The following is a 227,724-nucleotide window of genomic DNA, read 5'->3' as shown; positions in this document are numbered from 1 at the left end:
ACAACCCCTTCGTGCTGCTGTTCGACAAGAAGATCAGCAACATCCGTGACCTGCTGCCCACGCTGGAGCAGGTCGCCAAGGCCGGCCGTCCGCTGCTGATCATCGCCGAGGAAGTCGAGGGCGAAGCCCTGGCGACCCTGGTGGTGAACACCATCCGCGGCATCCTGAAGGTCGTGGCCGTGAAGGCGCCTGGCTTCGGCGACCGCCGCAAGGCCATGCTGGAAGACATCGCCATCCTGACGGGCGGCAAGGTGATCGCCGAGGAAGTGGGCCTGACGCTCGAGAAGGTGACCCTGGCCGACCTGGGCCAGGCCAAGCGCATCGAAGTGGGCAAGGAAAACACCACCATCATCGACGGCGCAGGCGCTGCCGCTGACATCGAAGCCCGCGTGAAGCAGATCCGCATCCAGATCGAGGAAGCCACCAGCGACTACGACCGCGAGAAGCTGCAGGAGCGCGTGGCCAAGCTGGCCGGCGGCGTGGCCGTGATCAAGGTCGGCGCTGCCACCGAAGTCGAGATGAAGGAAAAGAAGGCACGCGTGGAAGACGCGCTGCACGCCACCCGCGCTGCCGTGGAAGAAGGCATCGTGGCCGGCGGTGGCGTGGCCCTGCTGCGCGCCAAGCAGGCTGCTGGCGACATCAAGGGTGACAACCCCGATCAAGACGCCGGCATCAAGCTGATCCTGAAGGCGATCGAAGCGCCCCTGCGCGAGATCGTGGCCAACGCCGGTGGCGAGCCGTCCGTGGTGGTCAATGCCGTGCTGAACGGCAAGGGCAACTACGGCTTCAACGCCGCCAACGACACCTACGGCGACATGCTCGAAATGGGCATCCTGGACCCGACGAAGGTGACCCGCACGGCCCTGCAGAACGCCGCTTCCGTGGCTTCGCTGCTGCTGACGACCGAAGCCATGGTGGCCGAGGCTCCGAAGGACGATGCACCGGCTCCCGCGATGCCCGACATGGGCGGCATGGGTGGCATGGGCATGTAATTGCGGCCCGGGCGGCGGCGGACGCGGAAGCGATTTCCGCCCCCGACGCCGCCAGCTGCTCCGCCCCAGGGCGGAAAGCAAAAAAGCCCGCAGGCTTCACGGCCTGCGGGCTTTTCCTTTTGGGGGTATCGTTCAGCGACGGCCCTGGGCGAGCCGCGCCATCAACCCGGCGGTGGAGCCGTCCAACCCTGCCGTATCGCCCGAAGACAGGCGCGGCTCCAGGTCCTTGGCCAGCACCTTGCCCAGCTCCACGCCCCACTGGTCGAAGCTGTTGATGCCCCAGAGCGCGCCGCTCACGAAGACGCGGTGCTCGTAGAGCGCGATCAGCGCACCCAGCGATGCGGGGTCGAGCCGGTCGAGCACCAGGAAGGTGCTGGGCCGGTTGCCCGTGAAGCGGCGGTGGCCGTCGTCGCTCTGCTTGCCGTGCATCAGCGCCTTGGCCTGCGCGAGCGCATTCGCCACGAGGCGGGGGTGCTGTTCCGGCAGGCCGCGCCCGGGCTCGCGCATCACGATGAACTCCACCGGCACGATGTCCGGACCCTGGTGGATCATCTGGAAGAAGGCATGCTGGCCATTGGTGCCGGGCTCACCCCAGACCACCGGCGAGGTGGCGAAGGGCAGCGTGTCCCCTTGCGCATCCACGCCCTTGCCGTTGCTCTCCATCTCCAGCTGCTGCAGGTAGGCCGGCAGCCGGCGCAGCGCATGGCTGTAGGGGGCCACGCTGCGCGTCGCGAAACCGTGGAAGTTGCGGTACCAGACGTCCAGCAGCCCCAGGCGCACCGGCAGGTTGCGCTCCAGCGGCGCGGTTCGGAAGTGCTCGTCCATCGCATGCGCGCCGGCCAGCAGGCTACGGAAGCCCTCGGCGCCGATGGCGATCGCGATCGGCAGGCCGATGGCCGACCAGAGCGAATAGCGCCCGCCCACCCAGTCCCAGAAGCCGAAGGTGGTGTCGATGCCGAAGGCGGACGCCGCCTCGATGTTCGTGGTGAGCGCGGCGAAATGCCGTCCCACCGCTGCTTCGCCGCCGCCCTGCTGCAGGAACCACGCGCGCGCGGCGTGCGCGTTGGTCATCGTCTCCGCCGTGGTGAAGGTCTTGGAGGCGATCAGGAACAGCGTGTTCTGCGGCCGCAGCTCGGGCAGCACGCTGCCCAGCTCGGCCCCGTCGACGTTGGAGACGAAGTGCAGGCGCTTGCCCGGATGGCGCAGGTCGTCCAGCGCCTTGGTCACCATCGAAGGCCCGAGGTCCGAGCCGCCGATGCCGATGTTGACGATGTCGGTGATGGTGCCGTCGGCCCGCACGCGTTCGGCGAAGTCCAGCATCGCCTGCAGCGTGGCGTGCACGTCGCGCAGGCCGTCGGTGACCAGTGCCGGCGCGCCGGGGCCCGAAGCCCCACGCGCCGCGGCGGGCTCGCGCAGCAGCCAGTGCATGACGGCGCGCTGCTCGGTATGGTTGATGGCCTCTCCCGCGAACATCGCGTCGCGCCAGCCCTCCAGCCCGCAGTCGCGCGCCAGTTGCAGCAGCAGGGCTTCCGTGCCCGCGTCGATGCGGTTCTTGGACAGATCGGCGAAGACGTGGGGCGCTTCCTGGCTGAAACGGCCGAAGCGCTGCGGATCGGCCGCAAACGCCTCACGCATATCGAAGGTGCGGCCGGCGGCCTCGTAGTGCGCCTGCAGTGCGGCCCAGGCGGCGGTGCGGTCGCAGCGCACGCGGGCGGGAACGGGCATCGTCATGGCGGTCATCCCCGTCATGCCGCCAGCACCATCTGTTCCAGCTTGGCCGCGTCGGCCGCGAAGGCGCGGATGCCCTCGGCCAGCTTCTCGGTGGCCATGGCGTCGGCGTTGAGCGCGTAGCGGAAGCCCGGTTCGTCGTACTGCACGGGCTGCAGTTCGAGGTCCTTGGCGGATGCCGGGTCGAGCGCGCGCTCCAGGGGTGCTTCGGACGCCGCCAGCTGGGCGAGCAGTTCCGGCGCGATGGTGAGCAGGTCGCAGCCGGCGAGCGCCGTGATCTGGCCGATGTTGCGGAAGCTCGCGCCCATGACCTCGGTGCGGATGCCGAAGTGCTTGTAGTACTGGTAGATCTGGCGCACCGACTGCACGCCCGGGTCGTTGGCGCCGGCCATCGCGGCCTCGTCCCACTGGGCGCCAGCCTGCTTCTTGTACCAGTCGTAGATGCGGCCCACGAAGGGCGAGATCAGCTGCACCCGGGCGGCGCCGCAGGCCACGGCCTGCACGGGCGAGAACAGCAGCGTGAGGTTGGTGTGGATGCCGCGCTCTTCCAGGATGCGCGCGGCTTCGATGCCTTCCCAGGTGGCGGCGATCTTGATGAGCACGCGGGCAGTGTCCACGCCTTCGGCGCGGTAGAGGTCAATGATGCGCTCGCCGCGCGTCACGGTGGCCATGGTGTCGAAGGACAGGCGCGCGTCCACTTCGGTCGACACGCGCCCGGGGATCAGCGAGAGGATCTCGCAGCCGAAGCGCACGATGAGCCGGTCCATGATCTCGTCGAGCGCGCGGCCGCGCCAGCGCTCCACTGATTCCTGCAGCAGGGGGGCGTAGTCGGCCTTCTGGACGGCCTTGAGGATCAGGGACGGATTGGTGGTCGCGTCCTGGGGGCGGTACGCGCCGAGCTGGCGGAAGTCGCCCGTGTCGGCCACCACGGTGGTGACCTGCTTGAGGGCGTCGAGTTGGTTCATGCAATCCTCCGGGTGGTTGGGGGCGGTCGCGGTGGACTGCCGTGCCCTGGTAAGAAAGGGCCCGGAACCGCGCGCTGCGCCACCGGCGAGTGTAGGGGGGATGTAACCGCGAACCCTGTCAGCCGGCACCCCGACGTGAAACTCGGTAACATGCCGCCACGGCCGCGCGGGTGCCACCCGCGCTGTCACGGTTTTCGTTTTCCATCCATCACACCTTCAGACTTCGGGAGCGCGGCGGCAATGAGTTTCGATCTGGTCCTGTTCGGCGGCACGGGCGATCTGGCGTGGCGCAAATTGCTGCCCGCCCTCTTCCAGGCGTTCCGGCACGGCTCGCTGCCGGCGGACGGCCGCATCATCGGCGTGGCGCGCGACGACCTGAGCGACGCGGCCTACCGGGAACTCATCGCCAGCCGGTTCGCCGCGGTGGAAGGGGACAAGCGGCCCAGCGCCGAGGAGTTCGAGCGCTTCGCCGCGCTGCTCCATTTCCAGCGCATGGACCTCTCCAAGCCCGCCGACTATGCCGCGCTGGCCGCGCGCCTCGGCGAGCGGCAGGCCGACACCGTGGTGATGTACCTCGCGACCGCGCCGGGCCTCTTCACCACGGCCTGCGAGCAACTGGGTGCCGCGGGCCTCGCCACGCCGCACACGCGGGTGGTGCTGGAAAAGCCCCTGGGCCACGACCTGGCCTCCAACCGCGCCATCAACGCCGCCGTGCGCCGCGTGTTCGACGAAGAGCAGATCTTCCGCATCGACCACTACCTGGGCAAGCCGTCGGTGCAGAACCTGCTGGCGCTGCGCTTCGGCAACGCCCTGTTCGAGCCGCTCTGGCGCCGCGAGACCGTGGCCAGCATCGAGATCACCATGGCCGAGAAGCTCGGCGTCGAAAAGCGCGGCGCCTTCTACGACGGCACGGGCGCGCTGCGCGACATGGTGCAGAACCACGCACTGCAGCTGCTCTGCGCCATCGGCATGGAGCCGCCCATCAACGCCCATGCCGACGCCATCCGTGACGAGAAGCTCAAGGTGCTGCGCTCGCTGGTGCCCTGGACCCCGGCCACGCTGTCGCGGGACGTGGTGCGCGGCCAGTACACCGCCGGCTCGCTGGGCGGCGAGCGCGTGCGCGGCTATGCCGAGGAAGACGGCGTGCCCGCGGACAGCCGCACGGAGACCTTCGTGGCGCTGCGCACCGAAATCGCCAACTGGCGCTGGGCGGGCGTGCCGTTCTACGTCCGCACCGGCAAGCGGCTGGCCTCGCACGAGGCGCACATCGCCATCAACTTCCGGCCCACGCCGCACGCCATCTACCGCACGCCGCTGGGCAGCGCCAACCGCCTCGTGATCCACCTGCAGCCGCGCGACGGCGTGGCGCTGCACCTCTTCGCCGCGGGCCAGGAAAAGCGCGGCATGCGCATCTCGGAAGTGCAGGCCCTGGCCCCCGTCCACCTGGACCTGGACTTCGAGCAGCGCTTCGGCACGGAGCGGGTGGGCGCCTACGAACGCCTGCTGCTCGACGTGATCGCCGGGCGGCTGAACCTCTTCGTGCGCGCCGACGAGCAGGAAGCGGCGTGGCGCTGGGTCGAGCCCATCATGCAATCCTGGCGCGACTCGGAAGACGGCCCACGGCCCTACGCCGCCGGCAGCTGGGGGCCCAGTGCCGCGAGCGCCATGGTGGCGCGCGAGGGGCATAGCTGGATGGAGGAGTCTTGAAACACCCCCCTGAGCGGCTGCGCCGCATCCCCCCGCTCTCGCCGTGCTGCGCACGGCGGGCAGGGGGACGACGCCGGTGGCCCGGCAAAGCCGGTTCCACGGCGTCTGCTGGCGTGGCCTGCTCCGCGGCCATTCGACGGGTGAGGCCGCGCCAGTTTCACGGGCTATGGGCAGTGGCACTCATCCAGTGCCCTCCAGCCTTCGCACGGGACTGCTGACATGCTCGAGCGCATCACCGCCTCACTGCCTTCGCTGGCCCCCGCCGAACAGCGGGTGGGCCAGCTGGTGCTGCAGGACGCGCGTGCGTTCGCGCGGCTGCCGGTGCGGGAGCTGGCGGCGCGGGCGGGGGTGAGCAAGCCCACGGTGGTGCGCTTTTGCCGCAGCATGGGGTACGACGGGCTGGCCGACTTCAAGCTCAAGCTCGCGGGCAGCGTGAGCGAGGGCGTGCCGTTCATCCACCGCAGCGTGGACGCCGACGACAAGACCGGCGACGTGCTCGTGAAGGTCGTGGACAACGCCGTCGCCGCATTCCTGCAGTACCGCAACGCGGCGAGCACCAAGGCCATCGAGCAGGCCGCGCAGGCGATCGCAGCCACCTGGCAGACAGGCCGGCGCATCGAGTTCTACGGCGCCGGCAACTCGGGCATCGTGGCGCAGGACGCGCAGCACAAGTTCTTCCGGCTGGGCGTGACCAGCCTCGCGACCAGCGATGGACACATGCAGGTCATGAGCGCGACCCTGCTGGGACCGGGCGACTGCGTGGTGATCGTCTCCAACTCCGGGCGTACGCGCGACCTCATGGACGCGACCGACATCGCCCGCAGGAACGGCGCCACCACCATCGCCATCACCGCCAGCGGCTCGCCCCTGGCCAGCGCCTGCCACATCCATCTGGCGGCGGACCATCCAGAGGGATACGACCGCTACAGCCCGATGGTCTCCCGCCTGCTGCACCTGCTCATCATCGACGTGCTCGCCACCTGCGTGGCGCTGCGCATCGGCGAGCCGCTGCAGCCCCGCCTGCAGCAGATGAAGGACAACCTGCGGGCCAAGCGCTACACCTGAACGAAGCGCCACCGCGCGGTCCCTCGACCACGCGGCTCCATCCCGCCCGCCACGGGCAATCCACCTGCCGATCGCAGGCAATGAACCGGCCCCATGTGGAGAGCGGTCCTGAAGTCCGCGGCCGCTTACCTCAGGCCGCCGCCGCCGCGATCCGGCGTCCACCATCCCGGAGCGGGGCGCAGGCGCATGCCTGCCACCCACGCATCGTGCCTTCCCAGTGCCTGAGCACCGGCGAAGCGTTTCCGCGCCCAAGCCTGACCGGTTGACCGAGATCTGCTGCTGCACACCGGCTGGACGCACCGGATGGCCTGAAGTGGTCAGTAATATTTTTATCACTTTAAAATTGAGGGCAAATTTCCTACTCGACCGTTGATGCACCTCACTTTTTCATGGAGCGGAAAGCATTAAAAACGATACAAACACGCGAGACTGCGCTAAGATTGATAAATATGATCTAGCAACATGTACCAAGGGAGTTCATCCATGCAAATCCTTCGACAAGTCAAGATCGGCACGCGGCTGGCATTGGGGTTCGGCGCCCTGCTGGCCTTGCTGCTCGGCCTGGGGCTGTTCGGCATCATTCAGATCCGGAACATCAACTACCACGCCAATGAGCTCGGAACCCGCTGGTTGCCCAGTGTCCGAGCCATCGGTGAAGTGCGGGCCGTGCTGAACAGCGGCCGGCGGGCCAGCTTGCGGCGTCTGCTGGAAGCCAGCGCCGACGGCCGCCAGCGGCAACTGGCAAGCCAGAATGCGCTGATGGACGAGCAATTGCCACGCAACATCGCCATCTACGAAAAGATGATTTCCTCGCCCGAAGAGCAGAGGCTCTTCAACGTCTTCCGCGCGCAGTTGGACAACTACCGCATCCTCGAACGGCGCCTCGTGTCACTGCTGGACGAAGGCGGTGCGTCGACCGCCGCGGCCAGCACTCTCGCGACCGGCGATTCCGCCAAGCTGTTCGCCGACCTCACCGAGCCGCTGACCCAATTGGTGAAGCTGAACGAGGAACGCGGCGCCGCCGCGGCCGCCGCCGCGAGCGCCGGATACGACCACGCCATCCTGGTCTTCAGCGTACTCATCGCCTTCTCGCTCTTCTGCGGCCTGGCATTGGCCGTCGTGGTGACGCGCTCCATCACCCAGCCACTGGCCACCGGGGTTTCCGTCGCTTCGGCCGTGGCCCAGGGCGATCTCACGTCCTCGTTCCACATCCAGGGCAGGGACGAACCCGCGGCACTGCTGCAGGCCCTGCAGCACATGAACGGCCAACTCGTGTCCATGGTCGGGCAGGTACGCGACAGCAGCGAGAGCATCGCCACCGGCGCGGCCGAGATCGCGATGGGCAATGCGGACCTGAGCCAGCGCACCGAACAGCAGGCCAGCAGCCTGGAGGAAACCGCGGCATCGATGGAGGAATTGAGCAGCACCGTGAAGACCAATTCCGACACGGCACGGGAAGCCAACCAGCTCGCTGCCCTTGCCACCCAGGCGGCGGAACAGGGCGGCACCATCGTCGGGAACGTGGTGGCCACCATGAAGACCATCGCGGCCTCGTCGAACAAGATCGCGGACATCACGAGCGTCATCGATTCCATCGCCTTCCAGACCAACATCCTGGCGCTGAACGCGGCCGTCGAAGCGGCGCGCGCCGGCGAGCAGGGCCGGGGCTTCGCCGTGGTGGCGAGCGAAGTGCGCACGCTGGCGCAGCGCTCCTCCCAGGCCGCCAAGGAAATCAAGGACCTCATCACGGACAGCGTGGCGAAGGTGGACAACGGCAGCCAGCTGGCCGGCGAAGCGGGCCGCAGCATGGACGAAATCGTGGCCCAGGTGCGCCAGGTCGGCACCCTGATCAGCGAGATCGCCAACGCCTCGGCAGAGCAGAGCAGCGGCATCAGCCAGGTGGGAGAAGCCGTGAATCACCTGGACCAGGTGACGCAGCAGAACGCCGCGCTGGTGGAGCAAAGCGCCGCCGCGGCCGCCAGCCTGCGGGCGCAGTCGGAGCAGCTCAACACGCTGGTGGCGGTTTTCAAGCTGCAGGCCCAGGCCTCGCCTGCGGCAACGGGATGGGGTGCCCACAGCCCGGCCAGGGCGCGTGCGCACCTGCCGGCACTGGCGGCCGCCTGACCGGCCCCGGCAGTTCGCTATTCAGGCCACGGCAGCGGATGCCAGGGGAATCCGCCCCTCCTCGATCCCATGGCACGCCACGCGCGTGCCGCCGTCATCGATGAGCTGCGGGCGCTCGGTGCGGCAGCGGTCATTCGCATAGGGGCAGCGCGGATTGAACGCGCAGCCGGACGGCGGATTGAGCGGGTTCGGCACCTCGCCCTGCACGGGCGTGCGGGCGCGGCCCGTGTCGTGCATCTTCGGGATCGCATCCAGCAGCATGCGGGTGTAGGGATGGCGCGGCGCAGCGAAGAGTTCGCGCTTGTCCGCCAGCTCCACGAGGCGTCCCAGGTACATCACGCCCACCTGGTCGCTCACGTGGCGCACCACCGCGAGGTTGTGGCTGATGAACAGGTACGTGAGGTTCCGCTCGCGCTGCAGGTCCTTCATGATGTTGAGCACCTGCGCCTGCACGGACACGTCCAGCGCCGACGTGGGTTCGTCGCAGACGAGGAACTCGGGCTCGGTGGCCAGCGCCCGCGCGATCGAGATGCGCTGCCGCTGCCCGCCGGAGAACTGGTGCGGGTACTTGGCCATGTCCAGCGGCGAGAGGCCGACGGACTGCAGCAGCTCGCCCACGCGCTGCCGCAGCTGGGCCTTGTCGGTGATGAGGCCATGCTCGCTCAGCGGCTCGCCGATGATGTCCTCCACGATCCAGCGCGGGTTCAGGCTCGCGTACGGGTCCTGGAAGATCATCTGGATGCGCTGGCGCATGGTGCGCGCGTCGCGGCCCTTGAAGGCGGCATGGGCGTCCTGCCCGTCGAAGGTGAGGCCGCCGCGCGTAGGCTCGTACAGGCCCACGAGCAGGCGCGCCACCGTGCTCTTGCCACAGCCGGATTCGCCGACCAGCGCGAGGGTCCTGCCCTTCTCGATGGTGAAGCTCACGCCGTCCACCGCATGCAGCAGCGTGCGCGGCTTGCGCTCCAATACGCGGTTGAGCCACGGCGCGGAGACATCGAAGGTCTTGGCGAGGTCATGCGCCTGCACCAGCGGCGCGGTGGCGGTCACGGTGGCGTCGTTCTTCGGGGGAGTGTGCGCGTTTTCGCTCATGACACGGCTTCCTGGATGGCGGCGGACGCGTTCGGCACGGCGGCATGCAGCCAGCACGCGGCGCGGGTCGGCCCGGCGGGCAGCAGCTCCGGCCGCTCCTCGCGGCAGCGGTCGAAGGCATGCGGGCAACGCGGATTGAAGGCGCAGCCCCGGGGAATGGCGTTGAGTCGCGGCATGGCGCCGTCGATCTGGTTCAGGCGCTCGCGGTCCTGCTCCATGTCGGGAATGGAGGCCATCAGGCCCGCCGTGTAGGGGTGCGCGGGATGGTTGATCACCTCGTGCACCGGCCCGATCTCGGCCACGCGGCCCGCGTACAGCACGGCGACGCGGTCGCAGGTTTCCGCGATCACCCCCATGTCGTGCGTGATGAGCATCACCGCCGCGCCGCGCGATTTGCAGATGTTCTTCAGCAACTGGATGATCTGCGCCTGGATGGAAACGTCGAGTGCCGTCGTGGGCTCGTCGGCCACGATGAGCTGGGGCTCGGCCGCCAGCGCCAGGGCGATCACCACGCGCTGCCGCATGCCGCCCGAGAACTGGTGCGGATAGTGGTCCACCCGCTGCTCCGCCGCGGGAATGCCCGTGTCCTTCAGCAACTGGATCGCGCGGCGGCGCGCCTCGGCGGCGTTCACCGGCAGGTGCGTCTGGATCGTCTCGGTAAGCTGCTGGCCCACGGTGTAGAGCGGGTTCAGCGACGTGAGCGGATCCTGGAAAATGGCCCCGATGCGCCGCCCGCGCACGTGCCGCATCTTGTGCGGCGGCAGATCGTCGATGCGCTCGCCCTGCAGCACGATGCGCCCGCCCGCCACGCGGCCCGGCGGCTCCAGCAGGCCGATGATGGCCGCCCCGGTCAGGGACTTGCCCGCACCGGACTCGCCCACCACGCCCAGGATCTCGCCCGGCGCGATCGAAAAGGAAATATCGTCCAGCGCCCGCAGCGTCCCGCGGCGGCCCGGAAATTCGACGACGAGGTTCTCGACTTCAAGAAGGGACATGGCAAACCATCCATCCGTTATGCATTGCGCTTCGGCACGGCGCTCGAAACTGGCGCGGCCCGACCTGTGGCCGCGGAGCAGGCCACGCCAGCAGACGCCGCGGAACTGGCTTCGCCAGGCCGCTGGCGTCGTCCCCCTGCCCGCCGCGCGCAGCGCGGCGAGAGCGGGGGGAAGCAGCGCAGCCGCTCAGGGGGGCGTGCTCCATTTCTAGCGGAGGCGGGGGTTCAGCGCATCGCGCAGCCAATCCCCCAGCAGGTTCACGGAGAGCGCGATCAGCACCAGCATCACGCCCGGGAACACCGTGATCCACCATTCGCCCGAGAACAGATAGTCGTTGCCGATGCGGATCAGCGTGCCGAGCGACGGCGAAGTGGGCGGCGCGCCCACTCCCAGGAAGGACAGCGTGGCCTCGGTGATGATGGCCGTCGCCACCTGGATCGTGGCCAGCACCATCACCGGGCCGAGCACATTGGGCAGCACATGGCGGCGCATGATGCGCAGGGACGACACGCCCGTCACGCGGGCCGCCTGCACGTATTCCTTGTTGCGCTCCACCAGGGTGGACCCGCGCACGGTGCGTGCGTACTGCACCCAGCCCGTGAGCGAGATGGAGAGGATCAGCACCCCGAAGGCCAGCGACTCGTGCGCGTTCGGGAACACCGCGCGCCCCACGCCGGCGATCAGCAGCGCCACGAGAATCGCGGGAAAGGACAGCATCACGTCGCACAGGCGCATGAGCACCGCGTCGATCCAGCCGCCCTTGAAGCCCGCCAGCAGCCCGAGCGCCACCCCCACCACCACCGACAGCGCGACGGATGCCAGGCCGACGATGAGCGAAATGCGCGCGCCATAGATCAGCGCCGAGAGAATGTCGCGCCCCTGGTCGTCCGTGCCGAACGGGTACTTCCAGGAGCCTCCGTCGCTCCACGCCGGCGGCAGCCGGGCATCGCTCAATTCGAGCGTGGTGAGATCGAACGGATTGTGCGGCGCCACCCAGCCCGCGAACAGCGAGCAGAACACGCACACCACCGCGATCGCCGCGGCGCCGATGGCGACGGGCGAAGTGCGGAAGCTGTAGCCGACATCGCTGTCGAACCATCGGAAAAGCGTTTTTTTCATCGTGCGATTCGGGAAAAGCGTGGAGCGGAACGGCATCTCCACGCGGACGGAACGGATCAGGGCATCACTTCGCGAGGCTCATCCACTTGAACGGCATGAAGTTGTCGGCCATCTGCACCAGCGCCACCTTGCGCGACACGCCCCAGGCCAGGGCCTGCTGGTGCAGCGGGATGTGGCCCACGTCGGCCGCATGGATCTCGAAGGCTTCGCGGATCATCGCGTCGCGCCGGGCCTTGTCGACCTCCGACTGCACCTGCCGCGTGAGCTGGTCCACCTTGGGATTGCAGTACCCGCCCAGGTTGAACTGCCCGGCGCCCTTGTCGTCCACGCAGGCCATCAGCGCAGTCATCGCGTTGTGCGCGTCGTAGGTGGCGGGCATCCAGCCCAGCATGTAGAAGCTGGTATCCCGCCGCAGCACCCTGGGGAAGTACGTGCCCTTGGTTTCCGCCTGCAGGTTCACCTTCACGCCGATGCGCGCGAGGTTGGCGGCCACTGCCTGGCAGATGCGCGCGTCATTCACGTAGCGGTCGTTGGGGCAGTTCATGCCCACCTCGAAGCCGTTGGGGTAGCCGGCTTCGGCCAGCAGCTTCTTCGCGGCATCCGTGTCGTAGGGAAGGCGCTTGATATCCGCCTGGAAACCGTTCACGCCCGGCCCCACCAGCAGCGCCGACGGATTGGAGGCGCCGCGCATCACCGTCTTGCGGATGCCCTCGATGTCGATGGCCTGGTAGAAGGCCTGGCGCACGCGCTTGTCCTTGAACGGGTTTTTGCCCTTCACGCTGGAATACAGCAGCTCGTCGCGCTTCTGGTCCATGCCCAGGAAGATGGTGCGCAGCTCGGGCCCGGTCACTGCGCGCGTGAGCGGACTCGTGTTCACGCGCTCGATGTCCTGCACCGGCACGGGCTCCATGACGTCCACCTGGCCCGACAGCAGCGCCGCGACGCGGGTGGCGTCGTTGCCGATGGGGGTGAACACCACCTCGGACACGTTGCCTTCGATGGCCCCCCAGTACTGCGCGTTGCGCGTGAACACGGTACGCACGCCGGGCTGGCGCTCGCGCAGCCGGAACGGCCCCGTGCCGTTGGCCCGGAACGACGCCGCGTTCTCCACGCCCCTGCGCCGATCCACCGGCTCCGTGGCGTGGTTCGTCTCGCACCACTTGCGCGACATCATGTACACGAGCGTGAGCACATCGGGCAGGATGGGGTACGGAGCTTTGGTCTCGATCTCGACGGTGTAGTCGTCCACCTTGCGCACTTCCTTGAAGTCGTTGGTGTACGTCTTCATGTCCGAACTCCCGGCCTGCGTGCGTGCCAGCGAAAACAGCACGTCGTCCGCGGTGAACGGAGTGCCGTCGTGGAAAAGCACGCCACGCCGCAGTTCGAAGCGCCACACCGTGGGAGAGAGCTGTGCCCAGCGCGTGGCCAGCGCCGGCGCCAGGCTCAGGTCCTTGTTGCGGCCCACGAGCGGCTCATAGATATTGCCGGTCACGCTGAGCTGCAGGCTCTCGTTCAGGGAATGCGGATCCATCGACAGCGCGTCGCCCTGGTTGGCGACCCGGATGGTCTGCGCGCCCGCCATGCAGGCCGCCGCGATCAGGGAGGCGCCGAAGGCGGCGCGCAATGCCGTGCGTGGGAAATTCATCGTCATACCTCAGACCGCTGCCAGCGGCATGGCCTGCTCGACCAGGCCCGCGTGCAGCGCGGCGCCCAGGGGCAGGATCTCGTCGTTGAAGTCGTACCGGCTGTTGTGCAGCGCGCTGTGGCCGGGCCCGGTGCCCTGCCCGATGCGCAGGTAGGCGCCCGGCTTGCTCTGCAGCATGAAGGAGAAGTCTTCCGCGCCCATGCTGGGCTCCAGGTCGCGCACCACGTTCTCGGCCCCGACGATCGACACTGCCACGTCGCCCGCGAACTGCGCGTCGCTTTCGGTGTTGATGGTCGCGGGGTAGATGCGTTCGTAGCGCACGGAGGCCGTGGCGCCGAAGCCCAGCGCCACCGCGCTGCACAGGTCCTTGAGGCGCTGCTCGATCATCTCCTGCACCGCGGGCGAGAACGTGCGCACCGTGCCCACCAGCGTGGCCGTGCCGGGCAGCACGCTGAAGGCCCCGAGGTCGCCCGCCTGCATGGCGCAGAGGCTGATCACCGCGCTGTCGAGCGGGCGCACGTTGCGCGAGACGATGCCCTGCACCGCGGTGATGATGTGCGCGGCCACGAGCACCACGTCCACCGTCTGGTACGGGTGCGCACCATGTCCGCCGCGGCCGGTGATCTCGATGGTGATGCGGTCGGCCGATGCCATCATCGCCCCGGAATTGAGTCCGATGGTGCCCGGCTGCATGGCCGGCCAGTTGTGCATGGCATAGACCGACTGCACGGGAAAGCGCTCGAACAGGCCGTCCTCGATCATCACGCGCGCACCGCCGAAGCCCTCCTCGCCGGGCTGGAAGATGAGCACGGCCGTGCCGTCGAAATGGCGCGTGGCGGCGAGGTAGCGCGCGGCCCCCACCAGCATGGCCGTGTGGCCGTCGTGACCGCAGCCGTGCATGAGTCCGGGTTTGCAGGACTTCCAGGTGAACTCGTTCTGCTCCGACATGGGCAGGGCGTCCATGTCGGCGCGCAGGCCGATCATGCTGCCGCTGGAACGGCTGCGCCCGTGGATCACCGCCACGATGCCGGTACGGCCGATGCCGTCGTGGATCTCGTCCACCCCGCAGACCTTGAGCGCCTCCTTCACGCGGGAGCCCGTATAGACCTCTTCGAAACCCAGTTCGGGATGGGCATGCAGGTCGCGGCGGAACGCGGTCAGCTCGGGGTGGAACTGGGCGATGTGGGCGAAGGCGCGGCCGCCGGCCCGCAGGCGGGGCGGCGCGGACAGTGCCGGCTTGGCTGCTGCGACCGCCATGTCAGTGCCCTCCCGCCTTGCCCACCCGCAGGCGGGGATCGACCGCGAAATACAGCAGGTCCACGACCAGGTTGATCACCACGAAGATCAGTGCGATCAGGCAGAGGTAGGCCGCCATCACGGGAATGTCCGCGAACGTCACCGCCTGGATGAAGAGCAGGCCCATGCCGGGCCACTGGAACACCGTCTCGGTGATGATGGCGAAGGCGATGAGGCCGCCCAGTTGCAGGCCGGTGATCGTCATCACCGGCACCAGCGTGTTCTTCAGGGCATGCCCGAAATGGATGGCCCGGTCGGACAGGCCGCGGGCGCGGGCGAACTTGATGTAGTCGGTGCGCAGCACCTCCAGCATCTCGGCGCGCACGAGGCGCATGATGAGCGTGAGCTGAAAGATGGCCAGCGTCACCGCCGGCAGCGTGATGTGGTGCCAGCCCTTGGCACTGAGCAGGCCCGTGCTCCACCAGCCGACCTGCGTGACCGGACCGCGCCCGAAGCTCGGGAACCAGCCCAGGTGGACGGCGAACACGAGGATCAGCAGGATGCCGATGAGGAACGTGGGCAGCGACACCCCCAGCAGGGACAGCGTCATGAAGAGCTGGCTCGTGAAGGCGCCGCGACGCAGCGCCGCATAGACCCCCATGGGCACGCCGACCACCAGGGCCAGGACAGCGGCGACCAGCGCCAGCTCCAGCGTGGCCGGGAAACGCTCGGCAATGAGGCTGGACACCTTGGCCCCCTGCCGGAGGCTGAGTCCGAACTCCCCCTGAGCGGCATTCACGAGGAAATGCCAGAACTGCACGATGAAAGGCTGGTCCAGCCCGAGTGCCGCACGCATGTCCCGTATCTGGTCCGGCGTGGCGTCCTGCCCGAGCAGGAAGGTGACGGGATCGCCCACATACTGGAACAGCATGAAGGAGATGAAAGCCACCGCGACCATGACGATCACGGCCTGGATGAGGCGTCTCAGAATGAAGGCAAGCATCGTAGGAACGGCAGAGAAGCGGGCATGCTAGCAGGGCATATGGCCACCGCATGCAATACCCGGGCCATCGCGGATGGTTGTCGGCCCAAGCCCGGCCCCGGCGGGGTCGCCTTCACAGGCCTGCGGCACATACGCCATACCGCCGAGCGATGGACACGGGACTGAAAACGGCAATGGGCAGACCAGATGGCACATGCCCTCCGGCCCATGGCGGGCAGGAGGGCATGCAGGCCTGCTCCACCACGGTGCGGCAGGATTTGCGCTGCGGACCAGCATGCCGGTGGCATGGTGCCGCCAGCCGGGGACGGATCAGAAGCGATGCCGCAGGCCGATGGTGTAGCCGGTGCGCGACCTGGCGCCGTTGGGCTGGCCGGCGGCGTTGTTCAGGCTGACCTGGTCGCCCTTGAGCTTGGTGTGGTCCACTTCGATGTACGCATCCGTCCGCTTGGAGAATGCATAGTCGAGCGCCATGGTGAAGAAGTCGGCCTTGGCCTTGGCGAGATCGGTATTGCCCTTCTGCTCCGCACGGAAGTAGTGCGCGCCCAGGTTGATCTGCGGCGTGATCTGGTAGCCCGCGCCGATCTTGTAGATCGTGCGCTTGTTGGCCGCAAGGAAGGCCGGGCCGCCGAACCCGCCGTTGATGCCGCCCTGCCACATCGCGGCCAGAACGGCACGGTCCACGGCCGTGAGGCCATCGTCCACCTTGTTCTGGCCATAGCCGCCGTTGAAGTACCAGTTGCCCATGCGGTAGGAACCACCCAGGGTCCAGGCGTCGATCTTCTTGCCGGAGGCGAATTCGTACTGCTGGTAGCCCAGGCCCGCCGCCAGGCCGCCCGACGCATAGCGCACGTAGCCGCCGGCCGTCTTGCCGCCCGTGGCGCTCTTTTCGTCGAAGGAATACTGCAACCCACCGCGCCATGGACCGACCTCGGCCATGTACTTGATCATGTTGTCGGCCCGCGCGCCCAGTGCGAAACCGATCTCGGGCTTGTAGACGTCCATGTACGGCGAGTAGGGATAGGACGCGTACGTGCTGGTCACCAGGTCGAAGAGAACGTTGTATTGGCGGCCCAGCGTGACACGGCCGAAGCCGCCCTGCAGGCCCACCCAGGATTGCTGGAAGTACGGCGTGGCCGGCGTGCCCGTATCGGCGCCGAAACGGTTTTCCAGGTTGACCAGGGCCTTCAGCCCTCCACCCAGGTCCTCGGTCACGTTGATGCCCCAACGGCTCTGGGACATGCCACCCCCGACCATCTGGCTCAACGAGCCGCCCGGACTTCCGGCGGGGCCTTCGTTGTTGGTGTGGCGATACGCCATGTCCACGATGCCGTACAGCTGGACACTGCTGGTGCCGGCCTGCTGCGCGAACGTGAAGGGAGCCGCTACTGCCAGGGTGGTCATGGCCACCGTTTTTTTCACAGACGGAATACGCATGTGTTGTCTCTTTCTGCGGAAGGGATGAGGGAACTTTCATTCTAGAAATCAATGACTTGCATCGGAACAGCCGTTCGCGGCATACCCACAGTCGTTTTCCCTTAGTTCCTGTTACCGGAGTGACAAAAAAAAACCGCTGCCCGAGGGCAGCGGTTTCTTGACTTGCTGAATCAAGCTGGCTGGGCCAGCCGTTCATCAGAAAGCGTGACGGATACCGACTTGCACGCCGGTCTGGTTGTTGCCAGCGCCGGGGCCAGCCACGGTCAGGCCCTTGGTGGCCAGGCCGAGGTTGGAGCTGTCCTTGTTCTTCAGGTAAGCCACGGTGCCGTACAGAGCGGTGCGCTTGGACAGGTTGTGGACATAGCCCAGGGACAGTTGGTGGGCCTTGGAGTCGATGGCCTTCTGGTCGTACAGGGCGTATTGCAGCTTGAATTCGCCAGCGCCGACGGGAGCGGAAGCACCCAGGGAGTAGGCGTTGAACTTGGCATCAGCCACGCCAGGAGCTTCGTACTTGGACTGTTGCAGGATCGTGGACAGCTTGACGACGTTCAGGTCATACGAACCACCGACGGACAGCGTGTCGCGCGAAACGGAACCAGCCAGGTCGCGGCGGTCGTATGCCAGGGTCACGCTCAGAGGACCGTTGTCATAGGAACCGGTGATGCCAGCGTAGCGGGCTTCCTTGCCGGAGGTCTTTTCGTCGAAGCCATAACCCACGCCACCGCTGAAGCCGCCGAAGTTGGGCGTGTAGTAGCTGATCATGTTGCTGGAACGGATGTCGTTGGCGTCAGCCGTTGCGCTGCCGATCCAGTTGCTCCAGCCCATGAACTGGCCAATGCCGGTCTGGCCGAACAGGTCATAGCTGCTGGCCTTGCTGTAGGTGGGGACCAGTTCGCGGCCCAGGCGCACTTCACCGAAGTTGCCAGCCAGGCTCAGGGTCGAGCGGCGCTGGAAGTTGAAACCGCTGGCGTTGCCGTTGTCACCGAAGATCTCGCCTTCGAGCCAGAAGCCGGCCTTCAGGCCGCCACCCAGGTCTTCCGTACCACGGAAGCCCAGACGGCTCGTGGCGTTGCCGCTGGTGGTCAGGCCGTACAGGCTGTCACCGGCTGCATTGGCGTGGTTCACATAGGTAACGCCCGTATCGACGATACCGAACATCGTGACGGAAGATTGAGCCATTGCAGCGCCGGAAGCAGCCAGCACAGCCAGGGCAATCAGGGATTTTTTCATTGCGAGTTACTCCAAGGTTAAACGAGGGCGCCGGTTCGGGGGGCTGGTACGCACTACAGGCGCAGTCCGCCAACCCCGGGCCAACCTCCTGGTGGGGAAGTTGCCCTTATTGCAACAGAGGCCGTTCCGTTTCGCAAAGGAATTCCCGCACAATCGCCCCGAAAGCCCTATTTCGTTGCACCATCGCAACACACAAAAAGGTTCCGCGGAAGTGAGGTAGGACGCGATGGAATCGGGGCCTTACGCTATTTTTTTTGCAGCAATCCTCCCCTTCCGTCATCGACATTCATCGCCATGGACAAGCTCTTGATAGCCGCGGACAACGCCTTGCGCACGCTCTTCGCACGCCCCCGCGCCGCGCAGCCGTCGCCAGCCCGGGGCCTGCCGGAAGGCGACCTGTCGCCGGCCCAGCGGCGCGAGGCCGGGGCGCTCATGCGGGTGAACCACGTGGGCGAAGTGTGCGCCCAGGCGCTCTACATGGGGCAGGCCGCCGTCACGCGCGATCCGGCGCTGCGCGCGCGGCTGATGGAGGCGGCCCGCGAGGAAACCGACCATCTGGCCTGGACGGCCGAGCGCCTGCAGGCCCTGGGAAGCCGACCCAGCTTGCTGAATCCCCTATGGTTCGCCGGGGCGTTCGCGATCGGCTGGACGGCGGCGCAGGTCAGCGATGCCGCCAGCCTGGGTTTCGTGGTGGAAACGGAAAACCAGGTGGCGCGCCACCTGCAGGGGCACCTGGAGCGGATGCCGCCGCAGGATGCGGCCTCCCTCGCGGTGATCGAGCGCATGCAGGCCGACGAGCAACGGCATGCCGACGACGCCCGCGCCGCGGGCGCATCGGACCTGCCCGCGCCGGCCCGCGTGCTCATGGCCGCCGCCGCCCGGGTGATGACGGCTACGGCACACCATATATAGGGAGCCGGGTTCAGGCCTCCACGATGTCGAAGCCGGTGGTGATCTCCGCCGTCTTGCCGAGCATGATGCTCGCGGAGCAGTACTTCTCGTGGCTCATGGCGATGGCCCGCTCGACCGCCGCCGGCGGAAGGGCCCTGCCCGTGACGGTGAAGTGCATGTGGATGCGGGTGAACACTTTCGGGTCGGTCTCTGCACGCTCGGAACTGAGCTTCACGCTGCAGCCGCGGACGTCGTGGCGGCCCCGTCGCAGGATGAGCACCACGTCGTAGGCGGTGCAGCCGCCGGTGCCGGCGAGGACCGTTTCCATCGGCCGGGGGGCCAGATTCTGTCCTCCGTTGGCGGGGTTGGCGGCATCGGGCGCCCCGTCCATGGCCAGGACGTGGCCGCTGCCGGTTTCCGCGATGAACCCCATGCCCGAGCGCGTGCCCGAGGCGCCGGTCCAGGTGACTGTGCATTCCATGTTGTTTTTTCCCATCAAATTGGCAGCCCGAAGACTTTCGCGGCCGCACCATCGCGATTTTGCTGCATCGCAGCATCGGTTGCGCTACACTTGCGCCATGCGTTGCCCGAAAGGGTTGGCGGATCTGAAAAGACCCACCCGACGCGCCCATTGTCTCCTCCATCTCCTCAAAGGATGGATTCGGCTCCGGATCTCACGATCCGGGGCCGTTTTTTTTTGCCCCGCCCGGCTGGGGCGGGCCGGCTGGGGCAAAGGCCTATGATGTCGGCCCTGCCGCAGCCCACGCATCCATGACGAAGACCTCCCCCCCTGCCCTGACACCCGCCGACTACCTCAAGAAGATCCTGACGGCGCGCGTGTACGACGTGGCCGTCGAGTCGGCACTGGAGCCCGCGCGCGCGCTGGGCCGCCGGCTGCACAACACGGTGCTGCTCAAGCGCGAGGACCAGCAGCCCGTGTTCAGCTTCAAGCTGCGGGGTGCCTACAACAAGATGGCGCACCTGTCTGCCGAGCAGTTGCAGCGCGGCGTGATCTGCGCCTCGGCCGGCAACCATGCGCAGGGCGTGGCCATGAGCGCCAAGCGCCTGGGCACGCGTGCGGTGGTGGTGATGCCCACGACCACGCCGCAGCTCAAGGTGGACGCCGTGAAGACGCTGGGCGGCGAGGTCGTGCTGCACGGGGACAGCTACTCCGACGCCTACGAGCACGCCGCGCGCCTGCAGCAGGAGCAGGGCCTGACCTTCGTGCATCCGTTCGACGATCCGGACGTGATCGCCGGACAGGGCACCATCGCCATGGAAATCCTGCGCCAGCTGCAGAGCCTGGGCAGCAATCGGCTGGACGCGGTGTTCGTGGCGATCGGCGGCGGCGGCCTGGTGAGCGGGGTGGCCAACTACATCAAGGCCGTGCGGCCGGAGATCCGCATCGTCGGCGTGCAGATGAACGATTCCGACGCCATGGCACGCTCGGTCGCGTCCGGCAGCCGCGTGGCGCTCCCCGACGTGGGGCTGTTTTCGGACGGCACGGCCGTGAAGCTGGTGGGCGAGGAGACCTTCCGCGTCGCGAGCGGGCTGGTGGACGAGTTCATCACGGTGGACACCGACGCCGTCTGCGCGGCGATCAAGGACATCTTCGTGGACACGCGCAGCATCGTGGAGCCCGCCGGGGCCCTGGCGGTGGCGGCCATCAAGCAGTACGTGGCCCAACACAAGACCCGCGGGGAAACGTACGCCGCCATCCTGTGCGGCGCCAACATGAATTTCGACCGCCTGCGCTTCGTCGCGGAGCGTGCCGAAGTGGGCGAAGAGCGCGAGGCGCTGCTGGCGGTGACGATCCCCGAGGAGCGCGGGAGCTTCCGGCGCTTCTGCGAGGTGGTCGGCCAGTTGCCCGGCGGCCCCCGCAACGTGACGGAGTTCAACTACCGCATCAGCGATGCGTCGCGAGCCCACGTCTTCGTCGGGCTGACCACGCATGGCAAGGGCGAGTCGGAGAAGATCGCGCGCAACTTCCAGCGCCATGGGTTCGAGGCGCTGGACCTCACGCACGACGAACTGGCCAAGGAGCACCTGCGGCACCTCGTGGGCGGCCGCTCCGGGCTCGCCCAGGACGAGCGGCTGCTGCGCATCATCTTCCCGGAGCGCCCGGGCGCGCTCTTCAAGTTCCTGAGCATGATGCAGCCAAGCTGGAACATCAGCCTCTTCCACTACCGCAACCAGGGGGCGGACTACGGCCGCATCCTCGTGGGCATGCAGGTGCCGGCGGGCGACGCACAGGCCTTCGAGGCCTTCCTGCAGACGCTGGGCTACCCCTACGTGGAAGAAACGCAGAACCCCGCGTACCGGCTGTTCCTGCAGGCGCCCGCGGGCCGGGGCTGACGCCTTCCGATCGCCAACGAGAAGCGACCGCCCCGCTGCCCCATGCAGGCCCTTCGCCACTTCCTGCTGGCCGTGCAGTTCTTCACGCGCATCCCCGTGACCGGGCGGTGCGCGGACTGGGTGGGGTTCAGCCCGGCCATGCTGCGGGCGAGCGCCGCGCATTTCCCCGGCGTGGGCTGGATCGTGGCGGCCGTGGCGTCCCTGGTGTACGGCACGCTCCACCTGCTCTTCGGCCCCCAGCCCTATGCGGCATTGGCCTGTGCAGCGCTCAGCACCGCGGCGACCGTCGTGCTCACCGGAGGCTTTCACGAGGACGGCCTGGCGGACGTGGCGGACGGCCTGGGCGGCAGCGCGGACCGCGGGCGGGCCCTGGAAATCATGAAGGATTCGCGCATTGGCGCGTTCGGGGCCATGGCCCTGTGCCTGGCCCTGGCCAGCAAGCTCGCGATGCTGGCGATGCTGGGGCACCGCGGGCTGGCCGTGGCACTGGCGGCCCTGGCAGGCGCGCATGTGGTGTCCCGCTTCTGGCCCCTGCTGCTGGTGCGCACATTGCCCCACGTGGGCCATGAGGCCACCTCCAAGAGCAAGCCGCTGGCGGACCGGATCACGCTGGGCGCGCTGCTGGCAGCCGGCTTGTGGGCCGCGCCCGCGCTGGTGCTCGCAGCCTGGCTGCTGGGCCCGGCATCGGCCCTGGCGGCCCTGGGCGCCAGCGGCGTGGCCGCCTGGACGCTGCGTGCATGGTTCGCCCGGCGCCTGCAGGGTTTCACGGGGGACTGCCTGGGGGCGGTGCAGCAGGTGGCCGAGATCGCGTTCTACCTGGGATGCGCCGCGGTGGCCGGTACCGCTGCCACATGAGCGCGCGGCCCGTGCGGCTCTGGCTGGTGCGGCATGCCATGCCGTGCGTGGCCGCGGGTATCTGCTATGGATCGCTCGATGTGGCGCCGGACGCCCAGGCCACCGCCGATGCCGCCATCCGCCTGGCCAGCGCCCTGCCCGCCACCGCCCTGCCCGTCTGGCATTCGCCGCTCGGGCGCTGCGCGGAATTGGCACGTTCGCTGCAGGCCCTGCGTTCCGATCTCTCTCCGCAGCCGGACGCGCGGCTGGTGGAAATGGATTTCGGGACCTGGGAGGGCCGTCCCTGGAACGGAATCGGGCGCGCGGCCATCGATGCATGGATGGCCGACTTCCCAGGCCATGCGCCAGGCAATGGCGAAAGTCTGGCGCGGATGCTGGCGCGCGTGCGGAACGCCCTGCGGGAAGCGCGCGACACGGGTGCCGCCGACGTCGTGTGGATCACGCATGCCGGCGTCGCGCGCTGCGTGCATTGGCTGCTGGAGCAACCGTCCCGCGCACCGCGCGCCGACGAATGGCCGCTGGATGCGCCCGGGTACGGCGCCTGGGAATGCCGCGAGATCGGCGGCCTCGACCCCGCCTGAGTCTGCAAAGAAGGAAGGGGCGGCTCAAGGCGCGACGGTTGTTACACCCGTTGCTCCGTCTCCTTTTTCAGGCACTTCGAGGGTGACCGTGGCCTCGCCACCCCGGGGCGGACCGAGGCGCACCTGCTTTCGGCCCAGCGACTGCACCACCAGGCCTTCGGCCACGGTGGCTCCCAGGCGGAACGGACGCGCGGGCTGGTTGTCTATGGCGATGAGGGCCGCGCCGCCGCCGCTGGCCGTGCCGGCGAGCACGCCCTGCAGGGCGAAGCGGCTGGGCTCGCGCGCGGCGGGCGCGCCGGGAGCGGCCGGGCCCGCGCCCAGCAGCCGCGCGAGCGCCTGCGCATCCGGAGCCGGCGGCGCGGGCGCCGCGACGGGGGCGGCGATGGGTGCCGGACGGACCGCCAGCCGGAGCCCCCAGAAAACCACGCTGGCGCCTGCGAGCACCCACAGGGCGAGCGTGCCGAGCCGAACGCCCCAGGGGCCGGATGTGTTTGTCACCATGTCACGATTATCATTGACCGGATATGTCTCCCACTTTTCAGAAGACCGTGATCTCCCGCAACGCAGGCGCCATCGCACGGCGCGCCAGGAACGCCCGCAGCCGGATCGCGCGCGGCTTCACGCTGATCGAGCTGATGGTCGTGCTGGTCATCATCGGGGTGCTGGCCGCCCTGATCGTTCCCAATGTGATAGACCGTGCGGACGATGCGCGGGTGACCGCGGCACGCACCGACATCACCAACATCGTCCAGGCGCTGAAGCTCTACCGCCTGGACAACCAGCGCTATCCCACCGCCGAGCAGGGGTTGCAGGCGCTGATCGCCCGCCCCACGAACGGCCCGGTCCCGGGCAACTGGCGCCCCTATCTCGAGAAGCTGCCCAACGATCCCTGGGGCCGGCCCTACCAGTACCTGAATCCCGGCATCAAGGGCGAAGTGGACGTGATGTCCTTCGGCGCCGACGGGCAGTCGGGCGGCGAGGGCAAGAATGCCGACATCGGCAGCTGGCAGTAAGCGCTGGCGCCGCGGCGCCCGGGGCTTCACGCTGCTGGAACTGCTGGTGGTGATCTCGCTGATCGCCATCGCCACGGCGGGCGTGGGCTTCGCACTGCGGGACGACGGCCAGACGGCCCTGCAGCGCGAAGGCGAGCGCCTCGCCGCGCTGCTGGAGGCGGGCCGGGCCCAGTCCCGTGCCTCCGGCGCGCCGGTACGCTGGCGTGCCGTTGGCGGAAACTTCCGGTTCGAGGGACTGCCCGGCAACCCGGCCCCGGGCGCCTGGCTCGATCCCTCGACCTACGTGGTGGGCCCCGCGCTGCTGCAACTGGGCCCCGAGCCGCTGATTGCACCGCAGCAGGTGGTGCTCGCGAGCCAGTCCCATCCCGGGCGCTCGGTGCGCGTGGCGACCGACGGCCTGCGTCCCTTCACCGCGGAGACGGTGCAATGACCCCGCGCGCGGCCACCGCTCGCCAGTGCGCTGGCCGGGCATCGGCCACGGGTTTCACGCTGGTCGAAGTGCTGGTGGCCCTGGCCATCGTGGCGATCGCGCTGACGGCCGGCACGCAGGCCACCTCGGCGCTGGCCCGCAATGCCGCGCGCCAGTCCGACGTGATGCTCGCGCACATCTGCGCGGAGAACGAACTCGTGAAGGTGCGGCTCGCACGCCAGATGCCTTCCATCGGGGACAGCACCGTGCCCTGCGAGCAGGCCGGCCTGCGCTATGACGTGGCGGTGGCCGTGCGGCCGACGCCCAATCCGCAGTTCCGCCGGGTCGATGCCCAGGTTTTCGATGCCACGGGGCCGGTGCTGCGGCTGTCCACCATCGTGGGGAGGTACTGATGCCCCCCCTGAGCCGCCTTCGGCGCCTTCCCCCCGAGGGGGACGCCGCCAGTGGCCGGGCAAAGCCCGATCCACGGCGTCTGCCGGCATGGCCTGCTCCGCGGCCTCCGGACCAGGAAGGCCGTGCAGATAGCGTACCCAGTCGACATGGCTTTGATCTCTGGATCTTCAGGACACGTACTCGGCGCCATGCCGCCGGCTTCACGCTCGTGGAGCTGCTGGTCGCGATCGCGATCATGTCGCTGCTGGCGCTCATGAGCTGGCGCGGCCTGGATGGCATGGCGCGGGCGCAGGAGCAGACGCGGGCGCGCGGGGACGAGTTGCTGGTGGTGGAGGCCGCGCTGGCGCAGTGGACGGCGGACCTGGATGCGCTGCAGGCCATGGACCAGACCAAGCCCATCGATTGGGACGGGCAGGTGCTGCGCCTGACGCGCCGGGGCAGTGGCACGCCCGACGAAGGGGCGTTCGTGGTCGCCTGGGCGCGGCGTGCGGTGAACGGCGCGGACCAGTGGCTGCGCTGGCAGTCGCCCCCGCTGCGCACTCTGGGCGAATGGAACACGGCCTGGCAGCGCGCGGCGCTGTGGGCGCGCTCGGGCGGTGCGGGCAGTGCCGGGGCCGAGCGCGGGGAAACCGTGTTGATGCCGCTGCAGGACTGGCGCCTTTTCTACTACCGCGACGGGGCCTGGTACAACGGTCTGTCCAGCAGCGCCACGGCCCCCACCCCACAGACCATGGGGCCGACGGCCCCGACGAGCATTCCCGACGGGGTGCGCCTGCAGATCGTGCTGCCGCCGGGGCGCGCGCTCGCCGGCACGATCACCCGGGACTGGGTCACCCCCACCAATGGCGGAGGCAAGTCGTGACGCGGCGCGGCGGCGGCAGGACGGGCGCCGTGCGCCAGCGCGGGGCGGCGCTCCTCGCGGCGATGCTCACCGTGGCGCTGGTGGCCACTTTCGCGGCTGCGGCGATGTGGCAGCAATGGCGCGCCGTCGAGGTGGAAGCCGCCGAACGGGCACGCGTGCAGTCGGCATGGCTGCTGGTCGGCGCGCTCGACTGGTCGCGGCTGATCCTGCGCGAAGACCTGTTCGCGCGCGGCGGTGACGGTACGGACCACCTCGCGGAACCCTGGGCCGTTCCGCTGGAAGAGGCGCGGCTGTCCACCTTCCTCGCGGCCGGGCCCGAAGGCGCGACGGCCGAGCCGGATGCCAGCACGGACACCGCCAATGCCTTCCTGTCGGGCCAGATCACCGACCTGCAGTCGCGGCTCAATGTCTTCAACCTGGTCGAGGGCACCGCCTTGTCCGCGCCCGCCCTGCGCCAGTTCGGCCGCCTGTTCGATGCGCTGGGGCTGCCGCAGCAGGAGTTGCAGCAGCTCGCGGAAGGCCTGCGCAAGGCGATGGCGCAGAGCCATGCCGCGGGAACCGGCAACCCCGGCACCGGCACCGGAACTGGCACGGGCGCCGCGGCAGCGCCCGCCGCCGGACCGGCCGACCTCGCATCCGTTCCGCTCATGCCCCGCAGCTTCACGCAGCTCACGTGGCTGGGGCTGTCGGCGTCCACGGTCGCCGCGCTGGAACCGTATGCGACCCTGCTGCCGCGGCGCACGCCGGTCAATCTCAATACCGCGAGCGCGCAGGTGCTGCAGGCCAGCATCGACGGGCTGGACATGGCGGGCGCGCAGCGGCTGGTGCAGGCGCGGGAGTCGCAGCATTTCAAGACCTCCGCGGACGCCACCCGGCAACTGGGCGGCAGCCTGCAGATCCCGCCCGAGACCCACTCGACCATGTCTTCGTACTACGAAGTGCGGGGACGCCTGCGCCTGGGCGACACCGTCGTGGAGGAGCGCTCGCTGGTGTACAAGGCCGGCTCCACGGCACGCACGCTGTGGCGCGAACGCGGCGCGTTCGTGAGGAGCCCCGTTGCCGCACGATGACCTGCGCCGGGCCCCGGACCTGCCGTCATGCAGCGCCCCTAAAATGGCCCGCGAATTCCATCCATGAGCACCCTCGTCCTTTTCCTGCCCCTGGGCAGCGCCCCCGGGCCGGCCACCGAATACGGCTACACGCTGACCACGGACGGCCATGCCGCTACCCGCCACGACAGCGCCCGCGCGTCCCTGCTGCCCGACCCGGGGCGGGCGGGCGAGGTGGTCGCCGTGGTGCCGATCCAGGCCCTGTCATGGCAGCGCGTCACGCTGCCCCAGGGCGCGCAGGCGCCGCGCCTGCGCGCGGTGCTCGAAGGGCTGCTGGAAGAGCGGCTGCTGGACGATCCCGCGCAGCTGCATTTCGCGCTGGAGCCGGGCGCGCGGCCGGGCGTGCCGGCCTGGGTGGCCGTGTGCGACCGGAACTGGCTGCGCGCGGCACTGCAGGCCCTGGAGGCCGCGGGCCGGCCGGTGCAGCGGGTGGTGCCCGAGTTCGCGCCGGGCACCGGGGAGGCACCTGCGTATTACGTGATCGGCACGCCCGAGGAACCGCTGCTGGTGGCCACGGGACAGGGCACGGAGGCCGTACCGTCCGTGCTGCCGCTGTCGCCTGCCGCCCTCCAGCTCACGGGCGTTGCGCGCGCCACGGACGCGTCCGGCGCGGACGGCGGTGAGTCCCTCCCGCCCCTGCAGGCGGAGCCGGCAGTGGCCCGGCTCGCCGAACAGATGACCGGCCGCCCCGCGGTACTGCACACGGCGAGCCAGCGCGCGCTGGTGGCGGCGCGCGGTACCTGGGACCTGGCGCAGTTCGAGTTCGCCAGCAACCGCCGCACGCGCACGCTGCGCAGGACGGCGACGGCCTTCGGCACCTTCGCGCGGGCGCCGCAATGGCGGGCCGCGCGCTGGGCCCTGGGCGTGTGCGTGGCCGCGCAGGTGGTCGGGCTGAACGCCTGGGCCTGGCAGGAGCGCCAGGCGCTCGCCGGCAAGCAGGCCGGCGTGCGCAACGCGCTGACCCAGACCTTTCCGCAGGTGCAGGTGGTGGTAGATGCGCCGGTCCAGATGGAACGCGAGGTGGCCCGGCTGCGGCAGCAGGCGGGCGGGGTGTCGGCGCGCGACCTGGAGCCGATGCTCGCGTCCGCGGGCGGCGCGCTGCCCGCGGGGCGCCTGCCCACCGCGATCGACTACACCCCCGGGGAATTGCGGCTGCGGGGCGTCGAGCTGCAGCCCGAGGAACTGGCCACGACCAATGAACGCCTGGCCGCCGCCGGCTACCAGGCCAGCCTGCAGGATGGCGCGGTGCTGCTGCGCGAAGGGGCACGCCCATGAAGCCGGCACGGTCTCCCTCCCCTTCCGCGGCCTCCGGATCCCGCACCGAAGTGCTGCGCGCACGCTGGAAAACGCTGGCTCCGCGCGAACAGTCGCTGGTGCTCGCGGCCGGTACGGTCGTGGCGGTGGCGCTGCTCTGGTGGGTGGCGCTGGCGCCGGCGCTGCGCACGCTGCGCGAGGCGCCCGCGCAGCATGCCGCACTGGACGCCCAGTTGCAGCGCATGCAGGCGCTGCAGTCGGAAGCCCTGCAATTGCAGGCTGCTCCTGCCGCGCCGGCCGGCGACGCATCGCAGGTGCTGCGCACATCGCTGGCACAGCGCCTGGGCTCGCAGGCGCAGATCAGCATCCTGGGCGACCGCGCGACGGTCACGCTGAAGGCCGCGCCGGCGGACGGCGTGGCCGAATGGCTGTCGCAGGCGCGCAGCAACGCCCGCGCCGTGCCCGTCGAGGCGCGGCTGGCACGCAGCACGGCGGCGGCACCGCAGCCCGGCGGGCCGGCGGTGCTCGGCCCGACCTCGCCGCAGCGCGCAGCCGCCCTGGCCCCGTCCGGTACGGCGGCCGCCCGCGCCGGCAAGCCGGCTGCTGCCGCGGCGGATGACGCCATGCCACGCTGGGACGGCACGCTGGTGCTGGCGCTTCCCGCACGGTAGGCCGGCCGGACCGATATTCCGGACTTCCATTGCAACGGACTCTTTCCCGACACTTTCCGACCACCGTGCCCCGCACCACCCGATCCCCCCGCCCAGGCGTGCCGCGCCCCCCCCGGTCTCCCCGTCTCTGGGCCGTGGCCGGCTGCCTGCTGGGCGCGCTTCCCACCCTGGTGCTTTTCGCGCCGGCGGCATGGCTGGCGTCGGGCGTGGAGCGTGCGAGCGGCGGGCAGGTCCTGCTCGCCCAGGCGCGCGGCACGGTCTGGACCGGCTCGGCGCAACTGGTGCTGACCGGCGGCCAGGGCAGTGCCGACCGCGCGGCGCTGCCCGGGCAGCTGCACTGGACGCTGCGGCCCACCTGGACCGGGCTGCGCGTGCAAGTGCGCGCGGACTGCTGCACGGCCTCTCCGATCGCGGCCCGCGCCACGCTGCGCTGGGGCGGCGTGCACGTGGCCGTGGCCGACGGGCAGAGCCAGTGGCCGGCGGCCGTGCTGTCGGGGCTGGGAACGCCCTTCAATACCCTGCAGCCCCAGGGCCGCCTGGCGCTGCGCACGCAGGGCCTGGCGATGGACAGCGCCGCGGGGCGCGTCGTGATCGCGGGCCAGGCGCAGCTGGATGCGCTGGGCATGTCCTCGCGCCTGTCCACGCTGCGCCCGATGGGCAGCTACCGGCTCACGCTGCAGGGCGGCGAGGTGACCACGCTGTCGCTCGCGACGCTGGACGGCGCGCTGCGCCTCACGGGCAGCGGCCGCTGGATCGGCCAGCGCCTGCGCTTCGAGGGCGAGGCCACGGCCGCGCCGGAGCGCGAAGCCGTGCTCTCGAACCTTCTCAACATCATCGGACGGCGCACGGGCGCCCGTTCCCTCATCACCGTGGGTTGATCCCTATGACTTCCTTGAATTCGCAGCGCCTGCGGTTTGCCCTCCACGCCATCGCCGCCGGCGCGATGCTCGCCGCCGCCGGCGGCCCGTTGAACGCCCAGACCGCCACCGGCGCGGCGCCGTCCAGCGTGCGCCCGGGCGAGCCCGTGACGCTGAACTTCGCCGGTGCCGACATCGAGGCGGTGGCCCGCACCATGGCCACGATCACCGGGCGCAACGTGGTGGTGGACCCGCGCGTGAAGGGCCAGCTCACTCTGGTCACGGAGCGGGCGGTCCCGCCGGCCGCGGCCTTCCAGCAGTTCCTGGCAGCCCTGCGCCTGCAGGGCTTCACGGTGGTGGAATCCGCGGGCCTCTACAAGGTCGTTCCCGAAGCGGACGCCAAGCTCCAGTCGGGATCGGTGACGGTCACCCAGGGCGGCTCGGGCAGCGCGCCGGGCGGCGGGCAGATCGTCACGCAGATCTTCAAGCTCAATTTCGAGAACGCGGCCAACCTGGTGCCGGTGCTGCGCCCGCTCATCAGCCCGAACAACACGATCAACGTGAACCCGGGCAACAATTCGCTGGTCATCACCGACTACGCCGACAACCTGCAGCGCATCGCGCGCATCGTCGCGGCGATGGACGTGTCCAACGCCAGCGACGTGGAAGTGATCCCGCTGCGCAACGCGGTGGCGAGCGAGCTCGCGCCGCTGGTGTCGCGCCTGGTGGAGGGCACGGGCAGCACGCCCGGCATGGCCACCACCGCGACGGGCACGGCCGGCGCCATCCCGGGGCAGAGCGACACGGCCTACCGCACCACGCTGCTGCCCGAGCCGCGCAGCAACTCGCTGATCGTGCGTGCCGCCAATCCCGCCCGGCTGGCGCTGGTGCGCACGCTGGTGGACAAGCTCGACCAGGCGCCGGTCGTGGGAAGCGCGGCGGCGTCGGGGAACATCCACGTGGTGTACCTGAAGAATGCGGACGCCACCAAGCTCGCGACCACGCTGCGCGCGGCGCTGGCGGCCTCCATGGGCAGCAACGCGGGCGGCGGTGCCGTGTCCTCCTCCGGCCCGTCCTCTTCCGGCGGCGGTTCGGGCACCGGTTCCACCGGGCTCTCGGGCTCGGGGCTCATGCAGACCGGCAGCAGCGGCGGGATGGGCGGCGGTATGGGCGGCAGCTCGAGCGCCGGTGGCCTGGGCAGCAGCGCGGGCAGCCTGAACAGCGCGAACAGCAACCAGCCGTCCACGGGCGGGCAGATCCAGGCCGACCCCTCCACCAACTCGCTGATCATCTCCGCGCCCGAGCCGCAGTTCCGGCAACTGCGCGCGGTGATCGACCAGCTCGACGGCCGGCGCGCGCAGGTGCTGGTGGAGAGCCTGATCGTCGAGGTCGCGGCCAACAAGGTCGCGGACTTCGGCATCCAGTGGCAGGGGGTGATGGGCAACTACGGCAACGGCACCATCGGCGTCATCGGCACGAACTCCACGGCATCCGGCGGCGCGAACATCCTCAACCTCGCGCTCGCCGCGGCCAGCGGCAGCGTGAGTGGCGTCACCTCCGCGCTCTCGGCCAGCGGGGCGCGGCCGGGCAACGGGCTGAACGTGGCCATCGCGCCGCGCATCAATGGCAACTACTACCTGGGCGCGCTCGCCAACTTCCTCGAGAACACGGGCGATGCCAATGTGCTCTCCACCCCCAATCTGCTGACGCTGGACAACGAAGAGGCCCAGATCATCATCGGCAACAACGTGCCGTTCGTGACCGGCTCGTATGCCAACAGCACGGGCAGCAGCACGGTGAACCCGTTCACCACCGTGGAGCGCAAGGACGTGGGCCTGATGCTGCGCGTGCGCCCGCAGATCAGCGAGAACGGCACGGTCAAGCTGTCTCTATACCAGGAAGTGTCGCAAGTAAACGACGGCACGGCCAACGCAGTCAATGGCCCGACAACGAGCAAGCGCTCGATCGAATCCACGGTACTGGTCAACGATGGCAGCGTGATCGTACTGGGCGGCCTGCTGGAAGACCGTTATTCCATGGGCCAGGACAAGGTGCCGCTGATGGGTGACTTGCCTGTCGTGGGCGGCCTTTTCCGCAACGAGAACCGCAGGCGCCAGAAGACCAACCTGATGGTCTTCCTGCGCCCGGTGGTGATCCGCGACACGGCCACGAGCGACGCGCTGATGATGGACCGCTACGAGGCCATCCGCGCGCTGCAGCAGAACATCCAGCCCGCCCCCAGCACGGTCATGCGCGCGGTGTCGGAAGCCCCGGTGCTGCCGCCGCTCGCGCCGTCGCCCGCGGCAGCCCCCGTGGCCACGCCGCAGGGCGCGGCGCCCGCCGTGCGCAGCGCCCCGCCCGCGCCGCTGGTGCCGCTCGTGCCGCCGGCTCCGGCGCCGGCACGGGCCCCCGCACGCGCCCCGGCGCCGGCCGATGCCGGGGCCTACGACCCGCAGTAACCGGACATTCCCGTCCTCCCACTCCCCCCACGCCATGCGCCACCCGCTTCCCTACGCCTTCGCGCGCAGTTCGCAACTGCTGCTGGAGGACGACGGCCACACCTGCGTGCTCTGGCACGGCCCCGCACCGGATGCCGGGGCACTGTCCGAGGTCATGCGCAAGCATGCCGTGCGGGAGCTGATGCCGCTGGACGCGCACGCCATCGCGCAGCGCATCAGCGCGGCCTATTCCCAAGGGGAATCCAGCGCGGCGACGGTGGTGAGCGAGGTCGAATCCGACGCCGACCTCTCGCGCATGATGCAGGAGCTGCCGGCCGTGGAGGACCTGCTGGAATCGGCGGGCGACGCGCCCATCATCCGCATGCTCAACGCCCTGCTCACGCAGGCCGCGCGCGACGGCGCGAGCGACATCCACATCGAGCCCTACGAGCGGCATTCGAGCGTGCGCTTCCGCGTGGACGGCACGCTGCGCGAAGTGGTGCAGCCGAACCGCGCGCTGCATGCGGCGCTGATCTCCCGCCTGAAGATCATGGCGGACCTGGACATCTCCGAAAAGCGCCTGCCCCAGGACGGCCGCATCAGCCTGCGGCTGGGCACGCGCGCGATCGACGTGCGCGTCTCGACCCTGCCGAGCGCCCATGGCGAGCGGGCGGTGCTGCGCCTGCTGGACAAGAGCGAGAGCAAGCTGAGCCTGGAGGCCGTGGGCATGCAGGGCGACACGCTGCGCCGCTTCGACGGGCTGATCCACCAGCCGCATGGCATCGTGCTCGTGACAGGGCCCACGGGCTCGGGCAAGACCACCACGCTGTATGCGGCGCTGGGCCGGCTCGACGCCACCAGCAGCAACATCATGACGGTGGAGGACCCGATCGAGTACGAACTGCCGGGCGTGGGCCAGACCCAGGTCAACAGCAAGATCGACCTCACCTTCGCCAAGGCGCTGCGCGCCATCCTGCGCCAGGACCCGGACGTGATCATGATCGGCGAGATCCGCGATTTCGAGACCGCGCAGATCGCCATCCAGGCCTCGCTGACGGGCCACCTGGTGCTGGCCACGCTGCACACCAACGACGCGGCCAGCGCCGTCACCCGCCTGACCGACATGGGCGTGGAGCCGTTCCTGCTCTCCAGCTCCCTGCTGGGCGTGCTGGCGCAGCGGCTGGTGCGCAAGCTCGATCCGACCGAGCCCAGTGGCTACCGCGGCCGCACGGGCGTGTTCGAGCTCCTGGTGGTGGACGACACGCTGCGCGCGCAGATCCACGGCCAGGCGGCCGAGGCGGAACTGCGCGCCACCGCGATCGCCGGCGGCATGACGCTCATGCGCGAGGACGGTGAGCGGCTGGTGCGTGCCGGCATCACGAGCCCCGAGGAAGTGCTGCGCGTCACGCGCGAATAGCGCGGCTTCCGGCGCGCCCGCCGCTCAGCCGGCCGGCAGCAGTTCCAGCACCGTCTCCGGCGGCCGGCACAGGCGCGCGCCGCGCGGGGTGACCACGATGGGCCGGTTCATCAGTTCCGGATGGCGCGCCACGTGCGCGATCAGCGCTTCGTCGCCGATGGCCTCGTCGTCCAGGCCCAGCGCCTGCCAGGCGGGCTCCTTCGAGCGCAGCAACGCGCGCACGGGGCCGCCCACTTGCGAAAACAGCGTGCGCAGCGCGGCCTCGTCCAGCGGCTCGGCGAGGTAGTCCACGATGCGCGGCTCGATGCCGTGCTCGCGCAGCAGGGCGAGCGCACCGCGCGAATTGCTGCAGCGGGCGTTGTGGTAGATGGTGACGTCGGGATCGGGTGTAGCGTCGGTCATGCGGCGAGTCTAGACCGGGCCGCCGCAGGCCGGCGGGAGGTCAGCGCGAACCGGACGCCCGCAGCGTGCGGCTCAGCAAAATGACGGGCACCAGCCCCACGGCCACCAGCGCGAGCGACGGCAGGGCCGCCTCGCCCAGGCGCTCGTCGCGCGCGAGCTGGTAGGCGACGACGGCCAGGGTGTCGCTGTTGAAGGGGCGCAGCACCATGGTGGCGGGCAGCTCCTTCATCACGTCCACGAACACCAGCAGCGCCGCCGCCGCGGTGGAGCGGCGCAGCAGCGGCCAGTGCACGCGCGCGAGCAGGCCGAGGCCGCCAGCGCCGAGCATGCGCGCGGAATCGTCGAGGCTGGCGGGGATGCGCGCATAGCCGCTCTGCACCGATTGCAGCGCCACCGCGCAGAAGCGAACGAGGTAGGCCCAGACGATGCCCACCGCAGTGGCGGTGACGAGCGCCGGCACGCGCCATTCCGGCACCGCGGCCTGCAGCCAGCCCACGGGCAGCAGCAGGCCGACGACGATCACCGCGCCCGGCACGGCATAGCCCACGCTGGCCAGTTGCACCACGCCACGCGTCAGGCGACCCGCGCGGCGCCGCACGGCGAAGGCCAGCGCCAGCGCCACGCCCACGGCCAGCACCGCGGTGATGGCGCCCAGCCGCACACTGTGGCCGGCCCATTCCACGAAGCGGTCCCAGGGCAGCACGGACCAGTCCGCGGCCAGCGGGCGCAGCATGAAGGCCACCGGCGCGAAGAAGCCCATCACCACCGGCAGCCCGCACACCAGCCAGGCGGCCACGCAGCGCCAGCCGGCGAGCCGCTGGGGCTGGGCCTCGGCGGAGCCCGCGCGGCCCACGCCGCTGGTGGCAAAGCGCATGCGCCGCTGCGCGCGCTGCTCCAGCTGCAGCAGCACGACCACCAGCACCAGCAGCAGCGTGGCGAGCTGCGCCGCGGCGAGGCGGTTGTCCATCGACAGCCAGGCCTTGTAGATGCCCGTCGTGAAGGTCTGGATGCCGAAATAGCTCGCGACCCCGAAATCCGCCAGCGTCTCCATCAGCGCCAGGGCCACGCCCGCCGCCACGGCGGGACGCGCCAGCGGCAGCGCCACGGTGCGCACGCGGCGCGCGAGCGGCGCACCCAGCAGGCGTGCGGCCTCCATGAGGTGGGCGGCGCGCTCGCCGAGCGCCGTGCGCGCCAGCAGATAGACGTACGGATAGAGCGAGAAGACGAACACCCACACCGCCCCGCCCAGGCTGCGCACCTCGGGCAGCAGCCGGCCCTCCAGACCGTAGGTGGCGCGCAGCCAGACCTGCAGCGGGCCGCTGAACTGCAGGAAATCGGTGTACGCATAGGCCGTGACGTAGGCCGGCATGGCCAGCGGAAGCAGCAGCAGCCACTCCAGCGTGCGGCGGCCGCGGAAGTCGAACAGGGTCACGGCTGCCGCGGTGGCCGTGCCCACCAGCGCCGCGCCGGCACCCACGGCGAGCGCGAGCCAAACCGTGGTGGCGAGATAGTCCGGCAGCACCGTGGCCGCCATCTCGCGCAGGATGGCCAGGGACTCGGCGCCGCCATGCCCCCACGGCAGCCAGGACGCGAACACGGCCAGCACCGGCAGGGTGAGGAAGAAGGCGAGCAGCAGCAGCGGAACGGCGCGCAGGGCGGAGAGGAAACGCAAGGCGGTGGGGAGGAAAAACGAAAGCCGGGAAGGAAAAGGCCGCAACGGGCGGGGCTGCCCACGGTGGCCGTGCGGCACCGTCCTGGATGCAAATGCGAATTCTACGCATTGCCCCTTCTAGAATCCCCGCATGTTCCTCGAAGTCATCCAACTGGACGTGCGCTACCCCGGCCGCGCGCAGGCAGCCGTGCGCGGCGCCACCCTCGGCCTGGCCGCCGGCGAGATCGGCGTGCTGATCGGCCCCTCGGGCTGCGGCAAGACCACGCTGCTGCGGGCCGTCGCGGGCCTGGAGCCCGTGGCGGGCGGGGAGATCCGGCTGGAAGGCGAACGCGTGGGCGGAGCCGGCCGCAGCGTGCCGCCCGAGCAGCGCCGCATCGGCATGGTGTTCCAGGACTACGCCCTCTTCCCCCACCTGACCGTGGGCCGCAACGTGGCCTTCGGCATCCACCGCCTGCCGAAGGCGGAACAGGCGGCCCGGGTGGACGAGGTGCTGCGCCTCGTGGGGCTCGAGGGCAGCGCGGCGCGCTATCCGCACGAGCTTTCCGGCGGGCAGCAGCAGCGGGTGGCGCTGGCGCGCGCGCTGGCGCCCCGGCCCCGCCTCATGCTGCTGGACGAGCCGTTCTCGAACCTGGACGTGGACCTGCGCGAGCGGCTCGCGCACGAGGTGCGCGGCATCCTCAAGGCGGCCGGCGCCACGGCGCTCTTCGTCACCCACGACCAGTTGGAGGCCTTCGCCATCGGCGACCGCATCGGCGTGATGGAGAGCGGCACGCTGCACCAGTGGGACGACGCCTATGCGCTCTACCACCGGCCGGCCACGCGCTTCGTGGCCGACTTCATCGGGCACGGCGTGTTCGCGCCCGCGACGCTGGAGCAGCGCGGCGACACCGTGGTGGCGCGCACGCCCCTGGGCGACCTGGAGGACGTGGCCGAATGCCCCCTGCCCTCCAGCTACCCGGGCGGTGCCTGCGACGTGCTGCTGCGCGCGGACGACGTGGTGCACGACGACGGCGCACCGGTGCAGGCACGCATCGTGCGCAAGTCGTTCAGGGGGTCGGAATTCCTCTACACCCTGCAGCTGGAGAGCGGGCTCACCGTGATGGCCCACGTGCCGAGCCACCATGACCATGCCGTGGGAGAGTGGATCGGCATCCGGCCGCAGGTGGACCACGTGGTGGCCTTCCCGCGCGCGTGAGAAGGCGCGTGCGGCGCCGGAAGCGGCCTCACGGACAACGGAACTGGAGGGCAGCGGGAACGCCCGGTCCATGAAGGTCGCATTGGCGAGAAAGAACAGGCTGCCGAGCACCACCATGGACAGCGCGAGGCAGCACTCCTTCAGCGGAGGCCAGCAGGCTCTGTCTCATCTGGAAAACGTTCAGGTCCGCCGCAGCGCGTCCACGGCCTGCCGGAGGTCTTCCGCCCACGCGCGCCGGTCGCGGCCCGCTGCATGCTGGGGCGGCCCGTAGTGCACGATGGCCACCAGGCCGTCGGCGCACAGCACGCGCCAGAGCGAGTGCACCAGGGTGTCGTCGCCCACGTAGAGGGCGGCCGCGCTGGGCCGGCCCGTGGCGCGGTCGATGAAGCGCAGGCCCACGGGCTGCACCGGCGCATCGGCCATCACCGCCGCCTGCAGGAGATTCGCATGGAACGGCAGCAGCTCGGCGCCGTCGCCCGTCGTTCCTTCGGGGAACACGCCCAGCACCTCGCGGCGCGCCAGCGCCTCCTGCATGAGGCGCACGATGCGCATGGCATCGCGGCGCGTGTTGCGCTCGATGTAGAGGGTGCCCGCGGCCGTGGCGAGCCGGCCGATGACGGGCCAGCGCTCCACGTCCGATTTCGAGATGAAGCGGCAGTGCCGCGCGGCGTGCATGACGGTGATGTCGAGCCAGGACAGGTGGTTGGCCACCAGGAGCACCGGCCCGGCCGCTGGCGGGGTGCCCCGTACCTCCAGGTCGATGCCGATGTGCGCGAGCAGCATGCGCGACCAGGCCTGCACGCGCGCATGCTGCTCGTCCGGCCCCATGCGGGGGAAGCGCAGCAGCACCGTGGCCAGCCCCGCCAGGATGTGCGCCAGGAGCCGCATCAGGCGCGCCACCGCGCGCAGCGAGCGCATCAGACGCGCTCGAACGCGACGATGCCGCCCACCAGCGTCCAGCGCACGCGGCCCGGCAGCTCGTAGCCGGAGAACGGCGTGTGCCGCCCCTGGCTGCGCAGTGCCCCGGGCTCCACGGTCCAGGCGGCCTGGGGATCGAACACGCAGAGGTCGGCCACGCCGCCCTCCACGAGCCGGCCGGCGCTGGCGGCGAAGGTGCCGAGCGCGGAACCCAGCACGCGCGCAGGCGCGGAGGTCACCGTGGCGAACGCCCGGTCCAGCGGCACGCCATGGTCGCGGGACCACTTGAGCGCGATGCTCGCCAGCAGTTCCAGGCCGGTGGCGCCGGGCTCGGATTCGGCGAAGGGCAGCGTCTTGGCGTCCTCGTCCACCGGCGTGTGGTCGGACACGAGCGCATCGATGGTGCCGTCGGCCAGCGCGGCCAGCAGGGCGTCGCGGTCGCGCTGCTGGCGCAGCGGCGGCGACAGGCGGGCGCGGCTGTCGAAATAGCCGATATCGGTGTCGGTGAGCAGCAGCGAGTTGATGCTCACATCGCAGGTGACCTGCAGGCCCTCGGCCTTCGCCTGCCGCACCAGTTGCACGCCCGCCGCGCTGGAGAGCCGGCACAGGTGGACGCGCGCGCCGATGGGCTTGAGCAGTTCGAAGATGGTGTGCAGCGCGATGGTCTCGGCCGCCACGGGAATGCCCGACAGGCCCAGCCGTGTCGCGAGCGGGCCGCTGGCGGCCACGCCCTTGCCCAGGTGGAGCTCCTGCGGCCGCAGCCAGACCGTGTAGCCGTAGGTGGCGGCATACTGCAGCGCGCGCTGCAGCACCTGGGTGCTGGCGAGCGCCACGTCGGCCTGGCCGAAACCCACGCAGCCGGATTCGGTGAGTTCCGCCATCTCGGTCAGCACCTCGCCGGCCAGTCCGCGCGTGAGCGCGCCCAGGGGGAAGAGGCGCGCCCGGTGCAGCTTCTCGGCGCGGAACTTGAGCATCTCCACGAGGCCGGGCTCGTCGAGCACCGGATCGGTATCGGGCGGGCACACGAGGCTGGTGACGCCGCCGGCCACGGCCGCGGCCATCTCGGACTCCAGCATGCCCTCGTGCTCGTGCCCGGGCTCGCGCAGGCGGGCGGCGAGGTCCACCAGCCCCGGCAGCACGATGCAGTCCGTGGCGTCGATCGTGCGCGCCGGATGGAAGTCCTGGGGAGCGCGGCCGACCGCGATCACCCGCCCCGCGGCGATGGCCACATCGACGGTCTTGTCGAACCCGCTCGCCGGATCGATCACCCGGCCGTTCTGGATCAGTATCTTCATCGTTTAAGCCTCATTCCCCGCCACGATGGACATCACGGCCATGCGCACGGCGATGCCGAAAGTCACCTGGGGCAGGATCACGGCCTGCGGTCCATCGACCACGGCGGAGTCGATTTCCACCCCGCGGTTGATCGGCCCGGGGTGCATGACGATGGCGTCGGGCTTGGCCAGGCGCAGCTTCTCGGGCGTGAGGCCGAAGCTCTTGAAGTATTCCTGGCTGGAGGGCAGCAGCGCGCCGCTCATTCGCTCGTTCTGCAGGCGCAGCATGATGACCACGTCGGCGTCCCTGATGCCCTCTTCCAGCGTGTGGCACACGCGCACGCCCATGTGGGAAAGGTCTCCGGGCACCAGGGTGCGCGGGCCCACCACGCGCACCTCGGGGCAGCCCAGGGTGGTCAGGCCGTGGATGTCCGAGCGGGCCACGCGCGAATGCAGCACGTCGCCCACGATCGCCACCGTGAGGTTGGAGAAATCCTTCTTGTAGTGGCGGATGGTGTACATGTCGAGCAGCCCCTGCGTGGGGTGCGCATGCCGGCCGTCGCCCGCGTTGATCACGTGTACGTGCGGCGCCACGTGCTGCGCGATCAGGTAGGGCGCGCCCGATTCGCTGTGCCGCACCACGAACAGGTCTGCCGCCATGGCCGAGAGGTTGGCGATGGTGTCCAGCAGCGATTCGCCCTTGCTGGCGGACGAGCGCGCGATGTCGAGGTTGAGCACGTCGGCCGACAGGCGCTTGGCCGCGATCTCGAAGGTCGTGCGGGTGCGCGTGCTGTTCTCGAAGAACAGGTTGAACACGCTCTTGCCGCGCAGCAGCGGCACCTTCTTCACCTCGCGGTCGTTCACCGACACGAAGTTCGCCGCCGTATCGAGGATGTGCGTGACGATGCTGCGCGGCAGGCCTTCGATGGACAGCAGGTGGATCAACTCGCCATTGCGATTGAGCTGGGGGTTGCGCTTGGAGAGCACGGCGTCAGGCCTCCTGGACGTGGAAGTGGAAAGCGCCGCCGTCCGCACGGGCCAGCGCCAGTGACTGCGTGGCGGGAAGCGCCACGCGCGCCGCGGCGAACTCGGCCTGCACGGGCAGCTCCCGGCCGCCGCGGTCCACCAGCACGGCGAGCCGCACGCGCGCCGGGCGCCCGTAGTCGAAGAGTTCGTTGAGCACCGCGCGGATGGTGCGGCCCGTGTAGAGCACGTCGTCCAGCAGCAGGATGTCGGCGCCATTCACCTCGAAGCCCAGGCGGGTCTGGGCGCTGGCGGCCAGGCCGCGCTGGGAGAAGTCGTCGCGGTGCAGCGCCGAGGACAGCACGCCGGCTTCGCCCGGCAGGCCCAGGTCCTGCTGCAGGCGCTCGGCCAGCCAGGCTCCTCCGGACGCGATGCCGGCCAGATGCGTCTGCGGGGTGCGCAGAGCGCGCACGCCGGACAGCAGTTCGCGGTAGAGCGCCTCGGCATCGAGGGCGAGGGCCCCGGGCGGGGCGGAAGTTGGCGTCGGAGTCATGGAAGTTGCCTCAAGAACTGCTCCAGGATGATGCAGGCGGATGCGGCATCGGCATCTTTCGCACCGCCCGCATGGGCTTCGGTGGTGCTGTAGCGCTCGTCCACCTCGAACACCGGCAGGCCGAAGCGCCCGCGCAGTTGCCGGGCGAATTTCAGCGCGCGCGCGGTGTTCTCGTGCGCGGCCCCGTCGGGGTGGTACGGCACGCCGACGACGAGCGCGTCGGGCTGCCACTCGCGCAGCCGCTCGGCCACGGCGGCAAAGCGCGCATCCGCCCCCTCGGCGCGGATCGTGGCCTGCGGGCTGGCGGCGCGCAGCAGGCGCGAGCCCACCGCGACACCGGTGCGCTTGGCGCCGAAATCGAAGGCCAGGAATGATTGGAGATGCGCCGGAACGGCGGAAGGTGCGGCGGCTGGAGCGGCGGGCAAGGGGTCCGGCATGGGACCGCTCATGCGTGGCCCGCCTCGGGCGAGAGCATCCAGGACTGCAGCCCCAGCAGGGCGAGGGCCCGGTCGTAACGCTGGCCCACGGGGGTGTCGAAGATCACGGACAGGTCGGCGCCCACGGTGAGCCAGCTGTTCTCGGCCAGCTCGGACTCGAGCTGGCCTTCGCCCCACGAGGAATAGCCGAGGGTCACCAGCACGCGCCGCGGACCGGCGCCGGTGGACAGGGCCTCGAGCACGTCCTTGCTCGTGGTCATCTCGAGACCGCCGGGAATGGACATGGTGGAGGCGTAGGCGGACTCTTCCGCGCCCTCGCCTTCGGCCTGCGCGCCGCCTTCGCCCGCGGCTTGCTTTCCGGAGGATGGGCCCATGGCCTCGTGCAACACGAAGCCGCGCTCCGTCTGGACCGGGCCGCCGCGGAACACCGGTTCGAGCGACAGGTCTTCGCGCCGCAGCGACAGGTCCACCTTGTCGAACAGGCCCTTGAGGCTGAGGTCGGACGGCTTGTTGATGATGAGCCCGAGCGCGCCGCGCTCGCTGTGTTCGCACAGGTACACGACGCTGCGGGCAAACGACTCGTCTTCCAGCCCCGGCATGGCGATCAGGAAGTGGTGCGTCAGGTTCATGGGCGCAGAATCGGCAGGCATCCCCCAATTTTAACGACGATCATGGAGCCCACTTTTTCCAAAGGCCTGGTCTGGTTCCGGCGCGACCTGCGCAGCGACGACCATGCCGCGCTCTACCACGCACTGCGCCAGTGCGGCCAGGTGCATTGCGTCTTCGTTTTCGACACGGCCATCCTGGATCCGCTGCCGCGGGCGGACCGGCGCGTGGAGTTCATCCGCGAATCGCTGGTGCAGCTCGACGCGTCCCTGCGCGCCCTCTCGGGCCACCGCCACGGCGGGCTGATCGTGCGCCACGGCGTGGCCGCGGAGGAAGTGCCCGCGCTGGCCGCGCGACTGGGGGTGCAGGCCGTGTTCGCCAACCATGACGACGAGCCGGTCGCCCTGGAGCGCGACGACCGCGTCCGCCGCAGGCTGGGCACAGGCGGTGTGCAAATGCTCACTTACAAGGACCACGCGATTTTCGAACGCGCGGAGGTCCTGACCCAGGGCGGCACGCCCTACACCGTGTTCACGCCCTACAAGAATGCCTGGCTGCGCAAGGTGGACGCGTTCTACCTGAGCGCCTATCCCGTGGAGCGCCATGCGGGCCGGCTCGCGCCCCGTCCGGAAGGAGAGCGTGGCGGCGTACCCGCGCTGGCCGACATCGGCTTCGAGCCCGCGGGGCTGGACCGCCTGCCCCTGCCGCCGGGCATGGACGGCGCGCGCGCGCTGCTGGACGATTTTCTCCAGCGGATCGACCAGTACGGCGAGGCACGCGACTTTCCGGCCGTGAAGGGGCCGAGCTACCTCAGCGTGCACCTGCGCTTCGGCACGCTGTCGCCGCGGCGGGCGGCACGCGCCGCGCACGAGCGCATGCGCCAGGGCAGCACCGGCGCCGCCACGTGGCTCAACGAGCTGATCTGGCGCGACTTCTACTTCCAGGTGCTGGCCCACCATCCGCAGGTGGCCGGCGGCGCCAGCTTCAAGCCGGCCTACGACGCCATCGCCTGGGAGGACGGCCCGCAGGCGCGGGAGCGTTTCGCCGCATGGTGCGAGGGCCGCACCGGCTACCCGCTGGTGGACGCCGCCATGGCCCAGATCAACCGGACGGGCTACATGCACAACCGGCTGCGCATGGTCGTGGCCAGTTTCCTGGTGAAGGACCTGGGCGTGGACTGGCGGTGGGGGGAGCGCTATTTCGCGGAAAAGCTCAACGATTTCGACCTGTCCGCCAACAACGGCGGGTGGCAGTGGGCCAGTTCCAGCGGCTGCGATGCGCAACCGTATTTCCGCATCTTCAACCCGGTGAGCCAGAGCCGGAAGTTCGATCCCAAGGGCCGCTTCATCCGCCTCTACCTGCCCCAGCTGGCGGCCCTGCCCGACCGCTGGCTGCACGCCCCCTGGGAGGCCGGCCCACTGGAGCTCGAGGCCGCCGGGGTGCGACTGGGCGACAACTACCCGCACCCCGTCGTGGACCACGACGAGGCGCGCCAGCGCACGCTGGCGCGCTATGCCGTGGTGAAGTCGGAGGCCGCGCCGGCCTGACGGACCGACCGACGGCCGGCCGGCTCCGCGTCAGCCGGCAGCGGCCTCCGCGGGCACGGCCTCCCCGCCGCCCTGCCCGGCCGCAGCAGCGGCCGCGGCGCGGGCGTAGTGGTGCACCAGGCTCAGCAGTTCCTCGTCGGAGTACGGCTTGCCCAGGTAGTGGTTGACTCCCAGCTCCGCGGCGTGCTCGCGGTGCTTCTGCGCGATGCGCGAGGTGATCATGATGATCGGCAGCGCGTGCAGCTCGCGGTCGGCGCGGATGTTGCGCGCGAGGTCGAAGCCGTCCATGCGCGGCATCTCGATGTCCGAGAGAACCACGGCCGGCCGCTCCTCCTGCAGGCGCTCCAGGGCCTGCAGCCCGTCGGCGGCGAGCGCCACGCGGTAGCCCTCGCGCTTGAGCAGGCGCTGCGTGACGCGGCGCACGGTGATGGAGTCGTCCACCACCAGCACCAGCGGGACCTGGGAAGCAGGCGCGATCGGCGCACCACCGCCACCCGCGGCGCCGGCCGCCACCGACGGCACGGAGCCGGCCTCCACGGATGCGGCCACGGGCGCGGTCATCTGGGTGCGCACCTGCTCGCCGTACACCGTCGCGAGCGCCACGGGGTTGTAGATCAGCACGACGGCCCCGGAAGCCAGCACCGACATGCCGGCCAGGCCGGGCAGGCGCGAGAGCTGCGGGCCGAGGTTCTTGACCACCACTTCCTGGTTGCCCAGCACTTCGTCCACGTGCATCGCGATGCGCTGCGACGCGCTGCGCAGGATCACGACGGGCCGGGTGCGGCCCGAGGTTTCCTGGCTGCTGGCCGAGGACTGCAGCAGCGCGCCCGCCCAGAAGAAGGGCAGCGCTTCGACGCCGTCCTCGAAGCTGCCGGTGCGGTAGGCCTCGTCCAGTTCGCCCGCGCCGGTGCGGCGCACGATCTCCACGAGGTTGGCCGGAACGCCCAGCGTAAGCGCCCCCGCGCGCAGCATCACCACCTGCGTCACGGCGGTCGTGAGCGGCAGCACCATGCGGAACGAGGTGCCCTGGCCCGCTTCGGTGGTGGTCTCCACGCGTCCGCCCAGGGCGTTCACCTCGGAGCGCACGACGTCCATGCCGATGCCGCGACCGGACAGGCCGGTGACCTCGGCGGCCGTGGAGAAGCCGGGCATGAAGATCAGCTGGGCGGCTTCCGCGGGACCGACCACGGCATCCGGGGCGATCAGGCCCTGGCTGGCCGCCTTCGCGCGGATGCGCTCCAGGTCGAGGCCGGCGCCATCGTCGCGGAACTCCACGGACACGTCGTTGCCATCCTGCTTCAGGGCCACGGTGATGGAACCGGTCGCGGGCTTGCCCGCGGCCGTGCGTGCTTCCGGCGGCTCGATGCCGTGCGCCACGCAGTTGCGCAGCAGGTGCTCGAAGGCGGGTGTCATGCGGTCGAGCACGCCGCGGTCCATCTCGATGGAGCCGCCCGCGATGTCGAGCTTGATCTGCTTGCCCGTCTCCTTGGAAGCCTGGCGCACGACGGCGTAGAGGCGCTCGGAAATGCCCTCGAACTCCACCATGCGCGTGCGCAGCAGGTCGCGCTGCAGTTCACGTGCCTGCCGCCCCTGGGCGATCAGGTCGTCTTCCGCGCCTTCCATGGTGCGCTGCAGGTTGCGCTGCACGGTGGCCACGTCGTTCACCGACTCGGCCATCATGCGGGTCAGTTCCTGCACGCGGGTGAAGCGGTCGAATTCCAGCGGATCGAAGTCGGCCGAGGAATCCTTCGACAGCGCCAGCCGCGACTGCATCTGCGTCTCGGCCTGCACCTCGATGTCGCGCAGCTGCTGGCGCAGGCGCTCCAGGTTGCCCGTGAGATCGGCCAGCGAATCCTTCATCTGCGCCATGCGGGCATCCAGGCGGGAGCGGGCGATCATCACCTCGCCGGCCTGGTTGACCAGGCGGTCCAGCAACTGGGCGCGCACGCGCACCGACTGGCTCGACACCGGCCGGGCCGCCGTGAGCTGGGACGCGCCGGGCAGGGCCACGGCGCGGCGCGGCACGGGTGCCGGAGCAGGCTCCGCCACCGTGCCGGCGGTGGACTCGGCGGCCGGGCCCTGCGCGGCCAGCGGCTCCACCGCCACGGCCTGGGCCAATCCCTGGGCGCCGATGGAGCGCAGGGCATCGAAGCTCGCCTGCAGACCGTCGAAGGACACCAGCAGCGGCTCGATCGCCTCGGCGCTCGGCGCTTCGGAATCGATCTGCTCCACGGCCGATTCCAGCCGGTGCGCCATTTCTCCCAGCCGCATCGCGCCGGCCAGGCGGGAGCTGCCCTTGAGCGTGTGCAGCGCGCGCAGCGCCTCGTTGCGGGCACCCAGGTTCTCGGGGCGGGCCGACCACTGGCGCAGTGCGGCGCCCAGCACGGGCAGCAATTCCACCGCCTCTTCCTCGAAGATCGGGAACAGGTCGGGATCGATCACGTCCAGCGCGTCGATGTCGTCGTCGATGTCCGTGGCCACGGTTTCCGGCGCGCGGGCGGCTCCCCGGGCCGCGTCCTGCGCGGGCAGGGGCACAGACAGCGCGGGCGCCACATGGCCGCGCGGGGCAGGCTCTTCCGTGGCGGGCACGGAAACGGCACGGCCTGCATCGGGACCAGAATCGGCCGGGGCTTCGGCGTCCGCCCCGGCATGGCCGTGCGGCTGCGCATCCGCCGCTTCGCCAGCCGGGACCTCCCAGGGTGCCGGCTCGATCTCGGACTCGAGGATCTCGCGCAGCTCCGCCAGGATCTGGGGATGCGGCTCCTTGAGGAACCCGGCGGCGAACTGGTGCAGCAGGCGGCGGATGTCTTCCGAGGCCGCCATGAAGACACGCGCCTGCTCTGGCGTGCCCTGCGGCTGCAGTTGCACGTGCTGCAGGGCATGCTCCAGCGCACGCGCCATGTCCGACAGCGCCTGGAAGCCCACGGTGGCGGAGCTGCCGGCCAGCGAGTGGGCCAGTGCCACGGCCGTGTCCGGCAGCGGCTCGTGCAGCTCCAGCGACCATTCCTGCAGGCAGGTGACCAGGCGGCGCGACCACTCGTCCGCCTCGTTGAGATAGACGTTGTAGAGGGGAATGCCGATGCGCAGGGTCTCGATGACCTTGACGGCCTCTTCCGGCGGCTCGGCCCCCAGCAGTGGGTCCGCTCCGGCCTCCGTCGAGGATTCGTCCGCCCCGGCAGGGACATCGCCTTCCGCTCCGGGCTCGTGTTCCGGCAGCGGGACGGAATCCGCGGTGGCGGCCTCCGGCTCCACCGGCAGGCCCGCGGCAGCGGGCACCGGGGCTTCCAGCGCATCGTCCGGAAACGGGGCCAATGCCTCCACGGGCTGCGCATCCGCACCGGGGACGTCCAACGCCGATCCATCGGCATCGGCATCCGCCTGCATTGCGGCCAGGCGCGCATCGGAACCTGCATGCACGCCGGCGTCCGCCGCCTCGGGAGCGAATTCACCGTCCAGCGACAGGTCGGGCCAGGCATCGGCCGGCGGTTCCGCCAGCGGTGCCGCGGCCTCCAGCGGCACGGCCGCATCGGGAAGCAGCTCCGCCTCCGCCAGCAGATCGGCCAGGGGCGGCATGCCCGCCGCCTGCAGCGCCGCGTCGGGCGAGGAAGCGTCGGGAATTTCGGGCAGCGGCGCGTCGTCGTGCGCGGCAGGCAGGGCGGCTTCCGCCGGCTGGCCGGCGGCACCCTCGGCCAGCGCCTCGGAGAATGCCGAGAAATCGATGTCTTCGGCCAGCTCCGCCGAAGGCACCTCTGCCGGAGCCTCCTCCGGGAGCGCCTCCGTGGACGCATCGGGCACCGGCGGCAGCGTCTCGGCGAAATCCAGCGGCGCTTCGTCCGGCGCGGCGGCCTCGGAGGGAAAGTCCAGATCCAGGTCCAGATCGAAAGCAGGGGCCGCTTCGGCGGCGACCTCGGGGGTTTCGGGCTCCGCCACGGGGGCTGCCGCGTCCTGCCCCCCGAAGTCCATGGACAGGTCGGAGTCCAGCGCGTCGGGAGCCAGCGCGTCGGATGCCGGATGTGCTTCGAGGCCAGCGTCGTCCACCGCGGGGCTGCCGGCATGCGGCGCTTCTTCCGCCGGCACATCGGTGGACGGGGCCTCCGTCGCCACGCCGGCCGCCACCGCGGCAGCGCCGGCCAGCGGCAGGTATTCGCCCCGCTCGCGCATGGCCTGCGCGGACTCCGCGAAGCCCCGGGGCTCCCAGCCTCCGGTCCGGCCGGCGGCGATGTCGTCCGCCCAGCGGCCGAAGGCACGCAATGCCTCGTCCGACAGTTGCAGCATCGGCGGCTGGATCGGCTTTTGCTCCGCCAGCCACGCATTGAGCACCTGCTCCATGGACCAGGCGGCCTCGCCGAAGTCGTTCAGCCCCACCATCCGCGAGCTGCCCTTGAGCGTGTGGAAGGCGCGCCGCAGCGTCGTCTGGCCGCTCAGGTCGGCCGGCTCGGAGCGCAGCCCTTCGACCGCCTCCAGGCCATTGGCCACCACTTCGCGCGCTTCTTCCAGGAAGATGTCCAGCAGTTCGCCTTCGTCGTCGGCCTCCTCCTCGGAGGCCATCGGAGCAGCGGGAGCCACGGCGGCAGGCACGGGCGCCGCCACGGGCGCCACGCGGGACGCCTCGGGCGCGGCGGGTCCGTCCCCGATCGGCGGCTGCACTCCGTCCGGGACCAGCGGCAGCGGGGCAGGCACCGGGGCGCGTGCCTCGATATGGGCATCCTGCTCCTCGGGCAGGTCGCCGGCGCGGGTGCGCGTGCGTCCCATCAGGATGCGCAGTTCGCCCGCCGGCTCGTCGTAGATGAACAGCTTGCGCGCCATGGTGCGCTGGTAGCTGAGCATGTCGATGAGGAAGCCCAGGGCACCCAGGTTGCTGCCCAGCTTCTCGAAGACCGCCTGGCGCTCTTCCTCGGGCACGTCGCCGCGCAGCAGCCGCTCGACGGTGTCGCGCATGTGGACCACGGCCAGCGAGGCCTGGTCCAGGCCCAGCACGGACAGCACGCCGCGCATCTGCGCGAGGCGGCCGGGCACGCTGCCCAGCACCGGCAGGTCGCCCGGGCTGCGGAAATACTGGTCCAGCGACTTCTCGACCTCGCCCAGCGTGGCCCGCAGTTCGTCCACCACGCTGCCCATGGTCTGGTGGTCGCTCACGCGGCGGTAGAGCTCCTCCATCCAGGGCTCCAGCGGCGCGGATTCACCGCCCGCGGCCACGCTGTCCAGCCGCTCGGCGAGCCGGCTGGCGCGGTCGGCCATGTGGTCCTGGGCGGTTTCCAGTTCCTCGAAGGAGGCCTGGAGGTACAGCACGGCCGTGGCGACTTCCATGGCCAGTGCGGGCAGCGGCGGTTCGCCGGAGCGGACCGTGGAGTCCACCGCACGCGACAGCGCACGGGACAGCGGCTCGCTGCCGGGCTGCAGCTTGGCCAGGGAATCGCAGACCAGGCTGAACTGGTCGGCCGCCGGCTTGAGCTTGTTGCGGTCTCCGCCGGCCAGGGCGGACCAGGTCTCGGTGGCCGCGGCGATGCGCTTGCGCGCCTGGGCCAGCAGCGCCGGGTCGTAGAGCCCGAAGCGCGGCGTGGAATAGTCCACCGGCCGGAAGCGCTCCAGGCCGAAGGCCTGGCGCACGGCATGCAGCACGGATTGGTCGGCCGGCGGCGCGGCGGCATCGTCGGACGCGGGCCGGGCCTGCGAGCAGAAGAAGAGCAGGTCCTGCACCAGGCGGTCGGCGACCGTGGGCTCGCCCCGGGCCAACGTGGCGTACTGCATGAGCACGCGCGAGGCCACGCGCTTGACATAGACGTCCGGCGCGAGGCGGCCCTGCGCGAGCGCCTCGAAGAAACCGGCGCAGATCTTCCAGAAGGCGCGCGCCTGGCGGTCGGACTGCCCGGCCACGAAGCCCAGGCAGATGTCCTGCATCTCGCGCGCGGCGGCCAGGTCGCCGGAGCGCACGATGCGCAGCACGGCGGCGTCGAGCCGGCTGCGCGCCTCGGCACCGTATTCCAGGGGGGCGGCATCCACCACGAAGTCGGGCTCGCGGAAACGCCGCTCCACCGGCCACAGGTCTGCGGGATGCACCCGCTCGGCGCCGGTCAGGGCCTGCGCGTCGCGGTATTGGGGGAACAGCGCCACCGGCGACACCTGCTTGCCCGCCAGCACGCTTTCCAGGTATTCCACCAGCGCGAAGCTCGCGCGCTCGATCACGGCCGCCGCATCGTTGCTGCACAGCTCGGGGCGTTGCACGAATTTCTGCACCGCCGCTTCCATGGAGCGCAGCACGAGGGCCGGCGGGCCCATGCCCACCATCTCCAGCGCGCCGCTGGCCTGGTGCAGTTGCTGGCGCGCGATGCGCAGCGCCCCGGCGTCCAGCGAGGCGAGATCGGACTCGCGCGCGGCCTCGGCATCGCGCACGAAGCGGCGCATGGCCTTGACGGCGCCGTCGAGCGACTTGCGCAACTCATCCAGCACCCAGGCCAGGGGCCCGAGATCCTGCTCTCCCTGGCTCCAATCCGCGGCCGGTGCGTTTGCGGCGTCAATAGGTGACATGAATTCGTCCCCGGCTTCGCGAGCCGTTCGTTGATGCTAGCTGGCTGCAGGCCGTCCCGTCAGGCGATCTTGAAACGCGCCACCGACTGGCGGAGCTCCTCGGCCATGTGCGACAGTTCGCGCACCTGCTGCGCCGTGGTGCGCGTGCCTTCTCCGGTCTGCTCGGTCACCGCGAAGATGTGCTGGATGTTGTCGGCCACGCCGTTGGCCAGCTCGGCCTCGCGCGACGCGGAAGAGGAAATCTGCTCGATCAGCTCGGCGAGGCGCCGCGACACGCGGTCGATCTCGGTCAGGGCCGTGCCGGCGGAGTCGGACAGGCGCGCGCCTTCCACCACACCCTGCGTGGAGCGCTCCATGGCGGCCACCGCATCCTGCGTGTCGGTCTGAATGGCTTTCACCAGCGCCGAGATCTGGCGCGTGGCGTCGGCGGAGCGTTCGGCCAGGCGCTGCACTTCTTCCGCCACGACGGAGAAGCCGCGGCCCGCTTCGCCGGCCGAGGCGGCCTGGATGGCGGCGTTCAGTGCCAGCACGTTCGTCTGCTCGGTAATGTCGGAAATCAGCTCGGTGATTTCACCGATCTCCTGCGACGATTCGCCCAGCCGCTTGATCCGCTTGGAGGTGTCCTGGATCTGGTCGCGGATGGAGTTCATGCCGCCGATGGCGTTCTGCACGGCCTGCAGACCGGAGTCCGCGGCCTGCAGCGACTGGCGCGCCACCGCGGCCGATTCCTGCGCCTGCGCGGACACCTCGTTGATTCGGGTCGCCATGTCGAGCACCGAGCGGCCGGTTTCGCGGATCTCGCGCAGCTGTTCGGTGGAGGCGGCCAGCAGTTCGGTCGAAGTGCTGTCCACCTGCGCCGTCGTCTGGGCCACGCGGGTGGCCGTGTTCTGCACGCTGCCCACCAGTTGGCGGAGCTCTTCCACCGTGTAGTTCACCGAGTCGGCGATGGCGCCCGTGATGTCTTCCGTCACGGTGGCTTCCTGCGTCAGGTCACCCTCGGCGACCGACTGCAGTTCGTTCATGAGTCGCAGAATGGCGGCCTGGTTGGCGTCGTTGACGCGCTTGGCCTCCTGCTCCTGGCGGCGGGCGTCGCGCTGCTGCATTTCGGCAGCGGCCTGGCGGGTGCGGCTGTCCATCAGCTGGACGCGGGAAATGCCCACGCCGCACAGCAGCACGAACAGGCCGGCGGCCACCAGGGCGGCCAGTTGCCCTGCGCCCAGGCCGGTCTGCCCGGAGAGCTTGGTCTGCAGGCCTTCGAGTTGGCGGCGCAGCGGCTCGCTGTCGGCAATGATGGCGGACTGCGCCTCGCGGGCGGACACCAGGCCCTGCAGGTTGCCGAGGATGGCGCCGGCCTGCACGCGGGTCTGGTCGTACACCTTGATCAGGTTCTCGAGCTGCTCGCGCGTCTGCGGATCGCGCGTGGCCGACAGGCGCAGGTCGCTGCTGCCGTCGAGCATGCCCTGGGCGATCTCGCGGAAGGAATTCAGGTCCTTGCCCAGCAGGAACACGGCCTCGGGGCTCACGCCCTCGGTGGTCTGGAACTCGTTGGCGGACTTGCCGATGCGCTGTGTCAGCATCACGAGCTGGCCGGACGCGGAGATGTCCGTGGAGGGCGCGTTCTGCTGCAGCTTCAGCGAGGAGATCGTCTCGGCGATCTCCAGCAGGTCGGACGACTGCCGGTTGATGGTGCGCAGCGCATCGCCCACCTGCGTGAGGATCTTCTGCTGGCCCATCACGACGCCGGCATTGCGCTCCGCGCGCTCCATCAGCGGCGTGATCGCTTCCAGGTCGGGCTTGAACGGTTCGCCCAGGGCCTGCACGCCCAGGTCATCGTCGCCGGACGACAGCGCGCGCACGTTGCGCACCAGCACGCCCGAGCTGTCCACCACGTCGGGGAAGGCCTGCGGGCTGCCGACCAGTGCCTGCGAGACCGACTTCGCCAGCCGCTGGGACTGCATCAGGGCCTGGCCGGTGGCGGCGAGCTGCTGGGCGGAACGGTCCGCCTGCTTCAGCACCCAGCCGGCGATCAGCGCCAGCACCACCACGCCCACGGCCAGCAGCGTGAGCAGCCGGCGCTGGTGCGCCGCCGCCGTGGCACGGCCGAGCAGGGGCAGCGAGATCAGATCCTCTTCGGCGAAATCGCCTTCCGGCGACGGCGGCAGCGCCGAAGGCTCCCCCTGGACGCTCTGCATGCCGTCCGACTGGTAGGAGGCGGCCGCGAGCGAGTCCTGGCCGGCAGAGGCATCTCCCGCGGTCCTGCGGGGGAAGAGTTTTGCAAACGGATTCACGACGGACATGATGGTTCGGCCTTCAGAGAGGGAGTGCGCTCAAGCGCTGATGCTGAGGAATGCGGGGTGTTGGGAGAGCGCCTGCAGGTTCAGCTCCTGCCACGGGGTCCCCTCGGCATCCAGGTAGGTGGTGCCGAAGTACGGGGGTGCGTCGTCACCGGGGGGCGATGAGTCCACGAAGGCATCGGTGCCGCGCAGGCCCGAGAGGCGATCGACCAGCAGCGCCGCGTTCACCTCCAGCGCGGCGTTCAGCACGAGCAGGCTGGCCTCGCCGAGCGCCTGCTCGGTGCGGGCGGTGGACTGCCCCAGCAGGCCGGCCAGGTCCACCACGCCGATCAGCGATCCGCGCAGGTTGGCGACACCGAGGAACCAGCCCTGGGTATAGGGGACGGGCTGCACGCCCGTCCACGGGAAGATCTCTCCGGACTGGCCCAGGGGAAGCAGGAAACGGCGGCCGGCCGACTCCACGGCCAGCCAGGAGGACACGGACGAACCTTCGACCCGCGCGGCCTGCAATCGGGCCGCCAGCCGGGTCTGGAGTTCTCGGAGCGCTTCGCGATTGGCCATGGACGGACGGCCGGGATCAGTTCAGCGCGTCGATCTTGGCCTGCAGCTCCGCGGGATCCACCGGCTTGGTGATATACCCGCGCGCACCCTGGCGCATGCCCCACACCCGGTCGGTCTCCTGGTTCTTGCTCGTGCACATGATGATGGGCACGTCGGCGTACTGGGGGTCGCGGCTGATGGCGCGCGTGAGCTGGAAGCCGTTCTGGCCGGGCATGACCACGTCCATCAGGATCAGGTCGGGCTTTTCCTCGGCCAGGCGGCGGAAGGCCTCGTCGGCGTTCTCGGCGGTGCGCACCTGCATGCCTTTCTTCTGCAGCAGGTCGGTCAGGAACATCAGCTCGGTCTTCGAGTCGTCAACAACCAGAACTTTCTGGATGGGCATTACATCGCTCCTTGTTGGGCATTACCGAACTGCTGAACCGCTTTCAGCAGCTGGTCTTTGGTAAATGGTTTGGTGAGATATTCCTGGCAGCCCACCATGCGGCCGCGCGCCTTGTCGAATACCCCGTCTCTTGACGAGAGCATGACAACGGGCGTGTCCGCGAAGCGCGCATTGCGCTTGATGATGGCGCAGGTCTGGTAGCCGTCCAGTTTCGGCATCAGGATGTCGCAGAAAATCAACTGGGGTTGATAATCATTGACCTTCGCCAGGGCGTCGAAGCCATCGTCCGCCAGCAGGACCTCGTGGCCTCCCTGCTTGAGAAAGATCTCGGCACTCCGGCGGATGGTGTTGCTGTCGTCCACGACAAGCACCTTGAAGGTTGCGCCACTGGTCTGGGTCAATTTCGTCACCGCTGATGATGGTAAAAAACGACGTTTTTTTGCCGGAGGCACGCTCAGATCTGGACCATTTCGAAGTCTTCCTTGCGTGCTCCGCATTCAGGACAGGTCCAATTCATGGGCACATCCTCCCAGCGGGTCTGGGGCGCTATTCCGTGCTCGGGCGAACCTGCGGCTTCGTCATATATCCAACCGCAAATCAGGCACATCCAGGTTTTAGGGTCCGTCACAGCTTAAGGGGCCTTCACATAGAATGCAACGATTGTATCTAGACATCACGGCGGGACGCAGCTTCCGTGCCAACCGTTACGCTGGTGCGGCGCAATGACCACAGATTCCCCCTCCAAGCTCACCCCTCCCCCCTCCTCCGGCACCGACGACGACGGCGGGGTCCCCATCTGCGTGATGGCCTTCAACGCCAGCGACCCCAGCGGCGCGGGCGGCCTGACGGGCGACATCGCCACCATCGCCTCGGTGGGCGGGCATGCGGTGGCCGTCGTGACCGGCGCGTACGTACGCGACACCGCGCAGGTGTTCGACCACTACGCGCTGGACGACGAGGCCGTGGCGGAGCAGGCCCGCAGCGTGCTCGAGGACCTGACGGTGCAGGCGATCAAGGTCGGCTTCGTCGGCAGCCCCGAGAACCTCAGCGCCATCGCCTCCATCGCGTCCGACTACGACGACGTGCCGGTGATCGCCTACATGCCCAACCTGTCGTGGTGGCGCGACGACCTCATCGACCAGTACCTCGACGCCTTCCAGGAACTGCTGCTGCCCCAGACCTCGGTGCTGGTGGGCAACTACAGCACGCTTTCGCGCTGGCTGCTGCCGGACTGGTCCAGCGACCGCAAGCCCTCCGCACGCGACCTCGCCATGGCCGCCTCCGAACTCGGGGTGCCCTACCTGCTGGTCACCGGCATTCCCGCGCCCGAGCAGCACGTCGAGAACGTGCTCACCTCCGCGCAGACCGTGCTCGGCACCACGCGCTTCGAGCTGTTCGACGCCACCTTCACCGGCGCCGGCGACACGCTGTCGGCGGCGCTCGCCGCGCTCGTGGCCAGCGGCAACGACCTCGCCGAAGCGGCCAGCGAAGCGCTCACCTACCTCGACCGCTGCCTGGACGCCGGCTTCCGGCCGGGCATGGGCCACATCCTGCCCGACCGGATGTTCTGGGCCCAGCCGGACGACGATGACGACGACGAAGACCCCGACGACGGCCCCGGGACCGATCCCACGTCCACCGACGGCTTCGTGATGCCTCCCCATGACACCCAGCACTGACCTCAACCTTCCCCTCTTCGAACGCGCCAAGGCGCTCATCCCCGGCGGCGTCAACTCGCCCGTGCGCGCCTTCCGCGCGGTGGGCGGCACGCCCCGCTTCGTGCAGCGCGCCCAGGGCGCCTACTTCTGGGACGCCAACGGCCAGCGCTTCATCGACTACATCGGCTCCTGGGGTCCCATGATCCTGGGCCACGGCCATCCGGCCGTGCTGGAAGCGGTGCAGAAGGCCGCGCTCGACGGCTTCAGCTTCGGCGCGCCCACCGAGCGCGAGGTCGAGCTGGCCGAGGAGATCCTCCGCCACGTGCCGTCCATGGAGATGATCCGCCTGGTCAGTTCCGGCACCGAGGCCGGCATGAGCGCCATCCGGCTCGCGCGCGGCGCCACGGGCCGCAGCAGGATCATCAAGTTCAACGGCTGCTACCACGGCCATGCCGACGCGCTGCTGGTCAAGGCCGGCTCGGGCCTGGCCACCTTCGGCCACGCCACCAGCGCCGGGGTGCCGGCCGAGGTGGTACAGCACACGCTCGTGCTGGAATACAACGACATCGCCCAGCTCGAAGAGGCCTTCGCTCTGCACGGCAGCGAGATCGCCGGGCTCATGATCGAGCCCATCGCCGGCAACATGAACTTCGTGCGCGCCAGCGTGCCCTTCATGCGGCGCTGCCGCGAGCTCTGCACGCAGCACGGCGCACTGCTGGTGTTCGACGAGGTGATGACGGGCTTCCGCGTGGCGCTCGGCAGCGCGCAGAGCGTCTATGCCCGCGACATCCCGGGCTTCCAGCCCGACATCACCGTGCTCGGCAAGGTGATCGGCGGCGGCATGCCGCTCGCGGCGTTCGGCGGACCGCGCGCGATCATGGAGCAGCTGGCCCCGCTCGGGCCGGTGTACCAGGCCGGCACGCTTTCGGGCAACCCGGTGGCCACCGCCTGCGGCCTCGCCACGCTGCGCGAGATCGCCCGCCCCGGCTTCTACGAGGCGCTGGGCGAGCGCACCCGCGCCCTGACCGGCGGGCTGGCCGACGCGGCGCGCGCGGAAGGCCTGCCCTTCAGCGCGGACAGCGAAGGCGGCATGTTCGGTTTCTTCCTGCTGCCCGAGCTGCCCCGGAACTATCCGACGGTGATGACCACGGACGGCGCGCGGTTCAACGCGCTCTTCCACGGGCTGCTGGACCGCGGCGTGTACATCGCACCCGCGCTCTATGAGGCCGGTTTCGTGAGCAGCGCCCACAGCGCGCAGGACATCGACGAGACCGTCGCCGCGGCGCGCGAGGTGTTCCGCCTGGTCTCCGCGGGCTGACCCGGGCCGGAGCCGGGCGCGCCGGGGCACGCTTCGGCTGCATGGCCGCCGCTTCGCGTGGCGGCAACGGCGTGCCGGTTCCGGAGCGCAGAGTGGATGCGACGCCGTGCATCGGGCATGGCGTACCGGCGCTTCGGCGCCGCACTTTTCGCGAGATCCATGAACCCCATCGCCTTTCTCTCGTCTTCCCTGACCGCACGGCATGCCGCGGCATCGGACCAGGCCGCCTCCGCGGCCCGGCACAACGGCAGCCAGGCACTGCAGCAATCCCTCGCCACCCTGCTCGAAGGCCTCCTGAAGCGCATGCGCGGCGGAGCCGCCCCGTCATCCCGCTCTGGCGGAAGCGCCGCGGGGCATGCCGCCGGGACGGCGCATCCGGCCTCGCACACCACGCAACGTGCCGTGGCGCACACCGATGCCGGCCGCGCCGGCACGGCGCACGCAGCGCGCGGCACGGCCACCACGGCCCATGCCGCGAAGCCTCCCGCCAACATGCGGGTCGGCGCGCCGACGGGCACGGTGGAGGTGAACAAACCCATCGTCGTGAAGGCCGGCCAGACCTTCGACGGCCAGGGCCGGCTCTTCAGCGCCGGGCCCGGGCTCAACGGCGGCGGCACGGCGGAGACGCATCTGCCGGTCTTCATCCTGGAGCCGGGCGCGTCCGTGAAGAACCTGCAGTTCAAGGGCGGCGACGGCATCCACCTGCTGGGCGACGCCAGGCTCGACAACGTGCACGGCCTGCAGACGGACGACGACTTCATCACCGTCGATGGCGCGGAGAACCGGGCCGTGGATGCGCAGCGCGCCGGCTATTCCGCCAAGAGCATCCCTCCGGGCCCGGCCCACGTGGAGATCACGAACTCGTCGTTCCAGAACAGCCACGACAAGGCGATCCAGATCAACGGCGACGTGGACCTGAAGCTGCGCGGCATCTATGCGAACCAGATCGGGCAACTGGCCGTCACGCGCGGCGGCTACCCGATCACCGCGCATGTGGACATCGCCGACTCCACCGCGCAGAACCTGAAATCCTTCCTCTTCCGCTTCGACTCCCGGCAGTCCACCCTGCGCATCGCCAACACCGACGTGGACGGAGGCCGCACGCCGGTGAACGTGATGGCCGGCAACCCCGCCAACGTGCACGGCACGCGCAGCGTGCGCCAGTCGATCCAGACGGTCTGACTCCGGACCGCCTGGCATCTGCGCGGCCGGTCGCCGCGGCGACCGGCCGTTAGAGCGGCCAACACGACCCAGCGAAGCGGTTCTGGCCAGGCGCCGTATCGCAGGCAGTACGAGTAGTACGACAAGATGCGGCAACGACTCCAGAAGGGTCGTGTTAGCCGCTCTTAGTGGCGGAAGTGGCGCACGCCGCTGAACACCATGGCCACGCCGCGCTCGTCGGCCGCGTCGATCACTTCCTGATCGCGCATGGAGCCGCCGGGCTGGATCACGCAGGTCGCGCCCGCATCCACCACCACGTCCAGGCCGTCGCGGAACGGGAAGAAGGCGTCGCTCGCCACCACCGTGCCCTGCAGCGACAGCTTGGCGTGCTCGGCCTTGATGCTGGCGATGCGCGCCGAATCCAGGCGGCTCATCTGGCCCGCGCCCACGCCCATCGTCATGCCGCCCTTGCAGAACACGATGGCATTGCTCTTGACGTACTTGGCGACCTTCCAGGCGAACAGCAGGTCTTCCATCTCCTCGAGCGTGGGCTGCTTCTTGGTGACCACCTTGAGGTCCATCAGCGACAGCTCGTGGTTGTCGGCCGTCTGCAGCAGCATGCCGGAGCCGATGCGCTTGGCATCCATGGCGTTGCGGCCGCGGCTCCAGGCCGTCGTGCCCTTGTGCTCCGGCAGCGCGATCTTCAGCAGGCGCACGTTGGTCTTGGGCTTGAAGATCTCCAGCGCCTCGGGCGTGAACTCGGGCGCCATCAGCACCTCGACGAACTGCTTCACGACCAATTGCGCGGCGGCCGCGTCCACCGGGCGGTTGAAGGCGATGATGCCGCCGAAGGCGCTGGTGGGATCGGTCTGGAAGGCCTTGCCGTAGGCGTCGGCGGCGTCCAGGCCCACGGCCACGCCGCAGGGGTTGGCATGCTTGACGATCACGCAGGCGGCGGCGTCGAAGCTCTTCACGCACTCCCACGCGGCATCGGCGTCGGCGATGTTGTTGTAGCTGAGTTCCTTGCCCTGCAGTTGCTCGCCCGTGACGATGGAGCCGGGCGCGGGGTACAGGTCGCGGTAGAGGGCCGCCTGCTGGTGGCTGTTCTCGCCGTAGCGCAGGTCCTGCAGCTTGACGAACTGGCCGTTGCTCTGGCCCGGGAAGGGATTGCGCTCGGGCACGTAGGCCTCGGACAGCTTCTCGGCCTCGAAGGTGACGGAGGAGAGGTAGTCGCTGATGGCGCCGTCGTACTGCGCGATGCGGTTGAACGCGGCCACCGACAGCGCGAAGCGCAGCTTGTCGGACAGCTTGCCCGCGGCCTTCAGTTCACCCAGCACGGCGTCGTACTGGTCGGCCGAGGTGACCACGCCCACGTCTTTCAAGTTCTTGGCGGCGCTGCGCACCATGGCGGGGCCGCCGATGTCGATGTTCTCGATGGCGTCGGCCAGCGTGCAGCCGGCCTTGGCCACGGTGGCCTCGAAGGGGTAGAGGTTCACCACCAGCAGGTCGATGGTGTCGATGCCGTGCTCCTTCAGTGCGGCCATGTGTTCCGGCAGCTCGCGGCGCGCGAGCAGGCCGCCGTGCACCTTGGGGTGCAGCGTCTTCACGCGGCCGTCGAGCATTTCGGGGAACTGGGTCACCTCTGCCACTTCCGTGACGGGCAGGCCCTGCTCGGCCAGCAGCTTGGCGGTGCCGCCGGTGGACAGCAGGCGGATGCCCAGGGCGTGCAGAGCCCGGGCGAATTCGACGATGCCGGTCTTGTCGGAGACGGAGAGAAGTGCGTTCATTGCGGTGGTGGGGAGGTTGTGGATTCGGTCGGTCAGAGCAGCTTGTGCTCCACGAGCTTCTTGCGCAGGGTGTTGCGGTTCAGCCCCAGCCATTCGGCGGCGCGGGACTGGTTGTTGTCGGCGTGGTTCATCACCACCTCCAGCAGCGGCTTCTCGACCAGGCGCACGAGCATGTCGTACATGCCGTCGGGGGTCTCGCCCCCGAGGTCGCGAAAATATCCCTGCAGGCTCTCGCGCACGCAGTCTTCGATGTTCTTGTTGCTCATGCGGGCAGTCCTTGTGGTTCCTGCGTATCGTCGGTATCCGTGCCGGCCCCCTCGGGCGGCGCTGCGGGGAGGCGGTCCATGTGCCGGCCCAGCTCCTCGAAGAACAGCGCGACGGCCTGCCACTGGGCGGCGCAGTCGTCGATGGTGTTGATGTGCTGCCGGAACGCCTCGCCGCCCGGCAGCGCGCGCACGTACCAGGCGATGTGCTTGCGTGCGCTGCGCACGCCCGTGGCCTCGCCGTAGAGCGCGTAGTGGTCCTGCAGGTGGTCCAGCAGCAGGCGCCGCACCTCGGCCACCAGCGGCGGCGCCAGGTGCTCGCCCGTGGCGAGGTAGTGGCCGATCTCGCGGAAGATCCAGGGCCGGCCCTGCGCCGCGCGGCCGATCATGATCGCGTCCGCTCCCGTGGCGGCAAGCACCGCCTTCGCCTTCTCGGGCGAATCGATGTCGCCGTTGGCCACCACCGGCACGCGCACGGCGGCCTTCACGGCGGCGATGGTGTCGTACTCGGCGTGGCCCTTGTATCCCTGCTCGCGCGTGCGGCCGTGCACCGTCAGCATCTGGATGCCCACGCCCTCGAACGCGCGCGCGAGCTGCACCGCATTCCGGTGCTGCTGGCACCAGCCGGTGCGCATCTTGAGCGTGACGGGCACGTTGCGCGGTGCGCAGGCATCGACGACGGCCTGCGCGATCTCCACGGCCAGCGCCTCGTTCTGCATGAGGGCCGAGCCCGCCCACTTGTTGCAGACCTTCTTGGCGGGGCAGCCCATGTTGATGTCGATGATCTCCGCGCCGCGGTCGATGTTGTAGAGCGCGGCCTCGGACATCATGGCCGCGTCGGTGCCGGCGATCTGCACGGCGATCGGGCCGGGCTCGCCCTCGTGGTTGGCACGGCGCGAGGTCTTCAGGCTGTTCCACAGGTCCTTGCGCGAGGTCACCATCTCGCTCACGGCGTAGCCCGCGCCCAGGGCCTTGCAGAGCTGGCGGAACGGCCGGTCCGTCACCCCCGCCATGGGGGCGACGAACAGGCGGTTCGCCAGGGGAATATGGCCGATCTGCATGGCGCGCGGGGGTGCTGAAAAAACAGGCGGAAGAAAAAAGAGGCGGGATTGTACCTGCTTAAATTTTCAGCAAATGAAAAGCAGGGGACGCGGACCCGGGCATTGCCCGGCGCGCTCAGAAATAGCCGTGCGCCGGCACCTGCGGCTCGCCGGCCTCGGTCGGGGCGAAGGCGCCCACGGGCTCCTGCACCACCACCTGGTTGCGCCCGCCCTGCTTGGCGAGGTACATGGCGGTGTCGGCGCGCGAGAAGAACTCCAGCACGGATTCGCCCAGCACGTACTGCGTGACGCCGACCGAGACCGTGACGCGCCCGCGCAGCGGCTCCTTCCAGTCGTGCGACTCCACCTGCGAGCGGATGCGCTCGCAGGTATTGAGCGCGGGCAGCAGGGGCGTGGCCGGGAAGATCAGCAGAAACTCCTCCCCACCGTAGCGGCCGAAGAAATCGTCGCCGCGCACGATCTGCTGGGCCAGCTGCGAGAAGGTGCGCAGCACCTCGTCGCCGCACAGGTGGCCCATTTCATCGTTGATGCGCTTGAAATGGTCGAGGTCCACCACCGCCAGGCACAGCGGGATGCCGCTCTCGTCGGCCAGCTGCTTCTGCTCTTCCAGCGCGGCGAGGATCGAGCGGCGGTTCAGGCAGCCGAGCGCATCCAGGCGCGCGCTCTCCGCGATGGACTTCATCTCGCTGCTGGTCTTCTGCAGCAGCCGGTGCAGCAGCCGCACGCGGCCCATCAGCAGGACATAGGCCGGCAGGGCCAGCGCGAGCGCCACGAAATGCAGGGCCTCCAGGCGCAGCAGCACACCGTCTTCGCGCTCTGCATAGTGCAGCCCCATCACCAGCGCATAGCCGGCCAGGATGCCGCCGCACAGCAGCAGGGCCGTGCGGCGCGACAGCGTGAGTAGCCCGTACGACATGGCGACGAACAGGAACGGCGCCAGCGCGATCTGCGTGACGGGCTCCAGGTAGAAGACGAGCAGCAGGGTGGACGCGGACGCCACCACGATCGGCAAGCGCAGTTGCCGGTCGCGCATGCGTGCCGGCTCCAGCGCTTCCCCCGGCTGCCCGAAACGCATGTAGGCCGTGCCCAGCGCGATGCCGCAGGCGATCAGCGCCGCCACCATGAGCACCAGGGGCCCGGACACCATGCCCAGCGCATAGAACGCCAGCGTGCACACCAGGTAGAGCCCGCACAGGAACACGGGCACCATCCGCCGGTAAGGGCGGCCCAGCCGGCGCTCGAGGATGCGCGCGGCCTGCAGGTCCGAGCCGCGGAATTGCGCGGATTCGCCGAATTCGGAAAAGGCCTCGCTCGGAGAGAACGCCTCCGTGTTGGAAAAACGCCCGCCCCCCTGCGTTTGCAGCGAACCCCAGAATTTGCCAAGACCCATAGCGACGGATGCCCTCTCCACGCCGCCAGGCCATCGCCTGGCGTGCTTGAACTGCTTGAATGACGTTACGGCCGGCGCACATCGCCTTACCGAATGTTACAGGGTCATCGGCGGCGCAGGTAGAGCAGGTGCGCTCCATGTTGGTGGCGCAGCTTATCAAATCTTCCAAACGACCCATCCGTGGCCCTGAATAAAGACTATGGCGTGGCGCGCCCCGCCACAGCGCGACGGCGTGCCGGGCTACAGCGCGGGCAAGCGGCACCCCCCTAAACTTGCGCCCAGCTATGGAAACCTGGATGCAACACCTCATGGACCTGCTGGCACTGCCCCAGTACGGCCTCAGCACGGTCTTCCTGGTGTCGTTCATCTCCGCGACGCTGCTGCCCCTGGGCTCGGAGCCGGCGGTGTTCGGCCTGATCCAGCTCAACCCGCAACTGTTCTGGCCCGCCATCCTCGTGGCGACCGCGGGCAACACCCTGGGCGGCGCCGTCAGCTGGTGGATGGGTCTCGGCGCGCACAAGGCGGTGGACAAGGCGCGCGGCGAGCACACCAACGTGCGCGCGCTCGCCTGGCTGCAGCGCTTCGGCGCCAAGGCCTGCCTGCTGAGCTGGCTGCCGGTGGTGGGCGATCCGCTCTGCGCCGTGGCGGGCTGGCTGAAACTGCCGTTCTGGCCTTGCGTGGCCTACATGGCGATCGGCAAGTTCCTGCGCTACCTGGCCATGACCGGCGGCCTGCTGTACCTCTGGCCGAAAGCCATGGTGCATTGAACGCCGGGCTCGCGCAGGGAGCCCGCCCTGCTCAGGGCACCGCCACGCGCCGGCGCCGCCAGGTGCCTTCGAGCGTGTAGAGCACCAGCGCCGCCCAGATCAGTACGAAGCCCGCCAGCCGGGCCGGCTGCACCGCCTCGCCGAACAGCCACACGCCCAGCGCGAACTGCAGGCTGGGCGAGATGTACTGCAGCACGCCCATCGTCGCCAGGGGGATGCGGCGCGCCCCTGCCGCGAACAGCAGCAGCGGGATGGCGGTGATCGGCCCGGCCGCGACCAGCCAGCCCAGCGTGGCCGCGTCCGCGGTCCGCCAGGCGGCCTGCCCCGTCCAGCCCAGCCAGGCGAGGCCGCCCACGGCCAGCGGCGCGAGCAGCGCCGTCTCCAGGGCCAGGCCCTCCATGGCGCCCAGCACCGCCGTCTTGCGCAGCAGGCCGTAGAAGCCGAAGGTGAGGGCCAGCACCAGCGCGATCCAGGGCAGGCGGCCGGCCTGCACGGTGAGCCACAGCACGCCGGCCGCGGCCACGGCCAGCGCCAGCCACTGGCCCGGGCGCGGGCGCTCGTGCAGGAAGGCGTAGCCCATGGCCACGTTCACCAGCGGCAGGATGAAGTAGCCCAGGCTCGCATCCACCACGTGCTGGTGGTGCACCGCCCAGACATAGATCAGCCAGTTGGCCGACAGCAGCAGCGCCGAGAGCAGGAAGGCCGCCACCACCCGGGGCTGCCGGCGCAGCGCGGCCACCCAGGCGAGCTGCCGCCGCGCCGCCAGCACCACGGCCAGCAGCACCATCGACCAGAGCGTGCGGTGCAGCACCACCTCCAGCGCCGGCACCGAGGCCACCTGGTGGAAGTACACGGGAAAGACGCCCCACGCCACATAAGCGAGCGTGGCGTAGAGGATGCCGGTCTGCATGGGCCGATGCTAGCGCACGGCCCGGTGCAGCGCGCGCACCAGGTCCGACTGGGTGATGATGCCGACCAGCCGCCGCTCCTCGTCGATCACGGGAATGTGGTGGTGGCCGTCTTCCGTGAAGAGCGGCACCAGTTCCAGCGCGGGGCGCCGCTCGCTCACCACGCGCACCTGCCGCGTCATGATCTGGCCCACCACCTCCGGCTTGGTGGAATGCACCGCGCCCACGCGGCGCACCAGCGCGCGCAGCTGCTCACCGATGCCGTGGTGCACGTCGAGATCGATCTGGCGCATGAAGTCGGCCGTGGTGACGATGCCCACGATGCGGCGCGCGCGGTCCACCACCGGCAGCGCCTTGATGCGGCGGCGGCGCATCAGGGCCCACGCCTCCTGCAGCCCCGTGCCGAACGCGGCCGTGACCGGCTCGCGCGACATGATGTCGCCGCAGCGCAGTTGCCCGAAATTGCGGCGGTAGGCCTCGGCCTCGGCATGGTGGAGCAGCGCCTCCAGATCGTCGCGGCTCACGTCCAGCACCTGGTTGTAGTGCGCCAGCGCGGCATCCAGGTCCTCGGGCGTGAAGCGCCCCGCGGCGCGCGCCTCCGTCGCACCCGCGGGAGCGGGACGGGCCTGCTGCGCGTGCGGGTAGCGCTTGCCCGTGGCCGCATGCCACGCCATGCCCGCCGCCACCAGCAGCAGGGAATTGGTCATCACCGGGAACAGCGCGAACTGCGGCGACGCGCCATGCGCCATCACCACGAACAGCGCGGCTGCCCCGCCCGGCGGATGCAGGCAGCGCAGCGGCACCATGAGCGCGATCGCCAGCGCCACGGCCAGCGCCCCCGCCACGGCCGGATCCGGCACCAGCGCCGCGCAGGCCACGCCCACCAGGGCGGACAAGGTGTTGCCGCCCACCACGGACCAGGGCTGCGCCAGCGGGCTCGCCGGCACCCCGAACACCAGCACCGCGCTCGCGCCGATCGGCGCGACCAGCCAGGGCGACATGCCCCACTGGCCGCCCACCCAGCGGCTGAGCAGGCCGGCCAGCAGCACGCCGAGCAGCGCGCCCAGGACCATCCGCAGGCGTTCGCGGCCGTCCACCCGCATGGGCGCGGGCCACAGGGCGAGCGCCGCGCGGCGCAGGCGCGCGGTCAGGTGGAGGGGCATGGGATGGCGGGGACGTGCGCCGGAGTCCGGCGCGTTGTCTGGCGCGGGGACGGCGTGACGCAACTCTCAAACGTCGGGTCGAAAGGCAAGTGCGAAAAGTCTCGTATTTGTATGAGTGCAGCGCAGCGTCGCTCAGTACACGTCGCCCGCTCCGCAGGATGCAGCAAGCATACCCAAGAGAGGAAATGGGCAAGGCCATCTCGACCGCCCGACCGGTCGAGCGGTCACCGGCAAGACCGCGGACTGGAGCGAAATCGCCAAGGATTGCGTCGCCTTTGCCAACGCAACGGGTGGCCGCCTGCTGCTGGGAATAGAGGATGGCCAGAGCGAGCCCCCTGCCGACCAGCGCATCCCAGCAGGCCGCCCGGGTGCGGCTGGAGCCATCGGTGGACCAGACGCTTTATTGCGAATAGGACGGGGCCGGGAATACGGGGGCAACATCAGTTGGTACGAAAAACAACGGGTCGGGCGCACCCGCAAGCCCGCACGGTCACAGCGTGTAGGGGTCTGGCCCCCATGGTTGGTGCTTCAGATTGGGGGTCGAAATATCGGCCCCCTTTAGATGAAGCCGCTCCAGACGCTTCATGAACTGGCGGCTTTCGTCTTTCGGGGCCACCTGCAGAAAATCTATTGCGCGCTGTATGTAGACAAGCCGCTTTTGCTCCAGCGAGGTGCTTAGTTGTCGAGGTTCAATCGCCTTCGGATCGACAGTTCCGCGAAGGCCGCGCTTGTCCATATCAAGGATTGCGAAAGGCCATGGATGACGTTCCGACGTGTGGCGGCTATGTCGGTCACTGATCGTTTCGTGCCGAGTGTTGACGGCTGACCACGCAGAACCCGGCTGGTTGGCCTCCGCCCATTGACGAAGGGTGCCACTGGACTGCGAATGCTTGAAGAATTGTGCGGACAGTAGCGGCTTTCCGTCGATCATGCGGATGTCGCCCTCCCCGACCGCTGCCACGGGGATCTCGTTGCCGCTCCAGTCCTCGAACACGTCACCATGAACATGCCGATGGTGGAGGTCATCCATGAGAGCCTGTTGATCTGCTGCTTTCGACGTGGCCGACAGCGCGAAGATTTTGCATCCCGTCTGCGCCTTCTGGGTACTCAGGCAGAGCAACGTCGCCTTGGCGTTGGATGGCAGCCTCTCCTTGAGTGCTGGAAGCACATCCCTGCGGTATTGAGCAACCCGGGCAGGATCGGTTCCCAGCGAATCGATGATAAAGACCGAAAGACGCCTGCCGATTCTGCGGACATCCACGGCGACCGCATGGTCTTCATAACCGGGCAGTACCGCAACGGCCCTCTTGCCCGACTCAGAGGTGCTATTTCTCAACCATTGACCAAGATCCTTCGACGTCTCCAGCAAAGACAACGGTGAGCCGGGTTTGCGCGCAGACTCCGCGGCGATTAGCGTCGGAATGATTGCGGCGTCGAAGATTTTCTCGTCTTCTCCTGGCGTCCAGTTTCCGTCGAGCAGCACCGCGAAGCGTGCCTTGATCTGGTGAAGGGCCTCAAGGGCCTCCGCAACGGGTTGAGATGTGCGCGAATCGCCATGTCGCGTCAGCAGCCTGCCTATGCGGTACAACGCACTTCGACTTCTTGGAGGCTGTACGGAGGACTCGCCCGGCCGGCGAGTGTTTCCCAGCGCTCTCAACGAGCTCATTTCGGATGAACCCGATCGCGACGTGCTCGCGCCATGTGCGTCTTGAGTTTTCTTTCTGGTCGACCCCTGAGTTTTGCCATCCATCTCGGGGGAGGTTGAACGGTAATACCCGTGACCGCGGATACCGGAAACATTGGAATGTGAACCCATAGACAAACCTGGAAGATCTTTCCACGCAGCTTAGCTGTCCATATTCATTCCAGTTCGCGGAGGGCGAATCTCTACATTTGGGTACGAAGCTCCCCTGGCGCCCCTCGACCCAGACGCCTCACGTTGCCATTGCCGCGCACGTCGCCAGCAGGACATGTCACGGCCGAAACCGAACTCTTGCGGGGCGGTAAATGCCAGTCAGGGTTCAACTGACTGGCATTGGCCTGCGGGGCGGCTTTCTTGCCTGTGGCAATCCATCAAGAAGCCGTTCCAACTCCTGCAATGCCCCTTGGCTCAGACGTTGAACAGGAAGTTCATCACGTCCCCATCCTTGACGACGTATTCCTTGCCTTCCGCCCGCATCTTGCCCGCGTCCTTCGCGCCCTGCTCGCCCTTGAAGGCGATGAAGTCGTCGAAGGCGATGGTCTGGGCGCGGATGAAGCCGCGCTCGAAGTCGCCGTGGATCACGCCGGCGGCCTGGGGCGCGGTGGCGCCCACGGGCACGGTCCAGGCGCGCACTTCCTTCACGCCGGCGGTGAAGTAGGTCTGCAGGCCCAGCAGCCTGAAGCCGGCGCGGATCAGGCGGTTCAGGCCGGGCTCGTCCTGGCCCATCTCGGCCAGGAACATGTCGCGGTCCTCGTCGCTCATCTCGCTCATCTCGGATTCGATCTTGGCGCAGATGGCCACGACGGGCGCGTTCTGGGCGGCGGCGTATTCCTTCAGGCGGTCGAGCAGCGGGTTGTTCTCGAAGCCGTCCTCGGCCACGTTGCCGACGAACATCGCCGGCTTGGCGGTGATGAGGCAGAACTGCTTGAGCAGGGGCGCGTCTTCCTTGCTGACGGGCACCGTGCGCGCGGGCTTGCCCTGGTCGAGCGCGGCCTGGATGGGCGTGAGCAGCGAGACCAGCTTGGCGGCTTCCTTGTCATTGCCGCTCTTGGCGGCCTTGCTGTAGCGGTTGAGGGCTTTCTCCACCGTGGCCAGGTCGGCCAGGCACAGCTCGGTCTGGATGACCTCGATGTCGGCGATCGGGTCCACGCGGCCGGCCACGTGGATCACGTTCGGATCCTCGAAGCAGCGCACCACGTTGACGATGGCGTCGGTCTCGCGGATGTGGGCCAGGAACTGGTTGCCCAGGCCTTCGCCCTTGGAGGCGCCCGCCACCAGGCCGGCGATGTCCACGAACTCGACGATGGCCGGCACGATGCGCTCGGGGGTGATGATGCCGGCCAGCTGCTGCAGGCGGGGATCGGGCACTTCCACCACGCCGGTGTTGGGCTCGATGGTGCAGAAAGGGTAGTTCTCGGCCGCGATGCCGGCCTTGGTCAGGGCGTTGAAGAGGGTGGACTTGCCGACGTTGGGCAGGCCCACGATGCCGCATTTCAGGCTCATGGCGGGGCTTTCAGGGTTCGGGGGAAAACCGGCGATTTTACCGGGCGGCCGTGTCCCTGCCGGCCCGCCCGGCGCGGAGGGTCAGTCGAAATGCCAGTCGGCCGCGATGCGCTGGCCCACGCGCAGCACGCGGCCGGCCCCTTCGAGCACGATGGCGTTCATGCCGAAGGTGATGGCGCCGTTCATGCGGCGGTCCTGCCGGTAGGCGCGCAGGGCGTCGCCCACGTCCGGGGTGCTCTCGGCCGTGGCCGGGTCGATGTCGGGAATCGGGCAGCGCGTGCAGGGCTTGACCGGCCGCAGGCAGGCTTCACCCCCCTCCGCGTCGATGTGCAGGGCACTGATGCGGTCCTCGTCGTGGGCCTCCACGCCGTCGATGACGATGTTGGCCCGGAAGCGTTCCATCGCGGCGGCCGGCGCGCCTGCCGTCTGCAGCCGCACGTTGAGCTCCCGCAGCGCGGCCTCGCTGGCCAGCAGCACGGGGTAGGCGTCGGCGAACTGGTTGGGCGCCTCCACCCCGCCCGTCCAGCGCAGGCTGGAGAGCCGGCGGTGGGCCGGGTCGAAGCGCACCAGGCGGCAGGGCCGGCCCAGGCATTCCGAGAACCACCGCGCGGCCTCCTCGCCCGCGTCCCGGGCGGGCACGGCATCGTCCCAGACGCGCACCTGCGCCACCGGCCCGGCGGCCTGAAGTGCCACGCGCAGCACCGGCATGCCGGGCGCGTGCAGCGACAGCGCCTGCGCGTCCAGCTGCGGCCGCACCAGGGCCATGCGCGGCACGCTGCGCTGGGTGAGGAATTCGCCCGCCGGATCGACCACCATCCAGGTCCGGTCCCACGCCAGCCCGGTGGGCGTGAGCAGGGCCTCGGGCACGGCGATGGCCGCGCAGGACTTGACGGGATGGATGAACAGGCGGGAGATGGTGCCGCCCAGGTCGCGGTCGGTGCGGAAGGTCACGCGGAGGTCTCCGGGTAGCGCGATGGGGAAAGGGAAGGCGGCGATTGTGCCTTCGCACGGCAGAGCACGGGCCGGCTCCTACAATGGCCGCATGGCGCAAACCTTCGATGTCTGTATTCGCGGCGCTGGCGTGGTGGGCCGCGCGCTGTCCCTGCTTCTCGCGCGCGAGCGCCTGCGCGTGGCCCTGGTCCCGGGGCCGGCCCCGGCGGCCGAGGGCGCCGACGTGCGGGCCTACGCGCTCAACACCGCCTCGCGCACGCTCCTGGAATCCGTGCGCAGCTGGCCCGACGCGGAGCACGCCACGCCGGTGCTGCGCATGGACGTGCACGGCGACATGGGCGGCGAGGTCACCTTCGACGCCCGGCGCCATCCCGCCACCGGGGCGCTGGCCTGGATCGTCGATGTGCCCGCGCTGGAATCCCGGCTGGCCGACGCCGTGCGCTTCCAGCCGCAGGTGGAGGTGGTCGATGCGCCCGTGCAGGCCGCGCTCACGGTGGTCTGCGAAGGCCGCGCGAGCCGCACGCGCGAGGAATTCGGCGTGCGCTACACCGAAGTGCCCTACGGCCAGCACGCGGTGGCCACGCGCCTGCGCTGCGAGCGGCCCCACGGCCAGGTGGCGCGCCAGTGGTTCCTGCCCGACGGCATCCTGGCCTTCCTGCCCCTGGGAGGGCCGGAGGGGAACTCCGTGGCCGTGGTGTGGTCCGTACGGCAGGACGAGGCGCAGCGCCTCCTGGCCATGGAACCCTCCGATTTCGAACAACGCATCCGCTCCGCCAGCCTGGACACGCTGGGCGCCCTCACGCTGGACGCCCCCCGGGCCGCGTGGCCGCTGCAGCAGGCGCAGGCCGACCGCTGGTGCGGACCGATGCCGGCCACCGCGGGCAACGCCCCCGCGTCCGCGAAGGCACCGGCCCGCAGCTGGGCGCTGGCGGGCGATGCCGCGCACACCGTCCATCCGCTGGCCGGCCAGGGGCTGAACCTGGGCCTGGCCGATGCCCTGGCCCTGGCCCGCGTGCTGCGCGAGCGCGATTACTGGCGCGGCGTCGCGGACCAGCGCCTGCTGCGCCGCTACGAGCGCGAGCGCAAGGCCGCGCTGCTGCCGATGGGCTGGGCCATGGACGGCCTGCAGCAGCTTTTCTCGCGCCACGAGGGTCCCGTGCCCTGGCTGCGCAACTGGGGCATGCGCGGATTCGAGCGCAGCGGCCCCCTCAAGGACTGGGTGACGCGCCAGGCCATGGGCCTGGGCTGACGGCCCGCCGCATCCCGGGATGCGGCGGCCGCCGTGCCGCCCATTCCCCAGAGATTCACGCATCACGAAGGAGCACCATGAAACTGATCCCCGCCCTGCTCGCCGGCGCCGCCGCGCTCACCCTCGGCCTCGGCGCCCACGCCCAGGAATCGGCGATCCGCAAGGCCCTGGGCAGCCGCATCCCGCAGCTGCAGAACATCGACGAGGTGCGCGCCACGCCCATGCAGGGCCTGTACGAAGTGCGCATCGGCACCGATGTGTTCTACACCGACGCCAAGGGCAACTACCTCATCCAGGGCGAACTGATCGACACCAAGGCACGCCGCAACCTCACCGAGGACCGCATCAACAAGCTCACGGCGGTGGATTTCGCCTCCCTGCCGTTCCAGGACGCGTTCACCATCGTGCGCGGCAACGGCCAGCGCAAGCTCGCCGTGTTCGAGGACCCGAACTGCGGCTACTGCAAGCGCTTCGAGAAGGACCTGCAGAACGTGGACAACGTGACGGTCTATCTCTTCCTCTATCCCATCCTGAGCCCCGATTCGGCCGAGAAGTCGCGCAACATCTGGTGCTCCAAGGACCGCGCGGCGGCATGGCAGGACCACATGGTGCGCGACAAGACCACGCCGGCCGCGAGCTGCGACACTGCCGCCGTGCAGCGCAACCTGGCCTTCGGCAAGAAGCACAAGATCACCGGCACGCCCACGCTGATCTTCACCGACGGCTCGCGCGTTCCCGGCGCCATCGACGCGCGCGAGGTGGAAAAGCGCCTCGCCGACGCGGGGTCGGGCGCCGGCCCGGCCCCCGCCACGAACTGATCCTTTTCCCGCCCCTCCCGGATACCGCATGGCCGCCCACCGATCGCACGCCCCCGCCGTCCATTACCGCGTGGAAGCCGCGCAGTTGCACGCGCGCATCTACCACGTCACCCTCACGGTGGAGAGCCCCGCGGCGCAGCAGGAGCTGTCGCTGCCCGTGTGGATCCCCGGCAGCTACCTGGTGCGCGAGTTCGCGAAGAACCTGCAGAACCTGCGCGCCCGCCAGGGCGGGCAGGAGGTGGCGCTCGCGCAGCGCGGCAAATGCCTCTGGCAGGCCGACTGCCGCGAGGGCGCGCCGCTGGTGCTGACCTACGAAGTCAGCGCCTACGACAACTCGGTGCGCACGGCGTGGCTCGATGCCTCGCGCGGCTTCTTCAACGGCACGAGCCTGTGCCTGCGCGTGCATGGCCAGGAAGCGGCCCGCCACGACCTGGAGATCGTCGCCACGCCGGAGGTGTCGCACTGGTCCGTGGCCACGGGCCTCACGGCGGAGAAGACCACGCGCGCGGGCTTCGGCACCTACCGCGCGGCCTCGTACGACGAGCTGGTGGACTGCCCGGTGGAGATGGGGCCCTTCTGGAGCGCCCGCTTCACCGCCTGCGGCGTGCCGCACCGCCTGGTCGTGGCCGGCGCGGCGCCCTCGTTCGACGGCGAGCGCCTGGTGGCCGATACGCGCCGCATCTGCGAGGCGGGCATCCGCTTCTGGCACGGGGCGGGCAAGCCGCCCTATGCGCAGTACCTGTTCATGCTCAACGTGGTGGACGACGGCTACGGCGGGCTGGAGCACCGCAACTCGACGGCCCTGGTCTGCGGCCGCCGCGACCTGCCCCGCCAGGGCGAGGCCAAGGCGCCCGAGGGGTACACCACGCTGCTCGGGCTCATCAGCCACGAACATTTCCACACCTGGAACGTCAAGCGCCTGCGCCCGGCCGAGCTGGCGCGCTACGACTACACCCAGGAGAACTACACCCGCCTGCTGTGGTTCTTCGAGGGCTTCACCAGCTACTACGACGACCTGCTGCTGCGCCGCGCCGGGCTGATCGACGACGCCACCTACCTGCGCCTGCTCGCCAAGAACATCAACCAGGTGCTGCAGACACCGGGGCGCCGCGTGCAGAGCGTGGCCGACGCCAGCTTCGACGCCTGGGTGAAGTACTACCGCCAGGACGAGAACACGCCGAACGCCACGGTGAGCTACTACACCAAGGGCGCGCTCGTCGGCCTGTGCCTGGACCTGGCGCTGCGCCGCGAGGGCCGCACCACGCTCGACGACGTGATGCGCGCGCTCTGGGACCGCTGCGATGCCGGCCCCATGTCGGAAGACGACCTGCTGGCGGTGCTCGAAGCCCTCTCGGGCCGCCCGTTCGCGCGCGAGATCGCCGAATGGGTGCACGGCACCGGCGACCTGCCCCTGGCCGAGATGCTGGCCGCGCACGGCGTGGCCCTGCGCGCGGAAGCGGCGCAGCCCGCGCAGCGGCTGGGCCTGCGGGTGTCCGAGGGCCAGGGCCTGCAGGTGAAGGTGGTGCTGCGCGGCGGCCTGGCCGAAGAGGCGGGCTTTTCCGCGGGCGACGAGTGGCTGGCCGTGGAGGCGCAGGGCGAGACCTGGCGCGTGCAGCGGCTGGACGACGTCGCGCTCTACGCCGGCCGCGAGAAGCGCGTCACCGCGCTGGTGTCCCGCGACCGCCGCGTGCTGCGGCTGCCGCTGGCGCTGGAACGCGAGGGTGGCGCGCCGGACGACACCGTCGCGCTGGCGCTGGCGGATGCCCCCCTGGCGCGGCGCTGGCTGGACGGGCAGCCGGACACGGGCACGGCCGCCGGGTAGCCTGCGGGACGGGCGCGAAAGGCGGTCCTTGGGTATAGTCGTCCGCACCACAACGACACCCAGGAGATACCCCCTTGGCCTACGAAGTCATCGAGGTCCGCACCGAGGCGGACAAGGTCGGCGTCATCACGCTGAACCGCCCCAAGCAGCTCAACGCGCTCAACGACCAGCTCATGGACGAGCTGGGCGACGCGCTGGCCGCCTTCGATGCCGACGAACGCATCGGCTGCATCATCCTCACCGGCAGTGAAAAGGCCTTCGCGGCGGGCGCGGACATCGGCGCGATGGCCAAGTACGGCTTCGCCGACGCCTACAAGGGCGACTACATCACGCGCAACTGGGAACGCATCCGCTCCATCCGCAAGCCGGTGATCGCGGCCGTGAGCGGCTTCGCGCTTGGCGGCGGCTGCGAGCTGGCGATGATGTGCGACTTCATCATCGCCGCCGACAACGCGAAGTTCGGCCAGCCCGAGATCAAGCTCGGCGTGATTCCGGGCGCGGGCGGCACGCAGCGCCTGCCGCGCGCCGTGGGCAAGTCCAAGGCCATGGACATGGCCCTCACCGCCCGCATGATGGATGCGCAGGAGGCCGAGCGTGCCGGCCTGGTGAGCCGCGTCGTGCCCTACGACAAGCTCATGGACGAAGCCCTGGGCGCGGCCCTGGTGATCGCCGGCTTCTCGCAGGTGGCCGTCATGGCGGCCAAGGAAACCGTCAACCGCGCCTTCGAGGGGGCGCTCTCCGACGGCCTCATGTACGAGCGCCGCCTGTTCCACGCGCTGTTCGCCACGCAGGACCAGAAGGAAGGCATGGCCGCCTTCCTGGAAAAGCGCCCGGCGGTGTTCACGCACCGCTGAGCGCAGCGCGGCGAGGAAGGGGCTGAGGGCCGCGGCTCCGCGCCTGCCTGCGCAGGCTTGGACGTGTCCGAAGGGGCTGCCCGCTCTGGCGGCTGCACGGAAGCGGCGCAGCCGCTCAGGGGGCGTCACCTCAACGCCGTGATGTCCCCGTGCCGGATCAGGCGCGCGCGCAGCACGTTGCGGCTGATGCCCAGCAGGCGCGCGGCCTGCACCTGGTTGCGGTGGCAGAACTCGAAGGCGGCGCGCACCACGGTTTCCTCGATGCGCTCGTACAACTGGTCGCCCTGCTGCTGCTGGAACAGGCCCGACAGCGCCGTTTCCAGCGCCTGCAGCGGCGTCGCATCCGCCGGCGCGTCGCTCCCGGAGCGGCGCCGCAGGCCCAGCGACGACAGCTGCAGGTCCTCGGCCAGGAGCACGCCGCGGCGGCAGACCAGCAGGCCGTGGTGGATCACGTTCTCCAGCTCGCGGATATTGCCGGGCCAGTCGTGGGCGAGCAGCTTGCGCTCCGCACCCGCATCGAGCCGCACCGGGCCGTAGCCCAGGCGGTGCCGGTACTCGTCGATGAAATGGCGCGCGAGCGGCAGGATGTCGCCCGGCCGCTCGCGCAGCGTGGGCAGCGCCAGGTTCACCACGTGCAGCCGGTAGAACAGGTCCTCGCGGAAATTCCCCGCGGCCACCGCGTCCTGCAGGCGCACATTGGTGGCCGCCACCACGCGCACGTCCACCGGCAGGCTCCTTCGCGCACCCAGCCGCACCACCTCGCGCTCCTGCAGCACCCGCAGCAGCTTGACCTGGATGGACAGCGGCAGGTCGCCCACCTCGTCGAGGAACAGCGTGCCGCCGTGGGCGGCCTCGAACCAGCCGGCCTTGGCGGTGAAGGCGCCGGTGAAGGCGCCCTTCTCGTGGCCGAACAGTTCGCTCTCCACCAGCGTCTCCGACAGCGCACCGCAGTTCACGGCCACGAACGGCCCTGCGCGCCGCGCGCTCAGCGCGTGCACGTGGCGCGCGATCAGTTCCTTGCCGGTGCCCGTCTCGCCCAGGATGAGCACGTTCGCATCGCTGGGCGCGACGAGGCGGATGCGCTCGAGCAGCGCCAGCGAGCGCGGGTCCTCGAACACCTGCGCGGTGGCGCGGATCGACGTGGGCATGGCCCGGGCGCCCGGCAGCGTGAGCAGCGGTGCCGCGTACAGGTGCCGGGCCGGCGCATCGCCGTCTTCGGGAAAGGCCTTCAGGAAATGGACGGGTGGCATGGGCAGTCAAAGGAAAGGACCGCGGCCGGCAAAGGCGCTGCACTGCCGCATGAGCCCATTGTTGGGACGGCATCCCCCTGGCGGCAAATAAGGATTCCAAGGATCGATAGTCGTTTTGCGGCTGCAGCAGCAGCCACTGCTGCTGCAAGCGCATAAGCATGCGCGTTTTCCGCCGCATTGCTGGCCTGGCAGCAGCCCGGCAGCAGCATGCTGCGCGGCAGGCAGCCGATGCGCGGCACCCGCTCGCGCAACCTGTTGATTCCAAAGGAAAAGCACGGTGGCACGCAAGCTGCTGAAGAGCACACGGACACCGCGCCGCGGTGCCGCTCCTTCACTTCACCGCAACCACTGGATCACCATGGCCCGAACCCTGAATCTCGTCGCCGTTTCCGGCAGCCTGCAGCGTCCGTCGCGCACCCTCGCGCTCGTTGAACATCTCGTCGAAGCGATCGGCGATGCGGTACCGGTCCGCGTGCGCACCATCGAACTCGGCACCGTCGGCCCGCGCCTGGCGGGCGCGCTCTACCGCAACCAGCTGCCGCCGGAGGTGGAGGCCGACATCGCCGCCGTCGAACAGGCCGACGTGCTCGTGGTGGGCAGCCCGGTGTACCGCGCCACGTACTCGGGCCTGTTCAAGCATTTCTTCGATTTCGTGCACCACGAGGCCCTGGTGGACGTGCCCGTGCTGCTGGCGGCCACGGGCGGCAGCGAACGCCATGCGCTGGTGATCGACCACCAGCTGCGCCCGCTGTTCAGCTTCTTCCAGGCCCGCACCCTGCCCCTGGGGGTGTACGGCACCGACAAGGATTTCACCGACTACCGCATCACCGACCCGGCCCTGCTGGCCCGCGCCGCACTGGCCGTGGAGCGTGCCCTGCCGCTGCTGCGCGCGGGCCGCGAGACCTCCGCGCCCGCGCGCCCCGTGCTGGCCGCCGTGGCCTGAGGGCGCACGCCTGCCCTCCATCCCATCCAAGGAGCCTTCCCCATGAGCACATCCCGCAACGAACCCGTCCAATTCGCCTACTGGGTGCCGAACGTCAGCGGCGGCCTGGTCGTGAGCACCATCGAGCAGCGCACCGACTGGAGCCTCGAATACAACCAGCGGCTGGCGGTGGCGGCGGAGAAAGCCGGCTTCGAATACGCCCTGAGCCAGATCCGCTTCACGGCGGGCTACGGGGCGGAGCACCAGCACGAGTCCGTGTCGTTCAGCCAGGCCCTGCTGCACGCCACCACTCGGCTGAAGGTGCTGGCCGCCATCCTGCCGGGCCCGTGGAACCCGGCCGTGGTGGCCAAGCAGATCGCCACCATCGACCACATCTCGGGCGGCCGCATCGGCATCAACGTGGTGAGCGGCTGGTTCAAGGGCGAGTTCCAGGCCATCGGCGAGCCCTGGCTGGAGCATGACGAACGCTACCGCCGCTCCAATGAATTCATCCGCGCGCTCAAGGGCATCTGGACGCAGGACCGCTTCACCTTCAAGGGCGACTTCTACCGCTTCAACGACTACACCCTCAGCCCCAAGCCGCTGCAGAAGCCCCATCCGGAGATCTTCCAGGGCGGCAGCTCGCGCGCCGCACGCGACAACGCGGCCAGCGTGTCCGACTGGTACTTCACCAACGGCAACACCCCCGAGAACCTGAAGGCCCAGATCGACGACATCCAGGCCAAGGCCCGGGCCAACGGCCACACGGTGCGCATCGGGGTGAACGCCTTCGTGATCGCCCGCGACACCGAGGAAGAGGCGCAGGCCGTGCTGCAGGACATCATCCACCATGCGCACGTGGAAGCGGTCCATGCCTTCGGGGACGCCGTGAAGCAGGCCGGCCGCGCTTCCCCGGAAGGCGAAGGCAACTGGGCGAAGTCCACCTTCGAGGACCTCGTGCAATACAACGACGGCTTCCGCACCAACCTGATCGGCACGCCGCGGCAGATCGCCGAGCGCATCGTCGCGCTCAAGGCCATCGGCGTGGACCTGGTGCTGACCGGCTTCCTGCACTTCATCGAAGAGGTGGAGTACTTCGGCCGCGAGGTGCTGCCGCTGGTGCGCGAACTGGAGGCGCGCCAGGCCTCGGCCCAGCCGCAGTCCCGGCCGCAGCCCGCCCTGGAGGCGGAGGCGGCCTGAGCCAGCGCCCCGCCCCGCACATCCGCGCCCACGACCGATCGAGAGGAATCCGCCATGTCCGCCGTGCTCCAGAACCCCTCCGCCGAACAGCCCGTCCGCCCGCATGCCCTGCAGGCCGCGCACCGCCCCGGCCAGCCCGTGCCGGGACTGCCCCGCCCCCCGGCCCCGGCCCACGTGGTCCGCGACGACGCCGAGGCCATCGCCATCGCCCATGGCCTGGCCGAGCGCTTCCGCGAGGGCGCCGCGCTGCGCGACCGCGACCGGCTCTGGCCGGTGGAGGAGATCGATGCCTATTCCCAGAGCGGGCTCTGGGCCATCAACGTGCCGCGCGCCCACGGCGGCGCGGAAGTGTCTTACGCCACGCTGGCGGAGGTCATCGCGATCATCTCCGCGGCCGATCCTTCCATCGGCCAGATCACCCAGAACCACCTGGGCATCGCGGCCGCCATCCGCACGGTGTCGGACGAGGCGCAGCAGCGCCTGCTGTTCGGCGAGATCCTCGCGGGGGCGCGCTTCGGCAACGCCTTCTCCGAGTCGGGCTCGCGCCGCGCCGCGGACTTCGAGACCCGCTTCATCGAGGACGGCGACCACGTCGTGGTGACGGGGCGCAAGTTCTACTCCAGCGGCGCGCTGCTGGCGCACTACGTGCCCATCGTGGCCAACGATCCGCAGGGCCGAGCCTGGTATGCCATCGCCGAGCGCGACGCACCCGGCCTGTCGGTCATCGACGACTGGAGCAGCTTCGGCCAGCGCACCACGCTGAGCGGCACCGTGCTCATCGACCGGGTGCGCGTGCCCCGCACCCACCTCGTTCCGGCCTGGAAGGGCTACGAACGGCCTTCCGCGGACGGCGCGATCTTCCAGATCATCCAGGCCGCGGTGGACGTGGGCATCGCGCGCAACGCCATCGAGGATACGCAGGACTTCGTGCGCACCAGGACCCGACCCTGGGTGGACAGCCAGCGCGACACCGCCGCCGAAGACCCCTACACCATCCACGCGGTGGGCGACCTGCAGATCCGCCTGCACGCGAGCGAGGCGCTGCTGGAGCGCGCGGGCCGCGCCATCGACCGCGCCCTGGCCGCGCCCGATGCGGACACCGTGGCCGCCGCGCAGATCGCCGTGGCCGAGGCCAAGGTGCTCTCCACCGAGATCGCCCTGCAGGCCGCCAACAAGCTCTTCGAGCTCGCCGGAACGCGCTCCACGCTGGGCCAGTACCACCTGGACCGCCACTGGCGCAACGCGCGCACCCACACGCTGCACGACCCGGTGCGGTGGAAGTACGCGATCGTGGGCAACTACCACCTCAACGGCGTGAGGCCCCCTTTCCACGCGTGGAGCTGACCTCCGCGGCTGCCGGGCGGGGACGGAAATGAAAAAAGCCTTGCAGGCTGGAGGCTTGCAAGGCTTTCTGTTTTTGGTGGCGCTTCACGGATTCGAACCGCGGACCTGTGGATTATGATTCCATCGCTCTAACCGACTGAGCTAAAGCGCCTGAGCCCTCAAGTATAGCGCTTTTTTCGGGCGGCACAACAACTTCCTGCGCCCCTGCGCTTCCGTCCGGGAACACCCGCAAGGCCCGGGCCGTAGAATTCCCCCCTTCAGCCCCTGGATGAACACCATGACCCGCTGCAAGCCCCCCACGTCCCGTCCCCACTCCACCGCCCGCGCGGCCGCCCTGCTCCTGGCCCTCGGCGCGGCCGCACCGGCCTTCATGGCCCTGCCGGCCTCCGCGCAGCAGGTACAGCCCGGCATGGGCGGCGTGCGCAACTTCCCCGAAGCCGCCCAGCGCGGCACCCTGGTGGTGCTCAGCACGGCCGAGGCCCAGCTCAATGGCAGCACCGTGCGCATGGCGCCCGGCCTGCGCATCTTCAGCCCGCAGAACACGCTGGTGATGGCCCATTCGGTGATCGGCCAGTCGTTCACCGTCAACTACACGATCGAGCCCGCCACGGGCCTGCTGCACACCGTCTGGATCCTCACCAAGGCGGAGGCCGCGGTGCCCCGCAAGGGCAGCGGCGGCGGCTCTTTCCTCGATTCGCTGTTCGGCTCCGGCACCTGAGGGCGCGGGCTGCACGCAGCGCCCGCCACCGCTCCCGCCTACGCCTTCTACTGATTGCTCCCGGCCGCCCGCGCACGGCCCGCACCCGGCGCCCGCACGGCGCCGCCACTCCCTTTTCCGGAATTTCCCGCCATGGCCAAAAAAGTCTTCGTCAAAACCTTCGGCTGCCAGATGAACGAGTACGACTCGGACAAGATGGTGGACGTGCTCAACGCCGCGCAGGGCTACGAGCCCACGCAGGACGTGGAGGAAGCCGACCTGATCCTCTTCAATACCTGCTCCGTGCGCGAGAAGGCGCAGGAAAAGGTCTTCAGCGACCTGGGCCGCATCAAGCACCTCAAGGCCCGCGGAGTGAAGATCGGCGTGGGCGGCTGCGTGGCCAGCCAGGAGGGCGACGAGATCATCAAGCGCGCGCCCTACGTCGATGTGGTCTTCGGCCCCCAGACCCTGCACCGCCTGCCCGAACTGCTGGCGCAGCGCGAGGCCCTGGCACGCCCGCAGGTGGACATCAGCTTCCCCGAGATCGAGAAGTTCGACCACCTGCCGCCGGCGCGCGTCGAGGGCGCGAGCGCCTTCGTCTCCATCATGGAAGGCTGCAGCAAGTACTGCAGCTACTGCGTGGTGCCCTACACGCGCGGCGAGGAAGTCAGCCGCCCCTTCGACGACGTGCTGGTGGAGGTCGCGGGCCTGGCCGACCAGGGCGTGAAGGAGGTCACCCTGCTCGGCCAGAACGTGAACGCCTACCTGGGCAGGATGGGCGGCACGGCCGAGGTGGCCGACTTCGCCCTGCTGCTGGAATACGTGGCCGACATCCCGGGCATCGAGCGCATCCGCTTCACCACCAGCCACCCCAACGAATTCACGCAGCGCCTGATCGACGCCTACGCGCGCATCCCCAAGCTGGTCAGCCACCTGCACCTGCCCGTGCAGCACGGCTCCGACCGCATCCTGATGGCCATGAAGCGCGGCTACACGGCCATGGAATACAAGAGCACCATCCGCAAGCTGCGCGCCATCCGGCCCGACCTGGCCATGAGCAGCGATTTCATCGTGGGCTTCCCCGGCGAGACCGAAGAGGATTTCGGCAAGATGATGAAGCTCATCGACGACATCCACTTCGACAACAGCTTCAGCTTCATCTTCAGCCCGCGCCCCGGCACGCCCGCCGCCAGCCTGCACGACGACACGCCGCACGAGGTCAAGCTGCGCCGCCTGCAGGAGCTGCAGGCCGTCATCAACGCCAACATCAAGTCGATCAGCGAAAGCCGCGTGGGCACCGTGCAGCGCATCCTGGTGGAAGGCGCGTCCAAACGCGACGGCAACGAACTCATGGGCCGCACCGAATGCAACCGCGTGGTCAACTTCGCGGGCCACGGGCGGCTCGTCGGGCAGATGGTCGATGTCGCCATCACCGAGGCCAAGGCCTACACGCTGCGCGGCGAGGTGGTCACGTCGGACCACGGCGCACTGGCCGTGCACTGAAGAAGAGGACCGCATGGGCTTCGCCGCGCGCCTCTTCCGCCGCCAGCAGGGGGTCGCCGCCCTCGGGGGGCTGTCGTTCCAGCAGATGCTGCTGCTGGCCTTCCTGCTCATCGCCGGGCTGCAGGGCGCCAGTTCGCTGCGCGCCATCTTCACGCTGGAGCAGCTCATGGTCCAGAGCCGCAACGGCGCGGCCGAGGCCATCCAGCTCAATGCCGCGGCCCAGAGCCTGAACGCCCGCAGCCAGACGCTGGAGCGCGCCGCCCGGCAATCCCTGGTGCTGGCCGACCGCTCGCTGCGCCGCCGCTTCGACGAGGTCTCGCGCGAGGCGCACGAGATCCTGCAGCGCCTGGAAACCAAGGGCCTGCCGCCGGAACTCGCGGCGCAGTGGCGCGCCCATCTCGCCCAGGTGACCGCGCTGCTGGACGGCCCGCCGGCCCTCTCGCTGGACAATGAACGCGCCGTGGCAGGACTGTTCCTGGAGCTCGACGGCGTGAACGGATCCATCGCCCAGTCCGTGCAGGACATCAACACCCGCCGCAGTACCGAACTGCAGGAAAAGATCGAATCCAGCCGGCGCGAGGTGACCCACCAGGTGGTCGGCGTGATCGTGCTGGCCCTCGCGCTCGCGCTCGCCCTGGGCATCTGGCTGGCCCGGCCCTTCAAGCGCCTGGAACACGCCATCCGCCTGCTGGGGGAAAACGAACTCGCCCAGTCGGTGGAGATCCCCGGCCCCGTGGACATCCGCCGCGTGGGCCAGCAGCTCGAATGGCTGCGCGTACGGCTGCTGGAACTGGACGCCGACAAGGCGCGGTTCCTGCGGCACATCTCGCACGAACTCAAGACCCCCCTGGCTTCCATGCGCGAGGGCGTCGCCCTGCTGCAGGACGGCGTGACCGGCGAGCTGGGCGCGGGCCAGCGCGAGGTGGTGGACATCCTGCACCAGAACACCCTGGTGCTGCAAAGCGAGATCGAGGCCCTGCTGCGCTTCAACGCCGCGGCCTTCGAAGCCCGCCAGCTGCACCGCACGCCCACCGACCTGCTGGCGCTGATCGAAGCCCAGGTCGAGACCCAGCGCCTGCAGTGGCAGGCCCGCAAGCTCGATGTGGTGGTCGAGGGCAGGCCGGTCACGCTGCCGCTGGACGCCGAGAAAATCGCCTCGGCCGTGGGCAACCTGCTCTCCAACGCGATCCGTTTCTCGCCGCAGGGCGGCAGGATCCTGATTCAACTCATACGTTTCGAAGACCGTATCCGCATCGATGTGGCCGACGAAGGCCCCGGCGTGCATGAAAATGACCGGGCCCGCATCTTCGAGCCTTTCTACCGGGGGGTGCGGCAGCCGGAAGACGCCGCGCGCGGCACCGGCATCGGCCTGTCCATCGTCCAGGAATACGTCGCCGCCCATGGCGGACGCGTGAGCCTCGTCGAGGCCGGCGAACGTACACCCTTCCGTATCGAACTGCCCCATGCTTCCTGATCATCCACTGCCGCGCCATGGCGCACGCCCCCGTTCCGGCGACGCGCGCCCCGCAGTGGCGCGTCTGGCGCACCTGACGCTGGCGGCCGCGTTGGCGCTGCTGGCTGGCTGCGCCGCCACGCCCGAGCCCGCGCCAGCCGAACCGGTGCCGGCAGTCCCCGCCGCCGTGCCGGAACCCTCTCCCGCGCCCGCGGAAGAGCCGGACAAGCCCGAAGCGGACGCCGCCGGCATGCCCTCCACGGACGGCAGCGCTCCGGCAGCCGCCGCCGAGCCCACCCGTCCAGCCGCTTCGTTGCCACGCCAGATGCTGCTGTACGCCGACCGTGTCCGCAGCCTGCCGCCGCCCGAACTCATGGCCGAGATCGCCCGCCTGTCGGATGCCCAGGCCGGTGCCGGCAGCCCGCCGGACCAGTCGTTCCAGCTGGCCCTGGCCCTGCTGCAGACGCGGCAGCCGGCCGACACCGCGCGCTCGCTGGGCCTGGTGCAGAAGCTGCTGGCCGACAACCGTCCGGCCGCTACATCCCTGCAGCCGCTGGCGCGGCTGCTCGAGAACCGCCTGCTGCAGCAGCGCCGGCTGGAAGACCAGCTGGACCGCCAGGCCCAGCAGCTCAAGGAGGGGCAGCGCCGCATCGACCAGCTGAACGAGCGCCTGGAAGCGATGCGCGCCATCGAACGCAGCCTCAACGCCCGCCCCGGAGCCCCCGGCAACGGCAGGGCCGCGCCCCCCGCACCGACCGAATCCCCCCGCTGAACCGGCCCCGCGCATGCCCGCCACGCCCCCGACCAAAACCTCCGCGCCCCGTCCACGCATCCTCGTGGTGGACGACGACGCCGACATGCTGCGGCTGCTGTCGCTGCGACTCAACGCGGCCGGCTACGAAATCACGGCCGTCCCCTCCGCCGAAGCCGCGCTCGCCCAGCTGGAAACCAGCCGCCCGCAGCTCGTGCTGAGCGACGTGCGCCTGCCCGGTCGCGACGGCCTGGCCCTGTTCGACGAGGTGCGCTCGCGCCATCCTTCGCTGCCCGTGATCCTGCTCACCGCGCACGGCACCATTCCCGACGCGGTCGAGGCCACGGCCCGCGGCGTATTCACCTACCTCACCAAGCCCTACGAAGCCAAGGACCTGCTCGACAAGATCGCGCAGGCCTTGGCGCTGAGCGCGCCCGCCACGCGGACGCCCCAGGCCGACAGCACCTGGCGCGCCGAGATCGTGAGCCGCTCCAACCGCATGGCCGACCTGCTGGCCGAGGCCCGCATGGTGGCCCAGTCGGACGCCAGCGTGCTGCTGCTGGGCGACAGCGGCACCGGCAAGGAACTGCTGGCGCGCGCCATCCACAGGGCCAGCCCGCGCGCGGCGCGGCCCTTCGTGGCCGTCAATTGCGGCGCCATCCCCGAGGCCCTGCTGGAGTCCGAACTGTTCGGCCACATGAAGGGCGCCTTCACCGACGCGCACAGCAACCACAAGGGCCTGTTCCAGGCGGCCGACGGCGGCACGCTGCTGCTCGACGAAATCGGCGACATGCCGCCCGCGCTGCAGGTCAAGCTGCTGCGCGTGCTGCAGGAGCGCGCCGTGCGCCCCGTCGGCGCGAGCCAGGCCACGCCGGTGAACGTGCGCATCGTCTCCGCCACGCACCGCGACCTGGAGGCCGCCATGGCCACGGGCCAGTTCCGCGAGGACCTCTACTACCGCCTCAACGTGGTCACGCTGACGCTGCCCACCCTGGCCGACCGCCGCGAGGACATCCCGCTGCTGGCCAACCATTTCCTCGACCAGCTGGCGCGCAAGTACGACAAGCGCCTGTCGGGCTTTTCGCCGGAGGCGCTCAAGGCGCTCACGGCAGCGCCCTGGCCCGGTAACGTGCGCCAGCTCTACAACGTGGTGGAGCAGGCCTGCGCGCTCTCCACCACGCCCCTGGTGCCGCTGGGCCTCGTGCAGCGCGCGCTGCGCACGCCCACCGTGCAGGTGCTGAGCTTCACCGAGGCCCGCCAGCGCTTCGAGCGCGAATACCTGGTGGACCTGCTGAAGATGACCGACGGCAACGTCGCCGATGCCGCGCGGCTGGCGCAGCGCAACCGGACCGAGTTCTACCGCCTGCTGCAGAAGCACGCGCTGACGCCGGGCCAGTTCAAGAGCGACGGGGCCCCGCCGGACGATGTCGCCGAAGAGCGACAACAATAAAGCGTTGATTTCAAAGGATTTTTCCTTTTCGACCGCCTCTCCGGTCGCTGGTTCGCGACAAAAACCGGGGTTTCGGGGCCTTCCAGAGGCTCCGCACAACTGCTTACACCGAAAAGTGCTCTCAAGTCCTTGATTCACAAGGATTTTTCCAGGCTGGCACAGGGTTTGCCCTATTACTCGCATGCCACAGGCCTACTCCCCCTCCAGTGCTGCGCCGACATCGGCCGCAACGCGTTCGCGAGAGGGTTACGCACCTGTCTTCCTGGAACACCACAACCGAGTGAGCACAACCATGGAATCCCTATCCTCCCGACCGGAAGCCGCGCCCCGCAAACCCGCGGGCACGCCCGCTCCCGCCGTGGTGGCGCGCCGTGGCGCACGCTACCCCCGACCGGTGGAGTCTTCGCGCAGCACCCTGCGCGAAGACCGCCATCCCAATTCGCTCACCGCACCGCCCGTGCACCGCGGCTCCATGGCGCCGCTGCCCTGGCGCGGCTTCTGGAACAGCATCGGCACCGCCGTGCTGATGCGACTCAACGGCCGCAAGGCCTCCGCCGCCACGGCACCTGCCGCGCCGCAGGAGCCCTGGGAGCGCGCCGCCCGCCAGCGCCGCAACATCTTCCTGCTGCTGGCCCTGGCCACCAGCGCCCTGGCTACCACGCTCTTCGCCGGCGTGCAGCCCAGCTATGACAGCGCATGGCTCGAATACGGCCAGCTCGCCCTCTTCGCCCTGCTCTCCACCTGGGTGGTGACCGGCTTCCTCACGGCCATGATGGGCTTCTGGGTGATGCTGCGCGGCGACCGCCACGCCCTGTCGGCGAAAAGCGTCCGCAACGACGTGCTGAACCCCGACGCCCGCACCGCGATCATCATGCCCATCTGCAATGAAGACGTGGCCACGGTGTTCGCCGGCCTGCGCGCCACCTGCGAATCGGTGGCCGCCACGGGCCATGCCAGGACCTTCGACGTCTTCGTGCTCTCCGACAGCTACGACCCCGAGATCGCCGCCGCCGAGCGCGCCGCCTGGGAAGAACTGCGTGCCGTCCTGGCCGCCAATGCGAACCAGCCGCAGGTCGAGGTGTACTACCGCCTGCGCACGCGCCGCAGCCACCGCAAGGCCGGCAACGTGGCCGACTTCTGCCGCCGCTGGGGCAAGGACTACAAGTACATGGTGGTCCTCGATGCCGACAGCGTGATGAGCGGCGACTGCATCGTCTCCATGGCCAAGCTCATGGAAGCCCATCCGCGCGCCGGCATCATCCAGACCGCCACGCAGGCCATCGGCCACGTGACGCTGCACGCCCGCGCCCAGCAGTTCGCCTCGCGCGTCACCGGCCGGCTGTTCACGCTGGGCATGCAGTTCTGGCAGCTCGGCGAGTCCCACTACTGGGGCCACAACGCCATCATCCGCGTGAAGCCCTTCATGGACCACTGCGCCCTGGCCCCCATCAAGGGCACGGGCGGCATGAGCGGCGGCATCATGAGCCACGACTTCGTCGAGGCCGCGCTGATGCGCCGCGCCGGCTACCACGTGTGGCTGGTCTCCGACCTGGTGGGCAGCTACGAACAGCAGCCGCCGGACCTGCTGTCCGAGCTGCAGCGCGACCGCCGCTGGTGCCAGGGCAACCTGCAGAACGCCCGCCTGATGGCGGAACCCGGCATCCATCCCGTGCACCGCGCCATGTTCGTCACCGGCGCCATGGCCTACCTCTCGGCCCCGCTGTGGCTTGCCTTCATCACCTTCGGCACCGTGCTGTGGCTCTCCGGCGCCCGCCTCGTGGCCGACTGGAACGTGCTGCCCGGCGAACTGATGGCCCTGTGGGCGTGGACGCTGTGCATGCTGTTCCTGCCCCGCGTGCTGGGCGTGGCCGCCATCCTCATGAAGGGCGAGCAGAAGCAATACGGCGGCATGGCCAGCGTGTTCAAGAGCGCCGCGCTGGAAAGCGCCATGGCCATCCTGCAGGCGCCCATCCGCATGCTCGGCCACTCGCTCTTCGTGATCGTCGCCCTGACCGGCCTCAAGCTCGACTGGAAGTCGCCCCCCCGCGAAGCCAATGCCGTGCCCTGGAAGGACGCCCTGCGCCAACTGGCCCCGATGACCCTCGTGATCGCCCTGCTGGGCGTGGGCGTGGCGCTGATCGACCCGACCGCCCTGGTCTGGCTGATGCCCGTGGGTCTGCCGCTGGTGATGGCCATTCCCCTGGTCGTGCTGTCCAGCCAGATCGCCCTCGGCCGCGCCCTGCGCGCCCAGCGCCTGCTGCTGATCCCCGAGGAATCGTGGTCGCCGCCCGTGCTGCGCCGCGCCTGGATGCACGCCACCCAGCTGAAGAACGGCGGCCCGCTGCGCCAGCCCGCGCCGCTGCTCAAGGCGGCCTGAGGGACCGATTGCCCCTCGTGCGCGCACGGCGCGCACTTTCAAGCCGGCCCCCTGGGCCGGCTTTTTTCATGGGCGGCCGGCAGGGCTGCACCCAAGAAAAGGCCCTGCGGGGCAGGGCCTGGATCGAAAGTGAAGAAGAAAGACGGCGGGTAAAGGATCAGAACGGCAGCTTGGGCATGCCGCCCCCGCCGAAGCCCTTCATGCCGCCCATCTTCTTCATCATCTTCATGAGGCCGCCGCCCTTCATCTTCTTCATCATGCCCTGCATCTGGTCGAACTCGTTGAGCAGGCGGTTCACCTCCTGCACCTGCACGCCCGCCCCGGCCGCGATGCGCTTCTTTCGCGTGGCCTTGATGATCTCGGGCTTGCGGCGCTCCTGGGGCGTCATGCTCTGGATGATGCCTTCCTTGCGGCGGATGTCCTTCTCGGCCTTGTTCATGTCCACCTGGCCGGCCTTGGCCATCAATTCGGAGGGCAGCTTGTCCATGAGGCTGGAGATGCCGCCCATCTGCTTCATCTGCTGCAGCTGGCCGAGGAAGTCGTTCAGGTCGAAGCCGTCGCCGCTCTTGACCTTGGCGGCCAGCTTCTGCGCGGCCTCCAGATCGACGCCCGCGCTCACCTGCTCCACCAGGGCCACGATGTCGCCCATGCCCAGCACGCGGCCTGCATGGCGTTCGGCGTCGAACACTTCCAGGCCGTCGATCTTCTCGGACACGCCGGCGAACTTGATGGGCGCGCCCGTCACCTGCCGCACGGACAGCGCCGCGCCGCCGCGGGAATCGCCGTCGAGCTTGGTCAGCACGATGCCGGTGAGCGGCAGCGCCTCCTTGAAAGCCTTGGCCGTGTTGACCGCGTCCTGGCCCTGCATGGCATCGACCACGAACAGCGTCTCGACCGGGTTCAGCGCCGCGTGCAGCTCCTTGATCTCGTTCATGAGCGCCTCGTCGATCGCGAGGCGGCCGGCCGTATCGACCAGCAGCACGTCGAAATAGTGGCGGCGGGCGTGGTCGATCGCGGCGCGCGCGATGTCCAGGGGCTTCTGCTCGGGCGTGCTGGGAAACCATTCGGCACCCGCCTGCTTCGTCACCGTCTTGAGCTGCTCGATGGCGGCCGGGCGGTACACGTCGCCCGACACGGTGAGCACCTTCTTCTTGCGCTTCTCGATCAGGTGCTTGGCCAGCTTGGCCGTGGTCGTCGTCTTGCCGGCGCCCTGCAGGCCCGCCATCAGGATCACGGCCGGCGGCTGGGCGGCGAGGTTGATGTCCGACACGCCCTCGCCCATGGTCGCGGCCAGTTCGCGGTTCACGATGGAGACCAGGGTCTGCCCCGGCTTGAGCGAGCCCAGCACCTCCTGGCCCAGGGCCTTTTCCTTCACGCGCGCGATGAAGTCGCGCACCACCGGCAGGGCCACGTCGGCCTCCAGCAGCGCCATGCGCACCTCGCGCAGCATGTCCTGCACGTTGGATTCGGTGATGCGGGCCTGGCCTCGCATCTCCTTGACGAGCCGGGAGAGTTTTTCGGTGAGGGCGGATGCCATGGGACGTATTCCGGTTGGGCGGGCCGGACGCTGCATCCGGGCCGGGCCGCCTGGGCAGCGGCGGGCTAAACTGTGGGCCCATGATTTTACCCAGCGTCTCCCCCGCCCACTGGCTGCTCTCCCTGGGCGCGGCGCTGGCCTACGCAGTACCGGCCCTGGCGGCAGCCCGCATGGGCGCGGAACGCGGCCGCGCCGCGCTGTGGATCGCCTGGGTGCTGCATGCCGCGGTGCTGGCCTGGAGCCTGCTGGGCGACACGCCCCGCTTCGGCTTCGCGCCCGCGCTCTCGATGACGGCCTGGCTGGTGCTCACCGTCTATGCGATCGAGCACCAGGTCTTCCCGCAGATGCGCACGCGCTGGATGCTCGCCGCCCTGGGCGCCGCGGCCGTGCTGCTGGCACTGGTGTTCCCCGGGCAGCCGCTGCACGTCAATGCCTCGGCATGGCTGCCCCTGCACCTCGCCCTGGGCATCGCCTCCTACGGCCTCTTCGCCGCGGCCGTCGTGCACGCCTGGCTCATGACCCGCGCCGAGCGCCGCATCCGCCAGGCGGCGGACCCGCGCAGCGGGGTGCCGCTGCTCACGCTGGAGCGGCTCACCTTCCGCTTCGTCGTGGCCGGCTTCGTGCTGCTCACCGCCACGCTCGCGGCGGGCCTGCTGTTCGGCGAAACGCTGTACGGCCGCGCCTGGAACTGGGACCACAAGGCCGTGTTCTCCGTGCTCTCGTGGCTCACCTTCGCCGTGCTGCTCATCGGGCGCTCCCGGTTCGGCTGGCGCGGCCGCATCGCGGTGCGCGTGCTCTACGCCGGGGCCGGCCTGCTGCTGCTGGCCTACGTAGGATCGCGCTTCGTGCTCGAAGTGGTGCTGGGGCGCCCGCTGTGAAATACCTCGTGCTGCTGCTCGTGCTGGCCGTCGCCTTCTGGCTGTGGCGCGGCGGAGCTCGGCGCGGCCGGGTGGCAGGCGCCGAGGCCCGCGCCCGCCTGGCGACGCCGCAGGACATGGTGCCGTGCGCCCACTGCGGCGTGCACCTGCCGGCCTCGCAGGCGCTCGCGCACGGCGGGCACACCTACTGCGGCCCGGAGCACCAGCGCCTGGGCCCCCGCTAGGGCCGCGGCATGCCCCAGTGGTCCCACTCCACCCTGCAGGGGCCCGCGGCGGATCCGCCGTTCGCGCGCCTGTGGACGAGCTTCCTCGCGGGCCGCGTCGTGGTGGCCGTGGCCCTGCTGCTGCTGCAGGGTCTGGGTTTCGCCTTCAACCAGGGGGCCGGTCCGGCCCTGACGGGGCTGTGCACCCTCTACCTGCTGGCGGCGGTCATGACGCTCGCCATCTCGGGCGAAAAGCCGCCCCCGCCGCAGGCCGGCATCCGCTGGCTGCCCACCATCGGGGTGGACCTGGCGCTGATCGCCAGCCTGCAGATGCTGCAGTCGGGCGCGATGAACTACACACCCCTGTTCGGCCTGCCCATCCTCATGGCGGGCGTGCTGGGCACCCTCACCCTGGCCCTGGGCACGACCGCGGCCGCCACCCTGCTGCTGCTGGCCTGGACCTGGTGGCTGGGTGGCGCGGGCACGGCCGAATCGACGCAGCGCTACTTCCAGACGGCGCTGACGGGCACCGGCTACTTCATCGTCGCCTACCTCGTGCACCAATTGGCCACGCGCCTGCACCGCGAGCAGCAGCTGGCGCTGGAAGGCCAGCTCGCCGCAAAGCTGCAGGAACAGGTGAGCGCGCTCGTGATCGACCACCTCTCCGACGGCGTGATCGTGGTGGACGGCCGCGACACCGTCCGCCTCGCCAACCCGGCCGCGCTGCTGCTGCTCGGCGAATCGCCCCAGCCCGCCCCGCCGTTCCCGCTCACGAGCTCGCCGTCGTGGGCCCCCCTGCTCGACATGGCCCGGCAGACCTTTCGCCTGGCGCAGCCGCAGGGCGCCGATGTGGACATCCTGCAGCCGGGCCAGAGCCCGCTCGCGCTGCACGTGCGGACCTGGCTCACGGCCTCGCCCCTGATCGCGCTCGACACCGGCGGGGCGCAGATGTGCGTCATGTTCCTGCACGACCTGCGCGAGATGGAGGCGCGCCTGCGCACCGAGAAGCTGGCCGCCATGGGCCGCATGTCCGCCGCCGTGGCCCACGAGATCCGCAATCCACTGGCCGCCATCGTGCAGGCCAACGCTCTGCTGGAGGAAGACCTGTCCGACCCCGCCCACCGGCGGCTCGCCCACATGGTGCAGCAGAATGCCGCCCGGCTCGCCCGCATCGCGGAAGAGGTGCTGGACATCGCGCGCGTGCAGCACCAGATCGACCATGCCCCGGCCGGCACGCTGCCGCTGGACGAGTCGGTGGCCCAGGTCTGCCGGGACTGGCAGTCGCACAACCCGCACAGCCGCCGCGCCCAGCTGTCGCTGCATGCACCGGGCACGCAGGTGGAGTTCGACGCCGACCACCTGCGGCGCGTGCTGGTGAACCTGCTCGACAACGCCCTGCGCTACATGGGCTCCGAGCCGGATTCGCTCTGCATCTCCACCTATACCAATGCCGGAGGCCAGGCGCACCTGCAGGTCTGGAGCGACGGGGCGCCCCTGGACAAGACCGTGGAACGCCACCTGTTCGAGCCGTTCTTCTCGTCCGAGAGCCGCTCCAGCGGCCTGGGCCTCTATATCTGCCGCGAACTCTGCCAGCGCCATGGCGCCTCCGTCGGCTACCAGCGGCTCACCCGCGTGCTGGAGCGCGGCGCCATCGGCGGCAACGCATTCACGGTGGCCTTCCGCCGCGCCGCCAGGCCGGGAGGACCGGCCTCCCTGTTTGACACAATCGTCGTCTGACACCGCCCGACCATGCCGCCATGAATGCCCCCGCTGCCACCATCCTGGTCGTCGATGACGAACCCGACCTGCGCACGCTCTACGAACTCACGCTGCTGCGCGAGGGCTACCGCGTGGAGACGGCGGCGACCGTCGAAGAGGCCCGCCAGCAGCTCCAGACCCGGCGTTTCGACGCCGTCATCACCGACATGCGCCTGCCGGACGGCTTCGGCATGGAGCTGCTGCAGGACATCCGCCAGCAGAAGCGGCGCGAGCGCTGCGTGGTGATGACCGCCTACGGCTCCGCGGAGAACGCCGTCGAAGCGCTGCGCTCCGGCGCGTTCGACTACCTGACCAAGCCGGTGGACCTCAAGCAGTTCCGCTCCGTGGTCGCCTCGGCCGTACAGGGCACGGGTGGCGTGCCGCCGCCCCGCTCCGCGCGGCCCGGCCCGCCGGGGGCCGCCGCGGCCGCCAGCCTTTCCGGGCTCGATCCGCTCGTGGGCGACTCGGAGGCCATGCGCAACGTCAAGCAGCGCATCGCCAAGGTCGCGCGCAGCATGGCTCCCGTGCTGATCCGCGGCGAATCGGGCACCGGCAAGGAACTCGTCGCCCGCGCCCTGCACGGCTGCAGCCAGCGCGCCGACGGCCCGCTGGTGGCCGTGAACTGCGGCGCCATCCCCGAGAACCTGCTGGAGGCGGAATTCTTCGGCGCGCGCAAGGGTTCCTACACCGGCGCCAGCCAGGACCGGGACGGCTACTTCCAGGCCGCCCGCGGGGGCACGCTGTTCCTCGACGAGATCGGCGACCTGCCCCTGTCCATGCAGGCCAAGCTGCTGCGCGCCATCCAGGAGCGCAGCGTGCGCCCGCTGGGGTCCACCCAGGAAGACACCGTGGACGTGCGGATCGTCAGCGCCACCCACCGCGACCTGGCCGCCGACGTGCAGGCGGGCCGCTTCCGGCAGGACCTCTACTATCGCCTCAACGTGATCGAGGTCGTGATCCCGCCGCTGCGCGAGCGCCGCGAGGATCTTCCGGCCCTGTGCGCCGCGCTGCTGGACCGCATCGCCGCGGAAACCGGCCTGCCCGTGCCCGCGCTCACCGGCGAGGCCCTGGCGGACATCGCCCGGCACCCGCTCACCGGCAACGTGCGCGAACTGGAGAACCTGCTGCACCGCGCCGTGGCGCTGAGCGACGGCGGCGAACTGCACATCGAATGCCCCGCGGATGCCGCTGCCGGCACGCCGCGCGCGCCGGTGGCCGCGGCCCCGGCACCCGAGGCGTCCGGCGCGCCTGCCGGCACCGCGGACCCGCTGCCCGCGGCCCACGTGCCCCTGCCCAGCGACCTGCAGGGCTGGCTGGACCAGCAGGAGCGCGAGATCCTGGTGCGCGCCCTGCGCGAGCACGGGTTCAACCGCACGGCCACCGCCGCCCGCCTGGGCATCAGCCTGCGGCAGATCCGCTACCGCATCGACCGCCTGGCCATCGCCACGCCGCAGGACGACGACGCGCCGGACGACCATGCAGCCTCCTGACCCGAACGACGCTCCCGGGCACGGCGGCCTGGATGAAGCCGGCCCGCGCTGGAACGGCGGCTGGTACCTGCCCGCCATGGCCCTGCCCTCGCCGAATTTCGGGCCCCGCCCCGCCCAGGCCGCCATCGATCTCATCGTGGTGCATTCCATCAGCCTGCCCCCGGGCGAATACGGCACCGGCGAAGTCCAGCGCCTCTTCACCAACGCGCTGGACTGGGACGCCCACCCCTACTACGCCGGCATCCGCGGCCTGCAGGTATCGGCCCACTTCTTCATCGAGCGCGGGGGGCGGCTGTGGCAGTTCGTGGACTGCGGCGACCGCGCATGGCATGCGGGCCCATCCGCCTACCGGGGCCGGGACAACTGCAACGACGACTCGATCGGCATCGAACTGGAAGGACTGGAGGGCGACACCTTCGAGCCCGCCCAGTACCAGGCGCTCGCCACGCTGTGCCGGGACATCGCGCAACGCTATCCCGTGGCCCACGTCGCGGGCCATGAGCACGTCGCGCCCGGGCGTAAGCGGGACCCCGGGCCGGGGTTCGACTGGCGGGAGCTGCGGTCCCGGCTGGGCAGCCCGCGCATCGACTTCCCGCCGCAAGTCAAGCCCTCCTGACCTGCGAGCAAGGGTTTTCCCGAACTGCTGGCGCGGACGGGGGCAAATCGCGACACTCGCTCCCCTTGCGCTCCGCCAGCACTGGCGCCGGCCCGCGCCGCGCTCCGGCCCCGCAGCACGCGCCAGGCCTTGCTGAACGCTCCGGAACCACCGTCCGGCGCGGCCTCCGGGACCGGTTTCTCCCTTCCGTGCCAACGCATGGAAACATCGCGTGGCTACACGCATCGAATTTCAAGAGATACACTACATGTAGTGCCCGGGTAGTCATTTGACCACTACCTATAGCGTTCCGCATTACGCAATCAACTGGCGGTGTGCGCCTACACCACCGGCCTTTTTCTGCCACCCCATCCACCGAGGTTTCCTGTATGCAGCCTGCGCTGAGCCCTTCATCCGCCACGACCGCACCCGACCAGACGCCTGCGGCGCAGGGCACCGAGCCCGCGGCCGGCGGCCATCCGCTCTCGCATTACCAGATCATCCGCCGCAACGGCGCGGTCGTGCCGTTCGAGCCGCAGAAGATCGCCGTGGCCATGATGAAGGCCTTCCTGGCGGTGCACGGCACCCAGGGCGCGGCCTCGGCCAGCGTGCGCGAGACGGTGGACACCCTGACCCAGTCCGTGGTGCGCGCGCTCATGCGCTCGCGCCCGGGCGGTGGCACGTTCCACATCGAGGACGTGCAGGACAACGTGGAACTGAGCCTCATGCGCGGCGGCCACCACGAAGTGGCCCGTGCCTACGTGCTCTACCGCGAGCGCCGCACCCAGGAGCGCGCGCACCAGCAGCACGACCGCCAGCCCGTGCCCTCCACGCCGGTGCTGCACGTGATCGACAACGGCCAGCGCGTGCCGCTCGACGAGGCCCGCCTGCGCGGCCTGATCGACTCCGCCTGCGCCAACCTGGGCGCAGACGTGCACGCCGCGCCCATCGTGGCCGAGACGCTGCGCAACCTGTATGACGGCGTTCCGATGGACGAGGTGTACAAGGCCTCCATCCTGGCCGCGCGCACGCTGATCGAGAAGGACCCGGACTACACCTACGCCACCGCCCGCCTGCTGCTGCACACCATCGTGCGCGAGGTGCTGGGCCAGGACGTGGTGCCCGCCGACATGGGCCCGGCCTACGCCGCCTACTTCCCGCAGTTCATCCAGAAGGGCGTGGACAACGAACTGCTCGATCCCCGCCTGCTGCAGTACGACCTGGTCCGCCTGGGTGCCGCGCTCGATGCCGGCCGCGACCAGCAGTTCGACTACCTGGGCCTGCAGACCCTGTACGACCGCTACTTCCTGCACGTGCGCAAGACGCGCATCGAGCTGCCCCAGTGCTTCTTCATGCGCGTGGCCATGGGCCTGGCGCTGAACGAGCCCAACCGCGAGGCCCGTGCCATCGAGTTCTACGAGGTGCTGTCGTCGTTCGACTTCATGTCGAGCACGCCCACGCTCTTCAACAGCGGCACGCTGCGCTCGCAACTCTCGTCCTGCTACCTCACCACGGTGCCAGACGACCTCGACGGCATCTACGAATCCATCAAGGAAAACGCCCTGCTCTCCAAGTTCGCGGGCGGCCTGGGCAACGACTGGACGCGCGTGCGCGCGCTCGGCTCGCACATCAAGGGCACGAACGGCGAATCGCAGGGCGTGGTGCCGTTCCTCAAGGTGGTGAACGACACGGCCGTGGCCGTGAACCAGGGCGGCAAGCGCAAGGGCGCCGTCTGCACCTACCTGGAAACCTGGCACCTCGACATCGAGGAATTCCTGGAGCTGCGCAAGAACACCGGCGACGACCGCCGCCGCACGCACGACATGAACACGGCCAACTGGATCCCCGACCTGTTCATGCGCCGCGTGATGGAAAAGGGCACCTGGACGCTGTTCTCGCCCTCCTCCGTGCCGGACCTGCACGACCTGTTCGGCGCCGACTTCGAGAAGGCCTACGTCGCCTACGAAGAAAAGGCCGCGCGCGGCGAGATCAAGCCCTCGCGCACCGTGCAGGCCACCGACCTGTGGCGCAAGATCCTCACGATGCTGTTCGAGACCGGCCACCCCTGGATCACGTTCAAGGACGCCTGCAACGTGCGCTCGCCCCAGCAGCACGCCGGCGTGGTGCATTCGTCCAACCTCTGCACCGAGATCACGCTCAACACCAGCGACGCCGAAACCGCCGTGTGCAACCTCGGCTCGGTGAACCTCGTGCGCCACCTGAAGGACGGCCCGAACGGCAAGGAGCTCGACCACGCCAAGCTGCGCAAGACCATCTCCACGGCCATGCGCATGCTCGACAACGTGATCGACATCAACTACTACGCGGTCGAGAAGGCGCGCAACTCCAACATGCGCCACCGCCCGGTGGGCCTGGGCCTGATGGCCTTCCAGGACAGCCTGTACGAGCTGCGCATTCCCTACGCCTCGCAGGCCGCGGTGGAATTCGCCGACCGCTCGATGGAAGCGATCTGCTACTACGCCTACTGGGCCTCCACCGAGCTCGCCCAGGAACGCGGCAAGTACTCCAGCTACCCCGGCTCGCTGTGGGACCGCGGCATCCTGCCGATCGACACGCTCGACCTGCTGGAGAAGGCCCGCGGCGGCTACGTGGAAGTGGACCGCGCCGCCACGCTCGACTGGGACGCGCTGCGCCAGAAGATCGCCCGCGACGGCATGCGCAACTCCAACTGCGTGGCCATCGCGCCCACGGCCACCATCTCCAACATCGTCGGCGTGGATGCGTCGATCGAACCGTCCTTCGGCAACCTGTCGGTCAAGTCGAACCTGTCGGGCGAGTTCACCGTCATCAACGGCTACCTCGTGCGCGACCTCAAGCGCCTGGGCCTGTGGGACGACGTGATGGTCATGGACCTCAAGCACTTCAAGGGCTCGCTGCACCCGATCGACCGCGTGCCGCAGGACGTGAAGGCGCTGTACTCCACCGCCTTTGAAGTGGCGCCCACGTGGCTGGTGGAAGCCGCGTCGCGCCGCCAGAAGTGGATCGACCAGGCGCAGAGCCTGAACATCTACATGGCCGGCGCCTCCGGCAAGAAGCTCGACGAGACCTACAAGCTCGCCTGGGTGCGCGGCCTCAAGACCACGTACTACCTGCGCACGCAGAGCGCGACGCACGTCGAGATGAGCACCGTGAACACGCGCCAGCTCAACGCCGTTTCGTCGGGCAGCGACAGCGCGATGCAGGCCGCCGGCACCGGCGCCGCGCGCCCCAGCGCGCTCGATGCGGCCGCCGCCGCGGCGCAGTCGCAGGCCGCCGCATTGCCCGCGACCGACGTGAAGTTCTGCGCCATCGACGACCCCACCTGCGAAGCCTGCCAGTGATGTGAATGCCCGCGCGGAAGGTCTCATCCCGAGACCTTCCGCGCTTGTGCTCTGAAGCAACAAAAACATCGCTGCGCCACGCTGCGGCGCTTTTATTTTTGCAGCGCTGCTTTCATAATCCGACCATTGGAAGACCTATGCTGAACTGGGACGAAGAAGTCAAGCCCTCATCGCAGAAACCTCTGGACGGCGGTCTGCAAGGCCATCGTCAGGACGTGCTGCCCTCCGCGTCTTTCCAGAGCCCCGCGCCGCAGTCCGCAGCCGCCTCCGCGCCGGCCCAGCACCGCCGCGTGAATGCCGCCGACAAGCGCATCATCAACGGCCAGACCGACGTCAACCAGCTCGTCCCCTTCAAGTACAAGTGGGCCTGGGAAAAGTACCTGGCCACCTGCGCCAACCACTGGATGCCGCAGGAAGTGAACATGACCCGCGACATCGCGCTGTGGAAGGACCCGAACGGCCTGACCGAGGACGAGCGCCGCATCGTCAAGCGCAACCTCGGCTTCTTCGTGACCGCCGACTCGCTGGCCGCCAACAACATCGTGCTGGGCACGTACCGCCACATCACCGCGCCCGAGTGCCGCCAGTTCCTGCTGCGCCAGGCCTTCGAGGAAGCGATCCACACGCACGCCTACCAGTACATCGTCGAGTCGCTCGGCCTCGACGAGAGCGAGATCTTCAACGCCTACAACGAGGTCGATTCGATCCGCCACAAGGACGAGTTCCTGATCCCCTTCATCGAGGCGATCATGGACCCGGACTTCAAGACCGGCACGCCCGAGACCGACCAGACCCTGCTGAAGTCGCTCATCGTGTTCGCCTGCCTGATGGAAGGCCTGTTCTTCTACGTCGGCTTCACGCAGATCCTCGCGCTGGGCCGCCAGAACAAGATGACCGGCGCCGCCGAGCAGTACCAGTACATCCTGCGCGACGAGTCGATGCACTGCAACTTCGGCATCGACCTGATCAACCAGCTCAAGCTCGAGAACCCGCACCTCTGGACCGCGGAGTTCAAGGAAGAGATCAAGGGCCTGTTCATGAAGGCCGTCGAGCTGGAGTACCAGTACGCGGAGGACACCATGCCCCGCGGCGTGCTGGGCATGAACGCTTCCATGTTCAAGGGCTACCTGCGCTACATCGCCAACCGGCGCGCCACGCAGATCGGCCTGGAGGCGCTCTTCCCCAACGAAGAGAACCCCTTCCCCTGGATGAGCGAGATGATCGACCTGAAGAAGGAGCGCAACTTCTTCGAGACGCGCGTCATCGAGTACCAGTCCGGCGGCGCACTGTCCTGGGATTAGTCGATCCCGTCATTCCAGGCCATGTATTTTCATTCCACGCCCCGCACCGGCAGCCCGCAAGGGCTCTGCCGTGCGGGGCGTTCCCGCGTTCATGGCGGTGGGTGCCCGAGAGCCCCCATCGCCATGGATCGCTCCCTGTCCAATGCAGGCATGGAGCGCTCTTTGCAAATCGACCCAAGGAGAAAATGATGGCAACTGCGAAGAAGACGACCGCCGCCAAGAAGGCAGCACCCGCCGCGAAGAAAGCGGCTTCCACCAAGGCCGCGACGACCGTGAAGAAGGCCGCCGCCGCACCGGCATCGGCCAAGAAGGCCGCCGCCACGACGAAGAAGGCCGCACCGGCGAAGAAGGCCGCGGCTCCCGCCAAGAAGGCCGCACCGGCGAAGAAGGCCGCGGCCCCCGCCAAGAAGGCCGCACCGGCGAAGAAGGCCGCGGCCCCCGCCAAGAAGGCCGCACCGGCGAAGAAGGCCGCGGCCCCCGCCAAGAAGGCCGCACCGGCGAAGAAGGCCGCGGCCCCCGCCAAGAAGGCCGCACCGGCGAAGAAGGCCGCGGCCCCCGCCAAGAAGGCTGCACCGGCGAAGAAGGCCGCAGCTCCCGCCAAGAAGGCAGCTGCACCGGCGAAGAAGGCCGCAGCCCCCGCCAAGAAGGCAGCTGCACCGGCGAAGAAGGCCGCAGCCCCCGCCAAGAAGGCAGCTGCACCGGCGAAGAAGGCTACCGGCACCACCAAGGCCGCCGCACCGAAGAAGGCTGCTCCGAAGAAGGCGGCCTCCAAGGCCTCTGCCCCCGCGCCTGCGCCCGCAGCACAGACCACGCTGAACCCGCAGGCCGCATGGCCCTTCCCGACGGGCACCAAGCCCTGAGCGACGACAGCGGACCGCCGCCCCGCCCGCGGGGCTGGAACCACCCGGTGCATGCACCGGGTTTTTTTATGCCCGCGCGGCCTCAGGCGGGCTCGAAATCGAGCTGGTAGTTCTGCGGCCCGCGCTGCGCGATCTTCAGCGCCCCCAGGCGGTTGCCCAGCGCCGCGCAGCGTGCGAGCGGCCAGCCCTGCTCCAGGCCGAAGAGCAGCGCGCCACGCCATGCGTCGCCGCAGCCCGTGGGATCCACCACGCTGGCCGCCTGCACGGGCGGCACGCGCGTGGCCACGCCGTCCTCCCAGACGTCGCAGCCATCGGCACCCAGGGTGACCGCCAGCCCGCGCACCTTGCGGGAAATCTCCGCGAGGCTCCAGCCCGTGCGCTCGCACAGCATGCGGCCTTCGTAGTCGTTCACGGTCACCCAGCTCGCCTGGCCGATGAAGCGCGCGAGCTCCTCGCCGCCGAACATCGGCAGGCCCTGGCCCGGGTCGAACACGAACGGTATGCCCGCTGCCTCGAACTGCGCAGCGTGCTCGATCATGGCATCGCGGCCGTCCGGCGCGATGATGCCCAGGCGCAGGTCGGACTCGGCGGTGATGCGCGCCCGGTGCGCGAGCATCATCGCGCCCGGATGGAAGGCCGTGATCTGGTTGTTGTCGCGGTCGGTCATGATGAGCGCCTGCGCGGTATAGGTCTCGTCCACCCGGCCCACATGGCGCGTATCGATGCCGAGGTCCTGCAGGCGCTGGAGGTAGTCGCCGCCGTCGCTGCCCAGCATCGCCATGGGCACGGGGTTGCCGCCCAGCAGCTTGAGGCTGTAGGCGATGTTGCCCGCGCAGCCGCCGAAGTCCCGCCGCAGCGACGGCACGAGGAACGACACGTTGAGGATGTGCAGCTGGTCCGGCAGGATCTGCTCGGCGAAGCGCCCCTCGAAGGTCATGATGGTGTCAAAGGCCAGGGAACCGCAAATCAGGGCAGCCATAGGAATCCTGTGGATCGGGTTGGGGAATGGAAGAAAAGGAAAGGGAACGGGAAAGCGGCGCAGACCATGCAGGCGAACGGCAAGGCGGGCCTCAGGGATAGAAAGCCAGCAGCCGGTAGCCCGCGACGCGCCCGTTGCCGGCCGCTCCCACGTTCACCGGCCATGCGCCGCCCCATTCGCCGTTGGCGGGCAACGCTGCAGGAGCCGAGAGGTCCTGGGGCAGCAGCACGCGCCGCAGGATGGGCTGTTCCTGCGCATCGGTCAGCGTCAGCTCCAGCGCCGGCATGGCCACGGGGAAATCCGCACGGCTGCGGATGGTGAGCGAGAGAAGATAGCCATCCCCGCGCGCCTTGTTGAAGGAGGAGCTGTCGATCACCACGTCGGCGATGCGCCGGGGCGGAGCGATGCGGCACTGCAGCGGAGCGCACAGCACCTGCAGCAGGGGGCGCAGTGCGGGATGCTGCGAAGCCAGCCGGTCCCGCTCCTGCAGGCCGACCTGCAGCAGCAGCACCCCCAGCAGCAGCACGCCGGCCAGGCCCAGCGCGATGCGCACCGCGGGCCTGCGCCACCACGCCCTGCGCCGCGCCGCGCGCATGAAGCCCGGCTCGCCGGAGGCGTGCGCCCCCTCCTCGTCCGGATCGTCATCGTCGTCCGCCTCCTGGTTGCGCAGGCGCGCAGCGAAGGCGCCGCGTCCGGCAAGGTCCGCGTCTTCCGGGCCCTGCTCCGCCAGCGCACGCGCGGAGCGCCACACGGAGGGCGGCGACGGTGGCGCCACGGCGGGCATGGCCGGCTCGGGCAGCGGCATCGCCTGGGTGGCGATGTCCACCGGGTCGGTGTCCGTATCGATGCCCTCGTGCGCCAGTTCCCTGGCGACGGCCTGCTCCGCCGCATCGTCCAGCGGCGATTCATCCTCGCCCTGCGCCGCAGGGGCGGGCTCGGAGGCGGCTTCCATGCGCCCGGGCAGGGGCATGCCGCCTTGCGGCGACAGGGAGTCCTCCGCATCCAGCCCCTCGTCATCGTCGGGCCATCCGGAATCGCGCAGCTCGGCGAAAGGCAGTTCGTAGCCGCCCGAGTCGGACTCCCGCGGCGCGGGCGAGGTGCCCGGGGGACGGGACGGACTGGCGCCGGCAGGACCGGCTTCCCTGGCGGCCTCCTGTGCAGCGGCATGCGGCACAGATGGTGCCGGCGCAGCAGGTACCGGCGCCTGGACGGGCCGGGCGTCCGGCCGCGGTGTGGCGGCGGCCGCGCGGACGCGCCACGCCATGGGCGACAGCGGCTCGAGGCTCCAGCCGGGATCCGAGTCCTGGGCCTCCGCAGAGGCGGCCCATGCCGAAAGGAAGGCCGGCACGGCGGCCGGTGCCGCTGCGGGCATGGCATCCGGCCCCGCAGGACGCGGAGCCGGGGCGTGCTGCACCTGGGTCATCGGGGCGCTCGGAGCGGCCGGGCCGGACACCGGCGCGGCTGCGGCAGGCGCCGGAACGGGCGCGGGCGCATTCCCCGGCAGCGCCATGGGCGGCAGCAGCTCCGCAGGCCGCGCCGGCCCGGGCAGGAGATTCGCGGAGGCGTCGAACACCTCCTTGCACTGCCCGCACCGGACCCAGCCTTCGGAAATGCGCAGCTGGTCCGCGACGACCTTGAAGGTCGTGCCACAGGCGGGGCAGCGGGTGATCTGGCTCATCGACTCGGAATTGTAGGGGGCGCCCTGCGCCGCCCGGCCGGGGCCGTCGCCTCAGCGCGCGGCGGTCATCAGGATCCAGCCGTCCTCGGCGTCGCTCACCTGCAGGGGGAGCCAGGGGGCATAGGCCTCGCGCAGTTCCTCGGCCTGGCGCTCCAGGATGCCCGCGAGCACCAGGTGCCCTCCCGCATCCACGTGGGCGCACAGCAGCGGCGCCAGCACCTTGAGCGGCGTCGCGAGGATGTTCGCCAGCACCGTGCCGTAGCGGCCCTGCGCGGCTTCGGGAAGGCCGGCCTTCAGGGCCACGCCGTTGGCCTCGGCATTGAGCCGCGTCGATTCCACGGCGGCGGGATCGATGTCCACGGCGTCGATGTCGGTGGCACCGAACTTGGCGGCCCCGATCGCGAGGATGCCCGAGCCGCAGCCGTAGTCCAGCACCCGGCCGAAGCCGCCGCCGCGCCGGGCGATCCAGCGCAGGCACATGCGCGTGGTCGGGTGGGTGCCGGTGCCGAAGGCCAGGCCCGGGTCCAGCCGGATGTGGCGCGTCGCCTGCGCGGGCAGTTCGTGCCATGTGGGCACGATCCAGAACTCGGGCGTGATCTCCACGGGAGCGAACTGCGACTGGGTCAGGCGCACCCAGTCCTGGTCGGGCACTTCGGCCAGGCCCAGGACGCGGCAGCCGTCGAAGAAGTCCTGCACTTCCAGCAGCGCGCGCGCCTCCCCGGCCGCCTCCTGCGTGGGAAACAGCGCCACCACCCGGCTGCGCTGCCAGCCGTCGCGGGGCGGCGGCATGCCGGGCTCGCCGAAGAGGGCCTGCTCCGCCTCGGTCTGCGCATCGGCGTCCTCGACCGACACGCTCAGGGCATCCAGGGCTTCGAGGGCTTCGCCCACGGCTTCGATCCGCCCCTCGGGGCACAACAGGCTCAGCTCAAACATGGATGTCAATCTCCTGCAGAAACGACAATGCTGGCCCCCGTCTCCGGGCGGCCAGCATGCCAGTGACCGGCGTCGGGCCGGTGCCGGTCAGCGCTTGTGCGCGCCCAGCCACTCTTCCAGGTAATGGATGTTCGTGCCCCCGGCGACGAACTTGGCATCCACCATCAGCTCGCGGTGCAGCGGGATGTTGGTGTTGATGCCCTCGATCACGGTCTCGGACAGGGCCGTGCGCATGCGGGCCAGGGCCTGCTCGCGCGTGTCGCCGTGCACGATGATCTTGCCGATCATGGAGTCGTAGTTGGGCGGCACGTAGTAGTTGGTGTAGGCGTGCGAATCCACGCGCACGCCCGGGCCGCCCGGCGCGTGCCACATGGTGATGCGGCCGGGCGAGGGGGTGAACTTGTAGGCGTCCTCCGCGTTCACGCGGCATTCGATGGCATGGCCGCGGATCTCGATCTGGCGCTGGGTGAAGGGCAGCTTCTCGCCCGCGGCGACCATGATCTGCGTCTTCACGATGTCCACGCCCGTGATCCACTCCGTCACCGGGTGCTCGACCTGCACGCGCGTGTTCATCTCGATGAAGTAGAACTCGCCGTTCTCGTAGAGGAACTCGAACGTGCCCGCGCCGCGGTAGCCGATCTTCTTGCAGGCGGCCACGCAGCGCTCGCCGATCTTCTCGATGAGCTTGCGCGGAATGCCGGGCGCCGGCGCTTCCTCGATCACCTTCTGGTGGCGGCGCTGCATGGAACAGTCGCGCTCGCCCAGATAGACCGCATTGCGGAACTTGTCGGCCAGCACCTGGATTTCGATGTGGCGCGGGTTCTGGAGAAACTTCTCCATGTAGACGGCCGGGTTGCCGAACGCGGCCTGGGCCTCGGCCTTGGTCATCTGCACGGCGTTCACCAGGGCGGCCTCGGTGTGCACCACGCGCATGCCGCGCCCGCCGCCGCCGCCCGCCGCCTTGATGATGACGGGATAGCCGACGCTGCGCGCGATGCGGCGGATCTGCACCGGATCGTCGGGCAGCTCGCCGTCCGAGCCCGGCACGCAGGGCACGCCCGCGCGGATCATGGCCTGCTTGGCCGACACCTTGTCGCCCATCGTGCGGATGGACTCGGGCGTGGGGCCGATGAACTGGAAGCCGCTCTTTTCCACGCGCTCGGCGAAGTCGGCGTTCTCGGACAGGAAGCCGTAGCCGGGGTGGATGGCCTCGGCGTCGGTCACCTCGGCGGCCGAGATGATCGCCGGCATGTTGAGATAGGACAGCGGCGACGGCGCGGGGCCGATGCACACGGCCTCTTCGGCCAGCTTGACGTACTTGGCGTCGCGATCGGCCTCGGAATACACCATGACGGCCTTCACGCCCAGCTCATGGCAGGCGCGCTGGATGCGCAGGGCGATTTCGCCGCGATTGGCGACAAGGATCTTTTTAAACATAGGCTCTCTCGCGGCTCATCGCCGCACGCTGGCGCGTGCCAGGGCGCTTTGCTTCGCCTTGCCCGCGGCAAGTACGCCGCGATTGGCGACAAGGATCTTTTTGAACACGAATTTCCTGGTTCGCTGCAGGTCTGCAGTGGGCTGCGAGGCTTACTCGATGACGAACAGCGGCTGACCGTACTCCACCGCCTGGCCGTTCTCGCCCAGGATGCGCGTGACCGTGCCGGACTTGTCGGCCTCGATCTCGTTGAGGATCTTCATCGCCTCGATGATGCAGATGGTGTCGCCTTCCTTGACCTGGCTGCCCACTTCGACGAATGCCTTGGCACCGGGGCTGGAAGCGCGGTAGAACGTGCCCACCATGGGCGACTTGACGATGTGGCCGGTGGGGGCGGACGGTGCCGGCAGTTCGGCGACGGGCGCCGGTGCGGCGGCGGCCGGAGCGGGCGCCGCAGGGGCCGGAGCCGGTGCCGCCACGAATTGCTGGACGACCGCGCCGCCGCTCTTGACGATGCGGACCTTGCCTTCCGCCTCGGTAATCTCGAGCTCCGAAACGTTCGACTCGGACACGAGGTCAATCAAGGTCTTGAGTTTTCGCAAATCCATGGGGACTCCAACGCCTAAAACGAAATAGGGCGCGAATTTACCCCAATTTGACCCTTTCGACCCCTATCCGAGCGCAAATTCCATCATCTACGAATGGGTTGCAGTGAAATCACCCCATCGTGGACCACTGGCGGAGGTCATCGGCCGTGATCTGCCCCATTTTACGGTGCATGATGGTGCCATCTGCGCCCAACAGGACGGTGAACGGAAGCCCGCCGGCCAGGTTGCCGAGGCTGCGGCCCAGGTCCGTGCCCTGCAGGCCTGCCAGCCCGATGGGAAAGTCCAGCGGCACCCGGGCCAGGAACTGCCGCACCGACGAGGGCTGGTCGATCGCGAGGCCCACCACCTGCCAGCCCTTGGCCTGCTGCGCGCGGTAGAAGGTATTGAGCATGGGCAGCTCTTCCACGCAAGGCGGACACCAGGTGGCCCAGAAGTTCACCAGGAGCGGCCGGCCACGGAAGGCCTGCATGTCCAACGCCGGACTGCCGGGCTGGGGCACATCGAAACGCATGCCCCAGAGCGCGGCCTCGGCCCCCGAAGCTGCGGCGTGCGGCTGGAAGCGCCACCACGCCAGGCCGGCGCCGCCCGCGGCGGCCACGGCGGCGGCGGCCGCATAGAGGGCCCTGCGCCGCGGGGGGCTGGCGGGTGCGGCGTCGGAAGAGACGGCGGCTCCGGCCGCCGGGGTGGGATCGGTCATTCGGGTCTGTCCTCGTTGTCCAGCAGCCGGCGCACTGCCCGCGCATCGCCACGGGGCACGCGCCCTCGCGCATCGGGGCGCAGCGCACCGCGCAGGTCGTCCAGATCATAGACAAGCAGGTGCACGCCCACGGTTTCGCCCAGGCCCGGGGCCAGGCTGCAGAGACTGAGCGCCTCCACCGACTCGCCGTGGAAACCGGTGACCGTGCGGGGTTCGTAGTCCACGTGGTGGTCGATGAGGGCGATCTCCGCGGATTTGCAGTCGTCGCAGAAGAGCTGCAGATAGATGTCCGACAGCCGGGTGGCCGTGCCGTACCAGACGGCCCCGCCGAGGTGCGGGCGGAACTCCGCCATGCGCTGCATCCAGACGAGGGCCAGTTCCCGCAGCGCCCGCAGCTCGGCCGGCTGGGTGTCGGCGCAGAAGAGGCCGATGTATTCGCGCACGGCGTCTTCCACGAGGTCGTTGTCGGGCAGCGGGGTGCGCGCGGGCAGGCCCAGTTGCCGGACGGCCCGGCGCTTGGCGGGGCCCCATTCGAGCCCCTCCTCGACGACGAAGCGGGCGGCGGCACTGGCGATCTCGGTGGCGAGGGCGTTGGACATGGCGGCGTCTCGGTCGGGAGGGAATACCCGCATTGTGGCCTGACGGGCCGCGGGCGTGGTGCGCAAAGCGCACGTCCGGCGCGGGGTCTTGGGCCACGCCTGCCGTGCCGACGGTGCATGGCTCCGGAAAGAATGGCAACCCCCGTCCTTCCCGCGGTCATGCGGGAGCCGAACCGTAGAATCGGCGCCCATGCACATTCACATTCTGGGCATCTGCGGAACGTTCATGGGAGGCCTGGCCGCGCTGGCGCGGGAGGCGGGCCACAAGGTCACGGGCTGCGATGCCGGGGTGTATCCGCCGATGAGCGACCAGCTGCGCGCGCTGGGCATCGAATTGATCGAAGGCTACGGCGCCGAGCAGCTGGACCTGGCGCCGGACATGTTCGTCGTGGGCAACGTGGTGAGCCGCGCGCGGCTTCCCGACGGCGGCCCCAAGTTCCCCCTGATGGAAGCCATCCTGGACGCGGGCGCCCCCTACACGAGCGGCCCGCAGTGGCTGGCCGAGCACGTGCTGCAGGGGCGCCACGTGCTCGCGGTGGCGGGCACGCACGGCAAGACCACGACCACGTCCATGCTCGCCTGGGTCCTCGAATGCGCGGGCCTGCAGCCCGGCTTCCTGGTGGGCGGCGTTCCCCTGGATTTCGGTGTCTCCGCCCGGCTGGGCGCGGCGCAGCGGCCGGTGGCGCAGGACGGCCCGGCCGGCGGCGCGCCGCTCTTCGTGATCGAGGCCGACGAATACGACACGGCCTTCTTCGACAAGCGCAGCAAGTTCGTCCACTACCGCCCGCGCACCGCGGTGCTGAACAACCTCGAGTTCGACCACGCGGACATCTTCGACGACCTGGCCGCGATCGAGCGGCAGTTCCACCACCTCGTGCGCACGGTGCCGCCTTCGGGCCGGGTGGTGTTCAACGGGCTGGAGGAAAGCCTGGCACGGGTGCTGCACCAGGGCTGCTGGAGCGGCGTGGCCAGCTTCGGTGCGGCGGTGAGCGATTTCACGGCGCGCGGCGAGCCGCAGGCCTTCGACGTGCTGCGCGGCGGCCATGCCGTCGGCCGCGTGGAGTGGGAACTCAGCGGCGTGCACAACCAGCTCAACGCGCTGGCGGCCATCGCGGCCGCGGACCACGTGGGCGTGGCGCCCGCCGAGGCCGCGGCGGCGCTGGGACGATTCCGCAACGTCAAGCGGCGCATGGAACTGCGCGGCACGGCCGGCGGCGTCGCGGTGTATGACGATTTCGCGCACCATCCCACGGCGCTGCGTACCACGCTGGACGGGCTGCGCCGCCGCGTCGGGCCGGATGCACGCATCCTCGCGGCCTTCGAGCCGCGCAGCAACACGATGAAGCTCGGCACGATGAAGGCGCAGCTGCCGTGGGCGCTGGAAGCCGCCGACCTCGCCTTCTGCCACACGGCAGGGCTGGACTGGGACGCAGCCGAGGCGCTCGCCCCGCTGGGGAGCAGGGCCTGCACGGCAGGCGACATCGCCACCCTGGTGGAACGGATCACCGCGGCGGCGCGTCCGGGCGACCATGTGGTGTGCATGAGCAACGGCAGCTTCGGCGGCATCCACGCCCGGCTGCTGGGCGCCCTGGCGGAGCGCGCCGGTCAGTAGCTGATCGCCATCGCCGGCAGATCGACGCGCACGACCGGCCGGGCCAGCGCCGCGGACGCCGCCGCGGCGAACCGGCGGCCCCAGTCCTGCGCCAGCAGGGCCGGGCCCGCGGCCTGGGCGACGACCAGCACCTTGTCGGCGGTGAGCACCTTGCCGCTGGCGCGCAGCGGCTCGCATTCCAGGCGGACGAATTCCTCGTCGAGCCAGCGGCGCGCGATCTCATGGGCCATGGGCACCTCGCCTTCGAGGTCGAAGCGGAATTCCTGGCCGGGCCCGAGGAGGACGGTGACTTCGCTGCGCATGGGAAAAAGCCTTTGTGCCGGTGAGGGGGATGCCGAAAAGCTTACACGGCGGCCTCCCCCGTCCGCAACCGCCGCGACCTCCCGGTAAACCCGGGGGTCGCGCGGGCCGGCCGGGTGCAGGTCAGGCCGCCAGGGCGACGGCGGCGCGACGTGCGCGCACGGCGTCCGACAGCTCCTGCAGCGTGCCCAGGGAATCCTCCCATCCCAGGCAGGCGTCGGTGATGCTCTTGCCGTATTCCAGCGCGCAGGCATCGTCCTTGCCCGGCGTGAACTTCTGGGCGCCGGCCACGAGGTGGCTCTCGACCATCACGCCGAAGATGCTGTGCGAGCCGCCCGCGATCTGGCCGGCGATGTCGCGCGCCACGTCGCGCTGGCGCTCGTGCTGCTTGCTGCTGTTGGCATGGCTGCAGTCCACCATGAGGGTCGGCGGCAGCTTGGCGGCTTCCAGGTCCCTGCAGGCAGCGGCCACGCTGTCGGCGTCGTAATTGGGGGTCTTGCCGCCGCGCAGGATCACGTGGCAGTCGCGGTTGCCCTGCGTGTTGACGATCGCCACCTGCCCGTTCTTGTGCACGGAGAGGAAGTGGTGGCCCCGGCTCGCGGACTGGATGGCATCGGTGGCGATGCGGATGTTGCCGTCCGTGCCGTTCTTGAAGCCGATGGGCGCCGACAGGCCCGATGCCAGCTCGCGGTGCACCTGGCTCTCGGTGGTGCGCGCGCCGATCGCGCCCCAGCTGATGAGGTCGCCGATGTACTGCGGGGAGATCACGTCGAGGAATTCGCTGCCGGCCGGCACGCCCAGGCGGTTGATGTCGATGAGCAGCTGGCGCGCGATGCGCAGGCCCTCGTCGATGCGGTAGCTCTCGTCGAGGTAGGGATCGTTGATGAGGCCCTTCCAGCCCACGGTGGTGCGCGGCTTCTCGAAATAGACGCGCATCACGATCTCCAGCGTGTCGGCGTACTGGGCGCGCACGGACTGCAGGCGGCGCGCGTATTCGAGGGCGGCGGCGGGATCGTGGATGGAGCACGGGCCGATCACCACCAGCAGGCGGTCGTCGCGGCGGGCCATGATGTCCTGGATGCGGTGCCGCGTGCGGGAGATGAGGGTTTCGATCGCGGTGCCCCGGATGGGGAAGAAGCGGATCAGGTGTTCGGGAGGGGGCAGCACGGTGATGTCCTTGATACGTTCGTCGTCGGTCTCGCTGGTTTTCTCGACGTGGCGGTACCAGGCATCGCTGGAAGAGGGTGCGGATTGGACAGGGGCCGTCATGGCTGCTTCCTCGTGAGGTGGTTCGAAAAGTGGGGCGGGAAAAACAAAAAACCGCCGGGCTTTTCAGCTTCGGCGGTCTTCAGGGGGTAGGTGCTTTCAGGGGTGGCTGCGCGCTAACCTCTCATCCGCCAGGGACAGAGAACCAAAAGGACCAAAAGTAAAACGCGCTGCGAATCGGCATGTCTGCCAATGTAGCACTCTTTTTCCCGGCACGGCGGTGCGTTGCGCACCGGCGACAGACCGGGCGGCCCCGTTCAGCGCCGCCTACCGCGCGGGCGGCCCAGCCAGGCGCCGAGGCGGGACCACCAGCCTTGCGCGGGCGGGGACATGGGACTGCTGGCGAGCAGGTCCTGCATTTCGCTCGGGCCCACGCCGCCCTGCTGGTACAGGTCGATGGCGAGCACGGCCTCGCCCAGCGCCCTCCAGGCGTCCCCTTCGAAGGCATGGAAGCGCTGCGCCTCGTCGCGGCTGCGCCGCTGCAGGGCCTCCTGCCAAGCCGCCGTGGCCCGGATCAGCTGGCGCAGCGCGCTTTCGTAGGCCCCGAACTCGTACAGCGCATGCCATGCGGACCCGAGGCCCGAGAGAAACAACTGGTGCGCGCGTGCCTCGTCCAGCAACCGGCCGGCGCACTCCAGCACGGCCCGCGGATCGACCTGCGGAGCGCGGCGGATCCGCACCGCCGCCTCGACCTGCGCCGACAGCGCCGTCACGGCCTCCCGGAATTGCTGGGAGTCCTCGTCCGCCACGCTCTCGCGCAGCCAGCGGCTGATGTCGCCGAAGGTCTGCAGGCTGCTGGAAAGCGGGACGGGACGCGTCGCCATACAGAGCCCGTGCGATGCCGCCAGCGTCCAGGAGGCGCCGGGACGCGGGCGTGTGCCCTCAGGCCGTTCCGCCGACGGTCAGGCCGTCGATGCGCAGCGTGGGCTGGCCCACCCCCACGGGCACGCTCTGGCCCTCCTTGCCGCAGGTGCCCACGCCGCTGTCGAGCGCCATGTCGTTGCCGATCATGCTCACGCGCTTGAGGGATTCCGGGCCGCTGCCGACGATGGTGGCGCCCTTGACGGGGTAGAGGATCTTGCCGTTTTCCACCCAGTAGGCTTCGCTGGCGGAGAACACGAACTTGCCGCTCGTGATGTCCACCTGGCCGCCACCGAAGTTGGTGGCGTAGAGGCCGCGCTGGATGCTGGCCACGATCTCGGCCGGGTCCTTGTCGCCGCCCAGCATGTAGGTGTTGGTCATGCGGGGCATGGGAATGTGGGCGTAGCTTTCGCGGCGGCCGTTGCCCGTCGGGGCCACGCCCATCAGGCGGGCATTGAGCGAGTCCTGGATGTAGCCCCGGAGGATGCCGTCCTCGATGAGCACGTTGCGCTGGCTGGCGTGGCCTTCGTCGTCCACGTTGAGCGAACCGCGGCGGTCGGCGATGGTGCCGTCGTCGAGCACCGTCACGCCCCTGGCGGCCACGCGCTGGCCGATGCGTCCGCTGAAGGCGCTGGAGCCCTTGCGGTTGAAGTCGCCCTCCAGGCCGTGGCCCACGGCCTCGTGCAGCAGGATGCCGGGCCAGCCGGGGCCGAGCACCACGGTCATCTCGCCGGCGGGCGCCGGGCGGGCATCGAGGTTGACCAGGGCCGCGTTCACGGCCTCGTCCACATAGCGGCCGATCTGCCCGTCGTCGAAGTAGGCCAGGCCGAAGCGGCCGCCGCCGCCGGCGGAGCCCATCTCGCGGCGGCCGCCCTGCTCGGCGATCACCGTCAGGGACAGCCGCACCAGGGGGCGCACGTCGGCCGCGAGCGTGCCATCGGCACGCGCCACCAGCACCACGTCGTATTCGCTCGCGAGGCCGGCCATGACCTGGGCCACGCGCGGGTCCTTGGCGCGGGCGCGCTGCTCCACCTTTTCCAGCAGCGCCACCTTGGCCGTGCTGTCGAGCGTGGCGATCGGGTCCAGGTCGGGATAGAGGGAGCGGCTGGCGGCGACCTTGCGGGCGGCGACCTTCGCGCGGCCCTGCTGCGCCGCCGCGGCGATGGAGCGCACCGTGCGCGCCGCGTCGCGCAGCGAGGCCTCGGAGATGTCGTCCGAATAGGCGAACGCCGTCTTCTCGCCGCTCACGGCCCGCACGCCCACGCCCTGGTCGATGCTGAAGGAGCCGGTCTTGACGATGCCTTCTTCCAGGCTCCAGCCCTCGCTGCGGGTGTACTGGAAGTAGAGGTCGGCATCGTCCACCCGGTGGGCGCGGATGTCCGACAGCGCGCGCGCCAGGTGGGTTTCGTCCAGCCCGAAGGGTTCCAGCAGCAGCCGGCGGGCAATGGACAGGCGTTCGATGGTCGGTTCGCGGGAGATCATGCGGGGATTCTAGAAGGGCCCGCCGCCGCCCGTCCGCGGGGGCGCCACACCCCGCATGCCGTCGTGGCCTCTCGGAACCTGCCCGGGGTGCGGCGCCGGCCTGCAAGAATGCACGGTCAGCCCTTTCCCTGCTTCATCCAACCGGCCCAGCCCAGGAGACCGCCGTCCATGCCCGACCGCCCCGCCCTTCCCACGATCCGCGAACTCGCCCGCTCCCTGGCCGAGGGCGCCACGACGAGCGAGGCCCTGGTGGAGGCGGCACTGGAGCGCATCGCGGCGCACCGTGCCGGCGGAGGCGCCGCCTACGTCGGCGAAGTGGACGCGCTGGCCGCCCGGCTGGCGGCACGGGCGAGCGACCTCGCCCGTGCCGCGGGCCACGTGCCGTCTCCGCTCGCGGGCCTGCCGGTGTCGGTCAAGGACCTGTTCGATGTGCGCGGACAGGTGACGCGCGCCGGCTCCGCCGTGCTGGCGGATGCCGGGCCCGCCCCGAGCGATGCGGCCGCCGTGGCCCGGCTGCGCGCCGCGGGGGCCGTCCTGCTGGGCCGCACCAACATGAGCGAGTTCGCCTTTTCCGGGCTGGGCCTCAACCCCCACCACGGCACGCCGGCGCATCCACAGGATGCCGGCCGGGTCACGGGTGGATCCAGCTCCGGCGCGGCGGCCACGGTAGCGCTGGACCTGGCCGCTGCGGCGCTGGGTACGGACACGGGCGGCTCCATCCGCATTCCGTCGGCGTTCTGCGGGCTCACGGGCTTCAAGCCGACCGCACGGCGGGTGCCGCTCGCGGGCGCGTATCCGCTCTCGCGCAGCCTCGACTCCGTCGGCCCGCTGGCGCGCAGCGTGGATTGCTGCGCGATCCTGGACGCGGTGCTGTCGGGCGAGGGAAGCGACGCCGCCCCTGCCGGCGCGTGGCCGCTGGCCGGGATGCGGCTGGGGGTCGTGCAGGATCTCGTCATGGACGGCCTGGAGCCCGAGGTGGCCGCCGCGTTCGAGGACGCGCTGCGCCGGCTTTCCGCGGCAGGGGCCCGCATCGAACGCGTGGCCTTTGCGGAACTGCACGCGCTGCCGCGCATCAACGCGGCGGGCGGGCTGATCGCGGCGGAGGCCTGGCAGGTGCACCGGGCACGCCTCGTGGACGCCTCCGTGGCGGCCCGCTACGACCCGCGCGTGGCGCAGCGCACCCGGCGTGGGGACGCCATCCTGGCAGCGGACTACATCGATGTGCAGGATGCCCGCGTCCGGCTGCAGGCCGCCGCGCAGGAGCGACTGGGCCACCTGGACGCCTGGCTGATGCCCACGGTGGCGGTGCGTGCGCCGCTGCGCGAGCCGCTGGAGCAGGACGACGCCCACTTCTTCGCGACCAACGCCCTGGTGCTGCGCAATACCTCGGTGATCAATTTCCTGGACGGCTGCGCGCTGTCGCTGCCCTGCGGGGCCCCGGACGAACTGCCAGTGGGCCTGTCGGTGGCGGGGCTGCACGGCGCGGATGCCCGCATCCTGCAGGTGGGCCGCGCCGTGGAGGCGTGCCTGCGCGCGGACTAAGAACGGGCTGCCGGCCTCAGGCCGGGGCCAGCGGCTGCCGCTGCGCGCGGGCGATGGACATCAGCACCCCCAGCGCCAGCCCCAGCGTGACCATCGCGGTGCCGCCGTAGCTCACGAAGGGCAGCGGCACGCCCACCACGGGCAGGATGCCGCTCACCATGCCCATGTTCACGAAGGCGTAGGTGAAGAAGATCATCGACACGGCACCGGCCATGAGGCGCGAGAACAGCGTCGTCGCGCCCAGCGCGATCGCCAGCCCGCGCCAGACGAGCAGCAGCAGGCTGACGATCAGGAACAGGTTGCCCACCAGGCCGAACTCCTCGGAATAGGCCGCGAAGATGAAGTCGGTGGTGCGCTCGGGGATGAATTCCAGGTGGGTCTGCGTGCCGGCCATGAAGCCCTTGCCCCAGACACCGCCCGAGCCGATGGCGATCATGCCCTGGATGATGTGGAACCCCTTGCCCAGCGGGTCGCGCGTGGGGTCGAGCAGCGTGCAGATGCGCTGCTGCTGGTAGTCGTGCAGCACCGGCCAGCGCACGCCGTCCGCGCAGAGCTGCGGCTCGAACCACACGATGAGCGCGATGCCGATGCCGCCCAGGATCACCGGGGGCAGCACGAGCTTCCAGGGCAATCCGGCGAAGAAGATCACCGACAGCCCGGCCGCGAGCACCAGCAGCGAGGTGCCCAGGTCGGGCTGCTTCATGATGAGGCCCACGGGCACGGCGAGCAGCACGCCGGCCACCACGAAGTCCAGCGGGCGCAACTGCCCTTCGCGCTTCTGGAACCACCAGGCCAGCATGAGCGGCATCGCGATCTTGAGGATCTCGCTCGGCTGGATCACGATGCCCACGTTGATCCAGCGCTGCGCGCCCTTCTTGATGATGCCGAAGAGCGCCACCGCCACCAGCAGCGCCACGCCGGCGGTGTAGAGCGGCACCGCCAGCATCATGAGCCGCTGCGGCGGGATCTGCGCGACGGCGAACAGGATGCCCGCGGCCAGCAGCATGTTGCGGCCGTGGTCGTAGAACCGGGTGCCGTGGTCGTAGCCCGAGGAGTACATCGCCACCAGGCCGATCGACGACAGCAGCAGCAGCACCGCGATGAGCGGCCAGTCGAAGCCGCGGAACAGGGGCAGGATGCGCTGCGGCAGGGAAGGCTTGTCGAAAACGGCGGACATGGGGCGCCATTATCGGCGCCGCCCCGCCGGGCCGGCCCCCGGCACAATGCCGGTCCACCCACGGCGCCTCCCGCCCGTCCCACGCACTTCGCCACCGCTCCCCCCATGCCGCACGCCACCACCCACCTGCTCTACCTGCACGGCTTCCGTTCGTCTCCCCGCTCGGCCAAGGCGCGGCAGATGGCGGAATGGATGGCGGCACACCGGCCGGACGCGCACTTCTGGTGCCCGCAACTGCCTCCCTCGCCCCGGGAGGCGATGGCGCTGGTCGCGCAGGGCATCGCGGACTGGCCTGCCGAGCGCATGGCCGTGGTGGGCTCGTCGCTGGGCGGGTTCTACGCGAGCTGGGTGGCCCTGCAGAAGCCGGGCTGCACGAGCGTGGTGCTGAACCCGGCGGTGAACCCGGCCCGGGACCTGGAGCGCTACATCGGCGAGCAGACGGCGTGGCACGACCCCGCCGAGCACTTCTACTTCCGGCCGGAATACATCGCCGAACTGCGGGCACTGGACGTGCGGGGCCTTGACCCGGCCGGCCCGCAACTGGCCATCATCGCCAAGGGCGACGAGCTCCTGGACTGGCGGGAAATGGCGGCCCGCTACGCCGGCGCGCAGGTGCGGCGGCTCGAAGGGGGCGACCACGCGTTGAGCGCGTTCCCGGACCACCTCGGCGAAGTGGTGGCGTTCTGCGGCCTGGTGGATCGGGGCCTGTTGTAGCGTTAACAGGCCCTAGCGCAGGGGGCGGCTCGGCCGCGGTCCGAGAAGGCCCGGCCGTGGTCCGGACAGGCTCGTCGCCGGCTGGACCGCGGAAGCCGGCGCCGGCCGCCTGGCCAGCCAGGTGGCGTATTCCTGCGGATACACGTCGCGGTAGCGCCGCGCATGGAAGTCGGCCTCGCTGTCCAGGCCGAGCCGGGCGGCGCTGTCGATGAGTGCCTCGATGACGCGGGGCTCGGGCGAGTAGTGCAGCAGACGGCTGGACAGGGCGTGCATGCGCACGGCGTTGTCCTGCGTGGGCTGCAGGGTGGTGAGCACGGCGAAATCCAGGGTGTCGCGGAAGAACACGGTGGATTCGGCGACGCGCCGCGCGGTGTCGTCCCGGAAGGCGGGATCGCGCTGGTCCACGGCCAGGTAGAGCTGCGAGACGCGGTGGTAGTCGCGCACCAGCAACGCGATGCCGGCCAGCCAGAAGCCCGCCGCCAGCCCGGCGGCGCACAGCAGCGGGACGCGCAGGGCCGCGCGCGCCGGCATCCGCCAGCAGCGGGGCCAGAGCAGCGCGAGCGCGCAGGCCGTCACCAGCTGGAAGGGCCCGTACCAGAGCGGGAACTCCAGCAGGCTGTGCACGCCGACGATGGCCAGCAGCCCCCAGGCGAGCTGCCGGGCCGGGTCGGTTTCCCGCCAGGGCCGCGCGCGCCACACGAGCCAGAGCGCCAGGCCGCAGGCGGCCAGGGCGAAAGGCAGGCCCAGTTCCACGGCCAGGTGCAGCGGCAGGTCGTGGGCGTTGTCCACCAGCAGGCAGAAGCGCTTGCCGGGGTACTGGGTGATGTAGTGGGCGTAGGACAGCTCGCCCCAACCCCATCCCGTCCAGGGCCGCTGGGCGATCAGGTGCAGCACGTTGGACCAGAGCACGCGGCGGTTGTCGCAGGCATGCTCGGGCGCCGAGAAGCGGGCGAACAGGCCGTCCATGGCGAAGCCCGTCCAGCGCTCCAGCAGGATGGGCAGCAGCCCGGAGAACAGGGCATAGAGCGCGATGCCCGCCATGCCCAGGGCCAGGGCCGGCGCGCCCAGGGAGCGGCGCCAGAGCAGCAGCAGGACGAGCATGCAGCCCCATTCCAGCGCCCCGGTGCGCGACGCCGTGGCCGCCGCGCCGGCCGCGAGCAGCGCGAGCGCCCAGAAGGCGAGCACCCCCAGCGCCACGGACGCGGGCCGCAGGCGCCGGCCCCCGCCGCCCGGCGGCGGCGCGCCGTGCGTGCGCGCCACCCACCAGGCGAGCGCCCAGGCGCCCATGCACAGCAGCGTGGCCTGCTGGTTGCGCTGGCGCAGGTTGCCCATGGCGACGCCGTGCGTGGAGGGATAGATCCAGGGCGCCCAGCCGGGATCGCCCCAGAAGAACTGGGCCAGGCCGATGGCGGCGCCGGCCAGCCCGGCGAGCAGCATGCCGGCCGCGACCGCCCTGGCCGCCCCCTCGCGCAGGCCGTCGCCCGCCGCGCCGGCTGGCTGGCACGACCAGGCGGCGGCCAGGGCGGCCGCCACCACGAGGGCGCACAGGCCGGAAACGGCCAGGGGCCAGAAATTGGACAGCGGCGTCGTCGTGTGTCCGTACAGGAAAGGCAATGCGATGGCCACGGCGGCGCCGCAGGCCAGCAGGGGCGAAAACCAGGGGGATTGCGCGGGCGCGGTCATCGGGTGTGCAGGACGCGGAAGCGGGCGGTGTCGGTCGCGAAGAAGGGGAGCGCGGCAGGCGCCGGCGAGCGCCAGATCATAGGGCGCCCGGCGGCGCCTGCCGCGCCGGCCGCCCAGGTGCGCGGCCCATGGGACAATCCCGCCATGCATGCACTGTTTGAAGAAGCCGGCAAGTTCCTGGCCGGCCGCATCCTGTCCGAAGCGGAAAGCTCGGCCCAGATCGAGCTCGAATCGGGCAAGCGGGTGAAGGTGAAGGCCGCCCACATCCTGCTGAAATTCGAGAAGCCGGCCCCGGCCGACCTGGTCCGCGAGGGCCAGGCCCTGGCCGCGACCATCGAGCTGCCCCTGGCCTGGGAGTTCGCGCCGGAAGAGGAATTCGGCTTCGCCGACCTCGCCCGCGACTATTTCTCCGAGAACGCCACGCTGGCCCAGCAGGCGGGCGCGCTGTTCGCGCTCTACGAGGCGCCGCATTACTTCCGCCGCGCCGGCAAGGGCCGTTTCAAGAAGGCGCCGGCCGAGATCCTGCAGCAGGCGCTGGCCGGCATCGAGAAGAAGCGCCTGGTCCAGGAGCAGATCGCCGCCTGGGCGGAGCAGCTGGGCCGCGGCGAATGCCCGCAGCCGATCCGCGAGCAGCTCTACCGGATCCTGTTCCGGCCCGACAAGAACGCGCCTGAATACAAGGCGGTGGTGGAAGCCAGCCGCGCCACGCACAAGGCGCCGCTCGACCTGCTGCAGCAGGCCGGCGCGATCGATTCGCCCTACCAGTTCCACTGGAAGCGCTTCCTGTTCGACAACTTCCCCAAGGGCACGGGTTTTCCGTCGCTCACGGCGCCCCAGCCGCCGGCCGACCTGCCGCTGGCGCCCGTGCAGGCCTACTCGATCGACGACTCCCAGACCACCGAGATCGACGACGCGCTCTCGGTGCAGGGCCTGGGCACCGGCACGGTGGTGCTGGGCATCCACATCGCCGCGCCCGGGCTGGCGATCGTGCCGGGCTCCCCGCTCGACCAGCTCGGCCGGCAGCGGCTGTCCACCGTCTATATGCCGGGCTACAAGATCACCATGCTGCCGGACGAGGTGGTGCAGATCTACACGCTGGACGAAGGCCGCGCGAACCCGGCCGTTTCGCTCTACGTGTCCATCGACGAGGCCACGCTGGAGATCACGGGCACGGAGACGAAGCTCGAACGCGTGCCCGTGGCCGTGAACCTGCGCCACGACCGGCTGGACCACATCGTCACCGAGGAGTGGCTGCAGGACCCGTCCGTGGAGGTGGAGGGCACGCCCGCCGCGCTGCAGGAACGCCGGGCCGAACTGTCGTTCCTCCACCGCCTGGCGCGCAAGCTCAAGGCGCAGCGCGAGGTGGTGCGCGGCAAGCCCGAGACCTTCAACCGGCCCGACTACAACTTCCGCCTTGCGGGCGTGCCCGAGGGCGGCGAGCCGACCGGTGCCGAGACCGTCTCGATCACCACGCGCCGCCGCGGCGCGCCGCTGGACCTGATCGTGGCCGAAGCCGCCATCGTGGCCAACAGCACCTGGGGCGGCCTGCTGGCCGACCACGGCGTGCCCGGCATCTACCGGAGCCAGGCGAGCCTCGCGCCCGGCATGAAGGTGCGCATGGGCACCAAGGCCCTGCCCCATGCGGGCATCGGCGTGAAGAGCTATGCCTGGGCGACCTCGCCGCTGCGCCGCTACGTCGATCTGGTGAACCAGTGGCAGATCATCGCCTGCGTGCGCCACGGCAAGACCGCCGCGCTCGCGGCGCCGTTCAAGCCCAAGGACGCGGACCTGTTCTCCATCATCAGCAGCTTCGACGCGGCCTACGGCGCCTACAACGGCTACCAGGCCGGCATGGAGCGCTTCTGGACGCTGCAGTACCTGCGCCAGAACGACATCGCCGAAATCGATGCCAGCGTGATCAAGGACGGCGGCGGCGGCAGCTACCTGGTGCGCGCGGACGACCTGCCGCTGGTGCTGCCCGTGCTGGGCGCCCAGGCGCTGCCCCGCGGGGCGCGCGTGCGCGTGAAGCTGGGCGAGATCGACGACATCACGCTGGATGTGAGCGGCACGGTGGTCGAGCGCCTGGACGATCCGGCCGATCCGGGGGACGACGCCATCGCCGGCGAACCCGAGGGCGACGACGAGGAAGCCGTGGCCGGCCCGATCACCATCGCGGTGGACGTCAACGAGGCCGAGGGAACGAACGCACCGCCCGCGGCGTCCTGAACGCCGCCGGCCACGCCGCTCCAGCCCGCATAATCGGCCGCCGTGAGACTCCCCGCCCTCCTCCAACGCTTCAGCACGCTGCAGATCGCGCTCGCCTTCTCGGTGGCCGTGCACGCCGTGCTGCTGTCGGCGCGCTTCATCGACCCGGAAGGCTTCAACCGCGTCTTCCAGGACACGCCGCTGGAGGTGATCCTGGTGAACGCCAAGTCCAACGAGCGGCCCGAGAAGGCCCAGGCCATCGCGCAATCCTCGCTGGCCGGCGGCGGGGACGCGGACAAGGGCCGCGCGACCAGCCCCCTGCCCTATTCCGCCATCACGCAGGTGGGCGAGGATTTCGAGGAGGCGCAGCGCAAGCTCGACGCCATGCAGGAGCAGCAGGCCCAGTTGCTGGCGCAGTTGCGCAAGCAACTGGCGACCATGCCCCCGCCCGACCCGCGCGACCAGAGCCCGAACACGGACCGCGTGCAGCAGGAGGAGCGGCGCCGCCAGCTGCTGAAACTGCTCGCCGAGATCGAAAAGCGCATCAACGAGGAGAATTCCCGCCCGAAGAAGCGCTACATCAGCCCGGCCACCCGCGAGGAGGTCTATGCGGTCTATTACGACGCGCTGCGCCGCAAGATCGAGGACAAAGGCACGGAGAGTTTCCCCGAGCAGGCCGGCAGGAAGCTCTACGGCGAGTTGACCATGATCGTGACCGTGAACCACGACGGCCGGGTGCTGGACACCGAGATCGTCCAGGGTTCGGGCAACCGCCTGCTGGACCAGCGCGCGCAGGCCATCGTGCGCGCGTCCGGCCCCTTCGGCACCTTCAGCCCCGCGATGCGCGCCAAGGCCGACCAGATCGCCGTGGTGTCGCGCTTCAAGTTCACGCGCGAGCAGACGCTGGAGACCAGCGTGCGCTGACGCACCCCGGCCCGCCCGCTTTCCCGACGACTTTCCCGCCCTCTGCCGCCATGACGACGACATCCGCCCCGGACGTGTACTGCGTGATGGGCCATCCCGTGGAGCACAGCCGCTCGCCGTGGATCCATGCGCGCTTCGCCGAACTCACCGGCCAGCGGATCGCCTACACGCGGCGGCTGGTGCCGCTCGACGGCTTCGCCCGGGCGCTCGCCGATTTCGCGGCGGCCGGCGGGGCGGGCTGCAACGTGACGGTGCCGTTCAAGCACGACGCGGCCCGGCTCGCGACCCACGCCAGCGACCGCGTGCGGCGCGCGGGGGCAGCCAACACCCTGAGCTTCCGGGCCGACGGCACGGTGCATGCCGAGAACACCGATGGCCTGGGCCTGGTGGCCGACATCGTGGTCAATGCGGGCGTGGCGCTCGCGGGCCGCGACGTGCTGCTCGTGGGTGCCGGCGGCGCGGCCGCGGGCGTGCTCGCCCCGCTGCTGGACCAGGCCCCCCGGCGGATCACCGTGGCGAACCGCACCGAAGCGCGCGCGCAGGCCCTGGTGCAGGCGCACGCGGACCTCGCGGCCAGCCGGCAGGTGGTGCTCGAGGCGCTGCCGATCGGCCAGCCCGGCACCGGCTTCGACGTGGTCATCAACGCCACGGCCAGCAGCCTGGCCGGCGGCGAGGTGCCCGTGCCGGACACGGTGCTGCGCGAGGGCACCCTGGCCTACGACATGATGTACGGCCCCGCCGCGCAGGGTTTCATGGACTGGGCGCGCGCCCACGGCGCGGTGCCGCGCGACGGGCTGGGCATGCTGGTGGAGCAGGCCGCCGAGGCGTTCGCCGTCTGGCGCGGCGTGCGCCCCCCGGCCGCGCAGGTGCTGCAGGAACTGCGCGCGCAGCTATGAAGGCCTTGCTGCGCTGGATCGGCTGCGTGCTGCTGGCCGGCGTGGCCCTGCAGCTGTTCTTCGTGCTGCGCATCGCCGCGATGGCGGCCGTCGATCCGCAATCCACCAGCTTCCAGCGCTCCGAGGCCTGGGCCCAGGTGGCCGGCGGCAGCGGCCTGCACTGGCGGCAGGAATGGGTGCCCTACGGCCGCATCGCAGACACGCTCAAGCGCGCGGTGATCGCTTCGGAGGACGACGGCTTCGCCAGCCACGACGGCGTGGACTGGAACGCGATCGAGAAGGCCTGGGAACGCAATGCCCGCGCCGAGGCCCGGGCCGCGCGGCTGCAGGACGCGCAACCGGGGCGGGCGGTGCGCCCGGCGCGCATCCGGGGCGGCTCCACCATCACGCAACAGCTCGCCAAGAACCTGCTGCTGTCCGGCGAGCGCAACCTCCTGCGCAAGGGGCAGGAGTTCGTGCTGACGCTGGCGCTGGAGCAGTTGCTCTCCAAGCAGCGCATCCTGGAGATCTACCTCAACAGCGTGGAATGGGGCGAAGGCGTGTTCGGCGCCGAGGCGGCTGCGCAGCGCTACTTCCGCAAGAGCGCATCGCAGCTGAGCGCCGCGGAGGCGGCGCGCCTCGCCGTCATGCTGCCCGCGCCCAGGCGCTTCGAGAAGAACCCGGGCTCGGCGTACCTTTCGGGCCGCACGCGCGTGATCCTGGGAAGGATGGCCAGCGCGGAACTGCCTTAGGGCCTTCAGGCCGCCACGGAGAGCGCGTTCGACACGGCGCCGGCATACGCCGCCGGCTGCGGCGCGGCCAGGATGCCGGCCGTCTGCGGCGGCAGCGGCATGCCGGGCAGCTGCGACGACTGCGCGGCCTCTTCGCCGATCCGCGAAGCGGTGGACTGCACGAGCGAGAGGAAGCGCTTGAGCATGCGGTCGTCCATCTGGCTCGCGAAGGTGGAATACACCAGCGCGCCGCGCAGCACGCCACCGCCGAACACCGGCACCGCGAACGCCGTGCTCTCGGAGTTGTTGCGCGCATAGCGGATGGCATAGCCCTGGCGGCGCGTTTCCTGCACGATCCGGCGCAGCGCCCACATGTCGGTGATCTTCTGGTGCGGCTCGCCATGCGTGTTGGCGGCCTCCACGAGGATGCGGCGCTCGGCGCGGGTGCAGTAGGCGAGGTAGGCGCGGCCCAGCGCCGAGGGGATCAGGTCGTAGCGCCGGCCCAGGCTGGAGGGGCGGATGGCATAGGGGCTGTAGGGCATGGTGCAGAAGACCACGCGCATCTGGTGCCCGTCGATCACGGCGAGCGACAGCGGCCACTTGATCTGCCGCGTGGCGGTGATCATGAGCGGCGCGGCGAGTTCGGCCAGGCGCAGCTTCTCGTTCACGCCGCTGCTGAGGTTGCTCACGGCCAGCGTCAACTGGTACTGCCCGTAGGCATGGGGGTCGCTGCGCACGTATTTCTCGTGCTCCAGCGTGCCCAGCAGGCGGTGCAGCGTGGATTTGGCGAGGCCCGTGCGCTGGTGCAGTTCCTGCAGGCTCCAGGTGGAGCGCTCGTTCATGACGCGCAGGATCAGCAGCGCACGTTGCACGGAGCGGACTTCGGTACTCATGGGTGGTTCTCTCTGTGGAAATGGAAGGCCAGCGAATGCGGGGGGCATTCAGGGAACGCAATTGCGCGCGGCCCCCCGGTCAGGCGCGCTGGAGAAACGGAAATAAGGTGGTCCATGGGCAGGTTTCCCGATGCCTTCAGGCCGCCTCGGATTCGGTCGCCTCGGCCAGCACCTGCCGCGCAGCCCTGCGCAGGAGGGCCTGGTCGGAGCCGACCACGAAAAACGATATGCCTTGCGCGGCCAGCGGAGGAATGCCGTGCACGTCGGGCACGAAGCAGCCGACTGCGCGCCCCTGGGCCAGCCCGGCCGCGCTCACGGCCGCGACCGCGGCGGCCACGCGCGGATCGTCCAGCCCCTGGGCTCCGAGGGAAACGGCCAGGTCGGCCGGGCCGACGAACAGGCAATCGACGCCCGGCACGGCCGCGATGGCGGCCGCCTCGGCCACGGCGCGGGCGCTTTCGATCTGCACGATGACCGAAGTGTGCGCGTCGCTGGCGAGCAGGTGCTCGGCCATGCCGCGGGTGCCGTAGCCCCCGGCGCGCGAGGAATTGCTGAAGCCCCGGGCTCCGCCCTGGCCGTAGCGCGCCGCGCGCACCACCTCTTCGGCGATGCGGGCATCGTCCACATGCGGCACCATCACCCCGCCCGCGCCGAGGTCCAGCGCCTGCTGTATGGCCGCCGCGCGCGGATAGGGCACGCGGACCAGGACCGGCAGCGCGCAGGCATGGGCGGCGAGCAGGCTGCGGTCCAGGCTCTCCGGACCGAACGGCGCGTGCTCGGCATCGAGCACGAGCGTATCGAGCCCCGTGGCGGCCAGCACCTCCACCGTCTGGTGCGAGGTCGTCTTGACGAAGGTCGCCATCAGGCGGTCGCGCGCCAGGATGCGGCTGCGCAGCCGTGCCGCGGGGGACGGACCGGAAGGCAGGGAATGGAGGATGCCGCTCATGCGAGGTATTCCGGCCGCGCGGGCGTGAAGACGTCCAGGTTGAGCACGGGCTCGTCGCCCACCACCACGCCGTAGTGCAGCGCATGGGGCGGGATGAGCAGCAGCCCGCCCGGCCCCAGCCGGACCACCTGCCCGTCCACGTGCACGTCCAGCTGCCCCGCCAGGATATACATCACCTGTTCGTTCGGGTGCTGGTGCGGCCGGGGCTCGTGCCCGGGCATCAGGCGGTGCAGCGCCAGGGTCACGTTGCCGCTGCCGAACGCCTTGCGTTCGATACCTCGGCGCACGGGCACCCATTCCAGCGCGCTCCAGTCAACGCTGTGCAGGACGGCAGCCGCCTCGGGCGGCAGGGGGGCGGGGGCAGGGAGGATCATTCGGGTGCGATGCGGAGGGATTGGATGGTGCGGGACCACAGGTCGTGGTCCGCCTGGAGCACGGCGCGCAGCTGCAGCGGCGACAGCGGGGAGCGCACCATGCCCAGGCCCCGGAAACGCTCGGCGACCTCGGGCAGCGCGGTGACGCGGTTGATCTCTTCGTTGAGCTGCGCGCGACGCGCCGGCTCGAGGCCGCGCGGCGCGAACACGCCGTACCAGTTGGTCACCTCGAAGCCCTTGAGCGTCTCGGACACGCTCGGTACGCCGGGCAGCAGGTCGGTGCGGCTCTTCTCGGTCACCGCGATGAGGCGGATCTTTCCGGCCTGCGCATGGGGCAGCAGCAGCGAGGCTCCGCCCGCGAACATCTGGCACTCCCCCTGCACCAGGGCCGCCACGGCGGGGCCGCCGCCCTTGTAGGGCACGTGCACGATATCCAGGCCCGCGGTCTTGGCCAGCAGGGCCAGGGTCAGGTGGTTGTGCGTGCCGATGCCCCCGGAAGCATAGTTGATCTTGCCGGGGTTGGCGCGGATGTAGGCAAGCAGTTCGGGGAAGGTGTGCACCGGCATGCTGGCGGACACCGCGACCACGTTGATCGCGTAGGCCAGCATGGCGACGGTGTCGAAATCGTTCATGGGGTCGAACGGCAGCTGGCGGTAGAGGCTGCCGTTCATCGCATGGGTGGACATGGCGCCGATCTCGAGCGTATAGCCGTCGGCCGGCGCACGCGCCACCACGGCGGCGCCCAGGTTGCCGCCCGCGCCGGCGACGTTCTCCACCACGATGGGCTGGCCACTGTGGGGGAAGAGCTGCCTGGAGAGCAGCCGGGCGAGGATGTCCGTCGAGCCCGCCGGAGCGAAGGGCACCACCAGGCGGATCGGCTTCGTCGGAAAATCGCCGCTGCCGCCCCCACCCTGCGGCCCCTGGGCACGGGCGGCCCATGGAAGGACGGCGCTCCCCAGACCCAGAGCGAGAGCGTGGCGGCGTGACAGCAGGATGTTGGACGGCATGTGTTTGATTCCCTCTTTGATGAATTTGAGAAATACGATGCAAAAATCATTTTTTAGATCGCATGCGCAAAGTCTAGGAGCCATATTCGCCGAATAGGAGGCGAACTTTCCGGATTCCGAAGAGTGGAACGATTTGGCCCCGTTCCGCAATTCATGGCCCTTGCCGGCCTGCGGGATTGCGCGGAGGGCCGTGCGCTCTACGGCGGGGCCCGTCGGAGTCAGGCCTCCCCCGTATGATCCGGGCCATGCTGTCCAAGTTGATGAGCCTCTTCCTGCTCGGGCTGGTGCGCCTGCTCACCGGCTCGCAGGCCCGCTGGTACGGATGCCCGCCCAAGGCCGAGCAGCGCATCTATTTCGCCAACCACCAGAGCCATGCCGACCTGGTGATGATCTGGGCCGCCCTGCCCCAGGAACTGCGCAGCATCACCCGGCCCATCGCCGCCCGGGACTACTGGACCAAGAGCCCTTTCCGGCAATGGCTGACCACCGCCGTCTTCAACGCGGTGTACGTGGACCGGGTTTCCGGTCCGCCCGGCCAGCGCCCCGCGCCGGAGGCGCCGCCCCGGCCCCCCATGCAGGCGACGGACGGGGCGCCCCTGCCGCCCCCCGCGGAACCCGGGCCTCCCCCACTGCCCGCCCAGCCGGAGCCTCCCGCGCCCGGCCTGCTGCCCGCCCAGGGCACGCTCGAGGGGTTCCTGGCCCAGCCCGCTCCCGCGCCGGCCGAACCGGCCATACCGCCCGCCGATCCGGCGCAGCCCGTCCGGCCGGACCCCGAGGCCCTGCGCGCCGCGCTGCCCGAAGGCGACCCGCTCGCGCCGCTGGTGCATGCCCTGGAAAGCGGGGATTCCATCGTGATCTTTCCCGAGGGCACCCGCGGCCACGGGGACGAACCCCAACCCTTCAAGTCCGGGCTCTACCGGCTCGCGCAGATGTTCCCCCACGTCGTGCTGGTGCCGGCCTGGATCCACAACGTCCAGCGGGTCATGCCCAAGGGCGAGGTGGTGCCCGTGCCCATCCTGTGCTCGGTGACGTTCGGCGCCCCCATCGAACTGGGCGCGGGCGAGGAACGCCGCGCATTCCTCGACCGCGCCCGGCGCGCGGTGATCGCCCTGCGGGAGGTGTGATCCATGATGGACACGCTCCGCCACCTCACCACCACGCAGCAGATCGGCGCGCTGTTCGTGGCCATGTTCGGCCTGCTGTCGCTGGTCACTCTCTACGCCTTCTTCCAGACCCTGCGCGAGGCGCGCGGGCCCGGCCCGGAAGACCAGGCCGCGCACGAGGCGCACCAGCAGGAATGGCGCCGGTTCTGGAGCCTGCTGAAGACCTCCTGGGTCATGGCGACGGTGTTCTGGGTGGGCTGGGCCCTGGGCGACACGGTCGCCACGGTGCTGTTCGCCATCGTCGCCTTCCTGGCACTGCGCGAGTTCATCACGCTCTCGCCCACGCGGCGGGGCGACCACCGCAGCCTCGCGCTGGCGTTCTTCGTCGTGCTGCCGCTGCAGTTCGCCATCGTGGGGATGCGCAAGTTCGACCTGCTGACGGTGTTCATACCGGTCTATGTCTTCCTCGCGCTGCCGGTGGCCAGCGCGCTGGCCAACGATCCCGAACGCTTCCTGGAGCGCAACGCCAAGCTGCAGTGGGGCATCATGGTGTGCGTGTACGGCATGAGCCACGTGCCCGCGCTGCTGCTGCTGGACTTCCCGAACTACGAGGGCCGGGGTGCCTTCCTCGTCTTCTTCCTCGTGGCCGTGGTGCAGACCAGCGTGATCGCGCAGCACCTGCTGGGCCGGCGCTTCCCGCACCACCCCGTCGCCCCGCGGGTGAGCCAGAGCTTCCAGTGGCTGAGCTGGATCGTCGGCGTGGCAGTGGGCGGGCTGGCCGGCGTGGCGCTGTCGTTCATCACACCGTTCAAGGCCGGGCAGGCGCTCGGCATGGCGCTGCTGGCCTGCCTGGCGGGCACGCTCGGCCACCTCGTGATGAAGGCCCTCAAGCGCGACCGCGGCGTGACCAGCTGGGGCCTGCAGGGCCAGTCCACCACCGGGGCGGGCGGCCTGCTGGACCGCGTGGACGCGCTGTGCTTCGCGGGCCCCGTGTTCTTTCATTCGGCCCGCTGGTACTTCGGCCTGTGAACGGCATCCCATGAGAATCCTGGGCATCGATCCCGGCCTGCAGACCACCGGCTTCGGCGTGGTGGACGTGGACGGCCACCATTTGAGCTACGTGGCCAGCGGCACCATCCGCACCACGGGCGCGGCCCTGGGCGACCTGCCGGGCCGCCTGAAGATCCTGTTCGACGGCATCACCGAGGTGGCCGCGCGCTACCAGCCGGACGTGGCCACGGTCGAGATCGTCTTCGTGAACGTGAACCCCCAGTCCACCCTGCTGCTCGGCCAGGCGCGCGGCGCCTGCGTCACCGCCCTGGTGGCCAGCCGGTTGCCCGTGGCCGAATACACCGCGCTGCAGATGAAGAAGGCCGTCGTGGGCCACGGCCGCGCGGCCAAGTCCCAGGTGCAGGAGATGGTGCGCCGGCTGCTGCAGCTGCCCGGCCTGCCGGGCACCGATGCCGCCGACGCGCTGGGCCTGGCCATCACCCATGCCCACGCGGGCGCGGCGATGGCACGGCTGGGGGAAGCGACCTCGCTCAACCGCCGCCAGCACGCCATGTACCGGAGCGGACGGGCGCTCTGATGCCCTCCGGCTACCGGAAGACGATCTGCGCGATGACGCCGGAGCCCACCGAGATCAGCAGGTAGTCGGGACCGTTCTGTACCCAGTGATACCCATGGGGCGGCGGGGCGAGGTGGTGGACGCGCCAGTCCTGCACCACGTAATGGTGGGAGCGGTACATGGGCGGCACCCGGCCGCCGCGGTACCAGTCATGGTGCGGGCCGGCACCACGGCGTCCGTGGGCGCGGGCGTGCGGCGGAGGGCCGGGATGGTGGCGCGGGGCGGCATGGTGCCAGTGCGGCGGGGGCGGCGGCGCATGGCGCGGGCCGGCATGGTGACCGTGGGGGCCATGGCCCGGACCGCCCTTGCGGTGCCCGTGGCCGTGCCCGTGCTCGCGGCCCGGGATGCCGTCGTAGGGCTGGGCCTGCGCGCCCAGGGAGGACAGGCCGAGGAACAGGGCCAGGCCGGCGGAGCGCAAGTGGTTCAGCGCGCCTGGGCCGGATGCACCGGCGCAAGAAGAGTCTGTACGGATCATGGCTCGTTGCTTCAGGGCAAAAGCCGCAGCCTACCATCACGCTCCGCCGGCCACTGCCGGGAAAACCGCAGGCACGGTCCGGTCGGGCGTGCCGCTCAGGCGGCAGGTTCGTGGCGCACGAATCCGGACACCGGCCCGGGCAGGGCGGCGGCCAGGGGCCGTGGCGCCAGGGAGGCGGCACCAGGCGGGGGCGGTGCCTGCAGGGCGATGTCCGCCGCCGGACCGCCGTCGAGGCGGAACCGGCGCACGGCGCCAATCAGCTGCACCGCCTGCTCCCGCAGCGACTCCGATGCGGCCGTGGACTGCTCCACCAGCGCGGCGTTCTGCTGGGTCATCTGGTCGAGCTGGCTCACGGACTGGCTGATCTGGCCGATGTTGTCGCTCTGCTCGGCCGACGAGGCGGTGATCTCCGTGATCATTTCGGAGACGCGGCGCACGCTGTCCACGATCTCGGTCATGGTCGCGCCGGCCTGGCTCACGAGGCGCGAGCCGCTTTCCACGCGCTCCACCGAGGAGCCGATGAGCTCCTTGATTTCCTTGGCCGCCGAGGCCGAGCGCTGGGCCAGCGTCCGCACCTCGGCCGCGACCACCGCGAAGCCGCGGCCCTGCTCGCCCGCGCGGGCCGCCTCGACGGCGGCATTCAGCGCCAGGATGTTGGTCTGGAAGGCGATGGAATCGATCACGCCGGTGATGTCGGCGATCCTGCGCGAGCTGTCGGTGATCTGGCCCATGGTGTCCACGACCTGCGAAACCACGCTGCCGCCCTTGGCCGCCACCTGGGCCGCGGTGGACGCGAAGTCGCTGGCCTGGCGTGCGGACTGGGTGCTCTGCTGCACCGTGCCGGCGAGCATTTCCATGGACGAGGCGGTTTCCTCCAGGTTGGCGGCGGTCTGCTCGGTGCGGTGGCTCAGGTCGTGGTTGCCCGAGGCGATCTCCGTGCTGGCCGTCGAGATGCTGCCGGACGCGTCCTGCACCTGGCGCACCAGGCCGCGCAGTGCGTCCTGCATGTGCCCCATGGCCACGACGAGCTGGCCGACCTCGTCCATCTGGGCGGGCCGGACTTCATGCGACAGGTCCCCGCCGGCGATGCGTTCGGCCAGTGAGCGGGCCTGGGCCAGGGAACCGGTGATGGAGCGCACGCTGAAGAAGGTGAGCGGGATCAGCACCGCCAGGGCCAGCACCAGCCCGCCGCCGATCACCGCGGACATGGTGGCTGTGCGCGCCTCCACGCCCTGCCGCGCCTCCTCCATGTTCTCGCGGGCGCTCTGAGCGAGGCTCGCGAGGATCTGGTCGGTGGTTTCCATGTGGCTCTTCAGGCGGTCGGCATAGGCGGCGCCGCCGGCCCCGTCGAGCTGCGCCCGCTCGATCTGCTCGAAGATCGGGGAAATGCCGGCCTCGTACTGCTGGATCTCGGCCAGCGCCTTGTCGATGGAGCCCGCGAAGGCCGGGTCGCCTGCCTGCACCTGCCGCACGGCCGTGAGGCTCTTGCGCAGCGCGGCCAGGGTCCTGGCCCAGGTTTCGCGCTGGGCGGCTACTTCGACGGAATTGTTGAAGTTGAGGATGATGTCCTTCTCGGTGCGGCGCAGCGTCCCCAGCGTCGTGCGCAGGTCGGCCATGTCGGTCAGCGTCTGCACCCGCTCGGAAAAAAGCACCTGCAGCGTATCGCGCGTGCGGTCGAGGGCCAGGTATCCCAGCCCTCCGATCACGATGAGCAGCACCAGGGAAAAGACCGTGCCGAAGTACAGGCGCGTGCGGATCGATAGGCGTCCCAGAATATCCATGGCATCCCCTACAAGACGTTACAAAGGCGCATGCAATAACCGCGCCCACCCCATTGCCGCCTCGTGGGCCGCCGGGGCGCACACTATAGGACGGCCCGACCGCAGTCCTGGCAGGGTAAGCACGACTGGCGCGGCCACCCGCAGCGTGACCATGTGGCAGCGACAAACAAATTGTCACAAACCTCGTGCAGAGTACCCGGTTCCGGACGCGTCCGTCCATTTCGCGCCCCGCCGGGCCCTGTCGCGTGACCCCTTCTTCCCTTTCTCCTGATCTTTCCGAGTTCACCCTGCCCCCCGCAGCAGCGCCGGACCGGACCGCACGCCGCGGTGCGCTGGGGCGGCGGCTGCTCGGGGCCTTCCTCGCTGTGCTGGCCCTCAACGGCATCGGCTCGGCCATCGGCGTTGCCGTGCTGCAACGCATCGGTGAATCGGCGCGCACCATGGTGGACCGCCGGGTCGCCACCGAACGGCTGGTCGCCGATGCGTACCGGCTGCAGGCGATGAACGCGGAGCGCTACAAGGCGGTCGCACTCAGCTCCGAACCCGAGGTCGGAGACATCCTGGGGGCCGACATCGCGCGTACCCAGCGGCAGTACGACGGTCTCATGGTGCAGCTCGCGGAACACCTGCAGGGCACGGAGGACGCGCACCGGGTCGCAGCGGTTCGCTCGGCGGGCAGGGATTTCAGCCAGGCCTGCGCCGAACTGATCGCCGCGCGGGACTCCGGCCTCACGGAGCGCATCCGCAAGGTGTACGGAGAACGCTTCGTGCCTGCGGCCACGCGCCTGCTCACCGCGCTCGATGGCCTGTCGCAGTCGCAGCGCCAGGCCATCGATGCTGGCGCGGCCGACGTGTCCGGACTGGGCGCCGCGGGCCGCTGGTCGCTGCTGGCGTTCGGCGCGCTGTCGCTGGCGGCCGGCATGCTGCTGGCCCTGTGGCTGGTGCGCAGCATCACCCGTCCGATCGCCCAGGCCGGCGCCACCGCGGACCGCGTGGCCGGGCTGGACCTGCGCCAGGAGATCCAGGGCCACGGACGCGACGAAGCCGGCCACATGCTCGAATCGCTCGCCGTGATGCAGGCGGCGTTGCGCGACCTCGTGCACCGGATGCAGTCCCTGGGCCAGACGATCCGCGCGGCCTCGTCGGAGATCGCCGGCGGCAACGCCGAGCTGTCGGCCCGCACGGAGGAAACCGCCGCGCGACTGCAGGAGACCGCGGCAGCGCTGGAGCACGTCACCCTCCGGGTGGCCGGTGCCGCCGATTCGGCGCAGCGCACCGAGGCCCTGGCGACCGAGGCGGCCCAGGTGGCGCGCGAAGGCAGCGGCGTGGTCGGCCAGGTGGAGCAGACCATGGAACAGATCGCCGCCAGTTCGCGCCGCATCGCGGACATCACCGGCGTGATCGACTCCATCGCTTTCCAGACCAACATCCTGGCGCTGAACGCGGCGGTGGAGTCGGCGCGGGCCGGCGAGCAGGGCCGCGGCTTCGCGGTGGTGGCGGCCGAGGTGCGCAGCCTGGCCAACCGCTCGGCCGAGGCCGCGCGCGAAATCAAGGGCCTCATCCAGACTTCCGTGCAGCAGGTGCAGGACGGCGCCGGCCTGGCCCGGCAGGCCGGCCAGACCATGCGCCGCGTCGTCTCGACCGTCGAGGACACGGCGCGCACCATGGGAGAGATCCGCAGCCATGCGCAGTCGCAGAACGAGGACATCGCCGCCATCCACGCCGCCATGGCGCGGCTCGACGAGATGACCCAGCAGAATGCCGCGCTGGTGGAGGAATCGGCCGCCGCCACCGAAAGCCTGGGCCTGCAGACCCACGACCTGGCCCAGCTCGTGAGCCAGTTCATGCTGCCCCCGCAGGAGCCGGCCCCTGCCGCGCCGCCGGCACGCAGCGCGCTGCCGCCTCCGCGACCGCAGCGCCTGCTGGCCACCGCGGGCTGAACCGCTCCCGCCCGGCCCGGGCGGGCGGCGTCATGCCGGCTGGATCGGCACGTACAGCTCCCCGCCCGTGCCGCGGAACTCCCGGGCTTTCTCCTGCATGCCCTGCGCCGCGAATTCGCGCACTTCCTGCGTGATCTTCATCGAGCAGAACTTCGGGCCGCACATCGAGCAGAAGTGCGCCACCTTGGCCGAATCCTTGGGCAGGGTCTCGTCGTGGTACTGCTGCGCGGTTTCCGGGTCCAGGCCCAGGTTGAACTGGTCCTGCCAGCGGAAGTCGAAGCGCGCCTGGCTGAGCGCGTCGTCGCGCGCGCGGGCCCCCGGATGGCCCTTGGCCACGTCGGCCGCATGGGCCGCGATCTTGTACGCGATGATCCCCTGCTTCACGTCGTCTCGGTCGGGCAGGCCCAGGTGCTCCTTGGGCGTCACGTAGCAGAGCATGGCCGTGCCCATCCAGCCGATCATGGCCGCGCCGATGGCGCTGGCGATGTGGTCGTAGCCGGGGGCGATGTCGATGGTCAGCGGCCCGAGCGTGTAGAACGGTGCTTCATGGCAGGTCCTGAGCTGCTCGGTCATGTTGGCCTGGATCATGTGCATGGGCACGTGGCCGGGGCCCTCGATCATGGTCTGCACGTCGTGCTTCCAGGCGGTCCGCGTCAATTCGCCCAGCGTGCGCAGTTCGGCGAACTGCGCCTCGTCGTTGGCATCGGACGCGCAGCCGGGCCGCAGGCCGTCGCCCAGGCTGAAACTGACGTCGTACTGTTTCATGATGTCGCAGATGTCCTCGAAGTGCTCGTAGAGGAAGCTCTCGCGGTGGTGGGCCATGCACCACTTGGCCATGATGGAGCCGCCGCGCGAGACGATGCCCGTGCGCCGCTGCGCAGTCAGGTGGATGAAGGCCAGCCGCACGCCCGCATGGATGGTGAAGTAGTCCACGCCCTGCTCGGCCTGCTCGACGAGCGTGTCGCGGAAGATCTCCCAGGTCAGGTCCTCGGCGATACCCCCCACCTTCTCCAGCGCCTGGTAGATGGGCACGGTGCCGATGGGCACGGGGCTGTTGCGCACGATCCAGTCGCGCGTGGTGTGGATGTTCCTGCCGGTGGAGAGGTCCATCACGTTGTCCGCGCCCCAGCGGATCGCCCAGACCAGCTTTTCGACCTCTTCCTCGATGCTGGAGGTGACGGCCGAATTGCCGATGTTGGCGTTGATCTTGACCTTGAAGTTGCGCCCGATGGCCATGGGCTCGACCTCCGGGTGGTTGATGTTGGCCGGGATGATGGCCCGGCCCCGCGCCACTTCGTCGCGCACGAATTCGGGCGTGATGATCTTCGGGATGCTCGCGCCCATCGGGTTGCCGGCCAGGCGCTGCTCGCGCGCCGCGTCCTGCTGGTACTGCGCCATCCATTCGCGGCGGCCGTTCTCGCGCAGGGCCACGTACTCCATCTCGGGCGTGACGATGCCCTTCCTCGCGTAGTGCATCTGCGTGACATTGCCGGTGTGGCTGGCGCCGCTCTTCGCGCGCAGGGGCGCGCGCTGCAGCGCGGCGGCCTCGGCGCGCAGCTGGGCCAGGCGGGCGGCGTCTTCCGACTTGCTGCCGTCGTCCAGCGCCACCCGCTGGCGGCCTTCGTAGCGCTCGGTGTCGCCCCGGCCCTCGATCCACGCGCCGCGCACGCTGGGCAGGCCCCGGCGCACGTCGATCTCGGCAGCCGGGTCGGTGTAGGGGCCGGAGGTGTCGTACACGCTGACCTGCTCGCCGTTGGTGAGCGCGATATCTCGCACGGGCACGCGCACGTCGGGGCGGCTGCCGATGAGGTAGTTCTTGGTGGAGGCGGGGAAGGGTTCGCGGGTCAGCGCGAGCAGCTGGGCGAACTTGTCGGGGGCGTTCATGGCGGGCGATCTCCTCGGGTGGATGGAAATGTGCTCCGCATGGGGCCAGGTGCGCCGTACCGGCCCCCGGATGGGGGCGCCGCTGCGCGGACCTTCCCCATGAAAAGGGAAATGGCGCGTGGCGGCCAGGCGGATGCCCCAAAGGCAATCCGCTTGCAGGTGCGGGAATCCCGGCTGCAGCTCTTCTTACGCTGGTACTAACCAGATCAAGTTCGCGGTTCCGGCGGTCAGGTCCGCCGTCTCAGCACGCCCAGAAACCTTTCGAGTCTCTACGTGCACCCCGGAGCAGGCGCGAGTATAGGAGCGATGCCCGGCCGTGTCACCCCGGGGCGGGCGCGACGGCGGACATCAGAGGAAGCGCTCGAGCGCCAGCACAGCGAAGAAGGCGAAGGCCGAGAGCACCGTCCACTTGACGATCACGATGCCGTACCGCTTGTAGCGCGGCTGCCCGGTGGCCACGTAGAACACGAACGACACCACCGCCAGCAGCAGCAGGAAGAAGAAGAGACCGCGGAACAGCAGCATGGCGGGGCCTCACCAGGCCTGCACGGGGGCGGCGAACCCGCTGGGTGCCTGCCGCTCGCTCTCGAACGTGGCGATCTCCCACGCGTCCTCGTGGGCCAGCAGTTCGCGCAGCAGCCGGTTGTTCATCGCGTGGCCCGAACGGAACGCGCTGTAGGCCGCCAGCAGCGGCCGGCCGACGATGTAGAGATCACCGATGGCGTCGAGGATCTTGTGCTTCACGAACTCGTCGTCGTAGCGCAGGCCGTCGGCATTGAGCACCTTGTAGTCGTCCATGACGATGGCGTTGTCCAACCCGCCGCCCAGGGCCAGGCCGCTCGCGCGCATCATCTCCACGTCCTTCGTGAAGCCGAAGGTGCGGGCACGCGCGATGTCGCGCGTGTAGTTGCCCGAGCCGAGATCGAACTCGACGCTCTGGCCGGTGGAATCCACCGCAGGGTGGGCGAAGTCGATCTCGAAGCGCAGCTTGTAGCCGTGGTAGGGCTCCAGCCGCGCCCACTTGAGCTGCTGGCCCTCGCCCTCGCGCACCTCGACGGGACGCGTGACGCGGATGAACTTCTTGGGCGCGTTCTGCAGCACCACGCCGGCGCTCTGCAGCAGGAACACGAAGGAGGCCGACGAGCCGTCGAGGATGGGCACCTCCTCGGCCGTGATGTCGATGTAGAGGTTGTCCAGCCCCAGGCCCGCGCAGGCCGACATCAAATGCTCGACCGTATGCACCTTGGCACCGCCCACGCCGATGGTGGAGGCCATGCGCGTATCCACGACGGATTCGGCCCGGATCGGGATGTCCACGGGTTCGGGCAGATCGACGCGGCGGAACACGATGCCCGTATCCGGCGCGGCGGGACGCAACGTGAGCTCGACCCGCTGGCCACTGTGCAGGCCCACGCCGACGGCGCGGGTGAGGGTCTTGATCGTGCGTTGCTGGAGCATCCCGCAATTTTAGGTGGCGGCACCCGTCCCTGCCCGCACAGATGGCTATGCCATTCATAGCGCATGCGTCACAACGGAAACAAAAAGCCGCCCGGCTCCTTGCGGAAGCGGGGCGGCCAGAGAGTGCGGAAATCCATGATTCAGGGTCACGGCCGTGAATCATTCACGACCTCACCCGTCAGAAGGCCGCGGAGCAGGCCATGCCAGCAGACGCCGCGGCTCCGGGCCTGCCTGCGCAGGCCTGGACGTGCCTGAAGAGCTGCCGCCCGCGGCGGCTGCACGGAGGCGCCGCGGGCGACTCAGGGGAGATCCAATCAATCCGCCTGCTTGCGCAGGAATGCGGGGATCTCCAGGTCGTCCATGCCGCCCGAGGACAGGGCATCCACGCGGGCCGCGGCCTGCGTGCGGTTGGTGCGCCAGACGCTGGGCACCGACATGTTGCCGTAGTCGGCCTGCGATGCCGCACCGCCCACCAGGCCGCCGGCCGCGCCCACGGCGGCGCCCGCCATGGGCATCTGGTAGGCGATGTTGTCGGTGCCGGTGCGCAGGCCGCCCTGCACCACGGAGATCGGCTGGCGGCGTGCATTGGCACGCGACAGGCCGGTGGCCACCACGGTGACGCGGATGTCGTCGCCCAGGCTGTCGTCGTAGGCCGCGCCGTAGATGACGTGGGCATCGGGCGAGGCGTAGGCGTTGATCGTGCTCATCGCCAGGCGCGACTCGGACAGCTTGAGGCTGCCCTTGGCGGCCGTGACCAGCACCAGCACGCCCTTGGCGCCGGACAGGTCGATGCCTTCCAGCAGCGGGCAGGCCACCGCCTGCTCGGCGGCGATGCGCGCGCGGTCGGGGCCGCTGGCGGTAGCCGTGCCCATCATGGCCTTGCCGGGCTCGCCCATCACGGTGCGCACGTCTTCGAAGTCCACGTTGACGTGGCCGTATTCGTTGATGATCTCGGCGATGCCGCCCACGGCGTTCTTCAGCACGTCGTTGGCATGCGCGAAGGCCTCGTCCTGGGTGATGTCGTCGCCCAGCACCTCCAGCAGCTTCTCGTTGAGCACCACGATCAGCGAATCGACGTTGGCTTCCAGTTCGGCCAGGCCGTTGTCGGCGTTCTGCATGCGGCGGCCGCCTTCCCAGTCGAAGGGCTTGGTGACCACGCCCACGGTGAGGATGCCCATCTCCTTGGCCACGCGTGCGATCACGGGCGCGGCGCCGGTACCGGTGCCGCCGCCCATGCCGGCGGTGATGAAGAGCATGTGCGCGCCCTGGATGGCCTGGCGGATGTCCTCCTGCGCGGCCTCGGCGGCCTCGCGGGCCTTCTCGGGCTTGCTGCCGGCGCCCAGGCCGCTGTGGCCCAGCTGGATGACGCGGTGCGCGCTGCTGCGGGTGAGCGCCTGCGCATCGGTATTGGCGCATACGAATTCCACGCCCTGTACCTGGCGCGAGATCATGTGCTCGACGGCATTGCCGCCGCCGCCGCCGACACCGATCACCTTGATCTGCGTGCCCTGGTTGAATTCTTCGGCTTCGATCATTTCGATGGTCATGCTGGTGCTCCTAGTCCTGGTCTTTCACGTGAGAGTTGCGGTTGGCCGTTGTGGCCGGTAGGTCGTACGAATGGGAAAACGGTGCGGCGGGGATGCCGGTGCACGCCGCGGGAGGGCCCGTGCCCCGCCATCGGAGGCGGCCACGGACCGGGGAACTTCCGCGGACAAGCCGTTGCAGAGGGGTTCGCATGTCAGAAGTTCCCGATGATGAAGTCCTTGAAGCGTCCGAAGGCCGTCTTCACCGAGCCGCTCTTCTGGGCCACCTTGAAGCCGCGCAGGCGTGCCTGCCGCGCCTCTTCGAGCAAACCCATGACGGTAGCAGCGCGCGGCTGGGCCACCATGTCGGACAACGCGCTGGAATATTTCGGAATGCCGCGGCGCACGGGCTTGAGGAAGATGTCCTCGCCCAGCTCCACCATGCCCGGCATGATGGCGCTGCCGCCCGTGAGCACGATGCCCGAGGAGAGCACCTCCTCGTAGCCCGACTCGCGGATCACCTGCTGCACGAGCGAGAAGATCTCTTCCACGCGCGGCTCGATCACGCCGGCGAGCGCCTGCTTGGAGAGCATGCGGGGGCTGCGGTCGCCCAGGCCCGGCACCTCCACCTGCGCCTCGGGGTCGGCCAGCAGCTGCTTGGCGTAGCCGCTCTCGACCTTGATGTCCTCGGCATCCTTGGTGGGGGTGCGCAGCGCCATGGCGATGTCGCTGGTGATGAGGTCGCCGGCGATCGGGATCACGGCGGTGTGGCGGATGGCCCCGCCCGTGAAGATCGCCACGTCGGTCGTGCCCGCGCCCACGTCCACCACCGCCACGCCGAGCTCGCGCTCGTCGTCGGTCAGCACCGCCTGGCTGGAGGCGAGCGGGTTCAGCATGAGCTGCTCCACCTCCAGGCCGCAGCGGCGCACGCACTTGATGATGTTCTCGGCCGCGCTCTGCGCGCCGGTCACGATATGGATCTTGGCCTCCAGGCGGATGCCGCTCATGCCGATGGGCTCGCGCACATCCTGCCCGTCGATCACGAATTCCTGCGGCTCCACGAGCAGCAGGCGCTGGTCGGAAGAGATGTTGATGGCCTTGGCGGTCTCGACCACGCGCGCCACGTCCGCGGGGGTGACTTCCTTGTCCTTGACGGCCACCATGCCGCTCGAATTGAGGCCGCGGATGTGGCTGCCGGTGATGCCCGTATAGACGCGCTGGATCTTGCAGTCGGCCATCAGCTCGGCCTCTTTGAGGGCCTGCTGGATGCTCTGCACCGTGGCGTCGATGTTGACGACCACGCCGCGCTTGAGCCCGTTGCTCGGGGCCACGCCCAGGCCGGCCAGCTTCAGGTCCCCGCCCGGCAGCACCTCGGCCACCACGGCCATCACCTTGGCCGTCCCGATGTCCAGCCCCACCACCACGTCTTTGTATTCTCGTGCCATATCTTGTGTGTCCTGACTTGGGTCAGCGATTCCTTGGAGGCGCGCGGCGCACGGCCGCCCGCACGGCGCGCGGCGCGTCGCCATCGACGGTGGTCACGCCGCGCAGACGCATGGCGTAGCCATCGGGATGGCGCAGGTCGGCCGACTCCAGCGCGTCGGGCCGGCGCCCGTACTGCGCCGCCACGCGTGCCACGGTGCGCACGAAGCGCCTCGTGCGTGCCTCGACTTCTTCCGGCGTGCCGCCGCCGAGCTCCAGCGCCGCACCGCCCGACAGCGACGCCCGCCAGCTGCCGCGCGTGGACAGTTCCAGCGTCGCGAGATGCGCGCCCAGCGGCTCCACCACCGGGGCGAGCCGCTGGTACATGCGCATCACCGCTTCCGACTGGCCCTGCGGGCCCTGCAGGCGGGGCAATCCGTCGTCTTCGAGATCGTCGGCGCTGGCTTCGAAGACTTCGCCGCGGGTACTGAGCAGGGTCGAACCCTCCTCCGGCCCCCAGTAGGCGAAGGCGTCGTGCTCCTGCAGCTCCACGCGCAGGCCGTTGGGGAACTCGCGCCGCACCAGCGCGCGGCGCACCCACGGCACCTGCTCGAACGCTTCGCGCACGGCGGCCAGGTCCATGGTGAAGAAGTTGCCCACCAGGTGCGGGCCGACGTTGGCGCGCAGCGTCACCGCATTGTTGTGGACCAGTTCGCCCTGCACCACGATGCGCCCGATCGCGAACATCGGGTGGTGCCGCGCCCACGACCCGACCGCCACCAGCACGGCCACGGCGCAGCCCGCGAACAGGACCGTCGCGGTCCAGTTCATGAGCTTCACGTCCAGCGGTGCGGGCAGCGTGTTCGTGGTCATGCGGCTCCCGGATGCCCTGCGGCGTCCACCTGGCCCTGGCGCGCGTCGAGCGACGCCCCCGCCAGGATGCGCAGGCACAGTTCCTCGTAGCTCACGCCCATGGCGCGCGCCGACATGGGCACCAGCGAATGGCCGGTCATGCCGGGGGAGGTGTTGATCTCCAGCAGGAAGGGCTTGCGGTCGCTCGCGCGGATCATGATGTCGGCGCGGGCCCAGCCGCGGCACTGCAGCGTGCGGAACGCCTCCACCACCAGGCGCTGGATCTCGCGCTCCTCCTGCTCGGGCAGGCCGCAGGGGCAGTGGTACTGCGTGACGTCGGTGAAGTACTTGTTCTGGTAGTCGTAGTTGCCCTCGGGCGCCACGATACGGATCACCGGCAGCGCATGCGCGCCCGCGCCCTGGCCCAGCACGGGGCAGGTGGTTTCCTCGCCCTCGATGAATTGCTCGCACAGCACCTCGGGGTCGTAGCGCGAGGCCAGGCGGTAGGCCTGCTCGCACTGTCCGGGCGAGGTGACCTTGGTCAGTCCGATGGTGGAGCCTTCGCGCGAGGGCTTGACGATCATGGGCGAGCCCAGGTCCTCCAGCGCCTGCGCGGTCTCGGCAGCGCTCGACACCAGCCGCCAGTCCGGCGTGGGCAGGCCCTCGAAGCGCCAGATGCGCTTGGTCATGATCTTGTCCATGGCGATGGCCGACGCCATCACGCCCGGTCCGGTATAGGGAATGCCCAGCAGCTCCAGCGCGCCCTGCACGGTGCCGTCCTCGCCATGCCGGCCGTGCAGTGCGATGAAGCAGCGCGCGTAGCCGTGGCTCTTGAGCTCCGACAGGTCGGACTGGGACGGATCGAAGGCATGCGCGTCCACGCCGCGCGCACGCAGCGCCTGCAGCACGCCGCCGCCGGACATGAGCGAAACCTCCCGCTCGGCGGAGTCGCCGCCCATCAGCACGGCCACCTTGCCCAGCGCCCGCACGTCGATTTCGGTTTCAGGTAAGCCCGCGGCCATCACCGATCCTCCTGCATCGCCGGCACGTCCGTGCGCAGCATCTCCACCACCTTCGCGGGCACGGCGCCGATCGAGCCGGCCCCCATGCACAGCACCACGTCGCCGCCGCGCGCGTTGTCCGCGATGCGCCGCGGCAGCTCGCCGATGTCGTCCACGAAGACGGGCTCCACCTGCCCGGCCACGCGCACCGCGCGGGCGAGCGAACGGCCGTCGGCCGCCACGATGGGCGCCTCGCCGGCCGCATAGACCTCGGTGAGCAGCACGGCGTCGGCGCTGCCCATCACCTTCACGAAGTCCTCGAAACAGTCGCGTGTGCGGCTGTAGCGGTGCGGCTGGAAGGCCAGCACGAGGCGGCGGCCCGGGAACGCGCCGCGCGCCGCGGCGAGCGTGGCCGTCATTTCCACGGGATGGTGGCCGTAGTCCTCGATCAGGGTGAAGGTGCCGCCGCCCTGCGCGGGCAGCTCGCCGTAGCGCTGGAAGCGCCGGCCCACGCCCTTGAACTGCGCGAGCGCACGCAGCAGCGCCTCGTCGGGAATGTTCAGTTCCACCGCCACGGCGATCGCCGACAGCGCGTTGAGCACGTTGTGCTCGCCGGCGAGGTTCAGCACCACGTCGAGGTCGGGCAGCGTCACGCCGTTGCGGCGCTGCACGCGGAAGCGCATGCGGCCCGCGTCGGCGCGCACGTCCACCGCGCGCACCTGGGCATCCTCGGAGAAGCCGTAGCTCGTGACCGGGCAGGTCACGTCGGGCAGGATCTCGCGGATGGCGGGGTTGTCGGTGCAGAGGATGGCCGTGCCGTAGAACGGCATGCGGTGCAGGAAGTCCACGAAGGCCGACTTCAGCCGGCCGAAGTCGTGGCCGTAGGTTTCCATGTGGTCGGCGTCGATGTTCGTCACCACCGCCATCACGGGCAGCAGGTTGAGGAAGGATGCATCGGATTCGTCGGCCTCCACCACGATGTACTCGCCCTGCCCCAGCTTGGCGTTCGCGCCCGCGCTGTTGAGGCGCCCGCCGATCACGAAGGTCGGGTCCAGCCCCGCTTCCGCGAGCACGCTGGTCACGAGGCTGGTGGTGGTGGTTTTGCCGTGGGTGCCGGCGATCGCGATGCCGCGCTTGAGGCGCATCAGCTCCGCCAGCATCAGGGCGCGCGGCACCACGGGAATCTTGCGTTCGCGCGCGGCGATCACCTCGGGGTTGTCGGACTGCACGGCGGTGGAGGTGACCACCGCGTCGGCGCCCTCGATGTGCGCGGCCGCATGGCCCACGTGGGTGGCGATGCCCAGCGCGGCCAGGCGGCGCAGCGTGGCGCTGTCGGCGAGGTCGGAGCCCGAGATCTCGTAGCCCAGGTTGAACAGCACTTCGGCGATGCCGCACATGCCGGCGCCCCCGAGTCCCACGAAATGGATGTGGCGGATGGCGTGCTTCATGCGGTCAATTCCTCGCACGCGTTCGCCACCTCGCGGGTGGCGTGTATCTTCTGCATCGTCTTGGCTTTCAGCGCGCGCTCCAACAGCGCTTCGCGCTCCGTATTTTGTAGCAATTGCGCCAGCGCCTCGGCGGAGAGGTCGCGCTGCTGCACGAGCCATCCACCGCCGGCGTCGGCGAGGAAGCGGGCGTTGGCCGTCTGGTGGTCGTCCACCGCGTGCGGGAAGGGCACGAAGACGGCCGCCGCGCCCACGGCGGCGATCTCGGTCACCGTGCTCGCGCCCGCGCGGCAGACGATGAGGTCGGCCTCGGCGAACGCGGTGGCGGTGTCGTCGATGAAAGGGGTGAGCGTGGCCTCGACGCCCGCGGCGGCGTAGTTCGCGCGCAGCGCGTCGATCTGGGCGGTGCCGCTCTGGTGGGTGACCACCGGGCGGCGCTCCGCGGGAATGAGGGCCAGCGCCTGCGGCACGATGTCGTTGAGCGCCTTGGCGCCCAGGCTGCCGCCCACCACCAGCAGGCGCAGCGGGCCGCCGCGGCCGGCGAAGCGCGCCTGCGGATCGGCCTGGCGCGTGAAGGCGGTACGCAGCGGGTTGCCGACCCAGGCGCCCTTGCGCAGCGCGCCGGGAAAGGCGGTGAAGACCCGGTCGGCCACGCCGGCCAGCACCTTGTTGACCAGGCCGGCCACGGAATTCTGCTCGTGCACCACGAGCGGCTTGCCGCAGAGCACGGCCATCATGCCGCCGGGGAAGGTGACATAGCCGCCCAGCCCCACGACCACGTCGGGCTGCACGCGCCGCACCACCGCGAGTGCCTGCCAGAACGCACGCAGCAGCCGCAGCGGCAGCAGCGCCAGCGTGGCCAGGCCCTTGCCGCGCACGCCCGAGAAGTCGATCGGCTCGAAGGCGAAGCCCTGCGGCGGCACGATGCGCGACTCCATGCTGCCGGGCGTGCCCAGCCAGTGCACTTTCCAGCCGCGCGCACGCAGCTCTTCCGCCACAGCCAGGCCGGGGAAGATGTGGCCGCCGGTGCCGCCGGCCATCACGAGGGCGGTCCTGGGGGTGCTCATACGCGGCCTCCGCGCATGGCGCTGCGCGCCTCACCACGCTGGCGCGTGGCGAGTGCATTGTTTTGGCGAAACAAGCACCTCATACGCGGCCTCCGCGCATGAGGTGCTTGTTTTCATAATCCACCCGCAGCACCACCGCGATCGCGACGAGGTTCATGAGGATGGCCGAGCCGCCGAAGCTCATGAGCGGCAGGGTCAGGCCCTTGGTGGGCAGGGCACCGAGGTTCACGCCCATGTTGATGAAGGCCTGGAAGCCCATCCAGATCGCCACGCCCTGCGCGACGAGGCCCGCGAAGACGCGGTCCAGGGCGATGGCCTGGCGGCCGATGTGCATGATGCGGCGCGTCATCCAGAAGAACAGCGCGATCACGACCAGCACGCCGACGAGGCCGAATTCCTCGCCGATCACGGCGAGCAGGAAGTCGGTGTGGGCTTCGGGCAGCCAGTGCAGCTTCTCCACGCTGCCGCCCAGGCCGACGCCGAAGATCTCGCCGCGGCCGATGGCGATGAGCGAGTGCGACAGCTGGTAGCCCTTGCCGAGCGCGTGCGCCTCGCTGAAGGGGTCGAGGTAGGCGAAGATCCGCTCGCGCCGCCAGGGGCTGCCCATGACCATGATGGCGAAGGCCAGCACCAGCACGGCGGCGATGAGGAAGAACATGCGGGCGTTGACGCCGCCCAGGAACAGGATGCCCATGGCGATGATGGCGATCACCATGAAGGCACCCATGTCGGGTTCGGCCAGCAGCAGCACGCCCACGACCGCCACCGCCACGCCCATGGGCAGCACGGCGCGGAAGAAGCGCTCCTTCACTTCCATCTTGCGGACCATGTAGTCGGCCGCGTAGATCAGCACCGCGAACTTGGCGAGCTCGGAGGGCTGGAAATTCATGATGCCCAACGACAGCCAGCGCCGCGCGCCGTTGACCACCGTCCCCACGTGCGGCACGAGCACGGCCACCAGCAGCACGATGGAAACGATGAACAGCCAGGGCGCGACGCGCTCCCAGACGGACATGGGCACCTGGAAGGTGAGCAGCGCCGCGACGAAGCCCATCGCCAGCGCGATGATGTGGCGCATGAGGAAATGGGTGGGCGCGATCTTGCCGAAGCGCGGGTTGTCCGGCATGGCGATGGAGGCCGAATACACCATGACCAGCCCCCAGGCCAGCAGCGCCACCACCACCCAGAGCAGGGCCTGGTCGAACCCGAGCACGCGCGCCGGGGTGGTCGTGGTCTGGCGGTATTCCGTGCCGCCCACGCGCACGGGCAGCACGTCGGCCGCGGGCGAGGCGCCGCGCCCGAACCAGCCGGCGATCCGGTGGCGCAGGCCTCGCGACGAAGATGCAGCAGCGCCCGCGTTCATGCCAGCCCCCCTTCCAGCGCCTGTCCGGCCTCGTCCGCGAGCGTCTGCACGGCCTCGCGGAACACCTCGGCGCGGTGTTCGTAGTTGCGGAACATGTCGAAGCTCGCGCAGGCGGGCGACATCAGCACCGCGTCGCCCGCATGGGCCCGCTGCGCGGCCAGGCGCACGGCCTCCGGCAGCGTGGGCGCGTCGATGAGCGGCACGCCCGCGTCCCGCAGGGCCGCGCGGATCTGCGGCCCGTCGCGGCCGATGAGCACGGCGGCGCGCACATAGCGCGACACGGGCATGGCCAGCGGCGAGAAGTCCTGGCCCTTGCCGTCGCCGCCGAGGATCACCACGACGCGGCGGTCGGCACCCAGGCCGCCCAGCGCGGCCACCGTGGCGCCCACGTTGGTGCCCTTGCTGTCGTCGAAATACTCCACCTCGTTCACCCGGCCCACGGGCTCCACGCGGTGCGGCTCGCCGCGGTACTCGCGCAGGGCGTAGAGCATGGGCGCGAACGCGCAGCCGGCCGCGTGCGCGAGCGCCAGCGCGGCCAGCGCGTTCACGGCGTTGTGGCGGCCGCGGATGCGCAGCGCGTCGGCCGGTATCAGGCGCTGGATGTGCAGATCTTCCTCGGCGTGGCTGCGCGTGCGCCTCGCCGTCTCGTCGGACTCCTGCGCGCGCACCAGCCAGGCCATGCCGTTCACGGTCTCGATGCCGAAGTCCCCCGGACGCTGGGGCATGTCCGCCCCGAACGTCACATGGGCGCGCAATTGCGGCTTCTGCAGCTTCACGCGCACGGGCGGCGGCAGCATGCCCATCACGACGGCGTCCTCGCGGTTGAGCACCATGAGGCCGGATTCGCCGAAGATCCGGGCCTTGGCCCGCGCATAGGCCTGCATGTCGCCGTGCCAGTCGAGGTGGTCCTGCGTGACGTTGAGCACGGTCGCAGCGGTGGGCTCGAAGCCGGCCGCCCCTTCGAGCTGGAAACTGGAGAGTTCCAGCACCCAGGCCTGCGGCAGGGTGTCGGCGTCCAGGTGGCGGCCCAGCGTGTCGAGCAGGGTCGGGCCGATGTTGCCGGCCACGGCCACGGAGCGGCCCGCGCATTCGACGAGCAGGCCCGTGAGCGAGGTCACCGTGGTCTTGCCGTTGGTGCCGGTGATGGCCAGCACCGCGGGCGCGTAGCCATGGGAGGCCTTGAGCGCATCCAGCGCCATGGCGAAAAGGCCGAGCTCGCCACCCGTGACGATGCCTTCGGCGGCGGCCGCGACGAACACGGGTGCCACCGCCTCGGGCGCCAGGCCCGGCGAGCGATAGACGGCATGCAGGCCGTGGCCCTGCACCAGCGCCGGGTCGAACGCTCCTGGAACGAAGCGCACGCCGGGCAGTTCGGACTGCAGCACCGCCAATTGGGGCGGTGCCTCGCGGGTATCGGCCACGGTCACGTCCTCGGCGCCGCAGCGCACGCACCAGCGCGCCATGGCCAGGCCCGAGGCGCCCAGGCCCAGGATGAGGATGCGGCGGCCCGCCAGGGGGCGCAGCGTGTCCGCCGGCCGGCCCAGGGGTTCAGCGGGCTCGTCTCCATCCGCAGGGGCCTGCGCGCCGACAGCCTCGCCCACGGGGGCCTCGCCCGCATCGGCGGCGCCGGCTGCCGGGGATGCCTCGGCCTGGACGTCCGCGAAGATCCGGGCCACGAACTCCGCGGCCTCCTGCGCGGCGGAAACGCGCGGCGCGGTCATGTCGAAACCGTCCGCCAGCGCCGCTGGCTGCTCGGTGGGCTCTGCCACCGGCTCCGGACTGCTTTGCGCCTCCACGGCAGCCGGCGCGCCGGCGGCTTCGGTGGCGTGCGCTGGCGCGCCCTCCCCGGCCGGGCTTTCAGCTGCCGCGCTCCCGGCTTCCAGGCTTTCGGCCGGCGCGGGCGCCTCCTGCGCCACGGCGGCAGGGAGCGGCCATGGCGCGGCACCGGCGTCCAGGAGGGCGCCGGTGGCGGGATGGAGGTCGCGATCGGTCGGGTTCATCGCAGCTTGAGCGTGGTGAGGCCGATCAGGCACAGCAGCATGGTGATGATCCAGAAACGCACGACGACCTGCGTCTCTTTCCAGCCGCTCTTCTCGAAATGGTGGTGCAGCGGCGCCATCTTGAGCAGGCGCCGGCCTTCGCCGTACCGGCGCTTGGTGTACTTGAACCAGGTGACCTGCAGCATCACCGAGAGCGCCTCGACCACGAAGATGCCGCCCATGATGGCCAGCACGATTTCCTGGCGCACGATGATGGCGATGGTGCCCAGCGCGCCGCCGAGCGCGAGCGCGCCCACGTCGCCCATGAATACCTGGGCCGGATGGGTGTTGAACCACAGGAATGCGAGCCCCGCGCCGGCCATGGCCGAGCAGAAGATCAGCAGCTCGCCCGCGCCCGCGATGTAGGGAAAGAGCAGGTACTTGGAATAGACCGCGCTGCCCGTCACGTACGCGAAGACGCCGAGGGACGCGCCCACCATGACGACCGGCATGATCGCGAGGCCGTCCAGCCCGTCCGTCAGGTTCACCGCGTTGCTCGAACCCACGATGACGAGGTAGGTCAGGATCACGAAGCCGAGCACGCCCAGCGGGTAGCTCACTTCCTTGAAGAACGGCACCAGCAGGCCCGCCTGGGGCGGCAGGTCCATCGAGAAGCCCGACTGGATCCAGGTGACGAACAGCTCGAACACGCGCGCGTTGGAGTTCTCGGAGATGCAGAACACGAGGTAGAGCGCGGCCACGATGCCGATGACGGACTGCCAGAAATACTTCTCGCGCGAGCGCATGCCCTCCGGATCCTTGCGCACGACCTTGCGCCAGTCGTCCACCCAGCCGATGGCGCCGAAGCCCAGGGTGACGGCCAGCACCACCCAGACGAAGCGGTTGGACAGGTCGAACCACAGCAGCGTGGAGATGGCGATGGCGCCCAGGATGAGCACGCCGCCCATGGTGGGCGTGCCGCTCTTGGACAGGTGCGACTCCATCGCGTAGCCGCGGATCGGCTGGCCGATCTTGAGCGCGGTGAGCATGCGGATCACCTTCGGGCCCGCCAGGAGCCCGATGAGCAGCGCCGTCATGGCCGCCATCACCGCGCGGAAGGTCAGGTACTGGAAGACGCGGAAGAAGCCGAATTCGGGCGACAGGCCCTGCAGCCACTGGGAGAGCATCAGGAGCATGCGGTGTCCCTCCCGGCGATGGCGGCGCGCGCCGCGCCCGGCACGCCCGGGCCGTCCGGCCGATGGCGTTCCTGCGCCAACACGTCCGGCGCTTCGAGCGCCTGCACCACCTGTTCCATCTTCATGAACCGCGATCCCTTCACCAGCACGCTGCCCGACTCGGGCGCGGCCTTGCGCACCGCCGCGAGCAGCGATGCCATGTCGTCGAAATGCCGTGCCTGCGGCCCGAAGGCCTGCACGGCGTGAATGCCGAGCGCTCCCAGCGCGAACAGGCGGCCGATGCCGCGCTCGCGAGCGTGCCCGCCCGCCTCCGCGTGGAACTGCGGGCCCTGGTCGCCCACTTCCCCCATGTCGCCCATCACCAGCAATTGCGGGCCGGGCAGTTCGGCCAGCACGTCGATGGCCGCGCGCATGGAATCGGGGTTGGCGTTGTACGTGTCGTCCACCGCCGTGATCCGCCGCGGCGCTCCGCCCGGCTGCGCCACGGTGGCGACGAAGGCGCGCGAACGCCCCTTGACGGGTTCGAAAGCCGCGAGGCCGCGCGCGATGGCGTCCAGCGGGGCACCCGCGGCCAGCGCGCAGGCCGTGGCGGCCAGCGCATTGGCCACGTTGTGGCGCCCCGCGATGCGCAGAGTGCCATCGAACGCGCCTTGCGGCGTGTCGATCTGTACGTTCCAGGCGCCGGTCTCCCAGCGCGCATCCGTGCAGCGCACGTCCGCCGCCACGCCGGCCCGGTCGCAGAACGTGAGGCACCGGCGGGTGCCGGCCAGTCCGCGCCAGAGCGGCGCATAGGTGTCCGCGGCCGGGAACACGGCCACGCCATCGGGAGGCAGCGCGGAGATCACCGAACCGTTCTCCTCCGCCACCGCCTGCACCGTGTGCATGAACTCGAGGTGCTCGCGCTGGGCGTTGTTGACCAGCGCGACCGTGGGCCGAGCGATGCCGGCCAGCACCGCGATCTCGCCCGGGTGGTTCATGCCGAGCTCGATCACCGCGGCCTCGTGCGCGTCGCGCAGGCGCAGCAGCATGAGCGGCACGCCGATGTCGTTGTTGAAGTTGCCTTGCGTTGCAAATGCGGCGTCGCCCTTCCAGGCGCGCAGCACCGACGCGATCATCTGGGTGACGGTGGTCTTGCCGTTGCTGCCCGTGACGCCGACCAGGGGCAGGTCGAGGCGCGCGCGCCAGCCCGCCGCCAGCGCGCCCAGGGCGGCCAGGGTGTCGGGCACCTCGATGCCGGGCAGTCCCGCGGCGAGCCGGCCCGGGTGGGCCAGGGCCGCTGCCGCGCCGCCCGCACGCGCCTGCGCGAGGAAATCGTTGGCATCGAAGCGTTCGCCGCGCAGCGCCACGAACAGGTCGCCCGCCTGCAGCGTGCGCGTGTCGGTGTGCACGCGCAGAAGGGGCGTGCCTGGCTCGCCCACGAGGCGCGCCCGCGGGATGCGGGCCTGCACGAGGGCATGGGCCTGCTGCAGCGTGAGCATGGGAGTGCCGCTCATGCCGTGCCCCCCGCGTCCCCGCCGGCCGCGGACTCGCGCCGCGCCAGCGCGGCGCGCGCATGGGCGGCGTCCGAGAAAGGCCGGCGCACGCCCGCGGTCTCCTGGTAGTCCTCGTGTCCCTTGCCCGCGATGAGCACCACGTCGCGCCCGTCCGCGTCGGCGATGGCGCGCGCGATGGCGGCATCGCGCTCGGGCTCGGCCTGCACCGTGGTGCCGGCCACCGTGCCCAGCAGGATCTCGTGCAGGATGGCGCCCGGCGCCTCGTTGCGTGGGTTGTCGCTGGTCACGATCACCGCGTCGGCGCGCTGCTGCGCGATGCGGCCCATGAGCGGCCGCTTGGCCCGGTCGCGGTTGCCGCCGCAGCCGAAAACGCACCACAGCCGCCCGCCGCGCTGCTCCGCCACGGGGCGCAGCGCCTGCAGGGCCTGCTCGAGCGCATCGGGCGTGTGGGCATAGTCCACGGCCACCAGCGGCTGGCCCGGCTCGTGGATGAGCTCCATGCGGCCGGGCACGGGCGCGAGCTGCGCGCAGGCCCAGAGCGCGTGCTCCAGCGGAATGCCCAGCGCGCGCAGGCTGGCGACCACGGCGAGCAGGTTGTGGATGTTGTAGTGGCCGATCACGCGCGTCTGCAGCACGTGGGCCTGCACGCCTTCGGCCACCGTGAAGCGCAGGCCGCCCTCGCCCCACGTGACGTCGCGGGCCTGCAGCCGGGCCGGGCCGGTGATCGAGGTGGTCCAGAGGTCGATCGGGCGCTGCGCGAGCGTGTCCGACAGTTCACCGCCGCGCGGATCGTCGATGTTCACGACCGCCGCCTGCAGTCCTGGCCAGTCGAAGAGCGCGCTCTTGGCCTGCCAGTAGGCCGCCATGCCCGCGTGGTAGTCCAGGTGGTCCTGCGTGAAGTTGGTGAATACGGCCACGCGCAGGCGCATGCCCGCGAGGCGGTGCTCCGCGAGCCCGATGGAGGACGCCTCGATGGCGCAGGCGCCCAGCCCGTTGGCCACGAAACCGGCGAAGGCCTGCTGCAGCCGCACGGGATCGGGCGTGGTCAGGCCCGTGCCCTGCAGCGAGGGCGGCACGCCCACGCCCAGGGTGCCGATCAGGCCGCAGCCGCCATGGGTGGCCAGCCCGCTGCCTGCGAGCAGGTTGAGCGCATCGGCGATCCACCAGGTGGTGCTGGTCTTGCCGTTGGTGCCGGTCACCGCCACCACGTCCAGGCGCTGCGTGGGCATGCCGAACCAGTCGGCGGCCAGCAGGCCGGTGGCCGCCTTGAGGTCGCGCAGCGCCGCCACGCCTTCGGCGCCGAAGCGGAAGGCCTCCACGCCTTCGCGCTCCACCAGGCAGGCCGCCGCGCCGCGCGCGAGGGCCTCGCCCACGTGCATGCGGCCATCGGTGGCAGCGCCGGGCCAGGCGATGAAGATGTCGCCAGGCTCGACCTGGCGGCTGTCCGTGCGCAGCGCACCCTGCGGGGCATGGGCGCGCAGCCACTCCAGCGCCTCCGGCACGGAGCCGAGCAGCGGGGGCGTGGGATGCCCTGATGGGGATTGGGGCTCGGTCATAGCGACTCCTCCACGCCGTTGGAGACGATCCGGGGCTTGACGGCCATGTCCGGCGGCACGCCCATCATGCGCAGCGTCTGCTGCACGACCTCACTGAACACCGGCGCGGCCACGGCCCCGCCGTAGAACACGCCGTTGCTGGGCTCGTCGATCATCACCGCGACGATGATGCGCGGCTTCTCGATGGGCGCGAGGCCCGTGAACCACGCACGGTACTTGCCGGAGGCGTAGGTCTTGCCGATCTGCTTGCGCGCCGTGCCCGACTTGCCGCCCACGGAGTAGCCCACGGTCTGCGCCTGCTGGCCCGTGCCCCCGGGGCCCGCGGCCATCTGCAGCATCTTGCGGATCTGCGCGGCCGTGCGCGGGGAGAACACCGGCACGCCCACCGCGGGCTCGTGGGTCTTGAGCATGGTGGCGGGAATGATCTTGCCGTCGTTGGCGAACACGGTATAGGAGCGCGCCATCTGCAGCAGGCTGGCCGAGAGGCCGTAGCCGTAGGACATGGTGGCCTGCTCCACCGGGCGCCAGGTCTTGTAGGGGCGCAGGCGCCCCGTCACCACGCCGGGAAAGTGGATCTGCGGCTTCTGGCCGAAACCCGCGGCGGAGAAGGTCTCCCACATCTCCTTGGCGGGCATCTGCATGGCGATCTTGGTCGTGCCCACGTTGCTGGACTTCTGGATCACGCCCTCCACCGTGAGCACGCCGTGGTTGCTCGTGTCGGAGATGGTGGAGCCCGTGATCGTGACGCGCCCGGGATTGGTGTCGATGATGGTGTCGGGCCGCACGCGGCCGGTCTCGAGCGCGAGGCCGATGGTGAAGGGCTTCATGGTCGAGCCGGGCTCGAACACGTCGGTGATCGCGCGGTTGCGCAACTGCTCACCGGTCAGGTTCTGCCGCTTGTCGGGCACGTAGCTCGGGTAGTTGGCCAGCGCCAGCAGCTCGCCCGTGTGCGCATCGATCACGACCACGCTGCCCGCCTTGGCCTTGTGCAGCGCCACCTGGTCGCGCAGCTTCTGGTAGGCGAAGAACTGCACCTTGCTGTCGATCGACAGCTGCATGTCCTTGCCGTCCACGGGCGGCACTTCGGCGCCCACGCCCTCCACGACACGACCCATGCGGTCCTTGATGACGCGGCGCGACCCGGGCTTGCCCGCCAGGTCCTTGTCGAAGGCGAGTTCCACGCCCTCCTGGCCGTGGTCCTCCACGTTGGTGAAGCCCACCACGTGAGCGGCGGCTTCGCCCTCGGGGTACTGGCGCTTGTATTCCTTGCGCTGGTAGATGCCCTTGATGTCGAGGGCGGCGATCTTCTGGCCCACCTCCCAGTCGAGCTGGCGCTTGATCCAGACGAAGGTCTTGTCCTCGTCGGCCAGCTTCGCCTTCAGGGCCGGCAGCGGCATCTCCAGCAGTTTGGCCAACTGGGGCAGCTTGGCCTGCACCTCGGGCTTGTCCTGCTCCACGTCTTCCGGAATGGCCCAGATGCTGGCGGCCGGCACGCTGGAGGCCAGGATCAGCCCGTTGCGGTCCAGGATGCGGCCGCGGTTGGCGGGCAGCTCCAGCGTGCGCGCGAAGCGCACTTCGCCCTGCCGCTGGAAGAAGTCGTTGCCGAACACCTGCACGTACGCCGCGCGCCCGGCCAGCGCGAGGAAGCCCAGCGCCACCATGGCGACGATGAACTTGCTGCGCCAGACGGGCGTCTTGCTCGCGAGCAGCGGGCTGGAGGTGTAGAGGACGCTGCGGCTCATCGGCGAACTCCCGCGGGCGCCGCGGCGGCGGAGGCCGGCGCGGTGGGGGTCGGCACGGGCGTGCCGTCGTCCGTCACGTACTGGGTGATCGCGGGCGTGGCCGTGCGCATCTGCAGCCGGTCGCGCGCGAGCTTCTCCACCCGCAGCGGCGTGGCCTGGGCGCGTTTTTCGACCTGCAGCCGCTGGTGCTCCGTCTCCAGGCGGCGGGACTCTCCGATGGCGCGGTCCAGCTCGGTGAACAGCAGGCGCGACTCGTACTGCGTGTGCACGAGGTAGAGGGCGCTGGCCAGCACGCCCAGCAGCAGCACGAGGCTCAGGCGCGTCATGCCGGCACCTCCGTGCGCTCGGCCACGCGCATCACGGCGCTGCGCGCGCGCGGGTTGGCATCCACCTCGCAGGCGCCCGGCTTGATGCGGTCCAGCGCCTTCAGCCGCATCGGCTGCGGGGCGGCGAAGGGCGCGCGGCGGTCATAGACCTCCCTGGAGTGCTGCGCGATGAACTGCTTGACGATGCGGTCTTCGAGCGAGTGGAAGCTGATGACCGCGAGCCGGCCGCCCGGCGCGAGCACGCGCAGGCTGGCCTCTAGCGCGGCCTGCAGCTCCTCAAGTTCTGCGTTGATGAAAATCCGAAGAGCCTGAAAGGTCCGGGTCGCGGGGTTCTGGCCGGCTTCGCGGGTCTTGACCGCGCCAGCCACGAGCTGGGCCAGCTCGGAAGTGGTGCGCAGCGGGCCGCGCTCCGCGCGCCGAGCAGCAATCGCCTTTGCAATGGGGCCAGCAAACCGTTCTTCACCGTATTCACGAATCACCTCCGCAATCTGCCCCACGTCGGCCGTCGCCAGCCAGTCGGCCACGCTCTCGCCGCGCGTGGTGTCCATGCGCATGTCCAGGGGGCCGTCGAACCGGAAGCTGAAGCCGCGCTCCGGGCTGTCGATCTGCGGCGAACTCACGCCCAGATCCATGAGGATGCCGGCCGCGCTGCGCTCGGGCAGGTCGGCCAGGTGGCGGAAACCCTCGTGCCGAATGGAAAAGCGCGCATCGGTGATGCGCGCTGCTTCGTGGATCGCCTCGGGGTCCTTGTCGAAGGCCACGAGGCGGCCATCCGGCCCGAGCCTCTCCAGTATCCGGCGGGAATGCCCGCCGCGGCCGAAGGTCGCGTCGATCCAGACGCCGGCGGGCGCAGGGCCGGCGCCCCCCAGCAGGGCATCGACCGCCTCGTCCAGCAGGACGGTGGTGTGCAGCAGTGTCGTGGTGTCCGCCATGGCCTTCAGAAAGAAAAGTCCTTGAAGGCTTCGGGCATCTCGCCCTGCATGGCCTGGGCTTCCTGGGCCTCGTAGGTGGCCTTGTCCCAGAGCTCGAAGTGGTGGCCCATGCCCAGCAGCATGGTGTCCTTGGTGATGCCCGCGGCCTGCCGCAGCTCGGGCGCGACGAGCACGCGGCCCGTGCCGTCCATCTCCACGTCCTGGGCGTTGCCCAGGAAGATGCGCTTCCACCATTGGGCGGACATCGGCAGCTCGGCGATGCGCTCGCGGAATTTTTCCCATTCGGGGCGGGGGAAGACCATCAGGCAGCCGTGCGGGTGCTTGGTGATGGTGAGGTGTCCGCCGGCCGTCGCGCTCAGGACGTCACGATGCCGGGTGGGCACGGAAAGCCTACCCTTCGCATCCAGACTCAGCGATGACGCCCCTTGAAACACCGTTAGACCCCGACAGGTTGTCGCCGCCACTACCCGCGAAGAACGGGGTTGGAGGGCACTTTTCACCACTTAATTGCACTTTTTTGCACTGTAGCAGGAAAAGACCCGATCGCACGATCGGGTGCAACAAAGTTTTGCAATGAAATCAACGACTTAGCGCTGATTGCCAACGTATATCGAGGGTGAATCTCCTTCCCGGGCAAGCACTTAGCAAATGCTGTGGAAGTGATACCTTAGGGTCTGGCGCCAACATGGAATGCGCGCAGGCATCCGGCGTCCCGCCGGGCCTTCCGCCCCCATGGCGGCGCCCAAGCGAAACCGCCGCCCGGCGGCTGGCGTCCGGGCGGCGGTGCGAATTGGGAAAAACCTGTGGAAACATCCACAAGTCTGTAGGAAAAGTTCGCTTCTTACAGGATGTAGCGCGAAAGGTCCTCGTTCTGGCTCAGGCTCGCGAGGCGTCCGTCCACGTAGGCGGCATCGACGCGCACGGTCTGGCCGGAGAGTTTCGCGGCGTCGAAGCTCACCTCGTCCAGCAGCCGCTCCATGACCGTGGACAGCCGGCGCGCGCCGATGTTCTCGGTGCGCTCGTTCACCTCGAAGGCGATGTGGGCGAGCCGGGTGATGCCCTCCGGAACGAACTCCAGCGTGACCCCTTCGGTGGCCAGCAGCGCCTGGTACTGCTTCACCAGGGAGGCATGCGTCTGGGTGAGGATGGCCTCGAAATCGCCCACGGAGAGCGACTCCAGCTCGACGCGGATGGGAAAGCGCCCCTGCAGTTCGGGGATCAGGTCGCTCGGCTTGGCCAGGTGGAAGGCCCCGGAGGTGATGAAGAGGATGTGGTCGGTCTTCACCATGCCGTACTTGGTGCTCACGGTGGTGCCTTCCACCAAGGGCAGCAGGTCGCGCTGCACGCCCTGGCGGGAGACGTCGGAGCCGCCGGCCTCCTGGCGCGTGGCGACCTTGTCGATCTCGTCGATGAACACGATGCCGTTCTGCTCGGCGTTCTGCAGGGCGCGCGTCTTGACTTCCTCCTCGTTGACCAGCTTGCCCGCCTCTTCGTCGGTGAGCAGCTTCAGCGCCTCGGCGATCCGCAGCTTGCGCGCCTTGCGGCGCTCGTGGCCCATCTGGCTGAACATGCCGCGCAGCTGCTCGGCCATTTCCTCCATGCCCTGGGGACCCATGATCTCGAGCTGGGGCCGGGCGTCGGCGACGTCGATCTCGATCTCCTTGTCGTCCAGCTGGCCCTCGCGCAGCTTCTTGCGGAACACCTGGCGCGCGGTGCTGTCCGCGGGCTGCTCGCCCGTGCGCGCCGTGGGGATGAGCACGTCGAGGATGCGGTCCTCGGCGGCATCCTCGGCCCGGGCGCGCACTTTCTTCACGTCGGCCTCGCGGGTCTGCTTGACGGCCACCTCGACGAGGTCGCGCACGATGGAGTCCACGTCCTTGCCGACGTAGCCCACCTCGGTGAACTTGGTGGCCTCGACCTTGATGAACGGCGCATCCGCCAGGCGGGCGAGGCGGCGGGCGATTTCCGTCTTGCCCACGCCGGTGGGGCCGATCATGAGGATGTTCTTGGGGGTGATCTCCTGGCGCAGTGCGGGATCGACCTGCTGGCGGCGCCAGCGGTTGCGCAGCGCGATGGCGACGGCGCGCTTGGCGCCCGACTGGCCCACGATGTGGCGGTCGAGCTCGGAGACGATTTCCTGGGGGGTCATGGAAGACATGGTGTTCACTCGGGACGGAACGGGCCGGGAACCGGCAGGAAGGGGACACGGCGGGCGGCCCACGGGCAGGCCCGCCGCTCTCGGCGGAAGGACGACGCGGGGCGTCAGAGCGTTTCGACGGTGTGGTGCATGTTCGTGTAGATGCACAGTTCGCCCGCGATGGCGAGCGACTTGCGCACGATTTCCTCGGCGGACAGCTCGGTGTGGTTCAGCAAGGCCTTGGCGGCGGAATGCGCGTAGGCGCCGCCGGAGCCGATGGCCACGATGCCCTGCTCGGGCTCCAGCACGTCGCCGTTGCCGGTGATGATGAGCGAGGCGCTCGCATCGGCCACGGCCAGCATGGCCTCCAGGCGGCGCAGCACGCGGTCGGTGCGCCAGTCCTTGGTCAGCTCGATGGCGGCACGGGTCAGGTGGCCCTGGTGCTTCTCCAGCTTGCCCTCGAAGCGCTCGAACAGCGTGAAGGCATCGGCCGTGGCGCCCGCGAAGCCCGCCAGCACCTTGCCGTGGTGCAGCTTGCGCACTTTGCGCGCCGACCCCTTGACGACGATGTTGCCGAGCGTGACCTGCCCGTCGCCGCCGATGGCGACCTGGATGGTGCCGTCCGCGGCCTGGCGGCGGACGCTGAGGATGGTGGTGCCGTGAAACTGTTCCATAGCGTCCGGAATTGGGGGTGGAGGCCCGGATTGCAACAGTCCCCCGGCCGGCCTGCGTGCCGGCCCATGGGGAAGGACTCAGTTCTGCCGCGGAACGACGCGCGCGTGTTCCTGGATGCCGATGACGTTGAAGAACACGGCCACCAGCCGTGGCACCTGGGTGAAATGCACCACGTTGCCCAGCGCCTGCTGGGCGGCGGTCCAGTTCAGCACGGACCCTGCGGCGGCGAAATCCACCCGCACGAGGCGGTCGCAGCCGATGGAGAAGGGCACGCCGGCGTGCAGGTGCGCCTCCAGGGGTTCGAGCACGGCCGTCGCATCGCCCTCGATGTGCCCGGACAGCACGGCAGCCGCCACGGAAGGCTCCAGGCCGCCCGGCTGGGAGGGCGGCTCGCCGAAGCCCGAGGAGAAGGCATCCGCGTCGAAAGGGACGGCGGCGTCCGCAGTTCCTCCGGCGCCGCCCCCGTCGTCGCAATAGCTGCACGCCGGGGGCGCCCAGGACGGCGGGGAAACCTCGTAGGTGACGCAGTAGTCCAGTGCGACCAGCTCGAACTCGTCGGGGCGCCCCATCAGCCGCAGGGCCGCCATGCGCAGGCGCCACCAGTCCGGGGGCACGCTCCGGTCGCCCGAGGGCGTACGGGCCTCCAGCAGGCTCGCCAGGGCGTCCACGCCCTTGAAGACGATGGCCTCGGTGCGGTCCGCCCACTGCTCGAACTGCTGCGCCAGGCCCGGCACGGCGCCCTCCTCGATGGTCATGAGGCGCGACCAGGAGAAGGTCCAGGGCGGAGCGGACGCACGCGCCACGGAGGCCTGCAGCGCGGCCACCGACTGCGCGGTGAGCACGGAGGGCGCGTTCCAGAGGAACTCGCGCGGGGCTCCGCCCGCGGGTTCGTCCGCGGCTGCCGCGGAGGGAGGCTGCAGCCCCAGGAGCTCCGGCATGGAGAACCACAGCGGCGCGGAACGGCCGAACCGGGCAGCGAAATCGATGGCGAGCGCCTCGAAGCGCGCCTGGTCGCCCGTGGCCCGGTAGAAGTCGAAGAGCGCCATCCAGAACTCGGCCTGGCGCGCCAGGTCTTCGTCGTTCTCGTGCCGGGCGAGCGCTTCTAGCAGCCCGGCCTCCGCGCCGGCGTAGTCGCCGTTCGCGAAACGGATCGCGGCCTCCTCCAGGTCGGGCTCGTGCACGTAGGGAGGCGGCTCCGGTGCCACGTAGGCGGGTACGGCGCGGGGCGGCGGCTCGGCCCGCTCGGTGAGCAGCGGGGGCGGTGCCAGCGGGCGGGAGACTTCGGGAGACAGCGCGCCGGGAAAGGTCTGGGGCACCGTGGCGGCGATGAAATCCGTGGCGGGTGACAGGCTTTCGCCGGAGAACAGGGGCTGCACGCCGGGCTCGGACAACCCCGCGGGCAGGCTGGCCGGCGCGGTGGGCGCGAAGGCGCGGGCGTGCGCCGCGATGGTGGAATCCGAAGCGCCGATGGGCGCCGGTTCGGTGGGCGCCGCGCCTGCGGGGGACGAGGCCCCGGCGGGCTGCTTGCTCTTCCACCACTGCTGGGACATCTGGGCTTCGATCTCGTCGATCTTCTTGAGCGTGACGGCCCGGTCGTCCGGCGAGGTCATGCTGGTATGGAAGAACGAGGGCCGGGCGGTCTGGTCGTCGGACCGCTGGCCGTGCAGCGCCTCGCGCTGGCGCAGCTTGCGCAACTGGTCGAATTCACGGCGCCGCACGAAGTCGTTGCGGCGCTTGCGCTCGATCATTTCCTTGAGCATCTGCTTGCTGTACTGGCTCTCGCGCTCCTCGTCGATGGAGTCGAGCTCGTTCCAGTTGACGGTGGGATTGCGCACGAAACGCACCACCTTGGACAGCAGGCCGCGGGAGGATTCTTCCTTGCTCATGGGTGGTCGTGGCTGGAGGGCACGCGCCTCGGCACGGGGTCGGGCGCAGAAGTGCGGGAAACGGTGGATCGGGCCGGTCGCGGGGCCGTCAGTCGCCGAACATCTTCTGCTTCAATTCCCGGCGCTGCTGCGCTTCCAGGGACAGGGTCGCCGTGGGGCGCGCCAGGAGGCGGCCGACGCCGATGGGCTCGCCGGTCTCGTCGCAGTAGCCGTAGTCGCCCGCATCGATGCGCGCGATGGACTGCTCGATCTTCTTGAGCAGCTTGCGTTCGCGGTCGCGGGTGCGCAGCTCCAGGGCGTGCTCTTCCTCGATGGTGGCGCGGTCGGCCGGATCGGGCACCACCACGGTGTCCTCGCGCAGGTGCTCGGTGGTCTCGCCCGCGTTGTTGTGCATGTCCTGCTTGAGCTGCACGAGCTTGTGCCGGAAGAAGGCCAGCTGCTTCTCGTTCATGTATTCGCTGTCGGGCATGGAAAGCACCTCGGCGTCGGACAGCTCCTCGGCCGGCTTGGTCTTCCAGTTGTTGGCCAGCTTCGGGTCTTTCTTGGCGGCCGCGACGGGCGATTGCGCTTGCAGGGTCGTAGGCATGATGTGTATTAGGCTGGCTGCGCCGGCGGGGTGGCCGGCGACGGTGCCGTGGATGGTACGGTCAATTGCTCCAAACGGGAAGAAGGCCGCCTCCTACGACCGGCGGTTTCCACCGGAATGGGACGGCGGCGCGGCAAACCCGGTCTCCGCCCGTGCCGCCCGCCCTGCCGGAAGCGGTCGATGCGGCGGCGGTGTCCTCCTGTTTTTGCCGGGGCGCGATTGTATCGGCCGATTTCGCGCCTGCGCGGCCGCCCCCCGCGAAGTAGTGGTTATCCTACAAACCGGCCGCGGCGTCCGGCCCGGGAGCGGCTCAGGCCAGGCACTGTTCCAGCCCCTGCTGGAAGATGTCCTGCGGCAGCTCGATGCCGATGAAGACCATCTTGCTCTGGCGCTTCTCGTCCTCGGCCCACTGCGGGCCCAGGTCGCTGCCCATGAGCTGGTGCACGCCCTGGAAGATGACCTTGCGCTCGGTGCCCTTCATGTGCAGCACGCCCTTGTAGCGCAGCATGCGGGGGCCGTAGATGTTGACGATGGCGCCCAGGAAATCCTCCAGCTTGGCCGGGTCGAACGGACGGTCGGCGCGGTAGACGAAGCTTTTCACGTCGTCGTCATGGTGATGGTGGTGGCCGTGGCCGCCGTGCTGGTGCGAGGGATGGCTGCAGTGCTCGCCGTGTTCGTGGTCATGGCCGTGGTGGTCGTGCCCATGGTCGTGGTCATGGCTGTGGTCATGGCCGTGGTCGTCCTCTTCCTTCAGGAAGTCGGGGTCGATGTCGAGCTTGGCGTTCAGGTTGAAGCCGCGCAGGTCCAGCACCTCGGCGACGGGCACCTCGCCGAAATGCACCGCCTTGATCGGGGCGCGCGGATTCATGTGCTTGAGGCGGTGGATCAGCGCGTCGGTCTCCTCCGCCGGCGCCAGGTCGGTCTTGGAGAGGAAGATCTGGTCGGCGAAGCCCACCTGGCGACGCGCTTCCTGCCGGTCGTTCAGCTGCTGGGCGGCGTGCTTGGCATCCACCAGAGTGATGATGGAGTCGATGAGGTAGGTTTCGGCGATCTCCTCGTCCATGAAGAAGGTCTGCGCCACGGGCCCCGGGTCGGCCAGGCCGGTGGTCTCGATCACCACGCGGTCGAAGTCCAGCAGCCCCTTGCGGCGCTTGGCGGCCAGCAACTGCAACGTCTCGCGCAGGTCTTCCCGGATGGTGCAGCAGATGCAGCCGTTGCTCATCTGCACGATCTGCTCCTTGGAATCCGTCACCAGGATGTCGTTGTCGATGTTCTCCTCGCCGAATTCGTTCTCGATGACGGCGATCTTCTGGCCGTGCGATTCGGTCAGCACGCGCTTGAGCAGGGTGGTCTTGCCCGAGCCCAGGAAGCCCGTGAGGATGGTGGTCGGAATGAGGGACATGGTCGGCAAACGCTTTCGGAAGGTGGAGGGTGCCGGCACGGCACACCTTCCCAAAAGTTTAGCGAGGCTGTCAACACCCCATGGATTTCGCTAGCCAAAGCCCGCCTTTTCCCCGGTTGGCGCGCGGGGAAATGCGCTACATTGATTTTCCGGATTTTTGTTCCCGACAGCCCTTCCGAGCCGTTCCTCCAGCTCCTTTCCAGGCCATGGATTTCGAACTGACCGCCACGCTCCTGGATTCGCTGGGCATCGCCATGTGCGTGTTCGATGCCGAGGAGCGTACCGTTGTGTGGAATGCCTCGTTTCTCCGCTTCTTCCCGGAGCACGAAGGCCACGTGCATGCCGGCGAACCCTATGCCGACAACCTGCGGCGCTTCTACCAGGGCCGCCTGCCGCCCGAAGACCTGCCCCATATCGACCGCTTCATCGCCGATGGGCTGATGCGCAACCGCCTGCAGACGCGCCCCTACGTCTTCCAGCACCTGGGACGCTGGCTGCGCGTGGCCGCGGTGCCGGTGCAGGGCGGCCACCGCATCCGCGTCTGGCAGCACGTGGCGCACACGGACGGCGACCCCGGCGTGCCGGCCGCGGAAATCCAGCCGGTGCTGCCGGCCTCGGGCACCCGGCAGATGCTGGAAGACCTGGGCGAAGCCGCGGCCGTGCTCGACGACGAAGGGCGCATCCTGTATGCCAACGACCTGTTCGTGACGATGCACGGGCTTGCCTCCAGGGAAGCGCTGGCGCAGCGCACCTATGTGCAGATCGTCCGGCAGCTCTGGGATGCATCGCCCGATGCCCACGAGCGCCTGCGGCGCGCCCAGGACGTGGCCGCGGCCCTGCACGATGCCGCCTTCTTCGAGGGCGCCCCCTTCGAGGTGCCCCTGCCCGGCGGCCGCTGGATGCGCGTGACCATGAACCGCAGCGCCGGCGGGCAGAACTACGCGCTGCACACGGACATCTCCGCAGTGAAGCGCAACGAAAGCGAACTGCGCGCGGCCGAGCTGCGCGCGCGTGAAAGCGAGGAGCAACTGCGCGTGCTGGCCGAGCAACTGCGCACCGAAACGCACCACGATGTGCTGACCGGCCTGCTCAACCGCCGCACGCTCGGAGCGAAGGTCCAGGAACTCTCCGCCCAGCCCGGCTCGCACGCGCTGCTGTTCATCGACCTGGACGGATTCAAGGCCGTGAACGACGAGGCCGGCCATGCGGCCGGCGACGACGTGCTCTGCCAGGTGGCGGACCGGCTGCGCCGGTGCGTGCGCGGAGACGACGTGCTCGTGCGGCTGGGCGGCGACGAGTTCGTGGTGCTTCTGCGGCACTGCGACCGGCAGAAGGCCCTGGGCACCGGCCTGCAGATCGTCGATACCCTGCGCGGCGAGCCGTTCCACTCGGCGGGACGTGCCTTCCGGATCGGCGCGAGCGTCGGCGTGCGGCTTTTCGGGACCGCGCAGGAGCCCGTGGAAAAGCTCATGGCCGATGCGGACGCGGCCTGCTACGCCGCCAAGCGCGGCGGCCGCGGGCGCGTCGAGATGGCCGGCGCAGGCAGCGGCCCGCAGGCGCCCGTCACGCTGCCTTGCGCATCACCGCCAGGCCCTTGAGGTATTCGCCCTCCGGGAATTCCAGGGTCATGGGATGGTCGGGCGCGCCGCCCAGGCGCTCGAGGATGTAGCCGTCCACGCCCGCGTCGGCGCCGGCCGAGGCCACGATCTTGTGGAACAGGTCGGCGCTGATGCCACCGGAGCAGGAAAAGGTATAGAGCAATCCGCCGGGAGACAGCAATTGCAGGCCCAGGCGGTTGATGTCCTTGTAGGCCCGGGCGGCGCGCTCGGCATGCGCGGCCGTGGGGGCGAACTTCGGCGGATCGAGCACGATGGCGTCGAAGCGGCGGCCCTCCTGCAGGAAGCGCCGCAGGGAGGCGTTCACGTCGGCATCGAGGAACTCCGTGCGGGCGGCGTCGAAGCCGTTGAGGGCGGCATGCGAGCGCGCGCGTTCCAGCGCCGGTCCCGACGAATCGATGGAGGTCACCTGCGAGGCTCCGCCCGCGAGCGCCGCGACGGTGAAGCCGCCGGTGTAGCAGTAGCAGTTGAGCACCTGGCGCGCGCCGAGTCGGCGAACGGCCTCGGAGAAGCGGTGGCGGCTGTCGCGCTGGTCGAGGTAGAAGCCGGTCTTGTGGCCTTCGGCGATGTCCAGGGTGAGGCGCCAGCCATGTTCGCGGATGGACAGCTCCGTGGGGCCTTCGCCGCGCAGCCAGCCCGTGGCGGGCTCCAGGCCCTCCAGCTGGCGCACGCTGGCGTCGGAACGTTCGTAGAGCTTCTGCAGGCCGGTGGCCTTCAGCAGGGCATCGGCGAGGACGGCCTTCCAGCGCTCGGTGCCGGCGCTGGTGAACTGCGCCACCAGGGTGTCGCCGTAGCGGTCCACGACCAGGCCGGGCAGGCCGTCGGATTCCCCATGCACCAGGCGCACGCCGTCGCTCTCGATGGCGAAGCGTTCCCGTGCCCGGACCGCGCGCTCCACGGCCGCGGCGAAGAACGCGGGGTCGATGCGCTGCGCCTCGTCGAAGCTCCAGGCGCGGGCACGGATGCGCGATGCCGGGCTGAACGCGGCCCAGGCCAGGAAGCGGCCGTCCGCCGACTCCACCCGCACGGTTTCGCCGCCGTCCCCACCGCCTTTGGCGATGGCCGATTCGAAGATCCAGGGATGGCGGCGCAGGAGGGAACGCTCCTTGCCAGGGCGCAGGCGGATGGTTTTCATGGGCCGTATTGTCCGGGAGCCGCGGTGCGCCCGGACCGGCATCCGGGGCGGTTCAGCGGGCGGCAGGCTCCGCGGTGGCTGCGCGCGCCGGGTAGAGCGCCACGAGACCCAGGTCCACGGCGGCGCCGGGCCGTCCCCGCCAGACGAGCCGCAGGCGGTCGTAAGACCCGGCGTCCCGGGCGGACGCCGCCGGCAGCGGGATGCGGAAGCCGGCGCTCCGCCGGTCCCATTGCTGCACGGGGGTCTCGTCCACCAGGGGCTGCCAGGCTCCGCCGGCAACCTGCATTTCCACGCCCAGCCTCAGCCCCTCCCCGCCGCCGTCGGCCTGCACGATCAGGGCATCGAACGCGCCGCGGCGGACCGCCAGTTCGGCGGGCGACACCACGCTGGCGCGGCCCTGGCCGTCCAGCACCACGCGCAGCCCCTTCGGGGTGGCTGCGATCCGGGAGCCGCGCTCGGCCTGCCACTGGTCCGTATCGTCATGGGTGCCGGCCCCGAACGTCCACAGCCGCGCACCGCGGGGCAGGTCGTAGCGGGACATCATGAATTGCATGATGGCCTGTTCCAGGGGGGTGCGACGCAGCGAGGTGTAGCCGACGTATTCCCGGGTGCCCGCAGCCTCCCCCGGACTGCCGTTCCAGGCCATCGGGGAGACGAAGCGCGCGCCGTAGTTCGCGATGTCGCGCAGCGAGCGATAGGCCTGGCCGTATCCCGCCATCTGCGCGGGCGTGGTCAGGTCGGCCGTGTTGTATTCCACCACCGCCCATTCCGGGCTGTAGCGGCGGAACTCGTCGAACAGCGAGGCATGGCCTTCCATGCGGATCGCGTTGATGGCGCTGTCGCCATAGATGATCGCGCCCAGGCGCCCCTCGACCGGCACCGAGCCTTCGATCGACATGCCGCCGGAGTCATAGTTCTTGGCAGGGCTGTCCAGGCGCACGGCGAAGGGATCGATGAGTTTCCCGGGCGGCATGAAGCCTTGCGACGAATAGATGCGGCTGACCGGTATGCCCGTCTGGGCGACCCACCGCGAGAGTTCGTCGTAGTGCAGTTTCACCAGGTGGCGGCGGAAGTGCTCCCACTCCTGTGTCCAGGGGTCCTTCCAGAACTGCGAGATCTGCGTGGGAAACTCCCGGGGCGGATCGACCTCCTCCCAGTTGGCATGGCGCCTGCCGGTCAGCCGGTCCACGTCTGCCAGGGTGAGGGCGCGCGGGCGGCGATAGGCGGAGAGATCGGGAACGCCGGCCCCCCCGGCGTTCGCATAGGGCCCGGTGCCGCGCAGCCAGTCCCTGAACTGGCGCAGGGTCTGGGGGTTGTAGTCGTACCACTGCTTGCCCTCGAAGAACGGGTTGACGTAGACGTCCGGATCGAGGTTGATGCCGATGAAGAGATCGGGATGCTCCGACGCGAAACGCCGGATCAGGGCCGACGCCTGCTGGAGGTTGCGCTTCTTGTAGAAGCGGGCGCGTTCGGCGAACACGTTGAGGCTCAGGGAGCGGCCCAGTTCCGGCGACTCGAACGACCCGGGCTGTCCCGAGAGGGCCGCGTCGGGCATGACCTGGTTCTTCTCGTTCCACTGGCACAGTCCGTCGTCCTTCTCCAGGACGTCGTTGATGTCCCACTGGGGCGCATCGCAGGGCGCGTCGGCCCATATGCCGCCATTGAGCGTGAACAGCACCGGAACGTTCTTTTCGATGGCGTAGCGCATCACGCGGTTCAAGCTGTCTTCCGCGATGAACCGCTGCCCGCATTTCTTGTCCGGGACGAAATCCGGGTCGAAGGCATAGTCGCCCCGGGCCCCCACGGTCGTGCGCATGTAGAGGATCTGGACCCGGATCCCGGCCTTGACGGTACGGCTCTCGTAAGCGGCGAACGTTTCACGGATGCCGTCCGCCCCCCCTTCGCCCACGTGGCTCGTGGCGATCGGGAAATAGAACACTTCGTCCGGGGCGACCCCACGCTCCGGCAGGTAGCTGCTCCAGCGGCTTTTGTAGTCATCCGGAAACAACACCTGCCGCTGCAGGATGGTCTTCTGTCCCTTCCGGTCGACGGCCACCACCTCGACGGAGCCGATCCGGCGGTCGAGGGACCGCAGCGCCACCCGCCCCTCGAACCCCGCGTTCGAAGCCCCGGGCAATCCGGGATGCGCGGCGTGCACGTCCGGTCTCTGGAGCCCGTAGGGCAGCACCGCCTCGGCGCGGCCGTTGACCAGGACCTCGACGCTCCCGATCTCGTCGGGACTGAGCGTCCAACCCCGAACGTAGAGCATGCTCCCCGGGGTCTGCTCGAAATCTTCCACATAGCCGACGGCGCGCCCCGGCGTCGCGACCTGTGCCTTGATCTGGGGCGCCGGATTCGCGGCGGCCACCGAATGCAGCTGGCCGCGGGCCCACAGCCCGCCGCCGCCTGCGAGACACGCCAGCAGCGTCAGGGCCAAAGCCCCCGCCGCGCGGGCCGCGCTCGATTCCATACGCCCACGCTGGTGTCTCTGGGTCATGCGTCCTGGCGTACTCGGACGCCCCTTGTGATCTTCAACAGCCATTCTCGACGATCGCGCGCCTCCCGCGGACAAATCCCGGGGCCGTCGTGCACAAAAGAGCGGAATTGTCCAGCCCGCGACAGAAGCGCCGTGTCAGACAAAGAAGATTTGAGGATTGTTGAGAAAGCCGGAGCCGGGCTTTCCTAGGATCCGTGCCTGCAGGCCCTGCGGCCCGCATCCATCCACACAGATAGATCCCACACCATCCGCTCACGAGGGAATCCCATGCACTACCTGCACCGGCTCAAGGTGTCCACACGTCTCGGCTGGCTCCTGGCCGCCCTTTGCCTGCTGGCTGCCGGCGTCGGCGCCGCCGGGCTGCTGGGCATGGCCCGCTCCAACGCCGACCTGGTTTCCGTCTACCACGACCGCGTGGTACCACTGCAGCAGATCAAGCGCGTGGCCGACGCCTACGCGGTGAGCATCGTGGACACCGCCCACAAGGTGCGCGACGGCGCGCTGACGCCGCAGCAGGGCCTGGAGGCGGTCGATGCGGCGCGCAAGGAGGTGCGGGAACAGTGGGCCGCCTACCGGGCGGCCGGACTGCACGCCGAGGAACGCCGCCTGATCTCGGAATTCGGGCCGCTGCAGGCGCGCGCCGACGCCGCCGTGCAGGCCCTGGAGGAATTGCTGCGCGCCCGGGACATCCCCGGCCTGACGGCGTTCGCCGCCCGCGAGATGTATCCGGCGCTCGATCCGCTGCAGGCAGTGCTGGCGGCGCTCACCCAGGTGCAGCTCGATACGGCGCGCAGCACCTACGAGACGGCCGAGACCCGCTACGCCAGCACCCGCGCGGGCGTCATCGCGGCGGTGCTGGCGGGCATGGTGTTCGCCATCGGCTTCGGTGCGCTGGTCGTGCGCGGCATCCTGCGGGAGCTCGGCGCGGAGCCCGGCGCCGCCGCGGCCGTGGCGCGCGGCGTGGCGCAGGGCGACCTCACCATCGAGATTCCCGCACGCCAGGGCGACACGACGAGCCTGATGGCCCAGCTGCGGAGCATGCGCGACCAGCTCGCCGCCATGGTGGCGGCCATCCACGAGAGCGCCGAGAGCGTGTCCTCCGCCGCGCTGCAGATCGCCCAGGGCAACAGCGATCTCTCGGCGCGTACCGAAGGCCAGGCGGGTGCGCTGCAGCAGACGGCGGCCTCCATGGAGCAGTTGAACGGCACCGTGCGGCAGAACGCGGGCAATGCGCTGGAGGCCGACCGCGTGGCGCAGGCAGCGTCGCGCGTGGCCGCCCAGGGCGGCGCGGTGGTGACCGAGGTGGTGGACACCATGCAGCAGATCCAGGACAGCAGCCGCCGCATCGCGGACATCACCGGCATCATCGACAGCATCGCCTTCCAGACCAACCTGCTCGCGCTCAACGCCGCGGTGGAGGCCGCCCGCGCGGGCGAACAGGGCCGGGGCTTCGCGGTGGTCGCGGGAGAAGTGCGCCAGCTCGCCCAGCGCGCGGGCCAGGCGGCCGGCGAGATCAAGGGCCTGGTCGGCGCCAGCATGGACCGCGTGGCCGCAGGCACCGCGCTGGTGGGCCGCGCCGGCCAGACCATGTCGAGCGTGGTGCAGTCGATCGAGGGGCTGTCGCAGCTGGTGGGGGAAATCACCGCCGCCAGCCAGGAGCAGAGCCAGGGCGTGGGCCAGATCAACGACGCGGTGAACGATATGGACCGCTCCACCCAGCACAACGCGGCCCTGGTCGAGGAGATGGCAGCCGCTGCCGCGGCCCTGAGCCAGCGCGCCCGGGAACTGGTCGGCACCGTGGCCAGCTTCCGGCTGCCGGGTGAAAGGCTGGCCGCGGCCGGCGCCCTTTCCCTGGCATCCACGCCCCGGGCGCTGCTGCAGCACGGTTGAGCGCGGCCCCGGCGCCCGCAGGAGGCGGCCTCAGGGCGCGGGCGCCCAGCGCTGCCGCAGGTAGGCCGCGACGGCCGCGGCCGCGGGATCCCGCAGGAAGGCGTGGCGGAACAGCACGCTGCCGTGGATGCCGGGCGTGGATTCGTTGAGGTCGATCTGGCGGCGGATTTCCGGCACCCCGCCCTCCACGCCCCAGTCGGGCTCCTGGGCCGTGGGCCGCCCCGCCTTGTAGAGCGCCACGCCGATGTGGAGCTGCACGCCGGGCGAGGCCAGCGCCACGTCCGCCCACCAGCGCGCGATGGTGCCGTAGCCCACCGCCTGCCGCGCGAAGGGCCAGTACACCTGGGGCACGATGTCGTCCACCAGGCCATCGAGCACCCACTGGCGCGTATCGGCGAAGGCCGCGTCGTAGCTGGGTGCCCCGGCCTGCGTGTTCGAGCCGCGCGGATCGTCGGCCCGGTTGCGCCAGACGCCTGCGGGGCTGACCCCGAAGCGCACCCCGGGGCTGGTGGCGCGCAGTTGCTCCGACAGCCCCTGCACCAGCAGCCGGGTGCTGTGGCGGCGCCAGTCGCCCTTGTCCGCGAAGCCGCGGCCGTAGGTGGCGAAGGTCTGTGCGTCGTCCAGGCGCGAATCGGCGGTTTCGTAATAGAAATAGTCGTCGAAGTGGATGGCATCGACGGCATAGCGCGACGTGATCTCGGCCACCACGCTGCCCAGCCAGGCCCGCACCTCGGGCAGCCCCGGGTCCAGCACGAAGCGCCGGGCGGCCGTGCGGATCCAGTCGGGCCGGGCGCGGTAGATGCTGGGCGGGCCGTCGCCGGGCATGCCGGACAGCATCCGCACCGTGTCCGGGCCCATGTCCATCGACACGCGGTAGGGATTGAGCCAGGCGTGCAGTTCCAGCCCCCGCGCATGCGCCTGCTCCACGGCGAAGCCCAGGGGGTCGAATCCGGGATGCCGGCCCAGCGTGCCGGTCAGGTAGGGCGACCAGGGCAGGAGGTCGGAGTCGTAGAGCGCATCCGCGCATGGCTTGGCCTGGAAGATCACCGCGTTGAGGCCGGTGGCCGCCGCCTCGTCGAGGATGCGCAGCAGTTCCGCCTGCTGCACGGCGGCGCGCTGCGCATCGTCGGCGATCCGGACGGACTCCGCGGAGGGCCAGTCCAGGTTCAGGACCGTGGAGACCCAGCTGGCCCGCAGGGGCCGGGCACGAGGGAGAGCCCGCTCCGGCCCACCAACGCCTGTGTCAGCGCTGGCCCCTCCGCCGCAGCCTTCCAGCAGCAGCGGGGCCGCCACCAGGGAAGACAGCCCGGCCGCCTGGGCGAGCAGGCGCCGGCGGCGCGGATCGGAGGGGGAGGAAGAAAACAGCGTGGCGGGGGGACGGGGCATGGTTCGATATTCTGCAGCACGGAAAATTCCTGCCGCCCCGGAAGGGGCAGCCCGTCGCCGGCCGTCAGCCGCCGGGCTTGCGGCGCGCCCGCGGATGCGCGGCGTCGTACACCTTGGCGAGGTGCTGGAAATCCAGGCGCGTATAGACCTGGGTGGTGGTGATGTTGGCGTGGCCCAGCAGTTCCTGCACCGCCCGCAGGTCGCCGCTGGACTGCAGCAGGTGGCTCGCGAAGGAATGCCGCAGCATGTGCGGATGCACGGGGGTGGAGAGCCCGGCGAGCTGGCTGCGCTGCCGCAGGCGCGACCAGATGGACTGCCCCGTGAGCCGTGCGCCGCGCCGGCCCAGGAAGAGCGCGGCATCCACCCGGCCGGACGCCGCGCCGAAGGGCTGCAGGCGCACTTCCAGCCAGGCGCGCAGGGCCGCCAGCGCGGCCGAGCCGACCGGCACGCTGCGCCGCTTCGAGCCTTTGCCGAAGACGTGCGCCTCGGCCGCCTCCAGGTCGATCCAGCCCCGGCCCTGGCGCTGCGTGTCCGGCCCCGGCACGGCGTCCAGGCCCGCCAGTTCCCCCACGCGCAGGCCGCAGCCGTAGAGCAGTTCGACCATCGCCGCATCGCGGGCCTCCAGCCACGGGTCGCTGCCCGACGAGCCCTCGAACTCCGCCAGCCGCACCGCGTCGTCCACGCCCAGCGCCTTGGGCAGCGGCTTGGGCGCGCGCGGGGCGCGCACGCCCTGCACGGGGTTGTGGGGCACGAGGCCCTGCCGCGCCGCCCAGGCGAAGAAGCCGCGCCAGCCCGACAGGATCAGTGCGATGCCCCGCCCGCTGCGCCCGCCCGCATGCATCTGCGCGACGAAGCGGCGGATGTGCGCGGTCTGCAGTTGCAGCAGCGGCACGCCCGCATCGCGCGCGCTGGCGGCCAGCTTCGCCAGGTCGAGCGTGTAGAGCGTGACGGTGCGCGGCGCCAGGCGCTTTTCCACGCGCACGTGCTCCAGGTAGCGCAGCACCTCGGGATCGGTGGGCACCACCGGCTGCGGGCCGTCCGCCATGGCCGGATCAGCGCAGGCGCGAGAGCGCCGAGCTGGCCAGTTCGGCCATGCGCACGAGGAAGTCGGTGCCCATGTCGGCGCCGAAGCGCTGCGGATCGGGCGAGCCCAGCACCAGCAGGCCGAAGGCCGGCACGTCGCCATCGAGCGCTCCCTGGCGCAGCGGCAGCAGGGCGATCGACTGCACGGAGGCCGGTTCGGGCAGCCAGCCCGCGGGCTCGAACCCGAGGTTGGGGCCGCAGAACGGCTGCGTGAGCGAGGTGGCGAACGAGCGCGCATCGGCGCTCGCGCCCTGTGCGAAGGCGGCGCCTGCATACGGGCCGGCCACGTCCCAGAGGCGCAGCGCCGCCTGGGGCACGTCGAACAGCCGGCGGATGCCCTGCTCCACCACGCCCGGCAGCAGCGCCGGGTCGCCGGCCTGCGCCAGTTCGCGCGTCCACTGGTGGATCTTCAGCGCGATGGCGGTGTTCTCGTGGCTGTGGCGCACCATTTCCATGATGCGCTGCTCCAGGCCCTTGATCTTCTCGCGCAGCATCTCGGCCTGGCGCTCCTGCAGGCTGACGGCACGCTGCCCGTGGGGGCTGGTGAGGACCACGCCGGTCAGCAGCTCGGCATGGCGCTCGAAGAAGCCCGGGGTATTGGCGAGGAATTCGGCGATGTCTTCTTCCGTGATGGGAGGCACGGCCTGGGCGGGGGTATGCGGATGGGTCATGGTGCGTCGGGAATGTCGATCTGGCCTTCGAAGACGGTGGTGGCCGGGCCGGTCATGAAGACGGACTCGGACGGGTCGCCGCTCCAGGCGATGGTGAGAAGGCCGCCGCGCGTGCGGACATCGACGCGCGCGTCCAGCAGGCCCAGGCGGATGCCCGCGGCCACGGCCGCGCAGGCGCCCGTGCCGCAGGCCAGGGTTTCGCCGGCACCGCGTTCATACACGCGCAGCCGCACGCGGGCCCGGTCCTCGATCTGCAGGTAGCCTGCGTTCACGCGCTGCGGGAAGCGCGCGTGGCCCTCGATGAGCGGGCCGGTGCGCGCCACCGGCGCCGCGTCCACGTCGCCGACCAGCTGCACGGCATGCGGGTTGCCCATGGACACCACCGCCACATCGACCACCTGCGCATCGGCGCCGGCTCCGAGGGCCAGGGGCCACGTCTGCCCCGCCCCACGGGCCGCGGGTGCGAGGCCGGAGGCGTCGAAAGGCACCTCCGCGGGGTCGAAGCGCGGGCGGCCCATGTCCACGGTGACGCGGCCGTCCGGCGTCAGGCGCGGGGCGATCACGCCGGCCAGGGTCTGCACGCGGATGGTGTCGCGGTCGGTGAGGCCCTTGTCTCGCACGTAGCGGGCGAAGCAGCGCGCGCCGTTGCCGCACTGCTCGACCTCGCCGCCGTCGGCGTTGTGGATGACGTATTCGAAATCGATGCCCTCGGCCGGCGACGGACGCACGGTGAGGATCTGGTCGGCCCCCACCCCGAAGTGGCGGTCGGCGAGGTAGCGGTACTGCGCGGGCGTGAGGCCCAGGCGCCCCTGCGTTTCGTCGAGCACGACGAAATCGTTGCCGGCGCCCTGCATTTTGGTGAAGCGGATCTGCATCCGCAGGATTATCGTTGCCCGGCAGGCGCGGCATGGCCCCTCGCCGGCAGGGGCCGGCCGGGCGCGCGATGATGGCGCCCTCCATCCCCTGCGCCCATCCCTTAGCCCCGAGGAGTTCAGATGACCGACGACGTGCTCGCCGCCTTCCCCATCACCCGCAAGTGGCCTGCCCGCCACCCCGACCGGCTGCAGCTCTATTCGCTGCCCACGCCCAACGGCGTGAAGGCCTCCATCCTGCTGGAGGAGACCGGCCTGCCCTATGAAGCGCACCTCGTGCGCTTCGACCAGGACGACCAGACCTCGCCGGAATTCCTCTCGCTCAATCCCAACAACAAGATCCCGGCCATCCTGGACCCGGACGGCCCCGGCGGCCAGCCCCTGGCGCTGTTCGAGTCCGGCGCCATCCTGGTCTATCTGGCCGACAAGACCGGCCGCTTCCTGGCCCCCGCGGGCGCGCAGCGCTATGCCGCGCTGCAGTGGCTGATGTGGCAGATGGGCGGCGTCGGCCCCATGTTCGGCCAGCTCGGCTTCTTCCACAAGTTCGCCGGCAAGGACTACGAGGACAAGCGCCCGCGCGACCGCTACGTGGCCGAGAGCCGTCGCCTGCTGGGCGTGCTGGACCGCCACCTGGCCGACGGCCGCGCCTGGATGGTGGGCGAGGACTACACCATCGCCGACATCGCGGTGTTCCCGTGGGTGCGCAACCTCGTGGGCTTCTACGAGGCGGGCGAGCTGGTGGAGTTCGACCGGTTCACCCATGTGCGCCGGGTGCTGGATGCCTTCGTGGCCCGGCCCGCCGTGGCGCGCGGACTGGAGATTCCCGTGAGAAGCTAGGCCATCGCGAGCCCGGCGAGCCCCGCGGCGAGGATGACGGGGATGACGCCCACCCGCCAGCGCATCAGCGCCACAGCCGACGCCGCCCCGATGAGCAGCATGCGCACATCGGGGCCCGCGTGCAGGCCCTGCGGCCAGAACACGTGGATGGCGAAGAACACCGCCAGGTTCGCGATCACCCCCACGACGGCGGCCGCGATGCCCGCCAGGGGCGCCGCGAGCCGGAGGTCGCCGCGCGTGGATTCGATGAACGGACCGCCCAGCAGGACGAAGACGAAGGACGGCAGGAAGGTGAAGAACGTCACCACGGCCGCGGCCGTGGCGCCAGCGAGCGGCAGGGCCTCCGGTCCGAAGAGCGCCCGCGCCCATCCGCCCACGAACGCGACGAACGACACCACCATGATGAGCGGCCCCGGCGTGGTTTCGCCGAGCGCCAGGCCGTCCATCATCTGCGCCGGGGTGATCCACTGGAAGTGCTCGACCGCCCCCTGGTACACATAGGGCAGCACCGCGTACGCGCCCCCGAATGTCATCAGCGCCGCCTTGGTGAAGAACCAGGCCATGTGCACCAGCACGGCATCGTGGCCGAACGCGGCCCGCAGCCCGCCCATGGCCAGCAGCCAGAGGGCCGTGCCGGCCAGCAGCACCGCGCACGCGCGCCGCCAGGAAAAGCGCGCATGGGCGGGCACCGGCGTGTCGTCGTCGATGAGCGCACGGCCCTGCATCCGGGACATTTCCGCTGGAGGGGCGGTGGCCACCGCGGCGCCGAACGCCGCCGGGCGCAGCCTGCCGCCGATGTAGCCCGCCACCGCCGCGGCCGCCACGATGGCGGGAAACGGCGCATCGAAGGCGAAGAGCGCGACGAACGCCGCGATGGCGATGGACCACAGCCAGCCGCTGCGCAGCGACCGGCCACCGATCCGCAGGGCGGCCTGCGCCACGATGGCCGTCACCGCCGGCTTGATGCCGTCGAAGACCCCTGCCACCGCCGGCGCATCGCCATGCGCCATGTACAGCCAGGCCAGGGCCACCAGGATGAACAGCGACGGCAGCACGAAGAGCACGCCTGCCAGGATGCCGCCCCACGTCCGGTGCAGCAGCCAGCCGAGGTAGGTGGCGAGCTGCTGCGCCTCGGGCCCGGGCAGCAGCATGCAGTAGTTCAGCGCATGCAGGAAGCGCTTTTCGGAGATCCAGCGGCGCCGGTCCACCAGCTCGTCGTGCATGAGCGCGATCTGCCCGGCCGGCCCGCCGAAACCGATGAAGCCGAGCTTCAGCCAGAAGCGCAGGGCCTGCGGCAGGGACACGGGCGACGGGCTCGCGCCCTCGGCGGCAGGAGTTGGCATGGGGTCCATCGCGAGGAAAGGTTCGTGATTTTCCTCGGATTCCGTGCCCGCCGCGGGCCCTTCGCCGCTACTCCTCCGACGAGAAACCCGAGGCGGCGACCACCGGCGCCCAGCGATCGCGCTCCTGGGCCAGCTGGCGGGCATATTCCTCGGGCGTTCCGGACGCGGGCTCGAAGCCGAGCTTGGCCAGCGCCTCCACGACCGCCGGCTCGCCCACGGCCTGGCGGGCGGCCTCGGCCCAGCGCTCGGCCACCGCCGCGGGCGCGCGGGCGGGCAGGTAGATCCCGTAGCTCTCCACGCCCTGGATGCCCGCGAAGCCCTGCTCGGCGAAGGTGGGCACGTCGGGCAGGAAGCGCGACCGCTGCCTGTCGCTCACCGCGAGCACGCGCACGCGGCCCGTGGGCACGTGCGGCAGGCAGTCGCCCACGCTGAAGCAGCCCGAGGCCACCTGCCCGCCCATGAGATCCTGCAGGCCGGGCGCCGCGCCGCGGTAGGGCACGTGCGTGAGGGAGATGCCCGCGGCCCGCGCGAACTGGTTGCCGAGGAAGTGCGGCATGGCGCCCGCGGCGGGAGAGGCATAGCCTTCGGGCTGGGGCCGGCCCCTGGCCCATTCCGCGAACTGCTTGAGCGTTTTCACCGAATCGGGCACCTTGGGCCCCACCATGAAACCGCAGGTGGACAGCGCCACCGGCGCCACGGCGATGAAATCCGTGGCGGGCCTGTACTGCAGCCGCTTGTACACGTGCGGATAGATCGTGAGCATGGACGAGGGGCTCAGCACCACGGTGAGCCCGTCGGGCGGCGCGTCCTTCAGGGCCGTGAGCGCGATGCGCCCGCCCGCGCCGGCGCGGGATTCGACCAGCGTGGTCGTGCCGCTGCGCGCGCGCCAGCTCTCGGCCAGGCGCCGCGCCACCACATCGACCGAGCCCCCCGCGGGAAAGCCCACCAGGATGCGCTGCACGCTTTGCTGCGCCGCCGCGGGCCCGCCGGCACCGAAGCACAGCGCGGCCAGGGCCAGGCCGGCATCGCGCCGGCGGATGCCCTGCGGCGAAAGAGGTCGGGAGGGGCCTCGCGGGATGGAATGGGTCATGGTGCTTGTCTCCTGGAAGGGTTCTGGTCATGCCGGACTGCGTCGCCCGTACCGGCGGGGGCGTATCTTCATTCGGGGCCGGGCGCCGCGCGGGCCAGGCGCTCCAGCAGCGGATGCAGGGTCTCGCCGCCCGGCCCGAGGGATGCGACCAGAGCGGCATCGTGCGCGCGCACGCGGGCCGACAGCGCCTCCAGCGCGGCACGGCCCCGCGGGGTGGGATGGAGCAGCCAGGAGCGCCGGTCCTGCGGATCGGCCTCGCGAAGCACCCAGCCCTGGGCGTGCAGCCAGTCCACCAGGCGCATGCCGCCGCTGCGGTGCAGACCCATCGCCTCGGCCAGCAGGCCCTGGCGCAGGCCCGGATTGCCCACCACCAGCACCAGGGCGGCGAAGCGCTGCGGGCTCACGTCATCGCCCACGGCGCGCTGGAAATCGAGGTAGAGCGCGTTCTGCGCCCTGCGCAGCGCATAGCCCATGAGCTGGTCGAGCACGCCGTAGCGCAGCCCGGGCAGCGGCTGCAGGGAGCCCTCGGGCGCATCGGCCGCCCGGGCGGCCGCAGGCGCGCGCGCGCCGGGACTGCGGGTTTCTGCGGAGCGCTCTTTTTGTTGCATGGCGCAACAATAGTGGGGCACATTGATCCGCGTCAAGCGGCATTAACCCGGAGAACGCACCGCCATGACCTCGCCCTCCCCCGCCTCCCTGCGGCCCACGCCGCGACCGCTGGACATCGTGATCGCCGGCGGCGGCATCGGCGGTCTCGCCGCCGCGCTCGCCCTCTCCGCCCAGGGGCACCGCGTCACGGTCTGCGAGGCCGCGGCGAAACCGCAGCCGCTGGGCGTGGGCATCAACCTGCTGCCGCACGCGGTGGAGGTGCTGGACGGCCTGGGCCTGCTGCCCGCGCTCGACACCATGGCCGTGCGCACGCGCGCGCTGGTATTCGCCAACCGCCACGGCCAGCCGATCTACGAAGACCTGCGCGGCACCGAGGCGGGCTACAGCCATCCGCAGTACAACGTGCACCGCGGCGAGCTGCAGATGCTGCTGTGGAACACCTGCCTGCAGCGCCTGGGCGAGGACCGGGTGCGCGCCGGCACCCGCGTCACCGGCTGCGCCGAGGAAGCCGACGGCCGGGTGCTGGCCCAGGCCGAGCTGGCCGGCGGGGGCACCGCCACGCTGCGCTGCGACCTGCTCATCGGGGCGGACGGCATCCATTCGGCGCTGCGGCGCCAATTCCATCCCCATGAAGGCGCGCCCCGCTGGAACGGCATGATGATGTGGCGTGGCACCACCTGGGCGAAGCCCTTCATGGACGGCCGCACCATGGTGCAGGCCGGCCACCGCCGCGCGAAATTCGTCGTCTATCCCATCGCGCCGCCGCGCGCGGACGGGCTGCAGCTGGTCAACTGGGTGGCCGACCGCCGGCTGCGCGAGGATGGCTTCGGCGGCGGCCTCGTGGCCCCCGGCCGCGAGGACTGGAGCCGGCCGGGCTCGGTGGACGACCTGCTGCCCACCTTCGGCACCTGGCGCTTCGGCTTCGTGGACGTGCCGGGCCTGATCGCGCAGGCCACGCAGATCCTGGAATGGCCCATGGTGGACCGCGACCCGCTGCCGCGCTGGCGCCAGGGCCGCGGCGTGACGCTGCTGGGCGACGCGGCCCACCCCATGTACCCGATCGGCTCCAACGGCGCCACCCAGGCGCTGCTGGACGCGCGCGCCATCGCCGAGGCGCTGGCCGCCCGCCCGCACGACCTGCCCGCCGCGCTCGATGCCTACGAGGACGGGCGCCGTCCCATGACCGCGCGCATCGTGGAACTCAACCGCGCGGAGGGCCTGGACGCCATCCTCGACATGGTGGAAGAGCGCGCGCCCGATGGTTTCGAGCGCATCGGCGACGTGCTCGATCCCGCGCTGCTGGCCGACTGGGTGCGCACCTACAAGACCGCGGCGGGCCACCGGCAGTCGGCGCCACCGGTGCCCGCGGCCTGAACCGGGGCCCGCTGGGCAAGGGCGGGAAGCCCCTCTGCCGGCAGGCGGGGCACGCTGCCGATAATCCCCGGATGCCCCGCCCTTCCCAACAACTCCATCCCCACCGCGAGCCCGTCGCCACGCGCGCGGCCGCCACCGTGCTGCTGCTGCGCGACGCACCCGGCGGCGGGCTCGAAGTGCTCATGACGCGGCGCTCGCCGCAGGCCAGCTTCGCGCCGGGGGCCTACGTGTTTCCCGGCGGCGCCATCGACGCGCAGGACGCCGGGGCCGCCACGCACGCCCAGGTGGACCACCGCCCCGCGCAGACGCCGGACCGCGTCACCCAGGCCGTCGCCGCCATCCGGGAAAGCTTCGAGGAGCTGGGCGTGCTGCTCGCGCGGCGCCCGGACGGCAACTTCGCCACGGCGGAGGACATCGCCGCGCTCGACCGCGCCGCGCCCTTCGTGCCGCAGTGCGCCGCGCGCGGCCTGCGCCTGGCGGCCGACGCGGTCTTCCTGCTCGCGCACTGGACGGCCGACCGCGACCTGCCCAGGCGCTTCGACGTGCCCTTCCTGGTGGCACGCATGCCGCAGGGGCAGGAGCCGGTGGCCGACGAGACCGAGCAGTTCGAGCCCGTCTGGGTGCGCCCGCGCCACGCGCTGGAGCGGCATGCGGCCGGCCAGTTCTTCATGATCTTCCCGACCATCCGCACGCTGGAGCGGCTGGCGGAATTCGCCAGCGCCGACGCGGTGCTCGCCGCCGTGGCCCACGAGCAGCCGCTGTGGACCAGTTGCCCGCGCGCCGGCCTGCTGGCGGGCCGCGAGGCGCGCTACATGGAGCACGAGGCCCCCTACGGTGAACTGGCCCTGGTCTGCCCCGACGGGCAGATCGTGCATCCGCTCGACTGGCAGCCCGAGCGGCCCGTGCCGCTGCTGCGCAACCTGCAGCGGCTGACCGCGGCCAACCCCGGCGCCATGACCGGCCCGGGCACCAACAGCTACCTGGTGGGCGACCCGTCCACCGGCTACATCGCCATCGACCCCGGCCCGGCCGACGAGGTGCATCTCGAGCGCCTCTGGCATGCGGCGGGTGGCGATATCCGCGCCATCGTGTGCACGCACTCCCATGCCGACCACGCACCGGGCGCCGCCCCGCTGGCAGCACGCGTGGCCGCGGCCGGCCGCCCGCGCCCGCCCGTGCTGGGCATGCCTTCCGCCCCCACGGCGCGCGCGGCCAGCCGGTTCACGCCCGACCGTGCATTGGCCGACGGCGAACGGCTCACCTTGAGCGGCCGGCAGCTGGAAGGCGACGTCACCCACACCCTCGAAGTGGTCCACACCCCGGGCCATGCCGCCAACCACCTGTGCCTGCTGCTGCGCGAGGACGGCCTGCTGTTCAGCGGCGACCACATCCTCAACGGCAGCACCACCGTGATCGATCCGCCGGACGGCAACATGGACGACTACCTCGCCTCGCTCGACCGGCTGGACGCGCTGTGCGAACGCCACGGCGTGGAGTTCATCCTGCCGGCCCACGGCCATGCGATCGCCGGTGCGCGCGGGGCGATCGCGCGGCTGAAGGCGCACCGGCTCGCGCGCGAGGCCAAAGTGCTCGCGGCCATGCAGGCCCTGCCGGACGGCAGCATGGACGACTGGGTGCGCCACGCCTATGCCGACGTGCCCGAGCGGCTGTGGCCCGTGGCGCAGCGCTCCCTGCTGGCCCACGTGGAGCGCCTGCGCGCGCTGGAGGCCGGCCATGCATGATCTTTCCCCCGATGGCACCGGCGCCGGAGAAGCCGGCCACATCCGCCTGTCGAAGCGCGTCGCCGAGATGCGCGGCTGCTCCCGCCGCGAGGCCGAGTGGCTCATCGAAGGCGGCTGGGTGCAGGTGGACGGGCGGATGACCGAGGCGCCGGGCGCCCGTGTCCGCCCGGACCAGGACGTCGTGGTCGCGCAGAACGCCAAGGCCGAGGAGGCGCCGCCCGTCACCCTCCTGCTGCACAAGCCCGCCGGCTGGGAGGCCGGCATCGGCCACGGCCCCGCCGGCGATCCGCGCCAGGCGCGCAGCGGCGGGGCTCCCGACGCCGGCACGCTGCTGGAGCCCGGCCGCCGGTACGTGGGCGACAGCCCGCCCGTGCGGGTGCTGCAGCGGCATTTCAGGCAGCAGGAGTGCTTCACGCCGCTGGCCGACGCGGCCAGCGGGCTCGTGGTCTATACGCAGGACCGGCGCATGGCGCGCCGCCTGGCCGAAGACATCGAACTGCTCGAACAGGAATGCATCGCCACGGTGGACGGCCGCATCGCCGAGGGCGGCCTCGAACGGCTCTGCCGGGGGCTGGAGTTCAACGGCCGGCCCCTGCCGCCGGCCAAGGTGAGCTGGCAGAGCGAGACGCGGCTGCGCTTCGCGCTCAAGGGCATCCGCCCGGGGCAGATCCCCGCGATGTGCGAGGCCGTCGGCCTGCAGGTGACGGCGCTCAAGCGGCTGCGCATCGGCCGCGTCTCGCTCGCCAGGGTGCCCGAAGGGCAGTGGCGCTACCTGCTGCCCTGGGAGCGCTTCTGATTCGCCCGCCGCCGCGATAAACTGCCGGGCTCTTCGAGGGAGGCACATCCATGGATCAACGCGTCGAGCCCCACGTGGCACGCATGGCGTCATCGTTCACGTCGCACGGCATCGAGCCGCATCCGCTGGAGTTCACCGGCAGCGGCAGGGAGTATTTCCGCGTCTGGATCGTCAACGTGCTGCTGGGCATCCTGACGCTGGGCCTCTACACCCCCTGGGCGCGCCGCCGCACCGTGCAGTACTTCTACGGCCACACGCTCGTGGCCGGCAGCCCCCTGGAATTCACCGCGCAGCAGCGCCGCATGGTCTTCGGCTTCATCGTGCTGCTGGTGCTCACCGCCGCCTACCAGATCGCCGTGCGCACCGGGCAGGACACCGCCGTGGGCCTCTTCATCCTCGCGGGCGCGGCGCTCGCCCCGCTCATCTGGGGCAGCGCCATGCGCTTTCGCCTCGGCAACACGCGCTGGCGCGGGCTGCGGCTGCAGTTCACCGCCGGCTGGCGGCAGGTCTATGCGGCGAGCTGGCCCGTGTTCGCCATCGCCGCCCTGTGGCTGGCCGCGTTCTACGGGCTGCAGGCGCTGGCGCCGGAACCCGTGGCCGGCGCCTCCGGACGGAAGCTGCCACAGGTCACGGGGGCCATGTGGGGGCTGCTCGCGCTGACGTTCGTGCTCACCGTGCTGTGCGCCATCCGCCTCGAATACAACTACCGCAGCATGCTGGTGCTCCATTCGCGCCTGGGCACCGAGCCCGGCCGCTGGAAGCCCGTGTACTCGGACTTCGTGAAGGTGTGGCTCGCCACCCTGGGCGTGTTCCTGCTCACCGTGGCGGTCATGGGCGCCATCGTGGGCGCCGCCTTCGACGGATCGCTGGCGCTGCTGTCCGGCAAGACCCGGGGGATGGGGCCCTGGCTGGCCCTGCTCTTCATCGTGGGCATTGTCTTCTTCGGCTTCATGGCGCTGCTGGTCTCGGCTCCGGCGCGCGCCTACCGCGAGGCACGCATGTTCCAGATCACCTGGAACCAGATCGGCGTGAGCCACATGGCCCGCTTCAAATGCCACCTGCGCGCGAGCCGCTTCGTCGGCCTGCGCATCAGGAACCTGCTGCTCACCCTGCTCACGCTGGGCTTCTACCGCCCGTTCGCCCGCGTGAATGAATACCGCATGAAGCTCGAGTCCGTGACCCTGCACGTCAAGGGCGGCGTGGACCAGTTGGCGGGGCAGTTGCAGCGCCAACAGCAGAACGGCGTGGGCGACGCCCTGGCGGATGCCGCGGGGCTGGACCTGATCGGCTGAACGGCACCCGTCCGCCATGACCTCCACCGCGGCGTCGCCACCGCTACCGGATTCCCCACCCCGCACGCCCCCCCAGCCCGTGCCCGCGCGCTGGTTCGACGGGCGCAGCAGCCAGGGCCGGGCCGTGCTCGCGGCCATCGCCCCCGGCCCGCGCGGCCCCGAACTCACGCTGCACCCCGTGGGCACCGAGGGCGGCGCCCCCGAGCACTTCGCGCACGGTGCGGTGGACTGGCCCGAGGCCTGGAACCCGCGCCGCCCTCCCCCGCGGCTGGCGGTGGACCTGGGCGGGCGCGGCAGCCTGGAAATCGCGGGCGATGGCATCGCGCGCTGGCACGCCGCGCTGCAGGCCGCCGGCCACCGCGCCGGCATCGCCCAGCGCATGCAGACCCGCTGGGGCATGCTGGCGACCGTGCTGCTCGCCTCCGTGCTGGTGCTGGCGCTTTTCTACCGCTACGGCACGCCCTGGCTGGCCACCCAGCTGACCCGGGCCGTGCCCCTGGGATGGGAGACCTCCCTCGCGCGGGAAACACTGGAGCGCATGGATGGCGACCTGCTGCGCCCCTCGCGCCTCGCGCCCGAGCGCCAGCAGCAGTTGCGCGCCCGCTTCGACACGCTCGTGCAGGGCATGCCGTCGGCACCGCAGCGCTATGCGGGCTACGCGCCCGCGCTGCGCCTGGAGTTCCGGCGCGGCATGGGCGCCAACGCCTTCGCCCTGCCGGGCGGCACCGTGGTCATCACCGACGGCCTCGCGGAAACCGCGTCCCGCCGGGGCCTGGGCGACGATGCCCTGGCCGGCGTGCTCGCGCACGAGATCGGCCACGTCGTGTACCGCCACACCACGCGCACCGTGGTCGAACAGGGCGTGCTCAACATCGGCCTGGGCCTGGCGCTGGGGGATGTCTCCAGCCTGCTGTCCACCGGCGGCGCCCTCGTCACCGGCCTGGCCTACAGCCGCGCGCACGAGCGCGAGGCCGACTGCTACGCCCTCGCGCTCATGGGCCGTGCGCGCCTGCCCACCGCGCCCATGGCGGACCTGCTGCTGGCGATCGCGCAGGAGCAGCGGGAGGCGCCGCGCCGCGGCAAGGGGCCCGCAGGCGACCATGCGAAGGATGGCCGCGAGGAAAAAGACGATGCGGATGGAGCCGCGAACCAGGGCGGCGAGGGCGGCACGGCCGCGAAGCCTCCCGAAGCCCCGGGCAGCGGCCCGGCTGCGCGCGAGACCCCCGAGGCGCCCCCGCGCGAGGGAAGCGGCGACAGCGCATGGATGGGCCTGCTCGCCACCCACCCCGGCACGGAACAGCGCGCCGCGGAACTGCGCGCCGGCCATGCGCCGCACTGCGCGCGGCCTTGAGATGAAATGCAAATGAGGGGGTGCAGGTGCCGCCAGATGCGCGGCGGCGCCTGCAGGGCGCAGGCGCACGGAAAAACAAAAGTGTGAAGCGCGCCGATAAGCCGGATTCTGTGCATGCGGTTGCCCGCACGTGACCGCCATTACTCTGGGCCGGGGGTCGCCCACCCGGCTCGATGCTACCTACCCGCCAGCTCCGCGGAACCACGTCAACGCTGGCCTACTTGGTATTGCTGCGCGTAGAGATTGCCCGTTTCACCCCGGCTGGTCTGCCTTGCGGCACTCCTTCCGGACTCGTCTCTGTTGCTCTGATCCTCACCTCGCGGTGGACAGCCGTTAGCTGCTACGCCGTCCTGTGCAGTCCGGACGTTCCTCCAGTGCGGCCTTTCGGCACGTGCACCAGCGGCGGTCTGGCGCGCTTCACGGGGGGATTATCGCCGAGAGCGGTCCGGCCCCGTCCCGGACCGCCGAAATCCCCTCCGCGCCCTGCCCCTCCCGCTCAGCACGCTATCTCGCCGGCTGCGCGATCCGGTAGTCACGGAACTTCCACACCACCCGCTCGGGCTCGATCGCCTCCAGCACCACGCCCTGCGCGGCCGTATCCCCTTCGTGCAAGACCTGTCCGTTGACGATGGCCATGCGGTAGAGGGGATTGGACGAGTACGTGACTCCGCTGACCTGCAGCGCGGGGAACTGGGCGCGCACGCTGTCCGGCAGGTCCCGCAGCGCCACTGCCGCGGGGGCCGCAGCGCGGGCAGCAGGGGCCGTCTCGTGCCGCGCGGAGGCGGCCGGTGCGACCGCGGCCGGGGCCGGGGCTGAAGCCAGCCGCGCCGGGGCCTGTGTCGCGGCCGGCGCGGCGGCCCGGGGTGGTGCCGGGGGAGCACGATGCGGTGCGGGTGCGGGTGCCGCAGGCATTGTGGATGGCCGGGCGGGAATGGCAGGCGGAGCAGGCACCGGCACCGGCGCTGCACGTTCCGCCTGTGCCATGGGGGAATCAGGGGCCACAGGGGCCCCGGATGCCGCGGTGCCGGGGCTGGCCGCCGGACTGGCGGGCACCGCCCGGGGGGATGCGGCCCACCAGGCCAGTGCGGCAGCGCCCGCGGCGAACAACAGGGCGGCGGCCAGAGCCACGGGGGTGCGGCGCGCGCCACCGGGCGGCGGGGACGTGGGCCCCGGGGACGGGGCGGGCGTGTGCAGGCCGGGAACGGCGCCGCGGCCGCGCTCGGCTTCGGCGCGCCGCAGGGCATCGAGGATGTAGGACATACAGGCAACGGGTTCCGGATCAGGAAGTCGGCAGGCGGGGCTCGTCCACGCCCGCGGCGCGGTTGAGCAGCATGAGCGTGAGCGGGCCGGCCACGCCATCGGGCACCAGGCCCTGGGCCACCTGGAAGCGGTAGATGCGGGCGCGCCGCTGCCCGGCCGTGGCGGCGGTGGCCGCCGGCTGTCCGGCCGCCGGGGGAGCGCCCGCGCCGGCACGCGCGAGCTGGGCATCCAGCCAGGCCTGGGCCTGGGGAGGGCCGGACTCCATACGCCCGCCAGCGGGCCACTCCGCGGGGGCGCGCCACAGGGTCGCGAATTCGCCGCGCCAGGCCTGGGCGAGGTCCGCCGCGGTCACGGCCAGGCGCCGGCCGCCGGCCCCTTCCAGCAGCGCCGTCTGCCGCACGGGATCGAAGCCCGCCAGCAGCACGGAGACCGGCGCATCCGCGGAGGGATAGAGGGTCAGCCAGCCGGGCCGGTCCAGCTGGCGCACCAGGGCCAGGCTGGCGCGCCGCTGCCGGTAGCAGCGCAGGCCCTGGCGCTGCAGGGCGTCGCAGGCGTCGCCGCCTTCCAGCCCGCCCTTCACGCCCCAGGCGGCCGCCAGCGCGCGCCACGCGGCGTCCTCTCCGGACGGCTGCGCGGCCAGGAAATCCTGCAGGGCCGAATGCACGGGCCGGGGCGCCGCCGCGGCGCTGGCGGCCGATGCGGCCATGGCCGGCACCGGCGCCGGAGCCACCGCCGCCGCCACGGCCCCGGGGGCGCGCGCCGCCGATGGTCCAGGGGCCGGGCGGGAGGCAGGCACCCATCCCAGGCCCCAGCCCGCGGCAGCGATGGCCGCGGCGCCCGCCAGCGCTCCAGCGCCCGCGGCGACCCAGCGCGGCCGGCGGGCCGTGGGTGCCGGGCCTGCGGCGCCGGGGCCGAACACCTCCGCCGCCGCCCGCTCCACGATGGCATCGTCCACCGCGTGCAGCCCGCCGGCATACGCGCCCAGCAGCGCGCGGTCGCACAGCAGGTTGATGCGCCGCGGGATGCCCCGGGCGCGCTGGTGGATGCGCACCAGCGCGCGCGCGGTGAACGGCAGCGGCCCCTTGAGGCCCGCCACCGCCATGCGGTGCGCGATGTACTGGCGGGTTTCCCCGGGCGTGAGCGCATCCAGGTGGTAGCGCGCGATCACGCGCTGCGCCAGCTGCTCCAGCGCCGGGTCGGCCACCATGGCGCGCAGTTCGGGCTGGCCGATGAGCACGATCTGCAGCAGCTTGCGCTCGCTGGTTTCCAGGTTGGTGAGCAGGCGCAGCTGCTCCAGCACCTCGGGCGCGAGGCTCTGGGCCTCGTCGATGATGAGCACGTTGTTGCGGCCCGCGGCGTGCTCGCGCAGCAGGAAGGCGTTGAGCGGGTCGAGGCAGTCCTTCACGGTTTCCGCGCCGGGCACGGCGGGCGCGTGGGCCACGCCGAACTCGTCGCAGATGGAGCGCAGCAGTTCGCCCACGGTGAGCTTGGGGTTGAACACGTAGGCCACGTTGCAATGCGCCGGGATCTGCTCCAGGAAGCAGCGGCACACGGTGGTCTTGCCGGTACCGATCTCGCCGGTGAGCAGCACGAAGCCGCCGCCGGCCTCCAGGCCATAGAGCAGGTGGGCGAGCGCCTCGCGGTGGCGGTCGCTCATGAACAGGTAGCGCGGGTCGGGGGCGATGGAAAACGGCGCGTGTTCGAGGCCGAAGAACGGGGCGTACATGGAGCGAGGATACCGCCCGGGCGTGACCGGCTCCGCGCCGGGGGCGGCGCGGCAGCACGCAGGGTTACACCCGTCAGGAGTTTCCCCGAAATTGTCGTCGGCAAGACAGGATGGCGTCAAAGCGGTTCCTACCATCCGTTGCATTCCCGCGGATGGCGTGCCTGCCGACAGGCTCCGCCCCCTCCCGCTTCCTCCACCCTTCGGCAGGAACCCGGCATGAGCGATACCTTTCCCCGACTGCTGTTGCGCCACGCGGCCGAGCGCCCCCAGGCCGCCGCGCTGCGCGAGAAGGAATACGGCATCTGGCAGACCACCACCTGGGCGCGCCTCGCGCAGCTGGTGGAGCGGCTGGCCGCGGGCCTGGACGCCGCGGGCCTGGCGCGCGGCGAGCACCTGGTGGTGATCGGCGCGAACCGGCCGCGGCTCTACGCCACGATGCTCGCGGCGCAGTCGCTGGGCGCCATCCCCGTGCCGCTCTACCAGGACGCCGTGGCGGCCGAATGCGTCTATCCGCTGAACAACGCCGAGGTGCGCTTCTGCGTGGTGGAGGACCAGGAGCAGGTGGACAAGCTGCTGGAGATCCGCGCGCAGTGCCCCGCCATCGCCCGCATCTTCTACGACGATCCGCGCGGACTGCGCAACTACGCCGAGCCGGGCCTGCAATCGATCGACGCGCTGCTGGAAGACGGCGCGCGCACCGCGGATGCCGCGCCGGGCTGGTTCGCCGCACGCGCCCAGGCCGTGCAGCCCGATGACGTGGCCGCGATGTTCTTCACCTCCGGCACCACGGGCAACCCCAAGGGCGTGGTGCACACGCACGCCACGCTGCTGGACCGCGCCACGGCCGGTGCCGAGTTCGACCGACTCACCGCCGCCGAGGACGTGCTGGCCTACCTGCCACCCGCCTGGATCGGGCAGAACATCTTCAGCTATGCGCAATGGCTGGCCTGCGGCTACGTGGTGAACTGCCCGGAATCGGCCGCCACGGTGTCGATCGACCTGAAGGAGATCGGCCCCACCTACTACTTCGCGCCGCCGCGCATCTTCGAAGGCCTGCTCACGAGCGTGACGATCCGCATGGAAGACGCGGGCGCCTTCAAGCGCTGGCTGTTCCGCACCTGCATGGCGCATGCGCGCCGCGTGGGGCCGGCGCTGCAGAGCGGCCAGGCGGTGGGCTGGTGGGACCGGCTGCGCTACGCCGCGGGCGACCTGCTGGTCTATGGCCCGCTGCGCAATACGCTGGGCTTCTCGCGGGTGCGCGTGGCCTACACGGCGGGCGAAGCGATCGGGCCGGACCTGTTCACCTTCTACCGCTCCATCGGCATCAACCTCAAGCAGCTCTACGGCTCCACCGAGACGGCGGTGTTCGTGTGCCTGCAGCCCGACGACGCGGTGCATGCCGACACGGTGGGCGTGCCGATCCGGGGCGTGGAGATCAGGGTGGACGGCAACGGCGAGATCCTCGTGAAGTCCGCGGGCCTGCTGCGCGGCTACTACAAGAACCCCGAGGCGACGGCCGAAGTGCTCACGCCGGACGGCTGGTACCGCACGAGCGACGCGGGCTTCCTGGACGCGAGCGGGCAGCTCAAGATCATCGACCGCGTGAAGGATGTCGGCAGGCTCTCCGGTGGGCCGCACGACGGCGCGATGTTCGCGCCCAAGTACGTGGAGAACAAGCTCAAGTTCTTCCCGCACATCAAGGAAGCGGTGGCGCTCGGCAACGGCCGCGACAAGGTCTGCGCGCTGATCAACATCGATTTCGAGGCCGTGGGCAACTGGGCGGAGCGCCAGAACCTGCCGTATGCGGGCTACACCGACCTCGCGGCCAAGCCCGAGGTGCTGGCGCTGGTCCGCGACTGCGTGGAGAAGGTGAACGCCGACCTCGCGGCCGACGGCCTGCTCGCGGGCAGCCAGGTCGCCCGCTTCCTGGTGCTGCACAAGGAGCTGGATGCCGACGACGGCGAGCTCACGCGCACCAACAAGGTCCGCCGCGGCTTCATCGCCGACAAGTACGGCGTGCTGGTCGATGCGCTCTACGCGGGCCGCACCGAGCAGTTCATCGAGACGCAGGTGAAGTTCGAGGACGGGCGCACGGGCCGCGTGAGCGCCACGCTGCGCATCGAGGACGCGAAGACCTTCCCGCCCGTGCGGCAGGCCGCCTGACCCCGCGCCGCAGCGCAACGTACAACGCCATGACCACTCCCAGCAAGAAGACCGGCGACGTGATCCTCGACGTGCGCAACATCAGCCTGCGCTTCGGCGGGGTGAAGGCGCTCACCGACATCTCGTTCGACGTGCGCGAGCACGAGATCCGCTCCATCATCGGCCCGAACGGCGCCGGCAAGAGCTCGATGCTCAACTGCATCAACGGCGTCTATGCGCCGCAGGAAGGTTCCATCACCTTCCGGGGCAAGACCTTCGCCCACATGAATTCGCGCCAGGTGGCCGAGATGGGCGTGGCGCGCACCTTCCAGAACCTGGCGCTGTTCAAGGGCATGAGCGTGCTGGACAACATCATGTCCGGCCGCAACCTGAAGATCCGGAGCAACCTGCTGATGCAGGCCCTGCGCCTGGGGCCGGCGGTGGCCGAGGAGATCCGCCACCGCGAAGTGGTCGAGCGCATCATCGATTTCCTGGAGATCCAGGCCTGGCGCAAGGCGCCCGTGGGCCAATTGCCCTACGGCCTGCAAAAGCGCGTGGACCTGGGACGGGCCCTGGCCATGGAGCCGCAGGTGCTGCTGCTCGACGAGCCCATGGCGGGCATGAACGTGGAAGAGAAGCAGGACATGTGCCGCTTCATCCTCGACGTGAACGACGAGTTCGGCACCACCATCGTGCTGATCGAGCACGACATGGGCGTGGTGATGGACATCTCCGACCGTGTCGTGGTGCTGGACTACGGCAAGAAGATCGGCGACGGCACGCCGCAAGCGGTGCGCGAGAACGAAGACGTCATCCGCGCCTACCTCGGCGCCGGCCACTAGACACGCAGGACATCGGAGGCATACGCCATGGGTTTCTTTCTCGAAACGGTGTTCGGCGGCCTGATGGCCGGCATGCTCTATGCGCTGGTGGCGCTGGGGTTCGTGCTGATCTTCAAGGCCTCGGGCGTGTTCAATTTCGCGCAGGGCGCGATGGTGCTGTTCGCGGCGCTCGCGATGGCGCGCTTCGCCGAATGGCTGCCGCGCTGGCTGGGCTTCGACAGCCTGCTGCTCGCGAATGTGCTGGCCTTCTGCGCGGCGGTGGCGTGCATGGTGGGCGTGGCCTGGCTGGTGGAGCGGCTGGCGCTGCGCCACCTCGTGAACCAGGAGCCGATCGCGCTGCTGATGGCCACGCTGGGCATCACCTACTTCCTCGACGGCGCGGGCCAGCTCATCTTCGGCAGCAGCACCTACAAGATCGACGTGGGCATGCCCAAGGACCCGATGATCGTGCTGGAGAACGTCTTCGAGGGCGGCCTGCTGCTCTCCAAGGAAGACCTCTACGCCGCCGTGGTGGCCGCCGCGCTCGTGGCGCTGCTCTCGCTGTTCTTCCAGAAGACGCGCACCGGCCGCGCGCTGCGCGCCGTGGCGGACGACCACCAGGCCGCGCAGTCCATCGGCATCCCGCTCTCGCGCATCTGGGTGATCGTGTGGTCGGTGGGCGGCATCGTCGCGCTCGTGGCCGGCATCATCTGGGGCAGCAAGCTGGGTGTGCAGTTCTCCATCTCGCTCGTGGCGCTCAAGGCCTTCCCGGTGGTGATCCTCGGCGGGCTCACCTCGGTGCCCGGCGCCATCGTGGGCGGCCTGCTGATCGGCGTGGGCGAGAAGGTGTCCGAGATCTACCTCGGGCCGTTCCTCGGCGGCGGCATCGAGAACTGGTTCGCCTACGTGCTCGCGCTGGGCTTCCTCCTCATCCGGCCGCAAGGGTTGTTTGGGGACAAGATCATCGACCGCGTGTAACCGGTAGAAGGAGGCAAGCACCATGTTCTACCGTGAAAACGGCCAGTTCAAGACCAGCTACCAGGCCGACCTGGCGCTGTTTCCCGTCGCCCAGGACCGCTGGGCCCTGCTCGCCCTGCTGGCGGTGGCCTTCGTCGGCGTGCCGCTGGTGGGCAGCGACTATTTCTTCCGCGCCATCGCCGTGCCGTTCCTGATCCTGTCGCTGGCGGCGATCGGGCTCAACATCCTCGTGGGCTACTGCGGGCAGATCTCGCTGGGCACGGGCGCCTTCATGGCCGTGGGTGCCTATGCGGCCTACAACCTGCAGGTGCGCATCGATGGCATGCCGCTGCTGCTCGCGCTGCTGGGCGGCGGGCTCTGCGCCACGGTGTTCGGCGTGCTGTTCGGCATCCCGAGCCTGCGCATCCGCGGGCTCTACCTGGCGGTGGCGACGCTCGCCGCGCAGTTCTTCACCGACTGGTTCACCAACCGCGTGAAGTGGGTCACCAACGATTCGTCGTCGGGCTCGGTGAGCGTGGGCCACCTGCAGATCCTGGGCTTGGGCATCGAGACGCCGGTGCAGAAGTACCTGCTGTGCCTGGGGTTCGTCGCGGTGTTCGCGCTGCTCGCCAAGAACCTCGTGCGCGGCGCCGTGGGCCGCGAGTGGATGGCCATGCGCGACATGGACGTGGCCGCGGCCGTGATCGGCATCCGCCCGGTGTACGCCAAGCTCAGCGCGTTCGCGGTGAGCAGCTTCATCGTCGGCGTGGCCGGCGGCCTCTGGGGCTTCGTGCACCTGGGCTCGTGGGAGCCCGCGGCCTTCGGCATCGACCGCTCGTTCCAGCTGCTGTTCATGGTGATCATCGGCGGGCTGGGCTCCATCGCGGGCAGCTTCTTCGGCGCGGCCTTCATCGTGCTGCTGCCGCTGCTGCTGAACTACGTGCCCCACTGGCTGGGGCTGCCGCTGTCCACCGGCACGGCCACGCACCTGGAGCACATGATCTTCGGCGCGCTAATCGTGTTCTTCCTGATCGTCGAGCCGCACGGCCTCGCGCGGCTGTGGTCCACCGCGCGGCAGAAGCTGCGCATCTGGCCGTTCCCGCACTGACCGGCGCCACCGCCCCCAACGCTTTCCCCAACGCACCACCCGAGTGCCCACCATCCCAAGGAGACATGCCATGCAACCCAGGAAGATCGCATCGATCGCCGCCGTCCTCGCGGCCGGCCTCTCCGCGCTCGCCACCGCGCCGCTCGCGCAGGCGCAGGCCGCGGGCGAGCAGTTCGTGCCGCTGCTCGTCTACCGCACCGGGCAGTTCGCGCCGCTCGGCATTCCCTGGGCGGACGGCAAGCAGGACTACCTCAAGCTGGTGAACGCGCGCGACGGCGGCGTGAACGGCGTCAGGCTCTCGTTCGAGGAATGCGAGACGGCCTACGACGCGGCCAAGGGCGTGGAGTGCTACGAACGCCTCAAGGGCAAGGGCGGCGGCGCCTCCGGCTTCGACACGCAGTCCACCGGCATCACCTTCGCGGTGACCGACAAGGCCTTCGTGGACAAGATCCCGGTGGAGACCCCGGGCTACGGCCTCTCGCAGTCGGCCGACGGCACGGTGTTCGAGTGGAACTTCCCGCTGCTGGGCACCTACTGGACCGCCGCCGACGTGATGCTGCAGGACATCGCCAAGAAGGAAAAGGGCAGCCTCAAGGGCAAGAAGATCGCGCTGGTCTATCACGACAGCCCGTACGGCAAGGAGCCGATCCCGCTGCTGCAAAAGCGCGCCGAGGCCGACGGCTTCACGCTCTCCACCTTCCCCGTCACGCCGCCCGGCGTGGAGCAGAAATCCACCTGGCTGCAGATCCGCCAGCAGCGGCCCGACTACGTGCTCTTCTGGTCGGCCGGCGTGATGACGCCCGCCGGCATCCGCGAGGCGCAGGCCAGCGGCTACCCGCGCGAGAAGATCTACGGCATCTGGTGGGCCGGCTCCGACCACGACGTGAAGGACATCGGCGCGGGCGCCAAGGGCTACAACGCCATCACCATCCACAACAGCGCCGCCAGGGACAAGGTGCACGACGACCTGAAGAAGTTCGTCTATGACAAGGGCCAGGGCACGGGTGCCCCCACGGGCGTGGGCACGCTGGCGCACACGCGCGGGATGATGATCTCGATGCTGCAGGTGGAGGCGATCCGCGCCGCGCAGGAGAAGTACGGCAAGGGCAAGGTGCTCACGCCCGAGCAGGTGCGCTGGGGCTTCGAGAACCTGGACCTCACGGCCGACAAGCTCAAGGCCCTGGGCTTCGGCGAGATCATGCGCCCGGTGAAGACCTCCTGCCAGAACCACATGGGCACCGACTGGGCGCGCATCGTGCAGTGGGACGGCGGCAAGTGGAACCTCGCTTCGGACTGGTACCAGGCCGACAAGACGCACATCGATCCGCTGGTGAAGGAGTACGCGGCGAAGTACGCGAAGGACAAGAACATCAAGCCGAGGAACTGTAGCTAACACCCCCCTGAGCGGCTGCGCCGCTCCGCGCTGCCGCCAGAGGCGATTGCCCTTCGTGCACGTCCAAGCCTGCGCAGGCAGGCTCGGAGCCGCGGCACTCAGCCCCTTCTCTCGGTCCGCTGCGCGTTCCGGGAGGGGGGACGACACCGTCGGTGCGGGGCGGCCCTTCCTCGGTGTCCCTCGTACCCCATGCCCAAGGCAGCGCCGCACTCCACTATGCGCCACGCCTCGGAGCGCACAGCCAACTCACCCCATGCCCACGGAGCCAGCCATGACCACAGCCCCGCCATCCGCCAGTGAACCGCTGCTCGTCGTCAACGGCATCGAGGTGATCTACCACCATGTGATCCTCGTGCTCAAGGGCGTGTCGCTTTCCGTGCCCGAGGGCGCCATCGTGGCCCTTCTGGGCGGCAATGGCGCGGGCAAGACGACCACGCTGCGCGCGGTCTCCAACCTGCTGGCGGGCGAGCGCGGGGAGGTCACGAAGGGCAGCATCGAGCTGCGCGGCGAGCGCATCGAGCGGCTGTCTCCCGCTGCGCTGGTGGACCGCGGCGTGGTGCAGGTGATGGAGGGCCGCCACTGTTTTGCCCACCTCACGATCGAGGAGAACCTGCTCACGGGCGCCTATACGCGGCGCGACCGCGGCGAGATCGCGGCCAACCTGGAGAAGGTGTATGCCTACTTCCCGCGCCTGAAGACGCGGCGCACCAGCCAGGCGGCCTACACCTCGGGCGGCGAGCAGCAGATGTGCGCCATCGGCCGCGCGCTCATGGCCAACCCGCGCATGGTGCTGCTGGACGAGCCCTCCATGGGCCTGGCGCCGCAGATCGTGGACGAGGTCTTCCACATCGTGCGCGACCTCAATACGCGCGAGAAGGTCACCTTCCTGCTGGCCGAGCAGAACACGCACATGGCGCTGAAGTACGCGGACTACGGCTACATCCTCGAAAGCGGCCGCGTGGTGATGGACGGCGCCGCTTCCGACCTTGCCAACAACGAGGACGTGAAGGAGTTCTACCTGGGCATGGGCGGGGGCGAGCGCAAGAGTTTCAAGGATGCGAAGAGCTACAAGCGGCGCAAGCGGTGGCTTGCCTGATCTGATGAACTACCCCCTGTGGCGCTGCGCGCCTTCCCCCTTCTCTCGCCGTGCTTCGCACGCCGGGAAGGGGGACGACGCCAGTGGCCCGGCGAAGCCGGTTCCACGGCGTCTGCTGGCATGGCCTGCTCCGCGGCCTCTCGATAGGTGGCGCTGCGCCTGTTCATGGGCAATGAGCTACAGGCAAATATGGGTGGCGGGGACATGTACATAGTTCCGCCGCTGATGGTTACGACATGGATTGCACAACCGCATGGATGAAGGCATGAGCATGATGGATTCCTACGACGCCCTCGAAACCCGCGCGCCCGAGGAGCGCGAGGCTGCGCTGATGGCGGCGCTGCCGGCGCAGGTGGCGCATGCGCGGTCGGCCACGGCGGCTTTCGGCGAGATCCTGGCGGGGGTGGATCCGCGGGCCGTGACCAGCCGGGACGCGCTGGCCGCCCTGCCGGTGACGCGCAAGCACGAGCTGCTGGAGCGGCAGCAGGCGGGCCGCGCCGCGAACCCGTTCGGGGGCTTCAGCGCGCTGGCATTCGGCCCGGCGATGCCGCGCGTGTTCGCGAGCCCGGGCACGCTCTACGAGCCGGAAGGCCGGCGGGCGGACTATTGGCGCATGGCGCGCGCGATCCATGCCGCGGGATTCCGGCCCGGCGAGCTGGTCCACAACTGCTTCAGCTACCACTTCGTGCCCGCGGGCGCCATGATGGAAGGCGGGGCGCAGGCCCTGGGCTGCACGGTGTTCGCGGGCGGCACGGGGCAGACGGAGCAGCAGGTGCAGGCCATGGCCGAGCTGCGCCCCGCGGGCTATATCGGCACGCCGAGCTTCCTGCGCATCCTGCTGGAGAAGGCGGCGGAGACGGGCACGGCACTGCCGCACCTGGGCAAGGCGCTGGTGTCGGGCGAGGCGCTGCCGCCCTCGCTGCGCGACTGGTTCGCCGGGCGCGGCGTCGCGGCCTACCAGTGCTATGCCACGGCGGACCTGGGCCTGATCGCCTACGAGACCCGCGCCCGCGAGGGCCTGGTACTGGGCGAGGACGTGATCGTGGAGATCGTGCGGCCCGGCACCGGCGACCCGGTGCCCGACGGCGAGGTGGGCGAAGTGGTGGTGACCACGCTCAACCCCGACTACCCCCTGGTGCGCTTCGGCACGGGCGACCTGTCGGCCGTGCTGCCCGGCCCCTGTCCCACCGGCCGCACGAACCGCCGCATCCGCGGCTGGATGGGCCGGGCCGACCAGACCACCAAGGTGCGCGGCATGTTCGTGCACCCCGGCCAGGTGGCCGAGGTGGCGCGGCGCTTCCCGCAGGTGGGGCGCGCGCGCCTCGTCGTGGGCGGCGAGATGGCCAGCGACACCCTGGTGCTGCGCGTGGAAACGCCGGAGACCGCCGGCGGGCTGGCCGACCAGCTGGCGGCCGCGGTGCGCGAGGTCACCAAGCTGCGCGCCGAGGTGGAGATGCTGCCGCCGGGGAGCCTGCCCAACGACGGCCGCGTGATCGAGGATGCGCGCAGCTACCGGTGACCGCGGGAGCACGCATGCCACAGCTGGATTGCATGGGGCTTACACTCCTATTTCCATAGCAACGAATCCATTCAAGTCAATGGACCCAGCGCAAAAAAACTGAAAACCCTGCATTCCCGGGCCTCAGTGATTACCTTGATGTAGCGCCGAAAGCCGATGACTATCATGGCGCCTCTTCACGTAAGGAGCACCATGAAATCCCTGTTCAAGACCGCAATGCTGGCCGCCGCAGTCGCCGCCGTTTTCGGCGTCCAGGCCCAGCAGGCCTTTCCCTCCAAGGACAAGACGGTGACCATCGTCGTGCCCTTCGCGGCTGGCGGTCCCACCGACCGCGTGGCGCGCGACCTGGCCGAGGCCATGCGCAAGCCGCTGGGCGGAGTGAGCGTGGTGATCGACAACGCCGCCGGCGCCGGCAGCAGCATCGGCACCGCCAAGGTGGCGCGCGCCAACCCCGACGGCTACACGCTGCTGCTCAACCACATCGCCATGGCCACGATGCCGGCGCTCTACCGCAAGCTGCCGTTCAACGTGTCCACCGACTTCGAGTACCTGGGCATCGTGAACGACGTGCCCATGACGCTCATCGGCCGCCCCTCGCTGCCCGCCAACAACTACCAGGAACTCTCCACCTGGATCGGCCAGAACAAGGGCAAGATCAACCTGGGCCACGCCGGCCTGGGCGCCGCCTCGCACCTGTGCGGCCTGCTCTACCAGAACGCGCTCAAGGTCGAGATGACCACCGTGGCCTACAAGGGCACGGCACCCGCCATCACCGACCTGATCGGCGGCCAGATCGACCTGCTGTGCGACCAGACGACCAACACCACCTCGCAGATCGAGGCCAAGAAGGTCAAGGCCTATGCGGTCACCACCGACAAGCGCCTCTCCACGCCTTCGCTCAAGGACCTGCCCACGCTGGCCGAGTCCGGCCTGAAGGACTTCCAGGTCACCATCTGGCACGGCCTCTACGCGCCCAAGGGCACGCCCGCCGAGGTGGTCGCCAAGCTCAACGGTGCCCTCAAGGCCGCCCTGAAGGACCCCGACTTCATCAAGAAGCAGGAAGGCCTGGGCGCCGTGGTGGCCGCCGACCAGCGCGTCGAGCCCGCCGAGCACAAGAAGTTCGTGCAGGCCGAGATCAACAAGTGGGGCCCGATCATCAAGGCCGCCGGCACCTACGCGGACTGAAAGATCGGCCCGCCGGGCCGGCCGTCCGCACTCCTGCGCCCCGCGGCTGCGCGCCCCGGGGCGTTTTTCATGGCGGCCCGCGAAGGCAGTGGAGCGCACGGCGTGCATGCGTTCCACGGCGCTACGGGTTATCCATCTGCCATGGCGCGGCGGGCCCGCCTACAACGGGGACATACGGCCCCGCACGGCGGGGCCTCCGATCCACGGTTTCCGAAAGGCCCTCTACCATGCCCCTGCCCGCCGAAGCATCGACCTCCCGCCAGACCCGCGCCTTCGCCAAGGCTGCGATGGGGGATGCCGCCGTGCGCCGCCGCCGCACCATCGCCCTGGGCTGCGCGCTGCTCGCGGGCGCCGCGCTCGCGGCCTGGCAGGCCCCCGCGCGCGCCGACACGTGGCCGTCCAAGCCCGTGCGCATCGTCGTGCCCTTCGCCCCGGGCGGCACCACCGACATCCTCGCGCGGGCCGTCGCGCCCGAACTGAGCCGTGCCTTCGGCCAGCAGTTCGTGGTGGACAACCGCGCGGGCGCGGGCGGCAACATCGGCGCGGAGATCGTCGCCAGGTCGCCGGCCGACGGCTACACGCTGCTCATGGGCACCGTGGGCACGCACGGCATCAACCGCGCGCTCTACGGCAGGCTGCCCTACGACCCCATCAAGGACTTCGTGCCGATCACGCTGGTGGCCGCGGTGCCGAACGTGATGGAGGTCAACGCCGAGAAGGCGCGCGCGCAGGGCATATCGACCGTGCAGGACTTCATCCGCCACGCCAAGGCCCACCCCGGGCAGCTCAACATGGCCTCCAGCGGCAACGGCACCTCCATCCACCTCGCGGGCGAACTGTTCAAGAGCATGACCGGCACCTACATGCTGCACATGCCGTACCGTGGCTCGGGCCCGGCCCTGCTGGACATGGTGGGCGGCAACATGGACGTGATGTTCGACAACCTGCCCTCTTCCATGGCGCAGATCAAGGCAGGCAAGCTCAAGGCGCTGGCGGTGACCAGCGCGACCCGCTCCCCGGCGCTGCCGGACGTGCCCACCGTGGAAGAGGCCGGCGGCCCGGCGCTCAAGGGCTACGAGGCCAGCTCGTGGTTCGGCCTGCTGGCTCCGGCGGACACGCCCGCCGACATCGTGAACCGCATCCAGCAGGAAACCGCCAAGGCACTGGCAACGCCCGCGGTGAAGGAGCGCATGCTGGCGCAGGGCGCCATTCCCGGCGGCAACACGCCGGCGGAGTTCGCGCGGCACATCCAGGCCGAGCATGCCAAGTGGGCCCGCGTGGTGCAGGCCTCGGGCGCCAAGGTGGACTGAGCCGCGGCGCTACCGGGCGCTCGCCGGGGCGCTACCAGGTGACCTCGCGGCCTTCGGCGGCGCTGCGGCGCAGCATGTCGATGAAGGGGGCCGCGCGCTGGCGCAGGCGCACCGCCTCGGCGGGGTCGCCCCGCTCCTCGCGGCCTTCGGCGGCCGCGCCGTCCTGCGCCTCGCCGCTCTCGGCACGGCGGGCCTCGTCCGCGGCCACCGCGGCCTCCAGCGACTGGATGGCCGCGGGGATCTGCTCGGCCGTGATGATGCCGTGCGCATCGTCGGGAGACTTGCCGATCGCCTGCAGGATCTGGCGGCCGTGGGCCTGCAGCATGATGATGTCGGCCGTGGCCCGGGACTTGAATTTGTAGAGCATGGATCAGGAAGGGGACAGGGAAGAAGGCGGGGCAGGGTCAGCCAGCGCGCGGCAGCCCCTCGTACATGTAGCCGCGCTGGAAAGGGTAGTCGGACTGCGCGCCCGGCATGGGGCCGGAATCGGTGCGGCCGTCGGGCCGGATGGCGAGCATCTGGTGCAGCGCCATCCATCCGCGCTCGAAACCCATGGCGCTGCCGGCAAGGTACAGGCGGTAGGCGCGCAGCGCCCTGGCGCCGCGGTCGGCGCCGGCCTCTTCCGACAGGATGGCCTCGGCCTCGGCCAGGCGCGCCTCCAGCGCGTCAGACCAGGCCCAGAGCGTGCGCGCGTAATGGGGGCACAGGTTCTCGGTATCGACCATCTCCAGGCCGGCGCCGGCCATGTCGTGCAGCACCGCGCCCACGTGCACCAGTTCGCCGCCGGGAAAGATGTATTTCTCGATGAAGTCGCCCATCCCTGCGCCGAGCTGGTCGTTGTCCACGCCGCCCGCGGTGATGCCGTGGTTGAGCAGCAGCCCGCCGGGGCGCAGCAGGCCGTGCACGCAGGCGAAATACTCCGGCAGGCGCGCGCGCCCCACGTGCTCGAACATGCCCACGGAGGCGATCCTGTCGAAAGGCCGCTCTTCGGTGCGCGGCAGGTCGCGGTAGTCGCACAGCAGCATGCGCACCCGGCCCGACAGGCCCTTCTCCTCGATGAGCCGCGTCACATGCGCATGCTGGTTGCGCGAGAGCGTGATGCCGGTGCCTTCCACGCCGTAGTGCTCCGCCGCCCAGAGCAGCAGCCCGCCCCAGCCCGCGCCGATGTCCAGGAAGCGGTCGCCGGGTGCGAGGCGCAGCTTGCGGCAGATGTGGTCCAGCTTGGCCTCCTGCGCCTGGGCGAGGGCCATGCCCGCGTCGCGGTAGTAGGCGCAGGAATACACGCGGCGCGGATCGAGCCACAGCGCATAGAAGCGGTCGGAGAGGTCGTAGTGGAACTGGATCTGCCGCGCGTCCCGGCCCAGCGTATGCAGGCGGTAGGAGCGGATCCGGTGTGCCAGCGCGGCAGCCCAGTTGGACGACCCGTGCGCCGGATCACCCCGCAGCAAGGCGCCCGCCGCGGCCATCAGGTCGCGCACGCGCCCTTCCATGGCCACGCGGCCCTCCACGATGGCCGCGCCCACGTCGCCCACCTTGCCCCGCGCCAGGGCAGCGAGCGCCATCGCGTCCCGAAAGCGCAGCACCACGCGCGCGTCGCGCACGCCCAGCCGCTCGCCCCCGGGCAGCTCCAGCGCGAGCCCGACCGGCGACGCGGCCAGCCGCTCTTCCAGGACGCGCAGCAGGGGATTCATGGGGAGGATTGTTGGACCGACCCCGGCGAGCGTCAATGGCAACTGTCTTACAAACCTGGCCGCCAGAAGGCCCTGCGGCCCGTCTATGGCTTAATAGAGGGTTTTCACAGCACGTTCCAGCAGGAGTCTCACACCATGGGCAACAAGATCGTTACCGAAGCCGACCGCAAGCGCACCCCCCAACCGAAGCCGCTGCCCGGCATGTCCCTGCCCACGGGTGGCCGCGGCCAGCGCGTGAGCCTGGAGCGCGGCGTCGCCACGCGCAGCAAGAAGAACCCCGGCAAGCGCTCCAAGAAGGGCGGCTGAGCCCCCTTTCCAGCGGCGGCGCCCCGTGCGGCCGCCCTGCGCCCCGAAGCCCTCCTGCGCGAGGGCTTTTTTGCGTGGGGCCGTTCAGCGCGCGGGCCCGGGCACCTGGAACGCGGCGCGCGCGGCCAGGGCCGCCTCGCGCGTGGCGCAGCCCTCGATGTGGTCGTTGACCAGGCCCATGGCCTGCATGAAGGCGTACATCGTGGTCGGCCCGACGAAGCCGAAGCCGCGCTTCTTCAGGTCCTTCGACAGGGCCACGGCGGCCGGCGCGGTGGTGAGCGACCTGGCGGCCGCCAGCGTGAGCCGCTCCGGGCGTCCCTCGGCGGCGGCCGGCGCGAAGCGCCACACATAGTGCGCCAGGCTGCCGAATTCGCGCCGCAGCTCCAGCACGCGGCGCGCATTGCGGATGGCCGACTCGATCTTGCCGCGGTGGCGCACGATGCCCGGGTCGGCCAGCAGGCGCGCCACCTCGGCCTCCCCGAAATCCGCCATGCGCTCGGCATCGAAGTTCGCGAATCCCGCGCGGAACGCCTCCCGCTTGTTGAGGATGGTGATCCAGCTCAGGCCCGCCTGGAAGCCCTCCAGGCAGAGCTTTTCGAACAGGCGCCGGTCGTCGCTGACCGGGAAGCCCCATTCATGGTCGTGGTAGTGGCGGTAGAGCGGCGTGGCGCGGCACCAGAAGCAGCGCGCGGGCTCGCCCGGGGCATCCGCGAACAGTCCTTCGGGCAGCTCGGGAGCGGCGGGCGCGGCGGGCGCCGGTTCGGCCGCGGGCGGCATGGGGTCATGGGGCATGGCGGCATTCTAGGAACCGGCCGCCGCTCCGTACACTCCACCGTGCTCCTGCGTGCCGCCCCATGCCCTGCCCACGCCCGCCTCCACGCCCGCCGACCTGCCCATGACCTCCCGGATCCGACCCCTTGCCCGCACTGCGCGCCTCGCGGCCGCCGGCCTCGCAGGCGCCCTGCTCGCGGGCTGCGCCCATACCGGCGACACGCTCGGCTACTACTGGCAATCGGTGCGCGGCCACCTGCAGATCATGCGGGCCGCGGAGCCGGTGGACGACTGGATCGCGCGGCCGGACACCGCCGCGCCATTGCGGGCCCGGCTGGAGCTCGCGCGAAAGGCCCGGGCGTTCGCGGTCACCGAACTGCACCTGCCCGACAACGCCAGCTACCGCCGCTATGCCGACCTGGGCCGCCGCGCCGCCGTCTGGAACGTGGTGGCCGCGCCGCCCGATTCGCTCACGCTGCACACCTGGTGCTTTCCCGTCACGGGCTGCATCGGCTACCGGGGCTATTTCGCGGAAGGCGACGCGCGCGCCGAAGCCGCGCGCCTCGCCGCCGACGGGCTGGAGACGGCCGTGTACGGCGTGCCCGCCTATTCCACGCTGGGCTACACCAACTGGCTGGGCGGGGACCCGCTGCTCAATACCTTCATCGGCTGGCCCGAAGGGGATTTCGTGCGGCTGCTGTTCCACGAACTGGCCCACCAGGTGGTGTATGCCAACGGCGACACGACGTTCAACGAATCCTTCGCCACGGCGGTGGAGCGGCTCGGCGTGGCCCGCTGGCTCGCCGAGCGGGCCACGCCGCAGGCCCGGGCCGAATACGCGCTGGGCGAGGAACGGCGCGCCGCGTTCCGGGGCCTGGCCCGCGCCACGCGCGAGCGGCTGGCGGACCTGTACGCACGGGAAGCGGGCCAGCCCGGGCTGCAGGAACACAAGCGCGAGGCGATGGAACAGTTTCGAGCCCGGTACGCCGGGCTGCGTGCCGGCTGGCTGGCGCAGGGCACGCAGCCCGCGCAGATCGCGGGATACGACCGCTGGGTGGCCGAAGCCAACAACGCGGCCTTCGGGGCGCAGGCCGCCTATGACGAACTCGTGCCCGCCTTCGAGGCGCTGTTCCAACGCGAGGGGGGCGAGTGGCCGCGGTTCTACCGGGCCGTGCGCCGGCTGGCCGCGCTGCCGCCGGACGAGCGGCTGCGGGAGCTGCGCGCCGCGCTGCCGGCGCCCGGGGTCTCCGGCCCCCCGCGGGCCGCGGATTGAAGCGGGGCTGCCGCCGCGCGGCGGCAGCCGGCGGTCAGCTCAGGGATTCGATCAGGTCGATGTACTGCTGCTTCGCGGCGTCGCCGTCCGTGCCCTTGAGCTTGGTCCAGGCATCCCACTTGGCGCGGCCCACGACGTCGGAGAAGCTGGGGCGGGCCTCCGCGTTGTCGCCCGCGGTGGCCTGCTTGTAGAGCGCATAGATCTTGAGCAGCGTCGGGTTGTCGGGGCGCTCGCTGAGGTTCTTGGACTGGGCCACGGCGGCTTCGAAGGCGGCGTTCAGGTCGGACATGGGAAAGCGTGTCTCCGGGTGGGATGGAAGGAATATCTTAGACGGCCGCGTCAGAACATTTCCCAGTCGTCCGCCCCTGCCGCGGCGGGAGAGGCGGCCGGTGCGGAACGGGCGGCGGGCGCCGCAGGGGTGGAGGCGGCCGGCGGCGTTCCCCCCTTCCGGCCGGGCAGGGACGGCACGGGCCGTGGCGGATGCGCGGCCCGCGCGGCGGACGGCGCCGGCACCGCTGCCGGACGGCGGGGCTCGGCCGGCGCGGCATGGGCGGAAGCTGCCGGCGCTGCGGCGTGCGGTGCGGCGTGCGGTGCATGGACCGCAGCGGCGGCTGGCGGGCGCCCCAGCTGGAACACCTCCACGGCGCGCACCAGCTCGGCGGCCTGGGTGCTCAGGCTGCTGGCCGCCGCGGCCATCTGCTCCACCAGGGCGGCGTTCTGCTGCGTGGCCTGGTCCACGTGGGTGATGGCTTCGGCGATCTGGTCCACGCCCTGGCTCTGCTCGGCGCTGGAGGCGCTGATCTCGCCCATCAGGTCGGTGGCGCGGCGGATCGAGGCGACGACCTCCGTCATGGTGGCTCCCGCCCGGTCCACGAGCCCGCTGCCGCGGCCCACGCGCTCGACGCTGCCGGTGATGAGCTCCTTGATCTCCCTGGCCGCCGTGGCGCTGCGCTGCGCGAGGGTGCGCACCTCGGCCGCCACCACGGCGAATCCGCGGCCCTGCTCGCCGGCGCGTGCGGCCTCCACCGCCGCGTTCAGCGCGAGGATGTTGGTCTGGAAGGCGATGCCGTCGATCACGCCGATGATGTCGCCGATCTGCCGGCTGCTGTCCTGGATCTCCTTCATGGTGTCCACCACCTGCGCGACGACGGTGCCGCCATCGGCCGCCACGCTGGAGGCGGCCTGGGCCAGTTCGTTGGCGCGGCGCGCGCTGTCGGCGTTGCGGCGCACGGTCGAGCCGAGTTCTTCCATGGACGCGGCGGTCTGCTGCAGCGCGGAGGCCTGCCGCTCGGTGCGTGCGGACAGGTCGTGGTTGCCCGCCGCGATCTCGCGGCTGGCGGAAGAGACGCTCTCCGAACTGGACCGCACGGTGGTCACCACGGCCGCGAGCCGGTCGCGCATCGAGCCCAGGCCGGCCATGACGCTGGCGCCGTCCCGCGCGCGCACCGGCACGTCCACGGCCAGGTCGCCCCCCGCCACGGCCAGCGCCACGCGCTTGAGATCGGGCGGGTCCGCGCCCAGTTCGCGCACGACCGAGCGCAGGTACCAGCTCAGCCCGGCGAGGCAGGCCACCACGACCAGCACCGCGATCGTGGCGAGGTCGCGGTCGGTGTCGGCGAGTTCCTGCACGTCGTTGATGCGCTCGGACAGGCGGTTGCGCGCGGGAATGGTGCGGTCCACGAGCATGGCGAACGCTTCATCCCTGCGGCCGGCCTGGATGAGCCGGATGTTGTCGGTGCCGGTGGCCCAGAACTCGTCCATGAGCGCCGGGATCGGGGCATAGGCCTGGCGGCCGTCGTCGGAGATCATGTTGTCTCCGAAGTCCTTCAGCGTCTTCTGCAGCAGGGCGCGCTTTTCCGCGATGTCCGCCAGGGTGGCGTTGAGCTCTTCGGGCGTGCGCGAAAGGATGGCGTGCCGCAGTTGCAGCGAGACCCGCGTGACGTTCAGTTCCAGCTCGGCGATGCGCTGCAGCTGGGGAACGTTGTAGGCGCGCACGATCTCGGCATCGCGGCTGAGCCGCTCCATCATGGTCCAGATCGAGACGGCCGAGACCGCCAGCAGCACGAAGATGAGCGTGTTGATCGCCATCAAGCGCCGCGCCATCGTCCAGCGGCCTGTTGCTTGCCCTTCCATGGGTGCTCCTCCCTTCACGGTGAACGGCCGTGTGCTGGTCCGGGGCGCCCTCTCCCGCCGCGGTCACTGCCGATGTGGTGTGTCGCGACATTGTTTGCGGGAATTCGCGAAAAAACCAGGGGGCACGCGCGCCATGGCGGCAGGCGCGCGTCGCGGAAGTCTCCGCAGGGCCGCGCCGCGCTCTTCCGGCAGGACGGGGCCGCGCGGCCGTCAGGGGCGGCCGGCCAGGCCGTCGGCGGCCTGCAGCAGCGCCTCGCGCGCCTGCTCGACGATGCGCACCTTCCACCCGGGCGTGTCGGTGTAGAACGCGGCCAGCACCTGACGCCGGATCGCCTCCGCCTGGGCGACGGGCGCCTCGGGATGCAGGCGCAGCCAATGGTCGGCGCGCAGGGCCTGCAGCACCTCCAGGATGGGCACGGTGCCGTATTCGAGCGCGATGCCGGTCACCTCGGCCTGCGGGCACTCGTCGTACGCGCTGTTCCACATGAGCCCGGTCAGAAAGGCCGAGCTGGACGAGCCGTCGTAGATCGACGTGACCGGCGTCGCGCCGTCGCCGCCCCACCACGCCCGCGCGCGCGCGATGGCGGCGGCATCGTCGCGGCCCGCGTAGATGCGCTCGCCATGGCCGCCGGGCCCGAGGCCCGTGTGCAGGTCGATCCAGGCGATGTGCCGCGCGGCCGCGCCTTGCGTGCGCAGTATCCGTCGCAGGGTGAGGTTGCTCCAGGTGGGCGCGGTGCCGCCGAAGAACAGCCCGTCCGGGAACTCGTGCTGCCCCCCGGTGACGGCCGCCTGCCACGCCGCCTCGCCGCGCTCGGCGATGAACGCGGCCACGGCGCGCTCGTTCTCGGGCGACGGAGGCCACTGCGCGGGCAGCAGCAGCGGCGCGACATCGCGGTAGGCCTCGTTGACCGGCAAGGGCCGGCCGAAATCCTGGAAATTGCGGTTCAGGTCCACGTTCTCGTGCGTGGCGCGGCGCGTGTGCGAGAAGCCGTGCGGGTTCAGCCCGTGGATGTAGAGCACCGCCAGCCCCGCATCCCGGGCCCGCGCGCGCCACGCCGCGTCGTGCAGCGCGAACACCTGCACCCCGCTGCCGCAATGGCCTTCCACGCCATGGCAGGCGCTGCTCAGGATGAGCAGGCGGTGCGCATCTGCGGGGCCGTCGCGCACCACGTCCATCGCCAGCGGCTCGCCTTCGCGGCCCGGCAGCGGATGCGGATGCGACTCCACCGCGAGGCCGGCCGCGGCCGCCGCGTCGAGGAACTGTGCGCGGGCCCGCGCATAGGTGGAGGAAAACGCGTGCGCGGGGGCGATCATCCTGGGAGATTCCTGGGGAATTACGTCAGACGGCGTGAGGCTGCAGGAGCCGGAACGCGCAGGCCCGGCCCGCAGTGCCGGCGGGAAGGGGAGCGGAAAGGGAAGGGACAGGAAGCGGCCGGAAGGTGCGCCACGGCCCGGCATGCAGGCCGCGGCGCGCCCGGCGTCAGGCGGCGGGCCGCGGCGACGACAGCCACTGCCGGGCCAGTTCCACCCAGTAGGTGGCGCCCAGCGGGAGCAGGTCGTCGTTGAAGTCGTAGCTCGGGTTGTGCAGCGTGCAGGGGCCGCCGCCATGGCCCATCTCGCGGTGCGTGCCTTCGCCGTTGCCGATGAAGCAGTAGGCGCCGGGCCTGGCCTGCAGCATGAACGCGAAATCCTCCGCGCCCATGGTGGGCTCCTGCGGGGAGACGTGCTCCGCGCCCACGATGCCCTCCATCACGCGGCGCGCGAACGCGGCCTCGGCCGGCGAATTCACGGTCGGTGGGTAGTTGCGGTGGAACTCGAACTCGCACACCGCGTCGTGGGCGGCGCAGGTGTGCTCGGCCACCTGCCGCATGCGGCGCTCGATCATGTCGAGCACTTCCAGCGTGAAGGTGCGCACCGTGCCCTGCAGTTCGCAGCTGTCGGGCACCACGTTGGTGGCCTCGCCGGTGTGGATCATGGTGACCGAGATCACGCCGGCATCGACCGGCTTCTTGTTGCGGCTGATGATGTTCTGGAACGCCTGCACCATCTGGCAGGCCACGGGCACCGGGTCGATGCCCATGTGCGGCATGGCGGCATGGCTGCCCTTGCCGCGGATGACGATCCTGAATTCGTTGGACGAGGCCATGACCGGGCCGGGGCTGACCGCGAACTGGCCGGCGCGCATGCCGGGCCAGTTGTGCATGCCGAACACGGCCTCCACCGGGAATTGGGTGAACAGGCCGTCCTCGATCATCACGCGCGCGCCGCCGCCGCCCTCTTCCGCCGGCTGGAAGATCAGGTACACGGTGCCGTCGAAGTCGCGGTGCTTCGCGAAATGCTGGGCCGCGCCGAGCAGCATGGCCGTGTGGCCGTCGTGGCCGCAGGCGTGCATCTTGCCGGGGTGGGTGCTGGCGTGCGAGAAGGTGTTGAATTCGGTGATGGGCAGCGCGTCCATGTCGGCGCGCAGGCCCACCGCGCGGCCCGAGGCGCCGCCGTCGCGGCCGTGCACGATGCCCACGACGCCCGTCTTGCCCAGCCCCCGGTGGACCGGAATGCCCCACTCGGCGAGCTTGGCGGCCACGATGTCGGCCGTGCGCACTTCCTCGAAGCACAGTTCGGGATGCGCGTGGATGTCGCGGCGCACGGCGGCGATGCCTGCCGCCTCGGTGACGATGGAGTCGATGAGTTTCATAATGGATGCTTCCTTGGTCCAGAGAGTCTAGCCCTGCCTCCGCACGCGCACCAGACAGGGTTATTCCACCCCACGATGCTGTCCGAACACGCCCTCTCGCTCGCCCAGGCCCTGGTGCGCATGAATACCGTGAGCCACCGCTCCAACCTGGAGCTCATCGATTTCATCCGCACGGAACTGGATCGCCTCGGCGTGAAGTGCCGGCTGACCTACGACGCAAGCAAGACCAAGGCCAATCTGTTCGCCACCCTGGGCGAGGGCAAGCCCGCGGGCATCATCCTCTCGGGCCACACCGACACCGTGCCCTGGGACGGCCAGGACTGGAGCATGGACCCGCTCTCGGCCACGGTGCAAGGCGGCCGGCTCCACGGCCGGGGCAGCGCCGACATGAAGGCCTTCATCGCCATCGCGCTGTCGCAGGCGCGCCAGTTCCTGGAAAGCGACGCGCCCTTCGCCATCCACTATGCCTTCAGCTACGACGAGGAAGTAGGCTGCTTCGGCGCGCGCGAACTCATCGCCGACATGCGCGAGGCCGGCGTGCGGCCGCTGGCCTGCATCGTGGGCGAACCCACCGACATGGTGCCGGCCATCGCGCACAAGGGGGTGTACCGCTACCGCTGCTGCGTGCGCGGCAAGGAAGCGCACTCCTCGCTCACGCCGCATTCGGTGAACGCGATCGAGATGGCCGCGCGCGTGGTGGGTCGCGTGCGCGACATGGCCGAGGGCTTCGAGCGCGAGGAGCCGCGCTGGGACGGCTTCGACGTGCCGTTTTCCACCGCCAGCGTGGGCCAGTTCCACGGCGGCATCGCCGACAACGTGGTGCCGCGCGACGCGGAGTTCCGCTACGAGTTCCGCGACCTGCCCACGGCCGACGCGGCCCGCATGCAGGCCGAGGTGGTGGCCTATGCGCGCTCGCTGGAGCCCGCGATGCAGGCGGTGGCGCCGCAGGCGGGCATCACTTTCGACACCATCTGCGAGATCCCGAGCTTCCTCGGCAGCGCCGAGGCTCCCGTCACGCGCCTGGCCCAGCGCCTCGCGGGCGAGGCCGGCACCACGCTCGTCGCCTTCGGCACCGAAGCCGGCCTCTTCAAGAATGCCGGCATCTCCACCGTGGTCTGCGGCCCGGGCAGCATCCGGCAGGCCCACCAGCCCGATGAATACGTGAGCCTGGAGCAACTGGCCCGCTGCGAGGCCTTCATGCGCGGCCTGGCGCAGACGCGCGCACTCGAGGGCTAGACCTTCACCCGTCCGTCGCCGGTCAGCATCGACATCTCGACGAAGCGCGAGCCCGCGTGGCTGCTGCCGCTGAAGCTGATCGGATAGCCCGAGACCGTCGTGGTGCCGATGGCCTCCAGGCCGGCGACGAGCGATTCGCGCGTGGGCTTGCCGCCGCCCTGGCGCAGTCCCTCGGCGAACACCCGCGCGGCCACGTAGCCTTCCATGCTCGAGTAGTTGGCCTGCACCTTGTTGCCGCCCTTCCTGATCGCATCCTGGAACTCCCGGGCGATCTGCCGCGTGGTCTGGTAGGGCGAGGGCATCACCTGCGAGACGACGACGCCGGCGCCGTCCCGGCCCAGCGCGTCGGCCAGGGCCTGCGTGCCCACGAAGGAGAGGTTGTAGAAGGTGCCGCCATAGCCCGCCTTGCGCGCCGCGCGCACGAAGGCGGCGCTGGCCGCGTAGGTGGTGACCAGCACGATGGACTCCGGGCGGGCGGCCACGAGCTTCGCGACGGCCGGTGCCACGTCCACCGAGTTGCGGGGCACGGTCGCCGTGGCGTGCGGCTTGAGCTGGTCCTGCGCCAGGGCGGCGGTGACACCGTCGAGCCCCGCCTTGCCGTAGGCGTCGTCCTGGTAGAGCACGGCGATCCTGCGCAGCCCCAGGTGGGTGAGCTGCCGCACGATCACGGCCGTCTCGTCGTGGTAGGAAGCCCGGACGTGGAAGATCAGGCGGTTGAATGGCTGGCGCAGCGCTTCCGCCCCGGTGAAGGGCGCGAAGAAAGGCACCCTGGCCTGGTTGAACAGCGGCAGCGCCGCGAGGCTGGTGGGCGTGCCCACGTAGCCGAAGAGGGCCAGCACGTCCTGCTCGATGAACTTGCGGGTGTTGGCCGCGCACCGGTCGGGCTCGTAGCCGTCGTCCAGGGTGCGCAGTTCCACCGGCCGCCGGCCGATGCCGCCCTGTGCGTTGAGCGCGTCGAAATACAGCTTCGCGCCCGCGTGGAACTGCACGCCCAGCTGGGCGGACGGCCCGGAGAGCGGCGCCGACTGGCCGAGCACGATGGGCCCTTCGGGCTGCGCGCGCGCCAGCCCGAACCCCGCGGCCGCGGCCACCCCCAGACCGATGGAAAACCGCCTGCGCCCCAGTTCTGCCTGCTTCATGGTGAAATCTCTCTTGGGGCTCGACAGCCGGCTTGCGGCAGATCCGGCCCCGATGTTGTTGAAACCCTGGAAAGACCGCACCCCGCCTGTCCAGTCCGACTGCGGGCGCAGTGTATCGCTCCGTCCCGCCCGATGCCCACGATGGAAACCATTTTGCACATTCCCGAGCCGTCCGCCGCCCCCCTGCAGGTGCGCGGCGCCTGCCCCCACGACTGCCCCGACACCTGCGCGCTGGTCACCACCGTGGAGAACGGCGTGGCCGTGCGGGTGCAGGGCAATCCGGCGCACGGGCACACCGACGGCGTGCTCTGCGCCAAGGTGTCGCGCTACGCCGAGCGCACGAACCATCCGGACCGCATCCTCACGCCGCTGCGGCGCACGGGCCCCAAGGGCAGCGGGCAGTTCGAGCCGGTGGGCTGGGACGAGGCGCTGGCGGACATCGCGGCGCGCCTGTCCGCGATCGCCGCGCGCGATCCGCAGGCCATCCTGCCCTACAGCTATGCCGGCACCATGGGGCTGGTGCAGGGCGAGAGCATGGACCGGCGGTTCTTCCACCGCCTGGGCGCCTCGCTGCTGGGGCGCACCATCTGCGCGGCCGCGGGCGGCGAAGGGCTGAACCAGACGCTGGGCGGCAAGGTGGGCATGAAGGTGGAGCATTTCGCCGGGTCGCAGCTGATCCTCATCTGGGGCAGCAATTCGATCGGCAGCAACCTGCACTTCTGGCGCTATGCGCAGCAGGCCAAGCGCGCGGGCGCCCGGCTGGTGTGCATCGACCCGCGCAGGACCGAGACGGCCGACAAGTGCCACGAGCACCTGCAACTGCTGCCCGGCACCGATGCGGCCCTGGCACTGGCGATGATGCACGAGTTGATCGTGCACGACTGGCTGGACCACGACTACATCGCGCGCCACACGGTGGGCTGGGAAGGCCTGCGCGAGCGGGCGCTCGCCTGGTCCCCTGAGCGCGCCGCGGCGGTCTGCGGCCTGCCGGTGGAGCAGATCCGCCAGCTGGCGCGCGACTACGGCACCACGAAGCCCGCGGCCATCCGCCTCAACTACGGCATGCAGCGTGCGCGCGGCGGCGGCAATGCCACGCGCGCCGTGGCCTGCCTGCCCGCGCTCGTGGGCGCCTGGCGGCACCGGGCGGGCGGGCTGCTGCTCTCCAGCTCGGGGCAGTTCCCCGTGCAGCGGCCCGTGCTGCACCGCCCCGACCTGATCCCCGCGGGCGTGCGGCCGCGCACCATCAACATGTCCACCATCGGCGACGACCTGCTGCGCGCCGCCTCGCCCGGGTTCGGACCGCGCGTCGAGGCCGTGGTCGTCTACAACAGCAATCCGGTGGCCGTGGCGCCGGAATCGGCCAAGGTGGTGCGCGGCTTCGCGCGGGACGACCTGTTCACCGTGGTGCTGGAGCATTTCCAGACCGACACGGCCGATTACGCGGACTACGTGCTGCCCGCCACCACGCAGCTGGAGCACTGGGACGTGCACGTGGCCTACGGCCACACCGACGTGCTGCTGAACCGGCCGGCCGTGGCGCCGCTCGGCCAGTCCAGGCCCAACACCCAGGTGTTCCGCGAACTGGCCGCGCGCATGGGCTTCACGGAGCCCTGCTTCGCCGACAGCGACGAGGACCTCTGCCGGCAGGCCTATGGCCACCATGTGGACTTCCAGCAATTGCTGGACACGGGCTTCGCCACGCTGGCGATTCCCGATGCGCCATTCGCGGAAGGCGGCTTCCCGACGCCCTCGGGCCGCTGCGAGTTCCACAGCGAGCGGCTGGCCGCGCAGGGGCTGGACCCGCTGCCGGACTACCTGCCCAACCACGAGCCCGCGCAGCCTGGCGGCCGCTATCCGCTGGCGATGATCTCGCCGCCGGCGCGCAACTTCCTGAACTCCACCTTCGTGAACGTCACGAGCCTGCGCAACATCGAGACCGAGCCGCTGCTGGAGATGCACCCCGAGGACGCCGCCGCGCGCGGCATCGCCGACGGCAGCACCGTGCGCGTGTTCAACGACCGCGGCAGCTATGCCTGCCGCGTGGCGCTCAACGGCCGCGCGCGCGCGGGCGTGGTGCACGGCCTGGGCATCTGGTGGCGCAAGTTCGGCCTGCAGGGCACGAACGTGAACGAGGTGACGGGGCAGGCGCTGACGGACCTGGGGGCGGCGCCGACGTTCTATGACTGCGCGGTGGAAGTACAGGCCCAGGGGGACTGACGACAGGCCCTGCTCGTCCACCGGAACGCTCAAGGGCTCAAGGAAGCACCTCGACGGCCTGCAGCCAGGCGTGGAAATGAGGGCAGGCCGCCCTCATGGCGTCCAACCCGATGTCGCATGCGATCAGCGGTCCATGAAAGGTCTTCTGGTACTCCGGCATGACAGCCAGGATGCGCTTGGATGGGGCCGTATGTGGGCCACCATTCACGTCCTCGGGCGCCCCGGCATCTGCCACAGCCCTGACCAACGTGGAAGGCACCGTGCCATCGCTCGTCCACTCCGCGAACTGCTCGGGACAGGAGAGCAGCAGGGCCTCGTACTCATGCACCATCAGATAAGGCAGAAAGTTGGGCTGGCGTATGTCCTGCGACAGCAGGCTTTCCAGGTAGAGCGCTTTTGCCGCACCGCTGGCGTGCGCCGGATAGGCTGCAGCGGCCTTGCCGGGAAAATCCGTGGGCAGGGCGTACAGATCGAACATCGTCGTGACATGCGCCTCTTCGTCCTGCCTGCACAGCCGGACAATCTGGGGCTTGACCTTGGCGTAGCTCACCACCCCTCCCTTGTGCCCCGGGCTGGTACTGACGATGATGGGCGTCAGGAAGCGGCCGAGCCGGGCATAGTGCGGTACCAGCAATTCGCGGACAAAAGCTTCCTCGGTCTGCCCCTCCACCAGCACATAGATGCGGCTCATCGCTGAGGCCTCCCTCCGAGGATGTTTTTCTTCCACAGCTCACCCAGGGTGTATTCCTGAAGCCATTCAGCCAGCGAGTCGGCATCGGGACGCGCAAAGGTGGATGCGCCCCCTTTCTTGTCCACCACGATCAGATCCTCGGGATCGAACTCATTGACCAATTCCACCGACTGGGTGGAAACGATGATCTGGTGTTGCTGCGCGGTGGACTTCATCATCGCCCCCAGCATCGTGATGGCGAAAGGATGCAGACCCAATTCGGGTTCGTCGATCAGGATGGTTGCGGGCATGCACTCTTCAGGCTGCAGCAGCACGGCAGCGAGGCAAATGAAGCGCAGTGTTCCATCCGACAAGGCGCTGGCGGTAAAAGGCACATCCTGGCCGACCTCGGTCCATTCGAGCTGGATCCTTTCTGGATTGCCAGCGTAGGGGCGAAACAGGAAATCACCGAAGAACGGCGCCACCATCTGAATGGACTTGACGATGCGCTGGTAATGGCTGGCGTGGTGGTCCTTGAGCTGCTTGAGAAAAGCCGCGAGATTCCGGGCGTCTTCTCTCAGGTATTCGTAGTCGCCGACGCCGTGCACCTGCTTGACCATCGCCGAGGTGCTCGTGTCGTGAAAATGGTAGACACGCCAGCTGCGCATCGCCGGGACCGTGTAATCCCATATACCCCCTTTCCCTTCCCGGTTCTTGAACCGGGTCTCGAAATGGCCGGAGGTCGATTGCCAATCACCATGTATGTTCCACCACAGGGCCTCGCGAGCGAACATCATCCGATTGTCCTGCGTCGGCTTGAGACGAAAGCGGTAGCCGTTATTGCCGAAATACAGCTCCGCACTCAAAGTCTCGGTTTTCTTCCGCCCATAGTGGAGCATCGCGTCCGGTCCGCCCATGTCGCCCACACAGACCTGAAGCTGCTCATCCAGGATGCGGCCGATGAGCTTGAAGAACCCGATGAAATTCGACTTCCCCGCTCCATTGGCGCCTATGAGCACGTTGATGGAACCCAGGGGCAAATCGCATTCAGCGATCGACTTGTAGCCCTTCAAAACCAGCCGGGACAGCTGGTTCGGGTTGGTGACGTTTTTCACTATCAGGAAACTCCATGGTTCTGGGCAGATTGCACTCGCCCGACGGACAGGCACCGCAGGACATCTGCTGCCAGCGGGCCATCCGTTAACGAGGGGCATGCCCTCTTTTCCTGCCGACAATCCAGTGTGCTCTCGGCAAGGCCGCGCTACACGCCCGGTATCACAAGACGCCCCAAGGGCACGGCCCTCCACTGCCAAGTGGACAGGGAAGGCAGTTTATTCACATTCCGGGAAGGAGCAGGCATGCGCCACATGCGTTGCGCTGCATGCAGTGCCATTTTGCCGCGCCTTGCACGGCTGGCTGGGCCTGGGCTGACGATCAGCGGTTCATCACCACCCAGCCCGTCACCACCGCCACCTGGCTTTCGTCGAGCGTGGTGGCCGTGGTGCTGCCGAAGGCCATGCGTTCGTCCACGCTCCAGGGCACGCCGGTGGTCACGGCCACCAGGGCGGCCTGGGAATTCTCCCGCATGCGGCCGAAGCGGGCGTCCGCGCTGCCGTCGATCTGCGCGTCCAGCAGGGAGGCCAGCGCCGGGGTGATGCGCTTGAGCACCATCACGTTGCGCGGGCGCGAGACATAGGTGCCGACCGTCGTCCCGGGCTCGGCCCAGGCCACGTTCTGGAAGCACACCTCCACCTCCTGCGGGTTGCCATTGGAGTCCAGGTAGGCGTAGCGGCTGGCCTGCCCTTCGGCGCGGCCCTGCGGCAGGCGGATGCCGGCGGCCAGGAACACGTTGAGCAGGTCGTTGCCGCACAGCTCCGTGGTGTTGCCGTTGACCAGGCCCGTGGGGGCCGTGGCCGAGTCGCCGGGCACGATGCCGGTGCCCGTGACGTAGGCGTCGTAGGCCATCAGCCAGCCCTGCACGAAGCTGGAGGAGATGCGCTGGTAGCTGGCGTTGCGCTGCAGGTCGCGGCCCACGGCCACGGCGCCGATGATCAGGCCGATGACGACCAGCGCGATGGACAGTTCCAGCATGCTGAAGCCGCGTTGCGCGGCAGCGCGGCGGCGGGAGCCCGGGCGGTGGATGGGGAAAAGGCACATGTGTCAGAAACCCAGGTTGTCGGCGGTGCGGGCGTCGGCGTCGATGGCGGTGGCCTGCGCGGCGCTGTCGGTGACCAGGGGCGCCACCTCTGTGACGCGGCGGTCGGCCTCCTGCTTGGCCAGCACGGACTTGGCCAGCGTGGCGGCCGAGGCCACGACGGCGGCGGTGTTGGAGACCACGGAGGCGACCGCCGGCGCCATCACGCCCGCGGCCGAGCCATAGGTGAGGATGGTGAATGCCACCGCGTTGGCCGAGCCTGCCACGGCGGAAGACAGCCCCGCCGAGGCGCTGAGCACCCCGGCCGTGGCGGAGGCCACGCCGGCGCCCGCGAGCAGCGCGGCGATCTCCAGCTGGCGCTGGTAATCGACCATCGCCTGCTGCATGGAGGCGGCGGCCGTCGCCGCATTGACATGGGAATGGCTGACCGCCGAGAGCGCCTGGCCGCACTGCATCTGCGCGAACAGCGCGTTGAAGGGCACGGCCAGCACCCGGTCGTCGTAACCGCCGGAGACCGGGCGGTTGGCGGCGTCGAAGGTGGGCGAGGTATTCGACGCGCCGGCCTGGCGGCCGTCGAAGGGGTTGCCGTCGCCGTCGGCGTCCAGCAGCCCGGGCGCGGCGACCGTGAAGGCGACCGCGCGGCGCGCGGCGCCTGCATTGGCATCGATCACACCCAGGGCCGATGCGTTCGCGGGTGCGTTGGAGGCCAGGGTCATGGCATAGCAGAAGTCCAGCAGGTTCGCGTTGGCCGGGTTGAGCGCCAGCGGCGTCGCGGGCAGCACGGGCGGCAGGCCCACGGTGAACGAGGGGCGCAGGCGGTCTTTGGACTGCGCCAGGTCCATGTCGCGCCAGGGCTGGTCGGTGTCGGGCGCGCGGTAGGCGCCGTACATCAGCGTGCCCGCGCGCGCATCGGGAACGCCCAGGGTGCGCCAGGGCAGGAAACCGACCTGGCGGCCGCCGGTGCAGTCCTCGTCGTGAAGCGCCGCCCCGGCAAGCCCAGTTTTCGGGGGGCGGATTATGTCGTTACCAAATGACGACACATCCGCAGCCCCTCCGGACGGCCGGGTCACCCCAAGCAAGAAAAGGTCCAGCCCCTGCCCAAGACGGATCAGTCCACCCCGCCGCTGCCGGCATGGCCGTGGCCATGCCCGTCCGGGTCCGGGTCCCGCGGCACGGAGGCTGCGGGATCGCGCGGATCCAGCGCCAGGAAGTGGTGCACCACCGGGGCCTCCGGGCCGATGTGGAAGCGCCGTGCCTCGGCCTGCTGGTCGGCATCGGCACGCGAGACGCGCCGGTGCTGCCGCAGGTGCTCCGCCCAGGACTCGACCAGGAACCATTCGATCACCCGCCCCGGCTCCCCCGTGTGCTCGGCCACGCCCCAGGCATAGGCACCGTCGCGGCGGCGCTCGCGGGCCACGTGCCGCATGGCCTGCAGGAAGGCAGGCAGGTCGTGCCGCCGCACCCGGTACTCGACCTGCACCATCACCGGGCCGCGGTCGTGCGCCACGGGCTCGGCCAGCAGCGGCTCGGGCCAGTGGTTGGACGGCTGCAGGTCGGCTTCGCCCGTGGGCAGCTTGACGCGGTGGAAGACCAGCGACACGGCCACCAGCCCGCCCGCCCCGGCCAGCAGCGTGGCCGGCAGGCCCAGCTGGCCGGCCACCAGGCCCCAGCCCAGGCTGCCCAGCGCCATGGCGCCGTTGAACACCATCAGGTAGATGGCCAGCCCGCGGCCGCGCACCCAGTTGGGCAGCACCGCCTGGGCCACGCCGTTGAGCGTGGTCAGCGCGATGATCCAGCCCAGGCCCAGCGCCAGCATCAGCGCCACGGCGGCCCACTGCGGTGGCGCCAGGGCCAGCACGCCCATCACCACCGCCGTGACGGCCGAGGCCAGCAGCACCAGCCCGTCGGTGTCCAGGCGCCTGCGCAGCCGCGGCAGCAGCACCGCGCCCAGGATGGCGCCCGCGCCCACGGCGCCCAGCATCACGCCGTAGAAGCCGGCCGTGCCGCCCAGCATGCGGCGCGCCACCAGCGGCAGCAGCGCCCAGACCGAACTGGCGAACAGGAAGAACACCGCCGCGCGCAGCAGCACCACGTGCAGTTCGCGGCTGGCGCGGGCATAGCGCACGCCGGCCCGGAAGGCGCCGAAGAACTGCTCGTTCAGCGCCGAGGCCTCGGCCTGCGGGCGCTTCCACCACAGCAGCGCGGCGATCACGAACACATAGCTCAGCACGTCGAGCCCGTAGGCGGCCGCGGCGCCGAAGCTCGCCAGCAGCAGGCCGCCGGCGGCCGGCCCGATGGCGCGGGCGATGTTGATGCCCAGCGAATTCAGCGCCACGGCGCTCTTGAGCTCGCTGCGCGGCACCAGCTCGGGCACGATGGACTGCCAGGTCGGGCCCATCAGCGCGGCGCCGATGCCGCCCACGAAGGTGAGCGCCACCAGCCACTCCACCGTCAGCGCCTGCGTGTGGGCCAGCACCAGCAGCGTGCCGCTGACGGCGCCCAGCAGCACCTGCACGCCGATCAGGAAGCGGCGGCGGTCCAGGATGTCCGACAGCACGCCCGCGGGAATCGCCAGCAGGAAGACGGGCAGCGTGGCCGCCGTCTGGATCAGCGCCACGGCCGCGGGGCTGGAGGACAGCTCCGTCACCATCCAGGCGCTGGCCACGTCGCGCATGAAGCTGCCGATGTTGCCCAGCACCGTGGCGGCCCACAGCACGGCGAAGACGGGAATGGCGAGCGGCGCGAAGCTGCCGGGTGCCTTGGTCGGGGGATGGTTGTTGTGATCAGCCACGATAAGCTCCCAGGTCGTGCCAGGCGACGAGCAGCATGCCGCCCACCAGGCCCCAATGTTCGAAGAATGCGTTGGCGCTGCGCTGCCGCTCGGGCGGCGCCTGCGTCCAGAAACGGTCCGCCAGAAAAGCCGCGGCGGCGGTGAAGCCCGCGAGGGCCAGCGCCCCCGCCCAGCGGTACCAGCCCGAAAGGATCAGGGCCGGTGCGCCGAACTGCAGCGCGATGGTGGCCAGGGCGATGGGCCCGGCAGGCGCCAGGCCGAAGCGGCGCATTTCGGCCACCGCGCCGCGGAAGTCGCGGACCTTGTCCCATCCACCCTGCAGGTAGGCCGCGCACAGGCACAGCAGGGCCAGCGGCTGCACCCAGGAGGCGGCGGCCGCGGCATGCAGCATCCCGTCCACGTCACACCGCCCAGCAGGCGCAGCCCAGCGCGCCCCAGAAGCCCTTCAGGTCGGACACGGGCAGCCGGCTGCTCCAGGCCGTGGCATGCGCGTGGCCGTGCAGGTTGCACTGGCTGGCGCAGCCGCAGCTCGCCGCCGCGTTGCGCATCACCGCCTGCAGCGGCGCACCCTCCTGAACGCCCCACGCGCCATAGCCGCGGAAGGTGCGCACGGGCGACCAGTCGGGCATGGCCGGCGGCGGCGCGCCTTCGTCGAAGCGGGCGAAATCGCCCGCGCCATAGACCACCTTGCCAGCCACCATCGTGAGCAGGGCCGTGGTGTCGGCGATCTCGGATTCGGCGCAGGCGAAGAAGTCGCGGTCGGGCACGACCAGGTCGGCCAGCTGGCCCTCCTGGATGCGGCCCTTCCTGCCCTGCTCGTTGCTGAACCAGGTGACGTTCTCGGTCCACATGCGCAGCGCCTGGTCACGGGTGAGGCAGTTGCGCTGCGGCGTGATCTGCAGGCCGCCCACCGTCCTGCCGGTCACCAGCCACGACAGCGACACCCAGGGGTTGTAGCTCGCGACGCGGGTGGCGTCGGTGCCGGCGGAGACTTGAACGCCCTTCTCCAGCATGCGCTTGACGGGCGGCGTGGCCTCTGCCGCGGCGGCGCCGTAGCGCTCCATGAAATACTCGCCCTGGTAGGCCATGCGGTGCTGCACGGCCACGCCGCCGCCCAGGGCCGCGATGCGGTCGATGGATTTTTCCGAGATGGTCTCGGCGTGGTCGAAGAACCAGTTCAGGCCGGCCAGCGGCGTGTCCCGGTTCACCTTCTCGAACACGCCGAGCGCGCGGTCGATGGTCTCGTCGTAGGTGGCGTGCATGCGCCAGGGCCAGCGGTTCTGCGCCAGGATGCGCACCACCTCCTCCAGCTCGCCTTCCATCTCCGGCGCCAGCTCGGGGCGCGGCTGCCGGAAATCCTCGAAGTCCGCGGCCGAGAACACCAGCATCTCGCCCGCGCCGTTGTGGCGGAAGTAATCCGTGCCCTGCTTGTACTGCGAGGTGGCCGTCCAGTGCAGGAAGTCGGCCTTCTCTTCCTTGGGCTTTTGCGTGAACAGGTTGTAGGCCAGGCGGATCGTGAGCTGGCCGGCGTCGGCCAGTTCCTGGATCACCTGGTAGTCGTCGGGGTAGTTCTGCATGCCGCCGCCCGCGTCGATCGCGCCGGTCACGCCCAGGCGGTTGAGCTCGCGCATGAAGTGGCGCGTGGAGTTCACCTGGTATTCGTGCGGCAGCTTCGGGCCCTTGGCCAGCGTGGCGTACAGGATGGCCGCATTGGGCTTGGCCAGCAGCAGGCCCGTGGGGTTGCCCGCGCTGTCGCGCACGATCTCGCCGCCGGGCGGCGCGGGCGTGTCGCGGCCGTAGCCCACGGCCCGCAGCGCGGCGCCGTTGAGCAGCGCGCGGTCGTACAGGTGCAGGATGAACACCGGCGTGTCCGGCGCCACGGCGTTCAGCTCCGCCAGCGTGGGCAGGCGCTTTTCCACGAACTGGTGCTCGGTGAAGCCGCCCACCACCCGCACCCACTGCGGCGCGGGCGTCACGTCCACCTGGCGCTTGAGCATCGCCATCGCATCGGCCAGGCTCTTCACCCCGTCCCAGCGCAGCTCCATGTTGAAGTTCAGCCCGCCGCGGATGATGTGCAGGTGGTTGTCGATCAGCCCCGGCAGCACGCTGCGCCCGCCCAGGTCGATCACCCGCGTCTGCGGCCCGGCCAGCGCCATGACTTCGCGGTCGCCACCCACCCGGGTGAAGCGCCCCTGCGCGATGGCGACGGCGCTCGCCGTGGGATTGGCGCGGTCCAGCGTGGTGAAGCGGCCGTTGCGCAGGATCAGGTCGGCAGTGGTGGCGGGTGTGGTCATGGTGTTCAGGCCTTCAAGGGGTTTGACGATGGCAGAGCGCCTTTTTTTCAGCCTTCGTGGGCGTTGAACATGGTCTTGGCGTAAGTGATCCCCAGGCCGTAGCCGCCGCCGAACTTCTTCGCGATGCCCGTCGTCATGTCGTACGTCTCGCCGCGCGCCCAGTCGCGCTGCATCTCCAGCAGGTACTGCAGCGCGGTGATGGGCTGCGCGCCGGCCTGCACCATGCGCTCCATGGCGCGGTTGTGGGCTTCCACCGAGATGTCGCCGCAGGCATCGGCGATCACGAACACCTCAAAGCCCTGGTCCAGCGCCGACAGCGCCGGGCCCACGATGCACACGCTGGTCCACAGGCCGGCCAGCACGATGCGCGGCTTGCCGATCTCGTTCACGCGGCGGATCACGGCCTCGTCTTCCCAGGTGTTCATGGACGTGCGGTCCAGCAGGGCCTGGCCGGGGAACGGCGCGGTCACTTCGTCGAACATGGGGCCCGAGAAGCTCTTTTCCGCCACCGTGGTCAGGATGGTCGAGGCGCCGAAGCCGGCGGCGGCCGACGCCACCAGCGCGGCGTTCGAGCGCAGCTGCACCGGATCGATCGAGTGCGTGGCGAAGGCCATCTGCGACTGGAAGTCGATCATGATCAGCGTGTGGTCCTGCGGGTTGAGCAGGCGGGCCCCGGGACGGGCGACGGCGACGGGACGGGCGGTGGAAGCGTTGGCGTTTTGCATGGGAAGCTCCTGGAACGTATGTGGATGACGGAATCAACGAAAGAACGGAAGAACCTGACGCGCCCTTCAATGGGGCATCGTGGGCAGCTCGTTGGGCCGCAGGTCGAACACCAGCACCTCGGCGTCCTCGCCCTTGGCGAAATGCAGGTCGCCGGCGTTGCGGATGCGGGCGCCGTCGCCTTCGTCCAGCCGCTCGCCGTTCACCTCGACGCTGCCGCGGGCCACATGCACATAGACGTTGCGGTTGGCGCCCACGGCCAGGTCGGCAGACTCGTCCCCGTCGAACAGGCCGGCATAGACCCGGGCGTCCTGGTGCACGGCCAGCGATCCGTTCGTGCCCTCCGGCGAGATGATCTGGCGCAGCCGGCCGCGCTTGTCGGCTTCGGTGAAGTGCACCTGCTGGTAGCGCGGCTGGACACCGACCTTGTTCGGCACGATCCAGATCTGCAGGAAGTGCACGGGCTCTTCGGGCGAATGGTTGAACTCGCTGTGCTGCACGCCGCTGCCGGCGCTCATCATCTGCACGTCGCCGGGGCGGATCACCGAGCCCGTGCCCATCGAATCCTTGTGCTCCAGCGCGCCGTCGAGCACATAGGAGAAGATTTCCATGTCGCGGTGGCCATGGGTGCCGAAGCCCTTCGAAGGCGCCACGCGGTCGTCGTTGATCACGAGCAGGTCGGAGAAACCCTGCTGGTTCGCATCGCGGTAGTGGCCGAACGAGAACGTGTGGCGGGAGTGCAGCCAGCCATGGTTGGCGGTGCCGCGGTGTTGGGCTTTGCGGATGTCGATCATGGTTTCGGTCCTTTCTTCATTCGATGGAATTCACACTGCGCCCCGGAGAGCCTTCCCCGGTTTTTCCCTGGGCTTTCAGTGCTGCGGTGAAGAAAGTATCCGGCGCCTCGATGCGCGCCAGGTTGAAAGGTTTGGCCTTCCATCATCGATAATTTCGATGATCCAGATCAAACCATCCCGACCATGCTGAAACTCTCCCTGGAAGCCATCGAACTGGTGGACGCCATCGCCCGGCACGGCTCGTTCGCCGGGGCGTCCGAACGGCTGCACAAGGTGCCGTCCACCATCTCGTACGCCATCGCCCGGCTGGAAGAGCAGCTGGGCTTTGCCCTGTTCACCCGCAACGGCCCGCGCGTGACGCTCACCCCCGCGGGGCAGGAAATGATCAAGGAGGGCCGCTGGCTGCTGGCCGGCGCCAGGCAGCTGGAATCGCGCATGCGGCAGATCGCCACGGGCTTCGAATCCGAAGTGCGGCTGGTGCACGATTCACTGATCCCCACGCATGCCTTCAACCAGGACATCTGCGCCTTCGAGGACCTGAACTGCGGCACGCGGCTGCGCATCGGCTGCGACGTGATGACCGGCACCTGGGAAGCCCTGCGCGAGGGGCGCGCCGACATCGTGGTGGCCGCCGGCGAAGGCCCCGCTGGCGGCGGCTACAAGGCCGTGCCGGTGGGCACGCTGCAGTTCGTGTTCTGCGTGACGGCCACGCACCCCCTGGCCCAGCTCAGGCGCCCGCTCACGCGCGGCGACCTGCTGGAGCACACGGCCGTGGTGGTGGGCGACGGCGCACGATCGTCGAACGACCGCACCATCGGCCTGCTGTCGGGCCAGCGCCGCATCATCGTGCCGCACATGCACGCCAAGATCGCCGCGCAGGCCGCGGGCCTGGGCCATGGCTTCGTGCCCCGCGCCTGCGTGCGCACGGAACTGGAAACCGGCATCCTGGTGGAACTGGAAGTGGAAGCGCCGCGCCCGGACGAGCCCTTCTTCCTGGCCTGGCGGCCCGACCACATGGGAGAGGCGCTCAAGTGGTGGCGGCAGCGGCTGGACCGGCAGTTGTTGCCGGGGATCCTGCCGTACTGACCGGGGACCCGCTGGCGCCTACCGCCGGGCCGCCACCACCTTCCCGCCCGCCACATCCCGCAGCACCTCCATGAACGCCTGCGCCGCCGGCGTCGGTGTCTCGCCCTGGCGCACCAGCATGCCGTAGTCGGGCATCGCCCGGGGCACGTCCACGTGGATGGGGGCGAGCAGGCCCTTGGCGATGTACCGGTCGGCCAGCGCGCTCGGCTGCAGCGAGAGCATGTCGGTGATGCGCAGCGATTCCAGCGCGAACAGGAAGGACTGCGTCTCCATCACGCCCGAGGTCGGCGTCATGCCGATGGCCCGGAAGATGTCGTCGGACACCTTGCGCAGCGCCGTCGATTCCGGGTACAGCAGCCAGGGCCAGTGCGCGAGGCGGCCCACCTCCAGGCCCTGGATGCCGCGCAGCGGATGGTGCGGCCCGCCCACCACCTGCAGCGTCTCGCCGGACAGGCGCTCGTACTGGAAATCCGCCTGCTGCGCCTCGTCGGTGAAGCGGCCGATCATCAGGTCGATCCTGCGCTCGCCCAGCCAGGCGATGAGCTGGTCGCTGCTCTGCTCGCGCACCTTCAGCACCAGCAGCGGCCGGCGCCGCTGCATCTCGGCGATGGCCGTGGTGAGCAGCCGCGCGGCCGAGCCGGAGATGGCGCCGATGGACAGTTGCCCGTGCCCGCCCTGCTTGAGCGCATTGAATTCGTCCACGAACTTCGCCTGGCCCGCCAGCGCGGAGGCGGCATAGCCCAGCGCGAACAGGCCCAGCTCGGTGGGGCGCATCTCGCGCGGCAGCCGCTCGAACAGCCGCGCATCGAAGATCTCCTCCAGGTCCAGCAGGATCTTGGTGGCGGCCGGCTGCGTCACGTGCATCTGCTCGGCCGTGAGCCGCAGGTTGCGCGTCCTCCCCAGGATGTCCAGGAACTGCAGGTGCCGCGAGCGCAGGCGGCTGCAGGCGGTGGCGATGGATAAGGGTTTGCCCGGCATTTTGGGGGGACCGATAACTGGAAGGAATGCCCCGTGGAAAAACACTGATTGGACGCCACGGGCACCGCCCCCTAGTCTGCACCCCCGCGACACCCAGGAACATCCGCAGGAGACACGACATCATGCAATTCCACGCAGCTTTCAAGACGTTCGCGCTGGCCACCGCCCTGGCTGCCGTGCTGGCCGCGCCCGCCGCGGCGCAGGTGCGCGAGCGCACCTTCAAGATCGGCACCGGCATCAGCGACGACCATCCGCAGGCCCACGCGTCGCGGCACTTCGACGAGGTCCTCGCGGCCAAAAGCGGCGGCAAGATGCGCGCCAGGCTCTTCGCCAACGGCACGCTGGGCAACGATGTCACCATGATCTCCGCACTGCGCGGCGGCACCCTGGAGATGACGGTGCCCGACAGCTCCACCCTGGTGCCGGTGGTCAAGGACTTCGGCGTGCTGAACCTGCCGCTCACCTTCAATACCAGCGAGGAAGCCGACGCCGTGCTCGACAGCGCCTTCGGCAGGAAGCTGCTCGCCAGGCTGCCCGAGAAGGGCCTGGTCGGCCTCGGCTACTGGGAGAACGGCTTCCGCCAGACCACCAACTCGCGCCGCCCCATCCAGAAGGCCGAAGACTTCGCCGGCCTGAAGGTCCGCGTGATCCAGAACCAGCTGTTCATCGACAGCTTCAACGCGCTCGGCGCCAACGCCACGCCCATGCCCTTCACCGAGCTGTACTCGGCCATGGAACAGAAGGCGGTGGATGGCCAGGAGAACCCGACCGCGACCATCCTGACCAGCAAGTTCTACGAGGTGCAGAAGCACCTGGTCCTGTCGCGCCACATCTACAGCACCTGGGTGCTGCTGATGTCGAAAAAGACCTGGGACACCCTCTCCCCCGAGGAGCAGAAGATCGTGCAGGAGGCCGCCAACGAAGCCACCGCGTTCGAGCGCAAGGCCATCCGCGCGCTGGAAGCCAAGGCGCTCGGCGAGCTGAAGAAGCTCGGCATGCAGGTGACCGAACTGCCCGCCGCGGAGCAGGCCCAGCTGCGCGACAAGCTGCAGCCCGTGGTCGCCAGGTACAGCAAGGAATTCGGCGAGGACACCACCCGCGAAATGATGGCCGAGCTGGAAAAGGCCCGCCGCAAGTAACCGAAAACGACATGACCCCACCCGAAGGCCGCCGCTTCCGCTCGCGCGACTGGTTCGCCGACCCGGCGCGCTCCGACATGACCGCGCTCTACCTCGAGCGCTTCATGAACTACGGGCTCACGCCCGAGGAGCTGCGCTCGGGCCGGCCCATCATCGGCATCGCCCAGACCGGCAGCGATCTTTCCCCCTGCAACCGCATCCACCTCGAACTGGCCCGCCGCGTGCGCGACGGCATCCGCGATGCGGGCGGCATCCCGATCGAATTCCCCGTCCACCCGATCTTCGAGAACTGCCGCCGCCCCTCCGCCGCGCTGGACCGCAACCTCGCCTACCTGGGCCTGGTCGAGATCCTCTACGGCTACCCCATCGACGCCGTGGTGCTGACCACCGGCTGCGACAAGACCACGCCGGCCGGCATCATGGCCGCTTCCACCGTCGATATCCCCGCCATCGTGCTCTCGGGCGGGCCGATGCTCGATGGCTGGCACGAGGGCGAACTGGTCGGCTCGGGCACCGTCATCTGGCGCAGCCGCCGCATGCTGGCGGCCGGCGAGATCGACGAGGAAGAATTCCTGCAGCGCGCCTGCGACAGCGCGCCCTCGGCCGGCCACTGCAACACCATGGGCACGGCCTCCACCATGAACGCGGTGGCCGAGGCCCTGGGCCTGTCGCTGCCCGGCTGCGCCGCCATCCCCGCGCCCTACCGCGAGCGCGGCCAGATGGCCTATGCCACCGGCCGGCGCATCGTCGAGATGGCGCACGAAGACCTGCGCCCCTCGCGCGTGCTCACCCGCGAGAGCTTCCTCAACGCGCTGGCGGTGGTCAGCTGCGCGGGCGGCTCCAGCAACGCGCAGGTGCACATCCAGGCCATGGCGCGCCATGCCGGCGTCGAACTGCACCCGCGCGACTGGACCGACCATGCCTACGGCCTGCCCCTGCTGGTCAACATGCAGCCCGCCGGCAAATACCTGGGCGAGCGCTTCTTCCGTGCCGGCGGCGTGCCCGCGGTGATGTGGGAGCTGCTGCAGGCCGGCCGGCTGCACGGCGACTGCGCCAGCGTCACGGGCCGCAGCATCGCCGAGAACCTGCAGGGCCGCGAAGCGACGGACCGCGAGGTGATCCGCACCTTCGCCGACCCGCTGATGGACAAGGCCGGCTTCCTGGTGCTCTCGGGCAACCTGTTCGATTTCGGCATCATGAAAACCTCGGTGATCTCCGAGGCCTTCCGCGCGCGCTACCTCTGCCGGCCGGGCCATGAAGACGTGTTCACGGCCCGGGCCATCGTTTTCGACGGCGCCGAGGACTACCACGCGCGCATCAACGACCCTGCCCTCGGCATCGACGAGGACTGCATCCTGGTGATGCGCGGCGCCGGCCCGCTGGGCTGGCCCGGCTCGGCCGAGGTGGTCAACATGCAGCCGCCCGATGCGCTGATCCGGCGCGGCATCCGGGCGCTGCCCACGCTGGGCGACGGCCGGCAATCCGGCACCGCCGACAGCCCCTCCATCCTCAACGCCTCGCCCGAGAGCGCGGCGGGCGGGGGCCTCGCCTGGCTGCAGACCGGCGACCTGATCCTGATCGACCTGCAGCGCGGCCACTGCAACGCGCTGGTGCCCGACGATGAGATCGCCCGCCGCCGCCGCGAACTGCCGCCGCCGCCCGTGCCTGCGAGCCGCTCGCCCTGGGAAGCGCTCTACCGCGAGAAAACCGGCCAGCTCGCCGACGGCGCCACGCTGGATTTCGCGCTGCAGTTCCGCCGCATCGCCGAGCAGACACCCCGCCACAACCACTGACGCCCGAGGACGAGAACCATGAACGACGAACGCACGGGCCTGCTGCCCGACGACGGACTGGCCGGCACGCTGGTGGCCCGGGCCTGGACACCCGGCCCGCCGGCCGGCCCCGCGGTGGTGGCGCTGCGCCCCGAAGGCGTGTTCGACATCAGCCGCGCCTTCCCCACCATGAGCACCCTGCTCGACGCCGACCGGCCCGCCGAGGCCGCGCGCCAGGCTGCCGGCGAGCGCCTGTGCGCGGTGGAAGAACTGCTGGGCAACAGCCGCCTCGGCGCCCGCGACACCGCCCGGCCCTTCCTGCTCGCGCCCTGCGACCTGCAGGTGGTCAAGGCCGCCGGCGTGACCTTCGCCGCCAGCATGGTCGAGCGCGTGATCGAGGAACAGGCGCGCGGCGACGCATCGCGCGCCCAGGAACTGCGCGGCAAGGTGCAGGCGCTGATCGGCGAGAACCTCGCGGACATCCGCCCCGGCTCCGACAAGGCGATGGCGCTGAAGGCCCTGTTGCAGCAGCAGGGCCTCTGGTCCCAGTACCTGGAAGTCGGTATCGGCCCCGATGCCGAAGTGTTCACCAAGGCCCCCGTGCTCGCCTCCGTCGGCACCGGCCAGGAGATCGGCATCCGCGCCGATTCGGCCTGGAACAATCCCGAGCCCGAGGTGGTGCTGGCCGTGAACGGCCGCGGCGACATCGTGGGCGCCACGCTCGGCAACGACGTCAACCTGCGCGACATCGAGGGCCGCAGCGCCCTGCTGCTCGGCAAGGCCAAGGACAACAACGCCTCCTGCGCCATCGGCCCCTTCATCCGGCTCTTCGACGCCAGCTTCGGCATGGACGACGTGCGCCGAGAAACCGTGCACCTGGAAGTGCGCGGCACCGACGGCTTCACCATGCGCGGCATCAACACCATGGCCAGCATCAGCCGCGACCCGGCGGACATCGTCGCGCAGACCCTGGCCGCGCACCAGTACCCGGACGGCTTCATGCTGTTTTTGGGCACGCTCTTCGCGCCCATCGAGGACCGCGGCGAACCCGGCGCCGGCTTCACCCACCAACTGGGCGACGAGGTCACCATCCGCAGCGCCCGGCTGGGCGCCCTCTGCAACCGCGTCACCCACAGCGAGACCGCGCCGCCCTGGCGGTTCGGCCTGCGCGCCTTCATCAACCACCTGGCCGCGCGCGGCCTGCTGGACGGCCGCAGCCTCTGACGCGCACGCCGATCAGGAGACACAACCATGGAACGTTGGATGGACCGCTATTGCCGGTTGCTGGATTTCCTCATGGCCGGCGCCCTGGCGGTGATGGTGGTGATGGTGTTCGGCAACGTCGTGCTGCGCTACGCCTTCAACACCGGCATCACCGTGTCGGAGGAAGTCTCGCGCTGGCTCTTCGTCTGGCTCACCTTCCTGGGCGCCATCGTGGCCATGCGGCACCACGGCCACCTGGGCGTGGACATGCTGGTGAGCCGCCTGCCCGACGCGGGCAAGAAGGCCTGCGTGGTCGCCGGCCAGGGGCTGATGCTCTGGGTCTGCTGGCTGATCTTCTCGGGCAGCTGGGCACAGACCCGGCTGAACATGGACGTCACCGCGCCCACCACCGGCTGGTCGATGGGGTACTTCTACCTGGTCGGCGTGGTGTTCGCGGCATCGGCCGCGGTGTTCCTGCTCTACGACCTCTGGCGCGTGCTGAGCGGCCAGCTGCGCGGCGACGCGCTGGTCATGGTCAAGGACTCGGAAGAGACCGCGGAATTCCACGCCCTGCAGGCGCGCCTGGCCGAAGAGGACCGGCTGGCCACCCAGGCCGGCGCCGCGCCCGGGCCGGACGCCGCGGACACGCAGCGCCAGCCCCGCGGATGAGGAGCCCCGCACCATGACCATCGCCGTCTTCCTCCTCTCGCTGCTGGGCGCCATGGCGATCGGCATCCCGATCGCGTTCTCGCTGCTGCTCTGCGGCGTGGCGCTCATGTGGCACCTCGACATGTTCGACGCGCAGATCCTCGCGCAGAACCTGATCAACGGCGCCGACAGCTTCCCGCTGCTGGCCGTGCCCTTCTTCATGCTGGCCGGCGAGGTCATGAACACCGGCGGCCTCTCCAGGCGCATCGTCGATCTGGCGCTCACCCTCGTCGGCCACGTGCGCGGCGGGCTGGGCTACGTCGCCATCGTCGCGGCCTGCGTGCTCTCGGCGCTCTCGGGCTCGGCGGTGGCCGACGCGGCCGCGCTCTCGGCCCTGCTGGTCCCGATGATGGTGGCCGCAGGCCACGACAAGGCGCGCTCCGGCGGCCTGATCGCCGCGGCCGGCGTGATCGGCCCCATCATCCCGCCCTCCATCGGCTTCGTGATCTTCGGCGTGGCGGCGAACCTCTCGATCAGCAAGCTCTTCCTGGCCGGCATCTTCCCCGGCATCCTCATCGCCGGGGCCCTCTGGGCCACGTGGTGGTGGCTGGTGCGCAGGGAACACATCGTGCCGCCGCCGCGCCGCTCGCGCAAGGAGGTCTGGCTCGCATTCCGCCAAGCCGGCTGGGCGCTGATGCTGCCGCTCATCATCCTGGTGGGCCTGCGCTTCGGCGTCTTCACGCCCACCGAGGCGGCCGTCGTGGCGGCGGTGTATTCGCTCTTCGTCGCCGTGGTCATCTACCGCGAACTCAAGCCCTCGCAGATCTACGGCGTCTTCGTCACCGCCGCGCGCACCACCGGCGTGGTGATGTTCCTCGTGGCCGCGGCCCTGGTGTCGGCCTGGCTGATCACCGTGGCCGACCTGCCGGGCAAGGTCGTCACGCTGCTGGAGCCCTTCATCGGCAGCCCCATCCTGCTGATGGCGATGATCATGCTGCTGGTGATCGTCGTCGGCACCGCCATGGACATGACGCCCACCATCCTGATCCTCACGCCCGTGCTCATGCCCGTGGTCAAGGCCGCCGGCATCGACCCGATCTATTTCGGGGTGCTGTTCATCATCAACAACTCCATCGGCCTCGTCACGCCGCCGGTGGGCACGGTGCTGAACGTCGTGGCCGGCGTGGCGCGCATCCGCATGGACGATGTGATCCGCGGCGTCTGGCCGTTCATGCTGGCGGAGTTCGCGATGATGTTCCTGATGGTGGCGTTTCCTGCGCTGGTCATCTGGCCTGCGCGCCTGCTCTACGGCTGAAATCGGCTCGCGAAGCCCTTCCGGAGTCGTTGCCGGAACCGGTTGGCCGCCACCCATCCGCTGGTGCAACTGCAGCGCCCGCTCACCCGCGCCGACCTGCTGGAACACACCGCCATCGTGGTGGGCGACGGCGCGCGGCAACTGACCGACCGCACCGTGGGCCTGCTCTCGGGCCAGCGGCGCATCACCGTGCCGAACATGCAGGCAAAAATAGCCGCCCAGGCCGCCGGCCTGGGACACGGCTTCGTGCCGCGCGCCTGCGTGCGGGTGGAGCTGGAAACCGGCGTGCTGGTGGAGTTGCCGGTGGAAGAGCCGCCCCAAAGGCAGTCGCCTGCACGGGGTTTGAACTCTGTTGGATAATGATAAAAATAATAAATATGGAGCGTTTCCAACTTTCTGGGGAAACACGCCGATCAAGACCGGCCCCGGCACTTCGCGGCCTGCCGGTGCGGATACCTCCTCCACCTGTCCGTCGTCCATGGTTCTCGATCCCTTCACCCTGCTCGTCATCACCGCCGCCCTGGCAACCGCCTCCACGCTGTACCTGGCTTCGGAATGGAGCAGCGTGCGCGAGCGTTCGCTGCTGCTTTGGAGCGCGGGGTTCGCCGTCATCGCCGTCGGCAGCGCGCTCGCCCTGCTGCGCGCCAGCGGCTTCCTGTTCGTGGGCATCTGGTTCTCCAACGGCCTGCTGATCGTTGCCCACGCGCTGTTCCTGGGCGGCGTTGCCGCGTTCAGGCGTACCCGGCTGCCGCGCGCCGGGCGGTGGCTGCTGGCCGCCGTGTGGCTGGCGATGCTGTGGCTGCCCGAGGGGCCCTGGTGGTCCAAGACGATGCTGGGCGTGCAGTCGCTGCTCATCGCTGCCGTCACCTTGCGCGCCGGCCTGCTGCTGCGCCCGCAGGGCGGCGGCGCTTTGAGCGTGGGCGCGGCACAGCTGCGCTTCGTCCTGTGGGCGCACGGCCTGTTCTACCTGGCAAAGGCCGCTTCGGCGGTGGCGCTCGACGCATCCATCCACCTGGCCAGCTTCCGGGGCGTGGTCATCCAGGTCTCGCTGGTGGAAGGCGTGATGGCGATCATGCTGCTCGCCATGTCCATGACCGGCACCGAGCGCCACCGCCGCGAGGAACGCATGGCCCAGATCGCCGCCCGCGACCCGCTCACCGCCCTGGACAACCGCCGCGCGCTCTACCTGCGCGCCCCGGCGCTGCTGCGGCAGGCCTCGCCGGCCAGCCCGGGCGCCCTGCTGCTGATGGACATCGACAATTTCAAGCAGGTCAACGACCTGCACGGCCACGATGCCGGCGACCGCCTGCTCATCACGCTCAGCGACCTGATCCGCAGCACGCTGCCGATCGGCGCGCTGGCCGCCCGGCTGGGCGGGGACGAGTTCGTGATCCTGCTGCGCGACGCGTCGCCTTCAGCCGCGCAGGCCCTGGGCCGGGAACTGCGCGAGGCGTTCGCCCAGCAGGCGAGCGCGATGTTCGCGACGCCGGAGCCCGTGTCCCTCAGCATCGGGGCGACCTTGTTCGACCAGCCCGACGCCGAGCTGTCGCATTGGCTCAAGCGGGCGGACGAAGCGCTGTATGCGTCGAAGCGCCAGGGGCGGGATCGGATGGAGGTCGTTTTGTCGGATCCGGCAGGGCGGCTGCATTGATGTGCGCTGGATTGATGGAAACGGCTGTGGCGCGAGACCGGCTTCTTTCAGCTTCAGCGGCGTCGTTCAGGCCGAGATGCTGCACAGCGAGCGTGCGGCTATTTTGAATCCAAAGCTGTTATCGGGCGGCTTGTCCGCGACCACCAGCGAACCATGAGGACCCCCCCCGCGTCAGAATAGTTGTCGCCTCGATAGGACTCCGGTGTTCGGAGTTCATGAAGGTAGTAGGAGGCTGTGTAGTTGTGGTCGAAGGTCTGCGTGGTGGGCAACGCGAAGCGTTGTCCACGGCAAGCGGGCCGGTGCGCGCAGCGCATCGTCCACAAATGCACAGCCTTGCAGGTGCCTTCAGGCGCCGGCCCGCTGCCGTGTGTTTCACCCCGGGGGCGAAGAGCGAGAAGCCAGTTGGCACGATACGGACAAGCATTCAAAGACAGAGCGGTGGGCAGGTTGCTGCCACCGCACAGCGCCACGCCCGACGAGCTGGCGCGTGAGATCGGCGTGA

At 70.2% G+C, this 227,724-nt stretch carries 192 protein-coding genes, 1 tRNA gene, 1 other RNA gene, 1 pseudogene and 1 riboswitch (1 of these 196 only partly in view); of the genes and pseudogenes, 85 read left to right on the top strand and 110 right to left on the bottom strand.

Going from position 1 to position 227,724, the window contains the following annotated elements:
* Window positions 1-992 carry the 3' portion of a chaperonin GroEL gene (gene groL / locus BLR99_RS02270; protein WP_011794101.1) on the top strand. The gene continues 646 nt to the left of window position 1, outside the view, so the window shows 992 of its 1,638 coding nt (coding positions 647-1,638); its start codon lies beyond the left edge, outside the window; its stop codon occupies window positions 990-992.
* Between the two features lie 132 nt (window positions 993-1,124).
* Here the strand turns inward: groL and pgi are convergent, their stop codons facing one another.
* Both pgi and tal read right to left on the bottom strand, forming a co-directional pair.
* A complete protein-coding gene (pgi, locus tag BLR99_RS02265) occupies window positions 1,125-2,723 on the bottom strand; it encodes a glucose-6-phosphate isomerase (RefSeq protein WP_011794100.1) in 1,599 nt (532 codons plus the stop codon).
* Between the two features lie 14 nt (window positions 2,724-2,737).
* Window positions 2,738-3,685, bottom strand: coding sequence for a transaldolase (tal, locus tag BLR99_RS02260; protein ID WP_011794099.1), 948 nt, complete (start codon window positions 3,683-3,685; stop codon window positions 2,738-2,740).
* Between the two features lie 240 nt (window positions 3,686-3,925).
* On the opposite strand from tal, the gene zwf reads away from it, so the two are divergent.
* The 3 genes from zwf to BLR99_RS02245 all read left to right on the top strand — a co-directional run bounded on the left by zwf (window position 3,926) and on the right by BLR99_RS02245 (window position 8,581).
* Complete coding sequence (gene zwf / locus BLR99_RS02255) at window positions 3,926-5,392, top strand: glucose-6-phosphate dehydrogenase (RefSeq protein WP_011794098.1); 1,467 nt, start codon at window positions 3,926-3,928, stop codon at window positions 5,390-5,392.
* Window positions 5,393-5,611: 219 nt separating this feature from the next.
* Window positions 5,612-6,457: a MurR/RpiR family transcriptional regulator gene (locus tag BLR99_RS02250; RefSeq protein ID WP_011794097.1), complete on the top strand. Its 846-nt coding sequence runs from the start codon at window positions 5,612-5,614 to the stop codon at window positions 6,455-6,457.
* A 483-nt stretch (window positions 6,458-6,940) separates the two neighbouring features.
* A complete protein-coding gene (locus tag BLR99_RS02245) occupies window positions 6,941-8,581 on the top strand; it encodes a methyl-accepting chemotaxis protein (RefSeq protein ID WP_046060424.1) in 1,641 nt (546 codons plus the stop codon).
* A gap of 21 nt (window positions 8,582-8,602) precedes the next feature.
* On the opposite strand, the gene BLR99_RS02240 is transcribed toward BLR99_RS02245, so the two are convergent.
* The 8 genes from BLR99_RS02240 to BLR99_RS02205 all read right to left on the bottom strand — a co-directional run bounded on the left by BLR99_RS02240 (window position 8,603) and on the right by BLR99_RS02205 (window position 18,332).
* Entirely contained in the window at window positions 8,603-9,670 is a 1,068-nt protein-coding gene (locus BLR99_RS02240) for an ABC transporter ATP-binding protein (RefSeq protein WP_017439821.1), read from the bottom strand.
* The gene (locus BLR99_RS02235) at window positions 9,667-10,665 is read right to left on the bottom strand and encodes an ABC transporter ATP-binding protein (RefSeq protein ID WP_011794094.1); all 999 of its coding nucleotides are present in this window, start codon (window positions 10,663-10,665) and stop codon (window positions 9,667-9,669) included. Before BLR99_RS02235 ends, BLR99_RS02240 begins: the two co-directional genes overlap by 4 nt.
* 207 nt (window positions 10,666-10,872) lie before the next feature.
* Entirely contained in the window at window positions 10,873-11,784 is a 912-nt protein-coding gene (locus BLR99_RS02230) for an ABC transporter permease (RefSeq protein WP_061855783.1), read from the bottom strand.
* Window positions 11,785-11,848: 64 nt separating this feature from the next.
* A complete protein-coding gene (locus tag BLR99_RS02225; RefSeq protein WP_011794092.1) occupies window positions 11,849-13,429 on the bottom strand; it encodes an ABC transporter substrate-binding protein in 1,581 nt (526 codons plus the stop codon).
* Between the two features lie 9 nt (window positions 13,430-13,438).
* Window positions 13,439-14,686 carry a M20 aminoacylase family protein gene (locus BLR99_RS02220; RefSeq protein WP_011794091.1) on the bottom strand — a complete coding sequence of 416 codons (1,248 nt, stop codon included), beginning with the start codon at window positions 14,684-14,686 and terminating at the stop codon, window positions 13,439-13,441.
* A 1-nt stretch (window position 14,687) separates the two neighbouring features.
* Window positions 14,688-15,668, bottom strand: a complete 981-nt coding sequence (locus BLR99_RS02215) for an ABC transporter permease (RefSeq protein ID WP_074686764.1) — start codon at window positions 15,666-15,668, stop codon at window positions 14,688-14,690.
* A gap of 309 nt (window positions 15,669-15,977) precedes the next feature.
* Window positions 15,978-17,102, bottom strand: a complete 1,125-nt coding sequence (locus BLR99_RS02210; protein WP_011794089.1) for a porin — start codon at window positions 17,100-17,102, stop codon at window positions 15,978-15,980.
* Window positions 17,103-17,297: 195 nt separating this feature from the next.
* Window positions 17,298-18,332: a porin gene (locus tag BLR99_RS02205; protein WP_017438355.1), complete on the bottom strand. Its 1,035-nt coding sequence runs from the start codon at window positions 18,330-18,332 to the stop codon at window positions 17,298-17,300.
* A gap of 294 nt (window positions 18,333-18,626) precedes the next feature.
* Here BLR99_RS02205 and coq7 point away from each other — a divergent pair, with 294 nt between their 5' ends.
* Window positions 18,627-19,244, top strand: a complete 618-nt coding sequence (gene coq7, locus BLR99_RS02200) for a 2-polyprenyl-3-methyl-6-methoxy-1,4-benzoquinone monooxygenase (RefSeq protein WP_011794087.1) — start codon at window positions 18,627-18,629, stop codon at window positions 19,242-19,244.
* A 10-nt stretch (window positions 19,245-19,254) separates the two neighbouring features.
* Here the strand turns inward: coq7 and BLR99_RS02195 are convergent, their stop codons facing one another.
* Window positions 19,255-19,704 carry an OsmC family protein gene (locus BLR99_RS02195; protein ID WP_011794086.1) on the bottom strand — a complete coding sequence of 150 codons (450 nt, stop codon included), beginning with the start codon at window positions 19,702-19,704 and terminating at the stop codon, window positions 19,255-19,257.
* A 290-nt stretch (window positions 19,705-19,994) separates the two neighbouring features.
* Here BLR99_RS02195 and ilvA point away from each other — a divergent pair, with 290 nt between their 5' ends.
* The 3 genes from ilvA to BLR99_RS02180 are packed head-to-tail and all read left to right on the top strand — an operon-like array spanning window position 19,995 to window position 23,014.
* On the top strand, window positions 19,995-21,578 hold the full coding sequence (gene ilvA, locus BLR99_RS02190; RefSeq protein ID WP_017439165.1) for a threonine ammonia-lyase, biosynthetic: 1,584 nt from the start codon (window positions 19,995-19,997) through the stop codon (window positions 21,576-21,578).
* 42 nt (window positions 21,579-21,620) lie between these two features.
* On the top strand, window positions 21,621-22,433 hold the full coding sequence (gene cobS, locus BLR99_RS02185) for an adenosylcobinamide-GDP ribazoletransferase (protein ID WP_011794084.1): 813 nt from the start codon (window positions 21,621-21,623) through the stop codon (window positions 22,431-22,433).
* Complete coding sequence (locus BLR99_RS02180; RefSeq protein WP_011794083.1) at window positions 22,430-23,014, top strand: histidine phosphatase family protein; 585 nt, start codon at window positions 22,430-22,432, stop codon at window positions 23,012-23,014. The genes cobS and BLR99_RS02180 overlap by 4 nt, the downstream gene beginning before the upstream one ends.
* Before the next feature lie 24 nt (window positions 23,015-23,038).
* On the opposite strand, the gene BLR99_RS02175 is transcribed toward BLR99_RS02180, so the two are convergent.
* A complete protein-coding gene (locus BLR99_RS02175; protein WP_011794082.1) occupies window positions 23,039-23,515 on the bottom strand; it encodes a hypothetical protein in 477 nt (158 codons plus the stop codon).
* 23 nt (window positions 23,516-23,538) lie between these two features.
* On the opposite strand from BLR99_RS02175, the gene gspG reads away from it, so the two are divergent.
* The 10 genes from gspG to BLR99_RS02125 all read left to right on the top strand — a co-directional run bounded on the left by gspG (window position 23,539) and on the right by BLR99_RS02125 (window position 33,458).
* Window positions 23,539-24,027, top strand: a complete 489-nt coding sequence (gene gspG / locus BLR99_RS02170) for a type II secretion system major pseudopilin GspG (RefSeq protein WP_011794081.1) — start codon at window positions 23,539-23,541, stop codon at window positions 24,025-24,027.
* Window positions 24,002-24,457: a pilus assembly FimT family protein gene (locus BLR99_RS02165; RefSeq protein ID WP_011794080.1), complete on the top strand. Its 456-nt coding sequence runs from the start codon at window positions 24,002-24,004 to the stop codon at window positions 24,455-24,457. The genes gspG and BLR99_RS02165 overlap by 26 nt, the downstream gene beginning before the upstream one ends.
* Complete coding sequence (gspI, locus tag BLR99_RS02160; RefSeq protein WP_011794079.1) at window positions 24,454-24,849, top strand: type II secretion system minor pseudopilin GspI; 396 nt, start codon at window positions 24,454-24,456, stop codon at window positions 24,847-24,849. The genes BLR99_RS02165 and gspI overlap by 4 nt, the downstream gene beginning before the upstream one ends.
* A gap of 164 nt (window positions 24,850-25,013) precedes the next feature.
* Window positions 25,014-25,712 carry a PulJ/GspJ family protein gene (locus tag BLR99_RS02155; RefSeq protein WP_041827795.1) on the top strand — a complete coding sequence of 233 codons (699 nt, stop codon included), beginning with the start codon at window positions 25,014-25,016 and terminating at the stop codon, window positions 25,710-25,712.
* Window positions 25,709-26,782, top strand: a complete 1,074-nt coding sequence (gene gspK / locus BLR99_RS02150; protein WP_011794077.1) for a type II secretion system minor pseudopilin GspK — start codon at window positions 25,709-25,711, stop codon at window positions 26,780-26,782. Before BLR99_RS02155 ends, gspK begins: the two co-directional genes overlap by 4 nt.
* A 63-nt stretch (window positions 26,783-26,845) precedes the next feature.
* Window positions 26,846-28,096, top strand: coding sequence for a type II secretion system protein GspL (gene gspL, locus BLR99_RS02145; protein ID WP_011794076.1), 1,251 nt, complete (start codon window positions 26,846-26,848; stop codon window positions 28,094-28,096).
* Window positions 28,093-28,746 (top strand): type II secretion system protein M, encoded by a 654-nt coding sequence (locus BLR99_RS02140; RefSeq protein WP_011794075.1) that lies wholly within the window; start codon window positions 28,093-28,095, stop codon window positions 28,744-28,746. Before gspL ends, BLR99_RS02140 begins: the two co-directional genes overlap by 4 nt.
* Before the next feature lie 98 nt (window positions 28,747-28,844).
* Window positions 28,845-29,624 (top strand): type II secretion system protein N, encoded by a 780-nt coding sequence (gene gspN / locus BLR99_RS02135; protein ID WP_170838010.1) that lies wholly within the window; start codon window positions 28,845-28,847, stop codon window positions 29,622-29,624.
* Window positions 29,625-29,629: 5 nt separating this feature from the next.
* Window positions 29,630-32,062, top strand: a complete 2,433-nt coding sequence (gspD, locus tag BLR99_RS02130; RefSeq protein WP_011794073.1) for a type II secretion system secretin GspD — start codon at window positions 29,630-29,632, stop codon at window positions 32,060-32,062.
* Window positions 32,063-32,096: 34 nt separating this feature from the next.
* Entirely contained in the window at window positions 32,097-33,458 is a 1,362-nt protein-coding gene (locus BLR99_RS02125) for a GspE/PulE family protein (protein WP_011794072.1), read from the top strand.
* A gap of 24 nt (window positions 33,459-33,482) precedes the next feature.
* On the opposite strand, the gene arsC is transcribed toward BLR99_RS02125, so the two are convergent.
* Both arsC and BLR99_RS02115 read right to left on the bottom strand, forming a co-directional pair.
* Window positions 33,483-33,860, bottom strand: a complete 378-nt coding sequence (arsC, locus tag BLR99_RS02120; RefSeq protein WP_046060422.1) for an arsenate reductase (glutaredoxin) — start codon at window positions 33,858-33,860, stop codon at window positions 33,483-33,485.
* A gap of 40 nt (window positions 33,861-33,900) precedes the next feature.
* Window positions 33,901-35,532 (bottom strand): ABC transporter permease, encoded by a 1,632-nt coding sequence (locus tag BLR99_RS02115; protein WP_041827232.1) that lies wholly within the window; start codon window positions 35,530-35,532, stop codon window positions 33,901-33,903.
* A 130-nt stretch (window positions 35,533-35,662) separates the two neighbouring features.
* Between BLR99_RS02115 and BLR99_RS02110 the strand changes: the two genes are divergently transcribed.
* Entirely contained in the window at window positions 35,663-36,727 is a 1,065-nt protein-coding gene (locus BLR99_RS02110) for an ABC transporter ATP-binding protein (protein WP_011794069.1), read from the top strand.
* 180 nt (window positions 36,728-36,907) lie between these two features.
* On the opposite strand, the gene BLR99_RS02105 is transcribed toward BLR99_RS02110, so the two are convergent.
* Genes BLR99_RS02105 through BLR99_RS02080 form a run of 6 tightly spaced genes read right to left on the bottom strand, consistent with a single transcriptional unit; the run spans window position 36,908 to window position 41,522 of the window.
* Window positions 36,908-37,645 carry a lysophospholipid acyltransferase family protein gene (locus BLR99_RS02105; protein ID WP_011794068.1) on the bottom strand — a complete coding sequence of 246 codons (738 nt, stop codon included), beginning with the start codon at window positions 37,643-37,645 and terminating at the stop codon, window positions 36,908-36,910.
* A complete protein-coding gene (locus BLR99_RS02100) occupies window positions 37,645-38,940 on the bottom strand; it encodes a dihydroorotase (RefSeq protein ID WP_011794067.1) in 1,296 nt (431 codons plus the stop codon). Before BLR99_RS02100 ends, BLR99_RS02105 begins: the two co-directional genes overlap by 1 nt.
* Window positions 38,941-38,943: 3 nt before the next feature.
* On the bottom strand, window positions 38,944-39,906 hold the full coding sequence (locus BLR99_RS02095) for an aspartate carbamoyltransferase catalytic subunit (protein ID WP_011794066.1): 963 nt from the start codon (window positions 39,904-39,906) through the stop codon (window positions 38,944-38,946).
* Window positions 39,907-39,910: 4 nt separating this feature from the next.
* The gene (gene pyrR / locus BLR99_RS02090; protein ID WP_011794065.1) at window positions 39,911-40,435 is read right to left on the bottom strand and encodes a bifunctional pyr operon transcriptional regulator/uracil phosphoribosyltransferase PyrR; all 525 of its coding nucleotides are present in this window, start codon (window positions 40,433-40,435) and stop codon (window positions 39,911-39,913) included.
* Complete coding sequence (gene ruvX / locus BLR99_RS02085; protein ID WP_011794064.1) at window positions 40,432-40,884, bottom strand: Holliday junction resolvase RuvX; 453 nt, start codon at window positions 40,882-40,884, stop codon at window positions 40,432-40,434. The genes pyrR and ruvX overlap by 4 nt, the downstream gene beginning before the upstream one ends.
* Window positions 40,881-41,522, bottom strand: a complete 642-nt coding sequence (locus BLR99_RS02080) for a YqgE/AlgH family protein (RefSeq protein ID WP_011794063.1) — start codon at window positions 41,520-41,522, stop codon at window positions 40,881-40,883. Before BLR99_RS02080 ends, ruvX begins: the two co-directional genes overlap by 4 nt.
* A 21-nt stretch (window positions 41,523-41,543) precedes the next feature.
* Between BLR99_RS02080 and BLR99_RS02075 the strand changes: the two genes are divergently transcribed.
* Complete coding sequence (locus BLR99_RS02075) at window positions 41,544-43,025, top strand: cryptochrome/photolyase family protein (protein WP_011794062.1); 1,482 nt, start codon at window positions 41,544-41,546, stop codon at window positions 43,023-43,025.
* A 30-nt stretch (window positions 43,026-43,055) separates the two neighbouring features.
* On the opposite strand, the gene BLR99_RS02070 is transcribed toward BLR99_RS02075, so the two are convergent.
* From BLR99_RS02070 to BLR99_RS02045, 6 genes are read right to left on the bottom strand one after another with little or no spacing between them, the layout of a single operon-like run.
* Complete coding sequence (locus BLR99_RS02070; protein WP_074686762.1) at window positions 43,056-49,550, bottom strand: FimL-related protein; 6,495 nt, start codon at window positions 49,548-49,550, stop codon at window positions 43,056-43,058.
* A gap of 59 nt (window positions 49,551-49,609) precedes the next feature.
* On the bottom strand, window positions 49,610-51,847 hold the full coding sequence (locus BLR99_RS02065; RefSeq protein ID WP_011794060.1) for a methyl-accepting chemotaxis protein: 2,238 nt from the start codon (window positions 51,845-51,847) through the stop codon (window positions 49,610-49,612).
* A 30-nt stretch (window positions 51,848-51,877) separates the two neighbouring features.
* Entirely contained in the window at window positions 51,878-52,405 is a 528-nt protein-coding gene (locus BLR99_RS02060; protein ID WP_011794059.1) for a chemotaxis protein CheW, read from the bottom strand.
* A gap of 16 nt (window positions 52,406-52,421) precedes the next feature.
* On the bottom strand, window positions 52,422-52,787 hold the full coding sequence (locus BLR99_RS02055) for a response regulator (RefSeq protein ID WP_011794058.1): 366 nt from the start codon (window positions 52,785-52,787) through the stop codon (window positions 52,422-52,424).
* Window positions 52,787-53,197, bottom strand: a complete 411-nt coding sequence (locus BLR99_RS02050) for a response regulator (protein ID WP_074686761.1) — start codon at window positions 53,195-53,197, stop codon at window positions 52,787-52,789. The genes BLR99_RS02055 and BLR99_RS02050 overlap by 1 nt, the downstream gene beginning before the upstream one ends.
* Window positions 53,198-53,241: 44 nt before the next feature.
* On the bottom strand, window positions 53,242-53,415 hold the full coding sequence (locus tag BLR99_RS02045) for a rubredoxin (RefSeq protein ID WP_011794056.1): 174 nt from the start codon (window positions 53,413-53,415) through the stop codon (window positions 53,242-53,244).
* Between the two features lie 94 nt (window positions 53,416-53,509).
* Here BLR99_RS02045 and thiD point away from each other — a divergent pair, with 94 nt between their 5' ends.
* The 3 genes from thiD to BLR99_RS02030 all read left to right on the top strand — a co-directional run bounded on the left by thiD (window position 53,510) and on the right by BLR99_RS02030 (window position 56,945).
* Window positions 53,510-54,466 carry a bifunctional hydroxymethylpyrimidine kinase/phosphomethylpyrimidine kinase gene (thiD, locus tag BLR99_RS02040; protein ID WP_011794055.1) on the top strand — a complete coding sequence of 319 codons (957 nt, stop codon included), beginning with the start codon at window positions 53,510-53,512 and terminating at the stop codon, window positions 54,464-54,466.
* Window positions 54,450-55,763: a glutamate-1-semialdehyde 2,1-aminomutase gene (gene hemL, locus BLR99_RS02035; protein WP_046060420.1), complete on the top strand. Its 1,314-nt coding sequence runs from the start codon at window positions 54,450-54,452 to the stop codon at window positions 55,761-55,763. Before thiD ends, hemL begins: the two co-directional genes overlap by 17 nt.
* A gap of 159 nt (window positions 55,764-55,922) precedes the next feature.
* A complete protein-coding gene (locus BLR99_RS02030; protein WP_233427204.1) occupies window positions 55,923-56,945 on the top strand; it encodes a pectate lyase in 1,023 nt (340 codons plus the stop codon).
* Between the two features lie 164 nt (window positions 56,946-57,109).
* Here BLR99_RS02030 and purH read toward each other — a convergent pair whose 3' ends face one another.
* From purH to BLR99_RS02010, 4 genes are all read right to left on the bottom strand, one after another.
* Complete coding sequence (gene purH, locus BLR99_RS02025; RefSeq protein WP_074686758.1) at window positions 57,110-58,711, bottom strand: bifunctional phosphoribosylaminoimidazolecarboxamide formyltransferase/IMP cyclohydrolase; 1,602 nt, start codon at window positions 58,709-58,711, stop codon at window positions 57,110-57,112.
* 32 nt (window positions 58,712-58,743) lie between these two features.
* Entirely contained in the window at window positions 58,744-58,977 is a 234-nt protein-coding gene (locus BLR99_RS02020) for a Fis family transcriptional regulator (protein ID WP_011794051.1), read from the bottom strand.
* Entirely contained in the window at window positions 58,974-60,035 is a 1,062-nt protein-coding gene (gene dusB, locus BLR99_RS02015; protein WP_011794050.1) for a tRNA dihydrouridine synthase DusB, read from the bottom strand. The genes BLR99_RS02020 and dusB overlap by 4 nt, the downstream gene beginning before the upstream one ends.
* Before the next feature lie 115 nt (window positions 60,036-60,150).
* Entirely contained in the window at window positions 60,151-61,425 is a 1,275-nt protein-coding gene (locus BLR99_RS02010) for a GGDEF domain-containing protein (RefSeq protein ID WP_011794049.1), read from the bottom strand.
* Window positions 61,426-61,709: 284 nt separating this feature from the next.
* Here BLR99_RS02010 and BLR99_RS02005 point away from each other — a divergent pair, with 284 nt between their 5' ends.
* Complete coding sequence (locus BLR99_RS02005) at window positions 61,710-62,192, top strand: YqaA family protein (RefSeq protein WP_011794048.1); 483 nt, start codon at window positions 61,710-61,712, stop codon at window positions 62,190-62,192.
* A gap of 31 nt (window positions 62,193-62,223) precedes the next feature.
* Here the strand turns inward: BLR99_RS02005 and rarD are convergent, their stop codons facing one another.
* The 5 genes from rarD to BLR99_RS01975 all read right to left on the bottom strand — a co-directional run bounded on the left by rarD (window position 62,224) and on the right by BLR99_RS01975 (window position 68,419).
* On the bottom strand, window positions 62,224-63,102 hold the full coding sequence (gene rarD, locus BLR99_RS02000) for an EamA family transporter RarD (RefSeq protein WP_074686756.1): 879 nt from the start codon (window positions 63,100-63,102) through the stop codon (window positions 62,224-62,226).
* Window positions 63,103-63,111: 9 nt separating this feature from the next.
* Complete coding sequence (locus tag BLR99_RS01995) at window positions 63,112-64,263, bottom strand: HPP family protein (protein ID WP_074686754.1); 1,152 nt, start codon at window positions 64,261-64,263, stop codon at window positions 63,112-63,114.
* A gap of 490 nt (window positions 64,264-64,753) precedes the next feature.
* Entirely contained in the window at window positions 64,754-65,851 is a 1,098-nt protein-coding gene (locus tag BLR99_RS01985; RefSeq protein WP_017438861.1) for a YopJ family acetyltransferase, read from the bottom strand.
* Window positions 65,852-66,373: 522 nt separating this feature from the next.
* Window positions 66,374-67,468: a redox-regulated ATPase YchF gene (gene ychF, locus BLR99_RS01980; RefSeq protein WP_011794043.1), complete on the bottom strand. Its 1,095-nt coding sequence runs from the start codon at window positions 67,466-67,468 to the stop codon at window positions 66,374-66,376.
* A gap of 81 nt (window positions 67,469-67,549) precedes the next feature.
* Window positions 67,550-68,419, bottom strand: a complete 870-nt coding sequence (locus BLR99_RS01975) for an MOSC domain-containing protein (RefSeq protein WP_074686752.1) — start codon at window positions 68,417-68,419, stop codon at window positions 67,550-67,552.
* A gap of 91 nt (window positions 68,420-68,510) precedes the next feature.
* Here BLR99_RS01975 and BLR99_RS01970 point away from each other — a divergent pair, with 91 nt between their 5' ends.
* The 4 genes from BLR99_RS01970 (at window position 68,511) to BLR99_RS01955 (ending at window position 73,162) form a co-directional block, all read left to right on the top strand.
* Window positions 68,511-69,668, top strand: a complete 1,158-nt coding sequence (locus BLR99_RS01970) for an FAD-dependent monooxygenase (RefSeq protein ID WP_074686750.1) — start codon at window positions 68,511-68,513, stop codon at window positions 69,666-69,668.
* A 77-nt stretch (window positions 69,669-69,745) separates the two neighbouring features.
* Complete coding sequence (locus BLR99_RS01965; RefSeq protein ID WP_011794040.1) at window positions 69,746-70,486, top strand: DsbC family protein; 741 nt, start codon at window positions 69,746-69,748, stop codon at window positions 70,484-70,486.
* A gap of 28 nt (window positions 70,487-70,514) precedes the next feature.
* Window positions 70,515-72,308 carry a M61 family metallopeptidase gene (locus tag BLR99_RS01960; RefSeq protein ID WP_011794039.1) on the top strand — a complete coding sequence of 598 codons (1,794 nt, stop codon included), beginning with the start codon at window positions 70,515-70,517 and terminating at the stop codon, window positions 72,306-72,308.
* Between the two features lie 74 nt (window positions 72,309-72,382).
* Window positions 72,383-73,162 (top strand): enoyl-CoA hydratase, encoded by a 780-nt coding sequence (locus BLR99_RS01955; RefSeq protein ID WP_011794038.1) that lies wholly within the window; start codon window positions 72,383-72,385, stop codon window positions 73,160-73,162.
* Window positions 73,163-73,287: 125 nt separating this feature from the next.
* On the opposite strand, the gene BLR99_RS01950 is transcribed toward BLR99_RS01955, so the two are convergent.
* Entirely contained in the window at window positions 73,288-74,412 is a 1,125-nt protein-coding gene (locus BLR99_RS01950; protein ID WP_074686748.1) for a sigma-54 interaction domain-containing protein, read from the bottom strand.
* A gap of 358 nt (window positions 74,413-74,770) precedes the next feature.
* Here BLR99_RS01950 and msuE point away from each other — a divergent pair, with 358 nt between their 5' ends.
* Genes msuE through BLR99_RS01935 form a run of 3 tightly spaced genes read left to right on the top strand, consistent with a single transcriptional unit; the run spans window position 74,771 to window position 77,878 of the window.
* Window positions 74,771-75,355, top strand: a complete 585-nt coding sequence (gene msuE, locus BLR99_RS01945) for an FMN reductase (protein WP_074686746.1) — start codon at window positions 74,771-74,773, stop codon at window positions 75,353-75,355.
* 42 nt (window positions 75,356-75,397) lie between these two features.
* Window positions 75,398-76,534, top strand: coding sequence for a dimethylsulfone monooxygenase SfnG (sfnG, locus tag BLR99_RS01940; protein WP_074686744.1), 1,137 nt, complete (start codon window positions 75,398-75,400; stop codon window positions 76,532-76,534).
* A 54-nt stretch (window positions 76,535-76,588) separates the two neighbouring features.
* On the top strand, window positions 76,589-77,878 hold the full coding sequence (locus BLR99_RS01935; RefSeq protein WP_074686742.1) for an SfnB family sulfur acquisition oxidoreductase: 1,290 nt from the start codon (window positions 76,589-76,591) through the stop codon (window positions 77,876-77,878).
* Between the two features lie 74 nt (window positions 77,879-77,952).
* Here the strand turns inward: BLR99_RS01935 and BLR99_RS01930 are convergent.
* Window positions 77,953-78,029: transfer RNA gene (locus BLR99_RS01930), tRNA-Met, on the bottom strand.
* Between the two features lie 126 nt (window positions 78,030-78,155).
* On the opposite strand from BLR99_RS01930, the gene BLR99_RS01925 reads away from it, so the two are divergent.
* The 6 genes from BLR99_RS01925 (at window position 78,156) to mdoH (ending at window position 86,109) form a co-directional block, all read left to right on the top strand.
* Window positions 78,156-78,596 carry a hypothetical protein gene (locus BLR99_RS01925; protein ID WP_046060463.1) on the top strand — a complete coding sequence of 147 codons (441 nt, stop codon included), beginning with the start codon at window positions 78,156-78,158 and terminating at the stop codon, window positions 78,594-78,596.
* A gap of 132 nt (window positions 78,597-78,728) precedes the next feature.
* Window positions 78,729-80,078: a tRNA (N6-isopentenyl adenosine(37)-C2)-methylthiotransferase MiaB gene (gene miaB, locus BLR99_RS01920; RefSeq protein ID WP_074686740.1), complete on the top strand. Its 1,350-nt coding sequence runs from the start codon at window positions 78,729-78,731 to the stop codon at window positions 80,076-80,078.
* A gap of 13 nt (window positions 80,079-80,091) precedes the next feature.
* A complete protein-coding gene (locus tag BLR99_RS01915) occupies window positions 80,092-81,552 on the top strand; it encodes a sensor histidine kinase (protein ID WP_074686738.1) in 1,461 nt (486 codons plus the stop codon).
* Window positions 81,542-82,303, top strand: coding sequence for a hypothetical protein (locus BLR99_RS01910; protein WP_074686736.1), 762 nt, complete (start codon window positions 81,542-81,544; stop codon window positions 82,301-82,303). The genes BLR99_RS01915 and BLR99_RS01910 overlap by 11 nt, the downstream gene beginning before the upstream one ends.
* Before the next feature lie 13 nt (window positions 82,304-82,316).
* Window positions 82,317-83,732: a sigma 54-interacting transcriptional regulator gene (locus BLR99_RS01905; RefSeq protein WP_074686734.1), complete on the top strand. Its 1,416-nt coding sequence runs from the start codon at window positions 82,317-82,319 to the stop codon at window positions 83,730-83,732.
* Between the two features lie 292 nt (window positions 83,733-84,024).
* Complete coding sequence (gene mdoH / locus BLR99_RS01900) at window positions 84,025-86,109, top strand: glucans biosynthesis glucosyltransferase MdoH (RefSeq protein WP_074686732.1); 2,085 nt, start codon at window positions 84,025-84,027, stop codon at window positions 86,107-86,109.
* Between the two features lie 157 nt (window positions 86,110-86,266).
* On the opposite strand, the gene ffh is transcribed toward mdoH, so the two are convergent.
* Complete coding sequence (gene ffh, locus BLR99_RS01895; RefSeq protein WP_011794026.1) at window positions 86,267-87,646, bottom strand: signal recognition particle protein; 1,380 nt, start codon at window positions 87,644-87,646, stop codon at window positions 86,267-86,269.
* An 80-nt stretch (window positions 87,647-87,726) separates the two neighbouring features.
* On the opposite strand from ffh, the gene BLR99_RS01890 reads away from it, so the two are divergent.
* From BLR99_RS01890 to BLR99_RS01855, 8 genes are all read left to right on the top strand, one after another.
* The gene (locus BLR99_RS01890) at window positions 87,727-88,524 is read left to right on the top strand and encodes a cytochrome C assembly family protein (protein WP_074686730.1); all 798 of its coding nucleotides are present in this window, start codon (window positions 87,727-87,729) and stop codon (window positions 88,522-88,524) included.
* Window positions 88,521-88,748, top strand: a complete 228-nt coding sequence (locus BLR99_RS01885; protein WP_074686728.1) for a PP0621 family protein — start codon at window positions 88,521-88,523, stop codon at window positions 88,746-88,748. Before BLR99_RS01890 ends, BLR99_RS01885 begins: the two co-directional genes overlap by 4 nt.
* A 9-nt stretch (window positions 88,749-88,757) precedes the next feature.
* Window positions 88,758-90,464 carry a sensor histidine kinase gene (locus BLR99_RS01880; RefSeq protein WP_011794023.1) on the top strand — a complete coding sequence of 569 codons (1,707 nt, stop codon included), beginning with the start codon at window positions 88,758-88,760 and terminating at the stop codon, window positions 90,462-90,464.
* Between the two features lie 20 nt (window positions 90,465-90,484).
* The gene (locus tag BLR99_RS01875; protein ID WP_011794022.1) at window positions 90,485-91,975 is read left to right on the top strand and encodes a sigma-54-dependent transcriptional regulator; all 1,491 of its coding nucleotides are present in this window, start codon (window positions 90,485-90,487) and stop codon (window positions 91,973-91,975) included.
* Window positions 91,962-92,591: a 1,6-anhydro-N-acetylmuramyl-L-alanine amidase AmpD gene (gene ampD, locus BLR99_RS01870; RefSeq protein WP_074686726.1), complete on the top strand. Its 630-nt coding sequence runs from the start codon at window positions 91,962-91,964 to the stop codon at window positions 92,589-92,591. The genes BLR99_RS01875 and ampD overlap by 14 nt, the downstream gene beginning before the upstream one ends.
* Window positions 92,592-92,959: 368 nt before the next feature.
* Window positions 92,960-95,911: a ribonucleoside-diphosphate reductase subunit alpha gene (locus BLR99_RS01865; RefSeq protein ID WP_074686724.1), complete on the top strand. Its 2,952-nt coding sequence runs from the start codon at window positions 92,960-92,962 to the stop codon at window positions 95,909-95,911.
* A 137-nt stretch (window positions 95,912-96,048) separates the two neighbouring features.
* Window positions 96,049-97,212, top strand: coding sequence for a ribonucleotide-diphosphate reductase subunit beta (locus BLR99_RS01860; protein ID WP_011794019.1), 1,164 nt, complete (start codon window positions 96,049-96,051; stop codon window positions 97,210-97,212).
* A gap of 188 nt (window positions 97,213-97,400) precedes the next feature.
* Window positions 97,401-98,072, top strand: coding sequence for a histone (locus BLR99_RS01855; RefSeq protein ID WP_139160125.1), 672 nt, complete (start codon window positions 97,401-97,403; stop codon window positions 98,070-98,072).
* 82 nt (window positions 98,073-98,154) lie between these two features.
* Here the strand turns inward: BLR99_RS01855 and BLR99_RS01850 are convergent, their stop codons facing one another.
* The 7 genes from BLR99_RS01850 to BLR99_RS01820 all read right to left on the bottom strand — a co-directional run bounded on the left by BLR99_RS01850 (window position 98,155) and on the right by BLR99_RS01820 (window position 105,001).
* Window positions 98,155-99,051 (bottom strand): carbohydrate kinase family protein, encoded by an 897-nt coding sequence (locus BLR99_RS01850; RefSeq protein WP_074686722.1) that lies wholly within the window; start codon window positions 99,049-99,051, stop codon window positions 98,155-98,157.
* A gap of 91 nt (window positions 99,052-99,142) precedes the next feature.
* A complete protein-coding gene (locus BLR99_RS01845) occupies window positions 99,143-100,729 on the bottom strand; it encodes a DUF3426 domain-containing protein (protein WP_074686720.1) in 1,587 nt (528 codons plus the stop codon).
* Window positions 100,730-100,780: 51 nt separating this feature from the next.
* A complete protein-coding gene (gene prmA, locus BLR99_RS01840) occupies window positions 100,781-101,662 on the bottom strand; it encodes a 50S ribosomal protein L11 methyltransferase (protein ID WP_046060413.1) in 882 nt (293 codons plus the stop codon).
* Between the two features lie 87 nt (window positions 101,663-101,749).
* Complete coding sequence (gene accC, locus BLR99_RS01835) at window positions 101,750-103,099, bottom strand: acetyl-CoA carboxylase biotin carboxylase subunit (protein WP_011794014.1); 1,350 nt, start codon at window positions 103,097-103,099, stop codon at window positions 101,750-101,752.
* Window positions 103,100-103,249: 150 nt separating this feature from the next.
* Window positions 103,250-103,705 carry an acetyl-CoA carboxylase biotin carboxyl carrier protein gene (gene accB / locus BLR99_RS01830; RefSeq protein ID WP_011794013.1) on the bottom strand — a complete coding sequence of 152 codons (456 nt, stop codon included), beginning with the start codon at window positions 103,703-103,705 and terminating at the stop codon, window positions 103,250-103,252.
* Window positions 103,706-103,814: 109 nt separating this feature from the next.
* On the bottom strand, window positions 103,815-104,402 hold the full coding sequence (locus BLR99_RS01825; protein WP_074686718.1) for a TlpA family protein disulfide reductase: 588 nt from the start codon (window positions 104,400-104,402) through the stop codon (window positions 103,815-103,817).
* The gene (locus tag BLR99_RS01820) at window positions 104,399-105,001 is read right to left on the bottom strand and encodes a hypothetical protein (protein ID WP_074686716.1); all 603 of its coding nucleotides are present in this window, start codon (window positions 104,999-105,001) and stop codon (window positions 104,399-104,401) included. Before BLR99_RS01820 ends, BLR99_RS01825 begins: the two co-directional genes overlap by 4 nt.
* 190 nt (window positions 105,002-105,191) lie before the next feature.
* On the opposite strand from BLR99_RS01820, the gene mpl reads away from it, so the two are divergent.
* Window positions 105,192-106,613: a UDP-N-acetylmuramate:L-alanyl-gamma-D-glutamyl-meso-diaminopimelate ligase gene (mpl, locus tag BLR99_RS01815; protein ID WP_046060411.1), complete on the top strand. Its 1,422-nt coding sequence runs from the start codon at window positions 105,192-105,194 to the stop codon at window positions 106,611-106,613.
* Here mpl and BLR99_RS01810 read toward each other — a convergent pair.
* The 4 genes from BLR99_RS01810 to tldD all read right to left on the bottom strand — a co-directional run bounded on the left by BLR99_RS01810 (window position 106,607) and on the right by tldD (window position 110,522).
* Entirely contained in the window at window positions 106,607-106,915 is a 309-nt protein-coding gene (locus BLR99_RS01810) for a hypothetical protein (protein ID WP_011794009.1), read from the bottom strand. The genes mpl and BLR99_RS01810 overlap by 7 nt on opposite strands.
* Before the next feature lie 121 nt (window positions 106,916-107,036).
* Window positions 107,037-108,182: a 3-deoxy-7-phosphoheptulonate synthase gene (locus BLR99_RS01805; protein WP_011794008.1), complete on the bottom strand. Its 1,146-nt coding sequence runs from the start codon at window positions 108,180-108,182 to the stop codon at window positions 107,037-107,039.
* A 254-nt stretch (window positions 108,183-108,436) separates the two neighbouring features.
* Window positions 108,437-109,003, bottom strand: coding sequence for a hypothetical protein (locus BLR99_RS01800; protein WP_074686714.1), 567 nt, complete (start codon window positions 109,001-109,003; stop codon window positions 108,437-108,439).
* Window positions 109,004-109,061: 58 nt separating this feature from the next.
* The gene (tldD, locus tag BLR99_RS01795) at window positions 109,062-110,522 is read right to left on the bottom strand and encodes a metalloprotease TldD (RefSeq protein WP_011794006.1); all 1,461 of its coding nucleotides are present in this window, start codon (window positions 110,520-110,522) and stop codon (window positions 109,062-109,064) included.
* A gap of 168 nt (window positions 110,523-110,690) precedes the next feature.
* On the opposite strand from tldD, the gene BLR99_RS01790 reads away from it, so the two are divergent.
* Complete coding sequence (locus tag BLR99_RS01790) at window positions 110,691-112,064, top strand: amidase (protein ID WP_011794005.1); 1,374 nt, start codon at window positions 110,691-110,693, stop codon at window positions 112,062-112,064.
* 16 nt (window positions 112,065-112,080) lie between these two features.
* Here the strand turns inward: BLR99_RS01790 and rodA are convergent, their stop codons facing one another.
* A complete protein-coding gene (gene rodA / locus BLR99_RS01785; RefSeq protein WP_011794004.1) occupies window positions 112,081-113,241 on the bottom strand; it encodes a rod shape-determining protein RodA in 1,161 nt (386 codons plus the stop codon).
* Between the two features lie 105 nt (window positions 113,242-113,346).
* On the opposite strand from rodA, the gene BLR99_RS01780 reads away from it, so the two are divergent.
* Window positions 113,347-113,955, top strand: a complete 609-nt coding sequence (locus tag BLR99_RS01780; protein WP_011794003.1) for a YqiA/YcfP family alpha/beta fold hydrolase — start codon at window positions 113,347-113,349, stop codon at window positions 113,953-113,955.
* A gap of 12 nt (window positions 113,956-113,967) precedes the next feature.
* On the opposite strand, the gene BLR99_RS01775 is transcribed toward BLR99_RS01780, so the two are convergent.
* Window positions 113,968-115,638 carry a Wzy polymerase domain-containing protein gene (locus BLR99_RS01775; RefSeq protein ID WP_011794002.1) on the bottom strand — a complete coding sequence of 557 codons (1,671 nt, stop codon included), beginning with the start codon at window positions 115,636-115,638 and terminating at the stop codon, window positions 113,968-113,970.
* A gap of 144 nt (window positions 115,639-115,782) precedes the next feature.
* On the opposite strand from BLR99_RS01775, the gene BLR99_RS01770 reads away from it, so the two are divergent.
* From BLR99_RS01770 to mtgA, 4 genes are read left to right on the top strand one after another with little or no spacing between them, the layout of a single operon-like run.
* Window positions 115,783-117,864, top strand: coding sequence for a ribonuclease catalytic domain-containing protein (locus tag BLR99_RS01770; protein WP_011794001.1), 2,082 nt, complete (start codon window positions 115,783-115,785; stop codon window positions 117,862-117,864).
* A 42-nt stretch (window positions 117,865-117,906) separates the two neighbouring features.
* Window positions 117,907-118,767 carry an energy transducer TonB gene (locus BLR99_RS01765; RefSeq protein ID WP_011794000.1) on the top strand — a complete coding sequence of 287 codons (861 nt, stop codon included), beginning with the start codon at window positions 117,907-117,909 and terminating at the stop codon, window positions 118,765-118,767.
* A 50-nt stretch (window positions 118,768-118,817) separates the two neighbouring features.
* On the top strand, window positions 118,818-119,663 hold the full coding sequence (aroE, locus tag BLR99_RS01760; RefSeq protein WP_011793999.1) for a shikimate dehydrogenase: 846 nt from the start codon (window positions 118,818-118,820) through the stop codon (window positions 119,661-119,663).
* Complete coding sequence (mtgA, locus tag BLR99_RS01755) at window positions 119,660-120,394, top strand: monofunctional biosynthetic peptidoglycan transglycosylase (RefSeq protein ID WP_074686712.1); 735 nt, start codon at window positions 119,660-119,662, stop codon at window positions 120,392-120,394. The genes aroE and mtgA overlap by 4 nt, the downstream gene beginning before the upstream one ends.
* Before the next feature lie 5 nt (window positions 120,395-120,399).
* Here the strand turns inward: mtgA and BLR99_RS01750 are convergent, their stop codons facing one another.
* From BLR99_RS01750 to BLR99_RS01735, 4 genes are all read right to left on the bottom strand, one after another.
* Entirely contained in the window at window positions 120,400-121,266 is an 867-nt protein-coding gene (locus BLR99_RS01750; protein WP_017439667.1) for an IclR family transcriptional regulator domain-containing protein, read from the bottom strand.
* Between the two features lie 136 nt (window positions 121,267-121,402).
* Window positions 121,403-122,212: an HpcH/HpaI aldolase family protein gene (locus BLR99_RS01745; protein ID WP_074686710.1), complete on the bottom strand. Its 810-nt coding sequence runs from the start codon at window positions 122,210-122,212 to the stop codon at window positions 121,403-121,405.
* On the bottom strand, window positions 122,209-122,586 hold the full coding sequence (locus BLR99_RS01740; protein WP_074686708.1) for a cupin domain-containing protein: 378 nt from the start codon (window positions 122,584-122,586) through the stop codon (window positions 122,209-122,211). Before BLR99_RS01740 ends, BLR99_RS01745 begins: the two co-directional genes overlap by 4 nt.
* Window positions 122,583-123,593, bottom strand: a complete 1,011-nt coding sequence (locus BLR99_RS01735) for a Bug family tripartite tricarboxylate transporter substrate binding protein (RefSeq protein WP_074686706.1) — start codon at window positions 123,591-123,593, stop codon at window positions 122,583-122,585. The genes BLR99_RS01740 and BLR99_RS01735 overlap by 4 nt, the downstream gene beginning before the upstream one ends.
* A gap of 245 nt (window positions 123,594-123,838) precedes the next feature.
* Here BLR99_RS01735 and BLR99_RS01730 point away from each other — a divergent pair, with 245 nt between their 5' ends.
* From BLR99_RS01730 to ruvC, 3 genes are read left to right on the top strand one after another with little or no spacing between them, the layout of a single operon-like run.
* A complete protein-coding gene (locus tag BLR99_RS01730; protein WP_074686772.1) occupies window positions 123,839-124,717 on the top strand; it encodes a lysophospholipid acyltransferase family protein in 879 nt (292 codons plus the stop codon).
* 3 nt (window positions 124,718-124,720) lie between these two features.
* Window positions 124,721-125,725, top strand: coding sequence for a phosphatidate cytidylyltransferase (locus BLR99_RS01725; protein ID WP_011793992.1), 1,005 nt, complete (start codon window positions 124,721-124,723; stop codon window positions 125,723-125,725).
* 10 nt (window positions 125,726-125,735) lie between these two features.
* Window positions 125,736-126,284, top strand: a complete 549-nt coding sequence (ruvC, locus tag BLR99_RS01720) for a crossover junction endodeoxyribonuclease RuvC (protein WP_011793991.1) — start codon at window positions 125,736-125,738, stop codon at window positions 126,282-126,284.
* Window positions 126,285-126,294: 10 nt separating this feature from the next.
* On the opposite strand, the gene BLR99_RS01715 is transcribed toward ruvC, so the two are convergent.
* Window positions 126,295-126,798: an RcnB family protein gene (locus tag BLR99_RS01715; protein ID WP_011793990.1), complete on the bottom strand. Its 504-nt coding sequence runs from the start codon at window positions 126,796-126,798 to the stop codon at window positions 126,295-126,297.
* Between the two features lie 95 nt (window positions 126,799-126,893).
* A complete protein-coding gene (locus BLR99_RS01710; RefSeq protein WP_074686704.1) occupies window positions 126,894-128,579 on the bottom strand; it encodes a methyl-accepting chemotaxis protein in 1,686 nt (561 codons plus the stop codon).
* Window positions 128,580-128,944: 365 nt separating this feature from the next.
* Here BLR99_RS01710 and BLR99_RS01705 point away from each other — a divergent pair, with 365 nt between their 5' ends.
* Window positions 128,945-130,519, top strand: a complete 1,575-nt coding sequence (locus BLR99_RS01705) for a methyl-accepting chemotaxis protein (protein ID WP_170838011.1) — start codon at window positions 128,945-128,947, stop codon at window positions 130,517-130,519.
* Window positions 130,520-130,549: 30 nt separating this feature from the next.
* On the opposite strand, the gene thiC is transcribed toward BLR99_RS01705, so the two are convergent.
* From thiC to BLR99_RS01595, 23 genes are all read right to left on the bottom strand, one after another.
* Window positions 130,550-132,403, bottom strand: a complete 1,854-nt coding sequence (gene thiC / locus BLR99_RS01700) for a phosphomethylpyrimidine synthase ThiC (protein WP_046060407.1) — start codon at window positions 132,401-132,403, stop codon at window positions 130,550-130,552.
* Between the two features lie 166 nt (window positions 132,404-132,569).
* Window positions 132,570-132,696, bottom strand: a riboswitch (TPP riboswitch).
* 55 nt (window positions 132,697-132,751) lie between these two features.
* Complete coding sequence (locus BLR99_RS22985; RefSeq protein WP_011793986.1) at window positions 132,752-132,928, bottom strand: hypothetical protein; 177 nt, start codon at window positions 132,926-132,928, stop codon at window positions 132,752-132,754.
* Window positions 132,929-132,937: 9 nt separating this feature from the next.
* Window positions 132,938-133,861 carry a UDP-3-O-acyl-N-acetylglucosamine deacetylase gene (gene lpxC / locus BLR99_RS01695; RefSeq protein ID WP_011793985.1) on the bottom strand — a complete coding sequence of 308 codons (924 nt, stop codon included), beginning with the start codon at window positions 133,859-133,861 and terminating at the stop codon, window positions 132,938-132,940.
* A gap of 314 nt (window positions 133,862-134,175) precedes the next feature.
* Window positions 134,176-135,408, bottom strand: a complete 1,233-nt coding sequence (ftsZ, locus tag BLR99_RS01690) for a cell division protein FtsZ (protein ID WP_011793984.1) — start codon at window positions 135,406-135,408, stop codon at window positions 134,176-134,178.
* 191 nt (window positions 135,409-135,599) lie between these two features.
* Window positions 135,600-136,829, bottom strand: a complete 1,230-nt coding sequence (gene ftsA / locus BLR99_RS01685) for a cell division protein FtsA (protein WP_011793983.1) — start codon at window positions 136,827-136,829, stop codon at window positions 135,600-135,602.
* A 22-nt stretch (window positions 136,830-136,851) separates the two neighbouring features.
* Complete coding sequence (locus tag BLR99_RS01680; RefSeq protein ID WP_046060406.1) at window positions 136,852-137,679, bottom strand: cell division protein FtsQ/DivIB; 828 nt, start codon at window positions 137,677-137,679, stop codon at window positions 136,852-136,854.
* Window positions 137,676-138,680, bottom strand: a complete 1,005-nt coding sequence (locus BLR99_RS01675) for a D-alanine--D-alanine ligase (protein ID WP_011793981.1) — start codon at window positions 138,678-138,680, stop codon at window positions 137,676-137,678. Before BLR99_RS01675 ends, BLR99_RS01680 begins: the two co-directional genes overlap by 4 nt.
* Window positions 138,680-140,107: a UDP-N-acetylmuramate--L-alanine ligase gene (gene murC / locus BLR99_RS01670; RefSeq protein ID WP_046060405.1), complete on the bottom strand. Its 1,428-nt coding sequence runs from the start codon at window positions 140,105-140,107 to the stop codon at window positions 138,680-138,682. Before murC ends, BLR99_RS01675 begins: the two co-directional genes overlap by 1 nt.
* Complete coding sequence (gene murG / locus BLR99_RS01665) at window positions 140,104-141,171, bottom strand: undecaprenyldiphospho-muramoylpentapeptide beta-N-acetylglucosaminyltransferase (protein WP_046060404.1); 1,068 nt, start codon at window positions 141,169-141,171, stop codon at window positions 140,104-140,106. The genes murC and murG overlap by 4 nt, the downstream gene beginning before the upstream one ends.
* Window positions 141,172-141,250: 79 nt before the next feature.
* Window positions 141,251-142,534: a putative lipid II flippase FtsW gene (ftsW, locus tag BLR99_RS01660; RefSeq protein WP_011793978.1), complete on the bottom strand. Its 1,284-nt coding sequence runs from the start codon at window positions 142,532-142,534 to the stop codon at window positions 141,251-141,253.
* Complete coding sequence (gene murD / locus BLR99_RS01655) at window positions 142,531-144,534, bottom strand: UDP-N-acetylmuramoyl-L-alanine--D-glutamate ligase (RefSeq protein ID WP_170838009.1); 2,004 nt, start codon at window positions 144,532-144,534, stop codon at window positions 142,531-142,533. The genes ftsW and murD overlap by 4 nt, the downstream gene beginning before the upstream one ends.
* On the bottom strand, window positions 144,531-145,709 hold the full coding sequence (gene mraY, locus BLR99_RS01650; RefSeq protein ID WP_011793976.1) for a phospho-N-acetylmuramoyl-pentapeptide-transferase: 1,179 nt from the start codon (window positions 145,707-145,709) through the stop codon (window positions 144,531-144,533). Before mraY ends, murD begins: the two co-directional genes overlap by 4 nt.
* Window positions 145,700-147,202 (bottom strand): UDP-N-acetylmuramoyl-tripeptide--D-alanyl-D-alanine ligase, encoded by a 1,503-nt coding sequence (locus tag BLR99_RS01645; RefSeq protein ID WP_046060403.1) that lies wholly within the window; start codon window positions 147,200-147,202, stop codon window positions 145,700-145,702. The genes mraY and BLR99_RS01645 overlap by 10 nt, the downstream gene beginning before the upstream one ends.
* Window positions 147,199-148,758 (bottom strand): UDP-N-acetylmuramoyl-L-alanyl-D-glutamate--2,6-diaminopimelate ligase, encoded by a 1,560-nt coding sequence (locus tag BLR99_RS01640; RefSeq protein ID WP_011793974.1) that lies wholly within the window; start codon window positions 148,756-148,758, stop codon window positions 147,199-147,201. The genes BLR99_RS01645 and BLR99_RS01640 overlap by 4 nt, the downstream gene beginning before the upstream one ends.
* A complete protein-coding gene (locus BLR99_RS01635; protein ID WP_011793973.1) occupies window positions 148,755-150,500 on the bottom strand; it encodes a peptidoglycan D,D-transpeptidase FtsI family protein in 1,746 nt (581 codons plus the stop codon). Before BLR99_RS01635 ends, BLR99_RS01640 begins: the two co-directional genes overlap by 4 nt.
* Complete coding sequence (gene ftsL, locus BLR99_RS01630) at window positions 150,497-150,826, bottom strand: cell division protein FtsL (RefSeq protein ID WP_017439497.1); 330 nt, start codon at window positions 150,824-150,826, stop codon at window positions 150,497-150,499. Before ftsL ends, BLR99_RS01635 begins: the two co-directional genes overlap by 4 nt.
* Window positions 150,823-151,758, bottom strand: a complete 936-nt coding sequence (gene rsmH / locus BLR99_RS01625) for a 16S rRNA (cytosine(1402)-N(4))-methyltransferase RsmH (RefSeq protein WP_011793971.1) — start codon at window positions 151,756-151,758, stop codon at window positions 150,823-150,825. Before rsmH ends, ftsL begins: the two co-directional genes overlap by 4 nt.
* 5 nt (window positions 151,759-151,763) lie before the next feature.
* Window positions 151,764-152,192 (bottom strand): division/cell wall cluster transcriptional repressor MraZ, encoded by a 429-nt coding sequence (mraZ, locus tag BLR99_RS01620; protein ID WP_017438300.1) that lies wholly within the window; start codon window positions 152,190-152,192, stop codon window positions 151,764-151,766.
* Between the two features lie 407 nt (window positions 152,193-152,599).
* A complete protein-coding gene (gene hslU, locus BLR99_RS01615; RefSeq protein ID WP_011793969.1) occupies window positions 152,600-153,916 on the bottom strand; it encodes an ATP-dependent protease ATPase subunit HslU in 1,317 nt (438 codons plus the stop codon).
* Window positions 153,917-154,020: 104 nt separating this feature from the next.
* Complete coding sequence (gene hslV, locus BLR99_RS01610) at window positions 154,021-154,569, bottom strand: ATP-dependent protease subunit HslV (RefSeq protein ID WP_017438298.1); 549 nt, start codon at window positions 154,567-154,569, stop codon at window positions 154,021-154,023.
* 78 nt (window positions 154,570-154,647) lie between these two features.
* Window positions 154,648-156,456: an STAS domain-containing protein gene (locus BLR99_RS01605; RefSeq protein ID WP_074686702.1), complete on the bottom strand. Its 1,809-nt coding sequence runs from the start codon at window positions 156,454-156,456 to the stop codon at window positions 154,648-154,650.
* 88 nt (window positions 156,457-156,544) lie between these two features.
* On the bottom strand, window positions 156,545-157,042 hold the full coding sequence (gene dksA / locus BLR99_RS01600; RefSeq protein ID WP_011793966.1) for an RNA polymerase-binding protein DksA: 498 nt from the start codon (window positions 157,040-157,042) through the stop codon (window positions 156,545-156,547).
* 310 nt (window positions 157,043-157,352) lie between these two features.
* Window positions 157,353-158,444 carry a CobW family GTP-binding protein gene (locus BLR99_RS01595; protein ID WP_074686700.1) on the bottom strand — a complete coding sequence of 364 codons (1,092 nt, stop codon included), beginning with the start codon at window positions 158,442-158,444 and terminating at the stop codon, window positions 157,353-157,355.
* 206 nt (window positions 158,445-158,650) lie between these two features.
* Between BLR99_RS01595 and BLR99_RS01590 the strand changes: the two genes are divergently transcribed.
* Window positions 158,651-160,042 (top strand): sensor domain-containing diguanylate cyclase, encoded by a 1,392-nt coding sequence (locus tag BLR99_RS01590; RefSeq protein ID WP_074686698.1) that lies wholly within the window; start codon window positions 158,651-158,653, stop codon window positions 160,040-160,042.
* Here the strand turns inward: BLR99_RS01590 and BLR99_RS01585 are convergent.
* Entirely contained in the window at window positions 160,008-161,195 is a 1,188-nt protein-coding gene (locus BLR99_RS01585) for a class I SAM-dependent rRNA methyltransferase (protein ID WP_011793963.1), read from the bottom strand. The genes BLR99_RS01590 and BLR99_RS01585 overlap by 35 nt on opposite strands.
* Before the next feature lie 52 nt (window positions 161,196-161,247).
* The gene (locus BLR99_RS01580) at window positions 161,248-163,692 is read right to left on the bottom strand and encodes a hypothetical protein (RefSeq protein ID WP_233427203.1); all 2,445 of its coding nucleotides are present in this window, start codon (window positions 163,690-163,692) and stop codon (window positions 161,248-161,250) included.
* A gap of 267 nt (window positions 163,693-163,959) precedes the next feature.
* Between BLR99_RS01580 and BLR99_RS01575 the strand changes: the two genes are divergently transcribed.
* Complete coding sequence (locus tag BLR99_RS01575) at window positions 163,960-165,582, top strand: methyl-accepting chemotaxis protein (RefSeq protein ID WP_046060401.1); 1,623 nt, start codon at window positions 163,960-163,962, stop codon at window positions 165,580-165,582.
* A gap of 30 nt (window positions 165,583-165,612) precedes the next feature.
* On the opposite strand, the gene BLR99_RS01570 is transcribed toward BLR99_RS01575, so the two are convergent.
* The 4 genes from BLR99_RS01570 to dapF all read right to left on the bottom strand — a co-directional run bounded on the left by BLR99_RS01570 (window position 165,613) and on the right by dapF (window position 169,597).
* The gene (locus BLR99_RS01570) at window positions 165,613-166,968 is read right to left on the bottom strand and encodes a glycoside hydrolase family 10-like protein (RefSeq protein ID WP_074686694.1); all 1,356 of its coding nucleotides are present in this window, start codon (window positions 166,966-166,968) and stop codon (window positions 165,613-165,615) included.
* Between the two features lie 64 nt (window positions 166,969-167,032).
* A complete protein-coding gene (locus tag BLR99_RS01565; protein WP_074686692.1) occupies window positions 167,033-168,013 on the bottom strand; it encodes a tyrosine recombinase XerC in 981 nt (326 codons plus the stop codon).
* Window positions 168,014-168,020: 7 nt separating this feature from the next.
* Window positions 168,021-168,722, bottom strand: coding sequence for a DUF484 family protein (locus BLR99_RS01560; protein ID WP_017440194.1), 702 nt, complete (start codon window positions 168,720-168,722; stop codon window positions 168,021-168,023).
* Complete coding sequence (gene dapF / locus BLR99_RS01555; protein WP_046060399.1) at window positions 168,719-169,597, bottom strand: diaminopimelate epimerase; 879 nt, start codon at window positions 169,595-169,597, stop codon at window positions 168,719-168,721. The genes BLR99_RS01560 and dapF overlap by 4 nt, the downstream gene beginning before the upstream one ends.
* A gap of 120 nt (window positions 169,598-169,717) precedes the next feature.
* Between dapF and BLR99_RS01550 the strand changes: the two genes are divergently transcribed.
* The gene (locus BLR99_RS01550) at window positions 169,718-170,431 is read left to right on the top strand and encodes a glutathione S-transferase N-terminal domain-containing protein (RefSeq protein WP_011793956.1); all 714 of its coding nucleotides are present in this window, start codon (window positions 169,718-169,720) and stop codon (window positions 170,429-170,431) included.
* On the opposite strand, the gene chrA is transcribed toward BLR99_RS01550, so the two are convergent.
* The 3 genes from chrA to BLR99_RS01535 all read right to left on the bottom strand — a co-directional run bounded on the left by chrA (window position 170,428) and on the right by BLR99_RS01535 (window position 173,472).
* Window positions 170,428-171,783 carry a chromate efflux transporter gene (gene chrA, locus BLR99_RS01545; protein ID WP_046060398.1) on the bottom strand — a complete coding sequence of 452 codons (1,356 nt, stop codon included), beginning with the start codon at window positions 171,781-171,783 and terminating at the stop codon, window positions 170,428-170,430. The two genes, BLR99_RS01550 and chrA, sit on opposite strands and share 4 nt — an antisense overlap.
* A gap of 58 nt (window positions 171,784-171,841) precedes the next feature.
* A complete protein-coding gene (locus BLR99_RS01540) occupies window positions 171,842-172,864 on the bottom strand; it encodes a Bug family tripartite tricarboxylate transporter substrate binding protein (RefSeq protein ID WP_011793954.1) in 1,023 nt (340 codons plus the stop codon).
* Window positions 172,865-172,932: 68 nt separating this feature from the next.
* Window positions 172,933-173,472 (bottom strand): MarR family winged helix-turn-helix transcriptional regulator, encoded by a 540-nt coding sequence (locus BLR99_RS01535; protein ID WP_011793953.1) that lies wholly within the window; start codon window positions 173,470-173,472, stop codon window positions 172,933-172,935.
* A 64-nt stretch (window positions 173,473-173,536) separates the two neighbouring features.
* On the opposite strand from BLR99_RS01535, the gene BLR99_RS01530 reads away from it, so the two are divergent.
* The 5 genes from BLR99_RS01530 to BLR99_RS01510 all read left to right on the top strand — a co-directional run bounded on the left by BLR99_RS01530 (window position 173,537) and on the right by BLR99_RS01510 (window position 180,028).
* Complete coding sequence (locus BLR99_RS01530) at window positions 173,537-174,847, top strand: flavin-dependent oxidoreductase (protein ID WP_048857615.1); 1,311 nt, start codon at window positions 173,537-173,539, stop codon at window positions 174,845-174,847.
* 71 nt (window positions 174,848-174,918) lie between these two features.
* Window positions 174,919-176,589 (top strand): MBL fold metallo-hydrolase, encoded by a 1,671-nt coding sequence (locus BLR99_RS01525; protein WP_011793951.1) that lies wholly within the window; start codon window positions 174,919-174,921, stop codon window positions 176,587-176,589.
* A complete protein-coding gene (locus tag BLR99_RS01520) occupies window positions 176,582-177,385 on the top strand; it encodes an RNA pseudouridine synthase (protein WP_011793950.1) in 804 nt (267 codons plus the stop codon). The genes BLR99_RS01525 and BLR99_RS01520 overlap by 8 nt, the downstream gene beginning before the upstream one ends.
* Window positions 177,386-177,435: 50 nt before the next feature.
* Complete coding sequence (locus BLR99_RS01515; protein ID WP_011793949.1) at window positions 177,436-178,677, top strand: YjgN family protein; 1,242 nt, start codon at window positions 177,436-177,438, stop codon at window positions 178,675-178,677.
* 16 nt (window positions 178,678-178,693) lie between these two features.
* On the top strand, window positions 178,694-180,028 hold the full coding sequence (locus BLR99_RS01510; protein ID WP_011793948.1) for a M48 family metallopeptidase: 1,335 nt from the start codon (window positions 178,694-178,696) through the stop codon (window positions 180,026-180,028).
* An 81-nt stretch (window positions 180,029-180,109) separates the two neighbouring features.
* Here the strand turns inward: BLR99_RS01510 and rnpB are convergent.
* From rnpB to BLR99_RS01495, 3 genes are all read right to left on the bottom strand, one after another.
* Window positions 180,110-180,447: RNase P RNA component class A (gene rnpB, locus BLR99_RS01505), an RNA gene on the bottom strand.
* Window positions 180,448-180,532: 85 nt separating this feature from the next.
* Window positions 180,533-181,288 (bottom strand): general secretion pathway protein GspB, encoded by a 756-nt coding sequence (locus tag BLR99_RS01500; RefSeq protein WP_011793947.1) that lies wholly within the window; start codon window positions 181,286-181,288, stop codon window positions 180,533-180,535.
* Window positions 181,289-181,307: 19 nt separating this feature from the next.
* Entirely contained in the window at window positions 181,308-183,014 is a 1,707-nt protein-coding gene (locus tag BLR99_RS01495) for an ExeA family protein (RefSeq protein WP_011793946.1), read from the bottom strand.
* A 216-nt stretch (window positions 183,015-183,230) separates the two neighbouring features.
* Between BLR99_RS01495 and BLR99_RS01490 the strand changes: the two genes are divergently transcribed.
* From BLR99_RS01490 to BLR99_RS01450, 9 genes are all read left to right on the top strand, one after another.
* Window positions 183,231-185,177: an AMP-dependent synthetase/ligase gene (locus BLR99_RS01490; protein WP_011793945.1), complete on the top strand. Its 1,947-nt coding sequence runs from the start codon at window positions 183,231-183,233 to the stop codon at window positions 185,175-185,177.
* 29 nt (window positions 185,178-185,206) lie between these two features.
* A complete protein-coding gene (locus tag BLR99_RS01485; protein ID WP_011793944.1) occupies window positions 185,207-185,998 on the top strand; it encodes an ABC transporter ATP-binding protein in 792 nt (263 codons plus the stop codon).
* A gap of 27 nt (window positions 185,999-186,025) precedes the next feature.
* A complete protein-coding gene (locus BLR99_RS01480; RefSeq protein ID WP_011793943.1) occupies window positions 186,026-186,955 on the top strand; it encodes a branched-chain amino acid ABC transporter permease in 930 nt (309 codons plus the stop codon).
* 22 nt (window positions 186,956-186,977) lie between these two features.
* Window positions 186,978-188,042, top strand: coding sequence for a branched-chain amino acid ABC transporter permease (locus BLR99_RS01475; RefSeq protein WP_011793942.1), 1,065 nt, complete (start codon window positions 186,978-186,980; stop codon window positions 188,040-188,042).
* 70 nt (window positions 188,043-188,112) lie between these two features.
* Window positions 188,113-189,435 carry an ABC transporter substrate-binding protein gene (locus BLR99_RS01470; RefSeq protein WP_048857616.1) on the top strand — a complete coding sequence of 441 codons (1,323 nt, stop codon included), beginning with the start codon at window positions 188,113-188,115 and terminating at the stop codon, window positions 189,433-189,435.
* Window positions 189,436-189,706: 271 nt separating this feature from the next.
* The gene (locus tag BLR99_RS01465) at window positions 189,707-190,531 is read left to right on the top strand and encodes an ABC transporter ATP-binding protein (RefSeq protein ID WP_017439314.1); all 825 of its coding nucleotides are present in this window, start codon (window positions 189,707-189,709) and stop codon (window positions 190,529-190,531) included.
* Window positions 190,532-190,802: 271 nt separating this feature from the next.
* On the top strand, window positions 190,803-192,050 hold the full coding sequence (locus BLR99_RS01460) for a phenylacetate--CoA ligase family protein (RefSeq protein ID WP_041827782.1): 1,248 nt from the start codon (window positions 190,803-190,805) through the stop codon (window positions 192,048-192,050).
* 192 nt (window positions 192,051-192,242) lie between these two features.
* Window positions 192,243-193,235 carry a tripartite tricarboxylate transporter substrate-binding protein gene (locus BLR99_RS01455; protein ID WP_011793938.1) on the top strand — a complete coding sequence of 331 codons (993 nt, stop codon included), beginning with the start codon at window positions 192,243-192,245 and terminating at the stop codon, window positions 193,233-193,235.
* A 287-nt stretch (window positions 193,236-193,522) separates the two neighbouring features.
* Window positions 193,523-194,545, top strand: coding sequence for a Bug family tripartite tricarboxylate transporter substrate binding protein (locus tag BLR99_RS01450; protein ID WP_048857622.1), 1,023 nt, complete (start codon window positions 193,523-193,525; stop codon window positions 194,543-194,545).
* Between the two features lie 31 nt (window positions 194,546-194,576).
* Here the strand turns inward: BLR99_RS01450 and BLR99_RS01445 are convergent, their stop codons facing one another.
* A complete protein-coding gene (locus tag BLR99_RS01445) occupies window positions 194,577-194,912 on the bottom strand; it encodes a DUF1840 domain-containing protein (protein ID WP_011793936.1) in 336 nt (111 codons plus the stop codon).
* A gap of 37 nt (window positions 194,913-194,949) precedes the next feature.
* On the bottom strand, window positions 194,950-196,236 hold the full coding sequence (locus tag BLR99_RS01440) for a class I SAM-dependent methyltransferase (RefSeq protein WP_048857617.1): 1,287 nt from the start codon (window positions 196,234-196,236) through the stop codon (window positions 194,950-194,952).
* A gap of 135 nt (window positions 196,237-196,371) precedes the next feature.
* On the opposite strand from BLR99_RS01440, the gene BLR99_RS22980 reads away from it, so the two are divergent.
* Window positions 196,372-196,542, top strand: coding sequence for a hypothetical protein (locus tag BLR99_RS22980; protein ID WP_011793934.1), 171 nt, complete (start codon window positions 196,372-196,374; stop codon window positions 196,540-196,542).
* A gap of 84 nt (window positions 196,543-196,626) precedes the next feature.
* On the opposite strand, the gene BLR99_RS01435 is transcribed toward BLR99_RS22980, so the two are convergent.
* Window positions 196,627-197,334 carry a DNA-3-methyladenine glycosylase I gene (locus BLR99_RS01435; protein WP_011793933.1) on the bottom strand — a complete coding sequence of 236 codons (708 nt, stop codon included), beginning with the start codon at window positions 197,332-197,334 and terminating at the stop codon, window positions 196,627-196,629.
* Window positions 197,335-197,437: 103 nt separating this feature from the next.
* On the opposite strand from BLR99_RS01435, the gene BLR99_RS01430 reads away from it, so the two are divergent.
* Entirely contained in the window at window positions 197,438-198,586 is a 1,149-nt protein-coding gene (locus tag BLR99_RS01430; protein ID WP_041827780.1) for an aminopeptidase, read from the top strand.
* Between the two features lie 34 nt (window positions 198,587-198,620).
* Here BLR99_RS01430 and BLR99_RS01425 read toward each other — a convergent pair whose 3' ends face one another.
* The 4 genes from BLR99_RS01425 to BLR99_RS01410 all read right to left on the bottom strand — a co-directional run bounded on the left by BLR99_RS01425 (window position 198,621) and on the right by BLR99_RS01410 (window position 203,411).
* Window positions 198,621-198,875 carry an acyl-CoA-binding protein gene (locus BLR99_RS01425; RefSeq protein ID WP_011793931.1) on the bottom strand — a complete coding sequence of 85 codons (255 nt, stop codon included), beginning with the start codon at window positions 198,873-198,875 and terminating at the stop codon, window positions 198,621-198,623.
* 50 nt (window positions 198,876-198,925) lie between these two features.
* Window positions 198,926-200,719 carry a methyl-accepting chemotaxis protein gene (locus BLR99_RS01420; protein WP_046060395.1) on the bottom strand — a complete coding sequence of 598 codons (1,794 nt, stop codon included), beginning with the start codon at window positions 200,717-200,719 and terminating at the stop codon, window positions 198,926-198,928.
* A 210-nt stretch (window positions 200,720-200,929) separates the two neighbouring features.
* Entirely contained in the window at window positions 200,930-202,033 is a 1,104-nt protein-coding gene (locus BLR99_RS01415) for a M14 family metallopeptidase (RefSeq protein ID WP_011793929.1), read from the bottom strand.
* 166 nt (window positions 202,034-202,199) lie between these two features.
* Complete coding sequence (locus BLR99_RS01410; RefSeq protein WP_011793928.1) at window positions 202,200-203,411, bottom strand: M20 aminoacylase family protein; 1,212 nt, start codon at window positions 203,409-203,411, stop codon at window positions 202,200-202,202.
* A gap of 75 nt (window positions 203,412-203,486) precedes the next feature.
* Here BLR99_RS01410 and argE point away from each other — a divergent pair, with 75 nt between their 5' ends.
* Window positions 203,487-204,647, top strand: coding sequence for an acetylornithine deacetylase (gene argE, locus BLR99_RS01405; protein WP_017439064.1), 1,161 nt, complete (start codon window positions 203,487-203,489; stop codon window positions 204,645-204,647).
* Here argE and BLR99_RS01400 read toward each other — a convergent pair.
* Entirely contained in the window at window positions 204,644-205,786 is a 1,143-nt protein-coding gene (locus tag BLR99_RS01400) for an ABC transporter substrate-binding protein (protein ID WP_011793926.1), read from the bottom strand. The two genes, argE and BLR99_RS01400, sit on opposite strands and share 4 nt — an antisense overlap.
* Before the next feature lie 141 nt (window positions 205,787-205,927).
* On the opposite strand from BLR99_RS01400, the gene BLR99_RS01395 reads away from it, so the two are divergent.
* Window positions 205,928-208,003 (top strand): molybdopterin-containing oxidoreductase family protein, encoded by a 2,076-nt coding sequence (locus BLR99_RS01395; protein ID WP_041827778.1) that lies wholly within the window; start codon window positions 205,928-205,930, stop codon window positions 208,001-208,003.
* A 37-nt stretch (window positions 208,004-208,040) separates the two neighbouring features.
* Here the strand turns inward: BLR99_RS01395 and BLR99_RS01390 are convergent, their stop codons facing one another.
* The 9 genes from BLR99_RS01390 to BLR99_RS01350 all read right to left on the bottom strand — a co-directional run bounded on the left by BLR99_RS01390 (window position 208,041) and on the right by BLR99_RS01350 (window position 217,430).
* Complete coding sequence (locus BLR99_RS01390) at window positions 208,041-208,694, bottom strand: DUF4276 family protein (protein WP_011793924.1); 654 nt, start codon at window positions 208,692-208,694, stop codon at window positions 208,041-208,043.
* Window positions 208,691-209,788, bottom strand: coding sequence for an AAA family ATPase (locus tag BLR99_RS01385; protein WP_011793923.1), 1,098 nt, complete (start codon window positions 209,786-209,788; stop codon window positions 208,691-208,693). The genes BLR99_RS01390 and BLR99_RS01385 overlap by 4 nt, the downstream gene beginning before the upstream one ends.
* Window positions 209,789-210,107: 319 nt before the next feature.
* The gene (locus tag BLR99_RS01380) at window positions 210,108-210,830 is read right to left on the bottom strand and encodes a type II secretion system protein (protein ID WP_011793922.1); all 723 of its coding nucleotides are present in this window, start codon (window positions 210,828-210,830) and stop codon (window positions 210,108-210,110) included.
* Between the two features lie 3 nt (window positions 210,831-210,833).
* Window positions 210,834-211,868: a hypothetical protein gene (locus tag BLR99_RS01375; RefSeq protein ID WP_183085773.1), complete on the bottom strand. Its 1,035-nt coding sequence runs from the start codon at window positions 211,866-211,868 to the stop codon at window positions 210,834-210,836.
* 68 nt (window positions 211,869-211,936) lie between these two features.
* Entirely contained in the window at window positions 211,937-213,619 is a 1,683-nt protein-coding gene (locus tag BLR99_RS01370) for an MFS transporter (protein WP_011793920.1), read from the bottom strand.
* Window positions 213,612-214,010, bottom strand: a complete 399-nt coding sequence (locus BLR99_RS01365; protein WP_011793919.1) for a DoxX family protein — start codon at window positions 214,008-214,010, stop codon at window positions 213,612-213,614. Before BLR99_RS01365 ends, BLR99_RS01370 begins: the two co-directional genes overlap by 8 nt.
* A 10-nt stretch (window positions 214,011-214,020) precedes the next feature.
* Entirely contained in the window at window positions 214,021-215,913 is a 1,893-nt protein-coding gene (locus tag BLR99_RS01360) for an amidohydrolase (protein WP_011793918.1), read from the bottom strand.
* Window positions 215,914-215,960: 47 nt separating this feature from the next.
* The gene (locus BLR99_RS01355; protein WP_046060392.1) at window positions 215,961-216,638 is read right to left on the bottom strand and encodes an isochorismatase family protein; all 678 of its coding nucleotides are present in this window, start codon (window positions 216,636-216,638) and stop codon (window positions 215,961-215,963) included.
* Window positions 216,639-216,704: 66 nt separating this feature from the next.
* A complete protein-coding gene (locus tag BLR99_RS01350; RefSeq protein ID WP_017438661.1) occupies window positions 216,705-217,430 on the bottom strand; it encodes a pirin family protein in 726 nt (241 codons plus the stop codon).
* Window positions 217,431-217,613: 183 nt separating this feature from the next.
* Here BLR99_RS01350 and BLR99_RS01345 point away from each other — a divergent pair, with 183 nt between their 5' ends.
* A complete protein-coding gene (locus tag BLR99_RS01345; protein ID WP_046060391.1) occupies window positions 217,614-218,516 on the top strand; it encodes a LysR family transcriptional regulator in 903 nt (300 codons plus the stop codon).
* 18 nt (window positions 218,517-218,534) lie between these two features.
* Here BLR99_RS01345 and BLR99_RS01340 read toward each other — a convergent pair whose 3' ends face one another.
* Window positions 218,535-219,494: a LysR substrate-binding domain-containing protein gene (locus tag BLR99_RS01340; protein WP_011793914.1), complete on the bottom strand. Its 960-nt coding sequence runs from the start codon at window positions 219,492-219,494 to the stop codon at window positions 218,535-218,537.
* Window positions 219,495-219,616: 122 nt separating this feature from the next.
* Between BLR99_RS01340 and BLR99_RS01335 the strand changes: the two genes are divergently transcribed.
* The 7 genes and pseudogenes from BLR99_RS01335 to BLR99_RS01305 all read left to right on the top strand — a co-directional run bounded on the left by BLR99_RS01335 (window position 219,617) and on the right by BLR99_RS01305 (window position 227,222).
* Window positions 219,617-220,633, top strand: a complete 1,017-nt coding sequence (locus BLR99_RS01335) for a TRAP transporter substrate-binding protein (RefSeq protein WP_011793913.1) — start codon at window positions 219,617-219,619, stop codon at window positions 220,631-220,633.
* Between the two features lie 11 nt (window positions 220,634-220,644).
* Window positions 220,645-222,426: an IlvD/Edd family dehydratase gene (locus BLR99_RS01330; RefSeq protein WP_011793912.1), complete on the top strand. Its 1,782-nt coding sequence runs from the start codon at window positions 220,645-220,647 to the stop codon at window positions 222,424-222,426.
* Window positions 222,427-222,444: 18 nt separating this feature from the next.
* Window positions 222,445-223,629, top strand: coding sequence for a fumarylacetoacetate hydrolase family protein (locus BLR99_RS01325; RefSeq protein WP_011793911.1), 1,185 nt, complete (start codon window positions 222,445-222,447; stop codon window positions 223,627-223,629).
* Between the two features lie 27 nt (window positions 223,630-223,656).
* Window positions 223,657-224,277, top strand: a complete 621-nt coding sequence (locus BLR99_RS01320; RefSeq protein ID WP_011793910.1) for a TRAP transporter small permease — start codon at window positions 223,657-223,659, stop codon at window positions 224,275-224,277.
* A 13-nt stretch (window positions 224,278-224,290) separates the two neighbouring features.
* Window positions 224,291-225,571 (top strand): TRAP transporter large permease subunit, encoded by a 1,281-nt coding sequence (locus tag BLR99_RS01315; RefSeq protein ID WP_011793909.1) that lies wholly within the window; start codon window positions 224,291-224,293, stop codon window positions 225,569-225,571.
* A 42-nt stretch (window positions 225,572-225,613) separates the two neighbouring features.
* Window positions 225,614-225,886: pseudogene (locus BLR99_RS01310) on the top strand (LysR substrate-binding domain-containing protein); the annotation flags it as partial.
* 163 nt (window positions 225,887-226,049) lie between these two features.
* Window positions 226,050-227,222: a GGDEF domain-containing protein gene (locus BLR99_RS01305; protein ID WP_074686686.1), complete on the top strand. Its 1,173-nt coding sequence runs from the start codon at window positions 226,050-226,052 to the stop codon at window positions 227,220-227,222.
* Window positions 227,223-227,724: the final 502 nt, after the last annotated feature.

The organism is Paracidovorax citrulli, assembly GCF_900100305.1.
Lineage (GTDB): Bacteria > Pseudomonadota > Gammaproteobacteria > Burkholderiales > Burkholderiaceae_C > Paracidovorax > Paracidovorax citrulli.
Note: the sequence above shows the minus strand (reverse complement) of the source record. Positions and strands in the feature narration are given on the sequence as shown.

Coding starts and splice junctions, on each gene's coding strand:
- pgi (WP_011794100.1), bottom strand. CDS start 2,723: ATGACGATGCCCGTTCCCGCCCGCGTGCGCTGCGACCGCACCGCCGCC.
- tal (WP_011794099.1), bottom strand. CDS start 3,685: ATGAACCAACTCGACGCCCTCAAGCAGGTCACCACCGTGGTGGCCGAC.
- zwf (WP_011794098.1), top strand. CDS start 3,926: ATGAGTTTCGATCTGGTCCTGTTCGGCGGCACGGGCGATCTGGCGTGG.
- BLR99_RS02250 (WP_011794097.1), top strand. CDS start 5,612: ATGCTCGAGCGCATCACCGCCTCACTGCCTTCGCTGGCCCCCGCCGAA.
- BLR99_RS02245 (WP_046060424.1), top strand. CDS start 6,941: ATGCAAATCCTTCGACAAGTCAAGATCGGCACGCGGCTGGCATTGGGG.
- BLR99_RS02240 (WP_017439821.1), bottom strand. CDS start 9,670: ATGAGCGAAAACGCGCACACTCCCCCGAAGAACGACGCCACCGTGACC.
- BLR99_RS02235 (WP_011794094.1), bottom strand. CDS start 10,665: ATGTCCCTTCTTGAAGTCGAGAACCTCGTCGTCGAATTTCCGGGCCGC.
- BLR99_RS02230 (WP_061855783.1), bottom strand. CDS start 11,784: ATGAAAAAAACGCTTTTCCGATGGTTCGACAGCGATGTCGGCTACAGC.
- BLR99_RS02225 (WP_011794092.1), bottom strand. CDS start 13,429: ATGAATTTCCCACGCACGGCATTGCGCGCCGCCTTCGGCGCCTCCCTG.
- BLR99_RS02220 (WP_011794091.1), bottom strand. CDS start 14,686: ATGGCGGTCGCAGCAGCCAAGCCGGCACTGTCCGCGCCGCCCCGCCTG.
- BLR99_RS02215 (WP_074686764.1), bottom strand. CDS start 15,668: ATGCTTGCCTTCATTCTGAGACGCCTCATCCAGGCCGTGATCGTCATG.
- BLR99_RS02210 (WP_011794089.1), bottom strand. CDS start 17,102: ATGCGTATTCCGTCTGTGAAAAAAACGGTGGCCATGACCACCCTGGCA.
- BLR99_RS02205 (WP_017438355.1), bottom strand. CDS start 18,332: ATGAAAAAATCCCTGATTGCCCTGGCTGTGCTGGCTGCTTCCGGCGCT.
- coq7 (WP_011794087.1), top strand. CDS start 18,627: ATGGACAAGCTCTTGATAGCCGCGGACAACGCCTTGCGCACGCTCTTC.
- BLR99_RS02195 (WP_011794086.1), bottom strand. CDS start 19,704: ATGGAATGCACAGTCACCTGGACCGGCGCCTCGGGCACGCGCTCGGGC.
- ilvA (WP_017439165.1), top strand. CDS start 19,995: ATGACGAAGACCTCCCCCCCTGCCCTGACACCCGCCGACTACCTCAAG.
- cobS (WP_011794084.1), top strand. CDS start 21,621: ATGCAGGCCCTTCGCCACTTCCTGCTGGCCGTGCAGTTCTTCACGCGC.
- BLR99_RS02180 (WP_011794083.1), top strand. CDS start 22,430: ATGAGCGCGCGGCCCGTGCGGCTCTGGCTGGTGCGGCATGCCATGCCG.
- BLR99_RS02175 (WP_011794082.1), bottom strand. CDS start 23,515: ATGGTGACAAACACATCCGGCCCCTGGGGCGTTCGGCTCGGCACGCTC.
- gspG (WP_011794081.1), top strand. CDS start 23,539: ATGTCTCCCACTTTTCAGAAGACCGTGATCTCCCGCAACGCAGGCGCC.
- BLR99_RS02165 (WP_011794080.1), top strand. CDS start 24,002: ATGCCGACATCGGCAGCTGGCAGTAAGCGCTGGCGCCGCGGCGCCCGG.
- gspI (WP_011794079.1), top strand. CDS start 24,454: ATGACCCCGCGCGCGGCCACCGCTCGCCAGTGCGCTGGCCGGGCATCG.
- gspL (WP_011794076.1), top strand. CDS start 26,846: ATGAGCACCCTCGTCCTTTTCCTGCCCCTGGGCAGCGCCCCCGGGCCG.
- BLR99_RS02140 (WP_011794075.1), top strand. CDS start 28,093: ATGAAGCCGGCACGGTCTCCCTCCCCTTCCGCGGCCTCCGGATCCCGC.
- gspD (WP_011794073.1), top strand. CDS start 29,630: ATGACTTCCTTGAATTCGCAGCGCCTGCGGTTTGCCCTCCACGCCATC.
- BLR99_RS02125 (WP_011794072.1), top strand. CDS start 32,097: ATGCGCCACCCGCTTCCCTACGCCTTCGCGCGCAGTTCGCAACTGCTG.
- arsC (WP_046060422.1), bottom strand. CDS start 33,860: ATGACCGACGCTACACCCGATCCCGACGTCACCATCTACCACAACGCC.
- BLR99_RS02110 (WP_011794069.1), top strand. CDS start 35,663: ATGTTCCTCGAAGTCATCCAACTGGACGTGCGCTACCCCGGCCGCGCG.
- BLR99_RS02105 (WP_011794068.1), bottom strand. CDS start 37,645: ATGCGCTCGCTGCGCGCGGTGGCGCGCCTGATGCGGCTCCTGGCGCAC.
- BLR99_RS02100 (WP_011794067.1), bottom strand. CDS start 38,940: ATGAAGATACTGATCCAGAACGGCCGGGTGATCGATCCGGCGAGCGGG.
- pyrR (WP_011794065.1), bottom strand. CDS start 40,435: ATGACTCCGACGCCAACTTCCGCCCCGCCCGGGGCCCTCGCCCTCGAT.
- ruvX (WP_011794064.1), bottom strand. CDS start 40,884: ATGAGCGGTCCCATGCCGGACCCCTTGCCCGCCGCTCCAGCCGCCGCA.
- BLR99_RS02080 (WP_011794063.1), bottom strand. CDS start 41,522: ATGCCTGCCGATTCTGCGCCCATGAACCTGACGCACCACTTCCTGATC.
- BLR99_RS02075 (WP_011794062.1), top strand. CDS start 41,544: ATGGAGCCCACTTTTTCCAAAGGCCTGGTCTGGTTCCGGCGCGACCTG.
- BLR99_RS02070 (WP_074686762.1), bottom strand. CDS start 49,550: ATGTCACCTATTGACGCCGCAAACGCACCGGCCGCGGATTGGAGCCAG.
- BLR99_RS02065 (WP_011794060.1), bottom strand. CDS start 51,847: ATGTCCGTCGTGAATCCGTTTGCAAAACTCTTCCCCCGCAGGACCGCG.
- BLR99_RS02060 (WP_011794059.1), bottom strand. CDS start 52,405: ATGGCCAATCGCGAAGCGCTCCGAGAACTCCAGACCCGGCTGGCGGCC.
- BLR99_RS02055 (WP_011794058.1), bottom strand. CDS start 52,787: ATGCCCATCCAGAAAGTTCTGGTTGTTGACGACTCGAAGACCGAGCTG.
- thiD (WP_011794055.1), top strand. CDS start 53,510: ATGACCACAGATTCCCCCTCCAAGCTCACCCCTCCCCCCTCCTCCGGC.
- hemL (WP_046060420.1), top strand. CDS start 54,450: ATGACACCCAGCACTGACCTCAACCTTCCCCTCTTCGAACGCGCCAAG.
- BLR99_RS02030 (WP_233427204.1), top strand. CDS start 55,923: ATGAACCCCATCGCCTTTCTCTCGTCTTCCCTGACCGCACGGCATGCC.
- purH (WP_074686758.1), bottom strand. CDS start 58,711: ATGAACGCACTTCTCTCCGTCTCCGACAAGACCGGCATCGTCGAATTC.
- BLR99_RS02020 (WP_011794051.1), bottom strand. CDS start 58,977: ATGAGCAACAAGAACATCGAAGACTGCGTGCGCGAGAGCCTGCAGGGA.
- dusB (WP_011794050.1), bottom strand. CDS start 60,035: ATGCAGATCGGCCATATTCCCCTGGCGAACCGCCTGTTCGTCGCCCCC.
- BLR99_RS02010 (WP_011794049.1), bottom strand. CDS start 61,425: ATGGGTCTTGGCAAATTCTGGGGTTCGCTGCAAACGCAGGGGGGCGGG.
- BLR99_RS02005 (WP_011794048.1), top strand. CDS start 61,710: ATGGAAACCTGGATGCAACACCTCATGGACCTGCTGGCACTGCCCCAG.
- rarD (WP_074686756.1), bottom strand. CDS start 63,102: ATGCAGACCGGCATCCTCTACGCCACGCTCGCTTATGTGGCGTGGGGC.
- BLR99_RS01995 (WP_074686754.1), bottom strand. CDS start 64,263: ATGCCCCTCCACCTGACCGCGCGCCTGCGCCGCGCGGCGCTCGCCCTG.
- ychF (WP_011794043.1), bottom strand. CDS start 67,468: ATGAGCCTGAAATGCGGCATCGTGGGCCTGCCCAACGTCGGCAAGTCC.
- BLR99_RS01970 (WP_074686750.1), top strand. CDS start 68,511: ATGGCGCAAACCTTCGATGTCTGTATTCGCGGCGCTGGCGTGGTGGGC.
- BLR99_RS01965 (WP_011794040.1), top strand. CDS start 69,746: ATGAAACTGATCCCCGCCCTGCTCGCCGGCGCCGCCGCGCTCACCCTC.
- BLR99_RS01960 (WP_011794039.1), top strand. CDS start 70,515: ATGGCCGCCCACCGATCGCACGCCCCCGCCGTCCATTACCGCGTGGAA.
- BLR99_RS01950 (WP_074686748.1), bottom strand. CDS start 74,412: ATGCCACCCGTCCATTTCCTGAAGGCCTTTCCCGAAGACGGCGATGCG.
- msuE (WP_074686746.1), top strand. CDS start 74,771: ATGGCCCGAACCCTGAATCTCGTCGCCGTTTCCGGCAGCCTGCAGCGT.
- sfnG (WP_074686744.1), top strand. CDS start 75,398: ATGAGCACATCCCGCAACGAACCCGTCCAATTCGCCTACTGGGTGCCG.
- BLR99_RS01935 (WP_074686742.1), top strand. CDS start 76,589: ATGTCCGCCGTGCTCCAGAACCCCTCCGCCGAACAGCCCGTCCGCCCG.
- BLR99_RS01925 (WP_046060463.1), top strand. CDS start 78,156: ATGACCCGCTGCAAGCCCCCCACGTCCCGTCCCCACTCCACCGCCCGC.
- miaB (WP_074686740.1), top strand. CDS start 78,729: ATGGCCAAAAAAGTCTTCGTCAAAACCTTCGGCTGCCAGATGAACGAG.
- BLR99_RS01915 (WP_074686738.1), top strand. CDS start 80,092: ATGGGCTTCGCCGCGCGCCTCTTCCGCCGCCAGCAGGGGGTCGCCGCC.
- BLR99_RS01910 (WP_074686736.1), top strand. CDS start 81,542: ATGCTTCCTGATCATCCACTGCCGCGCCATGGCGCACGCCCCCGTTCC.
- BLR99_RS01905 (WP_074686734.1), top strand. CDS start 82,317: ATGCCCGCCACGCCCCCGACCAAAACCTCCGCGCCCCGTCCACGCATC.
- mdoH (WP_074686732.1), top strand. CDS start 84,025: ATGGAATCCCTATCCTCCCGACCGGAAGCCGCGCCCCGCAAACCCGCG.
- ffh (WP_011794026.1), bottom strand. CDS start 87,646: ATGGCATCCGCCCTCACCGAAAAACTCTCCCGGCTCGTCAAGGAGATG.
- BLR99_RS01890 (WP_074686730.1), top strand. CDS start 87,727: ATGATTTTACCCAGCGTCTCCCCCGCCCACTGGCTGCTCTCCCTGGGC.
- BLR99_RS01880 (WP_011794023.1), top strand. CDS start 88,758: ATGCCCCAGTGGTCCCACTCCACCCTGCAGGGGCCCGCGGCGGATCCG.
- BLR99_RS01875 (WP_011794022.1), top strand. CDS start 90,485: ATGAATGCCCCCGCTGCCACCATCCTGGTCGTCGATGACGAACCCGAC.
- ampD (WP_074686726.1), top strand. CDS start 91,962: ATGCAGCCTCCTGACCCGAACGACGCTCCCGGGCACGGCGGCCTGGAT.
- BLR99_RS01865 (WP_074686724.1), top strand. CDS start 92,960: ATGCAGCCTGCGCTGAGCCCTTCATCCGCCACGACCGCACCCGACCAG.
- BLR99_RS01860 (WP_011794019.1), top strand. CDS start 96,049: ATGCTGAACTGGGACGAAGAAGTCAAGCCCTCATCGCAGAAACCTCTG.
- BLR99_RS01855 (WP_139160125.1), top strand. CDS start 97,401: ATGGCAACTGCGAAGAAGACGACCGCCGCCAAGAAGGCAGCACCCGCC.
- BLR99_RS01850 (WP_074686722.1), bottom strand. CDS start 99,051: ATGGCTGCCCTGATTTGCGGTTCCCTGGCCTTTGACACCATCATGACC.
- BLR99_RS01845 (WP_074686720.1), bottom strand. CDS start 100,729: ATGAGCCAGATCACCCGCTGCCCCGCCTGTGGCACGACCTTCAAGGTC.
- prmA (WP_046060413.1), bottom strand. CDS start 101,662: ATGTTTGAGCTGAGCCTGTTGTGCCCCGAGGGGCGGATCGAAGCCGTG.
- accC (WP_011794014.1), bottom strand. CDS start 103,099: ATGTTTAAAAAGATCCTTGTCGCCAATCGCGGCGAAATCGCCCTGCGC.
- accB (WP_011794013.1), bottom strand. CDS start 103,705: ATGGATTTGCGAAAACTCAAGACCTTGATTGACCTCGTGTCCGAGTCG.
- BLR99_RS01825 (WP_074686718.1), bottom strand. CDS start 104,402: ATGACCGATCCCACCCCGGCGGCCGGAGCCGCCGTCTCTTCCGACGCC.
- BLR99_RS01820 (WP_074686716.1), bottom strand. CDS start 105,001: ATGTCCAACGCCCTCGCCACCGAGATCGCCAGTGCCGCCGCCCGCTTC.
- mpl (WP_046060411.1), top strand. CDS start 105,192: ATGCACATTCACATTCTGGGCATCTGCGGAACGTTCATGGGAGGCCTG.
- BLR99_RS01810 (WP_011794009.1), bottom strand. CDS start 106,915: ATGCGCAGCGAAGTCACCGTCCTCCTCGGGCCCGGCCAGGAATTCCGC.
- BLR99_RS01805 (WP_011794008.1), bottom strand. CDS start 108,182: ATGACGGCCCCTGTCCAATCCGCACCCTCTTCCAGCGATGCCTGGTAC.
- BLR99_RS01800 (WP_074686714.1), bottom strand. CDS start 109,003: ATGGCGACGCGTCCCGTCCCGCTTTCCAGCAGCCTGCAGACCTTCGGC.
- tldD (WP_011794006.1), bottom strand. CDS start 110,522: ATGATCTCCCGCGAACCGACCATCGAACGCCTGTCCATTGCCCGCCGG.
- BLR99_RS01790 (WP_011794005.1), top strand. CDS start 110,691: ATGCCCGACCGCCCCGCCCTTCCCACGATCCGCGAACTCGCCCGCTCC.
- rodA (WP_011794004.1), bottom strand. CDS start 113,241: ATGTCCGCCGTTTTCGACAAGCCTTCCCTGCCGCAGCGCATCCTGCCC.
- BLR99_RS01780 (WP_011794003.1), top strand. CDS start 113,347: ATGCCGCACGCCACCACCCACCTGCTCTACCTGCACGGCTTCCGTTCG.
- BLR99_RS01775 (WP_011794002.1), bottom strand. CDS start 115,638: ATGACCGCGCCCGCGCAATCCCCCTGGTTTTCGCCCCTGCTGGCCTGC.
- BLR99_RS01770 (WP_011794001.1), top strand. CDS start 115,783: ATGCATGCACTGTTTGAAGAAGCCGGCAAGTTCCTGGCCGGCCGCATC.
- aroE (WP_011793999.1), top strand. CDS start 118,818: ATGACGACGACATCCGCCCCGGACGTGTACTGCGTGATGGGCCATCCC.
- mtgA (WP_074686712.1), top strand. CDS start 119,660: ATGAAGGCCTTGCTGCGCTGGATCGGCTGCGTGCTGCTGGCCGGCGTG.
- BLR99_RS01750 (WP_017439667.1), bottom strand. CDS start 121,266: ATGAGTACCGAAGTCCGCTCCGTGCAACGTGCGCTGCTGATCCTGCGC.
- BLR99_RS01745 (WP_074686710.1), bottom strand. CDS start 122,212: ATGAGCGGCATCCTCCATTCCCTGCCTTCCGGTCCGTCCCCCGCGGCA.
- BLR99_RS01740 (WP_074686708.1), bottom strand. CDS start 122,586: ATGATCCTCCCTGCCCCCGCCCCCCTGCCGCCCGAGGCGGCTGCCGTC.
- BLR99_RS01735 (WP_074686706.1), bottom strand. CDS start 123,593: ATGCCGTCCAACATCCTGCTGTCACGCCGCCACGCTCTCGCTCTGGGT.
- BLR99_RS01730 (WP_074686772.1), top strand. CDS start 123,839: ATGCTGTCCAAGTTGATGAGCCTCTTCCTGCTCGGGCTGGTGCGCCTG.
- BLR99_RS01725 (WP_011793992.1), top strand. CDS start 124,721: ATGATGGACACGCTCCGCCACCTCACCACCACGCAGCAGATCGGCGCG.
- ruvC (WP_011793991.1), top strand. CDS start 125,736: ATGAGAATCCTGGGCATCGATCCCGGCCTGCAGACCACCGGCTTCGGC.
- BLR99_RS01715 (WP_011793990.1), bottom strand. CDS start 126,798: ATGATCCGTACAGACTCTTCTTGCGCCGGTGCATCCGGCCCAGGCGCG.
- BLR99_RS01710 (WP_074686704.1), bottom strand. CDS start 128,579: ATGGATATTCTGGGACGCCTATCGATCCGCACGCGCCTGTACTTCGGC.
- thiC (WP_046060407.1), bottom strand. CDS start 132,403: ATGAACGCCCCCGACAAGTTCGCCCAGCTGCTCGCGCTGACCCGCGAA.
- BLR99_RS22985 (WP_011793986.1), bottom strand. CDS start 132,928: ATGCTGCTGTTCCGCGGTCTCTTCTTCTTCCTGCTGCTGCTGGCGGTG.
- lpxC (WP_011793985.1), bottom strand. CDS start 133,861: ATGCTCCAGCAACGCACGATCAAGACCCTCACCCGCGCCGTCGGCGTG.
- ftsZ (WP_011793984.1), bottom strand. CDS start 135,408: ATGACCATCGAAATGATCGAAGCCGAAGAATTCAACCAGGGCACGCAG.
- ftsA (WP_011793983.1), bottom strand. CDS start 136,829: ATGGCACGAGAATACAAAGACGTGGTGGTGGGGCTGGACATCGGGACG.
- BLR99_RS01680 (WP_046060406.1), bottom strand. CDS start 137,679: ATGACCACGAACACGCTGCCCGCACCGCTGGACGTGAAGCTCATGAAC.
- BLR99_RS01675 (WP_011793981.1), bottom strand. CDS start 138,680: ATGGCCGCGGGCTTACCTGAAACCGAAATCGACGTGCGGGCGCTGGGC.
- murC (WP_046060405.1), bottom strand. CDS start 140,107: ATGAAGCACGCCATCCGCCACATCCATTTCGTGGGACTCGGGGGCGCC.
- murG (WP_046060404.1), bottom strand. CDS start 141,171: ATGAGCACCCCCAGGACCGCCCTCGTGATGGCCGGCGGCACCGGCGGC.
- ftsW (WP_011793978.1), bottom strand. CDS start 142,534: ATGAACGCGGGCGCTGCTGCATCTTCGTCGCGAGGCCTGCGCCACCGG.
- murD (WP_170838009.1), bottom strand. CDS start 144,534: ATGAACCCGACCGATCGCGACCTCCATCCCGCCACCGGCGCCCTCCTG.
- mraY (WP_011793976.1), bottom strand. CDS start 145,709: ATGCTCCTGATGCTCTCCCAGTGGCTGCAGGGCCTGTCGCCCGAATTC.
- BLR99_RS01645 (WP_046060403.1), bottom strand. CDS start 147,202: ATGAGCGGCACTCCCATGCTCACGCTGCAGCAGGCCCATGCCCTCGTG.
- BLR99_RS01640 (WP_011793974.1), bottom strand. CDS start 148,758: ATGACCGAGCCCCAATCCCCATCAGGGCATCCCACGCCCCCGCTGCTC.
- BLR99_RS01635 (WP_011793973.1), bottom strand. CDS start 150,500: ATGAGCCGCAGCGTCCTCTACACCTCCAGCCCGCTGCTCGCGAGCAAG.
- ftsL (WP_017439497.1), bottom strand. CDS start 150,826: ATGACGCGCCTGAGCCTCGTGCTGCTGCTGGGCGTGCTGGCCAGCGCC.
- rsmH (WP_011793971.1), bottom strand. CDS start 151,758: ATGGCGGACACCACGACACTGCTGCACACCACCGTCCTGCTGGACGAG.
- hslU (WP_011793969.1), bottom strand. CDS start 153,916: ATGTCTTCCATGACCCCCCAGGAAATCGTCTCCGAGCTCGACCGCCAC.
- hslV (WP_017438298.1), bottom strand. CDS start 154,569: ATGGAACAGTTTCACGGCACCACCATCCTCAGCGTCCGCCGCCAGGCC.
- BLR99_RS01605 (WP_074686702.1), bottom strand. CDS start 156,456: ATGAGCAAGGAAGAATCCTCCCGCGGCCTGCTGTCCAAGGTGGTGCGT.
- dksA (WP_011793966.1), bottom strand. CDS start 157,042: ATGCCTACGACCCTGCAAGCGCAATCGCCCGTCGCGGCCGCCAAGAAA.
- BLR99_RS01595 (WP_074686700.1), bottom strand. CDS start 158,444: ATGTCCCTCATTCCGACCACCATCCTCACGGGCTTCCTGGGCTCGGGC.
- BLR99_RS01590 (WP_074686698.1), top strand. CDS start 158,651: ATGGATTTCGAACTGACCGCCACGCTCCTGGATTCGCTGGGCATCGCC.
- BLR99_RS01585 (WP_011793963.1), bottom strand. CDS start 161,195: ATGAAAACCATCCGCCTGCGCCCTGGCAAGGAGCGTTCCCTCCTGCGC.
- BLR99_RS01580 (WP_233427203.1), bottom strand. CDS start 163,692: ATGACCCAGAGACACCAGCGTGGGCGTATGGAATCGAGCGCGGCCCGC.
- BLR99_RS01575 (WP_046060401.1), top strand. CDS start 163,960: ATGCACTACCTGCACCGGCTCAAGGTGTCCACACGTCTCGGCTGGCTC.
- BLR99_RS01570 (WP_074686694.1), bottom strand. CDS start 166,968: ATGCCCCGTCCCCCCGCCACGCTGTTTTCTTCCTCCCCCTCCGATCCG.
- BLR99_RS01565 (WP_074686692.1), bottom strand. CDS start 168,013: ATGGCGGACGGCCCGCAGCCGGTGGTGCCCACCGATCCCGAGGTGCTG.
- BLR99_RS01560 (WP_017440194.1), bottom strand. CDS start 168,722: ATGACCCATCCGCATACCCCCGCCCAGGCCGTGCCTCCCATCACGGAA.
- dapF (WP_046060399.1), bottom strand. CDS start 169,597: ATGCAGATCCGCTTCACCAAAATGCAGGGCGCCGGCAACGATTTCGTC.
- BLR99_RS01550 (WP_011793956.1), top strand. CDS start 169,718: ATGACCGACGACGTGCTCGCCGCCTTCCCCATCACCCGCAAGTGGCCT.
- chrA (WP_046060398.1), bottom strand. CDS start 171,783: ATGGACCCCATGCCAACTCCTGCCGCCGAGGGCGCGAGCCCGTCGCCC.
- BLR99_RS01540 (WP_011793954.1), bottom strand. CDS start 172,864: ATGACCCATTCCATCCCGCGAGGCCCCTCCCGACCTCTTTCGCCGCAG.
- BLR99_RS01535 (WP_011793953.1), bottom strand. CDS start 173,472: ATGCAACAAAAAGAGCGCTCCGCAGAAACCCGCAGTCCCGGCGCGCGC.
- BLR99_RS01530 (WP_048857615.1), top strand. CDS start 173,537: ATGACCTCGCCCTCCCCCGCCTCCCTGCGGCCCACGCCGCGACCGCTG.
- BLR99_RS01525 (WP_011793951.1), top strand. CDS start 174,919: ATGCCCCGCCCTTCCCAACAACTCCATCCCCACCGCGAGCCCGTCGCC.
- BLR99_RS01520 (WP_011793950.1), top strand. CDS start 176,582: ATGCATGATCTTTCCCCCGATGGCACCGGCGCCGGAGAAGCCGGCCAC.
- BLR99_RS01515 (WP_011793949.1), top strand. CDS start 177,436: ATGGATCAACGCGTCGAGCCCCACGTGGCACGCATGGCGTCATCGTTC.
- BLR99_RS01510 (WP_011793948.1), top strand. CDS start 178,694: ATGACCTCCACCGCGGCGTCGCCACCGCTACCGGATTCCCCACCCCGC.
- BLR99_RS01500 (WP_011793947.1), bottom strand. CDS start 181,288: ATGTCCTACATCCTCGATGCCCTGCGGCGCGCCGAAGCCGAGCGCGGC.
- BLR99_RS01495 (WP_011793946.1), bottom strand. CDS start 183,014: ATGTACGCCCCGTTCTTCGGCCTCGAACACGCGCCGTTTTCCATCGCC.
- BLR99_RS01490 (WP_011793945.1), top strand. CDS start 183,231: ATGAGCGATACCTTTCCCCGACTGCTGTTGCGCCACGCGGCCGAGCGC.
- BLR99_RS01485 (WP_011793944.1), top strand. CDS start 185,207: ATGACCACTCCCAGCAAGAAGACCGGCGACGTGATCCTCGACGTGCGC.
- BLR99_RS01480 (WP_011793943.1), top strand. CDS start 186,026: ATGGGTTTCTTTCTCGAAACGGTGTTCGGCGGCCTGATGGCCGGCATG.
- BLR99_RS01475 (WP_011793942.1), top strand. CDS start 186,978: ATGTTCTACCGTGAAAACGGCCAGTTCAAGACCAGCTACCAGGCCGAC.
- BLR99_RS01470 (WP_048857616.1), top strand. CDS start 188,113: ATGCAACCCAGGAAGATCGCATCGATCGCCGCCGTCCTCGCGGCCGGC.
- BLR99_RS01465 (WP_017439314.1), top strand. CDS start 189,707: ATGACCACAGCCCCGCCATCCGCCAGTGAACCGCTGCTCGTCGTCAAC.
- BLR99_RS01460 (WP_041827782.1), top strand. CDS start 190,803: ATGATGGATTCCTACGACGCCCTCGAAACCCGCGCGCCCGAGGAGCGC.
- BLR99_RS01455 (WP_011793938.1), top strand. CDS start 192,243: ATGAAATCCCTGTTCAAGACCGCAATGCTGGCCGCCGCAGTCGCCGCC.
- BLR99_RS01450 (WP_048857622.1), top strand. CDS start 193,523: ATGGGGGATGCCGCCGTGCGCCGCCGCCGCACCATCGCCCTGGGCTGC.
- BLR99_RS01445 (WP_011793936.1), bottom strand. CDS start 194,912: ATGCTCTACAAATTCAAGTCCCGGGCCACGGCCGACATCATCATGCTG.
- BLR99_RS01440 (WP_048857617.1), bottom strand. CDS start 196,236: ATGAATCCCCTGCTGCGCGTCCTGGAAGAGCGGCTGGCCGCGTCGCCG.
- BLR99_RS22980 (WP_011793934.1), top strand. CDS start 196,372: ATGGGCAACAAGATCGTTACCGAAGCCGACCGCAAGCGCACCCCCCAA.
- BLR99_RS01435 (WP_011793933.1), bottom strand. CDS start 197,334: ATGCCCCATGACCCCATGCCGCCCGCGGCCGAACCGGCGCCCGCCGCG.
- BLR99_RS01430 (WP_041827780.1), top strand. CDS start 197,438: ATGACCTCCCGGATCCGACCCCTTGCCCGCACTGCGCGCCTCGCGGCC.
- BLR99_RS01425 (WP_011793931.1), bottom strand. CDS start 198,875: ATGTCCGACCTGAACGCCGCCTTCGAAGCCGCCGTGGCCCAGTCCAAG.
- BLR99_RS01420 (WP_046060395.1), bottom strand. CDS start 200,719: ATGGAAGGGCAAGCAACAGGCCGCTGGACGATGGCGCGGCGCTTGATG.
- BLR99_RS01415 (WP_011793929.1), bottom strand. CDS start 202,033: ATGATCGCCCCCGCGCACGCGTTTTCCTCCACCTATGCGCGGGCCCGC.
- BLR99_RS01410 (WP_011793928.1), bottom strand. CDS start 203,411: ATGAAACTCATCGACTCCATCGTCACCGAGGCGGCAGGCATCGCCGCC.
- argE (WP_017439064.1), top strand. CDS start 203,487: ATGCTGTCCGAACACGCCCTCTCGCTCGCCCAGGCCCTGGTGCGCATG.
- BLR99_RS01400 (WP_011793926.1), bottom strand. CDS start 205,786: ATGAAGCAGGCAGAACTGGGGCGCAGGCGGTTTTCCATCGGTCTGGGG.
- BLR99_RS01395 (WP_041827778.1), top strand. CDS start 205,928: ATGGAAACCATTTTGCACATTCCCGAGCCGTCCGCCGCCCCCCTGCAG.
- BLR99_RS01390 (WP_011793924.1), bottom strand. CDS start 208,694: ATGAGCCGCATCTATGTGCTGGTGGAGGGGCAGACCGAGGAAGCTTTT.
- BLR99_RS01380 (WP_011793922.1), bottom strand. CDS start 210,830: ATGTGCCTTTTCCCCATCCACCGCCCGGGCTCCCGCCGCCGCGCTGCC.
- BLR99_RS01365 (WP_011793919.1), bottom strand. CDS start 214,010: ATGCTGCATGCCGCGGCCGCCGCCTCCTGGGTGCAGCCGCTGGCCCTG.
- BLR99_RS01360 (WP_011793918.1), bottom strand. CDS start 215,913: ATGACCACACCCGCCACCACTGCCGACCTGATCCTGCGCAACGGCCGC.
- BLR99_RS01355 (WP_046060392.1), bottom strand. CDS start 216,638: ATGCAAAACGCCAACGCTTCCACCGCCCGTCCCGTCGCCGTCGCCCGT.
- BLR99_RS01350 (WP_017438661.1), bottom strand. CDS start 217,430: ATGATCGACATCCGCAAAGCCCAACACCGCGGCACCGCCAACCATGGC.
- BLR99_RS01345 (WP_046060391.1), top strand. CDS start 217,614: ATGCTGAAACTCTCCCTGGAAGCCATCGAACTGGTGGACGCCATCGCC.
- BLR99_RS01340 (WP_011793914.1), bottom strand. CDS start 219,494: ATGCCGGGCAAACCCTTATCCATCGCCACCGCCTGCAGCCGCCTGCGC.
- BLR99_RS01335 (WP_011793913.1), top strand. CDS start 219,617: ATGCAATTCCACGCAGCTTTCAAGACGTTCGCGCTGGCCACCGCCCTG.
- BLR99_RS01330 (WP_011793912.1), top strand. CDS start 220,645: ATGACCCCACCCGAAGGCCGCCGCTTCCGCTCGCGCGACTGGTTCGCC.
- BLR99_RS01325 (WP_011793911.1), top strand. CDS start 222,445: ATGAACGACGAACGCACGGGCCTGCTGCCCGACGACGGACTGGCCGGC.
- BLR99_RS01320 (WP_011793910.1), top strand. CDS start 223,657: ATGGAACGTTGGATGGACCGCTATTGCCGGTTGCTGGATTTCCTCATG.
- BLR99_RS01315 (WP_011793909.1), top strand. CDS start 224,291: ATGACCATCGCCGTCTTCCTCCTCTCGCTGCTGGGCGCCATGGCGATC.
- BLR99_RS01305 (WP_074686686.1), top strand. CDS start 226,050: ATGGTTCTCGATCCCTTCACCCTGCTCGTCATCACCGCCGCCCTGGCA.